217 protein-coding genes, 4 pseudogenes and 1 riboswitch (2 of these 222 running past the window's edge) are annotated in these 230,686 nt (G+C 43.5%); of the genes and pseudogenes, 50 read left to right on the top strand and 171 right to left on the bottom strand.

What is annotated here, in order from left to right; genetic code table 11:
- From KHA99_RS09740 to KHA99_RS09680, 13 genes and pseudogenes are all read right to left on the bottom strand, one after another.
- Positions 1–18, bottom strand: the beginning of a protein-coding gene (locus KHA99_RS09740; protein ID WP_213117260.1) for a glycerol-3-phosphate dehydrogenase/oxidase. It extends 1,647 nt beyond the left edge of the window; the window shows 18 of its 1,665 coding nt (coding positions 1–18); it begins with the start codon at positions 16–18; its stop codon lies off the left edge, out of view.
- A gap of 177 nt (positions 19–195) precedes the next feature.
- Positions 196–466 (bottom strand): annotated as a pseudogene (locus KHA99_RS09735) (FGGY family carbohydrate kinase); the annotation flags it as partial.
- Positions 467–535: 69 nt separating this feature from the next.
- Complete coding sequence (locus KHA99_RS09730; RefSeq protein ID WP_213117259.1) at positions 536–1,117, bottom strand: glycerol-3-phosphate responsive antiterminator; 582 nt, start codon at positions 1,115–1,117, stop codon at positions 536–538.
- A 36-nt stretch (positions 1,118–1,153) separates the two neighbouring features.
- Positions 1,154–2,176, bottom strand: coding sequence for a DUF2804 domain-containing protein (locus KHA99_RS09725; RefSeq protein WP_213117258.1), 1,023 nt, complete (start codon positions 2,174–2,176; stop codon positions 1,154–1,156).
- 28 nt (positions 2,177–2,204) lie between these two features.
- Positions 2,205–2,915 carry an ABC transporter ATP-binding protein gene (locus KHA99_RS09720; RefSeq protein ID WP_213117257.1) on the bottom strand — a complete coding sequence of 237 codons (711 nt, stop codon included), beginning with the start codon at positions 2,913–2,915 and terminating at the stop codon, positions 2,205–2,207.
- Entirely contained in the window at positions 2,890–3,633 is a 744-nt protein-coding gene (locus KHA99_RS09715) for an ABC transporter ATP-binding protein (protein ID WP_213117256.1), read from the bottom strand. Before KHA99_RS09715 ends, KHA99_RS09720 begins: the two co-directional genes overlap by 26 nt.
- Positions 3,634–3,657: 24 nt before the next feature.
- The gene (locus KHA99_RS09710; RefSeq protein ID WP_213117255.1) at positions 3,658–4,650 is read right to left on the bottom strand and encodes a branched-chain amino acid ABC transporter permease; all 993 of its coding nucleotides are present in this window, start codon (positions 4,648–4,650) and stop codon (positions 3,658–3,660) included.
- 73 nt (positions 4,651–4,723) lie between these two features.
- The gene (locus tag KHA99_RS09705) at positions 4,724–5,599 is read right to left on the bottom strand and encodes a branched-chain amino acid ABC transporter permease (protein ID WP_213117254.1); all 876 of its coding nucleotides are present in this window, start codon (positions 5,597–5,599) and stop codon (positions 4,724–4,726) included.
- Positions 5,600–5,785: 186 nt separating this feature from the next.
- Positions 5,786–7,042: an ABC transporter substrate-binding protein gene (locus KHA99_RS09700; RefSeq protein ID WP_213117253.1), complete on the bottom strand. Its 1,257-nt coding sequence runs from the start codon at positions 7,040–7,042 to the stop codon at positions 5,786–5,788.
- 1,516 nt (positions 7,043–8,558) lie between these two features.
- Positions 8,559–9,311 carry an ABC transporter permease gene (locus KHA99_RS09695; RefSeq protein WP_213117252.1) on the bottom strand — a complete coding sequence of 251 codons (753 nt, stop codon included), beginning with the start codon at positions 9,309–9,311 and terminating at the stop codon, positions 8,559–8,561.
- The gene (locus KHA99_RS09690) at positions 9,308–10,027 is read right to left on the bottom strand and encodes an ABC transporter ATP-binding protein (protein WP_249366578.1); all 720 of its coding nucleotides are present in this window, start codon (positions 10,025–10,027) and stop codon (positions 9,308–9,310) included. Before KHA99_RS09690 ends, KHA99_RS09695 begins: the two co-directional genes overlap by 4 nt.
- 597 nt (positions 10,028–10,624) lie before the next feature.
- Positions 10,625–11,917, bottom strand: a complete 1,293-nt coding sequence (locus KHA99_RS09685; protein ID WP_213117250.1) for a M14 family zinc carboxypeptidase — start codon at positions 11,915–11,917, stop codon at positions 10,625–10,627.
- Between the two features lie 1,376 nt (positions 11,918–13,293).
- Positions 13,294–14,073: a class I SAM-dependent methyltransferase gene (locus KHA99_RS09680; RefSeq protein WP_213117249.1), complete on the bottom strand. Its 780-nt coding sequence runs from the start codon at positions 14,071–14,073 to the stop codon at positions 13,294–13,296.
- A 116-nt stretch (positions 14,074–14,189) separates the two neighbouring features.
- Here KHA99_RS09680 and KHA99_RS09675 point away from each other — a divergent pair, with 116 nt between their 5' ends.
- The gene (locus KHA99_RS09675) at positions 14,190–15,134 is read left to right on the top strand and encodes a LysR family transcriptional regulator (RefSeq protein WP_213117248.1); all 945 of its coding nucleotides are present in this window, start codon (positions 14,190–14,192) and stop codon (positions 15,132–15,134) included.
- 137 nt (positions 15,135–15,271) lie between these two features.
- Here the strand turns inward: KHA99_RS09675 and KHA99_RS09670 are convergent, their stop codons facing one another.
- Positions 15,272–16,219 (bottom strand): metallophosphoesterase, encoded by a 948-nt coding sequence (locus KHA99_RS09670; RefSeq protein ID WP_213117247.1) that lies wholly within the window; start codon positions 16,217–16,219, stop codon positions 15,272–15,274.
- Between the two features lie 554 nt (positions 16,220–16,773).
- Here KHA99_RS09670 and KHA99_RS09665 point away from each other — a divergent pair.
- Entirely contained in the window at positions 16,774–17,301 is a 528-nt protein-coding gene (locus KHA99_RS09665) for an NUDIX hydrolase (protein WP_213117246.1), read from the top strand.
- Between the two features lie 155 nt (positions 17,302–17,456).
- Here KHA99_RS09665 and KHA99_RS09660 read toward each other — a convergent pair whose 3' ends face one another.
- The 8 genes from KHA99_RS09660 to KHA99_RS09625 form a co-directional block, all read right to left on the bottom strand.
- Positions 17,457–18,902: a hypothetical protein gene (locus tag KHA99_RS09660; protein ID WP_213117245.1), complete on the bottom strand. Its 1,446-nt coding sequence runs from the start codon at positions 18,900–18,902 to the stop codon at positions 17,457–17,459.
- A 34-nt stretch (positions 18,903–18,936) separates the two neighbouring features.
- Positions 18,937–19,155, bottom strand: coding sequence for a hypothetical protein (locus KHA99_RS09655; protein WP_213117244.1), 219 nt, complete (start codon positions 19,153–19,155; stop codon positions 18,937–18,939).
- Between the two features lie 630 nt (positions 19,156–19,785).
- Complete coding sequence (locus tag KHA99_RS09650) at positions 19,786–21,087, bottom strand: hypothetical protein (RefSeq protein ID WP_213117243.1); 1,302 nt, start codon at positions 21,085–21,087, stop codon at positions 19,786–19,788.
- Between the two features lie 34 nt (positions 21,088–21,121).
- Entirely contained in the window at positions 21,122–22,069 is a 948-nt protein-coding gene (gene speB / locus KHA99_RS09645) for an agmatinase (RefSeq protein ID WP_213117242.1), read from the bottom strand.
- A gap of 108 nt (positions 22,070–22,177) precedes the next feature.
- Positions 22,178–22,837, bottom strand: coding sequence for an amino acid ABC transporter permease (locus KHA99_RS09640; protein ID WP_213117241.1), 660 nt, complete (start codon positions 22,835–22,837; stop codon positions 22,178–22,180).
- Between the two features lie 2 nt (positions 22,838–22,839).
- Complete coding sequence (locus KHA99_RS09635; RefSeq protein ID WP_213117240.1) at positions 22,840–23,562, bottom strand: amino acid ABC transporter permease; 723 nt, start codon at positions 23,560–23,562, stop codon at positions 22,840–22,842.
- A gap of 22 nt (positions 23,563–23,584) precedes the next feature.
- Positions 23,585–24,319, bottom strand: coding sequence for an amino acid ABC transporter ATP-binding protein (locus KHA99_RS09630; RefSeq protein ID WP_213117239.1), 735 nt, complete (start codon positions 24,317–24,319; stop codon positions 23,585–23,587).
- A gap of 93 nt (positions 24,320–24,412) precedes the next feature.
- Positions 24,413–25,285 carry a transporter substrate-binding domain-containing protein gene (locus KHA99_RS09625; RefSeq protein WP_213117238.1) on the bottom strand — a complete coding sequence of 291 codons (873 nt, stop codon included), beginning with the start codon at positions 25,283–25,285 and terminating at the stop codon, positions 24,413–24,415.
- Between the two features lie 831 nt (positions 25,286–26,116).
- Between KHA99_RS09625 and KHA99_RS09620 the strand changes: the two genes are divergently transcribed.
- From KHA99_RS09620 to dnaB, 6 genes are all read left to right on the top strand, one after another.
- Entirely contained in the window at positions 26,117–26,599 is a 483-nt protein-coding gene (locus KHA99_RS09620; RefSeq protein ID WP_213117968.1) for a sigma-70 family RNA polymerase sigma factor, read from the top strand.
- Between the two features lie 658 nt (positions 26,600–27,257).
- Entirely contained in the window at positions 27,258–27,818 is a 561-nt protein-coding gene (locus KHA99_RS09615) for a competence protein ComK (RefSeq protein WP_249366634.1), read from the top strand.
- Positions 27,819–27,868: 50 nt separating this feature from the next.
- A complete protein-coding gene (locus KHA99_RS09610; RefSeq protein WP_213117236.1) occupies positions 27,869–28,180 on the top strand; it encodes a helix-turn-helix domain-containing protein in 312 nt (103 codons plus the stop codon).
- Positions 28,161–29,000: a conserved phage C-terminal domain-containing protein gene (locus KHA99_RS09605; protein WP_213117235.1), complete on the top strand. Its 840-nt coding sequence runs from the start codon at positions 28,161–28,163 to the stop codon at positions 28,998–29,000. The genes KHA99_RS09610 and KHA99_RS09605 overlap by 20 nt, the downstream gene beginning before the upstream one ends.
- Entirely contained in the window at positions 28,990–29,316 is a 327-nt protein-coding gene (locus KHA99_RS09600) for a replicative helicase loader/inhibitor (RefSeq protein WP_249366576.1), read from the top strand. Before KHA99_RS09605 ends, KHA99_RS09600 begins: the two co-directional genes overlap by 11 nt.
- 178 nt (positions 29,317–29,494) lie before the next feature.
- Positions 29,495–30,814, top strand: a complete 1,320-nt coding sequence (gene dnaB / locus KHA99_RS09595) for a replicative DNA helicase (protein WP_213117233.1) — start codon at positions 29,495–29,497, stop codon at positions 30,812–30,814.
- A gap of 246 nt (positions 30,815–31,060) precedes the next feature.
- Here the strand turns inward: dnaB and KHA99_RS09590 are convergent, their stop codons facing one another.
- The gene (locus KHA99_RS09590) at positions 31,061–31,342 is read right to left on the bottom strand and encodes a hypothetical protein (RefSeq protein ID WP_213117232.1); all 282 of its coding nucleotides are present in this window, start codon (positions 31,340–31,342) and stop codon (positions 31,061–31,063) included.
- A gap of 211 nt (positions 31,343–31,553) precedes the next feature.
- On the opposite strand from KHA99_RS09590, the gene KHA99_RS09585 reads away from it, so the two are divergent.
- Positions 31,554–31,802, top strand: a complete 249-nt coding sequence (locus KHA99_RS09585) for a helix-turn-helix domain-containing protein (protein ID WP_249366575.1) — start codon at positions 31,554–31,556, stop codon at positions 31,800–31,802.
- 603 nt (positions 31,803–32,405) lie between these two features.
- Here the strand turns inward: KHA99_RS09585 and KHA99_RS09580 are convergent.
- From KHA99_RS09580 to KHA99_RS09560, 5 genes are all read right to left on the bottom strand, one after another.
- Complete coding sequence (locus KHA99_RS09580; protein ID WP_213117230.1) at positions 32,406–32,870, bottom strand: DUF7713 domain-containing protein; 465 nt, start codon at positions 32,868–32,870, stop codon at positions 32,406–32,408.
- Positions 32,871–33,093: 223 nt separating this feature from the next.
- Positions 33,094–33,639: a transposase gene (locus KHA99_RS09575; RefSeq protein WP_213117229.1), complete on the bottom strand. Its 546-nt coding sequence runs from the start codon at positions 33,637–33,639 to the stop codon at positions 33,094–33,096.
- Entirely contained in the window at positions 33,640–35,175 is a 1,536-nt protein-coding gene (locus tag KHA99_RS09570) for a YifB family Mg chelatase-like AAA ATPase (RefSeq protein WP_213117228.1), read from the bottom strand.
- Between the two features lie 625 nt (positions 35,176–35,800).
- Positions 35,801–36,814 (bottom strand): hypothetical protein, encoded by a 1,014-nt coding sequence (locus KHA99_RS09565; RefSeq protein ID WP_213117227.1) that lies wholly within the window; start codon positions 36,812–36,814, stop codon positions 35,801–35,803.
- Positions 36,807–38,690, bottom strand: coding sequence for an AAA family ATPase (locus tag KHA99_RS09560; RefSeq protein ID WP_213117226.1), 1,884 nt, complete (start codon positions 38,688–38,690; stop codon positions 36,807–36,809). The genes KHA99_RS09565 and KHA99_RS09560 overlap by 8 nt, the downstream gene beginning before the upstream one ends.
- A 248-nt stretch (positions 38,691–38,938) precedes the next feature.
- Here KHA99_RS09560 and KHA99_RS09555 point away from each other — a divergent pair, with 248 nt between their 5' ends.
- Together KHA99_RS09555 and KHA99_RS31175 are read left to right on the top strand one after the other, a co-directional pair.
- Positions 38,939–40,456: a competence protein CoiA gene (locus KHA99_RS09555; RefSeq protein ID WP_213117225.1), complete on the top strand. Its 1,518-nt coding sequence runs from the start codon at positions 38,939–38,941 to the stop codon at positions 40,454–40,456.
- Between the two features lie 175 nt (positions 40,457–40,631).
- A complete protein-coding gene (locus KHA99_RS31175; protein ID WP_213117224.1) occupies positions 40,632–43,244 on the top strand; it encodes an InlB B-repeat-containing protein in 2,613 nt (870 codons plus the stop codon).
- Positions 43,245–43,654: 410 nt separating this feature from the next.
- Here the strand turns inward: KHA99_RS31175 and KHA99_RS09545 are convergent, their stop codons facing one another.
- The 17 genes from KHA99_RS09545 to KHA99_RS09465 form a co-directional block, all read right to left on the bottom strand.
- Complete coding sequence (locus KHA99_RS09545; RefSeq protein WP_213117223.1) at positions 43,655–45,085, bottom strand: flippase; 1,431 nt, start codon at positions 45,083–45,085, stop codon at positions 43,655–43,657.
- Positions 45,086–45,451: 366 nt separating this feature from the next.
- Entirely contained in the window at positions 45,452–46,465 is a 1,014-nt protein-coding gene (locus tag KHA99_RS09540; RefSeq protein ID WP_213117222.1) for a glycosyltransferase, read from the bottom strand.
- 119 nt (positions 46,466–46,584) lie between these two features.
- Positions 46,585–47,646, bottom strand: coding sequence for a glycosyltransferase family 4 protein (locus KHA99_RS09535; RefSeq protein WP_213117221.1), 1,062 nt, complete (start codon positions 47,644–47,646; stop codon positions 46,585–46,587).
- A 169-nt stretch (positions 47,647–47,815) separates the two neighbouring features.
- Positions 47,816–48,979: an O-antigen ligase family protein gene (locus KHA99_RS09530; protein ID WP_213117220.1), complete on the bottom strand. Its 1,164-nt coding sequence runs from the start codon at positions 48,977–48,979 to the stop codon at positions 47,816–47,818.
- A gap of 270 nt (positions 48,980–49,249) precedes the next feature.
- Complete coding sequence (locus KHA99_RS09525; RefSeq protein WP_213117219.1) at positions 49,250–50,194, bottom strand: glycosyltransferase family 2 protein; 945 nt, start codon at positions 50,192–50,194, stop codon at positions 49,250–49,252.
- 35 nt (positions 50,195–50,229) lie between these two features.
- A complete protein-coding gene (locus KHA99_RS09520) occupies positions 50,230–51,333 on the bottom strand; it encodes a glycosyltransferase family 4 protein (protein WP_213117218.1) in 1,104 nt (367 codons plus the stop codon).
- A 102-nt stretch (positions 51,334–51,435) separates the two neighbouring features.
- The gene (locus KHA99_RS09515) at positions 51,436–52,563 is read right to left on the bottom strand and encodes a DegT/DnrJ/EryC1/StrS family aminotransferase (RefSeq protein WP_213117217.1); all 1,128 of its coding nucleotides are present in this window, start codon (positions 52,561–52,563) and stop codon (positions 51,436–51,438) included.
- A 33-nt stretch (positions 52,564–52,596) separates the two neighbouring features.
- A complete protein-coding gene (locus KHA99_RS09510; protein WP_213117216.1) occupies positions 52,597–53,163 on the bottom strand; it encodes an acyltransferase in 567 nt (188 codons plus the stop codon).
- Complete coding sequence (locus KHA99_RS09505) at positions 53,160–54,242, bottom strand: Gfo/Idh/MocA family protein (RefSeq protein WP_213117215.1); 1,083 nt, start codon at positions 54,240–54,242, stop codon at positions 53,160–53,162. The genes KHA99_RS09510 and KHA99_RS09505 overlap by 4 nt, the downstream gene beginning before the upstream one ends.
- A 12-nt stretch (positions 54,243–54,254) precedes the next feature.
- On the bottom strand, positions 54,255–55,580 hold the full coding sequence (locus tag KHA99_RS09500; RefSeq protein ID WP_213117214.1) for a nucleotide sugar dehydrogenase: 1,326 nt from the start codon (positions 55,578–55,580) through the stop codon (positions 54,255–54,257).
- 56 nt (positions 55,581–55,636) lie between these two features.
- Complete coding sequence (locus KHA99_RS09495) at positions 55,637–56,881, bottom strand: glycosyltransferase family 4 protein (protein WP_213117213.1); 1,245 nt, start codon at positions 56,879–56,881, stop codon at positions 55,637–55,639.
- Positions 56,878–57,525, bottom strand: a complete 648-nt coding sequence (locus KHA99_RS09490) for a sugar transferase (RefSeq protein ID WP_213117212.1) — start codon at positions 57,523–57,525, stop codon at positions 56,878–56,880. The genes KHA99_RS09495 and KHA99_RS09490 overlap by 4 nt, the downstream gene beginning before the upstream one ends.
- 136 nt (positions 57,526–57,661) lie before the next feature.
- On the bottom strand, positions 57,662–58,543 hold the full coding sequence (galU, locus tag KHA99_RS09485; protein WP_213117211.1) for a UTP--glucose-1-phosphate uridylyltransferase GalU: 882 nt from the start codon (positions 58,541–58,543) through the stop codon (positions 57,662–57,664).
- A 73-nt stretch (positions 58,544–58,616) separates the two neighbouring features.
- On the bottom strand, positions 58,617–60,443 hold the full coding sequence (locus KHA99_RS09480; protein ID WP_213117210.1) for a polysaccharide biosynthesis protein: 1,827 nt from the start codon (positions 60,441–60,443) through the stop codon (positions 58,617–58,619).
- 320 nt (positions 60,444–60,763) lie between these two features.
- Positions 60,764–61,528 carry a tyrosine-protein phosphatase gene (locus tag KHA99_RS09475; protein ID WP_213117209.1) on the bottom strand — a complete coding sequence of 255 codons (765 nt, stop codon included), beginning with the start codon at positions 61,526–61,528 and terminating at the stop codon, positions 60,764–60,766.
- Positions 61,529–61,628: 100 nt separating this feature from the next.
- On the bottom strand, positions 61,629–62,342 hold the full coding sequence (locus tag KHA99_RS09470) for a CpsD/CapB family tyrosine-protein kinase (RefSeq protein WP_213117208.1): 714 nt from the start codon (positions 62,340–62,342) through the stop codon (positions 61,629–61,631).
- Positions 62,332–63,081, bottom strand: a complete 750-nt coding sequence (locus KHA99_RS09465) for a YveK family protein (RefSeq protein WP_213117207.1) — start codon at positions 63,079–63,081, stop codon at positions 62,332–62,334. Before KHA99_RS09465 ends, KHA99_RS09470 begins: the two co-directional genes overlap by 11 nt.
- 230 nt (positions 63,082–63,311) lie before the next feature.
- On the opposite strand from KHA99_RS09465, the gene KHA99_RS09460 reads away from it, so the two are divergent.
- Positions 63,312–64,172: an SGNH/GDSL hydrolase family protein gene (locus tag KHA99_RS09460; RefSeq protein WP_213117206.1), complete on the top strand. Its 861-nt coding sequence runs from the start codon at positions 63,312–63,314 to the stop codon at positions 64,170–64,172.
- 167 nt (positions 64,173–64,339) lie between these two features.
- On the opposite strand, the gene KHA99_RS09455 is transcribed toward KHA99_RS09460, so the two are convergent.
- Positions 64,340–64,492, bottom strand: a complete 153-nt coding sequence (locus KHA99_RS09455; RefSeq protein WP_213117205.1) for a YwzD family small protein — start codon at positions 64,490–64,492, stop codon at positions 64,340–64,342.
- Positions 64,493–64,721: 229 nt separating this feature from the next.
- On the opposite strand from KHA99_RS09455, the gene KHA99_RS09450 reads away from it, so the two are divergent.
- On the top strand, positions 64,722–65,981 hold the full coding sequence (locus tag KHA99_RS09450; protein ID WP_213117204.1) for a C40 family peptidase: 1,260 nt from the start codon (positions 64,722–64,724) through the stop codon (positions 65,979–65,981).
- Between the two features lie 437 nt (positions 65,982–66,418).
- Here the strand turns inward: KHA99_RS09450 and KHA99_RS09445 are convergent, their stop codons facing one another.
- The gene (locus tag KHA99_RS09445) at positions 66,419–66,946 is read right to left on the bottom strand and encodes a hypothetical protein (protein ID WP_213117203.1); all 528 of its coding nucleotides are present in this window, start codon (positions 66,944–66,946) and stop codon (positions 66,419–66,421) included.
- A 355-nt stretch (positions 66,947–67,301) separates the two neighbouring features.
- Between KHA99_RS09445 and KHA99_RS09440 the strand changes: the two genes are divergently transcribed.
- Positions 67,302–68,918: an SWIM zinc finger family protein gene (locus KHA99_RS09440; protein WP_213117202.1), complete on the top strand. Its 1,617-nt coding sequence runs from the start codon at positions 67,302–67,304 to the stop codon at positions 68,916–68,918.
- A 412-nt stretch (positions 68,919–69,330) separates the two neighbouring features.
- A complete protein-coding gene (locus tag KHA99_RS09435) occupies positions 69,331–72,504 on the top strand; it encodes a DEAD/DEAH box helicase (protein ID WP_213117201.1) in 3,174 nt (1,057 codons plus the stop codon).
- Between the two features lie 93 nt (positions 72,505–72,597).
- On the opposite strand, the pseudogene KHA99_RS30725 reads toward KHA99_RS09435, so the two are convergent.
- From KHA99_RS30725 to KHA99_RS09425, 3 genes and pseudogenes are all read right to left on the bottom strand, one after another.
- Positions 72,598–72,693: pseudogene (locus KHA99_RS30725) on the bottom strand (DUF4352 domain-containing protein); the annotation flags it as partial.
- 295 nt (positions 72,694–72,988) lie between these two features.
- Positions 72,989–73,711, bottom strand: a complete 723-nt coding sequence (locus tag KHA99_RS31330; protein ID WP_213117200.1) for an alpha-helical endospore appendage domain-containing protein — start codon at positions 73,709–73,711, stop codon at positions 72,989–72,991.
- A 252-nt stretch (positions 73,712–73,963) separates the two neighbouring features.
- On the bottom strand, positions 73,964–74,149 hold the full coding sequence (locus tag KHA99_RS09425; protein WP_213117199.1) for a hypothetical protein: 186 nt from the start codon (positions 74,147–74,149) through the stop codon (positions 73,964–73,966).
- A 143-nt stretch (positions 74,150–74,292) separates the two neighbouring features.
- A riboswitch (ZMP/ZTP riboswitch) is annotated at positions 74,293–74,378 on the top strand.
- 51 nt (positions 74,379–74,429) lie between these two features.
- Between KHA99_RS09425 and KHA99_RS09420 the strand changes: the two genes are divergently transcribed.
- On the top strand, positions 74,430–75,263 hold the full coding sequence (locus KHA99_RS09420; protein WP_213117198.1) for a bifunctional 5,10-methylenetetrahydrofolate dehydrogenase/5,10-methenyltetrahydrofolate cyclohydrolase: 834 nt from the start codon (positions 74,430–74,432) through the stop codon (positions 75,261–75,263).
- A 76-nt stretch (positions 75,264–75,339) separates the two neighbouring features.
- Here KHA99_RS09420 and KHA99_RS09415 read toward each other — a convergent pair whose 3' ends face one another.
- Together KHA99_RS09415 and KHA99_RS09410 are read right to left on the bottom strand one after the other, a co-directional pair.
- A complete protein-coding gene (locus KHA99_RS09415) occupies positions 75,340–76,443 on the bottom strand; it encodes a 3D domain-containing protein (RefSeq protein WP_213117197.1) in 1,104 nt (367 codons plus the stop codon).
- Positions 76,444–77,797: 1,354 nt separating this feature from the next.
- A complete protein-coding gene (locus KHA99_RS09410) occupies positions 77,798–78,244 on the bottom strand; it encodes a hypothetical protein (protein ID WP_213117196.1) in 447 nt (148 codons plus the stop codon).
- Positions 78,245–78,565: 321 nt separating this feature from the next.
- Between KHA99_RS09410 and KHA99_RS09405 the strand changes: the two genes are divergently transcribed.
- The gene (locus tag KHA99_RS09405) at positions 78,566–78,877 is read left to right on the top strand and encodes a hypothetical protein (RefSeq protein ID WP_213117195.1); all 312 of its coding nucleotides are present in this window, start codon (positions 78,566–78,568) and stop codon (positions 78,875–78,877) included.
- Between the two features lie 162 nt (positions 78,878–79,039).
- On the opposite strand, the gene KHA99_RS09400 is transcribed toward KHA99_RS09405, so the two are convergent.
- From KHA99_RS09400 to KHA99_RS09385, 4 genes are all read right to left on the bottom strand, one after another.
- Entirely contained in the window at positions 79,040–79,216 is a 177-nt protein-coding gene (locus tag KHA99_RS09400; protein ID WP_213117194.1) for a hypothetical protein, read from the bottom strand.
- Positions 79,216–80,391, bottom strand: coding sequence for a DUF4062 domain-containing protein (locus tag KHA99_RS09395; protein WP_213117193.1), 1,176 nt, complete (start codon positions 80,389–80,391; stop codon positions 79,216–79,218). The genes KHA99_RS09400 and KHA99_RS09395 overlap by 1 nt, the downstream gene beginning before the upstream one ends.
- A gap of 340 nt (positions 80,392–80,731) precedes the next feature.
- Positions 80,732–80,917: a hypothetical protein gene (locus tag KHA99_RS09390; RefSeq protein ID WP_213118011.1), complete on the bottom strand. Its 186-nt coding sequence runs from the start codon at positions 80,915–80,917 to the stop codon at positions 80,732–80,734.
- 27 nt (positions 80,918–80,944) lie between these two features.
- Entirely contained in the window at positions 80,945–81,457 is a 513-nt protein-coding gene (locus tag KHA99_RS09385) for a single-stranded DNA-binding protein (RefSeq protein ID WP_213117967.1), read from the bottom strand.
- Between the two features lie 245 nt (positions 81,458–81,702).
- Between KHA99_RS09385 and KHA99_RS09380 the strand changes: the two genes are divergently transcribed.
- Positions 81,703–82,134, top strand: a complete 432-nt coding sequence (locus KHA99_RS09380; protein ID WP_213117192.1) for a YwpF-like family protein — start codon at positions 81,703–81,705, stop codon at positions 82,132–82,134.
- 116 nt (positions 82,135–82,250) lie between these two features.
- On the top strand, positions 82,251–82,508 hold the full coding sequence (locus KHA99_RS09375) for a hypothetical protein (protein WP_213117191.1): 258 nt from the start codon (positions 82,251–82,253) through the stop codon (positions 82,506–82,508).
- Between the two features lie 45 nt (positions 82,509–82,553).
- On the opposite strand, the gene KHA99_RS09370 is transcribed toward KHA99_RS09375, so the two are convergent.
- The 5 genes from KHA99_RS09370 to spoIIID form a co-directional block, all read right to left on the bottom strand.
- A complete protein-coding gene (locus KHA99_RS09370; protein ID WP_213117190.1) occupies positions 82,554–82,940 on the bottom strand; it encodes a hypothetical protein in 387 nt (128 codons plus the stop codon).
- Positions 82,941–83,195: 255 nt separating this feature from the next.
- Entirely contained in the window at positions 83,196–83,630 is a 435-nt protein-coding gene (gene fabZ / locus KHA99_RS09365; RefSeq protein ID WP_213117189.1) for a 3-hydroxyacyl-ACP dehydratase FabZ, read from the bottom strand.
- Positions 83,631–83,721: 91 nt separating this feature from the next.
- The gene (locus tag KHA99_RS09360; RefSeq protein ID WP_213117188.1) at positions 83,722–84,042 is read right to left on the bottom strand and encodes a DNA-directed RNA polymerase subunit beta; all 321 of its coding nucleotides are present in this window, start codon (positions 84,040–84,042) and stop codon (positions 83,722–83,724) included.
- A gap of 501 nt (positions 84,043–84,543) precedes the next feature.
- The gene (locus KHA99_RS09355; protein ID WP_213117187.1) at positions 84,544–85,545 is read right to left on the bottom strand and encodes a rod shape-determining protein; all 1,002 of its coding nucleotides are present in this window, start codon (positions 85,543–85,545) and stop codon (positions 84,544–84,546) included.
- A gap of 227 nt (positions 85,546–85,772) precedes the next feature.
- Positions 85,773–86,045, bottom strand: a complete 273-nt coding sequence (gene spoIIID / locus KHA99_RS09350; protein ID WP_007086083.1) for a sporulation transcriptional regulator SpoIIID — start codon at positions 86,043–86,045, stop codon at positions 85,773–85,775.
- A gap of 678 nt (positions 86,046–86,723) precedes the next feature.
- On the opposite strand from spoIIID, the gene KHA99_RS09345 reads away from it, so the two are divergent.
- The gene (locus tag KHA99_RS09345) at positions 86,724–87,053 is read left to right on the top strand and encodes an MGMT family protein (protein WP_213117186.1); all 330 of its coding nucleotides are present in this window, start codon (positions 86,724–86,726) and stop codon (positions 87,051–87,053) included.
- Positions 87,054–87,796: 743 nt separating this feature from the next.
- Here the strand turns inward: KHA99_RS09345 and KHA99_RS09340 are convergent.
- Both KHA99_RS09340 and spoIIQ read right to left on the bottom strand, forming a co-directional pair.
- Positions 87,797–89,839 carry a penicillin-binding transpeptidase domain-containing protein gene (locus tag KHA99_RS09340; RefSeq protein WP_213117185.1) on the bottom strand — a complete coding sequence of 681 codons (2,043 nt, stop codon included), beginning with the start codon at positions 89,837–89,839 and terminating at the stop codon, positions 87,797–87,799.
- A gap of 375 nt (positions 89,840–90,214) precedes the next feature.
- Positions 90,215–91,069 carry a stage II sporulation protein SpoIIQ gene (gene spoIIQ / locus KHA99_RS09335; protein ID WP_213117184.1) on the bottom strand — a complete coding sequence of 285 codons (855 nt, stop codon included), beginning with the start codon at positions 91,067–91,069 and terminating at the stop codon, positions 90,215–90,217.
- Positions 91,070–91,200: 131 nt separating this feature from the next.
- On the opposite strand from spoIIQ, the gene KHA99_RS09330 reads away from it, so the two are divergent.
- Positions 91,201–91,701: a VanZ family protein gene (locus KHA99_RS09330; protein ID WP_213117183.1), complete on the top strand. Its 501-nt coding sequence runs from the start codon at positions 91,201–91,203 to the stop codon at positions 91,699–91,701.
- A 335-nt stretch (positions 91,702–92,036) separates the two neighbouring features.
- Here KHA99_RS09330 and KHA99_RS09325 read toward each other — a convergent pair whose 3' ends face one another.
- The 7 genes from KHA99_RS09325 to KHA99_RS09295 form a co-directional block, all read right to left on the bottom strand.
- Positions 92,037–92,669: a nuclease-related domain-containing protein gene (locus KHA99_RS09325; RefSeq protein WP_213117182.1), complete on the bottom strand. Its 633-nt coding sequence runs from the start codon at positions 92,667–92,669 to the stop codon at positions 92,037–92,039.
- A gap of 1,068 nt (positions 92,670–93,737) precedes the next feature.
- The gene (gene spoIID / locus KHA99_RS09320) at positions 93,738–94,772 is read right to left on the bottom strand and encodes a stage II sporulation protein D (protein WP_213117181.1); all 1,035 of its coding nucleotides are present in this window, start codon (positions 94,770–94,772) and stop codon (positions 93,738–93,740) included.
- Between the two features lie 399 nt (positions 94,773–95,171).
- Entirely contained in the window at positions 95,172–96,482 is a 1,311-nt protein-coding gene (murA, locus tag KHA99_RS09315) for a UDP-N-acetylglucosamine 1-carboxyvinyltransferase (RefSeq protein ID WP_213117180.1), read from the bottom strand.
- A 32-nt stretch (positions 96,483–96,514) separates the two neighbouring features.
- Positions 96,515–97,357, bottom strand: coding sequence for a YwmB family TATA-box binding protein (locus KHA99_RS09310; protein ID WP_213117179.1), 843 nt, complete (start codon positions 97,355–97,357; stop codon positions 96,515–96,517).
- Between the two features lie 202 nt (positions 97,358–97,559).
- Positions 97,560–97,793 carry a DUF1146 family protein gene (locus tag KHA99_RS09305; protein ID WP_213117178.1) on the bottom strand — a complete coding sequence of 78 codons (234 nt, stop codon included), beginning with the start codon at positions 97,791–97,793 and terminating at the stop codon, positions 97,560–97,562.
- 152 nt (positions 97,794–97,945) lie between these two features.
- Positions 97,946–98,125, bottom strand: coding sequence for a hypothetical protein (locus tag KHA99_RS09300; RefSeq protein WP_213117177.1), 180 nt, complete (start codon positions 98,123–98,125; stop codon positions 97,946–97,948).
- Positions 98,126–98,200: 75 nt separating this feature from the next.
- A complete protein-coding gene (locus KHA99_RS09295) occupies positions 98,201–98,527 on the bottom strand; it encodes a YflT domain-containing protein (RefSeq protein ID WP_213117176.1) in 327 nt (108 codons plus the stop codon).
- A 213-nt stretch (positions 98,528–98,740) separates the two neighbouring features.
- Between KHA99_RS09295 and KHA99_RS09290 the strand changes: the two genes are divergently transcribed.
- Together KHA99_RS09290 and KHA99_RS09285 are read left to right on the top strand one after the other, a co-directional pair.
- Positions 98,741–99,058, top strand: a complete 318-nt coding sequence (locus tag KHA99_RS09290) for an IDEAL domain-containing protein (protein WP_213117175.1) — start codon at positions 98,741–98,743, stop codon at positions 99,056–99,058.
- Between the two features lie 131 nt (positions 99,059–99,189).
- Positions 99,190–99,444 (top strand): GlsB/YeaQ/YmgE family stress response membrane protein, encoded by a 255-nt coding sequence (locus tag KHA99_RS09285; protein ID WP_213117174.1) that lies wholly within the window; start codon positions 99,190–99,192, stop codon positions 99,442–99,444.
- A gap of 52 nt (positions 99,445–99,496) precedes the next feature.
- Here KHA99_RS09285 and KHA99_RS09280 read toward each other — a convergent pair whose 3' ends face one another.
- Both KHA99_RS09280 and KHA99_RS09275 read right to left on the bottom strand, forming a co-directional pair.
- The gene (locus KHA99_RS09280; protein ID WP_261363786.1) at positions 99,497–100,396 is read right to left on the bottom strand and encodes a CheR family methyltransferase; all 900 of its coding nucleotides are present in this window, start codon (positions 100,394–100,396) and stop codon (positions 99,497–99,499) included.
- On the bottom strand, positions 100,389–103,169 hold the full coding sequence (locus KHA99_RS09275; RefSeq protein ID WP_213117173.1) for a CHASE3 domain-containing protein: 2,781 nt from the start codon (positions 103,167–103,169) through the stop codon (positions 100,389–100,391). Before KHA99_RS09275 ends, KHA99_RS09280 begins: the two co-directional genes overlap by 8 nt.
- A gap of 157 nt (positions 103,170–103,326) precedes the next feature.
- Between KHA99_RS09275 and KHA99_RS09270 the strand changes: the two genes are divergently transcribed.
- Positions 103,327–103,806 (top strand): Dps family protein, encoded by a 480-nt coding sequence (locus KHA99_RS09270; RefSeq protein ID WP_284036652.1) that lies wholly within the window; start codon positions 103,327–103,329, stop codon positions 103,804–103,806.
- A gap of 323 nt (positions 103,807–104,129) precedes the next feature.
- Here the strand turns inward: KHA99_RS09270 and KHA99_RS09265 are convergent, their stop codons facing one another.
- The 5 genes from KHA99_RS09265 to KHA99_RS09245 form a co-directional block, all read right to left on the bottom strand.
- Complete coding sequence (locus KHA99_RS09265; protein ID WP_213117172.1) at positions 104,130–105,263, bottom strand: PP2C family protein-serine/threonine phosphatase; 1,134 nt, start codon at positions 105,261–105,263, stop codon at positions 104,130–104,132.
- 49 nt (positions 105,264–105,312) lie between these two features.
- The gene (gene sigB, locus KHA99_RS09260) at positions 105,313–106,104 is read right to left on the bottom strand and encodes an RNA polymerase sigma factor SigB (RefSeq protein WP_213117171.1); all 792 of its coding nucleotides are present in this window, start codon (positions 106,102–106,104) and stop codon (positions 105,313–105,315) included.
- Positions 106,070–106,543, bottom strand: a complete 474-nt coding sequence (rsbW, locus tag KHA99_RS09255) for an anti-sigma B factor RsbW (protein WP_213117170.1) — start codon at positions 106,541–106,543, stop codon at positions 106,070–106,072. Before rsbW ends, sigB begins: the two co-directional genes overlap by 35 nt.
- 12 nt (positions 106,544–106,555) lie before the next feature.
- Complete coding sequence (locus KHA99_RS09250) at positions 106,556–106,867, bottom strand: anti-sigma factor antagonist (protein WP_213117169.1); 312 nt, start codon at positions 106,865–106,867, stop codon at positions 106,556–106,558.
- 179 nt (positions 106,868–107,046) lie between these two features.
- The gene (locus KHA99_RS09245) at positions 107,047–107,973 is read right to left on the bottom strand and encodes a magnesium transporter CorA family protein (RefSeq protein WP_213117168.1); all 927 of its coding nucleotides are present in this window, start codon (positions 107,971–107,973) and stop codon (positions 107,047–107,049) included.
- A gap of 124 nt (positions 107,974–108,097) precedes the next feature.
- Between KHA99_RS09245 and KHA99_RS09240 the strand changes: the two genes are divergently transcribed.
- Positions 108,098–108,370 carry a YbyB family protein gene (locus tag KHA99_RS09240; RefSeq protein ID WP_249366574.1) on the top strand — a complete coding sequence of 91 codons (273 nt, stop codon included), beginning with the start codon at positions 108,098–108,100 and terminating at the stop codon, positions 108,368–108,370.
- Positions 108,371–109,222: 852 nt separating this feature from the next.
- Here the strand turns inward: KHA99_RS09240 and KHA99_RS09235 are convergent.
- Positions 109,223–110,521 (bottom strand): hemolysin family protein, encoded by a 1,299-nt coding sequence (locus tag KHA99_RS09235; RefSeq protein WP_213117167.1) that lies wholly within the window; start codon positions 110,519–110,521, stop codon positions 109,223–109,225.
- Positions 110,522–111,334: 813 nt separating this feature from the next.
- A complete protein-coding gene (locus KHA99_RS09230; RefSeq protein ID WP_213117166.1) occupies positions 111,335–112,837 on the bottom strand; it encodes a mechanosensitive ion channel in 1,503 nt (500 codons plus the stop codon).
- A gap of 191 nt (positions 112,838–113,028) precedes the next feature.
- Here KHA99_RS09230 and KHA99_RS09225 point away from each other — a divergent pair, with 191 nt between their 5' ends.
- The 6 genes from KHA99_RS09225 to KHA99_RS09200 all read left to right on the top strand — a co-directional run bounded on the left by KHA99_RS09225 (position 113,029) and on the right by KHA99_RS09200 (position 118,417).
- The gene (locus tag KHA99_RS09225; protein WP_213117165.1) at positions 113,029–113,268 is read left to right on the top strand and encodes a hypothetical protein; all 240 of its coding nucleotides are present in this window, start codon (positions 113,029–113,031) and stop codon (positions 113,266–113,268) included.
- A 70-nt stretch (positions 113,269–113,338) separates the two neighbouring features.
- Entirely contained in the window at positions 113,339–113,509 is a 171-nt protein-coding gene (locus KHA99_RS09220; RefSeq protein WP_213117164.1) for a CsbD family protein, read from the top strand.
- A 48-nt stretch (positions 113,510–113,557) separates the two neighbouring features.
- Positions 113,558–114,340, top strand: a complete 783-nt coding sequence (locus KHA99_RS09215; protein ID WP_213117163.1) for a general stress protein — start codon at positions 113,558–113,560, stop codon at positions 114,338–114,340.
- A gap of 251 nt (positions 114,341–114,591) precedes the next feature.
- Positions 114,592–115,689, top strand: coding sequence for a GerAB/ArcD/ProY family transporter (locus KHA99_RS09210; protein WP_213117162.1), 1,098 nt, complete (start codon positions 114,592–114,594; stop codon positions 115,687–115,689).
- Positions 115,690–115,701: 12 nt separating this feature from the next.
- On the top strand, positions 115,702–117,237 hold the full coding sequence (locus KHA99_RS09205; protein WP_213117161.1) for a spore germination protein: 1,536 nt from the start codon (positions 115,702–115,704) through the stop codon (positions 117,235–117,237).
- A gap of 31 nt (positions 117,238–117,268) precedes the next feature.
- On the top strand, positions 117,269–118,417 hold the full coding sequence (locus KHA99_RS09200; RefSeq protein WP_213117160.1) for a Ger(x)C family spore germination protein: 1,149 nt from the start codon (positions 117,269–117,271) through the stop codon (positions 118,415–118,417).
- A gap of 299 nt (positions 118,418–118,716) precedes the next feature.
- On the opposite strand, the gene KHA99_RS09195 is transcribed toward KHA99_RS09200, so the two are convergent.
- The 41 genes from KHA99_RS09195 to spoIIR all read right to left on the bottom strand — a co-directional run bounded on the left by KHA99_RS09195 (position 118,717) and on the right by spoIIR (position 160,960).
- Positions 118,717–119,946, bottom strand: a complete 1,230-nt coding sequence (locus KHA99_RS09195; protein ID WP_213117159.1) for a glycosyltransferase family 4 protein — start codon at positions 119,944–119,946, stop codon at positions 118,717–118,719.
- A gap of 12 nt (positions 119,947–119,958) precedes the next feature.
- Complete coding sequence (locus KHA99_RS09190) at positions 119,959–121,149, bottom strand: hypothetical protein (protein ID WP_213117158.1); 1,191 nt, start codon at positions 121,147–121,149, stop codon at positions 119,959–119,961.
- Between the two features lie 72 nt (positions 121,150–121,221).
- Positions 121,222–122,307 (bottom strand): CDP-glucose 4,6-dehydratase, encoded by a 1,086-nt coding sequence (gene rfbG / locus KHA99_RS09185; protein ID WP_213117157.1) that lies wholly within the window; start codon positions 122,305–122,307, stop codon positions 121,222–121,224.
- A 42-nt stretch (positions 122,308–122,349) separates the two neighbouring features.
- Positions 122,350–124,173 (bottom strand): glycosyltransferase family 2 protein, encoded by a 1,824-nt coding sequence (locus KHA99_RS09180; RefSeq protein WP_213117156.1) that lies wholly within the window; start codon positions 124,171–124,173, stop codon positions 122,350–122,352.
- A 14-nt stretch (positions 124,174–124,187) separates the two neighbouring features.
- The gene (rfbC, locus tag KHA99_RS09175) at positions 124,188–124,742 is read right to left on the bottom strand and encodes a dTDP-4-dehydrorhamnose 3,5-epimerase (RefSeq protein ID WP_213117155.1); all 555 of its coding nucleotides are present in this window, start codon (positions 124,740–124,742) and stop codon (positions 124,188–124,190) included.
- 64 nt (positions 124,743–124,806) lie between these two features.
- A complete protein-coding gene (locus KHA99_RS09170; RefSeq protein ID WP_213117154.1) occupies positions 124,807–125,886 on the bottom strand; it encodes a class I SAM-dependent methyltransferase in 1,080 nt (359 codons plus the stop codon).
- A 6-nt stretch (positions 125,887–125,892) separates the two neighbouring features.
- A complete protein-coding gene (locus KHA99_RS09165) occupies positions 125,893–126,807 on the bottom strand; it encodes an NAD-dependent epimerase/dehydratase family protein (protein ID WP_213117153.1) in 915 nt (304 codons plus the stop codon).
- Positions 126,804–127,502, bottom strand: a complete 699-nt coding sequence (locus KHA99_RS09160) for an LbetaH domain-containing protein (protein ID WP_213117152.1) — start codon at positions 127,500–127,502, stop codon at positions 126,804–126,806. Before KHA99_RS09160 ends, KHA99_RS09165 begins: the two co-directional genes overlap by 4 nt.
- Before the next feature lie 41 nt (positions 127,503–127,543).
- Positions 127,544–128,335 (bottom strand): glucose-1-phosphate cytidylyltransferase, encoded by a 792-nt coding sequence (gene rfbF / locus KHA99_RS09155; protein ID WP_213117151.1) that lies wholly within the window; start codon positions 128,333–128,335, stop codon positions 127,544–127,546.
- Positions 128,336–128,618: 283 nt separating this feature from the next.
- A complete protein-coding gene (nuoN, locus tag KHA99_RS09150; protein ID WP_261363785.1) occupies positions 128,619–130,151 on the bottom strand; it encodes an NADH-quinone oxidoreductase subunit NuoN in 1,533 nt (510 codons plus the stop codon).
- A 6-nt stretch (positions 130,152–130,157) separates the two neighbouring features.
- Positions 130,158–131,663, bottom strand: a complete 1,506-nt coding sequence (locus KHA99_RS09145; RefSeq protein ID WP_213117150.1) for an NADH-quinone oxidoreductase subunit M — start codon at positions 131,661–131,663, stop codon at positions 130,158–130,160.
- Entirely contained in the window at positions 131,660–133,528 is a 1,869-nt protein-coding gene (gene nuoL, locus KHA99_RS09140; RefSeq protein WP_213117149.1) for an NADH-quinone oxidoreductase subunit L, read from the bottom strand. The genes KHA99_RS09145 and nuoL overlap by 4 nt, the downstream gene beginning before the upstream one ends.
- Positions 133,529–133,697: 169 nt before the next feature.
- Positions 133,698–134,012: an NADH-quinone oxidoreductase subunit NuoK gene (gene nuoK, locus KHA99_RS09135; protein WP_213117148.1), complete on the bottom strand. Its 315-nt coding sequence runs from the start codon at positions 134,010–134,012 to the stop codon at positions 133,698–133,700.
- A complete protein-coding gene (locus KHA99_RS09130; protein ID WP_213117147.1) occupies positions 134,009–134,536 on the bottom strand; it encodes an NADH-quinone oxidoreductase subunit J in 528 nt (175 codons plus the stop codon). The genes nuoK and KHA99_RS09130 overlap by 4 nt, the downstream gene beginning before the upstream one ends.
- On the bottom strand, positions 134,533–134,952 hold the full coding sequence (nuoI, locus tag KHA99_RS09125) for an NADH-quinone oxidoreductase subunit NuoI (protein WP_213117146.1): 420 nt from the start codon (positions 134,950–134,952) through the stop codon (positions 134,533–134,535). Before nuoI ends, KHA99_RS09130 begins: the two co-directional genes overlap by 4 nt.
- 79 nt (positions 134,953–135,031) lie before the next feature.
- Positions 135,032–136,036 (bottom strand): NADH-quinone oxidoreductase subunit NuoH, encoded by a 1,005-nt coding sequence (gene nuoH / locus KHA99_RS09120; protein ID WP_213117145.1) that lies wholly within the window; start codon positions 136,034–136,036, stop codon positions 135,032–135,034.
- Positions 136,036–137,136 carry an NADH-quinone oxidoreductase subunit D gene (locus KHA99_RS09115; protein WP_213117144.1) on the bottom strand — a complete coding sequence of 367 codons (1,101 nt, stop codon included), beginning with the start codon at positions 137,134–137,136 and terminating at the stop codon, positions 136,036–136,038. The genes nuoH and KHA99_RS09115 overlap by 1 nt, the downstream gene beginning before the upstream one ends.
- A gap of 3 nt (positions 137,137–137,139) precedes the next feature.
- Positions 137,140–138,498, bottom strand: a complete 1,359-nt coding sequence (locus KHA99_RS09110) for an NADH-quinone oxidoreductase subunit C (RefSeq protein WP_213117143.1) — start codon at positions 138,496–138,498, stop codon at positions 137,140–137,142.
- Between the two features lie 3 nt (positions 138,499–138,501).
- Positions 138,502–139,014: a NuoB/complex I 20 kDa subunit family protein gene (locus KHA99_RS09105; protein WP_213117142.1), complete on the bottom strand. Its 513-nt coding sequence runs from the start codon at positions 139,012–139,014 to the stop codon at positions 138,502–138,504.
- On the bottom strand, positions 139,005–139,379 hold the full coding sequence (locus KHA99_RS09100; protein WP_213117141.1) for an NADH-quinone oxidoreductase subunit A: 375 nt from the start codon (positions 139,377–139,379) through the stop codon (positions 139,005–139,007). Before KHA99_RS09100 ends, KHA99_RS09105 begins: the two co-directional genes overlap by 10 nt.
- Before the next feature lie 749 nt (positions 139,380–140,128).
- Positions 140,129–140,536 carry a F0F1 ATP synthase subunit epsilon gene (locus KHA99_RS09095; RefSeq protein ID WP_213117140.1) on the bottom strand — a complete coding sequence of 136 codons (408 nt, stop codon included), beginning with the start codon at positions 140,534–140,536 and terminating at the stop codon, positions 140,129–140,131.
- 21 nt (positions 140,537–140,557) lie between these two features.
- Positions 140,558–141,979 carry a F0F1 ATP synthase subunit beta gene (atpD, locus tag KHA99_RS09090; protein WP_213117139.1) on the bottom strand — a complete coding sequence of 474 codons (1,422 nt, stop codon included), beginning with the start codon at positions 141,977–141,979 and terminating at the stop codon, positions 140,558–140,560.
- 193 nt (positions 141,980–142,172) lie between these two features.
- Positions 142,173–143,030, bottom strand: a complete 858-nt coding sequence (gene atpG / locus KHA99_RS09085; protein WP_213117138.1) for an ATP synthase F1 subunit gamma — start codon at positions 143,028–143,030, stop codon at positions 142,173–142,175.
- Between the two features lie 90 nt (positions 143,031–143,120).
- On the bottom strand, positions 143,121–144,632 hold the full coding sequence (gene atpA, locus KHA99_RS09080) for a F0F1 ATP synthase subunit alpha (protein WP_213117137.1): 1,512 nt from the start codon (positions 144,630–144,632) through the stop codon (positions 143,121–143,123).
- A gap of 203 nt (positions 144,633–144,835) precedes the next feature.
- Positions 144,836–145,372 carry a F0F1 ATP synthase subunit delta gene (locus KHA99_RS09075; protein ID WP_213117136.1) on the bottom strand — a complete coding sequence of 179 codons (537 nt, stop codon included), beginning with the start codon at positions 145,370–145,372 and terminating at the stop codon, positions 144,836–144,838.
- Positions 145,369–145,899, bottom strand: a complete 531-nt coding sequence (locus KHA99_RS09070) for a F0F1 ATP synthase subunit B (protein ID WP_213117135.1) — start codon at positions 145,897–145,899, stop codon at positions 145,369–145,371. Before KHA99_RS09070 ends, KHA99_RS09075 begins: the two co-directional genes overlap by 4 nt.
- Before the next feature lie 108 nt (positions 145,900–146,007).
- Positions 146,008–146,220 (bottom strand): F0F1 ATP synthase subunit C, encoded by a 213-nt coding sequence (atpE, locus tag KHA99_RS09065; protein ID WP_027323467.1) that lies wholly within the window; start codon positions 146,218–146,220, stop codon positions 146,008–146,010.
- A gap of 56 nt (positions 146,221–146,276) precedes the next feature.
- Positions 146,277–146,990 (bottom strand): F0F1 ATP synthase subunit A, encoded by a 714-nt coding sequence (gene atpB, locus KHA99_RS09060; RefSeq protein ID WP_213117134.1) that lies wholly within the window; start codon positions 146,988–146,990, stop codon positions 146,277–146,279.
- A gap of 21 nt (positions 146,991–147,011) precedes the next feature.
- Positions 147,012–147,386, bottom strand: a complete 375-nt coding sequence (locus KHA99_RS09055; RefSeq protein WP_213117133.1) for an ATP synthase subunit I — start codon at positions 147,384–147,386, stop codon at positions 147,012–147,014.
- Positions 147,387–147,388: 2 nt separating this feature from the next.
- A complete protein-coding gene (locus tag KHA99_RS09050; protein ID WP_213117962.1) occupies positions 147,389–147,613 on the bottom strand; it encodes an AtpZ/AtpI family protein in 225 nt (74 codons plus the stop codon).
- A gap of 361 nt (positions 147,614–147,974) precedes the next feature.
- A complete protein-coding gene (locus KHA99_RS31170; RefSeq protein ID WP_213117132.1) occupies positions 147,975–150,299 on the bottom strand; it encodes a S8 family serine peptidase in 2,325 nt (774 codons plus the stop codon).
- A gap of 1,153 nt (positions 150,300–151,452) precedes the next feature.
- The gene (gene upp / locus KHA99_RS09040; RefSeq protein WP_213117131.1) at positions 151,453–152,082 is read right to left on the bottom strand and encodes a uracil phosphoribosyltransferase; all 630 of its coding nucleotides are present in this window, start codon (positions 152,080–152,082) and stop codon (positions 151,453–151,455) included.
- Between the two features lie 170 nt (positions 152,083–152,252).
- The gene (gene glyA / locus KHA99_RS09035) at positions 152,253–153,494 is read right to left on the bottom strand and encodes a serine hydroxymethyltransferase (RefSeq protein WP_213117130.1); all 1,242 of its coding nucleotides are present in this window, start codon (positions 153,492–153,494) and stop codon (positions 152,253–152,255) included.
- A 173-nt stretch (positions 153,495–153,667) separates the two neighbouring features.
- A complete protein-coding gene (locus tag KHA99_RS09030) occupies positions 153,668–154,234 on the bottom strand; it encodes a TIGR01440 family protein (protein WP_213117129.1) in 567 nt (188 codons plus the stop codon).
- A gap of 114 nt (positions 154,235–154,348) precedes the next feature.
- Entirely contained in the window at positions 154,349–154,795 is a 447-nt protein-coding gene (gene rpiB / locus KHA99_RS09025) for a ribose 5-phosphate isomerase B (RefSeq protein WP_213117128.1), read from the bottom strand.
- A 176-nt stretch (positions 154,796–154,971) separates the two neighbouring features.
- The gene (locus tag KHA99_RS09020) at positions 154,972–156,444 is read right to left on the bottom strand and encodes a S8 family serine peptidase (protein ID WP_249366571.1); all 1,473 of its coding nucleotides are present in this window, start codon (positions 156,442–156,444) and stop codon (positions 154,972–154,974) included.
- 170 nt (positions 156,445–156,614) lie between these two features.
- Positions 156,615–157,055: a low molecular weight protein arginine phosphatase gene (locus KHA99_RS09015; protein WP_213117127.1), complete on the bottom strand. Its 441-nt coding sequence runs from the start codon at positions 157,053–157,055 to the stop codon at positions 156,615–156,617.
- A gap of 80 nt (positions 157,056–157,135) precedes the next feature.
- Positions 157,136–157,693 (bottom strand): manganese efflux pump MntP, encoded by a 558-nt coding sequence (locus KHA99_RS09010; protein WP_213117126.1) that lies wholly within the window; start codon positions 157,691–157,693, stop codon positions 157,136–157,138.
- Positions 157,694–157,837: 144 nt separating this feature from the next.
- The gene (locus KHA99_RS09005; protein WP_213117125.1) at positions 157,838–158,881 is read right to left on the bottom strand and encodes an L-threonylcarbamoyladenylate synthase; all 1,044 of its coding nucleotides are present in this window, start codon (positions 158,879–158,881) and stop codon (positions 157,838–157,840) included.
- Positions 158,882–159,067: 186 nt separating this feature from the next.
- Positions 159,068–159,514: a GNAT family N-acetyltransferase gene (locus KHA99_RS09000; RefSeq protein ID WP_213117124.1), complete on the bottom strand. Its 447-nt coding sequence runs from the start codon at positions 159,512–159,514 to the stop codon at positions 159,068–159,070.
- A gap of 411 nt (positions 159,515–159,925) precedes the next feature.
- A complete protein-coding gene (gene spoIIR, locus KHA99_RS31475; RefSeq protein WP_213117123.1) occupies positions 159,926–160,960 on the bottom strand; it encodes a stage II sporulation protein R in 1,035 nt (344 codons plus the stop codon).
- A gap of 142 nt (positions 160,961–161,102) precedes the next feature.
- Between spoIIR and KHA99_RS08990 the strand changes: the two genes are divergently transcribed.
- On the top strand, positions 161,103–161,426 hold the full coding sequence (locus tag KHA99_RS08990; protein WP_213117122.1) for a hypothetical protein: 324 nt from the start codon (positions 161,103–161,105) through the stop codon (positions 161,424–161,426).
- Positions 161,427–161,471: 45 nt separating this feature from the next.
- On the opposite strand, the gene prmC is transcribed toward KHA99_RS08990, so the two are convergent.
- The 11 genes from prmC to KHA99_RS08935 all read right to left on the bottom strand — a co-directional run bounded on the left by prmC (position 161,472) and on the right by KHA99_RS08935 (position 172,436).
- On the bottom strand, positions 161,472–162,347 hold the full coding sequence (gene prmC / locus KHA99_RS08985; RefSeq protein ID WP_213117960.1) for a peptide chain release factor N(5)-glutamine methyltransferase: 876 nt from the start codon (positions 162,345–162,347) through the stop codon (positions 161,472–161,474).
- A complete protein-coding gene (prfA, locus tag KHA99_RS08980) occupies positions 162,340–163,413 on the bottom strand; it encodes a peptide chain release factor 1 (RefSeq protein ID WP_213117121.1) in 1,074 nt (357 codons plus the stop codon). Before prfA ends, prmC begins: the two co-directional genes overlap by 8 nt.
- Positions 163,414–164,107: 694 nt before the next feature.
- On the bottom strand, positions 164,108–164,599 hold the full coding sequence (locus tag KHA99_RS08975) for a hypothetical protein (protein ID WP_213117120.1): 492 nt from the start codon (positions 164,597–164,599) through the stop codon (positions 164,108–164,110).
- A gap of 118 nt (positions 164,600–164,717) precedes the next feature.
- The gene (locus KHA99_RS08970; protein ID WP_213117959.1) at positions 164,718–165,329 is read right to left on the bottom strand and encodes a thymidine kinase; all 612 of its coding nucleotides are present in this window, start codon (positions 165,327–165,329) and stop codon (positions 164,718–164,720) included.
- A gap of 134 nt (positions 165,330–165,463) precedes the next feature.
- On the bottom strand, positions 165,464–165,673 hold the full coding sequence (gene rpmE / locus KHA99_RS08965) for a 50S ribosomal protein L31 (RefSeq protein ID WP_213117119.1): 210 nt from the start codon (positions 165,671–165,673) through the stop codon (positions 165,464–165,466).
- 202 nt (positions 165,674–165,875) lie between these two features.
- Complete coding sequence (gene rho, locus KHA99_RS08960) at positions 165,876–167,141, bottom strand: transcription termination factor Rho (protein ID WP_261363784.1); 1,266 nt, start codon at positions 167,139–167,141, stop codon at positions 165,876–165,878.
- Positions 167,142–167,432: 291 nt separating this feature from the next.
- The gene (gene glpX / locus KHA99_RS08955) at positions 167,433–168,392 is read right to left on the bottom strand and encodes a class II fructose-bisphosphatase (protein ID WP_213117117.1); all 960 of its coding nucleotides are present in this window, start codon (positions 168,390–168,392) and stop codon (positions 167,433–167,435) included.
- A 58-nt stretch (positions 168,393–168,450) separates the two neighbouring features.
- Positions 168,451–169,737, bottom strand: coding sequence for a UDP-N-acetylglucosamine 1-carboxyvinyltransferase (gene murA / locus KHA99_RS08950; protein WP_213117116.1), 1,287 nt, complete (start codon positions 169,735–169,737; stop codon positions 168,451–168,453).
- 346 nt (positions 169,738–170,083) lie between these two features.
- Positions 170,084–170,725, bottom strand: coding sequence for a fructose-6-phosphate aldolase (gene fsa, locus KHA99_RS08945; RefSeq protein WP_213117115.1), 642 nt, complete (start codon positions 170,723–170,725; stop codon positions 170,084–170,086).
- A gap of 117 nt (positions 170,726–170,842) precedes the next feature.
- The gene (locus tag KHA99_RS08940) at positions 170,843–171,697 is read right to left on the bottom strand and encodes a class II fructose-bisphosphate aldolase (RefSeq protein ID WP_213117114.1); all 855 of its coding nucleotides are present in this window, start codon (positions 171,695–171,697) and stop codon (positions 170,843–170,845) included.
- 367 nt (positions 171,698–172,064) lie between these two features.
- A complete protein-coding gene (locus tag KHA99_RS08935) occupies positions 172,065–172,436 on the bottom strand; it encodes a response regulator (RefSeq protein WP_213117113.1) in 372 nt (123 codons plus the stop codon).
- Between the two features lie 181 nt (positions 172,437–172,617).
- Here KHA99_RS08935 and KHA99_RS08930 point away from each other — a divergent pair, with 181 nt between their 5' ends.
- Positions 172,618–173,148, top strand: a complete 531-nt coding sequence (locus KHA99_RS08930; protein ID WP_213117112.1) for a DUF2529 domain-containing protein — start codon at positions 172,618–172,620, stop codon at positions 173,146–173,148.
- Between the two features lie 197 nt (positions 173,149–173,345).
- Here the strand turns inward: KHA99_RS08930 and pyrG are convergent, their stop codons facing one another.
- From pyrG to KHA99_RS08880, 10 genes are all read right to left on the bottom strand, one after another.
- Entirely contained in the window at positions 173,346–174,941 is a 1,596-nt protein-coding gene (gene pyrG, locus KHA99_RS08925) for a CTP synthase (protein WP_213117111.1), read from the bottom strand.
- 277 nt (positions 174,942–175,218) lie between these two features.
- On the bottom strand, positions 175,219–175,818 hold the full coding sequence (rpoE, locus tag KHA99_RS08920; RefSeq protein WP_307852031.1) for a DNA-directed RNA polymerase subunit delta: 600 nt from the start codon (positions 175,816–175,818) through the stop codon (positions 175,219–175,221).
- Positions 175,819–176,060: 242 nt separating this feature from the next.
- Positions 176,061–176,258 carry a hypothetical protein gene (locus tag KHA99_RS08915; RefSeq protein WP_213117109.1) on the bottom strand — a complete coding sequence of 66 codons (198 nt, stop codon included), beginning with the start codon at positions 176,256–176,258 and terminating at the stop codon, positions 176,061–176,063.
- A 134-nt stretch (positions 176,259–176,392) separates the two neighbouring features.
- Positions 176,393–179,653, bottom strand: coding sequence for a fused isobutyryl-CoA mutase/GTPase IcmF (gene icmF / locus KHA99_RS08910; RefSeq protein WP_213117108.1), 3,261 nt, complete (start codon positions 179,651–179,653; stop codon positions 176,393–176,395).
- Positions 179,654–179,706: 53 nt separating this feature from the next.
- Complete coding sequence (locus KHA99_RS08905) at positions 179,707–180,339, bottom strand: TetR/AcrR family transcriptional regulator (protein ID WP_213117107.1); 633 nt, start codon at positions 180,337–180,339, stop codon at positions 179,707–179,709.
- A 143-nt stretch (positions 180,340–180,482) separates the two neighbouring features.
- Positions 180,483–181,622: an acyl-CoA dehydrogenase gene (locus KHA99_RS08900; RefSeq protein WP_213117106.1), complete on the bottom strand. Its 1,140-nt coding sequence runs from the start codon at positions 181,620–181,622 to the stop codon at positions 180,483–180,485.
- Between the two features lie 146 nt (positions 181,623–181,768).
- Positions 181,769–182,899 (bottom strand): acyl-CoA dehydrogenase, encoded by a 1,131-nt coding sequence (locus KHA99_RS08895; protein ID WP_213117958.1) that lies wholly within the window; start codon positions 182,897–182,899, stop codon positions 181,769–181,771.
- A gap of 228 nt (positions 182,900–183,127) precedes the next feature.
- Entirely contained in the window at positions 183,128–183,979 is an 852-nt protein-coding gene (locus KHA99_RS08890) for a 3-hydroxybutyryl-CoA dehydrogenase (protein WP_213117105.1), read from the bottom strand.
- Between the two features lie 239 nt (positions 183,980–184,218).
- Positions 184,219–185,406 carry an acetyl-CoA C-acetyltransferase gene (locus KHA99_RS08885; RefSeq protein ID WP_213117104.1) on the bottom strand — a complete coding sequence of 396 codons (1,188 nt, stop codon included), beginning with the start codon at positions 185,404–185,406 and terminating at the stop codon, positions 184,219–184,221.
- Between the two features lie 320 nt (positions 185,407–185,726).
- On the bottom strand, positions 185,727–187,838 hold the full coding sequence (locus tag KHA99_RS08880) for a heterodisulfide reductase-related iron-sulfur binding cluster (RefSeq protein ID WP_213117103.1): 2,112 nt from the start codon (positions 187,836–187,838) through the stop codon (positions 185,727–185,729).
- Between the two features lie 186 nt (positions 187,839–188,024).
- Between KHA99_RS08880 and cls the strand changes: the two genes are divergently transcribed.
- A complete protein-coding gene (gene cls, locus KHA99_RS08875) occupies positions 188,025–189,227 on the top strand; it encodes a cardiolipin synthase (RefSeq protein ID WP_213117102.1) in 1,203 nt (400 codons plus the stop codon).
- A gap of 60 nt (positions 189,228–189,287) precedes the next feature.
- Positions 189,288–190,256, top strand: a complete 969-nt coding sequence (gene uvsE / locus KHA99_RS08870) for a UV DNA damage repair endonuclease UvsE (protein WP_213117101.1) — start codon at positions 189,288–189,290, stop codon at positions 190,254–190,256.
- A gap of 29 nt (positions 190,257–190,285) precedes the next feature.
- Here uvsE and KHA99_RS08865 read toward each other — a convergent pair whose 3' ends face one another.
- From KHA99_RS08865 to speE, 5 genes are all read right to left on the bottom strand, one after another.
- A complete protein-coding gene (locus KHA99_RS08865; protein ID WP_213117100.1) occupies positions 190,286–190,465 on the bottom strand; it encodes an H-type small acid-soluble spore protein in 180 nt (59 codons plus the stop codon).
- Positions 190,466–190,763: 298 nt separating this feature from the next.
- Complete coding sequence (gene argS / locus KHA99_RS08860; RefSeq protein ID WP_213117099.1) at positions 190,764–192,434, bottom strand: arginine--tRNA ligase; 1,671 nt, start codon at positions 192,432–192,434, stop codon at positions 190,764–190,766.
- A complete protein-coding gene (locus KHA99_RS08855) occupies positions 192,431–192,841 on the bottom strand; it encodes a YwiB family protein (protein WP_213117098.1) in 411 nt (136 codons plus the stop codon). Before KHA99_RS08855 ends, argS begins: the two co-directional genes overlap by 4 nt.
- 302 nt (positions 192,842–193,143) lie before the next feature.
- A complete protein-coding gene (speB, locus tag KHA99_RS08850; protein ID WP_213117097.1) occupies positions 193,144–194,016 on the bottom strand; it encodes an agmatinase in 873 nt (290 codons plus the stop codon).
- A 562-nt stretch (positions 194,017–194,578) separates the two neighbouring features.
- Positions 194,579–195,409: a spermidine synthase gene (gene speE / locus KHA99_RS08845; protein WP_213117096.1), complete on the bottom strand. Its 831-nt coding sequence runs from the start codon at positions 195,407–195,409 to the stop codon at positions 194,579–194,581.
- A gap of 327 nt (positions 195,410–195,736) precedes the next feature.
- Here speE and KHA99_RS08840 point away from each other — a divergent pair, with 327 nt between their 5' ends.
- Positions 195,737–197,806: a transglycosylase domain-containing protein gene (locus KHA99_RS08840; RefSeq protein ID WP_213117095.1), complete on the top strand. Its 2,070-nt coding sequence runs from the start codon at positions 195,737–195,739 to the stop codon at positions 197,804–197,806.
- Positions 197,807–197,989: 183 nt separating this feature from the next.
- Here the strand turns inward: KHA99_RS08840 and KHA99_RS08835 are convergent, their stop codons facing one another.
- A complete protein-coding gene (locus KHA99_RS08835; RefSeq protein ID WP_213117094.1) occupies positions 197,990–198,499 on the bottom strand; it encodes a YwhD family protein in 510 nt (169 codons plus the stop codon).
- Positions 198,500–198,517: 18 nt separating this feature from the next.
- On the bottom strand, positions 198,518–199,168 hold the full coding sequence (locus KHA99_RS08830) for a site-2 protease family protein (protein WP_213117093.1): 651 nt from the start codon (positions 199,166–199,168) through the stop codon (positions 198,518–198,520).
- A 168-nt stretch (positions 199,169–199,336) separates the two neighbouring features.
- On the opposite strand from KHA99_RS08830, the gene thmT reads away from it, so the two are divergent.
- Positions 199,337–199,522: a 2-hydroxymuconate tautomerase gene (thmT, locus tag KHA99_RS08825; RefSeq protein WP_213117092.1), complete on the top strand. Its 186-nt coding sequence runs from the start codon at positions 199,337–199,339 to the stop codon at positions 199,520–199,522.
- Between the two features lie 116 nt (positions 199,523–199,638).
- Here the strand turns inward: thmT and KHA99_RS08820 are convergent, their stop codons facing one another.
- The 4 genes from KHA99_RS08820 to KHA99_RS08805 all read right to left on the bottom strand — a co-directional run bounded on the left by KHA99_RS08820 (position 199,639) and on the right by KHA99_RS08805 (position 202,409).
- On the bottom strand, positions 199,639–199,869 hold the full coding sequence (locus KHA99_RS08820; protein WP_213117091.1) for a hypothetical protein: 231 nt from the start codon (positions 199,867–199,869) through the stop codon (positions 199,639–199,641).
- A 135-nt stretch (positions 199,870–200,004) separates the two neighbouring features.
- Positions 200,005–200,517 (bottom strand): YwgA family protein, encoded by a 513-nt coding sequence (locus KHA99_RS08815; protein WP_213117090.1) that lies wholly within the window; start codon positions 200,515–200,517, stop codon positions 200,005–200,007.
- A 33-nt stretch (positions 200,518–200,550) separates the two neighbouring features.
- Positions 200,551–201,846, bottom strand: a complete 1,296-nt coding sequence (locus KHA99_RS08810; RefSeq protein WP_213117089.1) for an HD domain-containing protein — start codon at positions 201,844–201,846, stop codon at positions 200,551–200,553.
- A 341-nt stretch (positions 201,847–202,187) separates the two neighbouring features.
- The gene (locus KHA99_RS08805; RefSeq protein WP_213117088.1) at positions 202,188–202,409 is read right to left on the bottom strand and encodes a YuzB family protein; all 222 of its coding nucleotides are present in this window, start codon (positions 202,407–202,409) and stop codon (positions 202,188–202,190) included.
- A gap of 532 nt (positions 202,410–202,941) precedes the next feature.
- Here KHA99_RS08805 and KHA99_RS08800 point away from each other — a divergent pair.
- Positions 202,942–203,703 carry an RsfA family transcriptional regulator gene (locus KHA99_RS08800; protein WP_213117087.1) on the top strand — a complete coding sequence of 254 codons (762 nt, stop codon included), beginning with the start codon at positions 202,942–202,944 and terminating at the stop codon, positions 203,701–203,703.
- A 164-nt stretch (positions 203,704–203,867) separates the two neighbouring features.
- Here the strand turns inward: KHA99_RS08800 and lipL are convergent, their stop codons facing one another.
- Complete coding sequence (lipL, locus tag KHA99_RS08795) at positions 203,868–204,698, bottom strand: octanoyl-[GcvH]:protein N-octanoyltransferase (RefSeq protein WP_213117086.1); 831 nt, start codon at positions 204,696–204,698, stop codon at positions 203,868–203,870.
- Positions 204,699–204,954: 256 nt separating this feature from the next.
- Positions 204,955–205,923: a phosphate acetyltransferase gene (gene pta / locus KHA99_RS08790; protein ID WP_213117085.1), complete on the bottom strand. Its 969-nt coding sequence runs from the start codon at positions 205,921–205,923 to the stop codon at positions 204,955–204,957.
- 248 nt (positions 205,924–206,171) lie between these two features.
- Here pta and hemQ point away from each other — a divergent pair, with 248 nt between their 5' ends.
- Both hemQ and gerQ read left to right on the top strand, forming a co-directional pair.
- Entirely contained in the window at positions 206,172–206,915 is a 744-nt protein-coding gene (gene hemQ, locus KHA99_RS08785; RefSeq protein ID WP_213117084.1) for a hydrogen peroxide-dependent heme synthase, read from the top strand.
- Between the two features lie 185 nt (positions 206,916–207,100).
- Positions 207,101–207,565: a spore coat protein GerQ gene (gene gerQ / locus KHA99_RS08780; RefSeq protein ID WP_213117083.1), complete on the top strand. Its 465-nt coding sequence runs from the start codon at positions 207,101–207,103 to the stop codon at positions 207,563–207,565.
- An 88-nt stretch (positions 207,566–207,653) separates the two neighbouring features.
- Here gerQ and KHA99_RS08775 read toward each other — a convergent pair whose 3' ends face one another.
- The 14 genes and pseudogenes from KHA99_RS08775 to fdhD form a co-directional block, all read right to left on the bottom strand.
- Positions 207,654–208,025 (bottom strand): DUF423 domain-containing protein, encoded by a 372-nt coding sequence (locus KHA99_RS08775; protein WP_213117082.1) that lies wholly within the window; start codon positions 208,023–208,025, stop codon positions 207,654–207,656.
- Positions 208,026–208,233: 208 nt separating this feature from the next.
- Positions 208,234–208,560, bottom strand: coding sequence for a YwdI family protein (locus KHA99_RS08770; RefSeq protein ID WP_213117081.1), 327 nt, complete (start codon positions 208,558–208,560; stop codon positions 208,234–208,236).
- Positions 208,561–208,723: 163 nt separating this feature from the next.
- The gene (locus KHA99_RS08765; protein ID WP_213117080.1) at positions 208,724–209,743 is read right to left on the bottom strand and encodes a thiazole biosynthesis adenylyltransferase ThiF; all 1,020 of its coding nucleotides are present in this window, start codon (positions 209,741–209,743) and stop codon (positions 208,724–208,726) included.
- A gap of 227 nt (positions 209,744–209,970) precedes the next feature.
- Positions 209,971–210,204: a molybdopterin converting factor subunit 1 gene (gene moaD, locus KHA99_RS08760; protein WP_213117079.1), complete on the bottom strand. Its 234-nt coding sequence runs from the start codon at positions 210,202–210,204 to the stop codon at positions 209,971–209,973.
- A complete protein-coding gene (locus KHA99_RS08755; RefSeq protein WP_213117078.1) occupies positions 210,197–210,664 on the bottom strand; it encodes a molybdenum cofactor biosynthesis protein MoaE in 468 nt (155 codons plus the stop codon). Before KHA99_RS08755 ends, moaD begins: the two co-directional genes overlap by 8 nt.
- Positions 210,665–212,587 (bottom strand): molybdopterin biosynthesis protein, encoded by a 1,923-nt coding sequence (locus tag KHA99_RS08750; protein WP_213117077.1) that lies wholly within the window; start codon positions 212,585–212,587, stop codon positions 210,665–210,667.
- Between the two features lie 14 nt (positions 212,588–212,601).
- Positions 212,602–213,834 carry a molybdopterin molybdotransferase MoeA gene (locus tag KHA99_RS08745; RefSeq protein WP_213117076.1) on the bottom strand — a complete coding sequence of 411 codons (1,233 nt, stop codon included), beginning with the start codon at positions 213,832–213,834 and terminating at the stop codon, positions 212,602–212,604.
- A 16-nt stretch (positions 213,835–213,850) separates the two neighbouring features.
- Positions 213,851–214,450 carry a molybdenum cofactor guanylyltransferase gene (gene mobA, locus KHA99_RS08740; RefSeq protein WP_213117075.1) on the bottom strand — a complete coding sequence of 200 codons (600 nt, stop codon included), beginning with the start codon at positions 214,448–214,450 and terminating at the stop codon, positions 213,851–213,853.
- Positions 214,451–214,462: 12 nt separating this feature from the next.
- The gene (locus KHA99_RS08735) at positions 214,463–215,272 is read right to left on the bottom strand and encodes a formate dehydrogenase accessory protein FdhE (protein ID WP_213117074.1); all 810 of its coding nucleotides are present in this window, start codon (positions 215,270–215,272) and stop codon (positions 214,463–214,465) included.
- A gap of 183 nt (positions 215,273–215,455) precedes the next feature.
- Positions 215,456–216,163, bottom strand: a complete 708-nt coding sequence (locus tag KHA99_RS08730) for a formate dehydrogenase subunit gamma (RefSeq protein WP_213117073.1) — start codon at positions 216,161–216,163, stop codon at positions 215,456–215,458.
- On the bottom strand, positions 216,156–216,980 hold the full coding sequence (locus tag KHA99_RS08725) for a 4Fe-4S dicluster domain-containing protein (protein WP_213117072.1): 825 nt from the start codon (positions 216,978–216,980) through the stop codon (positions 216,156–216,158). The genes KHA99_RS08730 and KHA99_RS08725 overlap by 8 nt, the downstream gene beginning before the upstream one ends.
- A pseudogene (gene fdnG / locus KHA99_RS08720) lies at positions 216,980–219,385 on the bottom strand (formate dehydrogenase-N subunit alpha); the annotation flags it as partial. The pseudogene fdnG and the gene KHA99_RS08725, both read right to left, overlap by 1 nt.
- A gap of 12 nt (positions 219,386–219,397) precedes the next feature.
- The gene (locus KHA99_RS31690) at positions 219,398–219,970 is read right to left on the bottom strand and encodes a twin-arginine translocation signal domain-containing protein (RefSeq protein ID WP_481819234.1); all 573 of its coding nucleotides are present in this window, start codon (positions 219,968–219,970) and stop codon (positions 219,398–219,400) included.
- 51 nt (positions 219,971–220,021) lie between these two features.
- Positions 220,022–220,819, bottom strand: coding sequence for a formate dehydrogenase accessory sulfurtransferase FdhD (gene fdhD / locus KHA99_RS08715; RefSeq protein ID WP_213117071.1), 798 nt, complete (start codon positions 220,817–220,819; stop codon positions 220,022–220,024).
- Between the two features lie 251 nt (positions 220,820–221,070).
- Between fdhD and pdxK the strand changes: the two genes are divergently transcribed.
- The 3 genes from pdxK to bshB2 all read left to right on the top strand — a co-directional run bounded on the left by pdxK (position 221,071) and on the right by bshB2 (position 223,292).
- Positions 221,071–221,913 (top strand): pyridoxine/pyridoxal/pyridoxamine kinase, encoded by an 843-nt coding sequence (gene pdxK, locus KHA99_RS08710; RefSeq protein WP_213117070.1) that lies wholly within the window; start codon positions 221,071–221,073, stop codon positions 221,911–221,913.
- A gap of 326 nt (positions 221,914–222,239) precedes the next feature.
- Complete coding sequence (locus KHA99_RS08705) at positions 222,240–222,587, top strand: YojF family protein (protein WP_213117069.1); 348 nt, start codon at positions 222,240–222,242, stop codon at positions 222,585–222,587.
- Between the two features lie 36 nt (positions 222,588–222,623).
- Positions 222,624–223,292, top strand: coding sequence for a bacillithiol biosynthesis deacetylase BshB2 (gene bshB2 / locus KHA99_RS08700; protein WP_213117068.1), 669 nt, complete (start codon positions 222,624–222,626; stop codon positions 223,290–223,292).
- Positions 223,293–223,347: 55 nt separating this feature from the next.
- Here bshB2 and KHA99_RS30700 read toward each other — a convergent pair whose 3' ends face one another.
- The 3 genes and pseudogenes from KHA99_RS30700 to KHA99_RS30690 all read right to left on the bottom strand — a co-directional run bounded on the left by KHA99_RS30700 (position 223,348) and on the right by KHA99_RS30690 (position 224,075).
- Entirely contained in the window at positions 223,348–223,719 is a 372-nt protein-coding gene (locus KHA99_RS30700) for a Crp/Fnr family transcriptional regulator (protein WP_249366569.1), read from the bottom strand.
- A 36-nt stretch (positions 223,720–223,755) separates the two neighbouring features.
- Positions 223,756–223,839: pseudogene (locus tag KHA99_RS30695) on the bottom strand (Crp/Fnr family transcriptional regulator); the annotation flags it as partial.
- Between the two features lie 29 nt (positions 223,840–223,868).
- Positions 223,869–224,075, bottom strand: coding sequence for a hypothetical protein (locus tag KHA99_RS30690; protein ID WP_249366568.1), 207 nt, complete (start codon positions 224,073–224,075; stop codon positions 223,869–223,871).
- A gap of 280 nt (positions 224,076–224,355) precedes the next feature.
- Here KHA99_RS30690 and KHA99_RS08690 point away from each other — a divergent pair, with 280 nt between their 5' ends.
- The 7 genes from KHA99_RS08690 to KHA99_RS08660 form a co-directional block, all read left to right on the top strand.
- Positions 224,356–224,805 carry a cytochrome C gene (locus tag KHA99_RS08690; protein ID WP_213117067.1) on the top strand — a complete coding sequence of 150 codons (450 nt, stop codon included), beginning with the start codon at positions 224,356–224,358 and terminating at the stop codon, positions 224,803–224,805.
- A gap of 15 nt (positions 224,806–224,820) precedes the next feature.
- Positions 224,821–226,692, top strand: coding sequence for a Sec-dependent nitrous-oxide reductase (nosZ, locus tag KHA99_RS08685; protein ID WP_213117066.1), 1,872 nt, complete (start codon positions 224,821–224,823; stop codon positions 226,690–226,692).
- Between the two features lie 83 nt (positions 226,693–226,775).
- Complete coding sequence (locus KHA99_RS08680) at positions 226,776–227,357, top strand: hypothetical protein (RefSeq protein ID WP_213117065.1); 582 nt, start codon at positions 226,776–226,778, stop codon at positions 227,355–227,357.
- The gene (nosD, locus tag KHA99_RS08675; RefSeq protein WP_213117064.1) at positions 227,354–228,700 is read left to right on the top strand and encodes a nitrous oxide reductase family maturation protein NosD; all 1,347 of its coding nucleotides are present in this window, start codon (positions 227,354–227,356) and stop codon (positions 228,698–228,700) included. Before KHA99_RS08680 ends, nosD begins: the two co-directional genes overlap by 4 nt.
- Complete coding sequence (locus KHA99_RS08670; RefSeq protein WP_213117063.1) at positions 228,664–229,461, top strand: ABC transporter permease; 798 nt, start codon at positions 228,664–228,666, stop codon at positions 229,459–229,461. Before nosD ends, KHA99_RS08670 begins: the two co-directional genes overlap by 37 nt.
- Complete coding sequence (locus tag KHA99_RS08665; RefSeq protein WP_213117062.1) at positions 229,458–230,135, top strand: ABC transporter ATP-binding protein; 678 nt, start codon at positions 229,458–229,460, stop codon at positions 230,133–230,135. Before KHA99_RS08670 ends, KHA99_RS08665 begins: the two co-directional genes overlap by 4 nt.
- Positions 230,132–230,686, top strand: the 5' portion of a protein-coding gene (locus tag KHA99_RS08660) for a FixH family protein (RefSeq protein ID WP_249366567.1). 363 nt of this gene lie beyond the right edge of the window; 555 of the gene's 918 nt are visible here — the first part of the coding sequence; it begins with the start codon at positions 230,132–230,134; its stop codon lies off the right edge, out of view. The genes KHA99_RS08665 and KHA99_RS08660 overlap by 4 nt, the downstream gene beginning before the upstream one ends.

Raw genomic sequence — 230,686 nt, 5'->3', positions numbered from 1 at the left:
AGAAAATACATGTTGCATAAAGAATCCCAACCTTTCCTCTAAAGAAGTCAAAAAAAAAACACACAAACACCCTCGCTTTGCTAAAGGCGCAACGAGTAGTCTGTGGTTTCTCCTAATCTCCTACCAACATATGAACTTTTCTACATTATTTAACGGTGACTTGGTTCACTAAAGTACTATCATTTTTAAACATCACAGCAGACCGTGCTTGGATTCTATCGCCTCAGTCCCTGTATTCATCAGCATGGAACAGCCGGTCCCATATGTATTTTTGGGCATTCCCCTGATGCATTGGAATAGTCGGTAACTTGCGTTTTTCCTCACTAAGCTTCCATACTCGCCATGTATCAATCGTCCCAAAAAGTAATTCGCCGCATTCCGCCTTGTCGTGGGCACCCTCTACTTCGTCAAGCAGCCATTTTATTTTCGATCCGGAAAAATAAGCGTCAATCAATAGACCCGTCCTCTATCGAAACAATTCTGCATGCCTGCGAACTGGTCGTGCCCTGATCAATGGCTAGTATATAGCGCTCTGTCATGGCTGTATTACATCATCCGGGATTTGCTCAAAATGCTTCCACAACTCTGCTTTTGAAGTCGTTACCGCAGATGCTCCCGCATTTAATGCCAGTTCCACATCATTTATTGAGCGAATCAAACCCCCAGCGAATATCGGAATCCCCGTACGTTCATTCACCTCTGTAATGATATGCGGCATGATACCAGGCAGGACCTCAATGAAATCAGGCTGCGTTCTTTTAAGAAGTGCGTAGCTTTTCTCAAGTGCATTGGTATCAAGCAAAAACATTCGTTGAATGGCAAGTAATCCATTCTGTTTTGTCTTTGTGATAACACCGGCCCTTGTTGATATTAATCCTGCCGGTTTAACGACTTGACATAAATACTCAGCAGCATACTCATCATTTTTCAATCCTTCAATTAAGTCTACATGAAGCAATGGTTTCTTCCCATGGGCTTTCGTGAGCTCTACAATTGATTTAACTTGGCTTATATGGATATCCAAGACTACTATATATTCATAGGACATCTTAATAAGTTTTTCCAAATCCTTCATCTTACGGACAGCAGGCAAAATCCGTTGGTTGAGATTAATCATAGCGGTTCGTCTCTCCATCCATATAAAATTTTTGAATTACAAATAGGAATTGACAACTTTCTCCGCAAAGCCCATGAAATCCGATAGTTCAATTACAGTGCCGTCATCCAGAATAGCTCTGCCGCTGAATTTTCCGAATACCTGATGTTGGTCTGACTGGAATTTACCGCGTGAACCACAAGAGTGGCGATCAAGAACCGGTATAAAGTTCATTTCAAATCTTCCATCAGAAGAAGTAAACGTCCATGGCTCCAAAAATGAACTCTCTGGAATGTGAAATTCTATTTGATCAAGTTTATGAACCTTTCCATCGTATATAAGGAGATTCTCTGACGCAGCGGAAGTATTTCCAAAACCATAACCAATATTAAAGCCAAAATCGACTCCGTTTACTCGGCCGCTTCCGCTCCCCCAATACCAAGTATTGGCTTTCGGCCAGACGCCTCTACCCCAATCTAGTACAGAAAAGGCATTCTCTGATGAAAAATGATATTCTTTATCTCCAATTTTCACGGATCCTTCCGGATGTAGACAATTTATCTTCTGGTTGTAATAGAACATGGTCGGATCCTCATCAAATGGAACGACTATGACCATGGACTCTGTCTTTGGAATAGTCAGAGTAAGATTAGCTTCTAACGTCAAGCCATTTGTAAAATCTTCAAATTTAGCTTCAATCTGATGACTTTCCGGAGTTCGGATATAATGGCAGCGTGCATTTTCACTTTCAAATGAAGCATCGCCTAGACTGTCTAGAGGCATTTTATGTGAATCGTTTTCTAATAATGGGCAGGTTGCTATATTCATATACTGTTTGTTATTTTCAAAGTCAAGAAAATGGACAGACAAAGCCCTAATTGCTCCTAAATTAGCCATAGAAAAAGCCACACCATAGGATTCATTTCCAGTATAATAGTAATCCCATTCTTTAATACTATCAGCAGGAGCAGTGATATTTTGCCTGTTATATTCTAGTAACAGTTCACGAGCCCAGCCCTTTTCAGTAAGATGTCCCTTCTTATCAAGAAGGGGTTGTTTTGTTGTTATTTCATACTGCATATAGGAGCCTCCTTACTTCGCTGAATTTTTAGAGTCCAAGATAAGCGACACGTACGTGGTCGTCGTTTAGAAGCTCCTCGCCGGAACCTTCCATAACGATTCTTCCACTCTCCATTACATAAGCTCTGTCAGCAATTTTAAGTGCCTGTCGTGCATTCTGCTCAATTAGCATGATGCTAATTCCAGAGCGATTTAGTTCCTTAATCGTTTTAAACAAGGCTTCAGTAACCATAGGGGCAAGGCCAAGTGATAATTCATCAATCATTAGGATTTTCGGTTCACTCATCAGTCCCCTGCCGATACTAATCATCTGCTGTTCCCCACCTGAAAAGGTGCTGGCGATGCGGTCTGCGTTTTTTTCTAGCACTGGAAACATTTCATATACCTTTTTCAGGTTGTTTGCTACTCTCTTAGAATCTTTTCTATAATGATAGGCACCTATTAAAAGGTTCTCTTTAGCTGTCATTTCAGGAAACAGCTGTCTGCCCTCGGGAACCATACATAAACCAGTTGCCGGTAGGGTGGTAGGTGACTGATTGGCAATCTCCTTGCCCATATATTGTATGGAACCTGATTCGGCTGGATTTAGCCCCGTGATCGTACGCAGCAACGTGGATTTCCCTGCGCCATTGGCTCCAACCACTACAACTAGTTCACCTTCGTTGATATGCAGGCTGACATCCTGCAGAATTTTGAGCCCGCTTAAAGTGACATTAAGACTTGATATCTGTAGCAGCATAAAAATCATCATCCCCTAAATAGGCTTTAATAACAACTTCTGAGGAAGTAACCTCCTCCGGTGTGCCGACGGCGATAAGTTGACCGTACTCAAGTACATATACCTTTGTGCATATTCCCATAATAACTCTAAGCACATGTTCAACAATGAATAGAGCAGTGCCAAATTCTTCGTTGATTTTTTTTACAAGTTCTAGCATAAGTTCTACTTCTGTAGGAACAAGGCCGGCAAAAAGCTCATCAAGCAGCAATAACTTAGGCTCTGTAGCCAATGCTGCAGCAAGTTCCGCCTTTTTCCGCTCAAACATATTAAGTTTTGAAATTTTTACCTCTTCTTTACCCCCAAGACCGACAAATTCAATCATACGGTGGGCCAAGGGCAGTGCCTGGCTTTTACGTTTATGCCTGCAATAAGCACCGACCAGCACAGATTCCTCCAAAGTTAGTGCCGAGAATAGCTGTGACTTCTGAAAAGTACAAGAAATGCCAACTTGGCATATTTTATTAGGTTCATATTTAGTTATATCTTTGCCACCGAAGGAAATACTTCCGCTATCAGGTATGTGGAAGCCGGTGACTGTTTTAAACATGGTCGATTTCCCAGCACCATTTGGACCAATAAGTCCAACGATTTCCCCCTCTGCTATTTCAACAGAAATGTCTTTATTGGCAACAAGGCCGCCAAAGCTTTTTGTTACGTTGCTCATTTCGAAAAACACGTTTAACTCCCCCTTAAACCGAAGTTATTTACTAATTGACACCTTTTTCATACTTTTCCCCTCCAATTTAAGACCTATCGATCGACCGATGCTGATAAGTCCTTCCGGATGACGAATAGCCATAATAATCAATACAAGAGCGTAGATAATAACTGAAAACGGCGCCATAGTGGTTGGCATAATCCCTCTTATCAGTTCATCCATCACGACAAGTGAAGAACCAACGATAGGGCCCCAAACACTTCCTATTCCTCCAACAATCACCACTATGATTATTTTTAAAGAAATGACCATACTGAATACCTCGGGATTGTTGGACATCATAAACAAGGCGTAAAACGAACCGGCTAAAGAGGCCATAGATGCACTCATAACGGTGGCCATAATTCTCCATTTCCCAACATTTGAACCTAGGGAAAGCGATAAATCAGGATTTTCCTTTAGAGCAACAAACATGGTACCCATACGGCTTTTTCTTATAAAAGCAAAGGCTAACGTAGTTAAAATAGCTAGGATCAAGGCAATCCAATACAAGGTAGATTTATCCATCAGATATTCACGTGGCATGGATAAGCCCGTTACCCCGCCAGTTAATGGGAATAACTGGATTGAAAGTGTATAGATTGTCTGGGACAATCCGACCTGCGCCATTACAAAGTAGAGCCCTGACAATTTGGAGCCGATCATACCAACGATTGCCGACATGACGATATTAATAAGGAGCCCTACTAGTAAACCTGCAATAATTGGTAAGTGAAACTTGGCAACACTGATAGACATTCCGTAAACACCGAGACCAAAAAACAGTGCATGAGTAATGGAAAACATTCCCGCTAATCCTGTCAGCAGGTTCCAGGAATGTCCAAGTATGATATAGATCATGGCCATAATGGCAATGTTCATCATTAACCTGTCACCAAAGATTGGTACGAATGCAGCAAGTATAACAAGTGCTAGACTTACCGCTGTAAGAGGATGAAGCAGACGCTCCCGCCTAAGTAGATTATCAGATCTCACAGTTTTTCCTCCTCTACTATGCCGTGCACTTGGCGCGGCCAAAAATAAAATAGTTTGCTAACTTGCCAGCCCATTAAATCTGTCTTGCAATCCTTTTGCTAGAGTTAAATAATCCATTAGGTCTAACAAGCAATATTAAGACAAATAAACCGAAAAGCACTGGATCATGGAACTGAGCACCAAGCAGCGTAGTAATAAGTGCTGACAATATTCCTATAATAATACCGGAAAGAAAAGAACCTCCCATATTTCCAATTCCTGCTGTCACACATACTAAAAATGAAATGGTCATCATATAGTTACCAAAATGCGGTTCAACCTGAAACATGGTCATTAGCATGATGCCGGCAATCGCAATAATCAAATAGCTAATGGAGAATGCTAAGTCCATAATTCGCTCGCTGTTAATCCCCATGATATTGGCAATTTCCTTTTTCTGTACCACAGCTCGGATTGACATTCCCGCCCAAGTTTTATTTAAGAATAAATGGAAACTCACGAGAACTGCTGCTGCAAGGAAAAAACATATCAATTGGGTCAAGCCTACACTGATAGTATCTGTAATATTAATCCTTTTTTCAAAAATGGCCATATCACGCGGAAACCCAGTAAAGAAAATAATAACCAAGTTGATAATAACCAATTCCACTGCCATGGTGGTCAAAATCTGTGTACCGTGGTTGGTATTGTTTAGGATCGTTCTTCTCATTATCCAACCAATGGTAAAGAAAAGGGCAAATAGTATCACAACTGCAAATACGATTGGTATATTCCATTCCTTAATCAGGAAAAACGTTAGATACATGGCCAGCATGGTGCTGGAACCGTATGAAAAGTTTACTATTTGCAAGGCACCGGCTTGGAATGTAAAGGCACTGGCAACAAGACCATACACACCACCAATTAATATCCCGTTTAATATGATGTTAATAAAAGTATCTATTCCCATTGATCTTCCTCCAATAAAGCAATTAAGTACTCAAACGTCTACAAACAGCCCCGGCAATGTTGGCAGTATTCACCTTATTGTCATTACATAAGCATTCAACTGATTATTAATAGAATAGAAGGGCTCGATGGCCCTTCTGCCACATAATTATCAACTTTTGCTATTTAAGATTTCATTTTTATTTCATTACTTTTTTTCCCACGGGATAATCGGATCTTTGGTTTTCAGATTATCTGGGAAGACAGTCTCAAGACTTCCATTGTTCCATTGGCCCAAGATAAATTTATCAGCCTTTGTATTGGAATTGTTTTTGTCAAAGGATACTCCCCAATACCATGGAAGTTCTCCATAATCGATATCTAGCTTTTTGACTGCTGCTGCAAGTTCTTTCGTATCATCCCATTTAGCAGGATCGACACTCTCGAGCGCCTTGGCTAGGACATTAACAATGCCATATGCCTGGAGAGCGTGTGTAAGAGGATCGTGACCATATTTTTTCTTATAATCCTCTCTAAACTTCTTAGATCCTTTCGCAGCTTCTTCGTTAATGAAAGGGGTTACATACGATTGACTAAGGATACCATCTGTAATGTCATTACCCAAATTTGAGAATACCGGAGTATCATAGTAAATTCCTGCTCCAATAGTAAGAGGTGGGGTGTACTTCAGCTCATGCATCTTTTTCTGGAATGGCGTTCCATCTGTTACACCTTGAAATGGTACTAAAATATCATAATCGGTGTTCTTGAGCTTTGTAATGATTGGTACAAAATCCTTTGTATCATTCGGATAGGCTTCAACCAATGCAAGCTTAACACCTAATTTCTTTGCTCTTTCCTTAAATGGCTCAACAATGTGTTCAAAATTTGAAGTGTACACAACCGCTACTTTAAGATCCTTGGCATCTTTGCCAAGATATTTCTCCCCGACAGATACAGCCTGATCCATTGCGCCTGAAGAGAAATCAACTACGTTTGCGCCAACTCGGTAGAAATAGTCACTTTTACCTTGAATGAGATCCTTATCCCAAGCAAGTGAGAGATATAGTACCTGCATTTCATCAACCATCGTAGCAAAAGTACGATCTGCTCCAGAGCCATATCCACTCACAAACACCCTGGAACCCTTATTATAGAGACGTTCAAATTCTGACAGCGTGGCATTTTGGTCCGGACCGTCCGCAAACTCCATTTCGATTTTGCGGCCGTTGATTTCACCGCCCAAATGTTCAATGGCTAACTCCGCTCCGTTTTTAAACTCGTTTCCACCGAAGGTATTGTTACCTGTAAGAGGAGTAATCATGGATATCTTAAAAGGTTCAGACCCCTTAGAGGATGAAGATGAACTTTCATCTTTTGCGGATGAACTGCTACTAGCACACCCTGCAAGAGTAGATGCCAGTAAAAATGTAGATAGTATTGTTCCAATAGTTTTTTTCAACATTAACTTTTCCCCCTTCAATTATTGTAATTTTCCGGCATTTAAATCCCTACGGAGACCCTTGTCTTTCTTTTATTGTTTCTCCCCCAATGCTGAAGCTGCGACAATTACTCAAATATACTATTAGAGGTTTCGCCACATTCTTACAGACCTTTTTGTTTTTCACTACGGTTGTTTAGATTAATTCAAAAAAATGGTTCATATTCAATTAACTGCTACAACATTCCTCCTTCTTCGACTTTTGAGACGGAAAAAAAAGAAAATAGACCTCTTGAACTAGTCCCAAATAACCAGGACACAATTCACGCGATCTATCTCCTTATCTCCATCACACTTTTAACTTGCTTAAAGTATATTTTGATAAAAGAATATTGTCAACATACCAAATTTAATAATTATTTTAAATTTTTGTTCTATTTTTATGTTAAAATAATTTCCCCCTATAGTTTACCTATTTGCTCTATTATGAAAATAGTTGATTTGGTTATGACGAGAAGATGTATTCCTTAATATGGCGAGGCTAAACCTCGTTCTTAGAAACTCCTACACCTATACGCCAAAACGGAGCTCTTATGTTAGTTAACTGCTTAACTGAAATTCCATCTTAAAATCATATCACCTGTAATTCCACCACTAACTGTTAAATTCTTAATAAAAGGCAATAAGGTTTCAAAATTATATAGAAACTAAAAGAAACCCTTTCGGATTCTATACATAATTTAAAGTATTAGATCAGTCAGCTAACTGTTAATTTTTTCTTTAGTAAAATAATAAAAATATATAAAAAATTATATTATTTTATTTTAATTTTTATATTAAGGGAAGCGTCAAATAGCCCCTATATTCATGTAGATAGGAGCTTAGTATTTAGTCGACTTATAAAAATAATAGGAAATAACATAAACGGTAAACTCGGAAAGTTAAAAGAATGATGAGGAAATATTGAATAAGCTTCGGAAATAGAAAAGTTAAAAGTTAAAAGTTAAAATAATATGAGATTGGATTATAGATTCTCTTTAATATTACTACAAAAACTTTGCTAATTCTTCATAATTTGATAAAAAAACAAAAAATTTTCAAAAAACAAACACCGAACCCACAAACTACGACAAATTCCATCCTTTTTCTTCCGACGGAGTGAGTGAGTGACGATGTTCAAGTTATTTACGATCCTAAAGCTGATGTATATAAGACAAGCATCCGTGAAGTTCTTGGGGTGGCTTAAATAAACAATAGTTTTTTACCAGGGATAATGTAAAGGGAAATTCACAATCTACAACGTCAAGAAAACCCAAAACAGTCTAATTTCTCGGTGTTGCAAGTGAGAAATTAGGCTATTTTTACTTCATAAATGCGCAGTTTGTTAATAATTGATTTCATTTATCAATAAGTCCATAAGACAAGAATTTATCCTTTTAAGCTTTACTTCTTTGTGTCTCATTATTGTCTCTAAAAATTCTATACACTACTTGTCACTGTTTCTAGTGAGGATCTGGCCCCCATAGCCCCTTGCTGTTTTTTATTTACTTCTCACTACCTGCATGCGCTTATTAAACATCGTCGGATAAGACAAAAACCCAAGCATGATACTTGTGATGGAAGCTGTCGTTAAAAGCAGGAACAGCACGAGCAGCTGGAATTGAACGGCCTGAACAGGGCTTGCACCTGCAATAATTTGGCCGCTCATCATCCCAGGGAGCTGAACTAGTCCAATCGTTTTTTGACTCTCAATGGTCGGAATCATACTTGCTTTGATGGAGGTCATCAACTGGGTGTGGACGGCCTGTTTAGGTGTTCCTCCAAGAGATAGGATCAGTTCTGTCTGGTCCTGATGGGACTCGGTCTCCGCAATAAACCGATTAAGAAACAGGATGGCCAGCACCATTCCATTGCCAATCATCATTCCGCTGATTGGAATGATATATTGGGCGGTATGGGGTGTAATATTAAACCCCAGTAAGATGCTTTGCGTTAACACTTCGATAAAAATTAACGTAACAGCAATTTTCCACGTAATTCCTTTAATTGCTGCTCCTTTTTTACGGGCATTCAAAGTCGCTGCAATAATCATAACGGCAACCATTAAGAATATATAAATAATGCTTTTGGAGTCGAACACAAATTTAAGAATATACCCAACAACAAGCAATTGGATGATGGAGCGGATGACGGCGATCGTCGCATCTTTTTCCAGCCCAAGGTTCAAGGTCTTCGATAATACGATGGGAATGAGAACGAAAATGAGAGAAAAGATTAAGGCCATGGTGCTCATCCCAATTCCCCCTTCACAAACTGCCTTACTCGCTCATTGCTTGGTGATTCTAATAATTCACTTTTTCCCGTTTCAACAATTTCCCCTGCCATCATCACCCATGTATATGTCCCGACATTTAAAGCCTGTTTTAAGTCGTGTGTGATCCAAACAATCGTCACGCCATACTTCCGGTTGATTTTGACAATCAGTTCCTCAATCTCCTTTTGCGAAACTTGATCGAGAGACGAAGTAATTTCATCCAGTAATAATATTTGTGGATGATTCACCAACGTGCGGGCGATCGATACTTTCTGACGCTGCCCACCTGATAATTCCTTACTGTTCCTTTGTAGAAAATCCTCTGACAAACCCACATCATTTAATAAATCTATGGCTTGTATATCTGGAAGCCGTTTCCCTTGCAGTTCCAGGGGCAGTGCTAAATTTTTATGTACACTTCCATCAATCATCGGCGCACTTTGAAGCGCCATCCCAACCGTCCGCCGCAATTCCACGGGGTCATAATCATTTATGGTTTGATCATGAATCATAATGTCTCCATCGTTTGGCGACAACAGCCCATTGCACAACTTAAGCAGTGTCGTCTTCCCAGCCCCCGAAGGCCCCACCAAAGTCGTAATCTCCCCATCATAAAAAGCCCCTGAAATATTCCTCAAAATTGGCTGACCATCAATAGAGTAATTGACATCTTTAAATTGTATAGCTGGTTTCATTCTGTTCACTTCCTTATGAAGCATGGGGACGGTTCTCCTGCCTCATATTTATTCTGGCGACAGGCACCTCTTAGGCAATCTTACCAAAAACTCACTCCCGTTTGCTAGTTCACGCTTTGCTTCTATTGTGTGTCTCGACAGAAGTGGCTTAATGAAGCAATAGGAATCAGGTTAACGAGTTCGGTTTTAGAGCACAAAAATAAAAGGTTCAAATCATATGCGATTTGAACCTTTTATTTTTGTAGATTTAATTTTATAAAATAACTGAACGTTGATTTCGCTGTGTTTGAAAAATAAACGTAAAATTCCGTTTATATTGGGTAATATCCCTATTTCCCTAAAAATAAAGGAAGTTTTTTCGTTTATATGATCCAAATCTTTAGATTTTGTCTTATTTAGAGCAATTAATCGGAATTTATTCGCTTATATCTGCTTTTTAAGCTTCCCTTTTTACATTAGCCGAAATTTCTTCGCCTATGAATTCTTATACCTAGATGAAAATCAACAATGAATAATAACAGCTAATTCTCCAATGCAAGTTATGCAGATATCTTTTCACAAGGACGGTTCTGATCGGCTTAAGAACCGTCCCTTCGATCACTTTTCGCCTGGGTTTACTCCAAATGCATAATCAGGAATCGCATCATACACGGCAGGGTCTACATTCTCAATGGAACCATCGGCCAAGCTGTTGAGGACAGCCATGACTGGCACTTTCGCTGTTTCCTTCAGCATTCCGTTTTGCTTTTGGCCCAATGTCTGCGTCTGTCCTTTGATTTCAATCAACATCGTCGCCGTGCCATTTAACTGAAACGCTCCCAACCCTGAGCCAGGATAGTTCACCTGAGGGTATTTTTGAATGGCGCCAAAAGATGAGTTTCCGCGCTGCAAGGATTCATAAGCAATGGCGTTCACCTTTTTGCTGAGTGTTTCCACCGCTGGATCCACCGCATATATTTTTCCGCTGAAAGGATCTGTATAAGGTTTCGTCGTAAACAGGCCTAACAGCTGAATAGAAACAGAACGGCTGTCTTCTTCCGATAATCGGTTGAATCCACGGTGATGAATGTCGATGGCGACATCCGGATCAAATTCCTTTACTAGATTAGTCAAGGCGCGTGTTTCCGGCGAGAAGACCAGTGCTGCCTGTGAGCCGTTGTTTGTACTTGAGCTATTCAAGATAGCCGCCACTTTTTGCGGATCATTCTTGATCTCTTCGTTTACGTCAAAGTCATAATTCGGGTTGAAATCCCGGTTCAGGTCAAACCCCGGAATGCCATAAACAACGGATCCATTATTATTGACAGCCCGTTCACTTCCAATTGCATTGTAATACCAAGGAGCTTTTGTACCTTCCGGCAGACCTAGTTTTACTGGATCAAATGTTTGATGGGAGTATCTTGTAGGGTAAGGCTTTCCTTCATATTGATTGGCGGTCCCGTCCGGATTGATACGAGGGACGAACCAAATGTTCAGCTTGTCCAAAATTTGCCCAGCTTCTTTTCCGCCGGCAGAAAGTTTTTGGATTAATTCGACTGCCGCTTCCGTACCAAGCGGCTCATTTCCATGGATTTGCGTATAGACCAATACGCGTTTCTTGTTTGGATTATTGTCTCCCAGCTTTGCCACATATAGCGGGTAGCCGTCGTTTGATGTTCCAAATTGCGAAAGCTGTACTTTTCCTTTGGATGCTTGCACCAATTGCTTCAATTTGGCTTCCAATTGCTCATTCGACATTAAGCCTTCAAAGGAAAGATGTTGCTGGTCCTGTACCCAAGGTCCGTTTGGTGTAGTCGTTGGTTCGGCAAAAACCGACGTTGCCCCCAAAACAATTGTCGAGGCCAATACCCCGCTGGAAATTATGTACCCAAGTCGTTTATTCTTTTTCATACTTATCCTCCTGGAATAATTTGATTATTCCAAATAATAGCATATTTAGGGTCCCTAATAAACTATTAATCTGTAAAATTTTGATAATAATGGATAAACAGAACCAAATACCTACGTCGATAGAGTAATTGAGAAGAAAACAGGATACCAATCATGACTTTTGTCGCTCAAGGAATTTAATGCAATTAAAATCGAAGCACAGGAACCGTCCGTGACCACTGAAAAATGCATCTTAAGAAGCTGAAGCGCTGCTATTCTTGAGCTCTCAGGAAGAATAGTAGCGCTTATTTTTACCGGTGGGCTACTTTCCTGGCGCTCACGGGCAGAATAGATCGCTTATTTTTACCGGCCCCCTACTTTTCTAGCGCTCACAGGCAGAATAGATCGCTTATTTTTACCGATGCCCTACTTTCCTGGCGCTCACGGGCAGAATAAATCGCTTATTTTTACCGGCCCCCTACTTTTCTAGCGCTCACAGGCAGAATAGACCGCCTATATTTACCAGCACCCTACTTTTCTGGCGCTCACGGGTAAAATAGACTATCTATTTTTACTGGCGCCCTACTTTTCTAGCGCTCACGGGCAAAATAGACCGCTTATTTTTACCGGCCCCCTACTTTTCTAGCGCTCACGGGCAAAATAGACCGCTTATTTTTACCGGCCCCTACTTTTCTAGCGCTCACGGGCAAAATAGAACGCTTATTTTTACCGGGGCCCTACTTTTCTAGCGCTCACGGGCAAAATAGACCGCTTATTTTTACCATGGCCTACTTTTCTAGCGCTCACGGGCAGAATAGACCGCTTATTTTTACCGTAGCCCTACTTTTCTGGCACTCACGGGTAAAATAGACCGCTTATTTTTACCGTAGCCCTACTTTTCTGGCGCTCATGGGCAAAATAGAACGCTTATTTTTACCGGCGCCCTACTTTTCTAGCGCTCACGGGCAAAATAGACACCTTATTTTTACCGGCGCCCTACTTTTCTAGCGCTCACGGGCAAAATAGACCGCTTATTTTTACCGGTCTCCTACTTTTCTGGTGCCCAAGGTCAAAATAGACTGCTTATTTTTACCGGCCCCCTACTTTTCTAGCACTCACGGGCAGAATAGACCACCTATATTTACCAACATCCTTCTTTTCTGGCACTCACGGGCAGAATAGACACCTTATTTTTACCGGGGCCCTACTTTCGGGCAGAATAGACCGCTTATTTTTACCGAGGCCCTACTTTTCTAGCGCTCACGGGCAAAATAGACCGCTTATTTTTACCGTAGCCCTACTTTTCTGGCGCTCACGGGCAGAATAGACCGCTTATTTTTACCGGGGCCCTACTTTTCTAGCGCTCACGGGCAGAATTGGACAACGGCCCCCAATTCTCATTCCCCTTTAACCCCCTGCAACAATACCGCTTTCAGGCAAAAATCCTGTGGAACCCCCTCCTCATTGAAGGTAATTTGAAATGTATCCCTGCATAATGGCGTGGCGTTCTCAAGCATAGATATAATCTCCTTTTGTGCGTCAGCTGATGTGCCTGCCCTTTCGATCCAGCTGGCATATTCAAGGGGCAAATTCCACTTTAATCGCTCTGAATAATGTAAGGAGTTTTCAGCAAACATTTCCCGCCATTCAGAAAGGGAGCTTTCGCGCACTTGTGAGGGATCGCGGAGCTTATTTACTTTGTTGATGAACTGATCGAGCGTCTTGTCCTCCGGGGCGTAATGATCAACAAGTAAAAAATGTCCCCCCTTCTTCAGAACGCGAGAAATTTCTTTCACTGCTTTTCGTACATTTGGAAAGTGATGGGCTGCATAACGGCAGGTAACGATATCAAACATGGCATCAGGAAAAGGGAGTGTTTCGGCGTCTGCCTGCTGGAACGTTACATTCTCGCAACCCCGTTCCTTCGCATAATCTGTCGCCACCTTCACCATTTCTTCCGTGATGTCGACTCCCATGCACTTCTTAACGAACGGTGCAAAGGCGAGCGCCGTATGCCCGGCAGCTGTGCCTATATCAAGTACGTTTTCCTTGCCTGTTAACTTTACCGCTTTAACCATTACGTCCAGTTCCTGGCCTGCAGCAAACAGCTTCTCGTCCCGGTATTTCTCGGGATTTTTTGCAAACTGCTGCTGGACCGTATTTATCGCATCTGCCATCGTTCATTCCCCCTAAAATTAACCTGTTCTTACATGTATATTAGCGAATAGACACGTATTCGTCTAAGATATATAATCTATGAAAGTCATAGATTTAAACTATGGAGTTGGTATAGATGGAGATACGCTTATTACAGTATGCAGTGGAGATCTATCGAAAAAAAAGTTTTACAAAAGCAGCCGACAGTTTACATATCGCCCAGCCGTCGTTGAGCCAGCAAATCCAAAAGCTTGAAAAGGAAATCGGGGTCCGTTTATTTACACGCGGACAAGGAGGAGTTATTCCAACACCTGAAGGCATACGTTTCATTGAGAAAGCGCAGCAGATCTTAAGGCAGCACGACGACCTTTTGCGAGAGATGCATGAAAATAACGAGGGCATCGGATCTGAATTGACAATCGGTGCACCCGCCGTCACAGGTGGTCATGTGCTGCCGTTGCTAATAAAAAACTTTCTGAAGCGTTTCCCGCAAATGAAGGTGCGTCTCATTGAGGAATCAACCGAGGAGTTAGAAAATTTAACAATTCGGGGTGATGTGGACCTGTCGATTTTGCCTTTACCGATAGAAAGTAACCAGCTTGCCACTCATCTGATGCTGACAGAACCATTGCTGCTTGCGGTTCCACGGGAAGAAAAGGACTGGATGTCGGAACAAATTCGCCATCTCGTTCGTTCTGCAGATGAAAATGACCAAGTCACGGAGGGAACAATTCCTTTGGCAGAGTTGTCCTGCTCACCGTTTATATTATTAAAACAAGGATTCGGTTTTCGGCGGATTGTCTTGGATCTCTGTGCTGACAGCGGATTTCAGCCGCAAATTGATTTCGAAACAAGCAATATCGAGACTGCTCAATCTCTCGTCGCATCCGGATTGGGAGTGACAATTGTTCCTAAGATGGTAATGCGGCAAAATGCAAATGTTAATCCGTTATATATTCCGCTTCAATCACACCCGACTCGAACAGTGGTATTTGCTTATTTAAAAGAGCGATACTTGAGTCTGGCGGCTAGGGCATTTATGGACGTTTATGAAATGGAGCGACTGGAAACTTCCAGATAATTTCCTTATTCTCATTGTTAACCATGATTATCTAACATGAAGATGTAAAACGTCAAAAAGAAGCTGGTTATACAACCAACTTCTTTTTGTTCTCTCTACCTTTAATGGAAAGATGATTGATAGAATTAGTTACTTTCCTAGCGGATTGTTAACGTACGATCGGTTTCACGTCCAAAGCCATCTACTTCTATACGGTCTTTGTAAACCTTTAAAATAGAATATGCATTTGTATCAGCCGTATCTACCATTCCCTTAAGGTTTAAATAGTGAATCCCATTTTTATAACCATAATTTCCTGCATGGTTATGTCCATTAATGTATGCAACCACATTGCCGGCTGCCTCGAGTTCTGTCATGACGGCATCGGAATTCCACACATTATGCTCATTGGCAGGGTAAACTGGCATATGGGAGAACACAACAACTTTTTCATGGGCTTGAGCCGCTTTTTTGAGCACATCGCGAAGCCATGTTAGCTGCTCTTCGCTGACTCCACCATTCCAGGTTTGGGCGTTGATTGCGTTCTTTTCCTTTAACGAATTATACATATCTTGGGCCTGTTGATATTTTTCAGATCCTGCAGGATTGGCGTAAAGGCTAAGGTCATTGGTGTCAAGCGCGATAAACCGCCAGTTCTTGTATTTGAAATCATAATATTGATTCGGCATTCCTAGTATATCAGTGACTTGGTCTGTATATACAGGAAAGTCATGGTTACCAAGCAGATGATATTTCGGACCCTCAATCGTATTGAAGTATGGAAGGATGGTTGAGAAGCTGGAAAGATTACGGTCGATTAAATCACCGGTTTGCATCGTAAAATCTACATCTTGCTCGTTAAATGTTTGTGAGGCCTCCATCAGCTTGTCAATAGAGTTGCGGTAAAAGCGGGTTCCGTTGTCGTTACAGTCACAGTACTGAATATCCGGAACAACCCCAATTGTAAACTTTGGCTTCTCTTCAGTTTTTGCGAACACTGAAGAAACAGGGCTGACAGCGGTAAGGGAAATCCCAAGGGCAGCAGCGGCTGCCAAGCATTTTAGCTTCACACCTAGTTTCTGTTTTGTTTTTTGTCGATTTAACATAAAAAATCCCCTTTCCATTTCCAATGACAGGAAGAATTTTGATTAGTTTTAATAATAGACTATTAAAATATCGAAAAGGGAATATTTACAATCTCTTTAAAGTATCTTTAATTGTTTAACACACTCTAGTAAATCTCTTTAAAAATAATAGTACTTTTTTATCTTTACTTTTGTAGTTGCTAGGTAAAATTACAGTATAGGCACGGGGAAGGTTCAAATTAGACCACAAGGACCTCCGCCACGGTCCGGTCACCTCGCGCACCGACGGTTTGCTTAATCACTTCCTGCCTAGGCTTACTCCCAATGCATAATCAGGAGAAAAAGACACTTCCGGCTGGTCTGGGTCCACGATTTGAACGCAGAAATCCTCTGCCTTTTTCGGGGGGACGATTAACCGATATCGGTTTTATCGAAGAAACATATATAAACTGGACATTGAGTGACAGGCACCTTCCAGAAAATCTCCAATTAACAGCTTGTTTCGTTAAAATTATGTTTTTCTATTGGAATCCGTGTAAAATGGTTTTAATAATTATCAACATGAGGTGGTTACTATGGCTTGGAAAGTTAAAAGTTCAACTAAGGATAAGGTAGACCGTTTTCAAATAACAATGGATCAGGTCGTTCTTCCGAATGGAGAGGAAAAGACGTTTTCCTATATAGATTTTGCTAAAGGTGTGTGTATCCTCCCGATTACGGATAACAATGAAATCGTCTGTATAAAACAATATCGCCACGCCATGAAAGGCTGGAAATGGGAGCTGCCGGCGGGAATGATTGACGATAACGACCCTACCCCTCTAGAAACGGCAAAAAGGGAACTAGAAGAAGAAACGGGCTACATGGCTGAGCATTGGCTGGATTTAGGAAGCTTCTACCCTTCTCCGGGTTCTACAAGCGAGGAGATTCATTTATTTGCAGCAGCAGGGTTAACAGCAACAGAGCAAAACCTGGAAAACATCGAACAAATTGAAGTACATAAAATCACGATGAGAGATTTAAATAACCTAATTAAATCTGGTGAATTCAAGCACGGCGCAGGGCTGGCGGCTATATTGCGATATAAATTAATTGTGGATTAAACAGGAGCATTAACTAGGGCTATGACTCAAAAGATCCAAATTTCATCTATTTCTATAAAAAGTAAATAAAAAAAGAGATTGATTAACTACAATATGTAGTTAGCAATCTCTAATCAATACAATCACTCTTTCAGCACCTCGAACCATCCCCATGGTTAGCGCATGCTAACTCCGGTATCTATATTCGTCTTGGTACCAGATTCATAGCCTAATTCATTTACCATTTCAGTGAGATGGAGAAACTGCGAAGCTATTTTCATTTCATATGTTTCAAGTGCATCCTCCAACACGGTTTCGTAAACTTCCTCTATTTCTTCGTCCAATATTTTCTCATAATTAACTACTTGTCCAAGTGAAAAATAACCGCGTTTCCACCCATTAACGAATGCCATGAAGAAATGTTGTTCGTAAATTCTGTCAGCAAACGTCGATGTTGAAAATTTCCTATACTCTTCGCGAGAGGTCCACTGAACCCTATCAAGCATTTCTTTTAATATAGGGCGACATTGTTTATATAAATCTGGAAGAAATGGAGTTACTAATGAATCTACATAATATCTTTGTTTTGTATAATCGTACCTGGTCTTAGAATTACCTTTTGTTTGACTCGTACTATTAGTGTAAGACGTATCTTTTATGGCTGATTCATCATCTTTTTTCAAATTATTATTTACTTTATTTTCATGAATGTAGATACCATTCTGCAGAAAGTAGTTATCTGTAGACTCAACAACTACTCTTCTTGTACCAAAGAATAGTATGAGTCTGCCAGGTGTACTGCTCTTTTTAATATCTGTAATTTTTTGTTCTTCTCCAGAACTAAGTTTGATCTTGTCATTAACTCTCAGTGAGGCAGCTGAAATTTTTTTGCGATTTAACGCTTGATTATTAGATGGTTCAGAACTCAAGTTGCTACGGCTTCTTTCTTTATTTCCTGTTACTTCGTTATTTCCGTAATTTCGCCAATAAAAACTACCATCTGCCTCTCTTAATATATTACCTGATTGCAAATAACTATTTAACATGTTTACTTCCAAGAGGATTTCTTCAACCTCAGAAATAAGAGAGTGTGAGATCTGACCTTTTCTTTCCCATTGCTTTAATAAATGAATGGCATATTTAGCTTTTTCCTCCATACTAGAGCCTATTTGAGCGTCCGGGTAAAGCAACTGGCCTTTATAAGCAATATCCTGTACTATTATTTCTTCATGTCCGTCAAAGAAAAAAATATCAATTTGGTTTCCTAATGTTAGGATGCCATTTGTATAGGTTTTAATTTCTTTTCCGCCCACCTTAAGTAAACCTTCAACAGCATTGATTTGTTTAAACTCTGAAGAAGGATCTCTAGGCATTAAAACAGATGACTGATCTCCATAACTCAACCATGAAAAACCTTCTTCATCGGAATGTACTATATTTCCATTGCGAATATATTTATTTAGAATATCAACCTCTAAAACAATACTTTCCGCTTCTAAAACTAACGATTGGTCGATTTGGCCAAAATTAGACTTCTTCTTTAATGATTGAATAGCATAATCTGCTTTATCTATATAATTTAAACCTTGTGGTGCTTTTGAATAGAGCGATTCTTCATACAATTCAATATCCGTAACGGAAACTTCCCTGCCACTTTCAAAAAAAAGTAAAACCTATTTTTTCAGCTAATAAAAGAGATCCAATATTATACGTTTTTATCTTTTTATTATCTACTGTAAGAATACCTTCAACGTCATTTAGACGCTTAAAGTTTCCAACTCGTTTTCCCTTTTCCACTTTTGAATCTTGGCCAAACTTTGGTAGAATGACGAATGCAAAATATAATATACCAGCCATAACAATGAAAAACAGCACTAGATAAGCCTCCTAATTAAACCTTTATTCCAATTTCCTACTAACAAAAAAAGTCTCCCGACTGAAAAATAATCTAATTCTTAATTACGAGCCTCTAGGGCTATTCCTTTTTGCCTATTTCATTAATATTATAGCAGGAAACTAACCTTGTTTTAATCACTGGGTATAATTGGAATTCAGGAGCAAAAAAGAGGTAGAACGTCTTTTACGATCCCTATAAATGAACCAGCATAAAGAAACCATTAATCATTTAAAAACCAATAATCAAAAGATTAATAAACGTAAAGGCTTGTCTGATTAACAGCCCAAAAATGAAGCAAGAGAACCGTCCCCATGCATCATTTATTTGCAGCTGCAGGGTTAACAGCAACGAAGCAAAACCTAGATAACAGCGAACAAATTGAAGTACATAAAGTCTCGATGAAAGATTTAAATAACCTAGTTAAATCTGGTGAATTCAAGCACGGCGCAGGGTGGCGGCTATTTTGCGATATAAATTAATTGTGGATTAAACAGGAACATTAATTTAGTGCTATGACTCAAAAGATCCAAATTTCATCTATTTCTATAAAAAGTAAATAAAAAAAGAGATTGCTAACTACAATATGTAGTTAGCAATCTCTAATCTTATCATGAAGATAAGATGGTATAAATAGATCTTGGACGCCCCTTAGTTAAGGGTGTCTCTTGACCTATAATTTTGGCAAGGCCATGTTTTTCTAAACCTAGCAAAATTCTTCGTGCATTGCGAGATGTCATCTCCAATTGCTCTGCAACTGAAGAAGCAGTAAGACTAACACTGGATTGGCTTTGGATATATAAGAGTTTATTGAATGTCGATATATTCACTCCTGCCTTCTCCAACCTATTGCTTAAATCTTCATTTTCCGTACGATATCCATAAACAAATGAAGTATCTTGATTTGACAACTCGTGAATTTTACCTTGCTCATCAACCGTTACAATGATATGACCATTCTTTTGTTGAGCGTGATATTGTGCCAAGCTGGCATGTTTCTCTGCAGAAAAGGATGTAGTCCCATAGCCAATCCCTATAGATACGGTCAAATTGGACAAAATTCTTAACTTTTCTAACAGATTCAACCCACTCAATTCATTTGCTTCAATTTCTCCCCGAGTAGAGAAAATGGTGAACGTCCCTACGCCCTTTTGAGAAAAGGAACCAAAGATCTTTCGGGTATAGTCTAAAATAATTTCTTGGCATTTTAAATTCAACTGATGCACATCATAGGCCATTAGCCCTTCCCCTTTTAGATGAAACAGTTCATCCACTTGAATCATGACCACGGCAATTTGGGCCTTTTTAAAGTGGGATAATTGGCCATTCTTAGTAATTCGGTCAAATGCCCTCAAAATTGATGTCCTAGTCGGAGCTAATCGAAAAGATGGCACCTGCCTTTTTTGAAGCTCCTGGTATACAGAATGAAGTGCTGTAACACAAACATCTACCTTTTTTTGTTCATATAAGGATGTATGAAAGGAAACAATTTCTTGGTGAGTTAGACTAGAAACAAATGGCAACAACTGAGTTTGGCTGCTTTCAATGGATAAATCTTGGTACGTTTCCAACAACTCATTTTCTGAAATAGTGTCGAAACTGACTCGTTCCAATTTATAGCCAAAATTATAGGCTATATCAAGCAGAACCGTAGAAAGACTCATCCCGCTTAATTCCAAAAAGTACCCATTTTCAATGAGGCCTTTTTCTTTTACCATATTATAGGTCATTTCCCCTGTAAAAAGCCAAATGTCCACCATTGCTGAATTCTTTTTTACAATTTCAATGGTTTCTTCAAAACTAGAATATTGTAGGGGAATCACTTCTAGGTTGTACTTAGTATCTTCCAAGACTTGTGAGACCAATTTTTGAGTATCTTCTGGCCCAACAACCCCGATTCTTTTCTTTTTCATATAACCATCCTCTTTACAGGCCCATTGCTGGCAGTTATTTATTCTGTCTCATTCCCTTATGTTTTAATATATGCCCCATAAAGTTTAGCATAGTCATAGCCGCTACACGAGGGGTCCCTCCGGTCGGGTCGTATTGCGGAGCCACTTCAACTAAATCAAAGCATACAATTTCTCCCTTTTTCGCCAATCCTTTTAAAATATCATTTAGGAAATCAAAGGAGAAGCCTCCTGGTGATGGTGATCCTGTTCCCGTGGCAAGAGAGATATCAAAGCAATCAATATCAATGGTTACATAATATTTATCGCCTTGTGGAATTTTAGCTAGTATTCCTTCTACCCCCATTTCCATGGATTCTTTAGCTGAAATTAATACACTATTGAATTCCTTAGCAGCATCAAAGTCTTCCTTCCGGCTGCTGCCTAATCCTCGCAAACCGATTTGAGCCATCCCCTTGATATGCTTCATTTCAGACATGCGGCGCATAGGACTTCCATTTCCCCATCTTTGTCCTCCGGGAGCATCCGACCAATCAAGGTGCGCATCGAGCTGAACCACAGTTACCGATCCCTCTGGTTCAAGTGCGCGGGCAATCGGGATTGAAATGGAATGATCGCCGCCCATGATGGCTGGAATGGCACCCTTTTCCCGAATCTTGCGGACAGCCCATTCGATACGGTTGAATGATTCTTGAATGTCACCATGAATGACATCTGCATCACCGCAATCTACAATTTTAAGTGGAGCTGCAAGAAATACTTCATCAAGCTCCGGATCATAGAATCCTGCATCTCCACGACTATAATGAGTAGAGACTTCCCTTATGCGGCGCGGGCCAAAACGGCAGCCTGTTAAAAATCCTACCCCTAAATCATAAGGTACACCAAGGACCGCCATGTCTGCATCTAGTTTTTCTAAATCATCACAAATAGGGTATTTGGCAAATGAGCATATTCCTGTTATAGGCATGTTTATCTTATCCATTATTAATTCCTCCTGTTAATTGGTTAGCTGTTTAAAATATCCCCCATGAAGGGCATATGGCTAATTTGTGTGGTATGTCAAATCACTTCTTACCTTGATAGTTAAACATTAAACTTTTAATCTATTTTCTAAATTTCTTGACCATAGAGAAAGGGGATAACAAATGATGAAATACCCCGCTAAAACTAGTGTATATAGCATAAAAACGGCTGTATTATTGCTGCCCATCATCGTAATCCGCTCAATCGTAATTTGAGCCGACTTTAAAAACTCAACATTACCGATTAGCACAGTCAAGGAAGTGGATTGGACCAAGTTGGTCAAAATACCAATAATAGAAGGTAGCACACGCTTGGTCGCCTGGGGGATAATGACATACATCATCGTATTAACATAATTTAAACCAAGAGCATAACTTACTTCTGTTTGTGTCTTTGGAATCGATTGGATCGATCCACGGACTGCTTCTGCAACATTGGCAATCGCCCAAAGGCTTAGCCCAATAAGTGCAGATAGAAAGTTAGGGATTTGGAAACCTATGGTCGGCAACAGGAAAAAGACTAAAAATAAAACAACTAAAGTCGGGATACCTCGAAATACGTCAATGAATATTTTACTGGCTAAGCGAATAACTGTATTTTCAAGTGTCCGTAACACGCCGACAATTACCCCACCGAGAACAGACACTATAACACAGCAAATACTCAACCAAATCGTAAAGCCAAATCCCTTTAACAGAAACGGCAAGCTTTCTATTATGGCATTCATAGTCATCCTGCCTTTCCGTAAGTTTTATTTGCCATTCCTTTAAAACTAAAAAATGCTTTTTTGGAAGATCTGCGTTTAAAATCTAACTTGCGTTCAATTAACGCAAACAGAAAGGATAGAACCCAGACGATTAGGAGGTAGATGACCCCTAATGACAAAAACATTTCGATATATTTGAAACTAACTGCAACCGAATTGAGTGCAGTAAAGGTCAATTCCAAAACGCCAATACCAGCCAACAGGCTTGAGTTTTTAACGACAGACATGGCAGTGTTGCTAAAAGACGGGAAACTTACTCGAAATCCAATTGGAATGATAATGTGGCGATACACGTGGTACGTGTTCAAACCAAGAGAATATCCCGCCTCATTCAAATTTTTTGAAACAGATTTAAATCCCCCGCGGAAATTCTCGATGGCATACGCTCCTCCCCATAAACTAAGAGCAACAATTCCCGTTACGGTTCCTGACAATTTCAATCCGATAAATGGAAGGCCAAAATATAAAAAGAAAATTTGAACAAGCAATGGCGTATTTCGAATGAGCTCCACATAGCCGATGATAATGGGGCTAAGAATCGGCACCTTCAAAATGCGAATAACAGCACCCGCTATGCCAATCAATAGAGAAAGAACCAAGCTGGCAAAACTTAATAATAAGGTCATTTTCAGCCCTGTCATTAAATACGGCAGCTGGTCTATGATAAAGGCAATATCAAATTTCAACGGTCTATCACCTTCCTTTCATTTATTTCAATACGTTTCTTAGGAATGCTTTGGTCCTGTCTTCTTTAGAATTTCCAAACACTTCCTCTGGTGTCCCCTCTTCGACAATGACACCCTGGTCCATAAAGATTATTTTATCGCCCACTTCTCTTGCAAAGCCCATTTCATGGGTGACGATTACCATTGTCATACCGCTTTTAGCCAGATCCTTCATGGTTTCAAGAACATCGTTAACACGTTCCGGGTCAAGGGCTGACGTTACTTCATCAAACAACATTACTTCGGGCTCCATCATAAGTGCTCTTGCGATCGCGACCCGTTGCTGCTGGCCGCCTGAAAGTTCCTCCGGATAAGATTCCGCTTTTTCCTTCATGCCTACCTTGTCAAGGAGGGAATATCCTAGCTCCATTAATTCATCTTTTGACTTGCTTGTTTGAAGCTTCGTGGGAGCAAGTAATAAGTTCTTCATTACACTGAGATGAGGAAAAAGATTGAAACTCTGAAAGACCATGCCTACTCTTGTTCTTAGTTTTTGAATGGGAATATCCATAAAGGATTGATCATCCAAATAGATAGTTCCCTCATTAATGGACTCCAAACGATTAAGGCAGCGTAACAAAGTGCTTTTTCCCGACCCACTTGGACCAATAATAACCGTAGCCTCTTTTTCTGAGATTGAGGTCGTGATTCCACGTAAAACGGAGGATTGGTCAAAGCTCTTGTGTACATTTTCTATTTTCATTTTTGTTTTCGTCATCAGACCCTTCCTTTCTATTAAACTATTACCCGAAAAGAGGATTCATATAAGCAAGGCTCCCCTTTTCGGGTCCATCTTGATACAATGATTTACTTAAGGTCTAGGTAATAATTGAGGAGTGTTTTTGAATTCTGGGAACCAGTTTTTGAACCATTTGTAGAAGAGGTCTTGTGATGAAACTTCCTTGATGGCAGCATTTAGCCAGTTTAAATATTCTGTATCCCCTTTGCGAACTGCAGCAGCAATAGCCATTGGTTCGAATGGTTCTCCCACTATTTTGTAGGAGGAATCCTGATCAACAATTTTGTAAAGCACAGATTCATCTTTAACCATCGCCACGCCACGATCATCTTTAAGCGCTTGCAATTGTTCAGCAAGTGTTGTTAATTGCAGCTGTTGGGCAGAAGGAACGGCTTTTTGAAGAGCTAAAGCCTCTGTAGAACCTTTTAATGTAATGACTGTTTTACCTTCTAAATCCTTTAAATCCTTAATGTTACTATCCTTCTTCACCAGTGTTAAGTTGGAGGTACCAAAATATGGATCTGTAAAATCAACTACCTTTTTCCTTTCGTCTGTCGCAGCCAGGGACGCAATCAATAAATCAACTTTTTTGGAATTTAGGAACGGTATACGATTATCACTTGTAACCGGGACAAACTCAACAGCATTAGCATCTCCAAACGCAAATTCAGCTAATTTCTTGGCAAAATCAATATCATATCCAACATTTTTCCCGCTTGCATCCATAGAACCGAAAGGAGGAAAATCTACCTTTACCCCAATCACCAATTTTCCCTTTTTCTTAATGTCATCTGGCAGGGCAGGGAGATTGCTGGCTTTACTATCAGCCGAAGAACTCTTATCTGAAGGACTGCTGCTAGTAGATTCTGAATTGGAACCACAAGCTGTAAGAATCAAAAAGGCAAAAATAACGATAAGATTTAAAACGAAAAACGGTTTTCTCATGTCTTACCCCCTCATTTTATTTCCTATTTAAGGAATATTTCCGTAAATATACCGTAAATAAAATAAAAAAAAATCACAATTCCTTCTCACTATTCACTTCATACAACTTCAACAACAATTTCTACCAACCGTTCTTGCAATGCCAGCCTGTATACAACAATTCGGCCTCAAGATGATGACTTTCCTCTCCCAAATGTTTCGGGAAAAAGTCTTTAGTTTTATACGTTCGAAAGCTCTGGTACTTTATACTTTTTGCCCCCCTTCAATATGATTTAAAACATAATTAGATATTATGTTATAGACAAAATATTGTCAATATTATGATAAAATAGCAATTTTCTGATTTTTTTAGATGATGTAATAGAGTTATCTTTATGGAGGACACATACCGATTTACTCCAAATGTGGCCATCATGAGCCTGGCCACAGCCACCACATGGGCTGAAATAACCATAGAAATGCCCCCCCAATGCACACCCATCTAGCATTCTGCTCAAATGGCACACATTCACTAATCTCTGTACCAACACTGCCCTCAACTTGGGTTTTCACATTACGCTCAGACTCAACACCAGTTTCGTTAAAGAATCCGGCCCACACCTTAAATCTATTAATTTGACTAAATTCCCCATGCCTCAAATTCTTATAATATTTGTTCAAAATTGCAAAAAACGCGTTCGTATTTGTATTTTGATGCAAAAAATAATGAGTTTGAGGCTATTATTCGTTTCAAAAGTGAATAAGACGAGTTCGATGAAATAAGCGATTCCCGTTATGGTAGAGGTACCCGGGAATACAATGGCAAAGCGCGCTTTCCTGAAAGGAACCACCGTGGAAAGCTTTGAACAATTGGCAGAACAATATCAACCGATGATCCATAAAATCATCTACTCCCTTCATCTTTACACAAATAAAGAGGAATTTTATCAACATGGCCTGATTGCCCTTTGGGAGGCAAGCCAGCGATTTAATCCCGAAAAAGGAAATTTCACCAACTATGCCTATACATTTATCAGATGCCGCCTGCTTGAAGAGCTGGGAAAAATGGCACGAGCCAATGAAAGATATGTTTGCAAGGAGGGAGAATTCTGGGGGACCGTTCCTGATTGGCAGCCAAACAGAACATTGGAGAATGAAATCCTGTTATCCTATTGCGAAGTGCTGACTCCACATCAACAGAAATGGCTATTGTACACCATCCATGATGGCCTATCCGTTAAGGAGATCGCTGAAAAGGAAAAGGTCTCCGTTTCAGCCGTAAAGCAATGGCGGATGGGAGCGCGGGGAAAGTTGCGAGAACAAGTGAAGAATTGATCAGATGCGCAAAATAGGAGCACGACAACCGTCCCCCTGCTTCAACTCAAAAACGATCAAATTGGAACGAAATTCACGAAAACCCCCTCATCAATTCCAATTTGGAGCCAAAAATGCCATTTTCCTACCCCAAATGTGCTCCAAATTGGAAATGAGGTGATTCGACAAATACCGTATCACTCGATATCTTAAAGGTGCCAACATCGATGAAACGATGAAATGGCCATAACCAACCAAGTATAAAGGGTGATGCAACGATCACCTTTAAGTTTTTAATCGTTTCCCATCAAAGCCTATTTATTGTAAAGCAAACCCTATCTTCTTAAAAAAATGATAGTAAAAAACGATTCATCAGAACCGCTCCTATGCCCCCTCCAGATTGTCAAAGTTTCGTCAAGAATAAGGTCGAATTCTATCGAAATTTGTACTTCAGTACGTGGTAACGTTTACATTTATGATATTTAATAAAAGCAAGGCAGCATCACCCATTATTTTACATATTAATTATATAAAAATAGTATTATCTCAATAAACCCTGTCCTATAGAATCAACAGGCAGATATAAATGGAGGTGACCCAAATTCCATACAAAAATGATGCACAAGAACCGTCCCTATGCCTCACCTGTCAAACCTTTTAAGGAGTGGATGACCAATTGATGGAGCAAAAAAACTATTTTGTTGAGAAGAAGATGATTTTGATGTTGGGGGAATATAATCGATTCGGAAAGCTGTGCGCGCGGGTAATGGCAGGCACTTCGGCATTTCTCGTCGACAGAGCCCCGCTGCAGGTATTGGATGATACATTGACATATATAGGGTTTGACCTAAAGGGAGCTACTACCGGGGCCAAAGTGGTGCTTGATAGGAAGGCCAAATGCCCCATCATCGTAAACCCGTATCTGGGGATTTGCCTTTTCCCAACCAAATCTCCTAAAAAGGCAGATTGCATTTGGTTTAACCCGGAGCATATTGAGAAAACCACCGCGATGGGCAACAAAACAATCGTGGAACTAAGCAATGGCTATACGATGATCATTGAATCCAAGCTCGCGGCCTTTAATGACAAAATTGAAAAAGCCAGGCAATTAATTCATCTTTCAACCAAACGAGGCAAGCAACCAGATACCAGCAGCTATGAACACACCCCGCCGATAGACCATCAACTGACCAAGGAGAAATCCGGAAAGTATAACTTTGATACCTTAGGAAATCTATAATCTACAAAACTTCCAACGCAACATCATCATTGTTCAAAGGAGAATGTCTATTGGGAAACTACTTAAACTCTCGTTACGGCAAGGTCCTGAAAAAATTACGGAAGGAACTGGATCTAACACAAGCGGAACTAGCCAATCGCTGCTCTCTAGAGCCTTCCTATATCAGCTTACTAGAAAGGGAACTAAAAAAGCCAGGCTTTGACACCCTCTGGGCTCTATCAAAAGGACTCGAACTGATGCCTTCAGAATTACTAAGAAAAATAGAAGAACACTCAGAAGTGGGACACGGGGACGGTTCTTGTGCCTCAAAATTTGCATCCCACCACATAGGAGGAAAAGTCTATGACGAAATTACTGATTAACGAAGCGCCCATCATGATCATCCCTTCCCTCGCCGTCAAAATGGGCCTGAACGAAGCCATCGTGCTCCAGCAAATTCACTACTGGATCCAGTCCAGTTCCCATGTGATTGAGGGACGAAAATGGATATTCAATACCTATAAGGATTGGCAGAAACAAATGCCCTTCTGGTCGGAAAGCACCATTAAACGCATTATTCGTTCACTAGAAGAGCAGGGTTTCCTGATCTCGGCCAATTGGAATAAGCTGAAACTGGATAAAACCAAATGGTACACCATCGATTATCAACAACTGGAAGCGATGAAGGAAGGCCCCGCCCTCACCGAAACAGCAAACCCAACAACACAGGGCCAAGCTGACCCTTTCGCAACTTCCGGCCAATCGTCGGTTCAGACTGACCTATCTGAGATGTCAGACTGGACCACAGAAGAATTCGGTCTGACCCAAACAATACCAGAGATTACTTCAGAGACAACAACAGAGAAAAAACCTATTGTCGACATCGTCGACTACCTCAATGCCAAAACCGATGCCAACTACAAATCAGGAACAAAGAAAACAAACCAACTGATTCAAACAAGATTAAGAGAAGGTTTTACCGTGGAGGACTTTAAGAAAGTCATCGACTTAAAGACAGCAGAATGGCTCCATGACCCACATATGAGTACATACCTAAGACCGGAAACATTGTTTGGAAACAAATTTGAATCCTATCTCAACCAAAAGCCGCAAGCGAATCCCCTCTTTGAAAAACGAAGGGGGCAAACCAGCAACAAACAGACCCTTAACGAGGAGGATTTCGATTTAGATGATGAAGCGTGAAACGTTTGAGCTATTAAAGGCCATCAACACTTTCTACGACCAATTTATCGTCAATCAGGAAAAGGTGAACATGTGGCATGAAGTGCTCAAAAGCTATGAACACGACATCGTGCAGGAAAGACTGTTTTCGTTCGTAAAAGAATCACCCTATCCGCCTAAAATCGCCGACCTATTGCCAAAATCGTCCGGCGCCATGACCGTCCCTAATGCCAGGGAGACCAGATTCATCATGACTACCAGGCATAAGCTAGCGAGCGAAGAAGTGGTCCAGCGAGAACTGGCCAACATGAGGGCTATTCTGGGAATTCAGAGGTAGAGGAAAAAGCAGACTTCAAAGTCCTTGTCGGACGGGCCTGTCATCGTCCCCCTTTATCACAAAAATCATGACGGACGCTCAAATCTCAACTCGGGAGCAGCCTCCGTCAGTTGGTCACTACTACGAAATAGTGATGCACGAGAACCGTCCCCATGCATCACTGTTAGGAGGCACGATTATGATTAATCAAACACAAACACAAGAACCGTCATGCTTTAGTCAGGAGGTGGAGGAGGCTTTTGTGGGGGCGCTGTTTCTGGACAGCGGGCTTGTGAAGGAGGCGGCGATTCTGCCGGAGCAGCTTTATTTTCCGCAGCTGAGGATGATATATTCGGCGATTCGCAGCCTGGATGAGAAGGGAAAGCCGATTGATTATGTTTCGATGATCGACGAGCTTGGCATCGACAACCTGCAGTGGATTGGCGGCGTTAGCTATTTGAATCGACTAGCCGGGAGCGTGCCGACCACCGCCAACTTTCCATTTTATCAGCAATCCGTCAAGGAATATGCGCAAAAGCGAAAAACGATCCACATTGCCTCGCGCCTGATCGAGCAGGCAAACGGAAAAGACATCCGAAAGACGATCCACACCGGGATTCAAGAGCTAATGGCCATCGATGACCAGCTTACCGACGAAGACACCGGCAGCATCACCCCGTCCTTGGTGGATTTGTTCATGGATTGTGAAAAGGATTTGGGCGAGATCGTCGGCATTCCTTCCGGCTTCCCTCATCTCGATCTACTCACCGGCGGCTTCCAGGAATCCGACTTGGTGATCATCGGCGCCCGCCCGAGCATGGGAAAGACGGCCTTCGCCCTGAGTGTTGCCCTTCATGCAGCCAAACAGGACATCAGCCTGATTTTCTCCCTAGAGATGTCCAAAAAGCAGCTGCTAAAACGGATGGCAGGATTCACCGGCTTGATTGACAGCCGGAAAATGAAAAACCCGAAGAAGGAATTCCAAGAGGAAGATTGGCAGCATTTTACCGATACCATTGGAGCGCTGTCCAAACTGAATCTCCATATTTTTGACAAAGCCGGGATGGATATCCCCTATATTTGGTCCAAGGTTCGCAAAGCACGACGGGAATACGACCAAGAGCGGCGAATCCTCGTCGTCATCGATTACCTTCAGCTGATAGAGGGCGACCGAAGCTTCCGACAAAACCGCCAGGCGGAAATCAATGAAATCTCACGGGCCCTGAAAACCATGGCGAGAGAACTGAACGTAACCGTCATCGCCCTGTCCCAGCTGAGCCGAGGCGTCGAAAGCCGCCACGACAAGCATCCTGTTCTCTCCGACCTGCGTGAAAGCGGACAAATCGAGCAGGATGCCGACCTGATCGCCTTCCTGTATCGCGATGATTACTACACCAAAGACTCACCGTACCGGAACAAAATCGAAGTCATACTCGCCAAGCACCGTAACGGCCCCACCGGCACCATCGAACTTGGCTTCCAAAGAGAATATGGCCTGTTCACCCATTTGGAAACATAACGAAGGACGAAAAGCGAAGGATGAAGAGCGAAGATTGAAGGACTTTTTTTTAAAAGGAACTCAGGCTGGCGGCTGAACCTGGCTTGTCCTGTACACATTATGGCATTCATGACCGAGTGCCCCCGCAAGAAATGAAGACAGCCGTACGATTCATGATTCCAGTAGGAAAAGAGGGTTTCGTGTCCCGCTTTCATCCCTTGCGGGATTCCCTCCTTTCTCCACTGGTAATCCTTCGGAGACTAAGGGCTAGTCTTTGAACTTTTCCTTGTTAAGGTTCTCGTTTGGGATCATCGTCCACTCGTTTCCGTTTTGAACAACGGTATGACCCGGGTAGGCCTTTTCAAACATTTCTCTGATCGATGCGTCACTCATGCCATTCTTGGACAGCTGTTGCAACGACCGACGTTCTTCTTGCTCCACCTGTCTGCTCATACGCGGGGATTGCTTGCTTTGAGATTCAGCCGTACTCACTTTGATAAAGCCATAGGAGGGAAAATAGATAAAGGTTTTCTGTTCGCCAATCCGCATGATGATTACGCTCCTTTCTTCCAGATACAATTAAACAAACAGGGTCAATCTCCTTGTGACAAATTTGGTAATCATGATACGTGGGACAGGCAAAATAGCCCCTCAACGGCTCATTTATTAATTATTTTCCAAACAATCCCCAAATGCGGACTGTAGCCTGTAGAGTGATATTTCATCTAATTATCTAATGGTCTTAAAAAGGAGAATTGCCTTGGCCATTTACATAGGTGGAATATTAAGACGGCGGCGAAAAGCCAAAGGACTATCACAAGAAAAGCTTGCATTTGAATCCGGTTTGGATCGCTCCTATATTGGCGATCTAGAAAGAAATGAAAAGTCACCTTCCTTGGATACAGTCTTTAAAATCTCAAAAGTGCTGGAAATTAAGCCTGATGAGTTTGTAAAGGAGGTCCGTGAAACATTAGAGGATTATAACACTTCTGAAGATAATTCAGATTAGCCCAAGGCAAGGGGCGGTTTTCTATTTTCATCACAATGGGAGCGGCCCCTTGCTCCACAATCTATAGGAAGTAATCGGTCACAACTACGAACGTTCGATGGATTTCAACAAATTGTTGGTCCCGCGCAACCTAACTAAACGTTTGTGTAAACCACTTCAAAGTCTTGCCACTGGCGGACTTTTTCTTTTGCTATCACGAAAATGCTTGTCGGTCAGACAAACGTTTATGTAAACTGGACCAAAATGTTGATAAATCAACGTCTCTGATCCTTTTGTCGTGAGAAATTTAATGAATAATGCTAGATTATGGTGGTTCGTTTCTGGCAGGTGCAACATACATTCGGGAATTCGGTAATTTCCATCAAAATCTACTACCGATTTCCTAATTAAACGTTTGGTTAAAGGATTATAGAGTATTGATTTAATCAATTTCTCACTACTTTTCCGCCGAAAATATTGTCATTTAACCAAACGATTGATTAGTATCAGCCTGAGCCTTATCTGTAATTGGATTTATATTGATATTGGCAGCAGAAGAATGTCGAAGGTCTAATTAGGATGGTACCTTTCACTATTTGCACATGGAGATTGATTTCTGACCCCTCAGTCCAAATCATCTGTCATATCATACATTTCTATTTTGATCTGAAAACCTTCATATGACATAAGCATCTTGCCGACTTCTTCCCAAGAAAAGGGCTTCCCATCAATAATCACTAGTGGGGTGCCTTCGGAAGTTTCATCATGCTTTATAAGACCTTTGAGTCGGTCATTGATCACGGAATTGTATGCTTGTCCATTAGGAAAAACGCCTGCTTTAACGTGCCGCTCTCTGATCCCTTTCCGCACCTTTTCCATTAATTTAGCAAGAAGTTCTGGTTGGTTACAATTTAATTCACCATGTACAGCAAACTTATAACCAAATTCTAGGTTTTCCGAGGCTTCCAAATAAATTCCTATTGGATGTAATCGTCGTTCCACATGAAAGGTACGACTGACACCTTGGCCATCCTTCATTGAAAAAGTTTCTATCAACTCATCTAAATCAACTTCAAGCTCCTCCGCCATAAGTTGGTTTTAGCAATTAGTACATAAATGCATAGTAGAGTGCTCCATCGTTAAACGAACTTTTACTTCGTTACTTTCACAGTGTTCACACCAAATAATAAATCCACCACCATTTTTGCTTTTGTTTTATCATGAATGTTATTTTCTTTAATACACCATAGAAGAGATAGGACAATGAATGACTGTAAGCAAATGGAAAGTTTCTTGTATGTGACTGTCACTGTTAGGCAAACAAACTAAGACAATACTTCTCCTGCCTTTGCTCCTCTGTTCCCTCGTAATAGTTTAATAGACTATCCATATTCATAAAACTTGGCGGTTGGGAGTTCTGGTACTTAAATAAATGAAAGCTGCTCCATGGATAATATTCAGGCCTTCTGACCATCCTGGCCTCTACCGGATTTAAATGAATGTAACGGCTGACCTCCAGCATTCCTTCTTTATCCTCGATGATTTGATCAAAATACCGTTTCTCAAAGACGTGGCCTGTTAAGCGGTATTTCGTGTTATAGTAATTGGCATATCGCTTATTGATGAGAGCCATTAATTTCGAGAATGGGATTTCTTGAGAGCGCATTTGTAAATGATAATGGTTGGTCATCAAACAATATGAGGCGATTTCGAAGGGAATCTTCTCATGGAGCTGCCCGAGGATGTGAAAATAAGCTTCAAAATCGGAGGCATTGCGGAACAACGGGTCGCGTCGGTTGCCTCTGCAGACAATGTGGTAAAAGTGGTTTGGTATCCAAATTCTTTTCTCCCGTGACATTTACGTTTCCCTCGCTATTGCATGTGATTTGTGCAAACCCCATCGTCTTAAAGTCATCGCTTCCCAAATAGCTGAATCACTAATAACATCCTCCCCTTTAAGGTCTGATATTGTACGGGCCAAACGAATAATTTTGATTTGAACACGATTGCTCCAATTTTGCTTCACAGCAACGTTTGTCAGCATTTTTTGCTGCTCGTTTGTTAACGGACTTGTTTCCATTAGAATTTCAAATGGGACTTTTGCATTCGACATTTCCATTTTATAGCGATTATATTGAAGTGTACGGGCTTGTTCGACCCGCATTCGAATTTTCTCGGATGTTTCCTGAAGTCCTGCCTTCTGATCTAGATTTACAGACTGCAAAGTCAATAGTATATCAATCCGATCATAGACCGGCCCTGATAGGCGATTTCGATAGCTTTGTATTTGTTTATCTGTACAGGTGCAGTAATGGCTGTTGGAACCCAGATACCCACAAGGACATGGATTCATAGCACCAATTAACAGAAACGAAGACGGATAGGTAACGGTGGAATGGGCTCTGCTGATTGTCACCTTTCCTGTCTCAAGCGGCTGTCTTAACATATCAAGTGTCTTTTTGGGGAACTCTGCCATCTCATCTAAAAACAAAACTCCATGATGGGCAAGGGAAATTTCTCCGGGTCGGGGAGTCGAACCGCCGCCAATAATGGCAACTGATGAGGCAGAATGGTGTGGATGTCTAAATGGGACTGTTTGATGAAATATCTTTCTCTCTCCTGCAAGCTGATAAAGGCTGAGGACTTCCAGCTGGGCTTGATTGGTAAGGGCAGGAAGAATGGAAGGAACCGTCTCAGCCAGCAAGCTTTTTCCACAGCCGGGAGGACCGCTCATTAGCACATTATGTTCGCAGGCAGCAGCTATTTCTAACGCCCGATTTCCTTGCTCGTGGCTAATAACATGACAGAAATCTTTCTGTGGCGGGTTAGGAAAAAGTGGTTCTTGGCTGTGCGGTGCTAGTTTTGGAAGGAGAGATAAACTTTCTTGCCCTTCTAGGTGGTTTACAACTTCTTCAATATGCTGAACAACAATACATTCCACTCCCTGCAGCATATGAACTGGTATAGAAGAATCGTAAGGAAAATATACCCGTTTTAGCCCTAATGCTTTCGCTGATACCAAAGCTGGCAACATCCCCTCCGCTTTTACAATGGTTCCATCCAGAGACAAGACACCGATAAAGGCCGTTTCAATCGGTATTACTCCTTTAATTACATTCAATTCCCTTAAAGCTGCAATCGCAATAGCCAAATCAAAAAGTGGCCCATTTTTCTTCTCTTCAGCCGGAGATAGATTTACCACCACCTTCTGGTCAGTGATATTCATATCAAAATGACTCAGAGTGGCGATTACCCGTTCTCTCGATTCCTTTACAGATGCATCCGGCAAGCCAACAATGACCATTGACTCCGTACCAGGTGTTATCCGCACCTCCACCTGAACAAGATAGCCCTCGAGCCCTTTTAAACCTATGCTCGATACTTTAACAGTCATAAAAAAACCTCCTAAAAAGCTTATATAAATAATAGGATATAACTTAAACAGTAAACTAGGAATGTTAAAAGATTTATGAGGAAATATTGAATCAACGATGGAAATAGAAGAGTAAAAAACATACATTGGCTTGAACTGGAGATTCTCTTAATTCCTTGTTTTTTTGAAGTAAATCCTCATTCCTTTAAGCAAGATTTAAAAAAATTTACTCAATATTTCAACGAAAAACGAATCCAGCAAAAACTTGGATTCGTCTCTCCTAAAGATTATTATTCTATTTATCAAAATATGGTGTAATGACGTATTTCAAAGTGCCATATATTGGGGGCTTGACCACAGGCACTGGTATTAAAAAACGTGTATATGACTCCTTCTGCGTAATGGAAATAGCTATAACCAATACTATTTAAGAGAAGATTATTTAAATAATTATTTAAATAATATCGAATAACAATAAATTAAGGGAGATCAGTCGACTTCACCAATTGGAAGCTGCACATTTGGTGCATTTAAAAGTACAAAATTCAGAACTGTCTCCCTTTCAAATAAACCATTATAAATCTCTATCAGCTAGCTGCATAAACAGGGTATTGTTAGGAATCTGTTTTTGTTTAGAGCCACAAAATTATATCCAGTCCCGAATCTTTAACTCTTTTGCTATGTCAGTTATTAGTTTGGAAAAAGGCCGTAGGTTAAATTTGCTTTCTTCTACTTCACTTGAAAATATCATTCGAAACACCTCATCTTTTCCACTAAATACACCGGGATAGGATTTTAATAACGATTCAGCATAATCATCAGAATACCAAAGGTGTTTTTGGATGGTTTCTTTTACAATGTTATCATGTGAATTATAGAGTTTTTCCAATAGGAAAATCTCAGCATTATTTTTTGCCCTTTTCAAGAAATTTTTATCACTCGAATTAGTGGTGAAGCTTATGTTGATTTTACCCTTCTTTGATATTAGTGATTCAAGGTTATCAGCTAAATCAAATGTAAATCGATAGTTTTCTCCAAATCCCTCAACATATGGATGTATGTTTTTACTGACATAAAACTCTTTTTTTCCTTTTAGAGAAGAATTACAAACTGAACAACATGGAACCAAGTTATACAAAGATATTGCCAGATATGGAAAAGTAGATTTATTAAAGAAATGATCTAATTGAGCTCTTGTTTTTTGATTTTCAGTATAGATTGTTGTAATATATTGGCGATTACAGTAAGGACATACTTGCATATGCATTTTACTTAAAAGTTGATATGCACACCATTCACCAATATCCTCCGTACTACAAAATAAACTATAGTTAAATACAGCCTTTAATTGGCTATTTAAAATTGAGGCAGCATGTTTTTTAGTTTTAGTTTTTTTAATATCATCCTTTAAACGTTTAGAATAATTTTTACTTATATGAATTATTACCTTTTGAAGCTGTGAAGGCGAACCTATTAGGATTCTATGTCTAATTTTTAACAAGAAGCGTAAAAACCGTTGTTCTTCTTTCCCCCTCTCGTCCCCAACATTCTTCTGCGAAATGAATTTTTTCAGTTTTGGTAATGACTTTTTATCAAAAAACTCAATATGGAGATTCCTTATTTCGGTCTCTACTCGTTTATCAAGCTGTATTTTAATCATTTTTACCTCTTTTATTTAACAATTCCTCAATGGCATCTAATCGTCTATTTACTTTTAAATAATCAATAGTTAATATATTATCTAGCATGCTGAATAATTTGTTCCTTACGATAGGCTCGCCAATATAACGCAATTGCTTAGTCATGCTAAATTCATTTTTTCTAATTTCCTCTACATCCTTATTTTGAAGAATTTTAATAAGTTGATTGATTTTTGACTTTGCAACTTCACCCACTAATCCATTTTCCATAAAAAATGAATTACTAAGAAGCATATGTATGTTTGAAGCAAAAGTTAATTGGTTATCTTCTAATCCATCAATAACTTCGGCCCCTAGTTTACCCTTTTTCAAAAAAATCACATTATGATTTGGTAAATCGGATAAAACAAACGGGGAATGAGTCGTTTGGATAACTTGAACATTTCTATCCGTAAATATTAAGGAGATAGCCCTCAGAATATACCAAAGCCACTTTCGTTGCCATTCAGGATGAAAGTACAGTTCTCCTTCATCAATAATAATTACAATATCTTTAATGTTTTTTGGCAATTTCTTCATAGCATAATGTAATCTTGAATAAATGTTTAGCCTAGCTACTTGTCCGGTACTAAGTTCTGTCCATTCAAATTGTAGATAATTTTTTTTCATTATAGACCGTGAATAGTTGTCGGTAAACTCCTGCAACTCCAAACTTTCAAATGGTATTTTTATTTGATTGTCCAAGCAAGAAGATGACTCATCTAAGAAAATACTAGTAAATTTAATCAATACTTGTATTTTTGCTCTAGTTGCCCTTTTCCACTTATTCAATATAGTCTTAAGGTTTTTTCTTTCGTATTTACTATTTAATCCCATGTTTATTACTACTGTAAGATCCTCAATGGAATTGAACATTTCTTTAAATGCATTAATTGTCAAATCCTCTACCAGATTAACCTCTATATCATTTTTATTTTTTAGACCAATGATTAGATGCTCTATTAACTCATTGAATAAATCTATTCTATTTATTAAGTATAATGTTATTTGTCTAGGAAGTTCTAATATCTCTTTCCAAAATACAGTAATTAAAAGCCTTATAAAGTTATTGTAACAAATGAACTTCTCTTGTTTAGAACAAAGTTGCAGTAACACTCCACGTAATTTTCGTAGGTTTTTAATATTATTTCTTAAAATAATCTCCTCATCTGAAGATAACTCTTTTTGATTTATTGTGGCCTCGGACCACCGTAGGATTTGCCTGTCAAAATTATCATTTTCATCTATAATTAATTTACAGATTATTTTATGAGGTAATTTAAAATCAATTAGAGATGAAAAATTATTATCAAGTGAAAATTGAATTTGTCTAAGAAACTCGTTTGCTCTAAACTGATCAAACCCTTCATTATTTACCAAATAATTTGTTGAGACATTGTATAAATGGTAATTTGATGTTTCATTTCTGGTAATATCTAAAATATTTGATAAATAAATTAATCTATTCGATGAACAAAATTCATCAATTTGTGTCCTAGTTATCTCTACGTCTGTCCCAATAATTTGACATTCTGTTCCAGTAATAAAATACTTTTCTTTAAGCTTATAACAGATTAAATAATCTTCATTCTTGTATGTGGAAAGATGTTTAAGGAATTCAAGGAAATTTGATTTTCCTGTACCATTTTCTCCTGCAATACCTGTTACATTTAAAATATTGGCGTAAATAGTTCCTTTTTCCTTCCGAAAAATATTAAAAAAGCCTGGAATGTGCATAGGGTTTGGAGTTACTTTTAGTTTTCCCGATTCAAATTGGAACGTTAACTCCCCACCAAAATTAAATCCTTGATTATTAATATTTTTATATTTACCGATCCATATATATAATACTTCCATCGGTTTTCCTCCCTTGCTTCAGAGGATCTTTTCCTCTTAGTAAATAAAATTTCCGGTCATATAGCACATTGAATTTAGTACAATTATACTAATCATTGCTAAATTTAGCATTGGTTATATCGACTTTTTCTTATAAAATAATATTAGGATAATTGCCCTAGTTATAGGGTGCTTTTGATTATTCTGTAAAAGAATACACATCAAAATTTTTTAGAAAATGTTTAATCTCTATATAAAGAGGTGCACAAATGTTTAAAGCTCTATTCAAAGGCGTTCCTATAAACCTACTAAGTGACCAAGAAGCAAATCAAAGAGACTTGTTAAAAGCCAATGAACATAAGGACCAATATCAGTGCCCTGTCTGCAAGGAAAGTGTAAGACTAAACTGGGCAGAACCTGCTAGAAGAATTCCACATTTTAAACATAAACCGGGGACAAATTGTATTTACTCTATTTACGGTGAAGGTCCGATGCATATAGAAGGAAAAAGTAAATTATATCGTTATTTTCTACAACTACTTGGTCACAAGACCAAGACTATTGAATTAGAACAATACATACCAGAAACAGACCAAATAGCTGATATCTTTATCGAATTTAATAATGGCGTAAAATGGGCTGTTGAATATCAGCGTTCTAATATACCAACCAGTGAAATTATGAAACGAAAAAAATTATATAATCAAGTTAACATTAGGGATATTTGGGTTGTTGGCGAGAACGTCATAAAAGAGATAGGTATTTCAACTTGTAGCATTTTAAACGTTGGCCAGGCACTCCAACACTCTTTCTGCGGGGAAACTTCATTGGTATCATTTAACCCGGAATCAAATGAGGTAAATATCTTCAGAGGGCTAAACAGTCTCAATAACCGTACATTTACCTATAACAAAAGTTATTCTTATCCGTTGGAGTCTATTGGGTTTAACTTATGGGGAGAGATATTTTGCTTAGATGATTATGTTGAAATAAAAAATAGAGCTATTTTCGATGATTATATTGAAAAAAGCCTTATTTTTTCCTTTAATTTAGAACATTTATATAAAGGAGAGATCCCTGGATATAATTTCAAGCTCAAAACTAAAGAACTTTACGATGAAATACATGATCCAAATCAAATCCCTGAATATACACATATCAAGATAACTCCCCCTCTTGACCGTATAGTTCCTGTAGAGATGAAATCAATTAACATTTCTGGTTTTTTTCTTTATGATCACAAAGATCACTCAGAAAAAAACCAACTTGTAATAACTGGAATAAGGAAGGAAATATGGGTAGAAGAATTAAATAAAAGAACTACTAATAATTCCAACATTAGCAATAACTTTATGGAAAACCCTGTTGTACAAGGAACCTTTATATGGTCTTTGTGGGAAATCTACGAGAAAAAGTTCCAAACACAAAAAGAGTTTCATGAAGATATGGACTATAGCAACAAGGGACAAGCATTTCCCTTTTCCTTACAAATGAAGAGAATTAAAAAATATGGGCTGATTAAAAAGGAATTTAACAAAGAGGATAACCATAAGGCGATAAGCCTTGAAGATTGTTTGCTTATATTAATGAATATTGCAAAATTCCCTGTCCATTCAAAGAATATATTAAAAGTTGCACTTAAAAATCACATTATACTTCCCGAAGAGCTAGAATTGGATTTCAATTTAGCACTACTTGATAATATCGTAAAGAGAGTAAAAAATTATATTCCGGAAAGCGAACATTATCATGGATTTTATAAAGAAGGAATAGGAATCTTTCAATAGTATAAAAAGAGCCTTGCTGTGGACTAATCAACACTCTCAGCTTAATTTTGACCGCCAAATCAATAGTTATATACAAAGTTATAAGTGGCAGGCGATTTGGTGTGTTAAAAAACTCGATATTATTTTGCTAGTATTACATTTTAATAGAAATATTAAGTTTAAGAGGTGTAAAACGATGAATAAATTTAAAAAATATGCAATTTTCTTTTTAATTCTTTTAACAATTTTATGGTATAAAAGTCCAGTTAGTTATGCTTCTCAAAATCTAACCATTTGGAATACTTGGTCACAAGTTACTGAAATAAAAACTGGTGGAACTTTTCAATTGCCACCGGTGAATCCAACAGGAACTGGGACTAAAATTATAATTAACACAAGCGAAAAAGTTACATTAATTGGTACAAAATCAGATGGCTATAGTTATTTAGCAATCGAATATAAGTGTTCTAATGCAAATTTGACAATCAGCAATTTGAAGGTTCAATCAATTTATGTTCCTGCTCTAAAGTTTATTGGAGAAAATAATCATCTGTTTTTCACTGGAGGAAATAAATTAAATGGTTCTACATATTATCCTGGAATCAGCGTAGAAGGAGAGACCACCTTAGAAATTAGCGGAGACGGAAAATTAGATGTCTTTGGTGGTGCTTATGCTGCAGGTATTGGAGCGGGTAATGCAAATAAAACAGGAACAATTATTATTAATAGCGGAACAATCACAGCGCAAGGTGGTGAACGCGGGGCGGGAATTGGTACTTCGGGTCATCAAACAGGTGGTAATGTTATCATTAACGGTGGAACTATTACTGCTACAGGTGGAACTGATGCTGCAGGCATTGGTGGTGGTCTATATGGCAGAACGGATAGCATTTACATTAATGGAGGCAATATCTCCGCTACTGGAAAATCAACTTCAGCAGGAATAGGCGGAGGAAATAATAGCTCTGGAGGACTAATTAACATTACGGGTGGAGTTGATTTAAATAAAATTTGGTCATCTCCAAGCCAAATTATTACTACGGACGTTAAATATTATTATGGGGTAAAAATTGGTGATGGATCAACTGATTATTCGGCACCTAGAAATACTTCACTTAATAATCTCTACATTGTCAATTTTAACAATGGAGCCGGTAAAGAACAGAGTTTAGCATATGTAACAAGCAATGCGGATGCCAAACTACCAAGTAAAGAATTGTTGAATTCGCTTAGTAAAGATGGCTCATTTTCGCCGAATAATAACGTAATTCTATTATGGAAGGATAGCAACGGTCAGTTTTATAATGGTTCATCCTTTGATACATCCATCAACAAATCTTTCACTGCTTTTTGGGGGTACAATGTTGAATTAGTCACAAACAATGCAGAACCCAACACGAATTTTGTAGCTGAGAGTGACAAAAAACTAATTGACGAAATCCAACTATCTCCTAAAAAAGCTGGTTTCCTTTTTGATGGTTGGTATTTAGATGCAGACTTAACTATTCCTCTTTCGGCGGATTATAAAGTGTCCAAAGATATTACTTTGTACGCAAAATGGACCCCATATGTAGATGTCTATTTCTGGGACGGGACCAATAATGTTAAGTCGCAGGTAGCACTTGGACAAAAAATAACTGAACCTTCTGCCCCAGTACAGGATAAATATACTTTTGGCGGATGGTATACAGATTCCACCAGAACACATGCCATGGACTTTAACACACCTATTACACAAGGAATCCAGCTTTATGCGAAGTGGATCCCATATGTTGTAGATGTCTATTTTTGGGACGGGACTAATAATGATAAGGTCCAGGTAGCACCTGGACAAAAAATAACTGAACCTTCTGCCCCAGTACAGGATAAATATACTTTTGGCGGATGGTATACAGATTCCACCAGAACACATGCCATGGACTTTAACACACCTATTACACAAGGAATCCAGCTTTATGCGAAGTGGATCCCATATGTTGTAGATGTCTATTTTTGGGACGGGACTAATAATGATAAGGTCCAGGTAGCACCTGGACAAAAAATAACTGAACCTTTTGCCCCAGTACAGGATAAATATACTTTTGGCGGATGGTATACAGATTCCACCAGAACACATGCCATGGACTTTAACACACCTATTACACAAGGAATCCAGCTTTATGCAAAATGGATCCCATATGTTGTAGATGTCTATTTCTGGGACGGGACCAATAATGTTAAGTCGCAGGTAGCACCTGGACAAAAAATAACTGAACCTTCTGCCCCAGTTAGGGATAATTATGCGTTCGGAGGATGGTATACAGATTCCGCCCGAACACATGCCATGGACTTTAACACACCTATTACACAAGGAATGCAGCTGTATGCAAAGTGGATCCCATATGTTGTAGATGTCTATTTCTGGGACGGGGCCAATAATGTTAAGGTGCAGGTAGCACCTGGACAAAAAATAACTGAACCTTCTGCCCCAGTGAAGGATAATTATACTTTCCAAGGATGGTATACAGATTCCGCCCGAACGAATGCCATGGACTTTAACGCACCTATTACACAAGGAATCCAGCTATATGCAAAGTGGATCCCACATGTTGTAGATGTCTATTTCTGGGATGGGACCAATAATGTTAAGGTGCAGGTAGCACCTGGACAGAAAATAACTGAACCTTCTGCCCCAGTGAAGGATAATTATGCTTTTGGAGGGTGGTATACAGATTCTGCCCGAACGAATGCCATGGACTTTAACACACCTATTACACAAGGAATCCAGCTATATGCGAAGTGGATCCCATATGTAGATGTCTATTTCTAGGACGAAACGAATAATCTTAAGGTGCAAGTTGCACAAGGGCAAAAAGCAACAGAACCAGCAACGCCTGTGATGGATAAATATGCTTTTGAAGCATGGTACACGGATTACGATCGAACATATGGCCATGGATTTTTGTTCAACTATTTCACTTGGAATGTAGCTATATGCGAAGTTTTTGAAAATTTAACACTTAAAGAATCCGAGGCTTCATGTCCAAGTTAGGAATCTCGAATGAAGCAATTAACAAACAGATGGTAGCAATTACCTACCATCTGTTTGTTTATGTTCTGGTAATGTTAAAGAACCTTATATAGACTGCTGAATTGTTATACCCAAGGGAAGGAACTACTGACTACATCCCTATTTTTAGCAGCATAGTCCACGTAAAAAAGGAACCGCCCCAATGGTCTTTAATTATACTTTTTTTTTACTTCGTTAATAATTAGTCCGTTCTTTAAAAGCAATTCAAACAAAATAACAATTCCTATGTAGACAAGGAAGCCTATAAGAATTTGTACAATTGTTGTAATTATAGACGAACCCATAAATCTGCCCAAGACCTTTACAATAGAGTACATAACTCCTCCAGCAATCAAATAATATATTGTCCTAGGAATCATCCTTCTAATGTTAATATCCTTTCTAACATAGTTTATTTGGACCACAAAAACTGCTAGTTCAGCGCATAATGTGCCTATTGCTGCACCTATTGCTCCATAAGTACCAATTAATATAAAATTAATTATTAAATTAAAAATAGCACCAACATATAATGAAGTTGTATATATTTTCATTTTTCCTAAGGGTAATAAATATTGTGTGCCAAAAACACTTGTCCAAGCCATTAAAAATATGGTTGGGCTCAATATCATAAGGACCTTTATACTTCCATAAAACTCGACTCCCATGTACCAAGGAATCATTTCCTCTGATATACCAGCAATACCAAACATAATTGGGATTGCTAAAAATGTTGAAAATTCGAGTGATTTACTAATATAGTCTTTCGCTTTTGTTAGATTTCCGTTTGCAAATGTGTTTGCCATTCTAGGCAGCATTACCACACCTAAAGAACTAACAATTGCAACTGACATTTTAAGTATTTTATCTGCATAATCATATAGCCCTACTTCAATGTTAGATGAAAGAACACCTAACATAGTTTTATTTAAAACAAAATATACCTGTATAGCCACTTGTGGTAGAAAATATACAAATGTAGGCTTAAAATGTTTTAGTATTAATTCAAAAGATATTCTTACAGGAACAACTAAATCCTTTACATAAATCCACATTATCAATTGACCTAAAAAACTGGATAAACTCATAATAATTGTATATATCACTAAATCTTCCTGATTTTTCACAAAAGAAAAAATAGCTATTAAGCTAATTATTTTAATTAACATATTCCTTGTTACGATTTTTTTAAACTGTTCTAATCCACTAAAAAGCCAAGAACAATCTATTATTGTTGCAAATAAAGTAATAGATTGTAATAAAGCTATTAGTTTAAAATCATGGAAAAAGTAAACAATAAAAACAAAATATCCAACTAGAGAAATAAAGGTTAGTACTAACTGTAAACAATAAATACTAAAGAAAGTTTTACTTAAAGTAACTTTATTTTCCCTAGCTATTGCAACCATTTTATTTCCATAAGTTCCTATTCCAAGCATTCCTAGTATAATAAAATAATTAACAATAGAATTTGTATAGGCATAGGTTCCAACCCCTTCTGGCCTTAATACCCTAGAAACATATGGAATGGTTATTATTGGTAGAGCTATTGATGAAACTTGATAAATTAGATTATATAAATAATTCTTTTTTATGCTCAAAACTTACCACCTTACCATTAAATCAGAAACTGTTTTTTGTTAACATAAAAATTCATAACTAAATAGTTTAATTAATTTCATATTTTATTAATGATTATTTCAATATCCTCCTTGATAGAATCTTTATATTATTGTACAGTTTAGGAAACATACCAAATATAGGAGGCGTCTCTTTTATGATGGAACTTTTGAACAAGGCAATCAACTACTAAAAAAATAAAATCAGTTATCAGTGAATTTCAAAATCATTAAGCATTTCTAAACTTCAACTTTGCAATAAAAGGCTTTGTATTTTTGAGATACTTTAATAATAAATACAATATTACTTTAAAAATAATTAATATTCTCCATAACATTTTAATTATTCTATTTTTGATCATTAATTCCAGTAATTTTATCTCTAATGTTTAAAACTCCACATAAAATTTTTACTATAATGCTGGGGCTATACCTAATCATATATATTATTACTTTTCTCAAACCTACAATATTTAAATTATTTTTGAAGTAATGGAAGTTTTCTCTGTAATAATTAACTAGATAATGAAAGAGTAATTCTTTATTGTCTAAATCAGAATCTAAAACTTTTCTCATAAAACCTCGAATGTTATTTTCTAATTTAATAATTGCTTTATTTTTCAAATCATATAACTCATTCTTATTAAAAAAAAGAATTTGATTAGAGAAAGCTTCTAAAGAATCTAGATGTTTAGCATTAAATTTACTCCCCATAATGCTATTAGATCTTTGTAAATAATAATACAATTGGTAAGAAGTAATAATAATCTTATTGGAGTTGAATAATAGTTTATATGTTGTAAAATCATCTTCATGAATTTTACCCTTCGGGAATCTAATATCTTTAAATAAGTCCCTCTTATATAATTTATTCCAAACAACACCTTTAATTAGATTATTATATAATTGATTAAGCGCTTCAATATTGTTTAATACAGTGACTTTTTCAAACTGATTATTGCCAATATCGCTAATTTCCGGATCTGTTTCTTCATATATTTTTAAATAATCACATTGGGCAATATCTGCATTATGTGAGGATATCAATTTCATTAATACTTCATGAAATTTTTCATGAATGTAGTCATCTGAATCTATAAAATTAACATATCCACCAGTAGCAACACCTAATCCCATATTTCTTGCATCAGAAAGCCCTCCATTTTCTTTATGGATGACTTTGATTCTGGTATCTTTAGAAGCATAACAATCACATATATCCCCAGAATTGTCAGTAGACCCGTCATCAACTAATATTATCTCTAGATTCGTATATGTTTGATTAATTATACTATTAATACACTTTGATAAATATTTCTCTACGTTATAAACAGGAACAATTACACTTATTTTTTCTTTCAAAGACATCTACTCCATTTAATGTTCAGCTCAGATTAATAATCAATGAATATCCATAACAAAAATAAATTACCTAAATATAATTCTAAAGTATGAATAACCGACAAAATATTATTATTTTGCTATATTAACTTTTCTAATGTTTCTTCAAATCGTGATACGGAATTTTCCCATGATAATTTTTTAATATCTCTATATCCTTCATTTGCAATATTAATTCTCAGTTCATTATTTGTAAGCAGCTTAACGAGGTTATTAACAATGGAATCTACATCCTTGACTGGGGAAATTAAAGAGTTTTTATTGTTTTCCGCATACTCAAAAACGCCCTGATAAGCTGTTGAAACTAAAGCGCATCCACATGCCATACTTTCAGCACCAGTTAGTCCAAAACCCTCACTAATAGTTGTACATAAAAATATTGCGGAATTATTATAAATTTTTCGCAACTGTTCCTCTGTGGCGTTTCTAGTATATTCAATCCAATTCGGTAAATCCTTTGGCCGCTCAGGTATCCCAAATAATTTTACTTCGATATTTGGAAATAGTTCTTTTAATCGGTAAATAGCTTTTAAGCCATATTTTGAACCTTTAAGTGTACTTTTATGATACAACATGGCAATTGAATAAGGGTTTCTTTTATTGATTGGTCTATCAATATTAAAAATATTAAAATCTATCCCATTTGGAATATGCGTACTTCGCGAATTACTGTTTGAATCAACAATTTCCTTTAACCATTTTGAAATTACTATGTTTTTCATATTAAAATTATAAGTTTCAAACACCTCATCTGTAGTATATTTCCAATTTTCAAATCCTTGGATAAAATACACTTTTTTACCCTTCATTTCTGAAAGCTCAAATACACCTTTAACAGTTTGAATTGCAGTAGCAATAATAATTTCTCCATCAGGTATTGTATTGTCATTAATCTCATTAACACAAATTTTTTTTATATTTTTATTGAGTCGAAACCATGTAGGCTGTTTTTTAACAAGAAAATAACAAAAAATTCTTCTTAATAGTTCTGGAAATTTAAATCTTTTTAGTGCTTCTTCGCAATTAAAGACAATTTTAATCTGATGTCCATTTTCTGATAATCGGTTCGCATATTCAAAAAGTATTTTATAGCCTCCAATGGGCACCCTACTTGGACTATGCAAACAGAAGGTAATTTTCATGCATTATTTCTCCTATTCTGTGTTGTTAATGTTAAGGCTCCAGTATCTATAAATATAATTACCATCTCAAAATGATATTCAATAGAATCCTTATATTATTTTTAGTACGGTCTGCCTTTTTACTTATTTAGATCTAAAAAACTTGATATTACTGTAAAATCACAATGTATTAATATATACTGTCAACAGGAAACCTTTTCTTTTTTTCAAGGCTTACCATATTATTAATAGCTGCTAAGGTACAGACAGTCCAAATGATAGAAGAACTATTAAAATAGAAAATCTCTACCAGCGAATGAATAATTACAGAAAAATATCCAACCAATAAGGCAATCGTTGTATTGGAATATCTAATTACTTTATAATTAAATAAGTAATATAAAGGATATAAAAGGAGTGTAATATAAATAGGTCCAAAAATGATACCTAAATCTCTCAAAGATTTAATAATAACATTATGTGGATCATTATCTAATACAATTCCACTACCAAATGGATTAGATAAAAACTGTAATATTGCATTGTGCAATAATACATCCCTTCCAGCTGAATTCCCCGTCTCAAACCCATAAGTTAACTGAGTTAATAACTGTACTCCTACAATTGTTTTATTAAATAAAAAGAGTGCTATAAAAATTACAAATAGTATACTTAATATTGTCTTAAATTTATTTACTTTGGAGTTAAATAAGGTGATAATAATATAAACAATCAGTGAAAATGAAATTGAGAGTATTGCTCCTCTGGATACAGTTAGAAAAATACCCAGTATACTTATTAGGACGAATAATATCCAGTATTTTTTCCTAGAGATGAATTCATACAAAAAGAAAAAACCTAAAAATATCGAAATGTAGTTTGATTCTCCCATTAAAGTTACAGAGGCAACTTTTAATGCATAAAACTGATTATCGATTGTATTTAAATTTAACCCCATGTTTAACACTAGTTGGAGTACTATACTACTAAGAAGAAATCTATTTGCTATTTCATAGGCAATAACGCTTTCTTTCAACAATACTTTTGCAAACAAAAATGCTATAAATCCTATAAAAATAGATAAAGCACCTGGAAATACTGATATTCCATAGTCAGACCATAAAAATATTAATATCGCATAAGTTCCACAAATGATTTGCAAAACAAGAAATATTTTTTCAAATAAATTCACTTGTATTTTGATACCACTATCGTAACTTCTTGCCATAAAAATGAAAAACAAAAAGAACAGCAAAACCTCTGCTATTTGAAGATTATACCCTGATCCCCCAATTCTAACTGTATAAATCGTTCCAAGACTAATTGAAAACAAAATTAATATCATTTTCCACATGTTCTAATCACCTATCTTTAATTGGGGTACAAGTAGCTAAAATCAATAATTAAATCTATATAAAATACCACCTATAACATTACACTTCAAAAAATATTTTTAGTGACACACAAGCAATAAAGCCTTTTTAGGTAAATTTATTTTGATTTGACATAGAATGTATAGGAAATTCAATTGGACATATCTAATTAAATAATAGATTTTTAACAAACCACTGATTCAATTAATGATGTTAGGCTGGTTCGAATAAACTAAAAAGATAAGCTTAGTTTAATCACTTCTACTTTGAGTATTTAATCGTTTTGGTCTATATAACGATAAACATTTCTTGGTAAACTCCCCCAACATCCGTCTATACTCTTTTTTAAAACAACTATTAACAAGAAAAGGAGTATAATTTATAAATATAGCAATAGTCAATTGGAAATTATTCACTCTAACATAGTTTCTTAGCATATATAATGAGCTGTAATATCTATGGTACCTTGAAAATGCGCTATTTTGATTTCCAATTGATACTGAACTTTTGTGTAGAATTTCTGCTTCAGGAAGGAAGTGTGTTAGTAAATTTGCCTTCTTTGCTTTATGGGAAATAATAGACTCTTCATAATACAAAAAAACATTTTCATCCAAAAGTCCACATGTTTCTAAATACTCCTTAGTCAATAATAAACAGCAGCCTGATAAAACTCCATAGAACGATAAAGTATCATTATAGTTATAATTCTCAAATAAAACCTTTTCCCTAACTCCGAAAAGTCTAATATTTATTAAAGGCTTTTTTGTTAAGATGTAGTTTTTAAAATCATAATTCTTTCTAATAAAATGTTGAATACTACCATCTGGTAACAGTACTTTTGGGCCAACTATCCCAACTTGCTTATTATTTTTAATAAATCTATGCATTGTATCTATGCTATTTTCAAAATAAATTACATCACTGTTTGAAAGAATTACAGCATCCGCACCATCATTCAATGCTAGTTTGATTCCGATATTATTTCCTGCAGAGTAACCCTTATTCTCCTGCGACTTAACTATCATAACATCATCATCACTAGAAAATGCAGACTTTAATTTATAAAAGGATTCATTAGGAGAATCATTATCAATAACATAAATTTTATATGGACATTTAGTTGTTTTTCTAATTGACTCAACACATAATATTGTATCTTGCCATGTTTTATAATTAAGTACTATAATAGCTATCATTAAAATAATTATCCTCTCTTAAACATAAAAAAACTTTATTGTGCAGAAATTATTCCATCGTAAAGTCTTTCCATAGTATCTACATTATTAGTCCAATTATAGTATTCTTCTACTCGAATTCTTCCTTCTTCCCCCATTTTCCTACGAAGTTCTTCGTTCAAGACCAATCTTTTTAATCCATTTGCAATTGAAACAGGATTCTCTTTCTCTACAATTATTCCAGTAATTTCATCAACTACTACCTCTTTAAATCCTTCTGCATCCGTAGCGACTACTGGTAGACTCATAGCCATAGCTTCTACTAGAGCAACTCCAAAACTTTCTTTAATACTTGTTGCACAAAAAATATCAAACTGTTTTAATGCTTTGGGCACTTCGCTATTAGGTATTTTTCCCTTAAATGTAATTGAATTTTGCAAATTATATTTTTTTGTTAATTCAATTAATTCATCTTTTTGGTTTCCTTCTCCATATATAAACAATCTAATCCTATCTGAAACATTTTGCATATTTTCCTTTTCTAAATTATCCTTTAGCAATCGTATAGAAATTATTAGATCACTTATACCATATAATGGGTTTAAAGCTTTTACATTCCCTATTGTAATAAAATCTAAAGAATCTTTTTTCTTACCTTTTTGAAATTTCTTCAAATCAACACCAAAAGGTGTGATTGCGATATCGACAGACTTAGCTCCTAATATTTCTTTAACCTTCTTTGCCATACAATTACTCGTTGATGCTATTTTATCTGCAAAACATAAATTTCTTTTTAGTATTTTCATTTTAATTTTACTTTGATATGGAAAATCATAAACATCACTTCCCCACACCGATAAAATTAGAGGTTTCAATTTTGATATTCTTGCTAAAGTACCGTAACCACTTGCATAGTGTGCGTTTACTATCTGGGGGGAAACTTTTTTAAACAATGTTTTCATTTCTTTTGAATTAAGGTAATAGGCTAAGAATCCACTATACTTCAGTTTATGTTGTACTACCCTTTTATTTATATTATTTGCTTGGGGTGCATGATCAGAATTATAAGCTAAATGAACCTCATGGCCGTTTTCAGCAAAAGCATTTACCCATCTTACTGTATGGATACTATTTGCAGCCGATAAAAACAATATCCTCATTTTTCTCTGGTTTTCTCCTTTTATATTTTTTATTCTAATAAAATTAGGTTTAATATATTCCCTTCTAATAATTTACAAAATTTCCTACAAAATCACACATTTTTATAAACGAAATTCTTTAACAACAGCACAAACTTGATTTATATCTTCATTACTCAAGTATGGATGCATTGGTAATGACAATACTGTCTCACAAAGTTCGTTTGTTACCCTAAATTCTGTATCATCAAAACCTAAATAAGAAAATGCTCCCTGTTTATGCATTGGTTTAACGTAGTATACCATACTAGGAATCCCTTGTTCCTTGAGCTTGGCTTGTAAGCCATCCCGCTGTTCTTTATTCTTAAGCTTAATAGTATACTGTGCAAAACTTGAGTAAAAACCATTAGGAATATATGGAATCCTAATAATCCCATTTAATCTTTCATTATATAAACGATACACTCGATTTACGTCTTCCAATTCATGTTCAACAAAAGCTTTTAACTTCACCTTTAAAACGGCAGCTTGAATAGTATCTAATCTTGAATTAACTCCAATCCTTACATTGTCGTACTTATCCCCGCCTTTTCCATGAATCTTTAAAGACTGTATTAATTCAGCTAATTCATCTTTATTAGTAAAAATAGCTCCACCATCTCCATAACACCCTAGTGGTTTAGCAGGAAAAAAAGAAGTTGTTGCAGCATCGCCAAAACTACATGCTCTTTTGCCATTAATATTACCGCCAAACCCCTGTGCACCATCTTCTAATATTAATAAATTGTACTTCTTTGCAATTCTCTCAATTTCAGGGAAATTTGCTGGTAGGCCAAATAAATCAACAGGAATAATAACCTTCGGAGTTAGCTTTCCTTCTTTAATTGTTTTCAAAATAGCCTGTTCCAATTTAACTGGATCAATATTAAAGGTTTCTATGTCAACATCTACAAAGACAGGTGTTGCACCTCTAAACGACACTACCTCCCCAGTTGAGAAGAAAGTAAAGTCAGGAACGAATACTGCATCCCCTTCTTTGATACCCCATGCCATCATAACTAAAGTCATTGCCTCTGTTCCGTTGGCACATGTAATACAGTGTTTTACCCCAACAAATTCAGCCAGTTGTTCCTCAAGCACTTTTACCTCTTTACCACCAATAAAATTAGCATTGGTAATAACATCTTGAATAGCAGAGTCAATTTCCTGTTTATATTTCTGATATTGGGTCTTTAAGTCCCTGAATTCCATTCCTCATCAATCTCCATTGCCAAGTAATTTGTCTTATTTAGTTTCCTCTTTAAGCTTTCCGTCTACCAGGCTGTATTCTCTTCTACAATCATTACATTTTAATTTGTTTTTTAGGACCGCACCGCATTCACAAACCCAACCAATTTGTTTTGCGGGCACTCCCGCGATTAAAGCATAGTCTGGAACGTCTTTAGTTACAACAGCACCCGATGCAATCATAGCCCATCTTCCGATTGTATTTCCACATACGATAGTTGCATTAGCTCCAATAGAAGCACCATATTTAACCAGCGTGTGTTTATATCCTTCTGAACCTTTCGGATATTTACTTCTTGGCGTTAAATCATTTGTAAATACCATTGACGGTCCACAAAATACATAATCCTCTAATTCAACGCCTTCGTATACTGATACGTTATTTTGAATTTTTACTCCGTTACCAATTTTAACGTTATTTGATATATTTACATTTTGGCCTAAAGAGCACTTCTCACCAATTTGGGCACCTTTTTGTACATGGCTAAAATGCCATATCTTAGTGCCTTCACCTATTGTTACATTTTCATCTATATAACTGCTTTCATGAACGAAGTAGCTCATCGGTTAAACCTACCTTTGAAATCTAGAGTACTACATTTTTCTAATGGTAACTTAACACTCTTACCTTCTTCTGCCGATTTATATATAGCAAGTACAAGTTCCAAAGCTCTTCTTCCGTCCTCTGCAGTGACGTAAGGTTCTCTATCATTCTTAATCGCATCGATTACATCAGCATATAAGGGGTTATGGCCAAAACCATAAACATTTGGAGGATTTTCCTGATACTTTTCTTTAACTTCCTCAGGATTGTCTTTCCCATCGGCAAAATGCCATTCTTCAATAATATTTACTGATTTTCCACCTGCTTTGACAGTACCTCTATCTCCGAAAATATATAATGTTTCTTCAAGATTTTGCGGATAGATATTAGTTGTTCCTTCTACAATTCCATAGCTTCCGTTAGCAAATTTAATCAAAGCCATGCCCAAGTCTTCCGCTTCAATGAAATTATGTTTCATGTTATCCGTCATACCTACAACTTCTACAATATCGTCACCCATCATCCAGCGTAATAAGTCGATGTTATGAATACATTGATTCATTAGTGCTCCGCCATCTTGTTCCCAGGTACCACGCCAAGGGGCTTGCTTATAGTAATCTTCTCCCCGGTTCCAACGAATATGTGCAGTCCCATGAAGCATTCTTCCAAAACGTTCCTCTTCTACGGCTTCTCTGATTTTTTGAATTGATTTATTAAAGCGATTTTGATGGCAAGCACTGACTTTAATATTTTTTACTTTTGCTTTATTTATAATTTGATCAGCTTCTTCCAATGAAAGAGCAATAGGCTTTTCAATTATAAGATGGCTGCCAGCATCGATACAATCTAAAGCAATTTGGCCATGTTTACCGCTTTCGGTACAAATAGCTATTAAATCCGGATGTTCCTTTTCAAGTAACTCTTTATAATCGGTATATAAGCGAGTTGTTTTAGGGAGATTAAATTTGTTAATTTTATCTTCCATATTTTCAGGAATTACATCACATAAAGCAACAATTTCAAGTTCATTTTTCATAGCAGCTACTATATGATTTGGTGAAATTCTTCCGCAACCGATTACTGCATATTTTAGACCCATGATGCCCCACCCCTATAATAATTCTATGTTTTCTCTAGCTTTTACATATTTCATTGCATTTTTAGTGTCAAAGATAGCCTTTGCATGTTGCTGAACAAACTCATAATCTACCATAGTATGGGAAGTTGTTACGACAACTAAATCTGCACTTTCAATAAGGTTTGCTGTTAATTCTGCCTCTCCTTTTTTAACTTTACCATGTTCACGATATTCTGGAACGTAAGGATCAAAGTAAATAACTTCTGCTCCTTCATTTTCAAGTTCTTCAATTACTCTTAAAGCAGGGCTTTCCCGATAATCGTCAATATCTTGTTTATAGGCAACACCAAGAACTAGAACTTTTGATCCATTCATTGCCTTTTTATATCTGTTCAGGATTTTACTTGCTCTTTCTACACAGTACTCAGGCATACGGTCATTTACCATCATAGATGACTCAATCATTGAAGTATGGAACCCATATTCGCGAGCTTTCCAAGATAAATAGTAGGGATCAAGCGGAATACAATGTCCTCCTAGGCCAGGCCCAGGATAGAAAGCTTGGAACCCATAAGGTTTCGATTTTGCAGCATCAATGACTTCCCAGAAATTAATGCCCATTTTATTACATAAGATAGCGAGTTCATTTACTAGTCCGATATTTATGTTTCTATATGTGTTTTCAAGAATTTTTTCCATTTCTGCTATAGCTGGTGAGGATACACGATGAATCGGTGCTTCAAGAATGCTTTCATACAACGTTGCAGCCACTTCAGTACATTTTGGCGTAATACCTCCAACAACTTTAGGGGTATTCTTAGTCTTATAGATAAGGTTGCCTGGATCGACACGCTCCGGTGAGAAAGCTAGATAAAAGTCCTCACCACATTTTAAACCAGATGATTCAAGAATAGGCTTAAGAAGTTCTTCTGTAGTACCCGGATAAGTTGTAGATTCCAACACAATTAGCATATCATTATGCATATAAGGAACAATGCTCTCGGCAGATGCTTTAACATAACTGATATCAGGCTGCTGGTGCTCATCAAGTGGTGTTGGAACGCAAATACAAACACAGTCCGCATTAGCTACTTGTGCAAAATCTGTAGTTGCTGAAAGAAGGCCTGACTTTACAATCTCTTCAAGGTCTTCGTTTACAACATCGCCAATATAATTTTCCCCTGTATTTACCATTTCTATTTTAGCGTCTTGAACATCAAAACCAATTGTTTTAAAACCTGCCTTTGCTTTTTCGACAGCTAATGGCAGTCCAACATATCCTAAGCCTACCACTCCAAGTGTTGCAGTTTTATTTAATAGTTTTTCTTTTAAATTACTTCTTAATGTAACCGTACCCATTATTTTAATTTTCTCCTTTTTAATAAAATGATAATTCATAAGGGAAGTAGATTGTATTAACTATAAAAGAGTTTTTCAAGGTTCTTAGTTAAAAATTTAAAATCATAGACCTTCGATAATTTTTTTGCATTTTGACAAAACAAATTATATTCTTCTTTATCCATATTGTAGAACTGTATAATAGCTTCTGAGAGTTGTTCAGCACTTGCATTATCAACTACAATACCAGATTTATATTTTTTTATTAAATCATAGCCAAACTCACAATCAGAAACAGTTGGTTTTCCACTAGCAAAGTATTCAAAAAGTTTATTAAGACTTGCCCCATACTTTTTAATCTTACTCTGTTTAAAATGCATAATATTTAAGTTCGATTTACTAAGAATATATGGTATCTTCTTTTTATCTACGTAACCCTTAAAAATTACATTTTGAATACCGTTATCTTGACAATATTTTTCTAAATACTCCCTATCGCTCCCTTCTCCAAATATTAAAAACTTTATATCACTTAATTGTTTTTCCTTAATTACCTTAGCAGCATCAACTATACTTTTGACATTATTCACAAGTCTTATAGAACCGGTATATATCACTTTAAAAGTTAACTCATTGTCCAAATCATCATCATCAAAAGCATATTTTCCTTTATTTTCTTCAAATACCTCTAAATCAACACCATTATTAATGTGGGAAACCTTACTTATATCTATAGGACCACCCTGGTCTTTTTCCCATCCTTGCTCAATAATATAGTCTTTTCCACCTTCCATTGTAAAAACTATTTTATCTGCATTTTTATAAATCCATTTTTCTCCTGCGTAAAGTAATTTAAGAATGGGGTTATGCCTTTTTATTATGTTATAAGCAACAAAACTTTCCGGCCACAAATCCCTTACTTCAACAATAGATTCACAATTATATTTTTTAGCAAGACGTATTGCTGCAATAGCGGCAAGTGGATGAGCAGAAGAACCAATAATAACATCAGGCTTTTCCATGTTTTTCGTCGTTTTAAAAAGATTACGATAAAATTCATACATTGCATAAATTCTTTTAAGATTACTTTTTGAATAATCACAAGTCTTAATAAAATAGTAGGGAAAATCGCAATTATCATATTTTTTAAATATAGATTTGTCATCGATCATCTGCCTGTTTGTGTTATGCAAAAAACTTCCCACAAAGACAAATGGTGTATGTCCCATTCGCTTTAAATACTTTCCAAAGTTATAATGTCTATTTAAATGACCGTATTCTGGAGGCATGTTATATTGGTTTATTATCCATACCTTTTTCATTTCCTCATTGTCTCCTTGTACCTAGCAAATTCACTACTTATTTTAGAATTTGATACATTTCCAGTTCCACCTTCTACAACTCCTTCACTTCTTAAAACACTTACGATTGTCATAAAAAAACATTTAACATCCATCCAAAAACTGATTTTGTTAACATACTCCCCATCCAACCTTGCCTTTACTGTTATCGAAAGTTCATCCCTACCATTGATCTGCGCCCACCCTGTTAAACCAGGTCGAACGTCATTTGCCCCATACTTATCACGTTCAGATATCAAGTCATATTGGTTCCACAAAGCTGGTCTTGGGCCAATGATACTCATCTGTCCCACAAAGATATTCCAGATTTGCGGTAGTTCATCAAGAGATGTCTTTCTTAGAAATTTCCCCATCTTTGTAATGTATTGATCTGGATTCTTTAGTAAATGAGTTGGCGTGTCCTTCGGAGTATCGATTCGCATTGTTCGGAACTTTAATATATTGAAATGGGTTTTATTAGTCCCAACACGTTTTTGTTTAAACAGTACTGGTCCTTTAGAATCAACTTTAATTGCTATTACCAAAATCAAAAAAATGGGTGATAAGATAATTAATCCTATTAAAGAAAGAATGATATCTAACAATCTTTTAATACTTAGATACATTGCAGAACTCCCCTTTGTTTCTTTAGTAAATTAGTACTTAAGTGAATATCAGTTTTTTCCAACTAACTACTAACCCACTAAAATCATCAGAATATTAGCCCATGCTCATTGAAATGAACACAGGCCTTATTCTCCTTTATTTCACTTTCATTTCATCCATAATCTCTTCAAGATAAGGAAGAAGTTCGGATCTTAAATTACGATCCTGCAAAGCAAACTCAATAGTCGTCTTCACAAACCCAATCTTCTCCCCAACATCGTACCGTTTTCCCTCAAAATCATAAGCAAACACCCGTTGTATCTGATTCAACTTCTGAATCGCATCCGTCAACTGAATCTCCCCGCCAGCACCCGTTTCCTGCTGCTCTAAAAGCATAAAAATCTCCGGAGTGAGAATATAACGCCCCATAATCGCTAAATTAGAAGGCGCCGTTCCTGGTGCCGGTTTCTCAACAAAATTATGAACCTGATATTTTCTTCCTTCTTGAAGCGAAGGTTCAACAATCCCATATCTATGCGTCTCATTATCCGGAACTGTCTGAACCCCAATAACAGATGACCGAGTTTCTTCATATATATTAATAAGCTGTCTCAAGCAAGGCGTTTCACTCTGAACAATATCATCACCAAGCAAAACCGCAAATGGCTCATCCCCAATAAAATTTCTTGCACACCATACGGCATGCCCTAAACCTTTTGGCTCTTTCTGCCGTATATAATGTATATCGGCTAAATTTGTAGAATAGCGGACTTTTTCGAGCAAGTCAGTTTTTCCTTTTTCGATTAAGTTTTGTTCGAGCTCAGGAGCATAATCGAAATGGTCTTCAATGGCCCGCTTTCCTTTACCTGTCACAATAATAATATCTTCGATGCCGGATGCTACCGCTTCTTCGACGATATATTGAATCGTTGGTTTATCAACAATCGGCAACATTTCTTTTGGCATTGCTTTCGTAACAGGCAGGAACCGAGTTCCTAAACCTGCTGCTGGAATAATCGCTTTACGTACTTTTTTCATGATGTTTTCACCTTTTCATATATTTAACAGTCAGAACGTATCAAACCTTATCGAACATTCTAGTTAAGAAGAATTAGTTAACTGCAGTCAATAAAGCAGAAGTATCATATCGATTGTTAGCCACCGCAATCAACGTATCATGCATTTCTAACTCCGACATTTTTAATAATTCGTTTATTAAACGATTTAAAGTATCAGCATTAATCACATTCGCTTTACCAATATGAATCTTAGGAAAAACATGCTCAGGATGAATCTCATTCGCATTCAGCAGCTCTTCGTACATCTTCTCTCCAGGACGAAGACCTGTAAATCGGATCCCGATTTCTTCTATTGAAAATCCTGATAATTTAATAAGGTTTTTAGCTAGATCGACAATCTTTACGGGTTCACCCATATCTAGGACAAATACTTCTCCTCCACGAGCAAGAGTGCCTGCCTGAATGACAAGCCGTGAGGCTTCAGGGATCGTCATAAAGTATCGTGTCATGTCTTCATGTGTAACTGTAACTGGTCCGCCTGCTTGAATTTGCTTTTTAAATAACGGAATAACACTCCCACGGCTTCCAAGCACGTTACCAAACCGAACAGCCACAAATTTTGTCGAGCTTTGTTGCGCCAGACTTTGAATAATCAGCTCCGCAAACCGTTTCGTCGCTCCCATGACGTTAGGAGGATTAACAGCCTTGTCTGAAGAAATCAACACAAACGCATGAACACCAAATGTGTCTGCCGCTTCAGCCACATTCCTAGTCCCATAGATATTGTTCTTCACCGCTTCTCTCGGATTGTATTCCATTAAAGGAACATGTTTGTGCGCAGCAGCATGATAAACGACAAACGGTCTGTGTTCTCCCATGACTTCAAACATCCGGTTTCGATCCTGAATATCGCCAATCACAGGAACAATTTCAATTTGCTCCCCGTATTTGCGACGGAGTTCCATATCAATTAGGTAGATACTATTTTCGCCATGTCCTACTAGGACAATTTTTCGAGGATTGAACTTACAAATCTGACGGCAGATTTCAGAGCCGATCGAACCGCCTGCTCCAGTTACCAGAACTGTTTTTCCCGACACATATTCTGAAATGCTATTAATATCTAACTCTACCGGTTCCCTGCCTAGTAAATCCTCCACCTGGACATCGCGGAATTCATTTACGGATAGTTTACCAGTCATTAAGTCTTCCAGCTTAGGAATGATCTGTGTTTTTGCCTTTGTTTTAGAGCATTCATCAAAAATTCGGTTGATTTCCTTTTTGCTTAAAGAAGGAATCGCAATAATGATGTTGTCAATTTTGTATTTTTCAACAGTCTTGACGATATGGCTGGAATTTCCGACAACTGGAATCCCTAGGATATCCAGTTTAAACTTCTTTGGATCATCATCAATAAACGCCACCGGCTTTAAATCAATTTCTTGATTATGAAGCAGCTGACGGGCCACCATCGTGCCTCCTGAACCAGCACCAATAATCAACGTTCTTTTAATGTTTTCCGGCTTATTCATAAAGTTATCCCGAAAAACTCGCCACGAAAACCTAGACCCTCCAATGAAAAGGAGGAGCAGCACCCATGTTATCCATAATCCTCTTACGTTTATATCTTCAAAAATAAGAAGCTGCGTTCCGGTCGTAAACGCTACTGCTAAAGTTACCACTTTAAAGATCGTCAGAAGCTCGCCGACACTCGCATATTCCCAGGCTTTATTATGGAGCTTGTAAACTAAAGCAAATAAGTTATAGCAAATGACTAAGCTGATTGTACTAAATAAAAAAACGGATTCCTCCCAATAACTCTGCTCCGGATTAAGAGTGATGAGCCGTATGTATCTGGCGGCTAAAACAATGAACGAATCCAGTAAAATAATGGCGGCTAGTCTCTTTCTATAAGGCACCTATAAATTCCCCCTCTTTTCTCCCCGTTAACCTATATCTTTATAAAAAAAATAAATACCTAATGGAAATACAAGTGCATACACTTATCCTTTCATTAGATATTTATTGTTTTTTGTCTATTTTTTAAATTGGGCATCTAACCCTCCCTCACATCATGCTCCTGACGACATGCGTCTAAGGTCCCACTCTTTGCTGAAGAGCGGCCCCACAGCAAGACCGAGTGCCCCCATTGATAACGGACAGGGAAGCCTCACCGTTCAGGGCGCCATGCCCTGGAATAAATGTTCAGTTTTGCACCATTTCCAATCGGCTTAATCGGTTAAAAGATACCAAAAAGCTTCTTCTTTTTAATCTTCTCAGGCATTTCTTTGTAGACATGATAACCGTCTATGAGGTTGGCCGCATTTTCTTGAAAAAGGTAAACCATTGCATTGCCGTACGTTTTTTGAATGATGTCGAAGGCTTCTCGCATCCTGAAGGTGCGGTTCTTCGTATTATGGGCATCGGAAGCGATAAAATGTGTTAAGTTCGCTTCGATTAACTGCATCGTGATTTTTTTGATTTTTTTTCCAAAATCACCACAGATGCTGGCAGCGGTCACTTGGGTTAACGCCCCTTTTTCCACCATTCGGTACAGGATGTCCGGCTGTTCAACGATTTGCTGGTTGCGCTCCGGATGGACAATAATCGGAATCAGTCCCTCCAGTTGCATATCATAAAACAACTGATTAGCATAACGCGGGACGTGATTGGAGGGGAATTCCACCAAGACATAATTGGAGTTGTGAATTGGCTGGATTTCGCCCTTTTTATGACCATCGAGCAGTTCGCCATGAATCCGGACTTCCTGCCCAGGGACAATCTTTACATCTATATTTTCTTCCTGTAATTGACGGTTTAGTTCCGCTGTTTTTTCAAGAATAATTTGTTTCGGGTTTTCGTATTGGTTATTTAAATGATGGGGCGTTGACACGATCGTTCGAATCCCCTGCTTGACTGCTGTTCTTGCCATTTCAATACTTTCTGACAAATCCTTTGCCCCATCATCGATTCCGGGCAAAATGTGACAATGTAGATCAATCATCGTTTCCACTCTTCTCCGACAAATTCGTAATTTTCTGTATCTTCCACTATTTTACCATTATCTTTCGACATACGAAAGGTTGAAATTTGTCGAATTTCTATTATTTTGAGCCGTATGCCCCATAATAATAGTAATAATCACTTTTCTGTACTTCTTTATGGTTCAATACCACGCCTAACAGCTTGCTTTGGGTGCTTTCCAGCAATTCCTTCGCTTTCTTGGCAAGTTCGATTTCTGTTTTTTCACTATAGACTACCAAAACCGTACCGTCGCACTGATTCGCCAAAATTTGCGGATCGGCAACAGCCAATAATGGCGGGGTGTCGAAAATCACATAATCGAATTCCCTTTTTGCCTCTTCGATAAACTGCTCCATCGACTTGGAGCTAAGCAATTCGGCAGGGTTTGGAGGAATCGGCCCGCTTGTTAACACATAAAGGTCTTGCTCTTCCGTCTCGTTAATCGTGTTTTCAAGTGTTCTTTGCTTGGTTAGGACGGTTGTAAAACCAAATAAATTGGTGACGCCGAATGTATGATGAACCGTCGGCTTGCGCAGGTCGGCATCGACTAATAATACTTTTTTTCCAAGCTGGGCGAATGTTACCGCCAGGTTGGCCGCTGTTGTCGACTTTCCTTCACCCGGACCGGAAGAAGTGACCATGATGACTCTGATTTCCTTGTCGATGGAGGAAAATTGAATATTCGTACGGACGGTCCGGTATTGCTCGGAAATCGGCGACTTTGGTGCGATCGATGTAATCAATTTACGGCTTGGGTCCCTCGTTATCTGTTTCTTTTTTCTTCTAAGAGCCAATCGTCTCACCTCTTACTGCTGATTTTCTCGCAGCTCTGCGCTGCTTTAACTCTTCGATTTGCTGGTCATCAATTTGGGCAATGATTCCCAGGATTGGAAGACCCAGTTCTTTTTCGACATCTTGTTCGTTTTTGATGGTGTTATCAAAATACTCTAACAGGAAGGCCAGACCGACACCCGCCATTAAGCCGACTACCAGGGCAATGGCGACATTTAATAATGGTCTTGGTTTAACTGGTGATGGATTTTCCCCTGTTTGTGCTTTTGCCAGAATGCTGACGTTGTCGACATTCATGATCTTAACGATTTCCGATTGGAACACTTCAGCCGTTTTGTTGGCAATTAAGGCTGCCGTGTCTGGGTTCGAGTCCTGAACGGATATGTTGACCACCTGGGAATCCTTTTCACTGCCGACAGTGATTTTTTCATTTAATTGGTTCGCGTTCAAGCCTAATTTGAGCTCGTCCGCTACGATATCTAAGATGGCCGGGCTTTTGATGATGACATTGTAGGTATTGATTAATTGCAGGTTTGTTTGTACTTCGCTCGGACTGTACGCCGTTTGGTCATTTTTCGTTTGGTTAACAAGGATTTGCGTTGAAGCTTGGTAAATCGGGGTTAAGAAAAAGAAACTGACCACACCGCTGATGATGGCAGCAATGAGGGTGATGGATACAATTAACGCTAAACGCTTTTTCAACGTTTCGAGCAGCTCTTTTAAACTAATAGTCTCTTCCATTTCGTCCTCCTGAATAACTGAATACAATAGAATATTATAGCATAATTTGTCATGTTTATGCGGAAATTGTCAAATAAAACTCACTTACTCTATTAAACACCTTTTTGTAAAATTTTTGAAGAGGATTTAGGAATTTGGTAGGAATTTCATTTCATTAGGTTGCAAGATATGGGGATTTTTGAAGAATTAAGGAGAAAATTGGTAGTTTTCTGTTATAATAGGAGTGCAACGTGGATTGGGGGTTATATGAAAAGATGAAAAAAGTCATTGTGGCATTATTAGGGATTATTTTTATTATCGTTTTATATTTAGGACAGTCCCACTGGAAACAGCAAATTGCGGATACATCTGCGAATATGAAGACGGATTACTATACGACGCTTCAGAAGGACTATAAAAAGTCGCGCGGGACGGCTGGGAATGCTGCTGGCGGTGCCAGTTCGGCTGCGACTAAAGGGCAGCAGGATTTGATTAGCCTTACGAAAAATTGGCCATCTGGCGCTGTGGAGCGATTTAAGAAGACTCTGGCTGATGGATCTAAGTTTAAGATCTTATTTGTTGGATCTGGGGCTATCGGCTCTGAAGGTGACGGGACTTATCCGCTTGTGAAGAAGTCACTTGTCGATGCATTTGGAGCAAAACATATCGAGGTAGATTTGATTACATACAACTCAAACTCTAGCCAATTTTTAAAAGAGAAAAAAGAGAATGAAGTTGCTGGAGTCGGGGCAGATTTGATTATTTATGAACCGTTTATTTTGCAGAATAACGGTTCTGCTGTGGGGGCGGATAAGTCGTTAACGGATCTGTCGGTGGTGATGAAGGCTGTGAGTGCGGCTAAGCCTGAAACTTCCTATATCCTGCAGCCATCCATTCCACTTTATAAGGCGAAGAATTACCCTGTTCAAGTGGCACAGCTGAAGGATTATGCAAAGAAGAACGGAATTGCCTATTTGGATCACTGGACAGCATGGCCTGATCCGAATACAGAGGCTATTAAGGAATACTTATCACCGGACCAAACCGGACCGAGTGACAAAGGTGTACAAGTATGGAGCGAAGCATTGGCTGGGTATTTGATTAGTAAATAATTGTGGGAGCGGACCTTTTGAGGGTTCGCTTTTTTTGATGCATGGGGACGGTTCTTATGCATCAAAATGGGGTGATGCACGGGAACCGTCCCCGTGCATCCATGGCCCTCCGAAAATGGGCACAAAAAAACTGCTAGTTTTTTAGTCCAGCAGTCTTCCATTTATTATTAAAGTGCTACCAAATGTCTAAGGTCCTCTTTTAAATCTTCAATTAATTGATTCAGGGAAATTTCTTTTTCTTGCATGGCCTTGTCGTATGTTTTTTTGACAATCTCTGAAAAGTCAGCCTTCATGCTGATGTTTTCTACATTCTTCTCCACTCCGACCTGTCCCTCCATCATCTCATTGTTTTTCATAATAATAGAAAAGTAGCGGAATGTAAATAGATTTCCAGTTGATTTTTGTAGCAAATTTGTGAATATTGTAGAATTTTCTGCAGTAGGTGCTCTTTTTTGTTAATTTCTCACAAATTTTTCGACTTTCGAACAAAAAATTAGCAATCTATGGTAAAATACATAGAAAAATAGAAGAAAAAGAGGTGACTGCTACGTGAGTAAAACCGTCGTTCGGGCTCTGTCGACAACCGCCCTTCTCTCCATCGCCTATGCGGGAGCGGCCCATGCGGATACATATAAGGTTCAAAAAGGCGACACCTTATCGAAAATCGCCAATACATATAAAACGACTATAAATGATATTAAGTCGTTAAACGGGTTAAGTTCTGATCTCATTTATGCTGGACAAACATTGCAGATTCCGGGTCCTGGGGCTAGTGCAGCTCCTGCTCCTGCACCTTCTCCATCTGTGCAGCCAGCGGCTACTGCTACTTATACAGTTGTGAAGGGTGACGCCCTAATTAAGATTGCCAACCGCTTCAGCGTGACGGTCGGCGAGCTTCAACAGTGGAACAGCCTTAGCGGCACGTTGATTTTTCCAGGACAGGTATTGAAGGTATCAAACCCTAACGCTGGGGGTGCACCGGCTCCTGGGCCTGTGGTGGTTGTACCGCCGCCTGCTCCTTCGACTCCCGCTCCTGCCCCTAGTGCGGCTGCGACGCAGGATTATACGATTGCCCCAGGCGACAGCCTGAGCAAAATTGCGCTAAAATTCGGGACTACCGTGTCGCAATTAAAGTCTTTGAACGGGTTAAGTTCTGATATGATTTATGCCGGACAAACGCTGAAGGTCCCTGGGCAGAGTGATGCGGCACAGCCATCAGCTCCAGCCGTTCCCGCGGCACCAGCGCCGGCGACTCCGCCTCCAGCGGCATCGGACGTTTCCGATTATGTGATCAAAAGCGGTGATACACTTGGTGCCATAGCTGCTAAATTTAACATCACTGTTCAGGATCTGAAAGCGCTGAACAATTTAACTTATGATATGATTTATGCCGGCCAGACGCTAAAGGTGCCAGGCCAGACTTCGGTACCGGCGCCAGCTGGTGATTTGGGCACGCAGATGATTTCCGTGGGTAAAAGCTTAATGGGCATCCCGTATGCCTGGGGCGGCAGCACGCCGTCCGGCTTCGACTGCAGCGGCTTCATCTATTACGTGGCCAACCAAGCCGGCTACAAAATCGGCCGCACTTCCGCTGCCGGCTACTATGACCGCTCGTATTATGTCGACCAGCCTAAGGTTGGCGATCTGGTCTTTTTCCAAAACACCTATAAACAAGGTATCTCCCACATCGGGATCTACCTGGGCAACGACCAGTTCATCCACGCTAACGACGGCACCGGCGTGACGATTTCCAATTTAAAAAGCACGTATTATGCGTCGCACTTTGCTGCGTTTAAGCGGCTCTATTAAACTAGTTTGCAAGCCAGCCCTGTTTGTTATGGGGCTGGTTTTTTTGCTTGGAAGTAAGTTTGGGTTTTTGGAAAGTAAACTATTAAACTTGGAAAATATTTTGTTGGATGCGGGAAGTAAATTGTCTATTTTGGAAAGTATTTTTATAAAGAGGGAAAGTATATCCAAAAATAGGTAATTCCGAGAAGTCTCCCCCACTAACTTTAAACGATTTGGAACCATATTCTACACGCTCCTCCTATTTAATTACCATTTTTGGGATTTACTCGTCACTTTATCGGGTTTATTCGTCTATTTATCGGATTTACTCGCCAGATTTTGTTTTTTACTCGCCTAATTTCAGGATTTACTCGCTGAAATTTGTATTTCACTCACCTGACCTATTTTTCCACAGCTAAAAAGCCAGGCGGGCAGCCTGGCTCTGGTCATTTTCCATATTAAGTTGCTCGCATCTTCTTCTTTTTGTTTTTTCGATATACATTGTTTTCCAAAAGTTGCCCAATTAATCCCATCACCAGGCCGAAGAAGATTCCGTTAAACACTGGAGCGTCGAAAAGCGACAAATTTTTCAATATGGGGCCGTCATGCCAGAACAGGCCAAAATCCATCCCGAGGACGATTCCGAGGAAAAATCCTGACAGATAGGTCCTGTTCTCCACATTTCCTTCAAGTTTCTGATTATTCGTCTTGGCCGTGTTGTAGGCGTGCCAAATGGCGAAACCATAAAGTGATGGATAAAACAATCCCCAGCTGTAATCGATAGGTGGCTTGGCCTCCGGCAGGTTCCCATCAAACGAGAAGATTATGGCAAGATTTAATTTCGATTTCACATTGATGACGAATTCCAATATCAGTAACGTAAATCCCATTATATAATCGCGGTTGTAAAATTGGCCGAACCCCGGCAGCACCGTCGACCACAACATCGCTGCATAAGGGGATCTATATTGGTGGGTAGTTCTCATTAGGTCTTCCTCCCATAAGAAGTATATTTATATAATTTCAGCGCGTAAGTGGAAATCTCCTGCTAATCTCACAAATTTTGGGAATTTTGACATGCAACTTTCTACTACTTAGGAAGTAGTACCTAAGGTGTAAAGAGAATGGTTTGTGGAGTACCGCCATTAGAGGCGTGATTATTGATTGTCCTCCCCACGTGGACAAAGTCTATGGCCAAGTGCCTTACACTTTTGTGGGAGCGACTGACACCCTTTTTTGGGGAAATGACACCGTTTTTCTAAGAGCATTGAGCATTTGCTCCTCGTGTTGCGGATTTTTGGGTATAATAGAGGAATATGGATTTTTTGGGTAAAGGGAGCGATGCCTGTGAACGAGGTGTTACAGGGGCTTGCGGATGAGTTAAAAGATTTGCTGAATGCGAATGTGGCGGATGATGCGCGGCTAGTTCAGAAGGGGATGATGCTGTACCGGCAGGGTCTGGTGACGCAGCTTCGCTTTGAGAACGGAGAGTATACGGCAGTGGTGCAGGACGTATCGCCAGCAAAGGTGCGGTTGGACCCGGAGTTTTTGGGGATGAGTGATTGTTCGTGCCCTGGTGAGGAGCTGTGCCGGCATCAGTTAGCAGTGTTTTTTGCAGCGTACTCAAAGGAAGCGAGTGTTTCGGATTGGCTTGCGGAATGGCGAGAGCCGGTACGGGAGACGAAGTCGGTGGCGAGCTGGGGTCTGCAGGCTGCGAAGGATTTGGTGAAGGCGGCTGGGCTTATGAAGCCGGACTATGACCGCTGGGTGCAGTCGTTTGAGTCGAGTTTTGATGCGTTGGTTGCCTCTAAAAAACATACGAACCCGTATGTGGTCTCAGAGCTGTTTGGGATTCATATGAAGCGGGTCGGGGCGAGTGCGCCGGTGGAGAAGGAGTGGCGCCTGCTGTATGAGCTGGTCGCGTCGGTCGTGTCGTTTCGAAAGCTTTTGGTGTTGAGCGAAGAGCTTGGTTTTGAGGAACATGTTGTACGGAAAGCTTATGGACATTGTTTTGAAAATTTGCTGGAGGATTCGGCGGATTTTGTGGAACGGTTGGTCGTGCAGACGATGCCATTTGCGTTTGATGAGTTTATTGAGCGGCTGCGGGATGAGTCTCATGCTGTGCTAACTAGTGCGGCTGGGTATGATATTGAGCGGGTTTATATGCACCGAATGCTGTGGACGGAGCTATTTCGGAAGAAGGAGTGGCGGCAGGAGGAAGCTATAAGGATTGGCGCACGGCTGAAGGCGCTTGAGGAATCGGAGAATCCCCTGCCTTTTTCGGCTGCCATGATTCATTTATATTTCCTGCTTGGGAATGATGATCTGGCGTTGAAGCTTGCTGGCGGTGTGCCGGATGTTCGGTTTGTACCTTATATGGTGTACTGGATTGATTATTTTACAGGTGCGAAGCTTTGGCGCCGCGTGGAGCCTGTGATTGAGATGTTTTTGGGCAGGTTGAAGGAGTATTTGGATGGGCTTGAGTCCTATCAGAGCTGCTCTGCGTTTGTGCGGAGTGTGATGCGCTCCATCGCCCCGTATTGCTCGGAGAACGGAAGGCTAGATTTGTATGAGCGGGCTTTATTGGTGTCACTCCCCTACAGCTTTGCAGATTATGAGTATTTGTTGTTTGAGCGCGGCGATTATGACCGCTGGGGCGAGCTCCAGGCATTTGTCGGGCTGGATTTTTATGATTTGCCGAAGGACCGGGTGAAGGTCGTTGAGAAGGAGCGGCCCGAGGTACTGCTGGGGATGCTGCATCAGACGGCGCAGAAGGAGATCGACCAGAAAAACCGCGGGAGCTATAGGGCGGCGGTGCGGCACTTGAAGAAGCTGCGGACGTTATATAAGAAACTGAAACGCGTTGATGACTGGGAGTATTTTATTGAGGGTTTATTGGAACGAACGAAACGGTTGCGGGCTTTTCATGAGGAGTGTCAGAGGAGTAAGTTGATATAGGGCTGGTATCAGGCACCGTTCGTGGACATTTGTTCGAGTGGGTGGACAGTTTGGGGTTTTGGACTCTTGATTTGTTGTCGGGAGCGGTGCCTTAGACTTTATGCGAATTTGAGGATGGGCGAAAGCAGATGATTCCAATTCGCTAATAGAACATGAAAATTCGCCAATAGAAGGCCTAAATTCGCCAATAGAACTCGTCAATTCGCCAATAGAATGTGAAAATCCGCCAATAGAATGTAGTTTTTTGCGGACGAAGAACTTTTTTGCTGAAAACAGGTAACATATAAGGCTTTTTTGCAGGCAATTATAGATTAACTTACATACATTTATTTTTAAAATACCTTTTTTAAAGAAAAAAGGTATTAGAGGGCCGCCTTCTAAAGGGGTCCTCATATAAAGGAGCACGTTTTCCATGCTTAAAACCAGGTTTTTGAAATTGCTGACAACTAAATTAGGTGATGATCGGTTTCTGCTGACTGCCCAGGATGAGCGCGGCCGGGTTTTGATTCCTTCGAGGTGGAAGAATCTTGTCTTTAGCAGCCACGAGGAGAGTTTTTTCGGGACGGTACTGGATGAGATGACCGTGGATGGTGTCGAAGGAGTGGTGGTGAACGGCTGGCAGCTTGTGTCGCTTTTTGCCAAGGAGTCGTTCAACCGCTTTATTGAATGGGACTGGAATGAAGAGTCCGAGATTTGCTTGGCGGCCGCCAACTCCATGTACGAGGGCATTGTCGAAAAAGACTGGCACCCGGACTTTTCAGTATGGGGCCCGGACGGTGAATTTCGCTGGAAACTGCCAGAGCGGGTCAAAGATGAATTTCATCCCGAGTTTTGGGAGCAAATGGTGCATGGGGACGGTTCTCGTGCATCATCTGAGCCGGATGCTGGCGAGGAAGCAATGGATGCACCGGCCCACACCGCTCTCAACTATATTTCCGATTTGTATAACAGTGCGCTGGATTCTTTTTTGACTAGGAATAATGCAGCGAAGGAGCTGTTTGGACCGAAGCTTGATTTATTGAAGAAACAAAAGCTGTCGGGCTTGGAGCTGGCGCGTTACTTTGATGAGGAAAGCTGGCTCGAGTGGGTCGGAATCAAGGAGAGTGAAGCGCCGTTTACGATTGGCTTGCGGCTGGATGAGCCTGAAGACGGCGAAGGCGACTGGAGCCTGGATGTATTTTTGCGCGGGAAGAAAAATGTCGATGAGCTTGTCGATGTCGAGGATGTGAAGCGAATTCCGGCGAAGTGGCGGCCTTTTTTGGATAAGGTTGACCGTGAGCAGTTCCGCTGGGTGCGGCTGTTTCCGTGGCTGGGTGATGGTGAATCGGATGTCGATGGTGAACCAGCGGCCTTAAAAACGGAGCTCACCGAGGAAGAAGCGTGGATGTTTTTAACGGATGCGAGCGAGACGCTGCTGGCGCTGGATGTCGAAATCCTCCTCCCTTCCTGGTGGCAAGCGATGAAAAATGCCAATCTGCGTGTGAAGGCGTCTCTTAAGGGAACGTCAAGCCACCGGCCGTCGTTTGTTGGGCTGGATGCAATGCTCGACTTCAACTGGCGTTTTTCGATGAATGGTGTCGATTTGTCCGAAGATGAGTTCCATCAGCTTGTTGAAGAAAAGCGGCGGCTCGTCTATATTCGCGGCCGTTGGGTGAAGCTCGACCCGCAGTTCATTCGACAAATTCAGGATTTGATGAAACGTGCCGAAAAAGAGGGCCTGCAGGTTCGGGATTTGATTGAGCAAGAGCTTGTGGAGTCTGGTGAGGGCAGCGAAGAGGAACTAGAAAATCCGAAGGCGTTCGCGAAGATTCAGATTGAGCTGAACCGGCAGTGGAAGCAGATGGTGAAGCAACTGTCGGAGACGAATGAAATTCCGCTCGTGGATGTGCCTGAGGGCTTGAACGGTGAATTGAGGCCTTATCAGCAGCTAGGGATGAGCTGGCTGTGGTTTTTACGGCAGTACGGGTTTGGCGCTGTGTTAGCCGATGATATGGGGCTTGGGAAGACAATTCAGTTGATTTCTTATTTGTTGAAGGTGAAGGATGAAGCTGGGGACGTTATGAAGGAGGTTCCGGTTGTGGAGGCGCCGGTCGTGGCTGATACTTTTGATAATCAGACTTTGGCACCAGGCAACGATGGCGGAGATGGTAAAAACGTTTCTACCATGGAAAGCATGGATTCGGCTGTTGGCAAGGATGGCGAAGTTGACATTGTTTCCACTGTGGAAACGGAAACCACCCCCTCCTCCCTGCCTATTGCACCTGCGGATGCAAAACCGCGCCGGAGGAAAAAAGAGGTTGCTGCTCCTGCCAAGGTACCGACGAACGCAGCGTTAATCATCTGCCCTACGTCTGTACTCGGAAACTGGCAGAAAGAACTTGAGCGATTCGCCCCGGAGATGGAGGTATACCTCCACTACGGCTCGAACCGCCTAAAAGAGGCAGCATTTTCTGAAAAAACACGGGATGTAGATGTGGTGCTAACCTCCTACGGGATCAGCCATCTGGATTCCGAAGAATTCGAATCCGTTCAGTGGAGCACGATTGCCATCGATGAGGCGCAGAACATTAAGAATGCCCAAACGAAGCAATCCAAAGCGGTTCGTAGATTGCGCGGCCGGCATCATGTAGCCCTGACCGGGACGCCGATGGAAAACCGCCTGTCCGAGCTGTGGTCGATTTTTGATTTTACCAATCACGGCTACCTTGGAAGCTTAGGCCAGTTCCAGAAACGGTACATCATCCCGATTGAAAAGGATGAAAAGAAAGATAAAATCCAGCAGCTGCAGTCTTTGATTCGTCCGTTCCTGTTGCGGCGGACGAAAAAGGATGAGGAAGTCGCGCTGAACCTCCCTGATAAGCTGGAGCAGAAGGAATACATCCCGCTTACGGCTGAGCAGGCGTCGCTTTATGAGCAGCTCATACACGATACGTTTGAGCAGATTGAAAAATTGACCGGCTTTGAACGCAAGGGGTTAGTGCTGCAAATGCTGAGTCGCTTGAAGCAGCTGTGCAACCACCCTGCCCTCTACTTGAAGGAAAAATCAGCAGGCCGGGAGCTTCTTGAACGTTCCAACAAATTGGAGAAGCTTGTCGAACTGATTGATGCGGTTTTGGACCAGGGAGAAAGTTGTCTGATTTTCACCCAATATATTGAAATGGGCGAAATGATTCGGAGTACGCTGAAGAAGAAATTTGGCATCGAGGTACCTTTTTTAAACGGAAGTGTGCCGAAGACGCAGCGTGATACGATGATTGAGCGGTTCCAGAACGGGGAGTTCCCTGTGTTCCTGCTGTCGTTGAAGGCGGGCGGAACCGGGTTAAACTTGACTGCGGCGAACCACGTCATCCACTACGACCGCTGGTGGAACCCGGCCGTTGAAAACCAAGCGACCGACCGGGCCTATCGGATTGGCCAATCCCGCTTCGTGCATGTGCACAAACTAATTTGTACCGGCACGCTCGAGGAAAAAATCGACGCCATGTTGGAGAAGAAGCAGTTTTTGAATGACCAGATTATCCAGAGTGAGAACTGGATTACGGAGCTTTCGACGGATGAATTAAGGGATTTGGTTCATCTTGGATAATGGTGACAGGCACCGCGCGTGGACATTTGTCCACCCATGGAGGACAGCGGCTATAGAGGCCGCTGTTTTTTTATTTCGTTTCTGTAAGTACTCCTATTCCACTTTAAGTGTAATTTCTTTTTCTGTAAATCCTCCTCGAGCTTTAAGGACAAAACCTTTTGCGTCAGCAGGGACATCAAAAACAATTTCCTCACTCCATAAACTATTTGTTTACATTTTAACATTATGAGCGAATAACAAAGACAACTCAATTTTTGGGAGAAAAAATGGTTCTCTCTTTACTTAACCTGCCCCGTTAGAGCAAAAAAAAGGACTGCCGCAGCAGTCCCCATCTAAGTGTCACTTGTCCCTTTTAGCTTATTTATTGAAATTAAAAATAAAGAGATAAGGAAAACATCACCTATAGTTCAAATATTCTGCCTGCTTCCCTTCGCTAAATGTAGGTGGTCACCATACCGTTGTAGTAGTTGATCCAGTACAGGAGTTACCCCCCCCTCTGCACTGTTACAGTAGTTGTTGCAGTTACAGGAGCTACTCCATCTGCAATCGCAGTGGCGATATTTGTAACAGTAGGTCCTGCAGAACCTAGCACCCTTATTACAACCGTTATAGTGGCAGAACTTAACGGAGCAAGTGAAGGTGTTGTAAAGGTTACCAATGTTGGGTTTCCGGCTGGTGTTTCAGTAGTCGTAAATCCTGCTGGGGCATTCGTTGACACAAGGTTGGTACCTGCTGGTATCGGCTCGGATATCAGTAAATTGGTTAGGGGTGCGGTTCCCGTATTTGACACCACAATGGTGTAGGTAAGCAGTTGCCCTACCGACACAGGATTTGGCGCTGCAGTTTTCATCATTGTCAGGGTACCAACCCCCCCTCCCCCTGGAGTTGTGGTGATAGTTGGGATTAAATCTAGGATATTTTCAAACTTGAACTCCAACAGCATTTCTTTCTTGATGACGTCACGAAGGGTCCTTTGAACACTAGCATCAATATCAAGAAGATTAGACAACGAAACGGTTGCAGGTGAAAATGTAGTTCTTGTTGGGGTTAGTGTACCAAGAACAAGTTGAAGTTTTTCAGCTTCTGCATTCAAAACGTGAGCAAGAGCCAACTCCTCAAGAGCAACGGAAGCCAGTAACAATGGAACAGTTTGCCCCACACTAAGCGAAATGGTAGGCGTTATATTCGGTATGCCAGGTAAAGACACTACTCTTCAACTCCTTAAAAATTATAAGTCCTTGACATTCTACTCGATTTTTTTTATTGAGACTGTACTATTGTCCCTAATGGATAAAATTCTTATATCTTCATCGGCCCAATGCCCGATCTCCTTTTGCTAAACGTACTGGACTTACTGTTGATGAAGTTAGAAGCATAGCAAAATCTAAGGAGAACTAAACATACTAAAATTTTGAAAAGAAAAACAGCCCTTATACATGATAATGACTGTTCTTCCTTCCTAAGCCGCCAATATCGTAACAAAAATGTCAATGGATTCTTCCATTCTTACAAATGGTTTATTCCAAATCCAATGAATAATTCGTTCCAATATGAATGCTTCAAACACTTTTATAAAAAGGAAACCCATTAAAATCAAAATTATTTTAAACGACCATTTTATATATTTCTTTCTCTCTATTTCCAAATGAGTTCTCTCCCATTTCTACTATCATTAAACAGATTACTAAAAACAATAGGACAATATCATTTGAAGATTTTGGGTTTTGGGAAAATCAGAACTTTATTGACATTTAAAGCTTATATGTTATCTTTTACTTATAACAAGGAAATGGACACAGTTACTGACGACATTTGTGGAAATGACCACAGGGAAGCTGTGTTTTATATAGTGTCGGGTCGTCTGGGCAGAGATAAGGATTATTTCCTTATCTCTTTTTTATTACATTTTTTCAGGAGGGCTTGTAATGGAAAAAATCATTTTGGATGGAAATGTCGTTGCACAAGAAATTAAAGAAGGCTTGAAATCACGTATTGATCTATTAAAAAATAAAGGTATAACCCCATGCCTCGCAACGATTTTAGTTGGTGATAATCCCGCTTCAGAGACCTATGTAAGAATGAAAGGAAATGCTTGCAAAAGACTGGGCATAGAATCTATTCGTGTTCATTTGCCTGAAGAAACAGGGACATTGGAGCTGATAGAAACGATTAAAGAATTAAATAACGATCCCTCGGTTCACGGTATTCTTTTGCAGCATCCCGTTCCTTCGCAAATTGATGAACGTGCCGCTTTTGAAGCCATAGATATTCGAAAAGATGTGGACGGTGTCACAAGTACAGGGTTCGGACAGACTGCATTAGGGTTTGGACAATATCCTTCCTGTACACCAGCAGCAATTATGAAAATGCTAGACTACTACCAGATTCCCATTGAGGGTAAACATGCTGTCGTAGTGGGGAGAAGCCCTATTTTAGGGAAACCTGTTTCTGCATTACTCCTTAATGCAAACGCGACCGTAACGACTTGCCATTCAAAAACAGCCAATTTACCTGAAATCTTAAAACATGCTGATATTGTTGTGGCAGCGGTTGGACTGCCTAAATTTATTCAGGGAAGCTGGTTAAAGCAGGGTTCCGTTGTATTAGATGCAGGTTACAATAAAGGCAATGTTGGGGATATTGATTATGACACATGTTACGAAGCGGCAAGTGCCATCACTCCTGTTCCAGGGGGTATTGGTCCAATTACCATTGCGACCTTGTTGAAACATACGGTTGATTCCGCAGAGAAACTGTAAGTGACAACACACATCAAAAGACCCGGCACGCTCCAGTACCGGGTCTCTTGATTACAAGAAATTTATTTTTCAAAAATTAATTTAAAATAATTAGCTTGACGGTTTTTCTGCCCCAGACTCTTGCTTCTGCACTGTTTGGTTTGAGAACGTCGATACGGTGGCCTTTGATAGCGCCGCCAGTGTCTCCAGCAATCGCTTCGCCATAGCCTTCGACCCATACACGTGAACCAAGCGGGATAACAGACGGATCGACTGCAATCAATTTCATATTTGGATTGGCCTCGATGTTGTAGCCCAATTTCGTTATCGAGCCTGAATCTTCATGGCTGTAAGCGGTTGCGGTAACGTACATTTCCTTGCCGCTAAGACTAGCGCTAGAGGTATCCTGCGCTGGTGCGGAAGCTGCGCGTGCGCTTGCCTGCTGCTGAGCAATTGCCGCTTGAATGCCGGCCATTTGTGACTGAACTTTTGCTTTGTCCTGCTCGGCTAGAGCCAATTGTTGCGTAATTTGATTATATTTATCCTGCATGGCCGTTAGGACTTCCTGACGCTTTTGCAGGTTTTGATCTAGTTCGGATTGCTTGTTGGCAAGGACGGTTTTCTGCTCCTCTAAAACCTGTTCCTGCTTATCGATTTCCTTTTTATCGTCTTCAATTTTCTGAAGGTCTGCCTTTTGGGCGTTCAAAATATCTTTGTCAGCATCCATCAATGTCGAGACTGCGCTTGCACGCTTAATGAAATCGGAGATGCTGTCAGATTCTAAGAATACGTTCATGACGATATTGAAATTGTCACTTTGCTGCATGGCCACGGCCCGCTTTTTCATGATGTCTTTACGGCCGAGAATTTTATCCTCCAGCGCGACAATCTCTTCTTTCTTTTGTTCAATCAGCTTGTTCACTTCGTCGATTTTGGCCTGAGTTTGGGCCATTTCTTCTTGGTTCTTTGTAATATATGCATATATTGAATCTAGTTCTTTCTGAATTCCTTGTATTTCTTGATTAACAGCTTGCTGTTCTTGTTTTTGCTGATTCACAATTTGCTGTTTTTCCTGGAGCTGCTGTTGAGCATTGCGAAGTGCTTCACTGCTTGTTTGTGCATATGTAACCATGGTGCCGCCTGATGCGTATGTAGCGATTGCAAGTACTACTAGTAAAATACGCTTGATCGTCGATTGCATATACTCCCCTCCTCGTTATACTATTTATAACAGACAAACTTGCCAGTTATGTTACAAAAATATTAAAAGAATATCACAAATCGACTTATTCATGATAAAAATAGCTGTTTTATGGCAAAAAAGTGTCATAAATCAAAAAATTGGGTATTTATTGGAAAATTGTAGGTAAAGGTGTCGGGCACCGTACGTGGACATTTGTCCGTGTGCGGTGGACACTTCTGTTGAGGCGAAAGTCCTGTATTGGGGTTGAAATTTACCTTTTTTAAAATTTACTCGTCGATTTCGTGAGATTACTCGTTAAAAATTAGGATTTACTCGCCAACTTTTGACTTTTACTCGCTGAATTTCATGATTTACTCGCCTCAATCTAGATTTTACACGCCGGACCCCCATCTCAAGCGTACCCCAACTACCTAAAAAGCCAGGCGTCCAGCCTGGCTCAGGTATTTTTTCAATGACCTTTTTGGGGTGATTACCATTTATTTGGATATACTTTCCGATTTGGTGAGTTTACTTTCCAAATGGGGCTAAATACTTTCCACTTTCATCATTTTTCTACCACTTTATGGCCAAATACTTTCCAAAAAATCTGATTTACTTTCCAACTTGATTTTCAGAGGGAATCCCTCCCTAAAAAACCAGGCGTCCAGCCTGGCTCAGGTATTTTTCGATGACCTTTTTGGGGTGATTACCATTTATTTGGATATACTTTCCGATTTGGTGAGTTTACTTTCCAAATGGGGCAAAATACTTTCCACTTTCATCATTTTTCTTCCACTTTATGGCCAAATACTTTCCAAAAAATCTGATTTACTTTCCAACTTGATTTTCAGAGGGAATCCCTCCCTAAAAAGCCAGGCGTCCAGCCTGGCTCAGGTATTTTTCGATGATCTTTTTGGGGTGATTACCATTTATTTGGATATACTTTCCGATTTGGTGAGTTTACTTTCCAAATGGGGCTAAATACTTTCCACTTTCATCATTTTTCTACCACTTTATGGCCAAATACTTTCCAAAAAACCTGATTTACTTTCCAAACTTGATTTTCAGAGGGAATCCCTCCCTAAAAAGCCAGGCGTCCAGCCTGGCTCAGGTATTTTTCGATGACCTTTTCGGGGTGATTACCATTTATTTGGATATACCTTCCGATTTGGTGAGTTTACTTTCCAAATGGGGCTAAATACTTTCCACTTTCATCATTTTTCTTCCACTTTATGGCCAAATACTTACCAAAAAATCTGATTTACTTTCCAAACTGTTTTTTCAGGGAGATCCACCCCCAAAAAAGAAAAGGCAAAAGACTTGGCCAAGTACTCGCCATCTTTTGCCCTTTTAAGGTGGTTCCCGCTATAAACTACAATTTTCGAAGTATTCCTCCTTGTAGTTTAAAACAATCACTAGTATCTTTAAGTTTCTTTTCCGCCGACGCAGTACGCCGTTTTTTCCTTATTAATAAACTTGTTTTTTCGAAAGGGAAATGTCGAAGGGCTGTCACTTTGGTTCCTTCAACCAGAACAAAGTGACTCAGAATCTCATAGATTTCCTCCTCTAGGATTTCATCTTCACCTATTAGAATCTCTATTTTATTTTCGTTGTATATTATTTGGAAGTCTTGATCACAGAAATTAATGGGCATTTTCCCACCGTTTTCAATGGGGATATATTGGTATGAGGGGTTCATAGTTGTGTAAGATAACTGACGTGAAAGTATGAATACGTCAATAAAATTAGGTTTTCTTTTTAATCGCCATTCCTTGCTGCTAATTTGTTCACCCACTATTACTAAAAAAGTTTTTTCCATGAAAAACCTCCAGATTTGACATATATCTACATCACTTCATATTATTCGACAATAATTTAAATATTCCTTTTCAGCAAAATTGGGAAAATCACATTTTTTTAATCACCGTGCACTCTTGTCACATCACTCACTGTGAAGGATACGCACATTTAGACTATGGGCCATTTTTTCCCGTTATCGTAGAGGCAGGATTTGTTTTTTTGATGGCGGTGAAAAGGATGTCTCTAGCGGAAAAATTGAAGAAGCTTCGTGATCGGCAAAACTGGTCCTAGGACACGCTGGCCAGCATGATGAATCTACATTGCTCGACGATCAGCCGATTTGAGAAACGGTCGCAGCGTACCCACTTATCAAACATTGCTGCAGTTTGCGGAAATTTTTAAACTAGACAAGGATTATTTGCTCGGGGAGTTGAATCAGGGCGATTTCCCACAGGCGGAGCCGGGCTTTCTCGCTAAGAAAACCCTGGAGAATCCCGATTTGGCGATTATTTATGAGTTGCTTCAAAAAGAACCTGAGTTAAAGAAGGCCCTGGTGGAGCTACACTTAATGGCACCCAAGCGCCGGGCGTTTTATGCGGATATGATCGCAAGCCTCGTTAGAGCAAATAAACGGCATAGGGATAAGATTTAGTGATAGGAAAAATCGAAGAAGCCGCTGACACGAGATCAGCGGCTTCTTTTTAAAAAACAGGGGGTTTTGCTATTAGTATGGCCAAATTGTGGGTTTTTATACCAATCCTAAACTGAACGTTAAAAAAACCTCTAAAGATGGAGGCTTTTTATAAAAATAATATCAAATTAAGCCACGCTTTTTACTTTTATTTAAGCTTGTAATTGTGTCCATAATAATTCGTGTGTTTTGTTTGAATTGTCTGTTCTGTTGTTCAAAGTACCTTTTACTTTCGTCAACAGTACCGGAGGCTATAAGAATAACTTTTTCTTTTTCAAATCGAATTTGATTTTCGCTCATTAGTCTAATCCTCCTAACAATTTAGTGACAAACCCACGATATAACTGTGATTCTGAATTAAGTATAGCATCAAACACATCTTTTTGAAACCGTTCCATGATTTCTTCTGTAAAATCATCAGAAACCGGGTAATGTAAGCACAGTATATACTTAGAAGCCTTAATCGTAAAATATAATAATTGTTTTTCTGGCTGATAAAATAATTTATTTTCCAAGGAATCTAAATAGGTTTGCACCACAAATGAAGTGTTATCTGCTAAAGAGTAGCTCCTGTTGTCATCACCTGCTATTCCTGTTGCCTCAAGTAAAATTAGTTCCTGAGAGTCAGGAAAAATTTTGTACATCGTAATTCCACAGCAAGGTTCAAAATAACCTATATTCTTTTCAAAGACTGTACCTTTTTTATAAAGAATATCCCCACCATCCATTAATGCTTGAATATGAGCAAGGAAAAGCCTACAGTTTGTTATTTGCCCCTCTTTAATAAAATCTAACAGCTTAAAAGAAAATTCCGTATGTTTTTGATGTAATGAAGCATTCTGAATATGCTGGTGAATAATCGGCTCAATCGCTAATAGCGTTCTAGCTTGTCGGAATAAGTCACTTAAGTATTCTTTAATTTTTTCTAAGGGCGCAATGCCGAGATTAAGCGGTTCAAAATAATTACCTTTAGTTACTAAATCGTGTATGAATCCAAAGACATAAGAATCAATATGGCTATTACTAGGGTATGATGAATGACCTTTCCATATTTCTTCAGCAATCTCACTATAAGAATCAGGATGTTGTCCATTCACCTCAATATATTGTTGTATTTTTTCTTCAAATTGGCTGTTCATTCTCCAATATAAATCAGATACACTCCGTTCTATAAATGGAATAACAGTTTTATTTTCATTATTTGCTCTTAAAAATTCCAGGTGTGTTACGGTCGCCCCATATTCCTGATAGTAACTGCCTCCCTTATTTGAAATAAGCAGGATGAAGATATCACTTTCTGAAACAGCTTCTAAACAACGCTGTACAGACTGGGCTCGTGGCCAAGGACCTATGTTTCTTTCATACATAACTGGATGATGAGCCATCCCTTTTAATTCATCAAATAACTGGTTTCTAAGAGGACTTAAACTATCTTGTCCCACAGAACTTATGAATATTTTTAAAGGATTAGACATATTTTCCTCCAATATCAATTGCTAAATTATTTATTTCGACAGTAACATGAGAATTCCTATAACAGATTAATAAAATTATTAATGGATAAGCAGAGCAACGTAGGAGAATGTTCAATCATATATTCTTACAAAAAAATCCCGGCAAAAACGCTGCCGGAATTCCAAAAATGAGGCTGGTTCAGGAGAGATGTTTGATTCTCTTTTTCAACGGGGGCAGTTCGGGGAAATTAGTTGAGAATCGCGAACGACAGGCTTTCCGAGAAAACAGGCAGAGGCGCCGCTGCCTGCATTTACTTTTACCAAAATCTCCGCCAATCCAAGGTCGCCAAAATAGGCCCACCTACGAGTAAATCCGAATCGGGCTGCGCTCCCTTTTTTCCTGCTGCTGTTCCTTGATCAGCCATTCCAACTGGCTGACCCGCAACTGCAGGCTGTCGACCTTTTGATTGGCCTTTCCAACCATTTTGATTAACGTTTCGAGTAACTGCTCGAGGTTGTGGACGTATTCTTCTTCATGAGCACCCAAGGTTGAGCTCCTCCTTTTTTCCACCTCTTAGAATGGCAATGATGCAGCAACGGATTCGGCTGTTGGGGCTGGCCCAGGTGCAGAAGCTTGGGACTGGCCGGACACCGAAGACCCGGATGCCACGGATGAACTTTGTCCAGGGGGATTCATCCCCTGCCCAGGTGCGGCACCAGAAACCGATGCTGAAGACCCACTTCTAGATTCTGCCCCCGCCCCCTGCGGCTTCGTACTCAAAAACCGAATCGTTTCCGCCACAACCTCCGTGACGTATACCCTTTTCCCATCCCGCCCGTCATAATGGCGGGTTTGCAGGCGTCCGGTGATTCCGACGACCGCCCCTTTTCGACAATATTTGTACGTGTTTTCGGCGGCATTTCGCCACAGGGTGCACTGCACAAAATCCGTGTCAAATTCGCCATTGTGATTGCGGAAGTTCCTGTTCACCGCCAAGGTAATGTGCGATACCGGCGTTCCCTCCGTCGTTTGATTCAATTCCGGGTCCCTCGTCAAGCGGCCAACCAGCGTTACTTGATTAATCAAGGTATCATCTCCTCCAACATTTGATGATTTCATCTTAGACCCGGGCCAAAGCAAAGTAAAATTGCGATACGGCCCGTTTAGAGGTCGATTTTTCTCGAAAAAGCAATTTTCGAGGAGGTTTTTGTCACGGACGGGGTTAATTTTTTACAAATAAATTAAAAATCCTATTTCGGTCAAATATTTTTCGACATTTGCTTCTTTTTTGCGTATGTTATAATTAGGAAAAAACAAACAGGAGGTTGGTAATGAAGACGTTTAAATTATTCTCGTTGGAAGTTGTGGAAAATGACAAATCGGTTGAGGTTCCGCTCGAAGACGGCCTGATTCTCAATAAAGAAGATGAACGCTCCACCTGGTTGATTGAGGCGTACACTGATCTCTCCCTGTATGATTACTTTAAAAATATATCTGAGCAAAACCGCGAAGTGATTGTCGAGGCCGTTATTACGAAGAAGGAAAACACACCCGCTTATTTTCAAACAAAAATCGCTTCGCTTACGAAATTCGAAAAGCATACCGGCGTTCTGTTTTTAGGCCACCTGCGCCGCAACAAAAGCGACTATTCCGAGCTTCTGCTCGACAGCCTCATTCAAAAAGGGTTACAGGGCGACGCCCTTCTAGCCGAATTCAAGGAGAAAATGAAGAGCAAGCCGAAGCTGAAGGTCAAGAATACCTAAAGTGTATACCAGTCTTCGGGCTGGTTTTTTCTTGGAAAAATTATCTTGCTTTTTCGACAAAATCTCACCATACTATTGGTAGATGGAGAAATTTAGGAGGGAGGCAGCAGAAAGAGATGAGTTGGACTAGTTGGATTGTTAATGTCATTATTGCGATTTTTTTAGCAGTGGACGCCCCGAAGCGCGGTAAGAGGCAATGGCTATGGGCGATTTTGGGATTTTTCTTTGGGGCCATCGCGCTTGGAATTTATTTAATTCAGACCGGACGAAAGGTGCTTGGCTGGATTATCACGATTTTGGCCATTATTGTTTATATTTTGATTTTCATTTTTGCTATTCTCGCTGCAGCTTTAATGATGACGGGATATTCATAAAAAAAGGGGACAAGGCGCTACCGTTCTAGCGCCTGTCCCCCTTTTTTATTCGTCTTTGTTGTCGCGGTCTTTGCGGTCGATATCATCCTCGATAATATCTTCCTGCTTCGTGTTGTTGTCCTTTATCCAGTCCTTGTCAGTTGGTGTGTTCTTGTCCTCAGACTCTGGATAATGGTTGCGTCGGTCCATCGGATTGTCATTTAAATCATTTTGCAATCGGTTATTTAGGTTGTCGTTCCGATTGTTCAGGTTGTTTCTGTCGTTTAGGTCGTTCCGATTATTCATGTCGTTCCGATCCAAATTGTCATTCAAATTGTTATCGTTGACCCTCGGCGGCGGTGGGTTAATGTCATTCCTTGCATTATTACAGCCAACCAGCATCATCGCCGACAATACAGAACCGGTGAGCAGCATACACAGCTTCTTCTTCAAGCAAAAAACTCCTTTCGACTTTCATGTTATTGCCTAACACTTATAGCTTTCCCGTTGTTTTTTAAAATTTGAATGGAATTTTTTTGCATGTAAAAAAGGCCGAGGTTGTCCCCCGGCCTTTACTCGTCATTTCTGTGATTTTACTCGTCAACTTTAAAGATTTACTCGCCTAATTGTGGGATTTACTTGCCAACTTTAAAGATTTACTCGTCTAAATTTAAATTTTACTCGCCAAACCCCACTCAAACCCTAAATTTATTCCTTCTTTTCCCCAAGCGCAAAGGTAATTTCCGCTTCGCAGGCGATTTCGCCGTCAACAGTTGCCACGGCTTTCCCCTTGCCGATTGGTCCGCGCAAACGTACCATTTCCACCTCAAGGCGCAGCTGGTCACCCGGCTTTACCTGCTTTTTAAACCGGCAATTGTCTATTCCTGCAAAAAACGCCAAACGGCCGCGATTTTCTTCTTTTTTCAAAACAGCAACAGCCCCGACCTGCGCGAGTGCTTCAACGATTAAAACCCCAGGCATGACCGGATAATCCGGAAAATGACCGTTGAAAAATTCTTCATTTGCGGAAACATTTTTAATGCCGACCGCTCTTTTTCCCTCTTCCACCTCTAAAATTCGATCCACCAGCAAAAATGGGTAGCGGTGCGGGATAATTTCTTTGATTTCGTTAATATCAAGCATTTTAGTTTAGTACCTCCTACTAGGAACAGATATTTATTTTCTATTGTACTATTTGTGATATGTAAAAGGGAAGGGCTAAGCCCTTCCCGCTTTATTTTTTATCAATTAAATCTTGAATATGTGTCCAAGTAGATTGCTTAAAAACATCGGCTGCATTGCCGCCGCCAAGGATGCCGTAACCGACAGCCGCCCCAGCCACAAGGCTGACAAATAATAACACCACCAAGAGTACGAGGCGAAGCCAGATTGGAATAAGCCGCACTCTGATGCGGGCATGGTTCTTCGGTTCTGCTTCCGCTGTTTTTCTTTCTTTAGCAGCGGCATCGTCCACCTGTTGCAAGGCATCTGTCTTTGCCTTTTTATATTCCTCTCGCGATTGAAATTGATGTTGTTCTACATTATTTACAGACATTTTAATTTCCCCTTTGAATCCCGTACTCCTTATTGAAAAGGATGTTGCCAACAGGATTAGAGTTAATACTTATTATAACCACACACGATGCTCATTTTATTCTATTATAAAAAATTATTCATGATTATACATTAACTTTTTGCGAGAAAAAGTAAATTGATGTAAAAAAAGCTCAGAAATTGGGGTCAAGCTGGGGTTAAAGGGGTGTTTTCTGGAAGTTAATTTCCAATACTTTCCGATTTTGAGGATTTACTTTCCGATTTGGAAATTTACTTTCCATTTTGGGTATTTTACTTACCTATTTTTGATGTTTACTTCCATTTTTGGTCCATTTACTTTCCAGATACCATTTGAGGCACGAGAACCGTCCCCATGTATCACAATGAGTGAAGCACGAGAGCCGTCCCCATGCATCAAAAAAAGCCCAATGACCCAGGCTTGTCCAGCCGTTATCATTAGACTTTTAAAAATTGGTAAGAGGTCTTACCACATTTGGATTTATTATCCTAGTTTACGGCCTGGAATTCGGTCGATGTTGTCGAGCATGATGCCTGTTCCGATGGCAACGCAGTCCATTGGATTTTCCGCTACTAAAACAGGTACCTTCAGCTCTTCCGCAAGCAGCATGTCGATGCCGTGAAGAAGTGCACCGCCGCCTGTTAAGATGACGCCACGGTCGATGATGTCGGCTGAAAGCTCTGGCGGAGTACGTTCCAGAACGCTCTTGGCAGCCTGAACAATAACTGACACAGATTCCCGCAATGACTGCTCGATTTCTTCGGAACGAACGGTGATCGTGCGCGGCAGACCGCTGACCATGTCACGGCCGCGAATTTCCATTTCCTCGGAACGAGAGCCTGGGAAGACAGTAGCGATGTTGATTTTGATGTTTTCAGCTGTGCGCTCACCAATTAACAGCTTGTATTCGCGCTTGATGTGGTTCAAGATTTCCATGTCGAACTTGTCGCCCGCCATTTTGATGGAGGAAGAAGTCACGATATCGCCCATTGACAGAACGGCCACATCCGTCGTTCCTCCCCCGATATCCACTACCATGTTGCCGCTTGGCTGGAAGATGTCCATCCCTGCGCCAATCGCTGCCACTTTTGGCTCTTCTTCTAAATAAATCTTTTTCCCGCCGCTTTTTTCAGCAGCTTCCTTAATTGCCTTTTGCTCAACGCTTGTAATGTTCGTTGGGCAGCAAATTAAGATGCGCGGCTTTGATAAAAAGCCTTTAACGTTAAGTTTATTAATAAAATGCTTCAGCATTGCTTCTGTTACATCAAAGTCTGCAATAACGCCGTCCTTTAACGGGCGAATTGCGACGATGTTTCCTGGTGTACGTCCAACCATGCGGCGCGCTTCTTCGCCAACCGCCAAAACCCGGTTTGTGTTTCTGTCGATTGCAACTACGGAAGGCTCGTTTAATACGATGCCGCGGCCCTTCACGTGGATCAACACGTTGGCTGTTCCTAAATCAATCCCAATATCCCTTGCAAACATTCTCTTTCCTTTCCTCCTCAAGACGGATTCCTATCTACCTAATTGTCTATTCTATCACATTCATTAAAATATCCATAACATTTTAAAACAATCAATGTAATTTTTTGCTGAATGCTGTCGGAATCGGAAATTCTTTGAGAAGGTGGGACATTTTTTTGTAAAAAAAAGAAATGGTGTAAGGCACCAGTTCTTAATTTTTGAAAAATTTGCTTGTCTGGTGGTTCGGCTTATTTGACAGCCTCCCCTTCTTTTTCTTCTTTCTGGTACTTCATTTTGGTCGCCTCGCCGCCCCTTAAGTGACGAATGGATTTATGATAATCTAGAATTTCTTTTACTTCGTTTGCAAGCTCAGGATTAATCTCAGGTAGTCTCTCTGTAAGATCCTTATGGACTGTAGACTTGGATACGCCAAACTCCTTCGCAATGACGCGAACCGTTTTCCTCGTCTCCACGATATACTTCCCAATCTTGATAGTCCTCTCTTTGATGTAATCGTGCACACTCTCGCCCTCCCTAAATTGGATGTGAGACGTGTGAAATGAGACCCGCTTATCACTTCGACTGAATACTGCTTCCGTGCGAGCTGCTGACTGGCTCTGTTTGCGCTTACGCGAAATTCGAAATGTCCCCGGCTGATGTCAAGCACCAAATTTCGCCCTTGCATGTCACACGGCAGAAAGTTTTCACTTTCTGATCATACGATGAATAATCATGTCCCCGGCTGGATACCCGCTAACTTCAAACGACTCCTCACCTCAAACACTCTCTTTGTATAAAGGTTTGTAACATTGTATTAGCTTGGATACGGGTTTATGCACAAAATACACAAACGGGACAAGGCATTGGACTATTTTTAGAAAATTCAAATATCATGTTGTTTTTCGACATTTAGGCAAAAAGCCCCAAACCCGCGCCACGTCTATGGTCTGTATGGAAATATTCGTGGGACGCTCGTTATTTCCCGAGAAATTTGTCGGATGAAAAATATATGTGTTTGAAGTGTTTGTGTTGTGAAAATTTGGGGTTTTGGTAAAAAAACATTGAAATGTGGTAAGGAATATTGAAAAAGATGTAAGTGAAAATGAATTTGTTTCAAGTTTTTTGTAGTGTCCGTGATATTGGATCGTTTTTAATATTATATAATGTGGTTAAGTTATTTAAGAAAGGATTTTACGACAGTGACACCTTTTACGGAGAGAGTTATTTCGATAATAAAAAATATCCCCTCGGGGAGAGTCATGACGTACGGACAAATTGCAGGGCTCGCTGGAAGTCCCCGCGCCGCCCGCCAAGTAGTCCGCGTCCTCCACTCGATGAGCAGGAAATACCGCCTGCCCTGGCATAGGGTTGTCAATGCCCAAGGAAAAATTGCCCTGCAGGATGACGCGGGGTACAACGAACAATGGCTGTCGCTCGAGGCCGAGGGCGTGGCAGTGGGTTTGAATGGGGTTATTGATTTGGAAAAATATCAGTGGCGGCCTGTTCTTGAGCACTCGGATTCCCCTTGAAAAAATGGGGTTGGAAAGTAAATAAGGTATTTTTAAAAGTATTTGGCCAGAAAGTGTAAGTAAAATCATGAAAGTGGAAAGTATTTGTACCCTTTTGGAAAGTAAACGCACCAAATCGGAAAGTATATCCAAATAAATGGTAACGGTCCCAAAAAGATCATTTAAAAGTTACATATTTGGGGTGGTACAGTCGCTCGAGATGGGGGTTGGCGAGTAAAATCTAGATTCGGGCGAGTAAAACCTCAAATCCAGCGAGTAAATTTTAAAAAGGTATTTTTAAGATCTCATATGTTACCTGAGCCAGGCTCGCCGCCTGGCTTTTTGGTGTGAATCCCCCCTGAAAAATAAGTTCGGAAAGTAAATCAGGTATTCTGGTAAGTATTTGGCTAATAAGTGTAAGTAAAATCACCAAAGTGGAAAGTATTTGTACCCATTTGGAAAGTAAACGCACCAAATCGGAAAGTATATCCAAATAAATGGTAATAACTCCAATAAGGTAATTGAAAAGTTACTTTTTTGGGAAGTTCAGTCGCTCGAGATAGGGGGTGGCGAGTAAATTATGAAATCAGACGAGTAAAAATCAAAAGTTGATGGGTAAATCCTAATTTTCCGCGAGTAAACCCACAAACAAAGCGAGTAAATTTTAAAAAAGGTAATTTTCAATGGCCACAGCGCTCCCAAACAAGGTACTTTCCTCACAAAAAAGCACCCGACCCCCAGGCCAGGTGCTTCTGCACGCAAACTTATTTCCATTTCATATAAATATTCTTCACCATTTTCACCGGAATGCCCGATCCGCCACGGTCTTTTACGTTCTCGACCATCATCGCCACCATCAGATTCGGCGAATTGACATTCCAGCCGATAAACCAGCCATTCTCGAGCCCGGTTTCGCCCTGTTTCTGCTTGAATTCCGCTGTTCCGGTTTTTCCAGCGAGCGGCTTATCGGCCATTTCCGCAGCATGAGCAGTCCCGCTTGCATCACCAACAACCTTGCGAAGGTCCGCTGCAATCAGGCCGGCGTTTTCCGGAGAAACCACTCCCTCCTTCAGCACTTGCCCACGCTTCTCTTCATCCAACAAAATCGGCTTAACCATATTGCCATTATTGATAAATGGCGTATAGGTGCTCATCAAATGAACAATGCTCATCTGCACCTGTCCTTGACCATAACCAGAGTCAGCAAGCGCTATATCGCTGCCCAGAGCGCCGATTTTTGAGGTTTCCAATGGATAAGCAAACGGCAGCTGTTCCTCAAAGCCGAACTTTTTCAAACCATCAGAAAAGCCATCTTTCCCCATTTTCAACGCTGCCTGTGCAAAATAGATATTATCAGAAAACACCAACGCTTTTTCGAGATTGATTGGGCTGCCTTCATGCACCCGGGTCACAAAATAGCCACCCCAGGACGCATCCTTCTGCCATTTTGGCCCTAGGATCTGGACGCCCTCGTCCGGCTTAATCGCACCGCTTGCGAGCCCCACAGCAGCCGTTATCGGCTTCATCACCGAGCCCGGTGCAAATGCCTGTTTAAAGCGCGTTAACAGCGGCTGGCGGGCATCGTCCTGGAGTGCCTTCCATTCGTCCGCAGAAAAGCCCAGCGCCGCCTGATTCGGGTCAAACGATGGGCTGCTGACGAGCGCCAGTGTTTCCCCTGTCACCGGGTTCATCGCAGCCGCCGTCCCGACTTCGCCAGCCGGGGCCCCAGCCCCTGCAGTCCCAGCACCACTAGCACCGGTCCCGCCAGCCATTTCCGCATACACCATCGCCTGCAAATCAGCATCAATGGTCAGCTTAACATTTTTTCCATCGGCAACCGGCTTTTCGGCAAGCACTTCCTCGCCGCCGGCATTTTTCTTAATCACAATCTTCACGCCGCTCTGGCCCTTCAGCTGCTCATCCAGCACCTGCTCCAGGCCGCGCTTCCCGATCACATCACGGCTCGTGTAGCCCTTGTCCTTCCGCTTCGCCAGCTCATCCGCGGTAATCTGCCCAACATAGCCAATCAGCTGCGCTGCGGCCTCTTTGTACGGATAAATGCGTGCGTCCACCTTGCGCGTCTTCACCGGCTCGAGCGCCACCAGCTGGGCAACCCGCTCAGAGTCATCCATCGACACTTTCTTCAAAGGCACAAACATCCCCGGCTGTACCCAGCTCGCCTTCAACGCCTTGTCGACCTGATCCGGCGTCATCTTCAACAAAGAAGCCAGCTGCTCCATCACCGGCGCCGCAATGTCCCCGGCCGTCACTCCAACCTCGTACACCTGGCCGTTCACAGCCAGCCCCGTGCCGTTTCGGTCAACGATTTCGCCCCGTTTCGCCGGAACCGTGCTCAAGCTCAGCTTGTCGCCCTCCTGCATTTTTGGAAAAATGAAACCTGGATTCCAGTCCACAAACCAGTTTTCCTTATCGTCCTTGCTTTCCTTTTTCAACAGGGCTTCTTGCGTGAAATTAATCGGCCCCGCAACACTATTCATTTTGGCAGTAAAAGGATACTTGGCTTGTTCCTTATCCTTCTGTTTATCATCTTTTGGTTTCTTGAAATCAATCTTAAGGTCAGTAATCTGCAAATCGTCGTAGATTTTCTTGTATCGGTTCGTAAAATCATCTTTGGAGATTTTCTTTTTAGCATCATTCGAAAGGTAATTATACATGTCAGCAAACTTTTGCTTATTCCATAAGGCTATGTACTCCGAGAATCGGTCCTGCGGCGTCGGCTCCTTGCTGCAGCTGGCAAGCAAAACACCCAGCATCACGGCAAGCAACAGCCCGGCAACTTTTTTCAAGACAAACCCCTCCTTTAATTTCCATTTTAACATATACCAATGGCGCCATTCTAACCTATATGCTTGGCCCCCCTCATCTAACGCAAAAAAGTCGCCTAAGCCTTATTTTCGGGACAAATCTCCTAGATTTTTTTTATAAAACCTTAACGCTTTGTTCATAATTTATTCATATCTCCGGGGTAAGATAAGAGTGTGAAAAGGACAATCTCAGTTACACTTTTTCATAACCCCCCCTTTTAATATATCGTGTTGGATCCGGCAATCGGCCGGGTCCTATTTTTTTGCGGAATCTGGCAGGCGGCCAGATTCTTTTTTTGAAAAAAAGCACAAAAAAAAGAGGAAAGTATCCCCTTCCCCTTACTTACAGTTTCAATATTAAGAATTTGTCTTTTCTTTTGAGTTAGTGGACTCGTCTTCTTTGGTCTTGCCGCCGTCCGTTTCCTTATCGGAAGACTGGTCGTCGGAGCCAGCTGGATCCTCCAACTCCTGCTGCTTTTTTTCGCTAGGAGTTTGCATGGATTCCTTGCTGTTTGAAGGAGTCACTTCTTGTAAAGTGCTTACCGGTTTGTCAATATACTTACTAGGGTTAACCGCGACGCCATCTTTACGAATTTCAAAATGGACGTGTGTTCCAGCTTTTTCATTGAACATGCTTTGCCCAGCCTTGGCAAGAACATCTCCCTGTTTCACCTTTTCGCCAACTTCAACTTTAATGTCTTTCACGGACTGATATTGTGTTACAATACCTTTGTCGTGTTCAATTTCGATGACATTTCCAAGCACCGCGTCTTCTTCAACACGAGTGACAGTTCCGCTGAGTGATGCCAATACATCAAACGTTTCGCCATCCTTCATGGTGATGTCGACACCAGTATTCGGGTTGTATGTGTTCTCGTAGAATACTAATGCGGCTTCCTGGTCTTCAGCTTTTGCACTGAAATCATAGAACTTTGTCTTGATGACAGCTGATGCTGCATCCTTCACCGGCATTTTGACGTTTTCTAAAGCCGAGTTAACTTCAACTGCAGGCGGGTTGGTCTTTTTGCCAGTTATATCAGTAGACTTATAATCGTATTTGTCTGAGTCTCCTGCACTGGACTGGTACCAAAGAACACCTGTTAAAATGATTGCTGCACTTGCGATATAGATGGCTGGAAATACCCAACGCTTCTTGAAAAAGCGTTTTACGCTGGAACTTTGAGAAGATCGTTTGTTTTCTTCCTCTCTCATTTTCATCACCTCAGCAATCATTCTGAACAGATAACTAGAATTATATACACTAGTCTGAAAAAAATTTTATTTTTTGTAACTGCCTGCGTTTTTATGCATCTTTTTTGAAAAATTTTTAGGGGGAACGTTTCATGAAAGCTTTAAAATGGGTGCTGCGGGTCCTGCCCGCGCTTTATATGGCAGCCATCTTTATTCAATCGAGCCTGCCGTCGGACCACTTCGTCAAGCTGCCCGATTCGAACATTGACCATACTATTAAAGAATCATTGCATTTAATAGAGTTTGCGATTTTATATGTGTTACTAGTGCTTGCCTTTTTGACGTTTAGGCGTGGTGAAAAGGCAGAGAGCAGCGTCGCATCCGAAGGTGACAGGACCGTCAGAAACGTGACCGTCGCTGGTTTCAGCTTTACTCCAGGCTGGAACTTGGCCTGCGCCCTGTTCGCTGCCTTTTACGGCATCAGCGACGAAATCCACCAATCCTTCTATCCATACCGCTCTGCGTCGTTGTTTGACCTGGTTAAGGACTTCCTAGGCATCAGTGTCAGTTACTACTTTATTCGCGGCGCGCTGTTTAAGGGTAAGTTTGCAGGGCTGGCGAAGCTGCTCGGCCGCGTTCGGTCTGTTTCTTAAACCACTGCTGGTTGGCGGTGGTTTTTCTTATTGTAATACCGGATGATGGTAAACTCGGTCTTTAAATGTACCACTATGGGGGAAATCTGCGGCGGTTAGAAAATGGCTGGCCACTCTTATCGAATCTATATGGAGAAACTCTCTTAGCTCGGAATTTGTGATAGTCGGTTTTATTAATAGGAAATAATCGTTGATGGCTGGAATATGGGCGGTTTTCGATTTGGCGTTACACTTTGGGCACCACCAGGTACCGGAATGATAAATCATTGGCAGAAAGCGGCAATCGGGGCACTTCACACCAGTGGGGATTTCTTTAGGAGACAGGTGAAATTGCTTTATAGTAGTAATTTATTTACTTTTTTTAAATCCTTGGAGCTTAGCTTCTCTATCTTATGAAATTCTTTAATTTGTTCTATTTTTTCTATTAAAAATTCACTATTACATACTTTCCGAAGAATTTCTTCGTTCCCGTGCTCTGCTGTAATCAAGGTTTTTTCGTTACTGTTTACAAAAAGATAATGAATTGGAAGGTTTGGAAAATGGTGCTCTAGCAGCCACCCGTTTAGCTTTCGCGCCTGGAGCTTGGCCTGCAGCACCGGATTCTTTATCCTTTCCTCCTGGCCATTTTTTCGCCAAAACGCTTGATTTAACTCTCTTTTAAAATGAATTTCTCCGCTCCTGTTTTTCACTTCCAGTGCAAGGCCAAACATCGCACACAAAAGCAGGATGTCAATTTGAAAGTAATACTTTCCATAAAGCAGGCGGATATCATGGTAAATCTGATAGTCGGCCTCGGGAAGCATGCTCAAGTAAAAGTCCACAGATTTCTCGCCATGATACCCTGCCATCCTATTTTTGTATTCGTGAACCAAATCCGGCCAATCGGGGTGATTGGGATCCATCCTTCCATCATAAAGTGCTTGTAATTTCTTGATTCGCAATGACATTTCACAAGGCTTTGCAAACAATTGGACCACTCCTTTCAATTTGCTCCTACATTTCCCCTTTTACTTGCCAATTTCCTGCAAAAATCGACATGAACTTTTAAACTTTTTATGGCGTTTTTATCCGATTAGGTCTGGCCCGAGGTGCCTTTTCAATAATACTTTTTTGAGATATTACCATTTATTTGGATATACTTTCCGATTTGGTGTGGTTACTTACTGATTTAGAGCACTTACTTTCTACTTTAACGATTTTACTTACACTTTTTGACCAAATACTTTTAAAAATACCTTATTTACTTTCCAACCCCATTTTTAGAACTGTACTCCCCTTCCAAGCGCCAACCCAAAACAGCTAAAAGGCCAGGCGGCGAGCCTGGCCAGGTATCTTTTCAATGACCTTTTTTGAAATATTACCATTTATTTGGATATACTTTCCGATCTGGTGTGGTTACTTACCGGTTTAGCGCACTTACTTTCCACTTTAACGATTTTACTTACACTTTTTGACCAAATACTTTCCAAAATTCCTCTTTTACTTTCCATCCCCCTTTTTAGAGCAGTACTCCCTTTCCAAGCGCCAACCCAAATCAGCTAAAAAGCCAGGCGGCGAGCCTGGCCAGGTATATTTTCAATGACCTTTTTCAAAACAATTTCCATTTATTTGGATATACTTTTCGATTTGGTGTGGTTACTTACCGGTTTAGCGCACTTACTTTCCATTTTATCGATTTTACTTACACTTTTTGACCAAATACTTTCCAAATTTCCTCCTTTACTTTCCATCTCCCTTTTAAAAGACACACCCTTTCAAGCGCCAACCCAAAACAGCTAAAAAGCCAGGCGGCGAGCCTGGCCAAGGTAACTTTTCAATTACCTTTTTCAAAACAATTTCCATTATTTGGATATACTTTCCGATTTGGTGTGGTTACTTACCGGTTTAGCGCACTTACTTTCCACTTTACAGATTTTTCTTACACTTTTTGACCAAATACTTTCCAAATTTCCTCTTTTACTTTCCAACCCCTATGAACACCCTGCACCTACACACAAAAGCCAGGCGCACCCACACGCCTGGCTTCCACACACACCCTATTTCTTGGCCGTAATCGTCGCCAGCATGTTCTCCGCCGAGGTAACCTCTACGCCCTTGTAGTAGTACTGAACGATATCCTTGTAGTTTTTGCCCTCCGCGGCCATTCCGTTCGCGCCGTATTGGCTCATGCCCACGCCGTGGCCATAGCCGCGTGTGGTGATGACAATATTTCCACCCTTTCTCTCCCATGAAAAATCAGACGATTTCAGATCCAATTTTTCACGGATATCCTTACCGGACAGAACTTTCCCGTTAAAATCAACCTTCGCCACGCGCTTGCCCTCAGTTCTGGCGACAATTTTTCCAAGCGCTGTGCTCGACCCGATCTTCACACCAAGCCGTGATTCAAACTCTTTCACGGTTATAACCTTTTGATTCGTGAATTTAGGGGATTCCTTATCCCACGGACTTGTGACGCTGCGCAAATACGGGATGTTGCCGGACCAGTAGTCCTCCGAATTCTCCGTAAAGCCGTTGCTCGTTGAGAAGAAGGTCGCATTAATCGGCTCGCCGTTATAAGTCAAAATCTGCCCGCTGGTCGACCGGACAGCCTCTATAATCTTTTTCTTTTTCCAATCATAATCCTTGCCCCAGTTCTTTCTTTGCTGCGCGTCATCTATGTAAGCCTGGTGGAGCTGTGGGGTATCGGTTACCTGCGACCCTTTTGGAGCCCCCATCGTGTCATTTTTCAGCAGCCGGTTCACAATATAGGTTCGTGCCGTCAGCGCCTGGGCCTTGAGCGCCTCCTCATTGAAATCCGCCGGCATCTCGGCAGCGACTACCCCGACAAGGTAATCTTCCAGCGGGGTTTCTTCAATCGCGGATTTGGCGGTGCGGAAGACGGCCACGTCAATGGCTGAGTCAGAGGATGGAGAAGTAGTTTCCTGCGCTGCCGGCTTCTTGGCGAGATCCTCGCCCAGCTTGCCGCTCGCCTTCTCGCTCGAAAAAGGCAAAACTAACACAGCGGGGATAATCAGTGTCAAGGCAATAAGAAATGCTACTAGTACGATGAGTGGTTTGATATTTTTCATGATTGTGCCTCCAGTTTGTAAATTCACAGCCCACTTGCTCCCGGGATGCGTCACATTACAACATATGGGGACGGACAAGCATTTATTACCTTTTTTTATAAAAACAAAAAAGGCCAGCCATCCCTCAAAAAGTTATCCACAAATCACAGAGTTATTCGACTTATCCACATTGTTATGAGACAAAACTGGGTATAATTCCACGGTATTTATCATAAAAACCGAAACCTATTGTGGATAAGCTCAACAATCCCCAAATAACCACAAAAAAACAGGACCCGTTATTCCAGGCCCCGTTGCTTTGGTTGTGTTCAGTTGTACCCTTAAATTAGGATTTAAGCTGAGTATAGAACTAAACACCCGCGGCATTTAGTCCAAACTAGAATGAACTATGCACGCCCCTTAGGCATTTAGATCGGTAACATATTTTCCAAGTTCGATAAAGGTTTCATCTGCTTCCTTCACACGCTCGATGTCGGCACCTAAACCAGCCAGCTTTTCGTGGAAATTCACGTAGCCGCGGTCCAAATGCTTCAATTCAGTTACACGTGTTACACCTTCAGCAACCAGCCCGGTTAAAATCAATGCAGCTGCAGCACGAAGGTCTGTTGCCGCCACTTCAGCGCCTTGTAAGTTAGAAGGACCATTTAAAATCACAGAACGGCCTTCAATTTTCACATCGGCATTCATGCGGCGGAATTCCTCAACATGCATAAAACGATTTTCAAACACAGTTTCCGTAATCATTGACGTGCCATCTGCACAAAGCAGCAAAGCCATCATCTGTGACTGCATATCCGTCGGGAAGCCTGGGTGCGGCATGGTCTTGATGTCGACCGCCTTCAAGCGCTCTGGTCCAATCACGCGAACGCCATCCTCTTCCTCGATAATCGTCACACCCATCTCCTCCATTTTCGCAATCAATGAAGAAAGATGTTCCGGAACTGCACCCTTTACAAGCACATTTCCGCCCGTAATCGCAGCCGCCGTCATAAACGTACCTGCCTCGATCCGGTCTGGAATAATATTGTGGTCTGCGCCAAACAATACATCGACACCCTCGATGCGAAGCGTACCAGTGCCGGCACCCTTCACGCGCGCACCCATTTTATTTAAAAAGTTCGCTAAATCAACAATTTCTGGTTCTTTTGCGGCATTTTCAATCGTGGTTGTACCCACAGCAAGCGTTGCAGCCATCATAATATTTTCAGTAGCCCCAACACTTGGGAAATCTAAATAAACTTTTGCTCCACGCAGACGGCCATCAACCTCCGCCTCGATAAAGCCATTGCCCACCTTGACCTTCGCACCCATGGCTTCAAAGCCCTTCAAATGCTGGTCAATTGGTCGAGATCCAATCGCACAACCGCCAGGCAAAGCCACCCGGGCACGGCCATTACGTGCAAGAAGTGATCCCATGACAAGCACAGACGCGCGCATTTTGCGAACATACTCAAAAGGCGCTTCCTCTTTTAACACTCTAGATGCATCAACAACAACCGTATTATTATCAAAAGCCACTTCAGCGTTTAGGTTACGTAGCACTTCATTAATTGTAAATACATCGGAGAGTGTCGGTACATCACGTATCACACTTTTTCCATCACTTGCTAATAATGTTGCAGCGATAACAGGCAAAACGGCATTCTTTGCACCTTCTACTTTAACCGTTCCGTATAGCCTTTGTCCGCCGCGGACGATGATCTTTTCCAAGAGTATTCCCCTCCGCGTCCATTTTCTCTATATTAATATTCAATCGTAATGATAGGGGTTCCTACTACAACCGTAGTCGGACCGCCCAATCCTTCGGAGCGTAAGCCAATTTGTAAATTCATGTTATTATTTTTCAAGTCAATCGCATCTGTAAACAACGGCGACATGGCCGAAACAGACATGAAATTCTCCTCTTTTAACGCCTCGATCTCTTTAGCTTGAAAGCCCGACATCAATTCACTCGCCGTCTTTTCTAAAGCCTTATCAATCTTATCACTCACAACGCCCTTCATACAAGAAAAAACTGTTGGTTTACCACGAAATATGTCATTTAGCCTATTTTCAAATTGACTGCTCATGATAAAGGATTTAGAGGCTTCGTTCCACTCATTGCCCCTTACACTATATACTATATACGCAGTCGTAGGTTGTTTTGTGCGGGTTGCCAAGAATTGAAGCTTTTCTGAGTGGTGGTTAGATGCTGTGGATACTGCCGTCATTTCCCAAGTCTCGCTTGTTGTCCTCTCCGTCCAACGCCAGTCGGGAAACTTTTTCCGTAAAACATTCGCGTATTCCTTCACGTCAATACCAGCCGCCTGCTCCCTTGCATAAAAAGACCAATCCTGAAGCATAATATCTTCGGCCTGAAAAACAGCTGCCATTTTTCCAAGATCCTTTTGGAAAGATAACTCCCGGACGCGCGTCTCGCCTTGTGTCTGTTTATGGTTCGTGCCGACGCTCGTTTCTCCCTTAAAAAAAGATGCGATTTTCAAATCCAGGCCGCCGTTTGCCTCAGTGGTTCGGTTCCCCATCACAACCAGAATAATACTAAAACATGTAATCAGGCATATATAAGTGAATCTGTTTCTGTTCATTCTCTCGTCTCCCCCTTATTACCATTGTTTCCAAGGAGGGAGAGAGCATACTTGGGAATTCTCGTCACTTTTAGACAAAATCCCGTTTTTTATCTATAGGTGGTAAAACGTCTGACAAGTTTCAGATTATTTTTCCACATAAATTTGATTGTACTCAATCTATAACCATTTTGGAACCTTTAATTTTTTTCCAATTAATGTTTTATTGAAACATTAACGGTAGTTGTCTCGACCATTGCAGGTAGTCAAGGAAAAAGTTACTAACTGATGATCCGATGAAGATTGCCAATAATATGTACAATAAACGTGCTTGAAATACATGGTTCGGCTTCAGCAGTTTATCCAGGCGAATCGCCTGCAGGGCCCACCAGGAAACCGCGATACACACCAAATGAGACAGAATGCTGACTAACGCAATTTGCCCAAAATCATCCATCTATACCGCCCTCCCTTTCACACCCTTCCTATTCTACCACACTGGTCATTTTATTTCCTTTAATTGAAGATTTTTCCCATAATAAATTACCTGCCTAAGCACGATTGAACCTCTCAAAACGTGTTTAGGCAGGTAATTTAAGGATGGCCAATTTACACCTCATTCCATATCTGCTGTAATCTTAGTGGTACATACACCCTTTCTCCATGAATTTCTCGACGAATGATGGGCTCTTCAATAAATTGCTCAAAATGGAGTCTTGCCCGACTTTTGCGTCTTGCTTTTGTGCGTTCTCCCATTAATCTTTCAAATTTTATCGATGAGTGTTTCATAAAAATTCTCCCTTCCCATTTTTTTGTGAGCCGTCGCCCTATTGAGTAGGGCAACAGCTCTTTTTCTTTAACTCCTTATGCTGATTTAGCCGCAACGACGATGACTTTTCCTCGGTCCAAGTCCTCTTCATATCGCTCCGCCTCAAGCGGAGACATCCCTAATGATTCTAGTTTGGCACGCAGTTCATCTCCCCGCTTTCGAAACACGTTGGCAAAAGATTCAATGACGCCTTGCTCCTTGACGCCAATCTCATTAATATCCAGAGAGTCAGTTAAATCCTGAAATCGAGTCTTATCATGGGCCAATAAATAAATTTCATCTTTTGAATATCCCTGCATGATTAATTCATCAATTTCCCTTTTTGCTTGTACGCCATTTTCTACTACTTTAATTGTATTCATGTTCCATTCCTCCTTTTAACGTTGTACAGGTTATATAACCGTCCTATGAAAAATTGAAACCTATTTTTTTCGAATTTTTTTGAAATGAGGCATGGGGACGGTTCCTGTGCCTCACTTTGTGATGCAAGAGAACCGTCCCCGTGCATCAAAATTTTTTGGAAGTAGGTTACTCCGATTCAAAGCACGGGTATATAGAAAGCGGAGGTGGTTTAGATGAGGAAATTATCATGTAAATATTGTGGAAACAAAGAATTCTACGTTCTAAGTGTAAACGAGACGCTGTGTAAATGCGGGATGCGCTTAAAGAAGTTTAGTGATTATCACACTGAAAGGGACGCCAAGTGGGAGCAGCTTTTTCGAAAGGAACAAAAGCGCAAAGCTGAACTAATCTTAAAAATCAGCCTGTTAACTCGTGAGATAGACGGCTGCCTCGATAACCGGGATGAGCCGCGGTTTCAAGAACTGACGGAAGAATTAAAGACCTGTTGGCGAGCCCTACATATAGGAAGAAATCATTCCGAAAAAGTGTAAAGGAGGCATAGGGACGGTTCTTGTGCCTCACCTTGTGAAGCACGAGAACCGTCCCCATGTTCACTAAATGGTTTCATTTTCATTACAAACGGGTATTTAGTCTATATCTCATTGAAAGGGGAGATTACTTTATGGGTTTTATTTGGTCATTAATTATTGGAGGCGTAATCGGCTGGCTGGCCGGACTGATTCTTGGGCGTGATGTACCGGGAGGCATCATCGGAAATATTATTGCCGGCTTTATCGGTTCTTGGCTGGGGTCGCTTCTGTTAGGGGGCTGGGGTCCGATGATCGGCGGCTTCTACATTATTCCGGCCCTAATCGGCGCTGCGGCTCTCGTTTTTATCCTCAGCCTTATTCTAAGAACCGCCAAACACACCAATTAATATAGTAGAAAAAAAGAGACTGTCACAGCTCGACAGTCTCTTTTTTGCATTTTCACCCCGCCCCATTACCTTTTCGATAAATTCGTTCCTGGGCATTGAATTCTTTATAATGCAAGCCTTTTGGCAAAAACAGAATCGACTCCTTGCTGCCGAGTCCAAGGAAACCGCCGGTCGCCAGGCTGCCGTAAAAAAGACGGTGGACCTGCTGCTGGAGGCTATTGTCGAAATAAATCATCACGTTCCGGCAGAGTATCACATGGAACTCATTGAAGGAGCCATCCGTCACCAAATTATGCTGGGCAAAAATCAGGTTCTCTTCCAACAGCGGTTTAAAATAAGCATATTGATGGTCGGTCGTATAGTATTCCGAAAATGCCTTACCCCCGCCTGCTTTCAAATAATTTTTCGTATATTGCTGCATTTTTTTAAGCGGGAAGGCGCCTTTTTGGGCAGCCTGAAGCGCTTTTTCGTTCATATCAGTTGCGTAGATTTTCGTTTTTTTCGTAAGCCCCTCTTCGTGCAGGAGAATGGCCATCGAATAGACCTCTTCTCCCGTTGCGCAGCCCGCATGCCAAATCCGGATTTCGGGAAGCTCCCGCAAGAGCGGGATCACTTCCTCGCGAAACGCCGCAAAGAAGCTGGGGTCGCGGTACATTTCCGTCATCCGGATTGACAGATCATTCAAAAGCCGCTCCAAACAGCCAGGTTCGTGGAGAACTTTTTCCAATAGGGCGGTAATCGTCGGCAGCCGCTCTGCTTTCATCCGATTCATTACCCTCCTCGTCAATGAGGCCCGGACATACCCCCGAAAGTCGTAGCCATACATCTGATACAGCCCCTCGATTAGCAAATTCAGCTCGACTTCCTGCACCTCCGTTAAGGTAAACGGTTCGGTCTCAGGTGATGGTGTATCGCTCGTATCGCTCGGCGATATGCTCATTTTGTTACTCATCCGTATTCACCTGCTCTGTCAGCCATACCCGCATGAGCGAGAACAGCTGCTCAATATTTAACGGCTTCATGATATAATCGGACGCCCCCGCTTCTATGCACTTGTCGCGCTCGCCCTTCATCGCCTTGGCTGTTAACGCAATGATTGGCAGGCGGTGCAGACCGAGTTCATCGCGTATCACTTTCATCGCCTCATAGCCACCCATCACCGGCATCATGATATCCATAAAAATCAAATCAAAATCGGCCTGATCACACAGAAGGTCGATCGCCTGTTTTCCGTTTTTCGCAACTTGTACGGTAATCCCCTTGCGCTCAAGCGCCGTGACCAGCGCGTAAATATTGCGGCCGTCATCCTCGACAAGGAGAACCTTTTTTCCATGAAACAGCTCGTCATCGGTGCCATGCTCTGCCTCAATCATATCGCCGTCCGCTACAGCCTCATCCTGAAGCGGCTCCTGGACAACTTCAACCGCACGGCTTGCTGCCACTTCCTTGAGCGCCGTCAACATCTCCTGCTCCGGCGCCGGATCTGTCAATAGTTCATGTTCAGACTCCCGTGTGCTTGGGATATACAAGGTAAACGTACTGCCCTTCCCAACCTCGCTGTCAACCTCAAGGGCGCCGCCAAGCAGGCGGGTAAATTCACGGCAAATCGATAAGCCAAGCCCGGTGCCGCCGTATTGACGATTCGTCGTCCCGTCCACTTGCTGAAACGCTTCAAAAATAATCTGCTGTTTATCATGCGGGATTCCGATTCCTGTATCGGCTACCGATATGGCCAGAACCGGACCGCCACAGTGCAGCTGCTCCGCCTTTTCCGGAGGCGATACGGCAATATGGACTGTCACTGAGCCCTGCTCCGTAAATTTGAACGCATTCGATAATAAATTTTTTAAAATTTGCTGCAGGCGCTGGCCGTCTGTGGAAATCACTAGCGGCACGTTCGCATCTGTCAGGACCTCAAACATTACATTCTTTTTGGCTGCGACCGGATCGAACAGGCTTTTTAACATCTGCGGCAATTCGGTCACATTCACCTCGTCTGTCAGGATCTCAATTTTTCCGGCCTCAATTTTTGATAAATCGAGAATATCATCAATTAACCTTAACAAATCGGCGCCAGCCGTGTTCACAACACGGGCATATTCCTCAATCTCGTCTTGGTCCATGCCGCCATTTTCCATCAGCATTTGTGACAAAATCAAAATACTGTTCAGCGGCGTCCGTAGTTCATGCGACATATTCGCCAAAAAGTCGGTCTTGTACTGCGAGCTCAATTGCAACTGGCGCGAATAATCCTCGAGCTCATCCTTCGCCTTTTTCAGATCGCGCGCCCGCTGTTCAGCAAATTGTTTCTGCTCTTCCAAATATTCGTTGACGTTCTTCAATTGTTCCTGCTGCATCTGCAATTCTTCGGACTGGGCCTGCAGCTCTTCAGATTGTGCTTGAAGTTCCTCGGTCATGACCTGCGATTCCGATAGCAGCCTTTCGACCTCCATCCGACCGAGTACATTGGAAATCGATGAGCCGAATTTGTCCTGTAAAAGGTCGAGCAAGGTTAGGTGCTGCGAGAGGAACGGCTTCAGTGCTGCGAACTCGACAACTGCTTCGACCCGGCCCTGATAGATAATCGGTGCCACCAATAAATTTCGCGGTGACGATGTCCCGAGGCCGCTCGTCACTTTCATATGATCTTCCGGCAAACGGTCAATTAGAAAAATCCGTTGGTCGAGCGCCGCCTGGCCGACGAGCCCTTCCCCAAAGCGGAAGCTGGGCTTAACGCCAGCCTCATCGGAGACTGCATAGCCTGCGACTTTGACGAAGTCGACCTCGCCGCCTTGTTCCCGGCGCAGATAAACAACGCCGTAACAGGCTTCAAGCAGCGGTGCCAGCTTATTGATCACCCGCTGCGCAAGCTCATTAATATCGGTAATTCCCTGATACAGCGTCGAAATATCAGTCATACTTTTCTGCACCCAGTGCTGTTTTTCGAGGCTACTGAGCAGGTGGTTCATGGCCTCCGCAAGCTCCCGCGTCTCATCGTTCGCTTTGACGCTGATTCGTGTCGTTAAGTCTACCTTCGAATCAGTGATGTTCTGAATCGTTCTGACGACTTGCTTGATCGTTTTGACAATGGAGTTTGACAACAAAAACGCTGTTGCGATGGTAATGAAGGTTACTAAAATGATAATGCCATATAAGATGATTTTTAAATTGTTATTGTTCTGAAGGAGATCGTCCGTACGCTTTGACGTTAGCTGCTTTTCTTTTCCCAAAAAGGAATCCAACTGGGTGCGAAGCTGATCAGTCACCTTTTTCCCGGTTTGTTCCTTAAAATACTTGGCCAGTGCCGCTTCGTTGCCTGCCTTTTTTTGATTGATGGTAAATTCGCCGGTATTCGTGACCCAATGTTCAATCACCGGTCTCATTTCTTCCAAATTTCGCTGCTGACTGCTGTTTTCGTCGAGCAAAGAATGGAGCTTGTTATAATTGTCGAGCCAGCGGCGGTTCCCCTCGTTATACGGCTCGAGGTACTCCTCCTGGCCGGTTAACGCATAGCCGCGGATTCCAGTTTCCATATCGAGGACATTTTTTTGAATCTGATTTGCCAGGTCATGGACCTCAATGTCGTGCTGCGAAAGGAATTTCACCTCATTTTGCAGTGCGCTCATCCGATTCACCACAACGAGCAGGGACAGCACGAGGCAAATCAGAATCGTGAAATAGCCTGTGATAATTTTTGCATGAATGCTGAAATTGACACCTTTCATTGCGCCACCCCCTGTGTTTTTTCTCTAAAACTATCATATCGTTTCTCTTACATCCACCCAATGAGTCGCAGGTCCCGTGGTGAGACAGGACGATGGACCCCTTTAAACATTTAATCGTTTCATCTGCCTGTTAGAAGGGTAATTACTAAGTATCACCATGAAATTGGAGGTTATTAGCATGACAAAAACAAAAGACAAAACAACGCGACTATCAGATACGATGAACAAGCAGGTGGCCAACTTCTCAGTCTTGTATATGAAATTGCATCATTACCACTGGTACGTAAAAGGAGAGAATTTCTTCACACTGCATGTAAAATTTGAAGAATTGTACAACGAGGCGGCGCAGCATGTCGACACCATCGCCGAGCGGATGTTGGCCCTTGGTGCCAAGCCGGCATCCACACTCGAGGAAACGTTGAAGCGGGCATCCATTAAGGAAGCAATGGATGAAGAATCCGCAAACGACATGGTTCAGACATTGGTTGATGATGTGACCACAATTTGCTCAGAGCTAAGCGAAGGCATCACGATGGCCGAGGACCAGGAGGACGAGCCAACCGCAGACTTATTCACGGAAATTCGCGCCTCGTTGGAGAAGCATGGGTGGATGCTGAGGGCGTATTTGGCGTCGTAGCGGGCGGATAAGGGTTGGTTACTGGCACACGATGTTTCAACTTGCGGATAAGTGATGGCTACTTGCGCATACGGACGGCCTAATTGCGGATCAGGCCGTCTTACTTGCGCATAACGTTTGGCTACTTGCGTATGAAGTTCCAACTTGCGGATAAACATTTCTTACTTGCGATAGCGCGCATTACCTGGCGGATAACGTGAGATTACTGTCGCATAAGCCACTGTTGCTGTCGGATAAAGTGTTATTACTGTCGCTCATAACCCACACCAACGTCCGATAGGGGTGTCAGCTCTCAGCCGGCACCCTCTCATTTGCCAACCCATCTAATTCGCAGAAATCATCACCAGGCACAGGTCATCTTTCTGCTCCTTCAACGGCTTCGCACCCGGCAGCAGCTGCTCGAGCAGGCGCTCCGGATTGTCGTTTTGCCGCAAACCGCTGATCAGCTTTTCCCATGCGTCCTCGTACTCCTCCTCCAGCCATTCAGACAGCCCGTCGGTAAACAGCAAAATCCGCGCGTCTTCCTTATAAGGAATCACACCCGTGGTTACCTCTATTTTTTCAAAAAAACCAATCGCCGAGCAGCCTTGGTCAAGCTGCTTCACTTCCCCATCGATCAGCGCAAGACCTGCTGGATGCCCCGCATTCACGTACTCGATCGTCTGTTTTTGCGTATCCAGGACAAAATAAATCGCAGTGAAATAATAGTTTATCAGACTTTCAGGCATATGGAGCTGATTCATACGCCGATTGAGCTCCTGCATCACGGCCGCCGGGTCGCCCATTCCTGTAATCGCGTCCTTTAATGCAGAATATATGTACATACAGACAAGTGACGAGGAAATACCGTGCCCCATCATATCAAGCAAAATAACCCCATAGCGATGGGGGCTGATTTGGTACCAGGCGTACAGGTCGCCGGCCAGTTCAAAGGAAGGCCTATAAACGGCAGATATCGTCACATCTTCGTTCTCAAGCGGACTGCCAAGCACACTGCGCTGGACCTGCTTGGCCAAATCCAGCTCGAATTGAATCCGCTTATCTCGTTCCTTGCGCAAGTTCATCTCATGTTTCAGGCGCAAGACCGACCGAATCCGGGCCAGCAGTTCAACCTTGTTGATGGGCTTCATGACATAATCGAGCGCTCCGGCATCCATTGCTTCGGCCATTTTATAGGAATCGCCCATAGCCGAGACAAAAATAATCGGCAGGTCGTGGAAACGCTCATTGGCTAGAATCGTCCGGCATGCCTCGATTCCGTCGATTTCCGGCATCATCAAATCCATAAGAATTAAATCAACCGGAACCTCACGGGGTCGTCCCGCATCCAGCTGCAAATAGTCATATAATTCTCGTGCTGATGTCAGCAGCACCAATTGATCGTAACCCGCCTTCTGCAGGATTTTTTCTATAATCATCAGGTTCGTCCGATTATCATCGACAATTACAATATTCATAGATGTTCCCCCCAAACTATTGATGCTGCTGGCGCCTGACCCCGACTGTTTAACGCGTCTCTTCATCAGTGGTCTGACTCCCCAGGGCCTTGCGCAATTTTTCAAGTGCCTTCTTCTGCAGCCGGGAAACGTGCATTTGCGATATTCCCATTAATTCTCCGGTTTCCCGCTGGCTTTTGTTTTCGATAAACGCGCAATGAATAATCGTCTTTTCCCGCTCAGAAAGAACATCAAGCGCGCTTTCAAGCAGAAGCTTCTGATCAACTTTTTCAAAGCCTTCATCAGGAGCGCCGACAACATCCAATACGGTCACCGTACTGCCATCCGAGCCTGCTTCAATCGATTGGTCGACAGAAGATGCCTGATAGCTCTTGCCCATTTCCATCGCCTCCAGTACTTCCTCCTCGGAAATCTCTAGATACTCGGCAATTTCATGAATCTTTGGTGACCGCTGATATTGATTGGTCAGCTCGTCCACCACCGTTTTGAGCTTCGGCCAAACATCCTTGACGCGCCTTGGCACATGCACACTCCATGTTTTATCCCGTAAAAATCGCTTCATTTCCCCGATTACGGTCGGGATCAAAAAGGACTCGAACGGACGACCGATGCTGGGGTCGAACCTTCTGATTGCGGACAACAGTCCAATCATCGCTACCTGCATGATGTCCTCATCGAAGCTTTTCCCCTTTGAATATTTCCGTGCAAGGCTTGCGACCAAAGCCGTGTAATGCTCCACTAAGATGGTCTGGGCTGATGGACTTTCATTTTCTTGAAATTCGGCAATTAACGCCTCGATTTCTTCCTTAGTTCGTTTCATGGTTTGCGATGGCTGTGTCATGATTTTCACGCTCCCCGCCCAAATACTTCGCCATGAAGACCGTCACTCCGGAATGATTCAAAACTCGGACTTCATCCATCAACGTTTCTATTAAAAATAGTCCTAACCCTCCCTCTGTTAATTGCTCCACAGTACTTGATTCGGTGTAAGGACCCAATTCATTTTTTGTCTGGATAAAATCAAAGCTCTTTCCACTATCGGCCACCGCTATTTCCAGCTTGTCGTCGTAGATGCCAAAGCCGACAATCACCTCGCCGCCCTCGTCCTTGCCGTACGCATGCTGGACCGCATTTGTGACGGCCTCGCTCAATGCGATTTTCAGATCTTCAATTTCCTCATATGTATACCCCATCCGGCTGGCAATTCCTGATAACGTCAAACGCATTACACCAACATACTCCGGCTTTGCTGGAATCTTCATTTCAATATAATCCATCATATCGCTCTTCCCCTATCCTCTAATTTCCATTACATGACTCAATCCCGTAATTTGAAACAGCCGCTTCAGCCGCTCTGACATTTCAAGCAGCCTAAGCTCGCCGCCATTATTTTTCAATTGCTTGAACAAGCCGACGAATACGCCCAGTCCGGTACTGTCCAAATACGTTACATCCTTTAGATTGACGGTAATCACTTTATTTTTTCCGTCGGCGAGCAACGCCAATTCCTCTCTAAGCTTTGGTGCCGTAAACGCATCAATTTCCCCTGCCGCTTTAACTACCACTTCATTCTCATTTTGCTGCTTGTCGATCGTTAAATTCATCCATCCTCACCTCTACATGATTTATAGGGTATATACCCACGTTGTTTATATCTGAAACCTATTTTTTTTAAAAATTTTTTCTAGTATTATACCAAAATATGCTAAAAGGCCGAATCGAGCGGATGGCCTAGATAAATAGTGGGATATGCGCACAAAAAAACACGCCCCAATGACGTGTCTTATTTAAAAAACGATCCTCTCTTTTTCCCTTTCAACAAGTCCCCGGTCCAGCCTTTCATTTTTAAATAGCCATATAATAAGGCTGTCGATACCACAATCAACACGAGCGACAGAATATAGCCAAAGCGCCACTCAAGCTCCGGCATGTGCTTGAAATTCATCCCCCATAATGCCCCGAAAGCCATGACCGGCGTAAAAATCGTTGTCATCACTGTCAATGTTTTCATAATTTCATTGCCGCGATGCGAGGAGATGACCTCCTCCAAATTGATCATCGCATCAAGCTCGTGCTCATATTCACCAAGCAGCGCCATCGCCCGTTCAATCCGTCTGCAGGTGCTAGCATACACCTCGCTGCTACCATGAAGATTGATCTCTTCAATCGCCATCCGCAGCTCTTTGATTGGAATTAACAAGTTCTTCGCTACCAATAATTCGTGCCGGCGCGCGTAGAGCAGCTCGAGAATCTTCGTTTCATTTCGTTTTCGTACACCCCAAATCAACGTTTTGAGCGCCACTTCAAACTTATCAATCTCAACGAGCAATCCATTGACAATTTCCCCGAGGAAAAATAAACAGCCGTCGACAGCGTTTTCCGCGCTGCCCAACTGCTGCTGTATTTCTTCCTGCTCATCCCCCGGCAATTCCAGACCGACCGTTACCAGCAGGTCCTTTTTCAAATAAAAATGAAAGATTTTAAAGTCCCATTCATCACGAAAGCTTTGCTGAAAAATAAGCGACCCATTCAATACCTTTTCTCCGTTTTCAAGACTGCTGATCTTGACATAGTTGGTTTGATTTTTACGGGCATGTTTAAGCCAGGCATCCGAAGCAGGATCTTGAGGAAGCGGCGGATTGATATTCTCCAGCTCCATTTGATGCAGCCCCACCCATTTCCAGTTGTGTTTGCCAAAGTAAGTCTCCAAGCAACTCGCTCCCTTCACCGAAACTCCTATTCTCTTTTTCTCCCCAAAAATTAGCCGCTCCAAACAGGTTTCATCTGTACAAGCTGTGGGTATGCATATAGAAAATCGATAAGGAGGTTTTAATATGAAACGAATTGTAGGTATAGGATCGTTAGTGGCAGTAGGAGCTGGGGCCTCGGCGGCTGCGATGTGGCTATCAAATAAACCGAACCGCCTCAAAGCGGAAAGCTTTCTAAGAGACATGAAGCGAAAAGTGCTACCGACAGTCTTTGAAAAAGCGGAACAACTCCCAATCCATAAAGGCGGCCACCCCCACCCGCACGACATCGAAGACAACAAAATGGTCGACGAAGGCGCCACCTACTCCGTACAATTCTACAACGAAAAAATGCAATGATGCATGGGGACGATGCATGGGGACGGTTCTTCTGCCTCATTTTTGGGGTGATGCATAGGGACGGTTCTTCTGCCTCATTTTTGGGGAAGAAACAGCGGAATCGTTCTCAAGTACCATCGAACTTTCATTATTAGCCCATTTAAAACCAAATTCGATGCTTATCAAAAAATGAGACAAGGGAAGCGCCCCTTGTCTCATTCTTCTGTCTTAACTGGAGGTGACTGATCGCTTGCATTAAAAAGTGCGGCACGAGAACCGTCCGAGATCACTGAAAAATACATCCTACGAAACTGGAGCGCTATTTTTCTTAGGCGGCAAAACGGAGTACCTAAATGGCATATTTTTACCGGTGCGACACTTTTCTTGTGCACACGGGTAGAATAGATTGCTTATTTTTACCGGTGCGGCACTTTTCTTGTGCACACGGGCAGAATAGACCAGTTTATTTTTACCGTCGCGGCACTTTTCTTGTGCACACGGGAAAAATAGACCGCTTATTTTTACCGGTGCGGCACTTTTCTTGTGCACACGGGCAGAATAGACCGGTTTATTTTTACCGTCGCGGCACTTTTCTTGTGCTCACAGGCAGAATAGACCGCTTATTTTTACCGTCGCGACACTTTTCTTGTGAACACAGGCAAAATAGACCGGTTTATTTTTACCGTCGCGGCACTTTTCTTGTGCTCATGGGCAGAATAGACCGCTTATTTTTACCGGTGCGACACTTTTTCTTGCACTCAGGGCAGAATAGATGGCTTTTTAAAAACATTTCCACTCTTAACCAAGGCCGTTTTGTCTTTAAGAACCCCTACTTTGGAATGTTTTTCAGCGATCTCGAACCGTCCCCATGCCTCACTTTTGTACCTCCAAATACATGATGTGGGATCCGTTTGCTTCATTAATCTTGAAGAGCCAGCCTTGTGTTTCAAGGGTGGCACCGGCTCCGAGTTGGGGGGCGTTGTGTTGGGTGAGGAACCAGCCGCCGATGGTGTTGACGTCTTCGGCCGCCAGGCTTGTGTCGAGAAGCTGGTTGACGGACGCAATCGGAACTTTGGCATCTACAATATAGTGGTTTTCCGCTACCTTCTGAATGTCCGCGACCTCATCAGCATCAAATTCATCCCGCACCTCGCCGACAATTTCCTCGATGATGTCCTCTACCGTCACCAGCCCTGAGGTGCCGCCATATTCATCGTGTAAAATTGCCATATGAATTCGTTCCATCTGCATTTTGACCAGCAAATCATGAATCGGGATCGTTTCAATCACGGTAATCACCGGCTGGATGTACGATTTGATTTTCCAATTTTCATAGAGGCCTTTATTCATCAATTTTGCTGTTAAAAATCTTTTTACATTCATTACTCCGATTATATGATCTTTATCGCCTTCCATAACGGGGTAGCGGGTGTACCCCTCCTCCTTCAGCTTTCGGAGCACCTCCTGAACGGACTCATCAACGGAGATGCAGCTCATTTCCATCCGTGGCACCATAATTTCCTTGGCGGTCCGCTCATCAAATTCAAAAATATTACTGACATATTGGAACTCATTCTGGTTAATCTCCCCCTGCTCCAAGCTTTCCGCCAGCAGCAGGCGCAGCTCTTCCTCTGAGTGGGCAAGCTCCTGCTCCGTCGCTGGCTTGAAGCCAAACAAGCCAGCGAGCGCACGGGCCGAGCTGTTCAGTGCCCAAATAAAGGGATGCATGATTTTGCTGAACAGAATCATCGGCCCGGAGAACAGCAGTGCAATCGTCTCCGCTTTTTGGATCGCGACGGTCTTGGGCGCCAGTTCGCCGACCACTACATGTAGAAAGGTCACCAAAACGAAGGCTAGCACAAAGGCTAGAAAATGCGAAACAGATTCATTTAAATGCAAGACGCTGAACAACGGATGCAGCAATTTTTCAAAGGTCGGCTCTCCTAACCACCCGAGTCCGAGCGCGGTAACGGTGATGCCGAGCTGACAGGCCGAAAGGTATTCATCGAGCTTGGTAACGAGCTGCTTTGCCGGCACCGCCCCCTTCTTCCCGTCGAGCACTAATTCGGCAAGCCGCGACGGCCGTACCTTGACAATCGCAAACTCCACCGCCACAAAAAAGCCCGTCAGCAAGATTAAAACCACGATTAACAATAATTTAAAGATCATCATAGCCGACTTCCCCCTCCCTACAAAAAAAATCATTTTGGTATATTCACCAAGCGAAAGCCGCCTATAGGCTACCCTTCCACTAGGTTTTTTTCATTTTCAGGCACTAATACCCCTTATTGGCTACCCTTCCCTCGATTTTTTTCGGTTACGGGCACCAATACCCTTTATTGGCTACCCTTCCCTCGGCTTTTTCTCAGTTACGGGCACCAATACCCTTTATTGGCTACCCTTCCCTCGATTTTCCCTCGGTTACGGGCACCAATAACCCTTATTGGCTACCCTTCCCTCGATTTTTCCTCGGTTACGGGCACCAATACCCTTTATTGGCTACCCTTCCTTCTATTTCCCCTCAGTTACGGGCACCAATACCCTTTATTGGCTACCCTTCCCTCGATTTTCCCTCAGTTACGGGCACCAATACCCTTTATTGGCTACCCTTCCTTCGATTTCCCCTCAGTTACGGGCACCAATACCCTTTATTGGCTACCCTTCCCTCGATTTTTCCTCGGTTACGGGCACCAATACCCCTTATTGGCTACCCTTCCCTCGATTTTTTCTCGGTTACGGGCACCAATACCCTTTATTGGCTACCCTTCCCTCGATTTTTCCTCAGTTACGGGCACCAATACCCCTTATTGGCTACCCTTCCCTCGATTTTTCCTCGGTTTCAGGCACCAATACCAATACCCTTTATTGACAACAATCTTTTGTAAAGATCCTTGAAAAATAACAATCCGAAATCGTCGCATCGATTCCGGATTGTGATCTTCCATTATTGGTTATTTCCTCCTTGGTCCAGTTTGTTAACTTCCCTTATTGCTGATTTCCTTCCTCGTCCAGTTTGTTGTCGAGCTTGCGTAAATATTTCGCCGCAAAGTCTTTGCCACCGAGACCAAATGACAAGCCGAACGCCAGGGCCAAGCCGCCTAAGAGTAGGATAAACGCAGCATTGACAATGGAATGGGCCACGCCAAGCTGGTCGAGCGCCATAAAGACGGTCACCGCAAACACAGCGTACTTGGCAACCACCGCCAGCGTGCGGGCATAACTTTCCTTGACCACATTTCTAACAATGCGCTCAACTAGGTTCCCGACGTACAAGCCAACCCCCAGAATCACAAGGGCAGCGAACAGCATAGGCAGGTAAGCCAGCACCGCCGACGCAAGGGTCACTAAGAAGTCTAAGCCGACTATTTGCAGTGCTTCCACGGTAAATAACAGGACAATCACAATTTTCACAACCATACCGACAAGCTGGGACAGGCTGTACTTCGCTGACTCAGGACCAACAGCACCACCAATACCCAGTTGGTGCAGCAAACCATCAAACCGCAGCCTCCACAGCATTTGCGCCACCAGTTTTTCCACCCACTTGCCAAGCCAGATCCCCGCCAATATCAGCACCACTGCTACTGCGATATTGGGAATCAACGCCACCACTTTTTCCAGCATCGCAATCGCCGGAGCAGAAACCCCTTGCAGGTCCAATTTTTCCAAAGCGGTAATAATCGTAGGAATCAAGATTAAGATAAACACAATATTTCCGACGATCCCAGCAAGGTCCAGGCTTCCCTTCATTCCTAACCGCTCGCCAAGCGTTTCACTGCCAATGCTTTTTAAAAAATTCGTTAAAATATCGCGGACCAATTTCGCCAGTAGCCACCCTATGAACACAATCAACGCAGCGGCAAACAACTTCGGAATAAATGATAGGAAGGTTGTCAGAATTCCGGCGACCGGCTCTGATACCCCCTCCATTTGTAAGGCGCCGAGCACCCCTGGCAAGAACAGCAGCAAGACGAAATAGAACAGTGCTTTGGCGATTTTCGCCACTTTTTCGCGGCCATCGATTTCGGTTTTGGCCAGCTTCCATTTGGCTAACCTGTCTGGCAAATGAAGCGCCGTCGCCCCTTTTTCAAATGCCTTGCGCAGGACTGTCGCGATGACCCAAGCAAACAATAGAATTAGTGCAGCTTTTAATACATTGGGTATCGCGCCGGTAATCGACGACAGCATATGGACCAGCGGCGATGCAATATAGCTTAAGTTCAACATATTAAAGAAGATAATCCAGACAAACACCAGTAATAGGTAGTAAACAATTTTTCCAATGATTTTTTCTGAAGAATATTTTCGGCTTCCGTAGCCTGAAAAAAGCTTGTCATCGAAGCTCGTTTTCTTGAGGGCGGCTTCGGTCACTTTCCCTATTTTTTTGGCCGCCAGCCAGCCTACTATTAATAGAAGTAGTGCGAGGATTAAGATCGGCAGCCGATCCGTGTATATGTACCACTCGGCCAACATGTCCCTTACGTTCATATTCATCTCTCCTTTTTGTTTGTCGTGCTCTGATACGTATTTAACCCCGTTTGGAAAAATTGAAACCTCTTTTTCTAGCAGAAAAGTTTTTCAAAAAAAATGTTTCATCCCTTTTTTCGCTGGGAATATAAATGGTGCACGGCAAACGAACCGAAAGTTGGTTCATAAAAATTTTTGGGAGGGAATGAAATATGTTGAATCGCAAGAATTTAGCCGTTACCGGAATGGCTGCGTTATTGACATTTGGCGGGTTGGCCGGCTGCGGCGACGGTGTCGACCAGGATAATGGCCTTAGCGATGGCAAACAAAAGGATCAGATTGATAACGATACAAAAGCCAGCGCCAAAGGCACCATGCAGAAGGCAAAGGACAATATTAAAGAAGCAATGAAAGATGTCGAGCAGGAAATGAAGGAAAAAAGTCAAAATTAAAGTTTTTCTAAAAAAATGTTTCACGGTAAACCGATTAGGGAAAGCAACAAATTAAAGGAGGTAAAAAACAATGAATAAAGAGAAGGTAAAAGGCAGTGTTGATCAAGTGAAAGGTGAACTAAAAGAACAATGGGGCCGTTTGACGGATGACGAGTCCAAAGTCGTAGAAGGAAAAGTTGATAAGGCGAAAGGAAAGTTAAAAGAAGGATATGGTGAAGTAAAGGACAAGTTTTCGGACTAATGTATGCCTGGCATCTAGTAATCTATTTAAAATAGAGGAGGAAGCAAAATGGACAAGCATATGAAGAATGTAGTTGGTGTATATGATACAGAACAGGAAGCGATTCATGCCATTGATCTACTATTAAATCAAGGATACCACAAGGATGAAATCTCTGTGATTGGGAAAAACGTTAACCATGTTGCAAGGGACACAGGTACAGCCATGGAAGAAACAGCAGCGGCCGGAGCGGCTGTCGGCAGCGCCCTTGGCGGAATACCCGGGTTACTCGCGGGAGCTGGCGCACTAGCTATACCGGGCGTTGGTCCTTTTATCGCAGCTGGACCAATTGCGGCCGGGCTGATGGGAGCCGTTGCCGGCGCTGGCATTGGCGGTTTGACCGGTGCTCTTGTAGGAATGGGGATTCCCGACGACGATGCGGAGTCTTATGAAAATTCAGTTAAAGAAGGAAAAATATTAGTGTTGGTTGAAAAGCACATTGATAATCGAAATGACCGTAACTATTTACATGAGGATACCGAGCTTGATCACCCGCCATTAGTTGGAGTAGATGGGCGGAATCGTAATCGTAAGGAAGATGGATTTATTAAAGAGGGGCCGCCGTTTCCAGGTTCAAGCTATAAATTTAATGAATTCGGCTCAAACATGGAGGAAGAGTCGTCACTAAAAGATGACCGCGACACCTTAAAGAAAGCAAACAACAGCTCAATGGCCCAGGATTATTCTGAAATGAAGAAGCTTGGCCGTGAAATGGAACAACAACCTACAGAAGAAAAGCTCCGAGACGAACATCTTAAACCAGACCCGCTGCAATCAACTAAAAAAGCTTAAGATTCATTCACCCACTACCATCTACCATCTACCATCCTAAAAAAAGAGGCATCTTTGCCTCTTTTTTTGTGTGCAGCCAGATGATGCATGGAGACGGTTCTCGTGCCTCATCTCATTGTTGAGACACGAGAACCGTCCCCGTGTCCCATTCACATGCCCCCCTCCCCAATGCATAAGGAAACACTTAATGGAAAATAGTAAACATGCGTGAATTAATTTCCAAATGGGTTTTTCCTTTTAAGGGTGATTGGATGAAAGTTGAAAAAATCAGCCGGTTGCAGCTTTTTTACTTAATGACTGGGTTTGTATTAGGAACTGCGATGATTTTAGGGCTTGGCCATGAGGCAAAACAGGATTCGTGGATTTTTATTCTGATTGGTATGTCTTCCAGCCTGATTATAATGGCCGTCTATACTCAATTGGCTTCCTATTATCCGGGTGATTCTTTGGCCCAGATGCTTCCTAAGCTTCTCGGGAAGTTTCTTTCCTATCCAATCATCCTGTTGTATATTTTCCATTTTACCTATTCGGCTGCCAGAGGGAGCAGGGAATTGGGGGAATTGATTGACTCGACCATATTAAGTGAAACCCCGTTGGTTGTTATCATCGGAAGCTTTATGGCACTGATGGTGTATTGTCTGCGGGGCGGAGTGGAAACGTTTGGCCGCATGGCCGAAATCGTCTTTCCAATTTACTTATTTTCTCTCATTCTGATTTGGATTCTTTTATTTAGTGTCGACCAATTTAGTTTAAAAAACCTCACTCCCATACTTGGAAATGGTGTAACACCGGTTTTAAAAAAAGCAGTCCCTACCGCAATCAACTTTCCATTCGGCGAAACCATTGTCGTCCTGTTGTTTTTCCCGTTTTTGACCCACAATGGGCCGGTTCGAAAGATTTGCATGTCCTTCCTTCTTGTAGGAGGCGTCCTGTTAACGATCAATTCCATCATGCTGATTGCGATATTGGGACCGGAAATTTACAACTTCGACCTTTTTTCACTGCTCTCTGCGACGCAGATGGTTTCCGTCGCCGATTTCCTCGAGCGATTTGATGCTCTTGTTATTTTATTGATGGTATCTGGCGTATTTTTTAAGGTTGGTGGTTTCATATTAGCGGCAGCTATTGCCACTTCTCATTTATTCAAATTAAAACAAACCCGTTCTGTCGTGCTGGGACTTGGTACCATCATTGTCCCTTTATCGTCGATAACCGCGTTAAGTTATGTTGAACATTTAGAATTTGGATTTAAGTTTTATGTCCCATATGTCCATACCGTTTTGCAAATTATCTTGCCGATTCTGTTTTTATGTATTGCCTTCATTCGTAAAAAACTAGGGTCTAAATAGGTGGTGCCGCCTTTGAGATTTTTCAAGCGACAAAAAAAATTACCAGCTCTTCTTCAGGAGCAAAGTGAAAATAATCCATTATCAGGAAATCTTGAGGAAGACCTTAATCGGTTTAAACAGTTATTTGAAGGGGCTGCTGATTTTAGTTATCGAGAGCTGCAAATAGGTTCTAACTATTCAGCCGTTGTTTTATACCTGAATGGATTGGTTGATATGGAAAGAATGGAACTGAATGTCATCCAGCCTTTGATAAGCCGAAACGAGGAACTGCTCCAGCATCCTAAGCCTGCCCTTGACCAATTTAAGGGCGTTCTGAATGCATCTCAAGTGGTTCAGGTAGAAACGTTCCAAACAATCGTGGACCAACTTTTGGCAGGCGGCACCATTGTCTTAATTAATACGTTTAAAAAAGTGCTTGTTATCAGCGAACAGAAATGGGAGCAGCGCTCGATTGATGAACCTGTTTCTGAAGCGGTTGTGTTGGGCCCGCGCGAAGGGTTTACGGAAAATATCCGCACGAATACCAGTATGATTCGCAGACGTTTAAAAACAACGAAACTGAAATTGGAATATTTGAAGTTAGGAAATCTCTCGCAAACGAATGTGGTCATTACCTATCTAGAAGGTATTGCAGATGTCTCCATTGTGGAGGAGGTTCGCAGCCGATTAAACAGGATTGACATTGATGCGATTGAGGACAGCAGTTATATTGTTGAGTTTATTGAAGATGAGCCGTTTTCCGTGTTTCCCCAGGTGTTACAAACGGAACGGCCCGACCGGCTGGCTGGCAACCTGCTTGAGGGAAGAATCGGTATCATCGTGGACAACAGCCCGTTTGCCCTGATTGTTCCGGTCACTTTTTTTCAAATGATGAACTCTCCAGAAGACTATTATGGAAGGTTTATCATGACAACGTTTATTCGCTTAATCCGGTACTTATTTTTATTAATTGCCTTATTATTTCCTTCTATTTATATTGCTGTGACCACGTTCCACCAGGAATTACTGCCTACCAATCTTTTGTTCAGTGTCGCAGCCTCAAGGGATAAGGTACCCTTTCCTGCGGTTATCGAAGCGTTATTGATGGAAATCACCTTCGAGGCGCTGCGTGAGGCAGGGCTGCGCTTGCCAAGACCCATCGGTTCGACAGTCAGTATTGTCGGTGCGTTGGTCATTGGCCAATCAGCCGTTGAAGCGGGAATTGTTTCCGCTCCGTTAGTCATTGTGGTCGCAACGACAGGGATTGCCTCATTCATGTTTCCGAGTTATCCATTGACAGGGGCCATCCGGCTTCTTCGCTTCTTTATGATTTTTATGGCTGGGACGCTTGGATTTTATGGAATTCTTCTCGGCGTTTTCTTTATCTTGGCTCACCTTGTACAGCTTCGCTCGTTCGGTGTTCCCTATCTTGCACCGCTCGCTCCGTTTCATTTTAACAATATGAAGGATATCATCATTCGCGTCCCTTGGTGGAAAATGAATGAACGGCCGCATGAAACAGGAAAAAGCAATTTGAAGAGGATGAATTATAAACCTCGTAAATACTAGTTTGTTTTTTTAAAAAAGGGCAGGGATACGAATGAACGTGATGAGACTGTTTTTCCTACTGGTCATAACCATGTTTCTGACAGGCTGCTGGAACCGTATTGAGATTAATGATATTGCCATCGTGACGGCAATTGGATTAGACCTTGTGGAAGACGATAAGGTCCATCTCTCCCTTCAAGTAGCCATTCCATCGAAGCTGGGTTCGACAACAGGAAGCGGCGGAGAAAACGGCAAAGGTTCATTGGTTATTTCCGATACCGGTGTCACGATTTCTGAAGCATTCCGAAATATTCAAGGCAAGCTTCCAAGACGGATTTTCTTTTCCCAAAGCCGGGTTCTGTTAATTGGCGAGGATTATGCCAAAAAGGGCGTCTCCCCGGTTATCAATTTCCATACAAGGTACAATAAAACGCGGATCAACAGTTTTATTATGTTTACAAAAGGCGAAGCATCTAAAGTCATCAATAGCATGCCAAAGTTTGAGAATATTTCCGCCGAAGAAATAAAAGAACTTAACAAGCTGAACATTGGGCTGAAAGTTTATATACGAGATTTTCTCAATATGCTTCTTACAGATGGCTTGGAGCCATACGGGCCACTGTTTACATTAGAGGCATTGGAAGTAAAACCGAAAAATAAATCAGAGCATGTCCAAAGCATCAGGGGAACGGCCGTGTTTAAAGGGGACAAGCTAATCGGCTGGATGGATCAATTGGAAACCCGGGGTCTTTTATGGCTCAAGAATGAAATAGAATCAGGGATTGTTTCCATTAAAATACCGAAGGAGCAAGGCGGAGGAAATATCAGTATGGAAATCCTCAAAACAGATACAAAGTTGGAACCAAAGCTAAAAAATGGTCATTTACAAATGAACCTAACTGTCTCCACTAGATTGAATTTAATAGAAAATGATTCGCAGTTAAATTTATTTGATACAAAAGTAATCAAGGATTTGCAAAACAAAGTGGATAAAGAAATTGACGGACGTATTCAAATGACGGTTGATAAGGTCCAAAAAGAGTATCAGTCTGACATTTTAGGATTCGGGCAAGCGGTCTACAGGAAATACCCGAAACAATGGAAAACCAGCTATCAAAAGAACTGGGATCAAGAATTTCCGAGATTGGCGGTCACCATCCACACGAATTCTATTATAAAAAGAACTGGTGTAACTAAATAATTCCAAAAGGGGACATGACCATGCTCAGGTATCTTTTCATTACTCTCATTTTTGTCACAATATTTATCTGGGAAACATCAAAGTTATTGAGAAATAAAGAAATAAAAGAACTAATGATCTTCTCTTTTCTAACCTTAATCGGATTCGTATTATGTATCATTGGGGTTATACGGGATCTTATTTGAAAAGGATACGGATTGTTTGGGCCCTAGCCGCTAACGAATCGGTATCCTTACTTTTTTGATATTTACTTTTCGGTGGTCTGAAATATTCAGCATTTTTTTCACATTTAGTCTTTATTAAACAGATATTTTAAGCATCATATCAATTTTTTTACACAACCTCACCCAGTCAAAATGATCAATGGCATCTTGCTGAGTACTATAACACACGGTTTTTAGCAGCTCTTGATTGTTACATGCTTCAATCATCCTTTGAGCTAATTCAGCACTATCACCAACCGCATGTAAAGAGCCGTATTCAACCTGGCGATTTTTTAATTTATCCTGATCGTCCAATGGATTTACTCTTAGTTCAAACTTTAAGGCTGCATCCCGGCATCCATCAATATCCGAGGTTATCAAATAACATCCATGCGCTTTCGCCTCAGAAAAAACATTTGCAGATGCTTCACTAATAGAAGGTAAGGAAAATATTTTTGCCTTTCGAAACCACTCAGAGAGGATCTTTTTATCCTGTATATAACCTAAGAAGGTAATTCTGTCATTCAGATCAGGATTTTCTTGTAAATATTTTTCAACATACGGCTTAAATGATTCCTCAATACTCCCTGCTAAAACAAGCCTCCAACTGTCAGGTATATGTGGTTTTGCTTGCTTGAATGCTTCTAGCAGTACATTAGTTGCCTTCTGAGGGGTTCCTAATCTGCCTGCAGTGAGAATGATATTCTCTTTCTCCTCAAATGCAAATATTTTGGTCAAATGATTCTCTTCACAGCCTAAGGGATAATAACCGTTTGGTATATAATGGACAGGCACTGGCCATTTTTTATTTATATATTCCACTATTGATTCACTTGTGATCAAATCGCAATTTTTAAGAAATTTTACAAACTGTGCAGCCATCTGTGTATTATTAATCCATGAAATATTTGCGTCCAGCTTCAGATAGACCTTGCCGGCTGGGTTCAGTTCTTTATATCTTTCAACAGCATCAAAATAAAAGGGATAAATCCCAAATACATATAAAACATCAATCTTTTTGGCGTTATTTTCGATATATTTCACCATATCTTTGCAGCAGTCAATTAAATTCGAACTATACACCGTTTGTAATATGTCGTCCGGGTGGTAATAAAAAGATGGCTCTATATAATCAAACTCGATATCCTCAGTGAAAAAGCTTAACGAAGGGTAAGAGATATGGGTATCACTTGGTTTATAGGTGGCATAGACTGCTTTATAGCCAAGATATTTTTGCATTATATATGGGATAATCCCAACATCCTTCGTTACATGCACATCCATAAAACCCGGCACTAGCATATAAAATGTTTTTCTATCATTCATAAATACACCCGCTTATTTATTTAGATCCTTTTCAAAATCATATAATGCTTGAAACCAACGGTTGAGCGGAGTCCTTGTTTCTTCTATATTGAATTTTGTCTTTGGATCATCTCTTTGTTTATAGTCAATCATTGTCTCTACATATTTATCCTTAACAGCTATAATAGCTTTCTTTAAGGCGGAATCACCGGTCGTGTAGGCTAAATCAGCGGCTGTCAATTCACATTTTGAGATTTCCATCCCTATATCCTGCTGCAGCAACTCAAGCGTATGACTCTCTGTTTGATTGAGAGTATTCAGGCTGTTTAAACCTCGCTCAATCGAATGCCCAACCTCTATCAGCTGATTTATGGTATCTCGTTCAAATCGATAACAATATTCCTTTAAAATATTCTCTTTAAGTTCCTTTGTAACGGTTATTCTCCATATTTGCGAATTTCTAATGGGTTTTTCATAATGATCATCAAATAATTCCTTCAAAGCAAAGATTACACCCGTGTGATAGCCCCCTTCTGTGATCTCATCATCAGTATATTTTTTATTTTGTAGGTGAGGAGGCAGCTGATGAAAATAACAATCACAATGATAGCCGATTAAAAGACCGCCAGTCTTGACTTTTTTTATAGACTGTACAATCTCTGAAAGGAGCGTTCCATATCTTTCTTCTTTAATAAAAATACAATCAAAATAATCATTTTGTAATGTCTTAATGATTTTCGAGGAATCACCAATTAAAGGTATAATCTGTTCCGAAACACTGCCGCTTTTCATCTCTCCGTTAAAGCGATCATACGTGTCTGAGATTTCAAGCAAGTTAACTGATTTCTGGTCACTCCCGCCCCATTTGTGGCAATAAAAAAGTATATTGTCATCGGAGAAAAGCTTAAGTGTTTTCGCTTGAAAATATGCCGTTAATCCAAATTTACCCAGCTCAAGCATTCTTATATTTTTTCCATTGGTTTTTAGCAAATAATCAAACATGGAGCAAACGATTGATAGTATATCAATCAGCATGACATTTTCGGCTTTTAGCTTGGATAATTGTTCGAAACTTGTGATGATATCTACTAAACCTTCCATATAATACTTGGTATACTTTTCTGTTAAATTGATCCCAAAATCCGCCAACACGTTTTTTTGACCGAACTCGTTTAAAACGAATTCATTTTTGTGGCCATCTATTCTAAATCCAATTTCAGACATTTTTGCAGCACCTCTTTTTCATTACATTTGATATTTTTCTCTAATGTTCCCCCTCTGCTGTAATCCCCTCTATCATTCTAGTGAACTTTCAGCCTCATATTGGTCTATCTGCTGGACACAGAGTTCCTTTAAATCTTTACCTTCCAAATAACCGGCAACCCATTGAATCGTTGCATCCAAGGCCTTATCCAAAGTCCACTTTGGAGTCCAATTAAGCTCATTTATTGCCTTGGAGCAGTCCAGTTTCAGCATATTTGCTTCATGCCAATGATCCTGTCTAATCACCTGATAGCCTGGGTGCTGATAAGGCCATCTGCCAAGCATTTGTTTGACAATCCACTCAACTGGCCTGGCATCGCTGTCTCTAGGGCCAAAATTCCAGGCTTGCGCATATTCCTTGCCATCCAAAAATAAATGCTGGCAAAGCAGCAGATAGCCCGACAATGGCTCTAGCACATGCTGCCAAGGACGAACGGCATCAGGATTCCTGATTTTGATCTGCTCTCCTTTCGTCAAAGCTCTGACCAAGTCAGGAATTAACCGATCTTCCGCCCAATCACCGCCTCCGATTACATTACCTGCCCGCGCCGTAGCCACCTGTGTTTCAGTGGATTCCAAAAATGATCGTCTATACGCCGAGGTAATCAATTCTGAGCACGCTTTACTGCTGGAATAAGGATCAAATCCTCCCAAAGGCTCACTCTCACGGTATCCCCAATGCCATTCCTGATTTTCGTAACATTTATCCGTTGTTACATTCAAGATGACACGTACCGAACTGCAGGTTCGTGCGGCCTCCATTATATTTACAGTCCCCATCACATTGGTTTTATACGTCTGGACAGGATCTTCAAACGATTTCCGAACCAAAGGCTGTGCCGCCATGTGAATGATGATCTCTGGTTGTGCCTTTTTCAGTGAAAGTCTCAACTTTTCCAAATCGGTTATATCACCGATCACCGACTCCACCAAGACATCCTTCACTTTCCCCTGCTCAAACAAAGATGGAGTCGTGGGAGCAGGCAAAGAGTACCCTGTCACCTTTGCCCCCATGCTATGAAGCCATAGGCTTAGCCAGCTGCCTTTAAATCCCGTATGACCTGTAAGAAACACATTCTTTCCTGCCCAGAAGCGCCGACTTATTTTGCCTGTTTTCATTCAATTCGCTCCTGACTTTAATAAAAAATTCCTTTCATACATCTATTGTTTAGGAGGCTGATAATCCATTTGGTACAGCAGCACATTGTTTAGAAATAATGACTTCAATTGTTCCATTTGTATTTCTTCGCTACTACCAAAAAGATGGGTCAAAACGTAGCTAACCTTCTCTCTCTCAGGACTAAAATGTGATAGAAAATTATTTATTGAAGATAATTCAAACCCATATTTCCTTGCCTGCATGCCAATCATGTCAGGAAAATAAATTTTGTGATTGAGTTTGGATGATTTGGAAGTAATCATTATTTCGTACAACGTGTCTATGTTTAGGGTATTGTTGACCATAAATATTAGTTTCCCGTTACGATCCATAACCGTGGAGAGCGATTTGAAAATGGTATCCAAATCATCAGAGTAAACATCCAGAGGTTTTTCAATGAAGGCAAGGTCAATCTTGCCGTTAAGCTCTTCTGGGAACCGATGTAAATTTTCGAGCACAAACACATTTGGTGAAATAGTATTTAAATCAACAACATATTTTGAATCTGTTGTGCAAACTGACAACTGGGGTTTAATGCCATATTTTGACCATAAACGGTTTTTTATTTGCAGCAAGGTGGCTCCGCATTTCACATCCAACCCTAGAATAGACTTAACACCCGCCAGTTTCCCAAAGTCTATCTGCGTGTAAGCCGGATTAATGTGTGCATTCGACCAAGAATCAAAACCGTATCTCTCTAAAAAGGTTTGTCTTCCTTCTTCCAAAGAATTTGTCTGGTGGTCACTGGCGGTGGTTATGCTGCCATAATGGTGTGTTGCTGTATCTGCACAATAAACGAGTTTGTAGCCGGCGCGTCTGATTCGAAAACTGAGGTCGTCGTCCAGAAATTCGCCACGGTAATAGCGGGTATCATAATAGCCAATTCGTTCCAAAAGAGCTGTCGGGCAACACAGAACATTGGGCAGCAGAACCACTCGTTCTTCCCATTTTGAAGGGTCACTTACATTGTATTCTCTGGCCTTTTCCTGAAAATCCTCTATGGATATGAAGGGGATGGATATTTGCTGATAATTGGAGATAGAGGTCGTACCTGGCGACACAAAACCAATTTCGGAATCGGCTTCAATACAAATAAGCAAATTTTTCAACCAGTTCGGTGTAAAAATGAAGTCGTTGCACACAGCAGCGCAGTATTTACCTTCCGCCGCCATCAAGCCCATGTTAAAGCCTTTCACAAGGTGCACATTGTACTTCAAATAAATCACTTTTGCTCCAGGAATCGATTCAAAATATTCCTTTGTTCCATCCGTGGAACCGTTATCCACCAAAATTAATTCGTAGTCCACATCATCCATGTTCGCTAAAATACTTTCCAAACAATCGCGGGTATATTTGAGATTATTGTATCCAAGCAGAATGACGCTGACCTTTATGCGGGCTTTGTCCCCTCGTGCGACAATTTCGCCATGATCAACGGTTCCTATTTCCGGATAAAGACGTGGGTAGTCATGCTTGTTAACGAAATTCTCTACGATATAAGCGATTTCGAACTCTAAAATCCGGAACAAAGAGCGAAAGTGATACTTAAAATCATATTGAATCCCCACTGAATTTTTGTTGATAACATGCTGCTTTAGCTGTTCCATGTAAAAAAGAATATTTGCATTGATTTCTTTTACACGGTGAGGAAGGGACACGCCGGCCGTTAGGTTTTGAATGGTTTCCAGACCTTCCGCCATGGTATCCAATATATTTAAATCCGACTCACTTAACTCACCACGATTAAGGCAGCTCTCCAGCTTACTAATGCCCTCATTGGCAGCCTGTAACATATCGAGCAGCTGTTTTGCTGTTGAATTATCCACGTATTTCCCCTCCTTTAAAAAATGATTCCATCCCTGCCCAAATCAAAGTTTTTCCACTTTCTGTCTTTCTCTGAAATAATAAGATCATCCTTAACAGGCCAGTCTATTCCAAATACTTCATCATCAAAGCGAACTCCAGACTCATGAGAAGGACTATAATACTCACTGACCATATAATGGATGGCCGCGTGATCCGTCAGTGTCAGGTACCCATGAGCAAAACCTTTTGGAACATATAAAGACAAGCGATTTTCCTGAGATAATGTTATTCCAAACCATTTCCCAAAAGTAGGGCTTTGACGGTTAAGGTCAATGATCACGTCGTAAATGGACCCCTGAAAGCAAGAGACAATCTTGTCCTCACAGTATGGCGGAAGCTGAAAATGCATCCCTCTAAGCGTGGCTTTACTATGGTTAAATGCCATATTAGATTGAACCACATCAAAGGAAATTCCATGATCAGCCAACGTTTTTTTGCAAAAGCTTCTGGCAAAAAAACCGCGGCTGTCCTGAATCGGCTCCATTTCAATCAATGCAGCCTGATGCAGGGGTATTGGCTTAACAAACATGCTTACTCTCCTTATCGCTTAAAAATTTCCCAAAAACCCTTAGTATCTTTTGGAAAGGGCATGATTAATAACTGCCCTCTTCAAATGTCAAAAGCGTTCCTGTGAATCCAAGTTGAGAAAGTTGATCTTGTATTTGTCGTTTATGTGAATTAGCAAATAGAATAATCATATCGAATTGACCAACATGCTCAGATGTCGGCTTTACAATGGGAATGCCTGCAATATTATGTCCATGCTTGTTTCGGTCGCTATCAAACATGCATGGAATACTGATTCTCCCCTCAAGCATAGCGAGAAAGCAGACTGATTCCGCTCCCGCTCCCCATGCTGCAACCCTGGCATTGACTGGAATTTTTGAAACAAGCTGATTAAGTGCTGCTTGCCTTCTTGTGCTGAAGGTATCGGCTGGTTTAGGAACGTTTTTTACATATAATTCTAGCAAGTTGGGATCTTCACTTTCCTGAGCACACACAACTGTCAAACCTGCCCGCTTCGCCATTGCCGTGAGACTAGTTACAGAAAAGTACTGGATATGATCCGTGCATAAATTATTATATAAGCGTTTTTCTACTATCCGTTGTCCATTGGGCACCTCGACTAGGAGAATGCCGTTTTCATTCAGCAGCCGGGCAGCTTGAGCAAACAAATCCCCAGGTTGTTCAAGGTGCTCAAGTACCTCGATGATACTTATGGCATCAAATCCAGATTCAAAGATTAATCCTTCATGGAAATAATCATTTATTACCGAAAAGCCTTGCTGCTGGGCGCTCAACGCGCTTGTTTTAGATGGTTCCACTCCGTAGAGTTCTTCAAAGTGTTTCTCCGCCAGCTTAAGATAATGTCCGACACCACAGCCAATATCCAAAAATCGCTTACGTGCTGGAGCAATCATCGCCAAACGCTCGACTTGCTGTTGGCGGACTCGCTTAAAGCTTGATCCCCAAAAAGAGCCCATGGAATAATCCTGGTAATACTCTTCACTTATAAAAGAAGGAATCTGAGTGTGTCCACATGTGGCACAATGATAAATTTCCAAATCTCGCAAATGAAGCAGATCTGAATTATATACATTCATCAACTGGTGTGGAGCTTTCTCATACTTTTCCTCAAAGGTACTTATTTGACCGCAAATACAGCAGTTCATTGTCCTTCACTCCTTTCCAGACCTGGTGAGAAGTACATTGATCATTTCCTTTACAAAAGTCTCCAGTTCGTCTCTTGGTGCTAGGTTTCGATCATCGTACATGCTGGTAAATTCAAAAGTACCCTGATGATCGGACCCTTCAGGACGAATGATTCGGACTGGCAAATTAAAAATCTCCAATGCCACCTTCTGCACTAGAAGGGCATATTGCCAAACGCTCATGGTTTCTTTCCCATACGCATGGAAAATACGCCCCTCCGGTCTTTGCTCCAATATCCAGAGCACTTTCTTGCATACATCCGAAACTCCGACAAAATTACGGAGCTGATTGCCTGGAGTCAAAAGTGTTATCGTTTGGTTCTCTACTGCTTCCCTGCAAAATAAAAATGGAATCAGGTTCCACCGTTTGAATGTTTCACAGCTTACTGGGACGCCAAAAAGATTAGATGGCCTAACAATCCATCCATTCACTTTATTAGAGCTGTCAAACATCTGAACAGTCAGTTCCGCAGTACCATGCGCTAATCCATAATCATTTCGCGGAGTAATAGGTGTATTTTCTGTCAATCTTCCTTCCTGTGAACCAAAAACATGAAAACTAGAAAAATAGATAAAATCCTTGACATGGTTATTCGTGCAAAAATCAAGCGCGGCATGCACTCCCGTCGCATTTTCCGACAGAGCACGATAAGGATCTGTTTTATATATGGCTTCATTCGGAGATACCGTGTGGATCATCGCATCGATTCCAGTGCTTTTCAGGGATGCCACCTCATATGGTGAGGTGAAGTCCATTTTAAGATCTCCGTTCATCGTTCTTGTGGCGGTCAACACCTTAAATTTAAGATTTCTTAATACCCGGGCCAAGTGAAGAGCTATATAACCGTCCGCACCGCTGATCAAGACTGTTTTTTGCCTCATGTTTCTACTCCATCAAGCGGAATCGGAACATTAAAAAAGGTCTGCGCCCAAGGTTTTCTGCTCTGTTCTACCACATGCTGCCCAGTTTCCGTATGGCGAAAATAAAGTGATCCGCTGTTCAGGCTTTTATTTCTCAGCACAGCGTTATTTCCTATTGTTACATGATCTCCGACCTTGCAATCCCCAATAATGGTGGACTGTGGGGCCAATGCCACTCCTTTGCCAAGAACAGGATACACTCCGTTGATGGCACCGACTGTACATCCTTGATAGCATACAAAAAAATCACTGTAGGACGCCTTTCCCAATACGATACCGCCGCCATGCACAATAAGGAATATATCGGGCATCTGGGCATCGAACATACAGACTACACCGTTTAGAGTCTTGTTCAGGTAAAATATTTTGGAAGCAAGTTCCGTGTCACTAAATTCTTTCCATGCAGAATTAGACAAGTACCATAAAAACAGCGTGTATTGATCGGAATGCAAATGGGAGAAAAAAGTGGTTCCGTTGTCATGGAATGATTTTAACGAGACATGCCGAAAACAGTACTCGGTACGTTCCAATGCCTGGTGTATAGACTGAGTGAACCGTTTTTCCTTCGGAGACAATCGGTTGTCGGGAAAAAAATGTTTCAACTGATGAAACACATATGCCTGCAAATCATCAATGGATAATGACATTTTCAACATGATCAACTCCATTCAATGACTTATTCCTGGCTGCCAAAAATCTAAACCTGACCATCATTCCATACCTTCCATGGAGCCTTTTTGTTTTTCCACATTTCTTCAAGAAGGATCTTTTCACGAAGAGTGTCCATTGGCTGCCAAAAACTATGATGTTTATAGACGTTTAGTTCGCCTTCCCGTGCCAGATCTTGCAGAGGCCCCTGCTCAAAAATAGTTGTATCTTTGTCCTGAATATAGTTGAAAACTTCAGGCTGACAAACCATGAAACCGCCATTAATCCAACCGCCATCACCTTTAACCTTTTCCGTAAACCCAATTACCTGGTCACCATCCAACTCCAATCGGCCAAACCTTCCATCTGGCTGAACAGCTGAAATAGTGGCAAGTTTCCTGCTCTTTTTATGGCAGAGAACCAGCTGATTGATGTCGATATCGGCCAAACCATCACCGTACGTAAGCATAAAAGGTTTTTTCCCTACATAAGGCTCAATCCTCTTAATGCGGCTTCCGGTCATGGTGTTAAGGCCGGTATCTACTAACGTAACTTTCCACGGCTCTACCTTATTTTTATGAATTTCCAGTGTGTTCCCAGAGGTAAAGTCATATGTGATAGCTTCGGACATATGTCGAAAGTAATTTGCAAAATATTCTTTTATGACATAACCTTTGTATCCTAAACAAATCACAAATTCATGATATCCGTAATGTGAATAGATCTTCATGATGTGCCACAATATTGGTGCCTCACCGATCTCTACCATTGGTTTGGGCTTTAGATCCGATTCTTCACTGATCCGAGTCCCCCTGCCGCCTGCCAAAATAACTACTTTCATATATGATCCCTTTCTAAATGAACTAGACAATAATTTTAACTTCAAATTAACTTATGATTCATAGAGCCATTTTGCCTCGCTTGCTTGAAAAATTGGGTCCTGACGGCAGTTTTCAAGGTCATTCATCCACCCAAAAGAATAAATTCAGATTTGCACTCTGTTTGTCATCAGAAATAGGTTAGTAGGTTTAATCCTTATTGCTTTCAGGCACAAAAAAAAGGAAGAGGTTCCTGGAACCACTTCCTTTTTGTCAGCCGGTCAGACGGCAGAAGGTGTATTTTTTTTAACTAAAGAAATCCTGAACAATATCCAGGTTATTATGCATAAAGTCGAGCGCAATGTTTGGCATGATACCGAACAAAACCGAACCAACCACTGCCACAATCAACACAACTACGATTCCGAACGGCAGGTTGAACTTGCTGCCTTCACCCTCTCCTTCAGAAGCGGCCGGAGCCGGACGGAAGAAGATTTGTGTCATGACGCCGAAATAATAGAAATACGATACCACCGTCGTGGCAATCATCACCGAAGCCAACACATAATGTGGCTGGCCGGCAAAGGCTCCCACAAAAATGTTTAACTTACCGATGAAGCCCGCTGTTCCCGGGAAGCCAGCCAAGGAAATCAACAAAATTCCCATTGTCACGGCCAACCACGGTGAGCGGCGGTACAAGCCGGCAAAGTCCGCAATCTTCGTAGAACCTGTTTTTTCCGACACCACCTGGATGACTGCGAATGCGCCCATGTTCATGAACAAGTACGCCAGCAAATAGAACCAGATGGAATAAAACATATTCGATGTTAAAGTTGTTACGGCTACTAATAAATAACCAGCGTGCGCGATACTTGAGTACGCGAACATCCGTTTAATATCAGACTGCCGTAGTGCCACGACGTTACCGATAATCATCGTAGCGGCTGCGATCACAGCAAGGTAATTTTGCATATCCAGCAAGATTGGAATAGAACCAGGCCCGTTCGTTGCTGCAGATCCGAATACCGTTAACAAAATCCGCACGACAATCACAAAACCGGCTGTCTTTGAAACAACGCTTAAGAACGCTGTAACAGGAGTCGGCGCACCTTGGTACACATCCGGTGCCCACATGTGAAACGGAGCGGCTGCCAACTTAAATCCTAAACCAACCAAAATCATCAAGAACGATAAGCCAAGCAGGTATGCTTGCTGCCCGTCCATTAGCATCGACAGCTGGCCTGCGATTTCTAGCAAGTTAGTCGAACCAGTCAGTCCGTACACATAGCTCATCCCGAATAAAGCAATTGCGGACGAAATACCGCCATTGATGACGTATTTCATCGCAGACTCGTTGGAGTTTAACCTATCCTTCTGGATGCCCGCCAAAATATAAGATGGTATCGATAACAGCTCAAGGCCGATGTAAAGGGTGATTAAATCGCCACTTGAGGTCATCACCATGGCACCTAATAATGCTGATAATAATAGGTAATAAAACTCGCCCGTATATCTTTCCAAGCCATCGGTGGCTTTGTAGCTAGTAGCCAAGAACAATACCAGCGCCCCGCCGCCTAAAATCAGCAGCTTAAACGCGATCGCAAAGCTGTCGAGGCGGAACGTGTCATGCAGAATCGACTCGACGTGACCGCCGGCCATGCCGAAGACCGACACCATCGCCGCAAGGATGGCCGCAATGCCAATCCAGCCGAGGATTTTTCGGTCCATATGTTTTGGCATAAACAGATCCATTATCACCAAGATTGCAATCACAGCAAGGATGATGAATTCCGGTGTCATGATGCTCCAGTTTAACGATTGAAATTGATCAAAACTCAATCCTAATCACCCTCCTAACCCAAGCATGATAGTCTCAAGTGTGGCTTGAAGCGGTGAGCTTAGAACACTTGGGTAAACACCAATTAACACAATTAACGCTGTCAAAACCACAACCGGCACGAATTCCACGCCCTTCAAATCAACGAAGCCAATGAACTCGCGGTGCGCCTTACCAAACGTCATGCCTAAGACGGCACGAAGCAGGTACGCTGCGGTCATTATGATGCCGATCGTTCCGACTGCGGCAAGCCATGGCAGTTCTTTGAACAGTCCAAGGAAAGCCATGAATTCGCTGACGAATCCCGACATGCCCGGCAAACCAAGCGATGCCATCGCGCCCGCCAACAAGAAGCCGGCTGCAATCGGCATGCCCTTTGCTATACCGCCGAGGTTTTCGATAAGCGACGTGTCGGTCCGCTCGTATAAAACTCCCACTAAGAAGAACAATAAAGCTGAAATCAAACCGTGCGATACCACTTGAAAAATCGCACCTTGGATGCCGGCTTCATTCATCGCCGCAAGTCCGATTAGCACGATACCCATGTGGGAAATCGATGAGTAAGCCAAGACCATTTTAAAGTCAGATTGAATGAACGCCAGGAACGCACCGTAAAGCAGGTTGATCACGCCCAGAATGGCAATCAAAGTTGCAAGCGTTTCGAATTGTGCTGGAAAAATTCCCATCCCGAAACGGATTAAACCGTACGCACCGATTTTTAATAGAATCCCAGAGTGAATCATAACCACGGATGGCGGTGCCTGCACGTGAACTTTCAACATCCAGCTGTGCAGTGGGAAAATCGGCAATTTCACGCCAAACGCAATTAATAAGGAAATCAATAAACCTAGTTTCAAGTCGCCAGACAATGGCGCACTTGGGTCGGCCATGATTTTTGTTAACAGGTCGATGTTGGTCGTGCCTGTTTTTGCAAAAAGAATCATGATGACGATTAACAGAACCGCTGAACCTAATCCGTTATAGATTAAGAAGCTGTAAGCTGCTTTTTCTTTTTCAAAATAACCCCATTTTCCAATAAGGAAGAAAGTTGGAATAAGCGTAATTTCGAAAAAGATGAAGAACAGGATTAAGTTTTCCGCTGTGAATACGCCGAGCATGCCGACTTCTAAAAGAAGGAACAGCATGAAGTAGCCTTTCCATTCTTTTTTCACATACCTTGCTGCAATGGCCGCAAGTGTTGCAACAACGGCAGTTAACACGACGAGCAGCAGTTGGAAGCCGCTTAAGCCAAGCTCATAATAGACTGAAAAAATTGGCGCATCGCCGCTCATGCCGCGGAATTGAATCCATTCATGTCCAATTGTGAAGTCCGATAATTTTTTTCCGGCAAGATAATGAGCGTACGCTGCAAGCGCTAAGGCCAATGCCGGCAGAGTTGCCAGGAAGCCGACGAACTTGATCGCTTTTTCCTGCGTTTTTGGCATAAAAGCTAGAACGACAATACCTAGTAAAGGGGAGAATACTAGTGTTGTCAGAACCCAAGATAAATTCATTTCAAGTACCCCCCTGTTAATGCAAAGATGACTGCGAGTACCGCGAGTCCGATAAAGGCCACTGCTCCGTAGGTTTGCACCTGACCATTCTGCATTTTCGAGCCTGTTATGCCAAGCCCTTGTACGAACCCGGCCACACCCTTGACGATGCCTTCTACTAAGAACACGTCAATGAAGCGCAGGAAGTAGCTGAACCCTTTGACAAAATTAACGACGATTAATTGATAGAATTCATCCACATAATATTTGTTAAGCAAAATGGTATGCAGTGTGCCGCCTGCGCCGCTGAGCCAGTCGCGTGCGACAGAGCGCTTTCCGTAGATTAACCATGCCAAGTAGATTCCTAATAAGGAAACGACCGTAGCGGCAATCATGATCCAGGCTGGACCTTCGATATGGCCGTGGCCAAGTGCCTCGTTGCCGTCAACAAGCCAATCGCCAAGGAACGAACCGAACCATGGTGTGTTCACATAACCGCCGATGATAGCCAGAACGCCAAGGACAAGCATTGGCAGGGTCATCAAGGATGGTGATTCGTGAACATGTTTTTGTTCGCCGCGCGCTTCGCCGGTAAACACCAGGAAGAACAGGCGGAACATATAGAATGCGGTAAAGAACGCCGCGATTAACGCTAATAGGAATAGCACTGGATGGCCGCCTTCCCATGCTGCGACTAAAATTTCATCTTTACTGAAGAAACCGGATAGTCCCGGTACCCCGCTGATGGCGAGTGTTCCGATTAAGAATAACGGACCAGTAAATTTTAATTTTTTCCAAAGGCCTCCCATTTCCTCGATGTTCTGAGTGTGAACCGCATGGATCACGGAACCGGCTGCCAAGAATAGCAATGCTTTGAAAAATGCATGTGTCATCAGGTGGAACACACCAGCCACATAGCCGGCGGAACCAAGTGCGAGCATCATGTAGCCAAGCTGTGAAACAGTCGAATACGCGAGAACGCGTTTAATATCCGTCTGCACAAGGCCGATGCTGGCTGCGAAAATCGCGGTGAATGCACCGATTGTCGCTACAGTCAACAGCGCTGTTTGGCTCGCTTGGAAAAGCGGGAAAAGCGCAGCAACCAAGTAAACCCCGGCGGCAACCATTGTGGCGGCGTGGATTAAGGCCGAAACTGGTGTCGGACCTTCCATCGCGTCTGGAAGCCATGTATGAAGCGGGAACTGACCGGATTTACCAACCGCCCCGATAAAAATTAAGATCGCTGTTAAGGTAATCATCGTTTGTGAGACAGCGCCAGCCTCAACCGCTCTGAAAATTTCGCTGTACTCAAAGCTTTTCGTTTGCCAGAAAATCAGAATCATCCCGATAAAGAGACCAACGTCCCCGATCCGGGTCATGATGAAGGCTTTCTTTGCCGCTGCCTTCGCTTCTTCTTTGTAAAAATAAAAACCGATTAATAGGAACGAACCGACACCGACTAGTTCCCAGAAAATATAAGTTTGGAGCAGGTTCGGCGAAATGACGAGACCGAGCATCGCAAACGTAAATAATCCTAAGTATGCATAGAACACTGGAAAGCGCTCGTCCCCATGCATGTACCCTTTGGAGTAGGTATGTACAAGAAAGCTGACAAGCGATACGATAAACAGCATTAATGCATTTAATTGATTCACTTCAAAGCCCGCTGTTAGATGCAGATCTCCTATCGTGAGCCAGTCAAACTTGGTGATGTAGGTTGGCTCTGTAAAGCGTTCGAATAACACGAGAATTGAGAAAACAAGCGATGCTAACGTAAGCAGAATCCCCACATACGCACTCGCCTCCCTCAGCCGCTTACCGATGAGAAGAAGGATCAAAAACGATAATAGCGGGAAAAGCGGTATAAGCCATGCATTTTCCATCATTATCATCCTTTGTCTGGGTGGTTGAATGCCCCACCCGGAATTAGTCGAAATTGGCGTCGTGTCTACCGTGGGCGGACAAATGTCCACACGCGGTGCCTGACACCCTTAGTGTGCTGTGCACTATTGTTACAGTGGCAACGCCCGCCTGACCGGGCCCATCTGCCACTTTTTAGTGTTTCATTTGGTCCATTTCGTCAATATTAACAGTTTTCTTGTTACGGTAAAGCGACATTAGGATAGCCAGACCTACGGCTGCTTCGGCAGCAGCGACGGCCATTGCGAACAACGCGAAAACCTGTCCGGTGATGGACGGTGCCATCCCGTATTTGCTGAACGTGACGAGATTGATGTTCACAGCATTCAGCATCAACTCAATGGAAATCAACACGATTACGGTATTTCTTTTTGTAAGCGCACCGTATAAGCCGATGCAAAATAAAATGAGTGCTAGTGCCAGGAACGCTGAAGCGGGGACTGAACTCATTTGCTATCCCCCTCCTTATCCTCTCGTTTTGCTAAAATAATCGCTCCGATCAGAGATGCTAATAGTAAAACAGATACAAATTCAAACGGAATAATATATTTGCTGTATAATGCTTTACCAACTTCCAGCGTGTTGTTTTCATGCAGGTTTGAAGGAACCTGATCGATTGGGAAATTGTAAATGCCGACGTAAACGGCAAACGCAAAACCCACAACACCTAGGAATAATAAGATCCTTCTCCACTTGCTGCCATTAGAGGCACTTTCACCCTCATCATCGTACGGCTTCGTTAACATGATCCCGAACAGCATGATGATCGTAATCGCACCGGAGTAAATCAACACCTGCACCGCTGCCACGAATTCGGCATTGAGCAGAATGTAGATTCCGGCAATGGCCACGAATGTGAAGATTAAGGCCACGACCATGTGTACGACTTTGTTCAGATTCAGTAAAAGCACGCCGCCGATGATCGCCACAAGCGCCAGGGCCATAAATGCGAAAAACTCGCCTGTTAATGTCATGCTTTATTCACCTGCCGTACGTTGTCGTCGTTCTCATCCAAATATTCAAGGTTCTTAAATAACATGTCCCGGCTGTATTCCGCCAGCTCAAAGTTATTGGTCATAACGATGGCCTCTGTCGGGCAGACCTCGGTACAAAGATCGCAAAGGATACAAATTTCAAAGTTAATATCGTATGTGTCGATGATTTTCCCTTTTTTCGTCGGGTCCGGATGCTTCTTACCCGTTAATTGAATGCAATCCGTCGGGCAAATGTTCGCACACTGATTACACACGATACATTTTTCCGGATAAAACTTCTGAATCCCGCGGAAGCGGTCCGGAAGCGGCAGCGGCTCATTCGGATAATCATAAGTAACCTTCTCACGAGACAACTGCTTCAGGGTATACTTCAAGCCTTTAGCTAATCCAAGCACGTTTTTCACCCCTTTTAAAAATTTTCACTTCTATTAATTTGTGGTGCCCAAAAGCGGTGCCTGACACCCATTTCTTTTTTTAAAAAAACAACGATTTGATAATGGCAGTCAGCATGATGTTTGCGAGCGCCACTGGCATTAAGATTTTCCAGGCGAACTCCATAAGTTTGTCGGCGCGCATCCGTGGAAATGTACTTCGGAACCACAGATAAAGGAACAAGATCACGCAGAACTTTAACGAGAACCACACCGCTCCCGGGATAAAGTCAAGGAATCCGAATGGGGCCATCCAGCCGCCAAAGAATAATATCGTAATTAAGGCAGTCATTGCGAATAAATACACATATTCTGCCAGCATGAAGAAGGCCCAGCGGAAACCGGTGTACTCGGTATGATAACCGGCAACAAGCTCGGACTCTGATTCCGGAAGGTCAAACGGTGTCCGGGACAGTTCCGCAGTCGAAGCGATTAAAAATACGATAAACCCGATTGGCTGCAGTAAAATAAACCAGCCGTGCTTTTGGGCATGCACGATATCATTTAAGTTCAAGCTACCCGATAATAAAATAACGCCAAGAACGGACATAACAAGCGGAATTTCATATGAAATCATCTGCGCTGTTGCCCGCGCTCCCCCGAGCAAGGAGTATTTGTTGTTGGAAGCCCAGCCTCCAAGCAGAATTCCGAAAACCGTCAATCCGGATACAGCTACATAGTAGAGCAGTCCGACGCCAAGGTCAGCGAACTGAAAACGGTCAGTAAACGGAATGGTTGCCAGCACCATGAATGATGGTGCAAACGCGATAACCGGCGCCAAAATAAACATTGGACGGTCAGCCATTTTCGGGATGATATCTTCTTTTAATAAAAGCTTTAAAACGTCGGCAACGGTTTGCAATAGTCCAAAGCGTCCGCCGAGCTGGTTCGGACCGTGGCGAAGCTGGATGTAACCCATGACCTTCCGTTCCGCTAAGATTGAGTACGTAACGAATCCTAATACGACTAATAGTAAGACAAGTCCAAAGATAAAGAAGAAGATAAAGTTAAACCAACCTGGACTTGACTGGAGCATCTCTTGTATCATCAGCCGTCCACCTCTCCAAGGACAATATCAATCGCGCCTAAAATGGCAATCATGTTTGCAATGTTTTCTCCCTTTAATAGCTTCGGAAGAATTTGCAAGTTATAGAAAGATGGTCTTCTAAACTTTAAGCGGTACGGTTCTTTTTTCCCGTCGCTGTAAATATAGCAGCCAATTTCCCCGCGCGGCGATTCAATTCTGACAAAAGCTTCCCCTTTTGGCGCCTTGATGATTTTTGGCACCTTCGCCAAAATCTCGCCTTCCTCTGGGAACTGCTCAGCAGCCTGCTCTAAAATTTTCAACGATTCTTCGATTTCCGCCATGCGGCATTGGTAACGCGCCCAGGCATCACCGCTTTCCTGAACCGGAACATCAAAGTCGAAGCGATTGTAGATGGAATACGGCTCGTCTTTGCGCAGGTCCCATTTCACGCCGGTACAGCGCAGGTTAACACCGCTCAAGCTGTATTGCAGCGCGTCTTCTTTTGTATACTGGCCAATCCCTTTTACCCGGTTTAGGAAAATCTCGTTCCCTGTTACTAGGCTGTGGTAGCCGGCAAGCTGTTCGCGCATATACGGAATAAATTCTTTTACTTTTTGAATCCAGCCCTCTGGCGCATCCCACTTGACGCCGCCGACACGCATGTAGTTGAATGTCAAACGTCCGCCTGAAAGCTCGTTTAGCATATTAATGATCATTTCCCGCTCGCGGAAGGCGTAGATAAACGGTGATGTTGCCCCAAGGTCAAGCAGGTATGTACCCCACCAAACCAGGTGGCTCGCCACACGGCCCAATTCCATCGCAATCACGCGCAGGAAATCCGCCCGTTCTGGAATCTCGATGCCCATCATCGTTTCTACTGCGTGACAGATAACGTAGTTGTTGGTCATCGCCGACAGGTAGTCCATCCGGTCGGTGTACGGAATAATTTGTGTATATTGCAGGTTCTCAGCCAATTTTTCAGTCCCGCGGTGCAGGTAACCGATGACAGGCTGTGCTTCGGTAATGATTTCCCCGTCGAGTTTAACGACAAGCCGGAATACGCCGTGCGTACTTGGATGCTGAGGACCTACGTTAAGCATCATTTCTTCTGTTTTGATCACTGGTTACACCTCCACATCATACGGCTCATAGTCTTTTCTCAGTGGATAGCCAACCCATTCTTCGCCAAGCATAATCCGGTGCAGGTTTGGATGCCCGGTAAACTTGATGCCAAGTAAGTCGTATGCTTCACACTCAGGCCAGTCAGCGCCCGCCCAAACTGGCTGCAAGGATTCGATGATCGGCTCATTCCGGTCAATCTTCACCTTGAAGGCGACGGATTGGCGGTTTTTGTATGAGTATAAGTGAACATAAATTTCCATATGTGTTTCAAAGTCAGTTCCGTGTAGCTCTGATAAATAGTCGAAACCTAACAGCTCATTATATTTTAAAAATTGTGCAAGCTTAAAGTAGGCTTCCCGCTTCACCACAAGGGTTGGAACATCCTTCGATAGTTTATTAATATAAAAATCTTCTAAAACTTCGGAACCCATGTTTTCTTCGATTACTTTAACGTACTTATCAAGGTACGGCTGGTTCGGAGATGGCTTCGCCTCGGCTGCTCCTGCCCCGGCTGCACCGCCTTTTGCTGCGGCCGCTTTGGCCTTCGCTGCTGCTACAGCGGCTGCTTTCGCTTTCGCTGCGGCAATGGCTTTTGCTTTTTCATCATCGCCTGCTGGTACATCTTCCGCTCCGCCTTCACGTTTTGCTTTGGCTGCTGCCGCTGCTTTGGCCTTCGCTGCTGCGGCGGCCTTGGCTTTTGCCGCTGCTGCGGCTTTCGCTTTGGCGTCGTCTCCGCCTGCTTCTGCGGCAGGTTCTGCGGCTTGGTCTGCACCGCCCGCTAGCTCCATTGCTTTCCGTTTCGCTGCTGCGGCCGCTTTTGCTTTAGCTACAGCTGCGGCTTTTTTCTTCGCTAGGTCATCGGCGTCGCCGCCTGCTCCTGCGTCTGCTGCTTCCGGTGCTTCTGGTGTAGCAGCAGGTTCTGAGGCCTGGTCTGCACCACCCGCTAGCTCCATCGCTTTCCGTTTCGCTGCTGCGGCTGCTTTTGCTTTCGCTACAGCTGCGGCTTTTTTCTTCGCTAGGTCATCGGCGTCGCCCGCTCCTGCTTCCGGTACTCCAGGTGCTGGTGCTGCGGCCTCTGCTGCTGGCTCTTCATCCGCGATGCCTTCACGTTTATTCTTCGCTAACGCTGCTGCTTTCGCCTTCGCAGCGGCTGCGGCCTTTTTCTTCGCTAAATCATCAGCGTCGCCTGCTCCTGAACCAGCTGCAGGTGTCGCTTCAACCGGTGTTTCCTCTTGCTTTGGCGCAGCTGATTCAGCCGGCTTCTGTCCGGCTTCCCGGGCAGCTCGTTTCGCTGCCGCCTCGGCCTTTGCCTTTGCCACGGCCTCTCGCTTTAATTGTTCGAGATCCTTTTCCCCGCTCATTTATCAGGTCACCTTCTTCCCAGTCTTCGCTTCGTAACGAATTTTTTCCTTCAATTTATTGATTCCATAAATTAAGGCAGCTGGGTTTGGCGGGCAACCTGGGATATACACGTCAACCGGCACAATCTGGTCAACACCCTTGACAACGGAATACGATTTTATGTATGGTCCGCCTGCGGTTGCGCATGACCCCATCGCGATCACCCATTTAGGTTCCGGCATCTGGTCATATAAACGGCGCAAAATCGGTGCCATTTTTTTCGTAACTGTTCCAGAAACGATCATACAGTCAGACTGACGCGGTGACGGACGGAAAAACGATCCGAACCGGTCCAAGTCGTAGTGAGCCGCACCCACGCCCATCATTTCTATCGCACAACAAGCCAGACCAAATGTCACCGGGTACAGCGAACTGCTTCGCGCCCAGGCCTTCACTTGCTCCAGCGAAGTCATAAACACATTCTGTTTTAACTCCTGCATCTCCAAATCGGTAACGCCATCTAGTTTTAGATCCATCGTAGCACCTTCTTTTTCCAAGCATACACTAGGCCTAATAATAGCAAGAATACGAAAATTAACATTTCGATCAATGCGAAAACGCCTAGCTTATCATAGGCAACCGCCCATGGATATAAAAATACCGTTTCCACATCAAAAATAACAAACATTAGGGCAAAAATATAATAGCGGACATTGAACTGTACACGGGAATCGTGAAATGGCTCAACACCGCTCTCATATGTGGTCAACTTTGCTTCGCTAGGTTTGTGCGGACGCAAAAGCTTACCTAAATATAATGCCACCACCGGCAGCAACACCCCGAGACATAGGAACACGAAAACTATCAGATAATTATTCTGATATACATTCAAAAGTTCCATGCCTATCCCCTCCAATGTTGTAAATTTTCATTAATTAGATTGTAACCGAATTCATTATAGCATTGTTACAAACCCATGTCGACAAGCCAATCCTTTAATTTGGAAATCTATTCACAAACTCAATTTCCAAAATTAGGATACCTAAAAATAGCTCTTTAAAAAAGTATTCTATTGAGTAATTTTCTGGGTACTTGGTCCTCTTTATCACCCACAATGCCTCTCGATTCGACAACTACCCCTATTTAAAACCAAAATCCCGCCCATGTCAGTGAGGTTTGTCATTTTTAACCCAAACCTTTTTGAAAAATTGCTTTTTGATTGGTATTTCACATAAAAATTCGTCCTGGCTCCGCAGTTTGTACTTCCCGCTCAATACATTCATATTCCTAAAATCAAAATTCATTCATTTTAGCTTGGAAAGCAGACTTTTATAGCGGGAAATTTCCAGTTAATTTAAAATACTTTCCGCTTTTGAGTACTTACTTTCACTTTTTAGATATTTACTTTCCTGATTGGGCCATTTACTTTCCATTTATATCAGTTTACTTTCCAATTCAATCAATTTACTTTCCTCTTCACAAAACTCACCATATTCTTTTGATGCATAAGAACCGTCCCCATGCCTCAATCCGTAACCCCCAACAAAAATAAAAACCCCTCCGACCGGCATCTAAGGCCGGCCAAAGGGGTTGGATTCATTGTATTTACATATAAGTACGAGAACCGTATTTTACAACCGGTATTATAAATTATCGATTTCCCGCCACATTTATACGGTTAACCGCGCGGCGCAATGCTGATTCAGCACGTTTGAAGTCGACATGCTCCTGCTGCGCCTGCTGGAGACGCTGTTCGGCACGTTCCTTAGCACGCTGCGCACGTTCTATATCGATATCTGACGCCTTTTCTGCAGCCTGGGCAAGAACAGTTACCTGTTCAGGACGGACTTCTAAAAAGCCGCCACTGACAGCGATTTGTTCTTGTTTGCCGCCAGCCAATTTCAAACGGACAGCACCGATTTCCAGTGGTGCCACCAATGGAATGTGACCTGGCAAAATGCCTAGCTCGCCGCTTTTTGCTTTTGTACTCACCATTTCCACATCTGATTCATAAACCGGACCATCGGGAGTTACAACACTGACTTTAATCGTCTTCATATTTTACCCCTCCCTGAAAGGTTAGACCTCTACGCCCATGCGTTTTGCGGCCTCAACCACTTCTTCAATGCGGCCAACAAGACGGAATGCATCTTCTGGAAGATGGTCATATTTACCTTCAAGGATTTCTTTGAATCCTTTAACTGTTTCTTTAACAGGTACATATGAACCTGGCTGACCAGTGAACTGTTCAGCAACGTGGAAGTTTTGTGATAAGAAGAACTGGATACGACGCGCACGGGCAACGACTAACTTATCATCATCAGAAAGTTCGTCCATACCTAGAATCGCGATGATATCCTGTAATTCACGATATTTTTGCAATGTTTGCTGTACTTGACGAGCAACATTGTAATGCTCTTCTCCAACAATATCAGGTGATAATGCACGAGAAGTAGAAGCAAGAGGATCCACCGCAGGGTAGATACCCATTTCAGAAAGCTTACGCTCAAGGTTTGTTGTTGCATCTAAGTGAGCGAAAGTTGTCGCCGGAGCCGGGTCAGTATAGTCATCGGCTGGTACGTAAATCGCTTGGATTGATGTAACAGAACCTTTATTAGTTGAAGTAATACGTTCTTGCAATTTACCCATTTCAGTAGCAAGTGTCGGCTGGTAACCAACGGCAGATGGCATACGGCCAAGTAACGCAGAAACCTCAGAACCTGCTTGTGTGAAACGGAAGATGTTATCGATGAACAATAACACGTCTTGTCCTTGCTCATCACGGAAATATTCAGCCATTGTCAAACCAGTCAAGGCAACACGCATACGTGCTCCTGGCGGCTCGTTCATTTGTCCGAATACCATCGCTGTTTGCTTGATAACGCCGGAATCTGTCATTTCGTGGTAAAGGTCGTTTCCTTCACGAGTACGCTCACCTACACCTGCGAATACAGAAATACCGCTGTGCTCTTGCGCGATGTTATTGATTAATTCCTGGATTAATACGGTTTTACCTACACCGGCACCACCGAATAGACCGATCTTACCACCCTTAATATATGGCGCAAGAAGGTCAACTACCTTGATACCAGTTTCAAGAATTTCAACCTCTGTTGAAAGATTTTCATATGTTGGTGCTTCGCGGTGAATGGAATCACGGCGTGCACTTGCTGGGATTTCATCTTTTAAGTCGATTGCTTCACCTAGTACGTTAAATACGCGGCCAAGTGTTGGCTCCCCAACTGGTACGGAAATTGGCTTACCAGTATCTTCTACTTCTAAACCGCGGGTTACACCATCAGTAGATGCCATCGCGATTGTACGAACAGTATCATCACCTAAATGAAGGGCTACTTCAAGGGTTAGGTTAATATCTACTTCAGATGCATTTTGCGCTTTTCTTACGACTTTAAGCGCATTATAGATCTCAGGAAGATGACCATTTTCGAACTTAACGTCAACAACCGGACCCATAACCTGAAGAACATGTCCTTTGCTCATCATTTTTCCCTCCTAACTTACTCTTTGCAAAAAACTATCAAATTGGTGTCAGGCACCAAACTTATTGTTGTCTAGCTGCAGCGCCTAGGGGCTCGGGGTCATAAGCCAATCCGTCAAGAAGGCTAAAGAGCAGCCTTCTCGCCGGCTCGACTTATGCCTGTCGCCCCTGTGCAAGGCGCTTCCGCTTTTCTTTTTATTCTAACGCTGCGGCACCGCCGACGATTTCCGTGATTTCCTGCGTGATCGCCGCTTGGCGGGCACGGTTGAAGCTTAATGTCAGGCCGCGGATCAGTTCGTGCGCATTGTCGGTTGCGTTACGCATTGCGGTCATCCGGGCAGCGTGTTCACTTGCTTTACTGTCTAACAGTGCACCATAAATCAAGCTTTCCGCGTATTGTGGAAGAAGGACTTCTAAAATCTCTTCTGCACTTGGCTCAAACTCATAGGAAGTGAGCTTGTGAGAAGTTGAAATATCCGTTAATGGAAGCAATTTCTTCTCATTTACTTCCTGCGAAATTGCACTGATATAGTGGCTGTAATAAACATATAATTCATCGAATGTTCCATCAGAGAACATGCCGACAGTTGTGCTTGCAATGTCTTTAATATCTTGGAAGCTCGGCTGGTCGTTAACCCCGATAATGTCAAGGACAACGTTGTAACCCCGCTTCACAAAAAAGTCACGCCCCACTCGGCCAATCGCAATAATCGCAAACTCGTCATTGGATGTATGACGGCTTTTGATTGTTTGATGGACACGGCGGATTACGTTACTGTTAAACGCACCAGCAAGACCGCGGTCGGATGTGATCACGATGTAGCCTGTCTTTTTTACAGGACGATGGGTCAGCATCGGATGACTCACGCCGCCTGCACCAAGGGCAATCGATGCAGTAACTTCCTGAATTTTTTCCATATAAGGCACGAATGATTTTGCGTTCATAACACCGCGATTCCACTTCGCAGCAGAAGTCATTTCCATTGCCTTTGTAATTTGACTTGTCTTTTTCGTCGAATTAATCCGCGTTTTTATATCGCGTAATGAAGCCATTAGGTTCTCACCACCCTCATTCAAAGAATGTCAGGCGATGGCTAAAGACACCGGGTCCGAAACCATCGCCGCCGTTCATATTGCTAGACCTTATTGCTCAGAAGCAGCAAACGTCTTTTTAAAGTCGTTGATTGCTTTAGCCATATCATCGTCTTTCGGAAGATCCTTCGTAGTCGTGATTTGGTCTAACAAATCTTTACGGTTGTGGTCTAACCAGCTATGGAATTCTCCTTCAAAACGGCGAATATCCTGTACTGGAATATCATCAAGGAAACCGCGAGTTAATGCATATAGAATCATAACTTGCTTTTCAACAGATAGCGGCTTGTTAAGATCCTGCTTTAGAACCTCAACTGTACGCGCACCGCGGTTAAGCTTTGCTTGAGTTGCCTTATCAAGGTCAGAACCGAACTGAGCAAATGCTTCTAATTCACGGTAGGATGCAAGGTCAAGACGCAATGTACCGGCAACCTTTTTCATTGCCTTGATTTGCGCAGAACCCCCTACACGGGAAACGGAAAGACCTGCGTTGATCGCTGGACGTACGCCAGAGAAGAAGAGGTCGGATTGTAAGAAAATCTGTCCATCAGTGATGGAGATAACGTTTGTTGGGATATAAGCAGAAACGTCACCTGCTTGTGTTTCGATAAATGGCAATGCTGTGATAGAACCAGCGCCAAGCTCATCATTTAATTTCGCAGCGCGCTCAAGTAAGCGTGAGTGTAAGTAGAATACATCCCCTGGATATGCTTCACGGCCTGGAGGACGGCGAAGTAACAAGGAAAGCTCACGATAGGCAGATGCCTGCTTTGTTAAATCATCATATACGATTAATACGTGCTTACCGTTGAACATAAATTCTTCACCCATTGCAACCCCTGCATATGGTGCTAAGAATAGCATTGGAGCAGGCTGTGATGCAGATGCAGAAACAACGATCGTGTATTCTAATGCGCCATTTTTACGAAGTGATTCAACGGCGTTACGTACTGTTGATTCTTTTTGTCCAATCGCAACATAGATACAGATCATGTTTTGACCTTTTTGGTTGATGATTGTATCGATTGCAACGGATGTTTTACCTGTTTGACGGTCACCAATGATTAACTCACGCTGTCCACGTCCGATTGGCACTAGTGCGTCAATCGCTTTAATACCAGTTTGCAGCGGCTCATGAACGGATTTACGAGCCATAACGCCAGTTGCTACTTGCTCAACAGGGCGGGTTTTCTTTGCATTGATTGGACCCATGCCATCGATTGGTTGTCCTAATGAGTTAACTACACGTCCAATTAGTTCCTCACCAACCGGAACCTCCATGATGCGTCCTGTACGGCGAACCTCGTCACCTTCTTTGATGTCAGTGAAAGGTCCTAAGATAATGATACCAACGTTATTCTCTTCAAGGTTTTGCGCCATACCCATAACGCCGTTTGAGAATTCAACAAGTTCTCCGGCCATGACATTGTCAAGACCATGGACACGTGCGATACCGTCACCAACGGAGATAACAGTACCAACATCGGTCACTTGAATTTCTGCCTGATAGTTTTCAATCTGTTGCTTTATCAGGGCACTGATTTCTTCAGCTTTGATGCTCATGAGTTTCACCCCTATTCTACGATACTTTTCGTACACATTTTACTTTGAGAATTGTCCAGCTCCAGCTCCCAGCGGCTAGTGTCCTTCGCTCTTCTCCCTACGATAAGTCAAGCACGAATGCGCTATCGCTCTTCGTGTTTCCTTTATCTCAGTCGAAGCGCTCCAGGCCATACGCCACTAAACGGTCGCTTCCGCTTTTCGTTTTAGCTTAACAATTTACGTTCTAAACGGCTTAGCTTGCCGCGTAATGATCCATCATATATACGGTTTCCGATGCGAAGCATAACGCCTCCGAGCAAATCAGAATCCACGATATTTTCAATTCGTAATGATTTCTTCCCAATCTTAGCTGCAAATGTGGCAGAAATAGCTTCACGCTCCGCGTCTGAAAGCGGGCGGATGCTGGTAACTTCCGCTTCGGCAATGCCGAGTTCATCATTTGTCAGCTCCGTGAATTGATTCACAACTTCCACGATTTCGCCTTCACGATGACGTTCGATTAGGATCAATACTGTATTTAAGACATATTGATTAACAGATGTAAAAGCGTTTTTCACAATCTCTTTTTTCTTTTCAATAGGAAGCTTCGAAGATTTGAGAACAGCTTTTAAATCAGGATTGTATTGTAAAACTTCCTTGACTACACGAAGTTCTTCTTCCACTGTACTTAGAATCTGCTGTTCCTTTGCAATTTGAAAAAGAGCCGACGCGTAGCGTTTTGCTACTAGTTGGTTGCTCATCGCCCTTCTCCTGCCTCTTTAATATATTCGTTAATAAGCGCATCTTGGTCCGCTTGAGATAATTCTCTTTCAATTACTTTAGAAGCAATTAACACAGACAATGAAGCCACTTGTTCGCGAATAGCGGCAACAGCTTTTTCTTTCTGCTGTTCGATTTCAAGCTTGGCAGCATCCTTTTGGCGTTCCGCTTCTTGTCGGGCCGCTGCGATGATTTCCTCACGCTGGATATCGCCTTGCTTTTTCGCACTTTCAATTAAGCTCTGTGCTTCTGCACGGGCTTCTTTTAAAAGATTTCTTTGTTCTTCTAAAAGCTTCTTCGCTTCTCCGCGGCTTTCTTCAGCTGCGTTGATTTCACTTGCAATATGCTCTTCGCGCTGTTTCATGATGCCCATTAATGGACCCCACGCAAACTTTTTCAGCAATGCCAAGAGGACAATAAACACGATCAGTTGGAAGAAGATATCTCCATAATTAACGTGGCCGCCCGCTTGCTCGGCTGCACCTAATACTAAACTGCTTGTTAACACCCTGGGTTCACTCCTTTCAAGAGTTGCTCACACTAGAAATGCATAAACGAACATAAATGAATGGCGAAGTTAGATGAATGTCTCTTCGCCATCTGGAGTTTTTTAATTTTAGCGGTTTAAGACCATGAACGCGATAACAACGCCGATGATCGGTAATGCTTCTACTAACGCAACCCCGATGAACATTGTAGTTTGTAGTAAACCACGTGCTTCTGGCTGACGAGCGATACCTTCAACTGTACGTCCTACGATAAGACCGTTACCAATACCTGCGCCTACTGCTGCTAGACCAATTGCAATTGCTGCTGCTATAAGATTCATTATTTTGTTCCTCCTTAAAATGTATAAATATGTTTTATTTTTTATAAAAAAATATATTAATGGTCATGACTCACTTTGTGTGCCATATAAACCATCGTTAACATAGTAAAGATGTACGCTTGGATGGATCCGACGAAGATCGAGAAGCCTTGCCATACAAGTGTTAGCGGAATAGCGGCGATTGTGCCGGCGATTCCTTGGTGTGCTAATCCCGCTGCCAAGAGCGATAGAAGCAATTCACCAGCGTAAATGTTACCGTAAAGACGCAGACCAAGCGTCAATGTGTTCGCAAATTCCTCGATAATCTTTAACGGGAATAAGAATTTCATTGGAGTGAAGAAACCTTCTCCATATCCTTTTGCGCCCTTTAGCTTGACGCCGTAATAATGGGTTAGACCCAAAATCATGACCGCTAGGGTTAACGTAATAATCGGGTCAGCTGTCGGTGATTTCCACCAAAGCTTATCGTCAACGACGATTGCGAAAGGAAGACCCAGCATATTTGATACAAAAATATACATGATTAATGTAATCCCCAGGATGTGGAATCGCCCGCCTTCTTTCCAATCCATTGTGCTGTTGATGATGCCTTTTACAAAGTCCATCACCCATTCCATAAAGTTTTGCATCCCCGTAGGTTTCATTGCCAGCTTGCGGGTTGCTAATACGGCAATAAGAAAGACAATTGCACTTGCAATTGTGATCATAAGAACGTTTGCCCCGTTAAACCAGAGACCAAACAATTCAAACTCAGGAGCCCCATGATGCATATAAACTCACCTCGCTTCCCTTCACTTTTGAGCATGCAGAGCATGATAAAAATAATCTATCATAATGACAATATAGGATGTCATTAGTCCCAAAACAACACTGACTATTTGAAAATAATCAGGGTATTCTAACGCAATCATTACCGCAATTGCTGCGATCGCCATTCTTTGCAGCGAGCCCAATGATTTGACCTTTTTTCCTGCCGAGACGGCTTTGTCGAATTTCTCTGTTTTTCTCACTAACATCCAAAGCATAATGAAGCTAAAGCATGTCCCAAGGATCAACCCAAGGAAAGCCGTTTTGTATGTAGTGAAGCCCCAGCCAAGAACATAGATGGACAACAAGTAAAACATCCATTTTCTCTGCCTGTTGTACATTTCTCTGAAATCTGGCATTGTTATTTATCTCCTGAATAGAAATGGCGGATTGAGACAAGCATAGAATAAACCCCTGCCGCAAGACCCAGGAGCAGTCCGATTATTAAGAATATTGGTTCTGTACCCCACTTTTCGTCCAGCCATCTTCCGGCAAAAATGCCAATAAGGATGGAGCCGACCAGCTGGGAAACAATAGCAGACATTAAAGCCATGGCTTGAAAAGGATTGCGGTTCTTTTGCATAATAAAATCATCCTCACTGTCTAGAGAATGAAAAACAAAAAGGTGATTATGATAAATCATGCGAGGGATTTTGTCAAATTAAATTTCGATGAAAACCCTACCATCCACACCCTTTGTTAGCATACAATAGGCACCATGCATTGTCAATGAATTTACGTGAATTATTCCACAAACAATTTCCCAATTTTTTTGCGATTTGGAAGTGAAAGTTAACACTCTTATTGTATTGTAATTTTTGAAGTTTTTTTGGCTATTTTGTGTCCATTTTGTGAACATTTGATTCTGACTTTTTAAAAAATTTCTCAAAGGTTAAGTGGAATAACGGGCAGCATTCTCACCTCGATTGCCGCCCCAATTTTTTGTCTTAATTTTTATAAATTGAAATCATCGTTTCAATAAAATCCTCTTTGCCGGCCTTTTTGGCGAAGACTTTGGCGCGGTAGGTGCCTTCGAATGGGAGGTCTTCAGCTTTGAAGGATTTACGGATCAGTCCCTTCTTTACATCGGTGCTTGTGTCGAGAAAGCCGACAAAGCGGTAATCGTCAGGGTTGAATAGGGCGATTCCAAACTCCTCCGCTCCCCCCGGGACGTAGACCTCGTACTGGTAAGTACCCGGCTCATCTCCTTCTGCAAAATCAAAGCCCATAACCCTTGGGTAGCCCGGCTCCTCGAGAACATACAAAAACGGTATATGGATGGACTGGCTCCCGGCATGCAAGGTTAGAAAGCCATCGTGAATTTTCCCTTTAAAAATCTGCGGGTCGACGGCAAGCTCCACGATAATGTCGCGTGACTCCTCTGGATCCAATGTGAAAGCTAGCGGGAAGCGCCACTCCAGGCCGTCGATGTGCTGTGGAATGTCAAACGTGTAGCGTCGCGGTTTGGCGCTGATATTTTCGACTTTTAATTGGGCTTTATGAACATTTTTCAGGCTGCTAAACTTTCCGAACCGAATGCTGCCCGGCATGACCAGCGATTCCGTCTGGATCGCATCATCCACCTGGATGCGGCCGGCCCCCTGCTCGTACGTACGATAATAGGGTCCAGGGGTAAGTTGGGTTTTACCTTTGTTGATGCCGCCGATTGGATCAATTCGGATTGGTTTGCGGGTTGTTTCTCCCAGGCTCGTGCTGCTTGGCTCTCCAGGTTCCTTTGTCAGCGGTTTGGCGGTATTCATCAACGCCGCTTTAATCTGCTCCGGTGTCCAGTCCGGGTGGGCCTGCTTGATCAGTGCGCAGGCGCCGGCCACATGCGGTGCTGCCATGCTCGTCCCCTGCAGGCTTAAGTAGCCGCCGGGAATTGTCGAATTGATGGCCACCCCTGGGGCGACAAGGTCCGGTTTGATATCCCATGTATCCGTGACGGGCCCTCTGGAACTGAAATCGGCGAGCTGGTCAATTTCCTCGTTTACTTTGAGTCTTGCCGTCAAGCTGGTGTTTTTTAATTTTTTTCGTAAAAATTCACCCTCGCTTTTGGTAATCGACCCAATCGGTATTGCAGCCGGCGCATCGAGATTGCCGATGAAGGTGCCCTTAAGATTGTTAGCGACCACCACCGCCTTGGCCCCCGCTTCATGGGCATTTTTTGCTTTTTCCGAAAAAGTCAATTCGCCGCGCTTCATTAGAACGATTTTCCCCTGAACGTTCTCGAGTTCGTTCGGTTGGCCGATGCCGCCGTCGACGATTGGAAGCGTCCGGTCAAGTGACCAATCCCCCGACCCCTCCATCGGCTGGACCCGAAGCAGATTTTGCATTCCTTCTATTAAAAGCTGAGGGATTTCCATTGTCGGCGTCGAGGCTCCAACTGAAATCGCCTTCGCGGATGTTCCAGGAGAACCGACCGTCCACACATTCGGTCCGGAATTCCCCGATGCCGCGACCGCGACGATCCCATTCTCAACAGCACGGTCAAGCGCCTGGCTGATCGGCAGGTCGGGACCGTTAATGCTGTTGCCAAGCGAAAGGTTCATGATGTCGACCTTGTCCTTGATGGCCTGGTCAATCGCGGCCAGCACCTGCTCCGTCGTCCCCCCGCCGCCTGGACCAAGTGCGCGGTACGCAACGATTTTTGCCTCCGGGGCCACGCCTTTAATTTTTCCATTGGCGGCAATAATGCCAGCGACATGGGTGCCGTGGATGGTCGCTCTGCCTTGCATGAGAGTTTCCATTGGGTCTTGGTCGTTATCGACAAGGTCATGGCCGCCCGCATAATTCCGGGCGAGATCCGGATGGGTGTAATCCACCCCGGTATCGATTACCCCGACCGTGACGCCGCGGCCAGTCAGCCGTTCATTCCTTTTTGAAAAAAAGCCGCGTGCCTCCTCGCCGCCAATGATTTTCACACTTTCCTCGGTCTCGACCCGATACTCTGTAACCGGGGAGACATGTTGGATTTGAGTTTGCTGGCGGTTCTGGGTCTGTGCCTCTAAACGGGCGATTGCACTTGGCGGCCCTTGAATCGAGAAACCGTCAATGGCCTTCTGGTATACGCGGCGCAGCTTGATGTCTTTATAGGGCGCGAGCAGCTGCTTGATTTCCTGTTCTGTTTTCGGATGGTCAAGCATGACGATGGCGACAGTATCCTTTATTGATTTTTGGATTGGGGGATGAATTAGGATTTTGGTCGGGATGCCGGTGGTCCCAATATTTACAGTTCCGAGCGCAAGAAGCATTGCCAGTACCAATTTCATGTGAAAATCCCCCTTTTTTCCATATCGTTTTCTTTAGGAGGGGAAAGTATGCAGGTCGACTTGGATTATGGCTCGTTATTTTTGTTGCGTATTTACAATTTTTGGATTTACTTTCCGATTTTTTGGTTTACTTTCCTAATTAGGTCGGATACTTTCCACTTTTATCATTTTACTTACACTTTTTGGCGAAATACTTTCTAATATCCCTATTTTACTTTCCACCCCCCTTTTTCACGCGGAATTCCACAGATAAAGCCAGGCGTACAGCCTGGCTCAAGTAATTTTTAATGACCTCTTTTGAAAATTCCCCATTTATTTGGATATACTTTCTGATTTGAGGCTATTACTTTCCAAATTGGAACGAATACTTTCCACTTTTATCATTTTACTATCCATTTTTGGCAAAATACTTCCCAAAATCCCTATTTTACTTTCCAACGTCATTTTTCACGCGGAATTCCACACAAAAAGCCAGGCATTCAGCCTGGAACAGGTAACTTTTCAATTACCTTTTTTGAAGAGTTACCATTTATTTGGATTTACTTTCCGAATTGGGGCATTTACTATCCAAATTGGAACGGATACTTTCCACTTTAAGCGTTTTACTTACACTTTTTGCGAAATACTTTCCAATATCCCTATTTTACTTTCCAACGTCATTTTTCACGCGGAATTCCACACAAAAAGCCAGGCGTTCAGCCTGGCTCAGGTAACTTTTCAATTACCTTTTTCTAGGAGTTTCCATTTATTTGGATATACTTTCCGAATTGGGGCATTTACTATCCGAATTGGATCGGATACTTTCCACTTTGAGCGTTTTACTTACACTTTTTGGCGAAATACTTTCCAATATCCCTATTTTACTTTCCACCCCTCACGCGAAATTCCACACAAAAAGCCAGGCATTCAGCCTGGAACAGGTAACTTTTCAATTACCTTTTTTGAAGAGTTACCATTTATTTGGATATACTTTCCGAATTGGGGCATTTACTATCCAAATTGGAACGAATACTTTCCACTTTTATCATTTTACTATCCATTTTTGGCAAAATACTTTCCAATATCCCTATTTTACTTTCCACCCCCCTTTTTCACGCGGAATTCCACACAAAAAGCCAGGCGTTCAGCGCCTGGCTCAGGTAATTTTTAAGAATTATTTCGTCCCAAACAACCGGTCTCCAGCATCGCCAAGTCCTGGTACGATATAGCCGTGGTCGTTTAACTTCTCGTCAAGGGCAGCGATGTAAATGTCGACGTCAGGGTGCGCCTCTTTAAGAGCTTCAACGCCTTCTGGTGCGGCAATCAAACACATAAATTTGATATTTTTGGCTCCCCGCTTTTTCAAGCCATGAATCGCTTCAACGGCTGAGCCGCCAGTTGCGAGCATCGGGTCAACTACGATAAAGTCGCGCTCTTCAACATCACTTGGAAGCTTGACGTAATATTCAACCGGCTTTAGCGTTTCCGGATCGCGGTACAGACCGATATGGCCGACTTTCGCAGCCGGAATTAATTTCAAGATTCCGTCCACCATGCCAATACCAGCGCGCAAAATTGGCACAAGGCCGATTTTTTTACCAGAAAGAATCTTCGATTTTGCCGGACATACAGGTGTTTCAATGTTTGTTTCTTCAAGCGGCATGTCTCTTGTGATTTCAAACGCCATCAAGGTTGCCACCTCGTCGACCAGCTCGCGGAATTCCTTTGTTCCCGTATGTTTGTCGCGTATGTAAGTAAGTTTATGCTGAATCAGTGGATGGTCAAAAACGTATACCTTCGCCACAATGATCGCCCCTTTACAAAAATTTAATTTTAGCAGTCGTCTCATTTTACAGAAAAAAAAGCCCATGAGCAACTCGGAGCACAATGTTTGATTTTTCAAAAAACGACACAAAGGACGGTTCTCTTGCCTCACTAAAGTGAGGCAGAAGAACCGTCCCCATGCATCATATTTTAGTATTCTGGATAAAGGGTAAATTTGCTTGTTAACGCGTCAACTTGTCTCCGCGCTTCTTCAAGCTTTGCTTCATCTTCGTGATTTTTCAATGTGAAGGCGATGATGGAAGCAATTTCGTCCATATCATCTAAACCAAAGCCGCGGCTTGTTACTGCAGCTGTACCAATGCGGACGCCGCTTGTCACGAACGGGCTGTTTTGGTCGAAAGGAATGGTGTTTTTATTAACAGTAATGCCGACTTCATCGAGCACTTTTTCAGCGACTTTTCCGGTTAAACCAAGGCTTGTCACATCCACAAGCATTAAGTGGTTGTCCGTACCGCCGGAAACAAGCTTCAAGCCTTCTTTTTGCAGGCTTTCCGCTAAACGCTGAGCGTTCGCCACGATTTGACGAGCATATTCTTTAAAGCTATCCTGAAGCGCTTCGCCAAAAGCAACGGCTTTAGCAGCGATGACGTGCATAAGCGGACCGCCTTGGATTCCAGGGAAGATTGACTTATCGATTTTCTTGCCCCATTCCTCAGATGTTAGAATCATCCCGCCGCGTGGACCGCGAAGGGTTTTATGAGTAGTAGTTGTGACGAAATCAGCATATGGCACTGGGTTTTGGTGCAGACCTGCCGCAACAAGACCAGCGATGTGCGCCATGTCGACCATTAGGTACGCGCCAACTTCATCAGCGATTTCGCGGAACTTCGCAAAATCGATTTCCCTTGGGTACGCGCTGGCACCGGCAACAATCATTTTTGGCTTATGCTCAAGGGCTTTTGCACGAACATCATCATAATCAATACGGTGTGTTTCTTTGTCGACACCATATTCAACGAAGTTATATTGAATACCACTGAAGTTAACTGGGCTTCCGTGTGTTAAGTGGCCGCCGTGGGATAAATTCATGCCAAGCACGGTGTCACCTTGCTGAAGGACGGTGAAGTAAACGGCCATGTTTGCCTGTGCGCCGGAGTGCGGCTGAACGTTCGCGTATTCCGCTCCAAAAATTTGCTTGGCGCGCTCACGAGCTAAATCCTCAACAACATCGACATATTCACAGCCGCCATAGTAACGGCGTCCAGGGTAGCCTTCTGCGTATTTATTCGTTAAAACGGAGCCTTGGGCTTCCATTACAGCTTCACTGACAAAGTTTTCGGAGGCAATCAGTTCAATTTTAGAACGTTGACGGCCCAATTCTTGCTGGATTGCTTGAAAAACCTGTTCATCTGCTTTAGGTAAATGCTTCATGATTCATTCCCCCTCATATGTAAATAAAAAAACGTTAGAAAATTCCCTCTTTATTGTAACATGTTTTTTGGTTATGTAAACACGTAAGATTCTATTTTTAACATTTTTATTGTTCGTGTTTCGTATAACAAATACGATAATCAAGCCTATAAATGTTCGTGTTTTTGAGGTTCCTAACTGCAGCTCGAATTAGCGTCGGTCTGTTCGTAAACCGCGCGGGCCCCGCCGATAAGTTTTGGTCTTGTTTTAGCCAGCGTCACATGGGCATGTCCCAAGAATTTCTGTTTAACACGGACGGGGACGGCAACATGTTTCAGGTGCATGCCGATAAGGGTGCTGCCAATGTCAATGCCTGCCTCCGCCTTTACAAACTCGACCACTACGGCGTCGTTCATTTTTTCAAAAGCAAATGTTGCCATCGCTCCGCCTGCCTTCCGGACTGGGACGACCGAAACCTCTTCGAAGCCTCGCACGAAGGCAACCGACCGTTCCACCACGATTGCCCGGTTCAAGTGCTCGCAGCATTGAAAGGCTAGGTGAACTCCGGTTTCTGTTTGGAATTTTTGCATTTGGCGAAAAATCATTTCGGCTACTTCAATCGTTCCGGCCGTTCCGATGCGCTCGCCAATAACCTCGCTTGTGCTGCAGCCGATCACGAGAAGCTGCCCCGGCCTCAAGGATGCCTGCTCCTTAAATTCCGTTAAAATTGCTTCAAGTTCGTTCGTCCATTGCTTAATCATACCCTTTGACCTCCCATCATTCATGTTCCAAGGGACCTATCCCCGCCACTTTAATGTTTTACTCTATTGGGGGATCTTGCCCCAGCCACTTCGCCACTTAATCCGACCTGGTACCTATTGGTGTTTCTCCTCATAATCCGTGATTTTACCGACACGGTTGGCGTGACGTCCGCCTTCGAATTCGCCAGTCAGCCATATTTGGGCAATATCACGGGCCAGTCCAGGACCGATGACGCGTTCGCCCATCGCCAAGATATTGCTGTCATTGTGGGCACGTGTTGCTTTTGCACTAAAAGTATCGTGCACAAGTGCACAGCGGACACCCTTCACTTTATTGGCGGCAATGCTCATGCCGATGCCTGTCCCGCAAATTAAAATCCCGCGGTCAAACTCGCCGCTTGCTACCTTTTCCGCAACCGGAAGCGCATAATCCGGATAATCAACAGACGACGCACATTCACAGCCAAAATCCACATACTCAATCTTTAATTCCTCCAGCAAGCTGGCAATTTCCTTCCGAATATTCATGCCGCCATGGTCTGACGCTAATGCTACTTTCATCTCAAAAATCCCCCTATTCCAACATCAATCTGTACTTAATTTTGACATACCGTGCGAAAAATATAAAGCCATACTATTCAGATATGTCGGGCAAAAAAACGGTTTAACCGCCAGCTGTTCATAAAAAAAGCCTTACCTAATAGGCAAGGCTTTTTTTTAAATATGAAGTTTATCTTTTATTTTCCAGTTAATGCTGTATATGCGTTTGCTTCGCCCTTGCCATATAACTCATCGTGGCCTTTTTTACCTAAATCCAAGGCAGTCTTTTCAATCAATGCCTGCACTTGAGCTGGCTTATATTCCGGATGGGCGGCTTTGATTACACCAGCAATACCAGCGACCTTTGGTGCGGCCATGGAGGTGCCGTGTAAGTAAGCGTAGCCTTTGTTATCGACCATGGTAGCATATTTAGGCAAATAAGTCGGCCACGTTGAAAGCGCACGATAAGTAAAATCACGTTGCCCCAAATCACGTGATGTATCATACACAGGACCATTATCTCCGCCCGGTGCTGCTACATCAATAAAACTATTGCCATAGTTTGAATAGAATGCCAGCTTATCCGTTGACCACTTGTTGGAGGAAGAAACGGTAATGACGCCAGGAGTACCGCCTGGAACTTCAAATGTTACCCCTTTAAAAACAAGATTTTCATCGCCATAATTTGCATTCATATAATCAGTAAGCGACTTTTTGTCAGCATAATTTACAGAATCATTCCCTGCAGCAGCGACGATCGTTACATTTTTCTTAACAGCGTACTGAACGGCGCGCTTCCATAGAAGGATATCCGCGATATCAGAATAACGAGTGCCTTCATAGGTATATTTCAAATTGTCGAATCCACCAAGTGACATATTAATAACATCGACACCATCATCGGCCGCTTGAACGATGGCCGCAACAATCGGTGCAGTAGGTGCACTGCCGGATGCATCAAAAATACGGTAGGCACGGATTCCTAAATTCGGGCCTACCCCTTTTACTAATCCATTCCCAGCGATGGAACCCGCCACATGTGTGCCGTGCCCGTTTGTATCTTTCACTTTGGTTTCATTTATAACCGTTCCACCATAACCGCCTTCAGGGACATAGTTCACACCGCCCATATAGTTCGCTTTCAAATCAGGATGCTCAGCATCAATCCCGGAGTCAATGATGCCTACAACGGCATTATGTTTAACGACGGCCCCCGTTTTTACACCGCCTGATTCCACATCAAACGATTTTCCTTCATTCGTTAAATGGCGAATATCCCACTGCGAACTCCAATATGTACCATCCTTATCTGGAGTGATATCCACCGGTTTTCCATCCGCCCCTTCCGGATTTCCATTTTCAAGTTTATAAGTTCTCTCAACATTCGCCGCGCTAATTTTTCCGCTAGATTTAAACTGGCTAAGGAAAGCAGGGTTTGCAGAGCGGACTTCCAACGCGCCGATTTCCGGGACTGCCCTGATTACTTCTCCGCCGGCACTCTTCACTTCAGAAAGATAGTTTTTCGGTAATGACTGATTAAATGCAATCAGATAGTTTTTACTTTCTGCCTTTGTGCTGGCAGATGTGTGCAGGTTCGTAGAGAAAGTTACTAGAGACATGGCCAAAATACTGCTGGCCGCAATGGCCATCATTCTTTTTTTCTTCTTCAAAAGCAAAACCTCCCTATATTTGTCCTAACATTCTCCATTTTAAATCTATCAATATCTATTTGAAACAAATTCTCATCGTAAAAGAACGACAGCATTTTTTCACAAATTGCAGAGTTTGTCTGAAGGAACCCCATAGAGAAAGGCCAAGAGTAAAACACTCCTGACCTTTTCTATGGCTTTATTTTTTCAATCGCTTTGTCAATCAGCTTATCGAGTTCTCGGTAGGTGGCTTCATAGATGGCGAGGCTGCCGCCGTACGGATCGGTGACGTCGTGGTCGAACTCTTCACCGGTAAATTCCTTCAATGTGAACACTTTTTCAATCGCCTTTGGGTACTGCTGCTGGATGGCGAACTTATGCGAGGTTGTCATCGTGAGAATCAAATCGGACCAATCGACCTCATCAGCGGACAGCAAGGTGGAGCGGTGATTTTGCGCAATCTTTTTGGTGGCGAGCACCTCTTTCGCGTTCGTCGAGGCATCGCTGCCGCTTGCGGCGTAAATTCCGGCGGACTTAACCTCGATTCCGTCAAGCTGTTTATTTTTTAAAATGGCCTCCGCCATCGGACTTCTGCAGGTATTTCCTGTACACACAAATAGTATTCGCTGCATATGTACGCCCCCTTCCCCACCTATTATAGAACAATTTTCCACGTTCAAACCGTTGCAAATGTCCCTTATACAAAAATTTCTTATAAAAACACAGCCATCAGCTTAATGCCAAACGCTAGTAAAATCGCTCCCCCCAGTGCCTCACTGTACGCACCGAGCCAGCCCCGGACCTTTTTTCCCAAAAGCAGGCCAGCCCATGTCTGCAGGGTGGCCATGACACCAAAACAGACGAGGACCAAAACGGTTTTGGCCCCATAAATGCCTAAGGTAAGCCCTACGGAGAAACTGTCCATGCTTACACTCAATGCAAAAAATAAAAGGCCTAAGCCAACCGGCGTAATCACCTTTTCATCATCGTCCTTCAGGCTCGACCAAATCATCTGCACCCCTAAAATGATTAAAAGCAGACCGCCGATAAACGAGGCCAGCGCTCCAAATTGTTCTGATAAAAATCTTCCTGCTGTCATGCCGGCGAGCGGCATCAACACATGAAAGATGCCAATGATAATTCCTATTTCAAATATTTTTCGAAGCCGCAGTTTGTACATCCCCATGCCAAGGCCGACCGAGAAAGCATCCATTCCTAGAGCCGCTGCCATCAACATGAGTGTCATAATTTCCCCAACCACTTCAGACATTCTGACTTCTCCCCTTTGGACTAACTATTTCAGCATATGCACGTCCAAATCGGTTTAGAAGCCAAGCTGGGAAATTGAGCGGAAGCCTTTAAAAAAAGACCAGCCCTCCATTTAAGGAGAACTGGCCCAGGCGCTGATTACAATCTATTCAAAAATCACTTTATTCCCCGCCGCTTTTTCCAACCGGTTCATAATGGCGTATCCCACGCCTTCATACGGGAACATTTCGCTAAAAATCACATCGACCTGCTGCTCGTTGAATCGACGGAGCACATCGTAGAGAGTGGCAGCTACTGTCTCAAGTTCAGCGCGTCTCCCACAGGCGAGGACGACATCGGCTTGGTACTCGTCCGCATGTTCTTCTGTCGTCAGTACCCCAACACGCAATCCTTCCGCACGTTTTTCGGCAGCAAGCCCCTGCAAAAATCCCCGGGTGCCTGACACCAAATAGAGCGGAGCATTTGGCGCGTAGTGGCGGTACTTCATGCCCGGCGCCTTCGGTTTTGCCGCTTCATTTTTTAAAGCCGGGTCGATATGGACTTCGCCGACCACGGCCTCTAACTGCTCCTTGGTCACCCCGCCTGGCCTTAATATGACCGGAAAGGTTTCTGTGCAGTCAATGACAGTGGATTCGACACCGACTCCGGTCGGACCTCCGTCCACCACGCCGGCAATTTTTCCTTCGAGATCATCAAGGACATGTGCGGCCGTTGTCGGGCTCGGTTTCCCTGAGGAATTCGCACTTGGTGCGGCAATCGGCAGACCACAGGTCCGTAGCAGCGCCAGTGCCACTGGGTGGTCCGGCATCCGCACTCCAACCGTCGCGAGACCCGCGGATGCTTTTTCCGACAGCACGCCTTCCTTCATTTTAAAAATAATCGTCAGCGGCCCAGGCCAAAATTTTTCCATAAGGATTGCCGCCTTTTCAGGTACCTCCGCCACAAAGCGGTTCAACTGTTCCTTTTCAGCAATGTGGATAATCAGGGGATTATCCGCGGGCCGCCCCTTTGCTGCAAAAATTTTCGCCACAGCCTCATCATTCTCGGCATTCCCGGCCAACCCATAAACTGTCTCCGTCGGCATCGCAACAACTTCATTTTCCTTTAAAAAATGTGCGGCATCCACAATATGTGGATTACTTTCTAAATTATCCACATACTTATCCACTTTCCAAACTTTTGTGTTCATGTTATCCACCTTCAAAACCTATCTCGTTTTTTATCGAATTTTGACGAATTTCGGCGTATAAACTCATATTTTTCGCATGATACGTTTGAAAGTATAAAAGAAGGCAGACCTAAACACAAGTGATATCCACAAATTGTGCATAACTTACCGGAAAAAGTGGATAACTTTGGCGTTATATCCACAATATTATATCGTTAGTCTCAAAAACAACGAGTTATCCACATTTAAAACGTGTCGAATGTGTTCAGATTGATAAAACCCGACCGGCAGTTCCCCGCGCCCAATCTTCTCAAACCCCATCAGTTCAAAAAACGGCAACGCCGCCCCCTTATTTGTAGCCAAAAATAAACTTTCCATTCCCTTTTCCTTGGCTAGCTGCACCATTTGGTCAAATAGAACGAAGATTTCCTTTTCGGCCTGCCCCACGGAGACAACCAGCGAGCGCAACAGTCCAAACTGTTCACAAACCTCCATTCCAAGCGATCCGACCAGCTCTCCCTGCTCGTCCTCTAGCAGCAAAAACCATTCTATCGTTTCATCAGTCAGCCCATCTGTCCCAAGATTAGCCCTCGTAAGAAAGCTTATCAGCCTTTCCAAATCCCCTTTAGTCGCCTTGCGAATCAACGCCTGCATCCCATCCACCCCATTTTTTCAGATTCTACTCTATGAATATGAAAAAATAGAAAAAGTAGAACAGGTTGGGACTATTTTCTAGCATATTTTTTAGTAGTCCCAAAGCATCTATAGGACATTTCCTTCCTTCTCCTACTTGGTTTTGTCCTTTAGAATGCTTCTATCGGACATCCTCTTTTCTCCTCTACACAGTTTTGTCCTTTAGAACGCTTCTATTGGACATTTCCTTCCCTCTTCTACCTCGGTTTGTCCTTTAGAACGCTTCTATTGGACATTTTCCTCCTCGCCTATCCAGTTTTGTCCTTTAGACGGCTTCGTCTGAGCATTATAGTCCTTCCCTGAGCATAGGCACTTTTATTATTCACTGAGTGTTCCTCATACACACAAAAAAACAGCCCCCTCTCAGAGCTGTTAGTTAAAAAGCTTATTCCATATCTCAACCACAAAGAATTTCACTTTTACCGGCTGCTCATCCTCCGAAACGTAAACTGGCTTATCCTTCTTAACCGGTTTCTTGACCACAATGGCTTCTGCTTTTTCTGAATCTTGCTTCTCCACCACAGCGGCCTCTGTTTTTTCTAATGACTCCTGCTTCTCCACCACAACGGCTTCTGTTTTTTCTAATGACTCCTGCTTCTTCACCACAGCAGTTTTCGTTTTTTCTGAACCATGCTTCTTCACCACAGCCGTTTCCGTTTTATTAAAATCCCGGCTCTTCATCACAGGTATATCATCTTCATTTGTATCCCCATTTGTACGAGCCTCTTCAAAGTCCGGCCGTTCTACCTCTGTTTTCTTCTGTTGAACAACCTTTTCCTTTTTACCTTCCACAGACTTTGTTTTCACATCGGACCGCTTCTCTTCCAACTGGGCGACCGAACTAGCATCCTCTTTCGCTTCAGCAACAGCAGCCGTTTCTTTTTCCTCAAACCCCTCACTGACAGCTACCCCATTTGAAAAATCTAGGAAGCATAGCGGCGGGTACAGCACGCACCACCAGTTCGCCCCTTCACCCGCGCCCAACGTAATTAACACTGCTTGATACTTTCCTGCCGGATACAAAAACTGCCCGTACAGCTTTGTCGGAAACTGCACCTTGCCAAACTCTACGTTTACCGACTGATCCGAACCCGATTCGCTGACCACTTTTTCCGCAATCCCTTGAATCTCTGGCAGATGACCCTTGATCACCTTACGTGCCTCTTCCATCGAAGTTAAATCCTGTACCCACAGTGTAATCTGTGCATTCACCGCATCACGAACCTTGCGCTTAATCGCCTGGTCCTCTTCAAAATCGCTGTTGGCGAGAATCCTTAATCGAATCGCCTCGCCCGGAATCACAATCGATTCCTTCTGTGCCGCTTCTGTTTTTGGCATATATAAATTTAGCATCGTCGCTAACGATAAAACCACCAAATATCCCCAAACTACCAGTTTCCCTCTCATCTCTAGCACCGTCCCTTCCCTTTGCCTTACCATTGTGGACAAAATGCCAGAATCTTAAACTATTAAATTTTACTATTTTTAAAATCAAAATTGGAAGAATATGTTATAATCTACATAATGCCATAAAAAAGGGGACCTACTTATGAGCTATGATGCCCATATCACTAGAGCGGAAGACTGGCCAGAGAGCGAGGAATATCCCATCACTTTGGACGAGCTGAAGGAATATTTCCAGACAAAAAAGGATTTTCACTACTCAACCTCTTTTTCAAGCACCGGCCCCGTTTCCTTAACCATCGCCGGCGAATTCTTTATCTGGAATTATGGCGATACCCCTGTCCCCTTCCATTTTTGGAACGGTCGTCTGATTGTCGCCAACCCTGATAATGAAATCCTTGCCAAAATGAAAGAAATTGCACTCGATTTAAACGCAAATCTTCTGGGAGACGAGGGAGAATCCTATTAAAAAAACGAATGGACCCTGCTCTGCCATTCGTTTTTTCTTTCCTACCTATTCTTGAGCACCGAAGCCAATCTCCGCAAACACCATCCGGTCCTTGCCGTTAATATCATTCACAACCTCGACTTTTACATCCGCAAATGCTTTTTGAAAAAGCTCCGCTACCGCTTCGCCCTGACCGGCCCCAATCTCGAAACATACAAGCGCGCCCGGCGCGAGCACCTTCGGCAGCTCCACCATAAAGCGGCGGTAAAAATCCAAGCCGTCCACTCCTGCGAAAAGTGCCCGGTGCGGCTCATGATCCGTCACCACCTCGGACATCTCAGCCATGTCAGCAACTGGAATATACGGCGGATTCGACACCACCACATCCAGCATCTTACCGCCTGCAATAAACGGCTGCAGGAGGTCTCCCTGGATAAAATGGACATCTGCGCCAAGCCGGCGGGCATTCTCATTCGCCACCTCTAGAGCGGATTCAGCAATATCTGTGGCAGTTACTTTTAAAGACAGCTGCTCCAGTTTTAAGGTAATAGCAATTGCTCCACTGCCCGTTCCAATATCAGCAAGCTTGATTTCCTCGCGCCCGCCAAATAGCCGGTGGATCCGCTGCAATGTCCCGTAGACCAGCTCCTCAGTTTCTGGTCTTGGTATGAGCACCTCCGGCGTAACCACAAAGGTCCGCCCGTAGAACTCCTCCCTCCCGATAATATATTGCACCGGAACCCCCGAAGCGTGGTCGTGGACTGCTTTTTCAAAAAGCTCCCACACCTGCGAGTCTAGCTCCTCACGTACATTGGCAAACAGCTGCGACCGCGTCATCCCGGTAAAATGCCTTAGCAGCAATTCTCCCGCGTTTTCATCCCGGCCAGCTTCAACTAAAAAAGAAGAAGCCCATTTCAGAGCTTCGAATACCTTTTTACTCATTTGTTGCATTTTCCAATCTTCTCGCTTGGTCATCGAGCACCAATGCCTCAATGATCTCTTCCAGCTTGCCCTCAATAATCTGATCCAGCTTTTGAATCGTTAAGCCGATTCGGTGGTCAGTCACCCGGTTTTGCGGATAGTTGTACGTACGAATCCGCTCAGAACGGTCACCTGTACCAACCGCTGATTTCCGCACTTGGTCATACTCCGCCTGTGCTTCCTGCTGGAACTTATCATAAATACGCGCACGTAAGATTTTCATGGCCTTGTCCTTGTTTTTGTGCTGGGAACGCTCGTCCTGAGAGGTCGCTACAATACCGGTCGGAATATGCGTTAAACGAACCGCTGACATGGTGGTGTTAACGCTCTGTCCGCCGGCGCCGCTCGATGCGAACGCATCAAAACGGATATCCTTTTCGTTAATCTCGATGTCAAATTCCTCAACTTCCGGCAAAGCTGCAACTGTCGCTGTAGATGTGTGAATCCGGCCGCCAGACTCGGTTTCCGGCACACGCTGCACCCGGTGCGCACCATTTTCAAATTTCAATTTAGAAAAGGCGCCCTGTCCGGTTATCATAAAAATAATCTCTTTGAAGCCGCCAAGCCCAGTCTCGTTGGCATCAATCACTTCCGTCTTCCAACCCTGCGCTTCCGCATATCGTGAGTACATGCGGTATAGCGTGCCGGCAAACAATGCCGCCTCTTCGCCGCCCGCTGCACCGCGGATTTCCATGATAACGTTCTTGTCATCGTTCGGGTCCTTCGGAACCAGCAAGATTTTTAACTTGCCTTCAAGCTCTTCAATCTGCGCCTCAAGCTCGCTGACCTCTTCCTTAACCATGTCGCGCATTTCCGCATCCAGCTTGTCCTCAAGCATGACCTTTGCGTCTTGCAGCTGGGATTTCGCTTCCTTATACTGGCGGTACGCTTGTACAGTCTCCTGCAGGTCCGCCTGTTCCTTCGAATAATCACGAAGCTTTTTAGAATCATTTATAATTTCCGGATCGCTTAACAGCTCATTGAGCCTTTCGTAGCGGTCCTCTACCGATTGTAGACGATCAAACACAGTCATTCACCTCAAATTAAATTCAAAACTTCTATCTAAACACCCGCAACACCGGGCCTAAAATTGTCCATAACATTCTAATTATAGTATAGCTAAAAACTCGCGTCAATGTGATGCATGGGGACGGTTCTCGTGCATCAAAAAATACAATGCTATTATCGGAATTGATTCTTCAGGAAAGTAAAATTGGATATTTGGAAAGTATTTGCTCAAAAAGTGTAAGTAAAATCGTCAAAGTGGAAAGTATCCGCTCTGAATTGGAAAGTAAACTCCCCATATCGGAAAGTATATCCAAATAGAAGGAAATATCCCCAAATAGGTCATTAAAAAGTTACCTAGGCCAGGCTCTCAAGCCTGGCTTTTAAGCTATTTTGGGTGGTTGTTGGAAGGGGGAACTGTGTTTTAAAAGAGTTTGGAAAGTAAAATAGCAATTTTGGAAAGTATTTAATCAAAAAATGTAAGTAAAACTGCCAAACTGGAAAGTAACTGTCCTAAATCGGAAAGTAACAACAACAAATCGGAAAGTATATCCAAATAAATGGCAATTGCGATGCATGGGGACGGTTCAGGTGCATCAAACTGACTCAAAGAGTACAGATGAGTAAAATACCACTTTTTGAAAAGACCCTATATTTACCCCTTCCAACCCCCAATTCCATCAAAAAAAACATGCCCTGTTCCCAGAGCATGCCCATTATCTCCTATCTTCCTGTACACGAACCTCAATATTATAACGCGGCAGCGCACGCATCAGTTTCTTATGCAAACGGGCCTCCGCATCCCGTCTGTCACCAGCAGAAAGCATGCCCTTCTTGTAAACCCGTACCCACATTCTGTCTCCATTAATCCAAACAGAATCCGTCACAAATTCATGCGTGTCGGCAATCACCTGCTTTGCCTTAGCAATATCGTTGCCCTGATTATTGGCGCCGGCTTCACTGCCGCTTCCAGTCCCCGTCAGGTCAAGGAAGTTCGGGTTTTGGTTGGTCACATCGTCCTCCACCATATGCTGGTCGTTGATATCGTGATTGGACACAAGATTCCTCGTCTGCCGGTCGCCGCGCAAGTCATTAGCCGCATCATCATCAGCACTACGGCCATTTTGGCAGCCCGTTGCCAACAAAAGCATGATACCCACGACAAACATCCACTTTTTCATCGAATTACACCTCCATGGTACTAGCATGCCCTGCCACACGCACCCGCCCCCGAGTGAATTCTTTCCAACCATAAACAACAAAAGGGCGCCAGGCACCATGCGAACATGGCAACCCAGACACCCTCCAAAACCAAGCTTTAAAACCTTATACCCCTTCTTCAACCACCAAACGCACTGACGCCGTTTTTGGCACTTCATGATGATGACGGCAACGCGGTTCATAAGCCTCAGCAGCCCCCACCAAAATAACCGGATCATGGTAAGACGCCGGACGTCCGTCAATCAACCGCTGTGTACGGCTAGCTGGCGACCCGCACACCGTACAAACAGCCTGCAGCTTTGTCACCGACTCGGCAATCGCCATCAACTTCGGCATCTGCCCGAACGCCTCACCGCGGAAATCCTGATCAAGCCCCGCCACAATCACACGGTGGCCGGAATCCGCCAGCTGCTGGACAACCCTTACTATGCCTTCATCGAAAAACTGCGCCTCATCGATCGCGACAATATCCATATCCGCTTCCACATGATGCAAAATCTCGATCGAATGGGAAATCGGCTTCGCCTCAAAAGAAGTGCCATTATGGGAAACAACAGACTGGTCATGATAGCGATTATCGATTTTCGGTTTAAATACAGCTATTTTTTGTTTAGCAAACTGGGCACGCCGGACGCGCCGAATTAACTCCTCTGATTTTCCAGAAAACATACTGCCGCAGATAACCTCAACCCATCCGCTTTGCGTCATAACATACATAAACGGCGACTCCTTCCTAATCACGAAACCATCTCTATTTATCATATACAAAATCAATTATTTTAAAGAAACTGGCCATTTGGCCAATAAAAAACAGGCAAGCCAATGTTGCATCTTGCCTGTCTTTGCGCGAATTATTGTTGATTCTTAAGACCGTATTTTTTGTTGAAACGGTCAACACGTCCGCCTGCTTCAGCGAATTTTTGACGACCAGTATAGAATGGGTGGCACTCAGAGCAAGTTTCAACGCGGATCTCGTTCTTTACAGAACCGCTTTCGAAAGTGTTGCCGCATGCACAAGTCACCATAACTGATTTATAATTTGGATGAATTCCTGCTTTCATTCTTTTCATCTCCTTCCGCCCTGAATCATTCGAAACAGAGTTATATACAGTGCTTGTCTTAACAAGTCACAGAATTACAAAAAACACACTGACCACATTATAACAGCCAGACTAATTGTTTGCAAGCTGGGATTTTCAGCCTTTTTGAAAAAACAAAACCAAAATATCGAATCCATCCAGGGACCTCGCAGCCGCCTAAAACCTAAGAACGGCGCGCCTTAAGCTCCTCACCAAGCTGATCGAAGAACTCTTGATTGGACTTCGTCTGACGTAATTTTTTCAAGAAACGCTCGGCAAAATCTGGGGAATCTGACATTGATTTACGAATCGCCCATAACTTATCCAAGTGATCCTTCGGAATAAGAAGCTCTTCCTTACGCGTTCCGGAACGGCGGATATCAAGCGCAGGGAACACACGGCGTTCTGCAAGCTGTCTGTCAAGGTGCAGTTCCATGTTACCGGTACCTTTAAATTCTTCATAAATGACGTCATCCATACGTGAACCAGTATCAACCAGTGCTGTCGCAAGGATCGTCAAGCTGCCGCCCTCTTCAATATTACGGGCCGCACCGAAGAATCGCTTCGGACGGTGGAATGCCGCTGGGTCAATACCACCGGACAACGTCCGTCCGCTTGGTGGAATCACCAGGTTGTAAGCCCGCGCTAAACGCGTGATACTATCCATCAAAATAACAACATCGCGTTTATGCTCAACTAAACGCATTGCCCGGTCCAAAACAAGCTCTGCGACCTTGATATGATTCTCGGGAACCTCATCAAACGTCGAGCTAACCACGTCACCGGCAACGGAACGCTCGATGTCGGTCACCTCTTCCGGACGCTCGTCGATCAACAGCACGATTAACTCGACATCAGGATGGTTCGTCGTAACGCTGTTGGCGATTTCTTTTAACAGCATTGTCTTACCAGCTTTCGGAGGAGCGACAATCAGACCGCGCTGGCCAAAACCAACTGGTGCCACAAGGTCCATAATCCGTGTTGATAAGGCTTTTTGTGTTGTTTCGAGCTTCATCATCCGATTCGGATATAATGGTGTCAACGCCGGGAAATAGACGCGTTCTTTCGCAGATTCCGGATCTTCACCGTTAACGGCTTCTACATGAAGCAATCCGAAATAACGCTCATTTTCCTTCGGCGGACGAACCTTACCGGATACCTTGTCCCCGTTGCGGAGGTCAAAGCGGCGAATCTGCGATGCTGAAATATAGATATCTTCAGAGCTTGGCGAATAGTTGATTGGGCGCAGGAAGCCGAAGCCCTCTGACTGGATGATTTCCAGAACGCCTTCCATGAAGAAATAGCCCTGCTGCTCGGCACGGGATTTTAAAATCGCAAAAATCAATTCTTTTTTCGTTAATTTGCTGTAATAGGTCACTTTATATTCGCGCGCAAGCTCATAAAGCTCCTTCAGCTTCATATTTTCTAAACTTGAAATCGTTAATTCCAATGTGTACACCACGCTTTTAAATTTTTCCTTCATATCCGCTGTCGATTAGGAGCGAGAAATGATAGTAAGATAATAGAGTTGAGGAAATGAATAGAAGTTGATAGAAATGAATAGATTGGCAGAAAACTTGCATGATAAAACAATCTCTATTTTACCCTCTCAGCGAAAAGTTAATCAACTTATTTTTCAAACATCCCTTATTGGAAATATTTTCTTGAAGGAATCCTCATGGAGAATGGGGAGATTTCTGCAAATTTCGGGTGGTGGAAGGCACCACCCGATGTTCGCTACCTATAGTACTAAATTTGGCTTTTTGTTTAGGCTGTGTCGGCCGTCGATGAAACGAACAGTTCCGGACTTTGCCCGCATTACAACAGAATGGGTGGAAGCGTGAGAGCCCTTGAACTGGACACCGCGCAACAGTTCCCCATCCGTTACGCCTGTTGCCGTAAAGATAGCGTCGTCGCCTTTGACCAGGTCCTCCATGCGGAGAATGCGGCTCACATCCAAGCCCATTTTTTTGCAGCGTTCAAGCTCAGCATCATTTTGCGGCAGCAATTTGCCGATCAGTTCACCGCCAAGGCATTTCAAGGCGACCGCTGAAATAACACCCTCTGGTGCACCACCTGAACCGAACAGAATATCGACACCGGTGTTATCAAACGCCGTATTGATGGCACCAGCCACATCGCCGTCATTAATCAGCTTAATTCTGGCGCCTGCTTCGCGAATCTGGGCAATGATATGCTCATGGCGCTGACGGTTCAGTACAGTCGCAACCACGTCTTGAATATCTTTATTTTTTGCTTTCGCGACAGCCTTGAGGTTATCAATGACTGGAGCGTTGATATCAATTAGCCCAACTGCTTCCGGTCCGACTGCGATTTTTTCCATATACATATCTGGAGCATGGAGCAGGCAGCCATGGTCAGCCACAGCGAGAACAGCTAATGCATTCCAACCGCCGGACGCCAAAATATTGGTACCTTCAAGCGGGTCAACGGCAACATCGACACGAGGCCCGTAGCCATTTCCAAGCTTTTCTCCAATATAAAGCATTGGCGCTTCGTCCATTTCCCCTTCACCGATGACAACGGTTCCTTTCATCGGAATGGTGTCAAACACATCGCGCATCGCCGAAGTGGCTGCTCCATCTGCTTCGTCTTTTTTACCGCGGCCCATCCAGCGTGCGGAAGCAAGCGCTGCTGCTTCAGTCACCCGGACAAGCTCCATCGTTAAACTTCTTTCCATTGTTCTCCATCCCCCATTTTTTTCTGATGAGACTTCGTTCCTTTATAAGTATATCTCATTATGTGTTTTTAAGGTGCTCTAATTCTTCCTGTGTTAATGCCTCCCGCCAGACAGTGGCGCCAAGGCCGTTTAATTTTTCAACCAGGTTGCTGTAGCCGCGGTCGATGTGGTCGAGACCGGTTACTTCGGTGATTCCTTCCGCCATCAGACCGGCAATAAACAGTGCTGCTCCGGCACGGAGGTCGCTTGCCTTGACTTTGGCGCCGTGGAGTTGAACAGGTCCGCTAATAATAGCAGAGCGTCCTTCCACTTTAATGTTGGCGTTCATTCTTCTTAATTCATCAATATGCTTAAATCGGGCACCATAAATAGTGTCCGTTACCACACTTGAGCCCGCTGCCTTTGTTAACAAGGCTGTAAATGGCTGCTGCAGGTCGGTTGGAAAGCCCGGATAGACAAGCGTTTTGATATCGACGGCTTTCAGGTTCGAAGGGCCGTTGACAAACACCTGGTCATCGCCGGATTCGATATTCACTCCCATTTCCCGCAGCTTGGCAATCAACGACTCCAAGTGCTGCGGAATCACGTTATCAATCAGCACGCCCTCGCCTATTGCTGCGCCAAGAATCATATAGGTTCCGGCCTCAATCCGGTCTGGAATGATCGTATGGCGGCAGCCATGCAGGCTGTCCACCCCATCAATCCGGATGACATCTGTACCGGCCCCTTTGATTTTTGCACCCATATTGGTAAGCAGAGTCGCGACATCAATGATTTCTGGCTCTTTGGCGGCGTTTTCAATTATCGTCCGGCCTTTCGCTCTTACCGCTGCCAGCATGATATTAATCGTTGCTCCGACACTGACTACGTCCAGATAAATCCGAGCGCCGCGAAGCTCGTCCGCGCGCAGATAAATAGCTCCCTGCTCGTTCGTGATCTGAGCACCAAGCGCTTCAAAGCCTTTGATATGCTGGTCAATCGGTCTTGGACCCAAGTGACAGCCGCCAGGCAGACCAATCACTGCCTTTTTGAAACGGCCGAGCATCGCGCCCATTAAATAATAGGAAGCACGCAGCATTTTCACCTTGCCGTTTGGCAGCGGCATCGAAATCATCCTCGATGGATCGACTGTCATTTCATCGTCTGTAATATTCACTTTGCCGCCGATTTCCTCAAGTAAGTCCTTCAAAATTTCAACATCGGAAATATCAGGCAGTCCTTCGATTGTAACGGGTGATTCTGCTAAAATCGTCGCAGGTATAAGGGCAACGGCACTGTTTTTGGCACCGCTGACCCTTACAGTGCCCTTTAATGGATATCCGCCCGCAATTTTAAGTTTTTCCATTTTCGACTCCCTTCTAAGCCTATGTAAACATTGATTTATCGATTGAATGGAATGGTACTTTTTTGATCGAGACACAAGTCTGTTTTTTCATTACCGAGCTTTTCTAGCAGACTGCCCGAAAAAAAGCACCTTTAAACCAAAACAAGGCCTCAGGTATATTTTTCCAACATTATAAGTCAAATTCCGACAGGTTGTCTAATTTATAGTTTACACGAAAATTATATTTTCATGTATGGCAAATAAAAAAATTTACACGAAAATGGAAAAACGGCGGAACCATTATGCCTTTTTACAGGGATTCCAGCATTTTAGAAAGGCAGAAATTGCCATATAAATCTTACGCTTCTTAGCGGTTATTCCAATCTTTCAAGAAAGCTTCAATCCCTTTGTCAGTTAGTGGGTGCTGTGTAAGTCCCATCAATACTTTGTATGGAATGGTCGCGATATGCGCGCCTCTTAATGCTGCCTCCGTAACATGCAGCGGGTGGCGGATAGACGCCGCGATGATTTCCGTTTTAATGTCATGAACTGCGAAAATATCAGCAATCGTGGAAATAAGGTCTAAGCCGTTTTGGCCGATATCATCCAGTCTTCCCAAGAATGGAGATACATAGGTTGCGCCGGCACGAGCAGCAAGCAGAGCTTGGTTCGCATTGAAGATTAAGGTTACGTTTGTTTTGATGCCTTCTTTTGAAAAAGCATGGACCGCTTTCAGACCGTCCATCGTCATTGGCACTTTAACGGTGATATTTGGGGCAATCGCAGCAAGCTCACGGCCTTCTTTGATCATGCCTTCAGCATCAAGGGCGATCACTTCTGCGCTAACTGAACCAGGAACAAGAGCGGTAATTTCCTTTAAACGGTCGTGAAAGGAAACGCCTTTTTCTTTAGCCACAAGGGATGGGTTTGTCGTAACACCTGCTAATAAACCAAGGTCATGCGCTTCGCGGATTTCTTCTAAATTGGCTGTATCAATAAAAAATTTCATGTTGCTTTCCTCCATTTTCGACTAAATTTTCAATATACTTTGAACACACGGAAACCGCCCTATTGGTAGGGCGGTTCTATTTTATCATAACTGCAAAAAACTACAAAAAAGCGCTTCTTAGGCTTTGCCTGAAGAACCGAATTCGCGCATTTTGCCAATTACGGTTTCTTTGATGGCATCGCGAGCAGGGCCTAAGTATTTGCGTGGGTCATATTCATTTGGTTTATCCGCTAATACTTGACGAACGACTTTCGCAGATGCGATTTGGTTCTCAGTATTCACGTTAATTTTCGCAGTACCTAAAGAAATGGATTTTTGGATATCCTTTGTTGGGATTCCAGTACCGCCGTGCAGCACTAATGGCACACCAGTCAAGTTGCCGATTTCTTCCATTTCCTTGAAACCAAGGTTTGGTTCGCCTTTGTAAGGACCGTGAACAGATCCAAGTGCTGGTGCAAGCGTATCAATGCCTGTACGTTTTACAAGCTCCACACATTCCTGCGCGTCAGCATAGATGATGCTTCCGGAAACATCATCCTCTTGTCCGCCAACAGTTCCAAGTTCTGCCTCAACAGAAACGCCTTTGGCATGAGCATATTCTACTACTTTAGAAGTAATTTCAATGTTTTCTTCAAATGGGTGGTGGGAAGCATCGATCATAACGGAAGTAAAGCCGGCATCAATTGCTTCTTTACATTTTTCAAAGCTTGAGCCGTGGTCAAGGTGGATTGCCACTGGAACCGTAATTTTATAATCTTCCATTAATCCTTCTACCATTTTCACAACGGTCTTGAATCCGCCGATATAGCGGCCAGCGCCTTCAGAAACACCAAGAATAACTGGAGATTTTTCAGCTTCAGCGGCTAGAAGAATGGCTTGTGTGAATTCTAAGTTATTAATGTTAAACTGCCCAACAGCATAGCCTTCTGCTTTACCTTTGTTGAGCATTTCTGTCATGGAAACTAATGGCATATCTCTTCCTCCTTAAATTCGGTCGGTATCTTTCGGAAATGAGTTTATCCATATTGATTTTTCCCATCATATGGCTGATTATGTATCGTTCCCAAAAGATAGCAGCCAATCAAATTTTCACTATGTATCATATCAAAAGAAAGTAAGAATTGCTATTAATCTATCAGCGTTTTGCAAAAGTGTCATAATGAAAACGCCGTCATTCCACTGGATAAATGAAAACTCGCCGATTGGCGAGTCCGATAGGACGAAGACAGAGGCGTAGTTGAATTTATGCGTTAGGAAATTATAAATTTTAGAAAAATTTATAATTCCTATTAGCTGAAAAAAAGCAAACGATAACGTTGCTTTTTTTCATAAAAATATATTAATTCGTTTTTTGCGGGATATGTTTTCTGACGGCGGCACGGATGTCGTCGATATCAAACGGCTTGGCAAAGTGGGTGATGGCGCCAAGGTCTTTTGCTTCCTGGATCATGTCCAGTTCACCGTAGGCGGTCATAATGATGACACGAATGTCCGGGTCGAGCACTTTCATTCTTTTTAAAATTTCAATCCCGTCCATGCCTGGAATTTTCATATCCAGCAGCACAAGGTCCGGGTCATGTGTTTTCACAATCTCCAGCGCCTGCACTCCGTTGGCAGCCTGAAAGGTCTGATACCCTTCTTTTTGAAAAACCTCATTCAATAAAATGCGGATGCCAAACTGGTCGTCAACGATTAAAATTTTCTCCTTCATTCTTCCACCTCTTCCCTCATTTAATAGACTCAATATGTATATATCATTATTAAATTCTCCCTCCCGAGAAAAAAATCCTGCATCATTTTAAGAAACTGCACATGTTATTTTATGGAATTTTAATTATTTTGGCATTTTCATAAAAAGGTCTATAATATTAGTGCATATGAGGAGGGTTTTTATGTTAAAAATGTTCACTACCCAATTAACGGGTTTATTTAAAAGAATAGAGGAAAAAGAAGAGTTTGCGTTTGAGGATGCCGCCCGCCTGCTTGCCCAAGCCCCTGTCGGCGACGGCTCTATTTATATTTATGGTGAAAAAGAAATGAAGGCTGTTGCAGCTGAAGCTGTGGATGGTGCTGAGCCTTTAAAATCCGCAAGAGCTTTGTCTATGGAGTCTGTGGCTGACCTGGATATCGCCGATCGTGTCTTGATTTTCGCGCGGACTTCTACGGATGAGGCACCTTTGTCGATTGCGAGTCAACTTCAGGAAAAAGGGATTCCGTTTGTGGCTGTTTCGACTGCGGTCGATGAATCTACGGGTGGACTAGCGGAAATTGCTGATGTTCATATTGATTTGCGACTGACAAAAGGCTTGCTGCCGGACGAGTTTGGGAACCGAATTGGGTATCCATCCTCGATGGCAGCCTTGTTTGTGTACTATGGATTGAAATTTACGATTGAAGAAATTATAGCGGAATACGAAATGTAAGCGAAACGGTCCTTGTAATGAGGGCCGTTTTGATTTACTCGCCTAAAATTGAAATTTACTCGTCAAATTTCATGATTTACTCGCTCATTTTTTACTTTTACTCGCCAAATCCTTTACTCGCCACTCCCCATTTTTAGCCCCAAAAAAACAAAGACCAGTCCCGCACCCGGATAACTGGTCTTATTTTTTCAAAAAAATTATTTCTGTATAGTAGCCTTAATAAAGTCACGGAACAATGGCTGCGGGCGGTTTGGTCTAGAGATGAATTCCGGATGGAACTGGGATGCCACGAACCATGGGTGATCCTTCAACTCAATGATTTCCACTAAACGGCCGTCTGGGCTTGTCCCGGAGAAAACAAAGCCTGCCTCTTCCATTTCCTGACGATAATGATTGTTGAACTCATAACGATGGCGATGGCGCTCGTAAACGACATTATTTTCGTACGCTTCATGGGCTTTTGTTCCCTCAACAACACGGCAAGGGTACAGACCAAGACGTAACGTTCCGCCTAGGTCCTCGACATCCTTCTGCTCTGGAAGCAGGTCAATGATCGGATGCTGAGTTTCCGGTACGAACTCAGAAGAATGAGCATCTTTGTAGCCAAGCACATTGCGGGCGAATTCAATAGTCGCCAGCTGCATGCCCAAGCAAATACCAAGCAATGGCTTTTTGGACTCACGCGCATAGCGGATCGCTTCCATTTTCCCTTCGACACCACGGTCGCCGAAGCCGCCTGGAATCAGCACTCCATCTACCTCATCAAGAAGTTCCACCACATTTTCGCTAGTCACTTCTTCAGCATTAATCCACTTAATTTCTACATCGGAATCAAACGCGTAACCAGCATGCTTCAACGCTTCAACTACGGAAATATAGGCATCCTGAAGTTCCACGTATTTACCGACTAACCCGATGCGAGTCTTGTTGGCAAGATTCAGCACACGGTCAACCAGCGCTTTCCACTCAGTCATATCCGCTTCCCCAGTTTGTAACTTCAAATGGTCGCAAACGATTTGGTCCATGTTCTGCTCCTGCAAAGCAAGCGGAATGGAGTATAGCGTATCGGCATCACGGCACTCGATGACTGCTTTTGCATCAATATCACAGAATAACGCTAGTTTATCTTTCATATCCTGAGAAATTTCCATTTCAGTACGAACAACAATAATATTAGGTTGAATGCCAAGGCTGCGCAGCTCTTTTACGCTGTGCTGGGTTGGCTTTGTCTTCATTTCGCCGGCCGCTTTAATATAAGGAACTAGTGAACAGTGAATATACATTACGTTTTCACTGCCAATATCGCTCTTAATTTGGCGGATTGCCTCTAAAAACGGCAGGGACTCGATATCACCGACCGTTCCGCCGATTTCCGTAATAACCACATCAGCGTTTGTTTCTTTACCGGCACGGAACACGCGGTCCTTGATTTCGTTAGTGATGTGCGGGATAACCTGGACGGTCGCACCCAGGTAGTCGCCGCGGCGTTCTTTGCGAAGGACAGTGGAATAGATTTTTCCAGTTGTCACGTTGCTGTACTTGTTTACGTTAATGTCGATAAAACGCTCATAGTGGCCCAAATCCAAATCCGTTTCCGCACCATCATCGGTTACGAACACTTCTCCGTGCTGATACGGACTCATTGTTCCCGGGTCGACGTTGATGTACGGGTCTAATTTTTGAGTGGTCACGCTTAAGCCGCGATTTTTCAATAAGCGTCCTAAAGATGCGGCGGTAATCCCTTTTCCAAGCGATGAAACGACACCGCCAGTTACAAAAATATACTTTGTCATGTAAATATTCCCCCTCAGATACAGTTTGTGCATTATTCAGAATGTTAAAGGGTATTTTTGCAAAAATTATTTTTCTGCTGCTCCAAAAAATAAAAAACCCCATAAAAGCTGGGTTTTTATCAAAATAAAAAGCGCTCCTCTTACGCATTGTAAGGGAGCGCGTATACATTCGTTCGAATGGTCCTTTTTAAGGAGCCCAAACAAGATGATACAAGGGGCTGGTGAAAAAGTCAAGCCTCATACCTGACTCATTTCACCAAATGTGAGGTAATCAGAGTTAGAGATCCTCGTCCTCTTCCACATCTTCTAGTTCAAGTTCTTCTTCCTCTTCCAGGTCATCTTCAAGTTCTTCATCATCTTCGAATTCAAGTTCTTCGTCATCCTCAAGAACATCATCTTCATCTTCGAATTCGTCGTCGATTTCATCAATCTCGTCAAGGTTCTCCTCTTCATCGTCAAGGAGATCATCTTCCTCTTCAAAGTCGTCGACATCGTCGTAGTCTTCGTCATCAAGTTCTTCAAATTCGTCGATTTCATCGATATCCTCGTCTTCGACAACCTTCTTCTTCTTCTTCTTCGATTTGACGACTGCGACAACTTCTTCCTCCTGAGTATCAACCGGATACCAAACGCGAAGTCCCCAGCGGTTTTCACCTAAAGTCAAGAATCGTCCATCAATATTTAAATCGGTGTAAAACTGTGCCAGACGAGAACGCATTTCTGATTCAGAAATGCCCGCAGCCTTGGAAATTTCCTTCACTAAATCGGCGAAGGCAACTGGCTGCTTACTATTTTTCATAAATTCATAAGCCATTTCGATGAGCGATAACTCTTGCAGCTCCTCTTTTGAGTACATTGCTAAACTCAATATCGGCACTTCCTTTCTCTATTTAACACTCTTATGTAGAATGAATAAGGGCTAATCTTTCGTTGTCTAGCTCCAGCGCCTAGGGGCTCGGGGTCATAAGCCAATCCGTCCTGAAGGTTAAAAAACAACCTTCAGGACGGCTCGTCTTATGCCTGTCGCCCCTGGGCAAGGCGCTTCCGCTTTTCTATAAAAATACATATTCTTCATTATAAACAAATTCTAGAGGTTTATGCTAGTTCTAGCTGTTTGTTTTACTTGATTTTTTCCTTTTTTGGCTTCTCTTCATTCTTTTTAATCTGTTCTCTTACTATTTTTAGCTCTTTAAGAGATATGTACAAAAAGAAGATGGCCAGCAACAGGAACGAAACAGCACCTAGTTGCAGTTCATAAAGATAATATAATGGCCAGGCCGTAATTATTAAAACCATGATTATATGATTTACTCTCATAAGCTGACACCTGCCCATAACCTCTGGAGGTAAAATACTATATTGATTATATAGGATATATCATAATATTGGAAAATATTTTTAAAAAAACAAAAAAGGGGAAGTGCCCCCCTTTTGATTAACGCCTCCACTCATTACATATTTCGGCGATACTGTCCGCCTACTTCGTATAGGGCGCGTGTGATTTGGCCGAGACTCGCGACTTTGACGGTTTCCATAAGTTCGGCAAAGATGTTGCCGCCGCTTGTGGCTGCTTCCTTCAACCGCTTCAGTGCTGCAGCTGATTCAGCTGCGTGCGCTTCCTGGAAGGCACGCAAATTGTGAATCTGCAGCTCTTTCTCCTCTGTCGTCGCCCGAGCCAATTCCATATTATCAATCGCTTCCTCGGATGGAGGATTTGGATTCAAATACGTATTCACACCGATAATCGGCAGTTCGCCCGTATGTTTTAACATTTCATAGTGCATTGACTCATCCTGAATCTTGCCGCGCTGGTATTGGGTTTCCATTGCACCCAGGACGCCGCCGCGGTCATTCAGCCGTTCAAACTCTTGAAGTACCGCTTCCTCAACTAAATCAGTCAGCTCTTCTACGATAAACGAGCCCTGAAGCGGATTTTCATTCTTCGTCAAGCCGTGCTCCTTAGTGATAATCATCTGAATCGCCATTGCCCGACGCACCGATTCCTCGGTCGGTGTCGTAATCGCCTCATCGTAGGCGTTCGTATGCAGCGAGTTACAGTTATCGTGCAGCGCCATCAATGCCTGAAGCGTGGTGCGGATATCATTAAAATCGATTTCCTGCGCGTGCAGCGAACGACCTGATGTCTGCACATGATACTTCAGCTTTTGGCTGCGCTCGTTGGCACCATACTTGTCGCGCATCACGGTTGCCCAAATGCGCCTCGCCACCCGGCCAATCACCGTGTACTCCGGGTCCAAGCCATTCGAGAAAAAGAACGACAGGTTTGGCGCAAAGTCATCAATGTTCATGCCGCGGCTTAAATAGTACTCAACGTAGGTAAAGCCGTTAGACAAAGTGAATGCCAGCTGCGAAATCGGGTTCGCACCCGCTTCGGCAATATGGTACCCGGAAATCGACACAGAATAATAGTTACGCACCAGATGGTCGATGAAATATTGCTGGATATCCCCCATCATCCTTAAAGCAAATTCTGTTGAAAAAATACATGTATTTTGGCCTTGGTCTTCCTTTAAAATATCAGCCTGAACCGTACCGCGGACAGTTTTCAGCGTATAGGCTCGAACTTCAGCAAATTCTTCGACAGTCAAAACGCGGCCTAGTTCAGCTTCTTTACGTTTCACTTGCTGGTCAATTGCCGTATTCATGAACATCGCGAGGATGATTGGCGCTGGACCGTTGATCGTCATCGAAACGGATGTCGATGGGTGGCAAAGGTCGAAGCCATCGTACAGCTTTTTCATGTCATCTAACGTACAAACACTGACGCCGCTTTCGCCGACTTTACCGTAAATGTCGGGACGGTAATCCGGGTCTTCCCCGTATAGGGTCACCGAGTCAAAGGCGGTGCTGAGGCGTTTTGCCGAATCGTCCTTCGATAAATAGTGGAAACGGCGGTTCGTCCGTTCCGGTGTGCCTTCGCCGGCAAACTGGCGTTTTGGATCCTCCCCTTCACGCTTGAACGGGAATACCCCTGCTGTGTACGGGAATGAGCCCGGTAGGTTCTCACGATACACCCAGCGCAGGATTTCACCGTAATCCTTGTATTTCGGCAAAGCCACTTTTGGAATATCAAGCCCTGATAAGCTCTTTGTTTTTAAAATTGTAATGATTTCTTTGTCGCGGATTCTCGTGACGAACTTATCTGCGGAGTACGCTTCTTTTGTTTTTTCCCAGCCGTCAAGAATACGCTTTGACTCTGGTGTCAGCTGCGCTTCGGTTTCCTGTTTAACCGCTTCTAGAGCTGCCACTACTTCCGGCTGACCCTTCACAGCTTCGATAGCGCCTTCCAACTGGAATAATTTCCGGGAAATATTCGCCTGCTGCTCCGCTTTTTTATGATAGCCGCGAACCGTCTCGGAAATTTCCCGTAAGTAATAGCGGCGGTCCGTCGGGATGATGATGTTTTGCTTTTCAACCTTCGCCTCTTTGCTGTATGAAGTCACCCAATCGGTCGCAGCCTTTTCATTGATTTTTTCAACGAGAGCCGCAAATAAAGCATTTGTGCCAGGGTCATTGAACTGGCTGGCGATTGTGCCGTACACTGGCATTTCGGATGGATCTTTTTCAAAAAGCATATGGCTGCGCTGGTACTGCTTCTGCACCTGGCGTTTTGCGTCCTCGGAGCCCTTACGTTCGAATTTATTGATAACAATCAGGTCGGCAAAGTCAATCATGTCGATTTTTTCAAGCTGGGATGGTGCCCCGAACTCGCTGGTCATGACGTACATTGCAACATCGCAAATTTCCGTGATGCCGGCGTCGCCCTGGCCGATTCCGCTTGTTTCGACAATCACCAAGTCAAATCCGGCTGCCTTCGTGACCGCTACGGCGTCTTTAATGGCCAGCGATAATTCTGATTTCGAAGCCCGTGTTGCTAGGCTTCGCATAAAAACGTTCGGTGAAAAAATCGCATTCATGCGGATGCGGTCGCCAAGAAGCGCACCGCCCGTTTTTTGCTTGGTTGGGTCAACGGAAAGGATAGCAACCTTTTTGGCTGGAAACTCGTTGATAAAACGGCGGATCAACTCGTCGGTCAGCGAGCTTTTTCCAGCCCCGCCCGTACCGGTGATACCGATAACCGGAATCGACTTCTCAAGCTCCTTCACTTTTTCAAGAACCTGCTCAGCCGTTGCAGCCGCCTCATTTTTTTGGTCCACATGATTTTCCGCAATTGTAATCAGCTTGGCAACGGCATTCATGTCACCCGTCGGCAGCTTTTCGATTTGCTCCGGGATATTTTCTGAAGAGACTGTTGAAAAATCACACTCTTGAATCATGAGGTCAATCATGCCCTGTAAACCGAGCTTTCGGCCGTCTTCCGGTGAGAAGATGCCGGAAATGCCGTACTCTTGGAGTTCATTGATTTCTCTTGGGATGATAACGCCCCCGCCGCCGCCATAAATGCGGATATGTGGTGCGCCTTTTTCTTTTAATAGGTCGTACATGTATTTAAAGTATTCAACGTGCCCTCCTTGATAAGAGGAGATCGCGATACCCTGGGCATCTTCCTGAATGGCGGCGTTGACCACTTCCTCGACCGAGCGGTTGTGGCCAAGGTGAATGACCTCGGCCCCGCTTGATTGAAGGATGCGCCGCATGATATTGATGGAAGCATCATGGCCGTCAAACAAACTCGACGCGGTCACAAAGCGAATATGATGCTTCGGCTGATATTTTCCGGTTGTACTCATCTCAATTTGGCCCCCTTGTTTTTTAAAATTCGTAAGTAACCCTCGTTTTGTCCTTAACCGTCCCTTTTTTCCCCAAGCCCTTTAAAAATAAACTCCGTCTGCAGTTCAATGTATTCGTCCAGAGTAAACAGCTTCCGGAGCGCCCAGCGGCGGAAGCCCCACATTTGCCCTTGGACAAAAATATCGTGGGCGATGATTTTGATTTGTTTTTCCAACAGTTCTAACTCGCCATTCTCCACACATTTAAGGAGCATATTTTCAAACATGGCAACCATCTCTAATTCCTTTTTTAACACATATGGAAGAGCGTCCTTTGATAAGGATTTTACTTCCTGATACATAACGAGGATTTCGTCCTGCAATTCATCCATAACATGGAAAAAGTTTGAGATTCCCACTTTTAAGCTCTCTAATGTCCCTTGCTTGTGATCAAGGTTCTCCTCCAGCTGCTCCTTCACATGATCATAGATGCTGTCGCAGACCAGATATAAAATATCTTCCTTCGTCCGGATGTACTCGTACAACGTCCCGATGCTAAATCCCGCTGCTCTGGCAATTTCCCGGGTCGTTGTCCGATGAAACCCTTTCTCTTTAAAAAGTGCAACGGCCCCTTTGATCATTTGGTCGCGCCTCTTTTGCACGAGGCGCTCATCTTTGACTGAGGCCTGAACCTCCCGTTTATTCATCGCGCTCGAACCGCTCCTTGTCTAGCTACAGCGCCTAGGGGCTCGAAGGTCTAAAGCCAATCCGTCAAGAAGGCTAAAAGTGAGCCTTCTCGCTGGCTCGTCTAGCCTCGTGCCCCTGGTCAAGGCGCTTTTAGCTTTTCGTTTTACTTCGTAATCATTCTAGAAATAACAAGGCGCTGAATTTCCTGAGTGCCCTCGTAAATTTGCGTGATTTTTGCATCACGCATGAAGCGTTCGACCGGATAATCCTTCGTATAGCCGTAGCCGCCGAACACCTGAACTGCTTCTGTTGTTACCTTCATCGCGGTATCGCCGGCAAACAGCTTTGACATGGCGGACTCTTTGCCATATGGGAGGCCGTTGGACTCAAGCCATGCTGCCTGATAGGTTAATAGTCTGGCAGCTTCAATATTCGTTGCCATATCGGCAAGCTTGAAGCTGATTCCTTGGTTCGCAGCGATCGGCTTGCCGAACTGAACGCGTTCCTTTGCATAGTCAACTGCTGCATCAAGAGCGCCTTGAGCAATACCGACTGCCTGCGCCGCGATGCCGTTGCGGCCGCCATCCAGTGTCATCATCGCGACTTTGAAGCCTTCGCCCTCTTCACCAAGTCTATTTTCAACCGGAACCTTGCAATCTTCAAAAATAATTTCTGTTGTCGGTGATGAACGAATGCCCAGTTTCTTTTCTTTTTTCCCAACAGAGAATCCCGCGAAATCCTTTTCAACGATAAACGCTGTTGTGCCGCGCTGCTTGTTGGATGGATCGGTTAGTGCAAATACGACATAAATGTCGGCCTCGCCGCCATTGGTGATGAAAATTTTTGAACCGTTCAGCACGTAGTGGTCGCCCTCAAGGCGTGCCGTCGTTCTCATTCCGCCTGCATCAGAGCCGCTGCCTGGCTCGGTCAAGCCATAAGCACCTATTTTTGAGCCTTCAGCCAGCGGACGAAGGTATTTTTGCTTTTGCTCTTCATTACCGAACTTGTAAATTGGCCAGCTGGCAAGAGATGTGTGTGCGGAAAGGGTAACTCCAACAGACGAATCGACGCGGGAAAGCTCTTCAACCGCGATACAGTAAGCAAGATAATCACTGCCGATGCCGCCGTACTCTTCCGGCCATGGAATTCCGGTTAAGCCAAGCTCCGCCATTTTGTCAAAAATCTCCCGGTCAAAGCGCTCTTCTTCATCACGCTCAGCAGCCGTTGGCGCAATTTCGTTTTGCGCAAAATCGCGCACCATTTTGCGAATCATTTCATGTTCTTCGGTTAATTTGAAGTTCATTTTGGGTGTCCTCCTTAGTTTTATCTACAAATATTGATGGGATATCTACAAATTTTTAAATATATCTACAAAAGAAATTTTAAAGGGATATCTACAATTTTTAAAATATATCAACAAAATTTCAAAGGATATCTACAATTCCATCCTTAAAGATGCTTGCTAATCACAATCCTCTGAATCTCGCTTGTGCCCTCATAAATCTCCGTCACTTTGGCATCGCGGAAGTAGCGCTCAACCGGGTAATCCTCCGTATAGCCGTAGCCGCCGAAGACTTGAATCGCCTCGGTCGCCACCTCCACTGCTGTTCTTGTTGTAAAAAGCTTCGCAATGGACGCCTCCATGCCGCATTTTAAGCCCTGCCCACGCAAATCAGCAGCACGGTAAACTAGTAATCTAGCAGCCTCTACATTTGTCGCCATATCAGCGAGCTTGAAAGCAATCCCCTGCTGGGCAGCAATCGGCTTGCCGAACTGGTGGCGCTGCTTAGCATATTCGGTTGCGGCCGACAGTGCGGCCTCGGCAATCCCGAGCGCCTGGGCAGCAATTCCAATGCGGCCGGCATCGAGGTTGGCCATCGCAATTTTAAAACCTTCGCCCTCAGCACCAAGCAGGTTCTCGGCCGGAACGCGCATATCCTCAAAAGTAAGCTGCACCGTTCTCGAGCCATGCAGGCCCATCTTTTTCTCGTCCTTGCCAATCACCAGTCCAGAGGTATCTTTTTCAACAATAAAGGCCGATACCCCTTTGGCGCCCAATTCCGGATTGGTTTTTGCAAAAACGATGTAAACGTCGGCCTCGCCGCCATTGGTGATGAAGACCTTGGAACCGTTAATTACAAAATGGTCGCCGTCGCGAACCGCTCGCGACTTCATGCTGGCAGCATCCGACCCGGCGCTCGGCTCCGTTAAACAGAAAGCGCCTAAGTATTCACCAGCGGCCAGCTTTGGTACGTACTTTTGCTTCTGCTCCTCCGTTCCAAAGTAAAGAATCGGGTTCGTGCCAACAGATGTGTGCACCGACAAAATTACGCCCATCGTCGCGCTAACCTTAGAAAGCTCATTAATGGCGATGATATAGGAGGTGAAATCCATCTCAGCTCCGCCGTATTGCTCTGGAACCGGGATGCCCATCAGGCCAAGCCCGCCCATTTTGCGGAGAATCTCACGAGGAAATTCCCCTTTCTCCATTTTTTCTATAAACGGCGCAACATCAATGGCGGCAAAGTCGCGCACCATTTTGCGCATCATTTCTTGCTCTTGTGTGAATGTAAGATTCATGCTGAACTCCCCTTTTGGAGAAAGTAGTGTGACCGTACTCATTTTTAATGCCCCTTTCTCGAGGATTCTGTATTCTTTGCTTGAATCTTGCTACCCCTATTTTTAAGACCCCTACTGCTATTCTTGAAAAAATTATCTCCCGAGTAGACCATATCGTTATCTCTATCTTTCTATATTTGTAATATTTAATGTCCGCCAATGGATAGACAGTTGCAAAGCTAAATTCTGTTATTCGTATACGTAAAATCCACGTCTGGTTTTCTTACCTAACCAGCCTGCTTTTACATATTTACGCAGCAGCGGGCATGGGCGGTACTTGTCATCGCCAAAGCCTTCGTGCAATGTTTCCATGATGTAAAGGCAAGTATCCAGTCCGATAAAGTCGGCGAGCGTTAACGGCCCCATTGGGTGGTTCATGCCAAGCTTCATTACTTCGTCGATGGCTTCCTTCGTGGCCACGCCCTCGTATAATGTATAGATCGCTTCGTTAATCATCGGCATTAGCACGCGGTTGGCTACAAAGCCAGGGAAGTCGTTTACCTCTACAGGCACTTTGGATAACGTTTTTGTCATGTCCTCGATGACTTGATACACTTCATCTGCCGTTGCCAAGCCGCGGATGATTTCCACCAACCTCATAACAGGCACCGGATTCATGAAGTGCATACCGATGACCTTTTCCGGGCGCTTCGTTGCTGCCGCGATTTCCGTGATAGGCAGCGAGGAGGTATTGCTTGCTAAAATCGCATGCGCCGGCGCAATTTCGTCTAACTGCGCAAAGATTTTTGTTTTGATTTCCATGTTTTCAACAGCTGCTTCGATGACAAGATCCACGCCGGATGCGTCTTGCAGGTCTGTTGATGGAGTCAGGTTGCTAAGCACCTCTTGCTTTTGCTCCTCGGTCATGCGGCCCTTATCTACATTGCGGGATAGGTTTTTGTTGATAACCCCTAGTCCGCGCTCGACAAATTCCGATTTTAAGTCATTTAAGACAACCTTGTAGCCCGCTTGTGCACAAACCTGGGCGATTCCCGAGCCCATTTGGCCAGCCCCAATTACCATTACCTTTTCAACTTTCATGTTTTCCCCTCCGATTTGGCGGCCGGAAAACAGAAACCGGCCGCGACTTTTGTTTTCTTTTTTTCTATTCAACAGCGTAGAGTTCCTTCCCTATTCGAGAGTAAGTTAGCTCTATCCGAGAGTATTTCTCCCTTATGCGAGAGATAAGCCATTCTATCTGAGAGTATTTTCCCTTATCCGAGAGATAAGCCACTCTATCCGAGAGTATTTTCCCTTATCCGCGAGTAAGCCTCCACTAGTTATCTCTTCGGCACCTCAATCATAATCGCATCGCCCTGGCCGCCGCCGCTGCAGATGGCCGCGATGCCAATCCCGCCGCCGCGGCGCTTTAACTCATGCAACAAAGTAATGATGATGCGCGCTCCGCTTGCGCCAATTGGATGGCCAAGGGCAACCGCACCGCCGTTGACATTGACCTTTTCCGGATCCAAGCCGGCGATTTGACCGCTCGCCAGCGCTACGGCCGCGAACGCTTCGTTGATTTCAAACAAGTCAATTTCCTCAAGGCTGCGGCCAGTTTTTCGTAAAATTTCATTGATGACAAGTCCTGGTGTCTGTGGGAAGTCCTTGGCTTCGACTGCGATCGCCGCCTGGCCGATGATGACCGCTTCTACCCGCCGGCCTTCACGCTCCGCACGTTCCTCGCTCATCAACACGAGAGCACCGGCTCCATCATTGACCCCTGGTGCGTTTCCGGCTGTGATGGTACCTTCGCCATTAAACGCCGGTCCAAGCTTCGCTAATTTTTCCAAAGAGGTATCTTTCCGCGGCGCTTCATCGTGCTTGACTACAACCGGCGCTCCTTTGCGCTGCGGTACTTCTACGTTCACAATCTCTTCGGCAAACTTGCCGCTCTCGATTGCTTCAATGGCCCGCTGGTGGCTTCTTAATGCCCACTCATCTTGTGCCTCGCGACTAAGCGACATCTCTTCAGCGGTCGAGTTCCCGTACGTTCCCATGTGCACGCCGGTGAAGCTGCAGCTTAATCCGTCATGAGTCATCAAATCCTGAACCGACGCGTCGCCCATTCTTAGGCCCCATCTTGCTTTTGGCAAAATATACGGAGCATTTGACATTGATTCCATACCGCCTGCCACGATGAGTTCCTCGTCGCCAGCACGGATGATTTGGTCAGCCAGTGTTACACTGCGCAGACCTGATGCACAGACCTTGTTGATTGTTTCAGTCTTGACTTCCCATGGAAGCCCGGCGCCCCGCGCCGCCTGGCGGGATGGGATTTGCCCTTGTCCCCCCTGCAGGACTGATCCAAAAATCACTTCTTGCACGTCTTCTGGATTCACATTAGCACGCTGTACCGCTTCTTTAATGGCTATACCGCCCAACTGAGAGGCGCTAAAGCTGCTCAATGCCCCGCCGAATTTACCAAAAGGCGTTCTAACCCCGCTTAAAATAACCGTTCTACCCATTCGAAACATCCCTTTCCCCTGTTTTTATTTCAAAAAACAATTATGCCTTTTCCCAATTTTCAGTCACTGATACATAAAAAATGGGAGCGTGCTGATTTCATCATCGACTGAACGCTCGCTCAACACTGTTGCAAAAACTAACGCAGGTCCAGGGGACTACCCTGCCCACGCATTTAATTAAAAAGGAAATGTAAGCGTTTTAATCTACTTATTCTATTTTACAAAAAAAATAGCAGAAGTTGAATTGTTTTACACAAAATTCCTAAAATTTTTCTGCGTATGCAATCAACCTCTGCTATTTTAAAATTCAATTTTCAGTCTTACGATGCCACTGCCACAGGTTCACCGCAGACGGCTTTTTCAAGCAGCTCGGCCACATCGTAGGTTGCAACCTTATCTTCAACCTCTTTGGCCTTCGTACCATCGGAAAGCATTGTTAAACAGTATGGACAGCCAGAGCTGATGACGGATGGGTTCACCGATAATGCTTGCTCTGTACGTGCCACGTTGATGCGGTGTCCAGTTTCTTCCTCCATCCACATCAAGCCTCCGCCGGCACCGCAGCACATTCCCTTCTCGCGGTTCCGTTCCATTTCCACTAGCTTTACGCCTGGGATAGCCTTCAAGATTTCACGCGGTGCATCATAAACGTCGTTGTAACGTCCCAAGTAACAAGAGTCGTGGAACGTAATCGTTTCGTTCACGGCATGCTTCGGCTTCAAACGGCCATCGCGGACTAGTTCAAAAAGAACCTCCGTATGGTGGTAAACCTCAGCCTGCAACCCGAAATCAGGGTATTCGTTTTTGAAAATATTGTAGGCATGCGGGTCAATTGTCACGATTTTCTTCGCTTCTGCCTTTTCAATTTCAGCGATATTATTATTCGCAAGTTCCTGGAACAAGAACTCGTTACCTAAACGGCGGACTGTGTCGCCAGAATTCTTTTCTTTGTTACCTAAGATAGCGAACTTCACGCCTGCTTCATTTAATAGCTTCGCAAACGACAACGCAATCTTCTGGCTGCGGTTGTCGTAAGAGCCCATTGAGCCAACCCAGAACAGGTACTCGAACTCTTCGCCAGCTTTGTTCATTTCTTTTACAGTTTTAACTTCAACGTCTTCACGGGCTTCGCGCCATGTTTCGCGCTCTTTTCTGTTCAAGCCCCAAGGGTTGCCCTGACGCTCGATGTTAGTGATCGCGCGCTGTGCATCAGCGTCCAATTTTCCTTCTGTTAAAACTAGGTACCGGCGAAGGTCAATAATTTTTTCAACGTGCTCGTTCATAACCGGACATTGGTCTTCACAGTTACGGCAGGTTGTACAAGCCCAGATTTCTTCTTCGGTGATGACATCGCCAATCAAGCTTGGGCTGTAGACGGAAGTTGCAGCTGTTTCAGACGCGCCTTGACCAGCTGCGGCAAGTGCAATTTGGTTGCCCTTTGTATTCGCAAATGCGAAGGTTGGCACCCATGGCTGCTTTTGCGTTACAGCCGCACCATAGTTGGTAAGGTGATCACGCATTTTCACGATTAAATCCATTGGCGACAGCATTTTGCCTGTGCCGGTTGCCGGACACATATTTGTACAGCGGCCGCATTCTACACAAGCATAGAAGTCCATCATTTGCAGTTGTGTGAAGTCTTCAATTTTTCCAACGCCAAATGATTCGGCAGTTTCGTCCTCGAAGTCAATCTTTCTCAATTTACCTGCCTTATCCAAACGATTCAGGTAAACGTTTGCAGGACCGGCAATTAAGTGAGCGTGTTTTCCTTGCGGCACATATACTAAGAAGGCCAATAAGAAAATCAAGTGCAGCCACCATGCCACATAAAAGATGGACACTGCTGCTGTTTTACCAATACCGGCGAAGATAATTGAAATGAGAGATGCCACTGGTTCTGCCAAGGAAGTTTCTTCACCATGCCAGATGATGCCCATTCCGTTTCCTAATAGCACCCAAATCATTAAGCCGCCGATAAAGATTAAGACAAGACCAGATTTAAAGCCCCTCTTTAAGCGGACAAGTTTCTCAACATAACGACGATGAAATGCCCAGAAAGTTGCCACTAAAATGACTAAAGTGACGATCTCCTGGAAGAATGTAAATGCCGGATAAAGCGGTCCAAGCGGAAGGTGGGAGCCTGGTGCAATCCCTTTCCAAATAAAATCGATCGCTCCAAATTGAACAAGAATGAAGCCGTAAAAGAACATAACGTGGATGGCACCACTCTTTTTATCCTTTAAAAGCTTCTTCTGCCCGAATACCATAACCCAGATTTTTTGCAGACGTTCTTTGACATTGTTGTCAAACTCTTCCTTTTTGCCAAGCTTCATATATTCGATCCGTGTTTTGACAACATAGACGAACAAGCTGAGCGCGTAAGCGGTTACGGCCAAGAAGGCAATAAGGTTGACCCATAAAAGTCCATTCATGAAATAAGCCCCTTTCGTTGATTTCTCCTCTAAGTTTTTTACTTGTTGTTAAAAATAACAAATTTTCTGAACTTACCTTAACTCTATTATAATATGAATGAGCATTCAGTCAATCCATTTTTACTAACTTATAGAAATGTTTGTTGTTGGAAAAACTAACGAAACTGATTGGAGGAAGGTTTTCCAATGAATTTTTTAGTCATTTTTTTCGGAATTGTCTTACTTTTCATTATATGGCTTATTCTGGACTTTTGTCTAGGGCGACAGAAGCATCATTCTTCTGTAAGAAAAATGGAAACTCCCATCCTGCATGGTGATTTTGACATTTTTACTCATGGCAAGGAGCTATTTCACGACTACTTTTCCGTGCTGCGCGAGGCAGAAAGACATATCCATGTATTGTTTTATATTGTAAAGGATGATGTCTTTAGTCAGGAATTTCTTTCAATTTTAAAAGAAAAAGCACGGACCGGAGTTGAGGTTCGCTTGCTGCTGGATCGGCTTGGCAGCTGGAAAGTAAAAGGAGCGGCGATAAAAGAGCTGCGCGCGGCGGGGGTAGAGTTTGCCTTCAGCAATCCGGTGAAGCTCCCCTATCTTTTTTACTCGATGCAGGTCCGGAACCACCGTAAGATTTCGATTATAGATGGGCGAATTGGCTATCTTGGCGGGTTTAATATTGGAAAGGAATATATTGACGAAGACCCAAGCCTTGGCCCATGGCGCGATTATCATCTAAAAATCGGCAGTGAAAGCGTCAATTTTTTACAAAGTGAGTTTCTGATGGATTGGGAACGATGCACGGGAGTTGATTTGCAGGGTGTGGCGAAGTATTTCCCGAAATTGCCTAAAGGTGACGTCCGCCAGCAATTTATTCCAACGGAAGCCAATCAGCTGGAATGTATGTTCATCAGTCTCATCCAATTGGCCGAAAAATCGATTACCATCGGCACACCTTACTTTATTCCAAGCAGGAAGATTTTTGCGGAGCTGCAGAAGGCGGTGCAGCGGGGCGTCTGTCTGACAATCATTGTACCGTCAGTTTCTGATCACATACTCGTGAAAGAGGCGTCGTTCCGCTATTTACGGACGCTGCTTCGGGAAGGCGCATTGGTTTATCAGTATAATAAAGGTTTTTACCATGCCAAAACTATCGTCATTGATGACAAGGTCGCCGACATCGGTACCGCGAACTTTGACAAACGCAGCCTCTTTTTAAACCAAGAAATCAATTGCTACATCTACGACCCAAACTTTATTGACCGAATAAAGGACATACTGGACAAAGACATCCACGATTCCACCCGGCTCACACTCGAGCAACTGAACAAACCAAACTTGGCCAGATCTATGAAGGAAGCTGTTGCTGGGGTGGTTTCTTACTTTTTATAAGGTGGCAGGCACCGCTTGTTGACAGTTGGGGTTGAACTATTTCTATGGGAGGTGGGAGTAATGAGAATTCGCTTTGGGTATGTTTCGCATGCGATTAGTTTGTGGGATGCCTCACCGGCCAAGATGCTTACCTTTGCTCGATATCAACAGCTGAACTCTGAGGAGCGGGCGGCCAAACTCCGCGAGATTACGAAACAAAATCTGAACCATACACTGAGGATGCTGCATTATAATGTGGCTCATGAGCTGGAGCTGTACCGATTCTCCAGCTCAATTGTTCCGCTTGCCACCCACCCGGAGGTGCGCTGGGACTTCGTCGCCCCATTCCGCAGCGAGTGGCAGGAAATTGGCAATCTTGTAAAAAAGCACAACCTAAGGGTCAGCTTTCACCCGAACCAATTTACCTTGTTTACCTCGCCAAAGCCGCAAATTACGGAGAACGCGGTTATCGACATGACCTACCATTTTCAAATGCTGGATGCCATGGGAGTTGCGGCGAATAGCCTGATTAACATCCATATCGGTGGTGCTTATGGTGACAAACAGCAGGCCCTGGCCCGTTTCCATCAAAACCTGAAAGCCTTGCCTGCTCATATAAAAAATATCATGACCTTAGAAAATGACGACAAAACGTATACTGCAGAAGAAACGCTGGCTGTTTGCGAAAAAGAAATGATTCCGTTCGTTTTTGATTACCATCACCATATGGCCAATCCTTGCACCAAGCCGCTTGAGGAACTGTTGTCGCGCATTTTCCAAACATGGTCTCATAGGCCGAGCCTCTTGCCGAAAGTACACATCTCCTCCCCGAAGTCGGAAAAAGAATACCGCTCCCATGCGGATTTCGTAGACCCAGAGTTTATCATGCCATTTTTGAAAATGCTGATAGAGTCTGGCCGGGATGTTGATTTCATGATTGAGGCAAAAGCGAAGGATCAAGCCTGTTTGAAATTGGTGGAGGATTTAAGCAAGATTCGCGGCTTTAAGCGGATTAGTGGAGGTGCCCTTGAAATTAAACAACACCAGTAAAAAAGAGTCCCCGCCCCGCGGAGACTCTTTTATTCTTCAATTAAGTTTAAGACAGGAACGTCCTGCTCATGTTCAGGGTCCGTCCTGGAATATATCCGCGCCATTTTCGATGCTTCGTCCACATGCTGGATAATGACCGGCGTTCCCTCATAGGTCACATTAATCATATCCGCGGATTCCAAAATTTCCTTCGCTCTTCCTACATTCATGCGTTCGGTCCACTCCTCACAAATAAGTACACTATTACTATTTGCATTTTTTTGGAGGGTATTCATACTTTTTGGCATTTTTATGGAAAAATCACCCTCAATAAAATGCCCCGATTCATTTACTTTCCGTTTTAAGGCGTTTACTTTCCAATTCGGAAAAATACTTTCCACTTTTCAAAAATACTTTCCATACTGCGGACTTTACTTTCCACTTTTTCAATTTTACTTACACATTAAAATAATTCTAAAAAGGTCCCCTCATATCGAAGGAACCTCATTACCAAAACCTATTCAAAAATTACATTTTTTCCGGTGCTGAAACCCCAATCAACGCCAGCGCATTCCGTAACGTAATCTGCACAGCGTTCACCAATCCGAGGCGTGCCTTAGTCCGCTCAGGCTCACCGCTTTCCAGCACCTTTTCCGCATTGTAAAAGCTGTGGAACGTCGAAGCCAATTCAAAAATGTAATTAGTAAGCCGGTGAGGCACGCGCTTCAACGCCGCTTCGCCAACCGCATGCGGGAACTCGCCCAATTTTTTCAACAAATCTACTTCCTTTTCGGAAGCAACCACTGAAAAATCAGCACCGGAATCAACTGCAAAACCCTGCTCCTCGCCAGACCGCAAAATTGAACAAATCCGCGCGTGAGCATACTGCGCATAATAAACCGGATTTTCATTGGACTGCGACACTGCCAAATCCAAATCAAAGTCCATATGGGTATCCGAGCTGCGCATCGCAAAGAAATAACGCGTCGCATCGAGGCCGACCTCATCGACTAAATCCCGCATGGTGACAGCCTTTCCAGTCCGCTTCGACATCTTCATCTTCTCGCCGTTTTTATACAAGTGAACAAGCTGGATGATCTCAACCTCGAGCGCCTCGCGGTCATAGCCGAGCGCCTGGATCGCCGCCTTCATACGAGGAATATAACCGTGATGGTCCGCTCCCCAAATGTTGATCAATTTTTCAAAGCCTCGCTCGAGCTTGTCCTTATGATAAGCAATATCCGGCGTTAAATAGGTATATGATCCGTCCTGCTTAATCAGCACGCGGTCCTTGTCGTCGCCGAGGTCGGTCGAACGCAACCAGGTTGCCCCGTCCTGCTCATAGATATAGCCGCTCTCCCGCAATGCCGCCAGCGCCGTGTCAATTTTTCCACTTTTATAAAGGGATGTTTCTGAATACCAAACATCAAAGCCGACACGGAAGTCCTCAAGGTCCCTTTGGAGCTTTTTCATTTCGTATTTCAAGCCATACTCTCGGAAAAATTCAAACCGCTCCTCTTCCGAAACATTTACATATTTGTCGCCAAACTCTTCCGCAAGCTTCTTGCCAATCCCCACAATGTCCGCTCCGTGGTAGCCGTCCTCTGGCATTTCTTTTTCCAAACCAAGCGCTTGGAAATAGCGCGCTTCAACAGAAAGCGCCAAGTTATTAATCTGATTTCCCGCATCATTGATATAGTATTCGCGGGACACATCATAGCCAGCCTTGGCTAAAATGTTGCTTAAAGAATCACCGACCGCCGCACCGCGAGCATGTCCTAAGTGAAGGTCGCCCGTTGGATTCGCCGACACGAATTCCACTTGGATTTTCTGGCCGCCGCCAACCGTGGTCTCGCCATACTTGTCCCCAGCCTTCAGAATCGTCGGAATCAGCTCAGTCAAATACGAATTATTCATGTAAAAATTAATAAACCCCGGCCCGGCGATTTCCATTTTCTCAATCGAAGCCTTGGAACGGTCGAAGTTCTCCACAAGGGCCTCTGCAATCATCCGCGGCGCCTTCTTCGCCACCCTTGCCAGCTGCATCGCCATGTTGGTCGAATAATCGCCATGTGCCTTCTCCTTCGGGGTTTCGAGAATCACATCCGGAATCTGCTCTTCGGACGCAAGCCCTGCCTTCAGCACCGCCGCCCGAATTTCCTCCTTAACCTTTTGTTGAACCTGTCCCACAATATTCATTTTTGTTCCTCCTGAAAACTTATTTCTAAATGGTATGTACCGGCAGGCGACTCCTGTATCGCAAAATCATATAGAATGCTGATTTGTCCGCTGCCATTTTCGTATGAATAGTCCAGCTTCCGCGTCGAGGTCGTTGTCTCAAATGTCCCAAATGTCAGTTCATAACTGCCGCGCAGCTTCCGATTCAGTTGAAAGGGCAGGCGCATCTTCAAAGTGCCGCTCCTTAAAATCAGGGCCTCGTCTGCTGCCACCTTCACAATCGTGCGAACATTACCTTCCTCCAGCACTTCCTCATACTGCAGGTAGGATGCCTGTTCTTTTTGAAAATACCGGCCGAACACCACCAGTTCAAACGTCTCCTGCTCATCAATCGTCGTCTTCACATTAACCTTTACCGGAATCTCCATGCTACACTTCCCTGTTTCTTTTTAAGCTAATAATAAAGTATAAGGGCAACTACGCCTCATGAACCGCCCTTAGGGGGCTCGCCAATCGACGAGTTTTCTTTAAAAAGGAACCTTGATAAGCTCATTTTCTCTGTCCATGTCTATAACATTGACTTACACGCCGTTTCGCATACTTTTTCTATTATAAACATGGTTAACCCACAAATCAAAAGATGCCAACCCAAAAAAGGGCAGGCATCTTTTAGGGGGTCAGTCCCCCGCTACTTTAACGCGTTACTCTATCGTGGGTCTGACCCCCACTATTATTTCACCCAGCCAAGCAGCATTTCACGAATCAGTTTGCTAGCAGTGTTGGCTGTTTGCTCGGATACATCATAGATTGGCGCGACTTCAACAAGGTCGCAGCCGACCACGTTTACCTCAGAACGGGCAATGGCATGAATCGATGCAAGCAGCTCTTTTGAAGTGATTCCACCCGCATCGACCGTACCGGTTCCAGGAGCATGCGCCGGATCAAGGACGTCGATATCGATCGTGACATACACCGGGCGGCCGGCAAGCTTCGGCAGGATTTCCTTTAACGGCTCAAGCACTTCAAACTTGGAAATATGCATGCCGTTCTGTCTGGCCCAATCGAATTCTTCCTTCATTCCGGAGCGGATACCGAAAGAATAGACATTTTCCGGTCCAATATGCTCAGCGATTTTACGAATTGGTGTAGAGTGCGATAACGGCTCACCCTCATAATTTTCACGCAGGTCGGTATGAGCATCCATATGAATAATCGCTAAATCCGGATATTTTTTAAAAACAGCCTTCATAACCGGCCAAGAAACAAGGTGCTCCCCACCCATGCCAAACGGAAATTTACCAGCAGCCAATACCTGGTCAATAAAATCTTCAATAATATCAAGGCTCTTTTGAGCATTCCCAAACGGAAGCGGTATATCTCCGGCATCGAAATATTTTACTTCATCAAGCTCACGGTCAAGGTACGGGCTGTACTCCTCAAGCCCAATCGACACCTCGCGAATCCGTGCCGGGCCGAAACGGGAACCCGGGCGGTAGCTTACCGTCCAGTCCATCGGCATTCCATATAATACAACCTGACTCTCCTCAAAATTCGGGTGGCTCTTAATGTACACATTCCCCGAATACGCTTCATCAAAACGCATCAAACATTCCTCACTTTTTATGTTTTAATAAATAGTTGCTCCAAAACATTTGTATCCCTAGGCACGGAGACCTCTCTACGTGACCGTTTTCCCTAGTTTCCACCCGGTTTGGGCACGTACAACCACTCTACGTGACCGTTTCCCCTGATTTCCACCCAGTTCGGTCACGTATAACCTCTCTACGTGACCATTTCCCCTGATTTCCACCCAGTTCGGTCACGTATAACCTCTCTACGTGACCGTTTCCCCTGGTTTCCACCCGGTTCGGGCACGTATAACCTCTCTACGTAACCGTTTTCCCTGATTTCCACCCAGTTCGGGCACCTATAACCTCTCTACGTGACCGTTTCCCCTGATTTCCACCCAGTTCGGGCACCTATAACCTCTCTACGTGACCGTTTCCCCTGATTTCCACCCAGTTCGGGCACATACAACCTCTCTACGTGACCATATTCCATGGTTTCCACCCTGTTTAGACACGTAGACCCTCTCTACGTGCCTGTTTTCAACTTTTTCTTACTCAATCGGGCACGTAGAATTACAAACTAAAAAAAGATATAACCTATTTCAACAAATCCCCAACAAACTTCGGCAAAACAAAGGCCGCCTTATGGAGTTCTTTTGTGTAGTATCGTGTTTCAATGTCGTGGAAGCGGTCGTCGCTGACTGCGAGCGGATCGTACTTTTTCGATCCGATGGTGAATGCCCACAGGCCACTTGGATAGGTTGGGATGTTGGCAACATAAAGGTTGGTCATCGGGAAAATTTCACGGACATCGCGCTGCACATTGCGAATCAGATCCGCTTTAAACCACGGGTTGTCTGACTGGGCCACGAAGATTCCGTCTTCCTTCAATGCCTTGGAAATCCCGGCATAGAAGCCCTTTGTAAACAGGTTCACGGCGGGGCCAACCGGTTCAGTGGAGTCTACCAAAATGACATCGTATTCATTTTCACTATTGGCAATATGCATAAATCCGTCATCAACGCGGACATCCACTCGAGGATCGTCCAGCCAGCCGGCAATCTCCGGCAGGAACTTCTTCGAATACTCGATTACTTTCCCGTCGATATCGACAAGCGTCGCCTTTTTCACACTTGGGTGCTTCAACACCTCGCGGATGACGCCGCCATCACCGCCGCCGACAACCAGCACATTCTCCGGATTCGGATGCGTAAATAACGGCACATGTGCGACCATCTCATGGTAAACGAACTCGTCTTTTACCGAAGTCATGACCATGCCGTCTAGCAAGAGCATGTTGCCCCACTCGGCGGTTTCTACCATTTCCAGCATTTGAAACTCGGTTTGTTCTGTATGTAAAGTTTTATTCACTTTCATCGTGATCCCAAAGTTCTCGGTCTGCTTTTCCGTAAACCAAAGTCCGCCCATCTAACCATCTTCCTTTCCTCTTTTTTCTGCCAATAAGAAAGTATAAACTTTCTTAACGCATAAGTGCAACTACGCCTCTGTCTTCGCCCTAAGGGCTCGCCAATCGGCGAGTTTTCTTTAAAATAAACACTTCAAACTTATACTACCCAAACTATTGAATTACAAACACACGAAAAAGTCTAGCAAAAATGTTTCAAATTCCTGCAAAAAATTGTTTAAAAAGAGTCTATTTTTTCAATACTATTACTATCGGTTTTTTCCAAAATCCAAAATTTCCCGTCAGAAAAGGAAAGACGGACTCACAAAAAAATAGGGGGTGAAGTTAGCATGGAAATCATGACGAATCACGGTTTTCGAAAAACAGTTAAATATTTGCGTGCTCTAATCATCATCAGTTTGATTGGCATGATTTGTATGCTTGTGCTTTTCCTCGGCGTCCTCGCCTATGCGAAAATACTAGGCCCGCCACCACTCGCCGTTCCGCAGTCAACATTGTTTTTTGCCGACGACGGTACACTGATCGGCGAAAGCAATAACGGCCAAAAGCGTTATTGGGCGAAGCTTAACGATATCTCTCCGGATCTCGTCAATGCGACCGTCGCGATTGAGGATAAAAATTTTTACGAGCATCATGGGTTTGATTATAAGCGGATTGCCGGGGCAGTTCTAGCCGATATCAAGGCATTCGCCAAGGTTCAGGGGGCAAGCACGATCACCCAGCAATACGCAAGGAACCTTTTCCTTGAGCATGACAAAACATGGACGCGAAAGCTGACCGAAGCCTTTTATGCGATCCGCCTCGAGATGAACTATTCTAAACAACAAATTCTCGAAGGCTATTTAAATACGATTTATTACGGCAACGGCGCTTATGGGGTCGAAGCCGCCAGCCAATATTATTATGGTAAAAAAGCGGCCGACCTTTCGCTGGCAGAAGCAAGCCTGCTCGCTGGCATTCCGAAGGGGCCAGGTATCTATTCACCGCTCCGGTCTATCGAAAACGCGAAAGCGCGGCAAAACATTATTTTGCAAAGCATGGTGAAAAACGGATACATCAAGAAAGATGCAGCCCAAATTGCTGCCGGGCAGCGCCTTGTTTTTGTGGGCGAATATCCGACGCACAAAGCTAGGACCGCCCCTTATTTCCAGGATGCCGTCAAAAACGCCTTGAAAAATCAGCTTCATCTCGATGACCGGACCATCGCCCTCGGCGGCCTAAAGGTCTATACGACGCTGAACATGAAGCAGCAGGAGGCGGCAGAGCAGCAGGTCAATCGGTATGTCTCAAAGTCCTCGGAAATTCAAGTCGGCCTTGTCGCGATGGATCCGAAAAACGGCAATGTCAAGGCAATGGTCGGCGGCCGGGATTATGAAAAAAGTCCGTTCAACCGGGCCGTCCAAGCGGTCCGCCAGCCAGGCTCGACCATCAAGCCGCTCCTGTATTACGCGGCCCTTGAGCACGGCTTCACCCCATCGTCAACGATGCGGAGCGAGTTTACGACCTTCCAGTTTGACGATGGCCAGGCCAATTACACGCCGCATAACTTTAACAACAAGTATGCTGACGGCGAGATTACCCTTGCCCAGGCCCTTGCGGTTTCGGATAATATTTTTGCTGTAAAAACCCACCTCTTTTTAGGGGAAGAAACATTGATTGATACAGCGAAGAAATTCGGCCTGTCGACCAAAATGTCGAAGGTGCCATCACTTGCGCTGGGCACCTCAGGGGTACGAGTGATTGAAATGGCGAACGCCTACAGCCTGTTTGCCAACGGCGGCAAAAAGGTCAGCCCGAACTTGATTACGAGAGTGGAAGACTTTAATGGCAATGTTATTTTTGAAAAGGAAAATAAAGAGGAAAAAGTGTTGGACCCAGCCAAAGCGTTCGTAATGACGCAAATGATGACTGGTGTGTTCGACCCTAAGCTTAGCGGCTATGCAAGGGTTACGGGAAGCACCATCATCAACGACTTAACCCGCCCCTATGCTGGAAAATCAGGTTCAACGGAAACGGACAGCTGGATGATCGGCTTCTCGCCGCAGCTGGTGACAGCCGTTTGGGCTGGCTATGATATCGGCAAACCGCTAGATGTGACTGCCGAAAAAACGTATGCGAAAAACGTGTGGGCGAATTTCATGGAGGAGGCTCTGGACGGCAAGCCAGTCAAGGCTTTCAAGCCGCCAAAGGAGGGCGTCATCGGGCTATATGTTGACCCAACAAACGGCAAGCTTGCAACCAAGGATTGTCCGGTGCGCCGCTTCACCTATTACGTGACTGGCACCGAACCGACCGAATACTGTACCGAGCATCTTGGTAAAGGCGGCTCGAAAAAGCATGACAAAAATGGCGATGACCAAAAAACCCCATGGTACAAACGCATCCTTCCATGGAGTTGAATGAACGGAAAAAGCTCCGGGGCAGCCCCGGAGCTTTTTCCTGTCCTAGTCTTACAGTGTTTTCACACTTCTTATAATACTACCCATTTTTGAAAAAAACTACAAGAGTTTCACATCTTTTATTTTTGTAAAAAAATGTTCATAATTAGCGTTAAAGAGGGTCTTGTTTTTTCCAAAAATATACTATTCAGCCTGCAAGCCGTTTTTCAATTCATCGGTCGAATTGTTCCATAAATCTTCGTTATGACCGCGCAGGAAATCGGCTAGCACCTTTTTCGATTTGTCGTCCATATGGTCGACGATAATGTGGCGCTTCAGTGATTTATCCATGCGGTTGACGTGCTCCGGCAGCGACTTGTAGCCGCGGCGGATTTCCCGATCAACAGTCATGTAGCAAGCAGTTACCCCAGCATAATAAGGACCCTCCGGCTTACGGTCAACCGTCACCCACACAAGCCAATATGGCTTGCCGTTTGGCACCTCGTCCTGATTCGGTAGGAATTTGATCCCTTTTTCGACGACGCTGCGGGCATGCATCGCGCCGACATCAATCTCCGCTTCACCTGCATTGACGTCAATAATGACCGGCGATACATTATCAAGGCTCAATGCACCCTTGCCATAGCCCTTGTGCCCGTCTGTCGGGTCGCTTTTAATAATATTAAAACCTATTTTTTTCTTGTTTTCTTCCATTGATGCTATAAACCTCCTTTAAAAAAACAAACCGTAAAAGAAATTGCTTAATCCACCTGTCACCCAGGGAATGACCGCGCTGAAAATCGGCTGAATCGTATAGTTGTCGAGCGGTGTGATGACTAATATCAGAAAAATTAATATCCCATACTGTTCATATTGTGTCATTTTGGCACGGACTTCATTGGGGGCCAAATCTTCCACAATCCGGTAGCCGTCGAGTGGCGGCAGGGGAAGCAGATTGAAAATGAACAGTACCACATTGAGCTGAATAAAAATTTCAAAAAAATCATATAAACGATCTGGTGCATTGACCCCAAACCGGTTCAGCCCATAGGCGATAATAAAGCCTAGGCAGGCCAGCACCAAATTGCTCAACGGTCCGGCAGCCGACACAAGGACCCCGGCAAGGCGCGGCTTTTTAAAGAAAAAGCGGTTAACCGGAACGGGACGGGCCCAGCCAAAGCCGGCGATAAAAATTAAAATCGTTCCGAATGGGTCGAGATGCTGCAGCGGATTTAAGGTCAGTCGGCCTTGCTTTTGGGCGGTAGAATCGCCAAATTTATAGGCAACATAGGCATGGGCAAATTCGTGAAATGTAAAGGCAAATACAAGCGTAATGGCCACATAGGGAATCAGCTCCAACGGGTATGCGAGAAATCGGTCCAAAGGCGTTTCTCCTCTCTCGTGAAAAGACAGCTTATCTGCCGTTCTATTTTTCTTTAAGTATACATGAAACCGCTTGGAAAAAGAAAACCAAATGTGCCGACGATTCTTGCACATTTTGGCCGTTTGTGAAACACTACAATCAGTACCCATAAAAAGGAGGATTTTAGTATGCCATACGTAACCGTAAAAATGCTAGAAGGACGGACTGAAGAGCAAAAGAAAGCGCTCGTTGAAAAAGTAACCGACGCCGTCAGCGAAACCACTGGCGCACCAAAAGAAAACATCACCATCTTCATCGAAGAAATGAGCAAAAACCACTACGCAAGAGCGGGAGTTCGCTTCAGCGACAAATAAGGTGTCAGGCACCGCTTGTTGACATTTGTCCGCCTTGGGTGGACACTACCCGAATAAAACCAATAAAGTGTGAATCCGCTAGGTCTTGCTTTGGATTCACACTTTATTTTTTATGTTTATAGTTTAAAGTCGTTTTTGGGGCTTTCGAGCTGTATTTTTTCGAGTTCGAGCCTCATTTTTTCCGTTTCAATTAAGTAGTTTTGGTGCTTTAACTTTTCAAGTTCCAACTCGTCCTTTACCATTTTGGCACGCAATTTTGTCTTTTGGACTGATAATCCGCCGACAATTGCGACAATCGGAATCGTAAATACCATTATGATTGCAATCAATCCTGCAAATTCACCCATACTCCAAAACCCCCATCACCACTATTATAGTAAAATTGTACCAAACCTACACAAAAATGGATACCAAGAGCTACAAAAATCCCAATAAAAAACGCCCAGGCATCCTGCAGCAAGCGTGGGCGCTTCAAACTTTATTTAAACTTCCTGTATTACCTTTTCTCTAAGTGCCTCAATATACCGATAAGCCTCATCGATTTCTTCCACCGTATAGCGCTGGCTGCTTTTTAGAGTGAACACCTTCTGGGCCACTTCTTCCTTTGGAAGATTATCAAAATATAAAACCGTCGAAACCAGCTCAAGGAATCTAGCATTCTGGGCATTCATATCGTTCAGGCAATCCTCCAAGCAAGGCATGTCCACTTCGTTTAGACTCAAAAACTCCTTGCCTGAATCGGTCAATGTATAGCGATATTGATAATATCCGCCCTTTTTCTCTTTTACTTCATTAAGAAAACCCATGTTGCAAAGTTCCTCCACGCGGGTGGTCAATTCCTCGGAGTATGGGCCGTAAAAATGAAATTGGAAGCGATCTTGAAACGGAAAATCAATTTTTTTGGCAATATATATCATCTTCTGCAGTTTTTTCCTTCCGATAATTTCACCGGAAACTAGAATTGCCTGCATCAGTTTGGCATGGTCTTTCAGCAATTTTCGTCATCTCCTACTCCATTTAACAATTCTCTATTGTAAAAGGGCGCGAATTTTCTTTTTCCACTCTGCCCCGCTGGCAGTGTCCTCAAGAAAATCAGCCGGATAGTAAAGCTTGTGGTCCGTTCTGCGTTTTCCCGAAATCGCATCGACGATTTCCGATTCGCGGGAAAGCTCCCGCAAGTCCCCATTTTTCATCAACAGGTGAATCGGCAGCCGTTCCTCTTCCTCGCCTGGACGGTAAAAGTCATACGGCAGATCTGATGAAGAATCGACCACCAAGTAATATTCGGGGTCAATTCCTGCTTTTTCAAAAAGTACCGTTAATTCGGCAAGCTTCTTGTATTCCTTGGCAGGATCAAATTCGGCATACTTAAATAAATTCCGATTGACAAAGCGTCGGCAGAGGTCGCTTAATATAGGGTCGACCTCCTCCTGCCAGATCTGAAAATAAAACATAATCACAGATTCATCTAATTTTAAATAGTCTTCTAAAGTCACTTGCTCCGTGAAAAAAGAGATAAAGTGAATCGGTTCATGTTTAAAAGAATAGTTGTTCTTAAATAATTCCTTGGCACGGTGGAGGATTTTTGTCAAAATAACCTCGGCACTGCGTGAGACTGGGTGGAAGTATACCTGCCAGTACATTTGGTAGCGGCTCATGATATAATCCTCGACCGCATGCATGCCGCTCTTTTTAATAACGACCTGGTCCTCGCGCGGGCGCATCACCCGTAAAATCCGCTCCATGTCAAACTGCCCGTAGCTTACCCCCGTAAAGTAGGCATCGCGCTGGAGGTAATCCATCCGGTCGGCGTCAATTTGACTGGAAATCAGGCTGACGACCATCTTCTTTTCCGATGTTTTCGCGATCACTTCGGCAACCTGCTCAGGAAACTCTGGGCTTACCCTTAGGAGGACTCTGTTTACCTCTGTGCTTCCGAGGATAATTGCACGGGTAAAATCTTCGTGGTCAAAGCCGAACACCTTCTCAAAGGCGTGGGAAAACGGACCGTGGCCGAGGTCGTGCAGCAAGGCAGCGCAAAGGGTGAGCAGGCGGTCATCGTCATTCCATTCCGCCCTTCCTTCGAACACATCATCAATGATCCGGCGGACAATTTCGTAAACGCCAAGGGAATGGTTGAATCGGCTGTGTTCGGCACCGTGAAAGGTCAAAAAGGTCGTCCCCAGCTGCTTAATGCGTCTTAAACGCTGAAACTCCTTCGTCCCGACCAAATCCCAAATCACCCGGTCGCGGACGTGGACATAGCGATGAACGGGGTCCTTAAACACTTTTTCTTCGCTCAATTTTTCCGCCGAATACACCATTGGCTTCCCTCTTCCTGATCTTTCTTGGCTAATAAAAAAGTATAAACTTTCTGCCGAAAGCTTTATACTTTCTTAACGCATAAATTCAACTACCCCTCTGTCTTCGTCCTATCGGACTCGCCAATCGGCGAGTTTTCATTTAATTCTATTATATCCCCATCAAATGGGTAAATCATCCAAAATTCAACAATTTTCTTCAGTATTTTTCGACAATACTGCTACGACAATAATGGTGACAGTATTGGTGCCTAGCACCGGCCGCGGACATTTGTCCGCATGGGGTGGACACCAGCCAGACCGAACAAAAAGAAAAATCACCTTGGCACAGTGTTCAAAGGTGATTATTTTAATTTTTTATTGACTTTTTCCATTAATTCCTCTTCTGTCAGAGCCGCGAGCGGGCGGTTATTGACGAAGGCGAAGGTCTTTTTCCGGCCTGGTCCGCAATAGGACTGACAGCCAATTTTAATCTCGGCCTCCGGGTCAATTTCTTTCAGACGAGGGATCAATGTCTTTAAATTTACGGCCTGACAATCGTCGCACACACGAAATTCATTGGACATCTTTCTTACAACCCTTTCTACATAAACAATCTATAAATAATAGTTTAACCAACTACCATATTGAAATTACAAAGCGAAAAGTTCCATTTTGAAAAAACTTTATAAAACCTTGGTCCGTACATTGAACTCCTAAGGTATTTTACATTTTCTCTGTTTTCAATGCAAGTTGCAAAGTTTAGCAATCATGGTTCTACTTCTCAATAAACCGCTACACTACCGCCGCCAAATCGGTACACCCAGAGCAAATCATCCAATCGCTGCTTTATATTTGCTAATAAGAAAGTATAAACTTTCTGTCGAAAGCTTTATACTTTCTTAACGCATAAATTCAACTACGCCTCTGTCTTCGTCCTATCGGACTCGCCAATCGGCGAGTTTTCATTTAACCTATTAGCAAAAAAATCTATTATCCTTTTAACCATTTTGGTATAAAGCCTAGAAAACTTGTCCATCATAAGACTAGAACTTTTTATAATTTCGCCGGAATTTGCCCGGCAAATCATGTGGAAATTATGTTAGGGAGATGAAAAATATGAAAGTTCGTCAAGATGCATGGACAGATGAAGACGATTTGCTATTGGCTGAAACCGTCCTCAGACACGTGAGGGAGGGCAGCACCCAGCTGAACGCATTTGAAGAGGTAGGTGACAAATTGAACCGGACCTCCGCAGCCTGCGGCTTCAGATGGAACGCCGTTGTCCGCCATCGCTATGAAAAAGCGTTGCAGTTAGCGAAAAAACAGCGCAAACAAAGACAAAGAATCCTAGGAAAGGATCAAGGCGGCAAGAAAAAGCTTCTCTACAATCCGCCGGTTCCAGTCTCCGAAGATTTAGGAGTTTTAAACGTTCAGAGTGAAGTGATGCCTGAGGCTTCTGCTGAAATGCAGGACATGACGGTTGAAATGGCAGTTGAAGCATTGGTGCAGACGCAAGCGCAAACAGCGCCGGTACAGACCTACAGACCAGCCGTGACAGCATCCGCATCAGGTCTCACAATGGATACCATCATTGCTTTCTTGGAAAACTTTAAACATTCCAATCTGCAAAATGATGTATTAAAAACTGAGAATGAAAGATTGAAAAGGGAAATTGCTGACCTGAGACAGCAAAATGAAGAATTGAGCGCGAAAGTCAGGGATCTTGAGGATAACCGCGAAACGATGCAAGAAGATTACGAGACCCTCATGAAGATTATGAACCGCGCCCGCAAGCTTGTTCTTTTTGAGGAAGAGGAACGGCCGGCAACAAAGTTCAAAATGGACCGTAACGGGAACCTCGAAAAGGTAGCCGAATAATTCTCTAGACAGAAAGCACAGGGAGAGAGACGCACAGCATCTTTATTCAAAAAAAGCCGTACATCCTTTACAAAGGGTATGACGGCTTTTTTGCTTGGAAAAATTGGCTCCACGAACCGCCCGCCGCCGTGCCACCACCACTCCGGTTCACCCCGGCGGTCCCCCTACATCTCCGCCAGCTTTTCATTTCGCTCGACAATTCTCTGGTAGTAGCCCGGCAAAAGCTCCAGCTCGTATTCATTTAACGGGCCTGCAAACAGCAGGTCACTGTTATTTTTCAACTCCGTTAACAGCCTGAGCATGACGTCCCCTATGCTAAGTTCAACTTTGAGCAGCTCAGAAAGTGAAGCCATGACTTCCGGAACGATTTCCGGATACGCGAACCTAGTTTGCTCATTTCGTTTGGCTTTTCTGTAAAATTCGCGAACGAGTTCGGCGCGTCCCGACCCACTGCCGTTTACACAAAGGTAAATCTGGACAGCAACCCCTTTTTTCAAACGGCGCTGCGAGATGCCGGCAAATTTTTTCCCGCCGATGCTGAGGTCATAGCTGCCTGGGCAGTAGGAACCGACGATTTCCCTCGCTTCAATCTGCTGAGTGAAATCAGCAAACATACGCTGGATTAGCACCCACATCGCGTCATAGCCGCGGTTGATGTCGATTCCTTTTTCCGCCTCCGGAAGGATCAACGAAATGTTAAGGACCCCTTCATCGAGAACCACGGCAAGTCCGCCGGAATTCCGGACGATAGACTGATGGCCCTTTTTATGTAAAAATTGAATGCCCTCCTGTAAGAATGGCAGTTTTGTATCTTGTATGCCAAGGACGATGGTGTTGTGATGCACCCAGGCGCGCGCTGTTGCCGGGGCCTGGCCCGCACCAACCGAGGCACACAGCGTGTCATCGATGCCAAATGACTGAAGCGCCTGAAAATGCGGCCCTACCGAGGACTGGTCAATGATCCGCCACTGTGGCTGTCGTAATAAACCTTCCATTTTAGTTGCTCCTTGTACAGTATGATGGAGTTATTTTATCAAAATGCTTCGGGAAAAAATAGTTTGGGATATCTCAAAGGAGGATATCGACACATTTCTGTGCTATATCAACACATTTCTGCAACTTATCTACACAAATTTTTCAGATATCTACAATTTCCACGATATATCTACACATTTTCGCAAGATATCTACAAATTGATTCAACCCGAAAAAAAGAGCCAGTCCAAACCTCGGACAAGCCCTCAAAATATCATTACAATCCCTGTGCCGCCGTAATCAACGCCAGCTTATAAACGTCCTCTTCGTTACAGCCGCGGGAAAGGTCGTTCACCGGCGCGTTTAGCCCCTGTAAAATCGGGCCGACTGCTTCAAAGCGGCCTAAGCGCTGGGCAATTTTGTAGCCGATATTTCCTGCTTCCAAACTAGGGAAGATAAATACATTTGCATCACCCTGCAGCACGGAGCCAGGTGCTTTGCTTTTTGCCACAGAAGGGACAAAGGCAGCGTCAAATTGGAACTCCCCGTCGAGCACAAGCGACGGTTCGCGGCGTTTTGCCTCTTCCACAGCAGCCACAACCCGTTCTGTTTCCTCTGATTTCGCAGAGCCCTTCGTTGAGAAAGATAGCATTGCCACGCGCGGCTCAAGATCAAACATTTCCGCCGTTTTTGCGCTTTCAATCGCGATTTCCGCCAAATCCATGCTGTCCGGCGCAATATTGATCGCACAATCGGCAAACACATATTTCTCATCCTCGCGGACTATGATAAACACGCCGGAGGTTTTCTTCACGCCAGCCTTCGTCTTAATGATTTGCAAGGCCGGGCGAACGGTATCAGCAGTCGAATGAGCCGCACCGCTGACAAGTCCATGTGCTTTATTTGTATATACCAGCATTGTGCCAAAGTAGTTTTCATCTAATAAAATCTTGCGGGCATCCTCTTCGGTTGCTTTTCCATTGCGGCGTTCCACAAAGGCAGCCACAAGTTCATCCATTCCCGCGTAGCTCGCTGGGTCATAAATTTCTGCGGCATCCAAGGATACGCCAAGCTCCTGGGCTTTTGCCTGAACCTGTTCAATGTTCCCCACCAGAATTGGCGTAAGCAGGTTTTCCTCCGCTAAGCGGCTGGCCGCTCTGACAATCCGCTCATCCATGCCTTCTGGAAAAACAATTTTCAAGCCACGTCCGGAAATTTTATTCTTCAATCCTTCAAACAAATCCACACCTAACACTCCTTTTAAAAAAACTCCTTTAAATCAGCATACTTTACCAAATTATTTTTTCAAGCGATGTTCATCACAGACAACGCTTCCACGGAGAAGTTTTAGTTTTCAAAAAATAAGCACTCTACTTTTTACTATTCTCTTTATTTCATAAAAATATCCTCTAAAGGTTTATTTGGGGAAACCTTGGTCAAACTATGGTATAGTTATGGTTGTTTAAGAAGAATGATTACATAGGAGTGATTTTAATGAGTGAAGCAGCACAAACGCTTGATGGCTGGTACTGCCTGCATGATTTCCGCACTGTGGACTGGACCACCTGGAAGATGCTTTCTGAAGATGAGCGCCAAGCGGCGATTCACGAGTTTTTAAGTCTGATTGAAAAATGGAACACCACCCAAGAACGCAAAGAAGGCAGCCATGCTTTATATACAATCGTCGGCCAAAAGGCAGATTTTATGATGATGATTCTCCGCCCGACAATGGAAGAACTGAACCAAATTGAAACCGAATTCAATAAAACCAAATTTGCCGAATTCCTCGTGCCGGCTCATTCTTATGTGTCCGTTGTCGAGCTCAGTAACTACCTGCCTGCAGGAGAGGATCCGTACCAGAACCCGCAAATTTTGGCACGCCTATATCCAACTCTGCCAAAAACCAAGCATGTCTGCTTCTATCCAATGGACAAGCGCCGCCAAGGCAATGATAACTGGTACATGCTGCCGATGGAGGAGCGCCGCAATATGATGCGCAGCCATGGCATGATCGGCCGCCAGTATGCTGGCAAGGTCCGCCAAATCATCACCGGTTCTGTCGGTTTCGATGATTACGAGTGGGGCGTAACCCTGTTCGCGGACGATGTCCTGCAGTTTAAAAAACTTGTTTATGAAATGCGTTTTGACGAAGTCAGCGCCCGCTACGGTGAATTTGGGGCATTCTTTGTCGGCAACCTGTTAGAGGACGAACGCATCCCGAATTTCTTACACGTATAACTCGTTTGTTTAAAAGCTCCCAACTCAAAACTGGGAGCTTTTTTCATTTGCACCTCGTCCTAAAGTCATATCTCCAAACTTTCCCTCATACTAATAAAACAGCGAGAAGTAGGAACCAATTTATGGTTCGTGAGTATGTATAGACTGTTGGGCTTTTTATTTATATTTTTTTAGGAGGGAATAAAATGAGCCAATATTACAATCCTCAAGGATTTCAGCCTTATACTGGCGGTGGAGCCGGAATGCAAGGGGCCCAGCCAATCTCTGGCGGGCAGGGATTTGTTCCCACTCAGTCGGGAGGATTTCCGCCAGGAGGAGCTGTTCCGCCAAGGCCGCCAGCCGGAGGCAGTTCCGTTCCAGGCATGCTGCCAATTGAACAATCGTATATTGAGAATATTTTACGCTTAAACAAAGGCAAGCTTGTATCTGTATTTGCTACATTTGAAGGCAACACACAGTGGAATGCCAAAGAATTCAGAGGAATTATTGAGGCAGCCGGCCGTGACCATGTAATCTTAAGCGATCCGCAAAAAGGCACCCGCTTCCTAATTCCAATGGTAGCCGTCGATTACATCACATTTGCTGAAGAAATCGAGTATGACTATCCTTACGGCGCAGGTCCTCAATTAGGTACTTACCCGCCAAGATAAATAGAAAAGCGGCAGCTCCTTGACCAGTCGCTAGAGCTAGAAAGATGAAAAAAGCATTGAGCTCACGTCTCAATGCTTTTTTTCATGATTAAAATTGTTTTACCGCTCCAAGAATCATCAATACCCAAGCCGCTAGGAAGCAAACGCCGCCGATTGGGGTGATGGCGCCAAGCGGGCCGATTTTTGTTAAGCTTAATAGATACAAGCTGCCACTGAATAAGATGATACCAACAAGCATTAACCAGCCTGACCAAGTAAATAAAGAGCTAGTTGCAGCTTTTCCAAGCAGCAGGCCAATGATTAAAATGCCGGTCGCATGAAACATTTGATAGGTAACGCCAGTCTTCCAAATCTCAAGATAATGAGCATCTAATCTGTCCTTTAGGCCGTGTGCCCCAAAGGCACCAAGTGCGACTGCCAAAAAGGCATTAATAGCGCCGATAACAATAAAAGTTTTCATATTTTTGTTCTCTCCTTTTGTCTAGCTGCAGCGACTAGCCCCTCTGTGGTCTACAGCCAATCCGTCAAGAAGGCTTGTATTATGCTTGGCTACAGAAAGCTATTGCTTTCTGTACGCATTAAGGGCGACTAAGCTACTGGCTTCGCTAACTTGCCAGCAGCAAATTCGCCCTATATCGGGGCTGGTCAAGGCGCTTCCGCTTTTCTATTTAAAAATCAAACAACGAATCGCCGTTGGCCTCATCGTCCAGTTCCAATTTTTTTGGCTGTGTTAATGATGCCGGCTGTTGAAAAATCGGCTGCTGGACAGCGGGCTGAAAGGCTGCTGGTTGAAAAACTTGAGCTGTAGTCGCTTGCTGAATAGGAGCAGTCGCAGGCTGCACATCTCGTCCGGTCTGCTTTTCTTCCAATATCAATTCGCATAATATTTTAATAGAGTAAACCCTTTCCCGCAAGCTTTCTTCCTTATGGCTGGCCCGTGCCTGATTCAGTTCTTCTTCCATTTTTGCTAATAGTTTTTGGACTGATATATTCACGTTCTAATACTCCTCATTTTCGGTCTCTGTTTTATTCTACATGAGTATCGGCTTTTTTTCGAAAAAATAGACTTTCACAGGCTTTCGACATATTTCAAATGTTCCACGTGAAACTTGTTGAAATTTGTAAGACCCGCACCTTCCAAGGTACGGGTCCGTTAATTTATCCTAATATTCTTTGATAGACTGTCTTCGCATGGGTCAAATCTTTTGTCCCGTGAATGAGGGCCCGGCCGTCTTGGAAGATGACCATCCGCTCCTCGCCCATTTCCACCGACACTAAATATGGATTGCCTTTTACAGTGTAGCCGAGCGTGCTAAGCTGGCCGGCAAGCTGTTCTAGTGAGATTTTCCCAGACTTTGAAGGACGGATTTGCACCGTATCGCGGCCGCACAGGACAGTTGTCTTTGTCATATTTTCACTGTCGAGATAAGGATATGTCCGATCCTCTCCGCAAGATAAGCATCCTGCAAATTTTGCCTTCGACATTTTTAAGCTCGTATATTGATTTCTCCATAAATCGAAGCTGACGAAGGTCTGCCGCACTGCATCCCAATCCTCGACCAGCATCTTCAATGCCTCGGCCGTTTGATGGGCAATGACCATTTGCACAGCCGGAGAAATAATGCCGCCTGTATCGCAGGTCATTCCCTGAAGCGGAATGGTCCTCAGTAGGCAATTCAAGCACGGTGTTTTCCCCGGAATGATGGAAAAACTCATCCCATAACTGCCGACGCAGGCCCCATAGATCCAAGGAATGTTGTATTTCTGGGAAACGTCGTTCATCGCCATCCGCGTTTCAAAATTATCCGTCGCATCAAGCATCAAGTCGACTCCTGCCGCTAATTCCTCCAACAGTTCCGGGGTGGCGTCACCAATGATGGCATTGATTTCAACATCTGAATTAATTGCCTTTAGCCGTTTTTCTGCGGCGGCGGCTTTAGGCAGTTTCTCTGCCACATCCTCTTCTGTATAAAGCTGCTGGCGCTGCAGATTACTAGCTTCTACATAGTCCCGATCGACGATGGTTAATCTGCCTACACCGGCACGTGTCAGGATTTCCGCACTCCCCGAACCAAGAGCCCCGGCTCCGATGATTAACACATGCTTTTTGCTTATTTTTTCTTGGCCTTCCTTGCCGATACCGGGGAAAAGGACTTGCCTTGAGTAGCGTTCGTTCATAAAGATCCCCTTTCTAGAAGAAAACTCGCCTTTTGGCGAGCTTTTAGGGCATTAATTTACAAATTTTAAAGAAAAATTGCTTTTCTAAATTGCATTTTATTGAATTACCGATTCATTTCACTGTCTATTGGCGAATTTTTGGATTCTATTGGCGAATCCAGACGTTCTATTGGCGAATTTCACATTTCTATTGGCGAATCTGACCACTCTATTGGCGAATCGAAAAATCAGCCACCGCTAACCGGAGGAATAAACGCGATCTCATCTCCATCCTGGATGACTTCATCATTAGAAGCAAACTCTTCATTAATCGCAGTCATGACCGTGTCCATCCGCGGCAGGTCGTACTTCTCAGAGAGCTCCGCCTTCAACTGCGCCACTGTTTTCCCGCTGGCATCCAGACACAGAAACTCCTCACCAACCGCATCGCGCAAATGGGCGAAAAATAAAATTTTATTCACTTAAATCACCTTCCTCAGGCTTTCCGCTCGGATAGGCCTTCGTTTCGAGCTGGTTGCCGACCCATTCCTCGCCGTCCTCCCAGTGCTCCTTCTTCCAAATCGGGACAATTTCCTTAATCCGTTCAATCGCATAGCGGTTCGCTTCATAGGCATCAGCCCGGTGCGGCGTCGACACCGCGATCACCACCGCGACATCGGTAATATCTAAGCGCCCGACCCGATGAGTAATCGCAACTTGAGAGCCCGCCCAGCGTTCTTCAATCTCGCGGCCAATCTGCTCCAGCTTTTTCACAGCCATCGCTTCATATGCTTCATAGATTAAAAACAACGTCTTTTTCCCATAGGTCAATTCCCGGACGGTGCCGATAAAGGTAGTAATCGCGCCTGCTTCGCGTTGGACCACCTTGTCGATGACCTCCTGTATATTAATCGGTTCTTTCGAAATCTCGTAAAACTTCAATTATTTCACCTCTTCAGCCAAGCGCTTTGGCTCGGCGTTTTCCACCACTTGATAGCCGCCGATTTTCTCCACCTGAGCCTTGAAGGCAGGGGAATGGATGATTTCTGCTAGCAGCTTGAACTGTTCGCTTTCGTAAAAGCTTCTGGTCATAACTAAATCGTATTCCTCGTCGGAAACCGGAACGAACTCCAAGCCCATTGCCTTTGCCGCTGGATAAATGCCGAGGCCAGCGCCACAAGCATCACTCTTCACTTCCGCAGCAACTGCTAAATGCGAGAACATTTCGCGGTCATAGCCCGCTATTCCCTCCGGCTCAAGGCCCGCTTCCTCCAGCAGCATATCAAACAAAATCCTCGTGCCGGCGCCTTTTTGGCGGTTCACAAAGTTTGCTCCCTTTTCCACCAAATCACGCACGTCACGGATTTCAAGCGGATTGCCGGCCGGCAATATCCAACCCTGCTTGCGCTTCAAAAATGGATACAGGACAACCTCCTGACCGGCTAACAACCGGCGTACATATGATATATTATATTGTTTTGTCTCAGGGTCAAGCAAATGAATCCCCGCCACATGGGCCTCGCCTTTTCGGATTGCCATAATGCCTGCCATGCTGCCTACATGCGAGGAGACAATTTTCATCTCGGTTCGCACCTGCTTCAGCGCCGATGACAACAGGTCTATCGTCAAATCGTGGCTGCCCGTAAACATGATGGCATTCCGAATTTCCTCTAGCGGCCGAAGCAACTCCACTTCCGCCAGCTCGCCTTGTTCATAGCCGATCACATCCGGCGGCACCACCAATAATCCGTCCGCACGTACATAAGACATCGTCACCCCAGCCGCTCTTGTCAGCGGATTAGCGACAAACTGGCCATTCACAAAGCCGATATTCATTCGCACAAAATCCTCAGCGCCCATCGACGAAACGATGCGCCGGCCAAGCTTGACGGTAACCTTCTGCCGCTCTGGCTCCGGCACACCCAAGTACTTGCAGACAAGCGGCCGTGCGAACCATTCCAGCGCCAGATAAGCCGAAACCGGATATCCCGGTACGCCAATCACAACCGTTCCATTAATCTTACCCAATATAACCGGCTTGCCAGGACGTGCCGCAACGCCATGAGTATAAACCGTACCAAGCTCCTGAATAATATGAACGGTATAATCCTTTCGACCCGCCGATGACCCAGCATTGATGACGATAAAATCCGAAGTCTCGGAAGCCTCCAAAAGCGCCTCTTTAATCTTCTCCGGCTCATCCTTGACAATCCGATGCAAGCGCGGCTCGCCGCCCCACTCTTTGATAAAATTGGCAAATACCGTCCCGTTAAATTCAACAATTTTCCCAGGCGCCATCTCCTGCCCGGGCTCGACCAGTTCATTCCCGGTCGGAATCACGGCCACAACTGGTTTTTTCACAACCGCTACCGAAAGCAGCCCCGAAGCAATCAGCACGCCCAAATCAGCAGGCCGCAGCACATGCCCTTGCGGAAACAGCATTTCCTCCTGAACGATATCCTCGCCAATCGGCCGGATATGCTGCCAAGGGGTTGCCGGCTCGATGATTTCAATCGTATCATCGTCCAACACCTGGACATGCTCAATCATAATCACTGCATTAAACGGCGATGGAATCGCATTTCCCGTATCGACGTGAACAAATTGCACCCCAAGCTTTAAATGGAGCGGGTTTTGCTCATGGGCCGTGTACGTGCTTTCCGCTACAACCGCGACCCCATCCATCGCCGAGGCATGATAATGAGGAGTCGAAAACGGCGCAAAAATTGGTTCCGCGGTCACACGGCCAAGTGCGTCTACTGTCGGTATCAATTCTTTTTCCGGAGTTACCTCAAAGGCAGCAAGAATCTCATCTCGCGCCTCGAAACGCGGTTTATCTTCCAAGTAAATTTTCCGTTTATACATGACTGTCGCTCCCCTTACCTGGACAGAATCACAGGAACATATTCGCCCTGCGAAACTCCTTCTTTTTCTGAACTGATCTCCACAATGCCGTCACTCTTCACCAGCGTCGTAATCAACCCGGACTTGCCGATAATCGGCTCCGCCCACCATTCGCCGTCCTTTTCCTCAAGCCGTACTCTGATATAATCCGACCGGCCCGGACTTGACGGGATGTTTTTCGTTATTTTTGCAAAAATATGCCCAGGTTTCGGCACGAGATGTTCCCCGGACAACTTCTTTAAAATCCGCTCGCCAAACAGTTTGAAGATAATCATCGCCGACGCCGGATGGCCAGGCAGTCCAATCACCGGTTTGCCGCCCGCCACCGCTAAAATCGTGGGTTTGCCGGGCTTAATCGAAATCCCGTGCACAAACACACCAGGCTCACCCAATGATTGAATGACCTCCGTCGTATAATCTTTCGCACCAACAGAACTGCCGCCCGACATAATCAAGCAGTCCACCTGCTCGTAAAGCTCGCGGGCATTTTGGCTGAATTCCTCATAGTCATCGCGGACAATGCCGCCGTATACAACCTCGACATTCCAATCGCTCGCCAGTCCGGCAATCGTCAAACCGTTAATATCGCGGATTTGTCCGACCGCCAAGGTCTCAGTTTGATAGGGAACGATTTCATCACCTGACGACAGATAGCCAGCTTTAATTTTTCGAAAAACGGTTACATGAGTTATCCCTAAAGAGGCGAGCGCTCCCAGTTCCTGAGCGCGGAGCTTCATGCCTTTTTCAAGGAGAATCTCACCTTCGCGAATATCCTCGCCAGCCCGAATAACATTTTCCCCAGGAGCAATTTGTTTATATGTATTGAGGAGTCCGTCGACATCCTCACAATGTTCAATCATAATCACGCTGTCACTGCCGGCCGGAAGCATTCCGCCGGTCGGAACATAGACAGCTTGTCCAAGGCCGACCTTTACATCGGGGACCTCGCCCATTTTGACTTCTCCGGCAACGTTCAGGAAGCCGGGCATGGACTCAGAAGAACCATACGTATCTTTCGCGCGGACAGCATACCCATCGACCGTCGAGCGGTCAAAGCCGGGAACATTCTCCTTCGCAGTCACCGGCTCGGCTAGTATATAATGAAGGGCTTCGGAAAGCTCCCTTACTTCTGTTTGTTGGGTTGCCGGGATCATTTCGTCTATCAAGGCAAATGTTTCTTCCACTGTTTTTACTTTGAAAAATTGCATGGTTCTCTTTTTCCCCCTAATATTCGCTTTCGGCCCACTTTTTCGCGTCTTCGTATTCCTCCGGGTGGTTCATGTTGAAGAAGACCCGCTCTAATTCTGCTTGGCTAAAGCCTGCAAGCTCTTTTTCTGTTACATAAAGGACTTTAAGACGGTCCAGTAGCTGCTTCATGCGGAGATTCCCCGCCGCAATACATTTCTTTGCCTCGCCCGCAACTGATTTTTTAAAAACAGCAAATAATGGATGCTGGTTCCCGTTGATAACGGGGATGACCGCATCATAATTGCCGCATAGTTTCGCCATTGTCTCAGCGAGTTCCCCGGACACAAACGGCATGTCGCAAGCGACGACAAAATTAACATCGCTTTTGGAAGCTTTCAAACCGGCATGGAGTCCGGCGAGCGGCCCCATGCCGGGGTAGTCATCTGCGACCATTTCCAGTTCTAAAAATTCATAATCATCAAAATGATTGGTTACCAGAATTATACCATTAAAACGGTGCTTAAGTGTGTCTCTAATTCTTTCAATATTGGTTTTCTCATTAATTTTTAGTAGAGCTTTGTTGGTGCCCATTCGGCTGGATTTTCCGCCTGATAAAATGATTGCTGAAGCGTTCATCGACAGCACCTCTTAATTCGTTATTTTTTTCTCGCCTGCTGAACTAAATCCGTTTTCCTGCGCTACAAAATCGAGATGGATTGAATTTAAATCGATCATGGCAGCGGAAGGTTTTTCTATATATTGCCTTGTATCAATAATTTTAATATAGCCGTTGCACTCCTCGCAAACCTGTATTTGCGAGACAGCGTCGCCTTCAATAGTTAAAAATTTGATTTTTTGGTAGTCTTCATTACCGCAATGCGAGCACTCCAGGCGCTTAGCATTCCAATGGGCAAGACAGCGCGGACATTGGCAAACCTTTTTGCCCTCATCCTCCAAAACTGCCAGTCTCACAGGCTCACCGCAGACAGGGCAGCCTGAACCCGGTACGCCGCGGTCAATTTCCGGCTGGACTTTTTCTGCCACTAGTTGAAGATACGGACGGAGCGCGGTTTCTGCTAAGAATTGTGGAATCCATGGTTCTAGTCCATTTTCCTCAGCAAACCTTTCAAAGTAGACGCTATTGAAGGAAAAGGCTTCCTCTATCCAGCGGATGGCCGTTTCTTCATTAAGCAAACTGCCGATATCAGCGAGCTTTGGCTTCAGGTTTGGGCTGCTTTCTATGAGTAGGGCTGTTATTTCCTCTACCCACTGTAAGAATAGTGAAATTTCAAAATCAATCGCCGCGAGCGCAGCAGCAGGTACCCCTGCAGCCAGTGCCGCTTTATCCAGATTAGGCTTGATTGTGTCAGGGTCGATCATCCTCTTCCATTTTTCCTGAAGTTGGACAATTTCCTTTTGCAGGTTCTGGTATTCCTTTGAAACAACGGATTTAATCATCGTTGTTGCACCTCTTTTTTATTAGTTTTTTTGAATTCGCCAATAGAATGTTGAAATTCGCCAATAGAACTCAACAATTCGCCAATAGAAAGCTGAAATTCGCCAATAGGACCCCAAAACCACTCAAAAGATTCAATGGGAATGGCTGCCTTTGACAGACAGCCAGCCCCTTTCCTCATAAAATTAAGCGCCTTTTTTATGTTTCGGGTCATCCAAATCAGGGAAGTTACCCTTTTTAACCTCTTCTTCATACCATTCGGTGTAGTGATCCTTTGCCCACCGAGCAGGAACCTCGCCGGTAATGACACCGGAGTAGCCTGGTCTTGAGTTTTTATGAATCACACTCAAGTAAATGTGACCGACAATGACGGCAATTCCAAGAGCGAAGCCGACGTTGTGGAAGAAGTAGCCCCACTGTACTAAAGCCCTTGGGAAAAATTGCGGAAACCACATCGTGAAACCTGAACAAATAACCAAAATCGCACAGAACATCTGCAGAATCGAGTTGATTTTTTCTCCGGCGTTGAAGAAGGTTTGTTTTATATGCTTAAACTTAAAGCCGAACAATTCTTTAACGAAACTGCTGAAGAATTCAAGGTCGCGTTTTTTCCAAGTGATTAATTCCTTCAGCCAAAGAATCAGGAATTTCGGGCTAAAAATCAACAAAATCAAGGTAGGCGTAACAAAGGTGACGGCGAAAATTCGGTGCAGCAGCCGGGCGTTGGCCGGGCCGCCAAACACCGGATACAGCCAGTCAAAGAATTCGGTATACATCGGCAGTGCCGTAATGTACAACGCAAAGAAGGAAATCCCATTGATTGCATGGGCCCAAACAAACGCCTTTGGAAATCGTCTGACTTTTGCCACGGGCTTTTGCGCTTGTTTACTCATTGCTACCACCTCCGTCTTGCTCTTTGCCTTCTTTATTAAACAGCTTGTTTGTCACAAACGCACCGACAAGAGCCATCGTGGTGGCACCCAGCATCATCTTGCCGATTGGCTGTGCGTAATCCTTCCAAGCAACTGCGGAGGTTGGAACTTTCGGATTTTCCGGAAGCCCGTAAACAGACGGTTTTTCTGCTAAAACATAAACGGTGTGTGTGCCGCCAACGCCTTGCGGATTGTAAACCTGAGCATTTGGATAACGGCCTTTGATTTCTTGAACTCGCTTTTCAGCTTTTCTGATCATGGCCTCTTTATCGCCAAATTCCATTGCTCCGGTATGGCAGGTCGTTACACAGGCAGGCTGCAGACCTTCTTCTAAGCGGTCGGTACACATCGTGCATTTATGTGCTTTACGGTACTCTTTACCGTTTTTATCTTTATATTCCTTTAGAGAAATCACTTCGAATGGACAGTTTTGTACGCAATAGCCGCAGCCCACACACTTGTCTTGATCGATGACAACGGAACCAAAATCGGTATAGCTGATGGCATTCTCCGGACATACCTTTTCACACGCTGCATCCGTACAATGGAAGCAGGATGAGTGGCGGAACAAGTAATCCAGACCGCCTCCCGCATTCTCATGCTCAATGTACTGGAGGACGTTCCAGGTATCGGCCGTTGTTTTTGGATGGGACTGGGCGCTGCCTTGGAATGCTGTCTCTTCAACAGGCAGGTCGTTCCAGTTTTTACAGGCTACCATGCAGGCTTTACAGCCGTCACATTTGGTAACATCAACGAATTTCACATATTCTTTAGCCATTAGTCAGCCCTCCTAACATCACAGAGGAATGCTTTGTATTCAGGAATTTGCGTGTTAGCATCTCCAATGTGCGGAGTCAGGCGGTTAGCTGTATCTCCTGTAACATATCCCTTATAGCCAAAATGCCATGGCATTCCCACTTGGTGCACTACTTTGCCTCTTACTTTGAAAGGCTTATAACGTTTTGTAACCATTGCGTAGGCAGTGATTTCGCCGCGTGCTGAGCTGACAATGATTTTATCTTTGTTTTTGATGCCTTTTTCTTTGGCGAGTTCTTCACTTATTTCAACAAACATGTAACCGGCGATTTCCGACAGCCATTCTTGGTTTCGGGTCATCGAACCGGACTGCCAGTGTTCAGATACCCGGTAAGTTGTCGCTATGATTGGGTAAGTTCCTTTTGAGCCTTTCTTGTTGAAGTCGCCTTCATGAATCACTACGGCAGGGTTTAATTCCACAGATGAGAAGGCATTTGGAACAGGGCTTTCAAACGGCTCATAATGTTCTGGGAATGGCCCTTCATTCATTGTTGGTGCGTAAAGCAATCCTACTCCGTCTTTATTCATCATGATTGCGCCCGTACCGCCAGGTGCTGTTGGCGCTAATGTAGCATTAAAGTCAGGAACGTCGTTGCCGACCCACTTATTCTGGATGGCATCCCACCAGATGATCGCTTTTTCCTTGCTCCATGGATTACCGTTTAGATCCGCTGCAGCACGGTTATATAGAACACGGCGGTTCATTGGCCAAGCGAATGACCAATAAAGATAGTGGTGTCCACCAGTATCTTTATTGTCGCGATTTTTCGACTTGTTCTTGCCCTCTTCAGGATAGAATCCGCTATAAATCCAATTTCCGCTGGTAGTTGTTCCATCGGCTTTTAAGGCACCGAAACCAGGGAGCAATTTCCCTGTTGTCAAATCATAACCGTTGATTTCCTTGGCAACTAGATCAATGTCACACTCAGGGCCGTTGCCAAAATTCCAATCAAGAGCCAGGAATGGAGAAGCTTGTGCACTTGTGTCACCGGCATAGAGCTTTTTAAGCTTAAGTGCCAGCTCATGGATGATGTCAAGGTCTGGTCTTGCTTCGCCCTTAGAATCAATCGCTTTCCAGCGATATTGCATCCAGCGCGAGCTGTTGGAGATGCTTCCTTCTTTTTCAAATGATGCTGATGCTGGGAGCAGGAATACCTCGGTATTGATTTTCGATGGGTCGCTGCCAGCTTCTTTTTTCCAGAAGGCTGCTGTTTCTGTTTCCCAAAGGTCCACAGCAACCAGCCATTTTAAGTTGCCTAGTGCTTCTTTTTCCTTGCCGGCATTCGGTCCGCCGACAACCGGATTTGTTCCCCACAGGAACGCACCGTCAAGCTCTTTATTGTACATCGCTTTGAATAAGAAAATGTGCGAGTAGTTCTTTGACCCTGGTTTAGGTAAATATTGATAGCCAAATTCGTTCTCGGCTGTTGCATTTTGCGCGTACCAAGATTTTAGCAGGCTGACCACAAATTTAGGTCTATTGCTCCAATAGCCTGATGGAGGTGTTTCTTTCTTTAAGTAGCCGTCAAGGGTCGCGTGCTCGGGTACTGATGCTTTAGGAATAGCCAGGTAACCTGTTAGGTTATCCCATAATAATCCAAAGTCAGTGGAACCTTGTACGTTTGATTCGCCGCGCATCGCGTTAATACCGCCGCCTGGCAGGCCAATGTTGCCCAAGAGCATCTGAATAATCGCATAAGCACGGACGTTTTGCGAACCGACTGTATGCTGGGTGGTACCCATTGCATAAAGGATTGTTCCCGCTTTGCCGACTTTGCTTGTTTCACAGAATGTCTTGTAAACCTTTAATAAATCTTCCTTTGGTGTGCCTGTTACCGATGAAACCGTATCCAAATCATAGCGTGAATAATGCTTCTTCAATAATTGAAAAACTGTACGAGGGTTCTCCAAGGTTGGATCCGTTACCGGTTTTCCATCCGGTCCTGCCGCAAGTGCCCATTTTGTTTTATCATAGGTGCGTTTTGCTTGGTCATAGCCGCTGAATAGGCCGTCTTTGAAATCGTAGCCATCTGCCACGATAAAGGGTGCGTTTGTATAGTTAACAACATATTCTTTGTGAATAAGATTATTTTCGAGTGCATATTTTATCATTCCGCCCAAGAACGCAATATCCGTTCCGGAACGAAGTGGTGCGTAAATATCAGATACTGCTGAAGTCCGAGTATAACGCGGGTCAACACTGATGATTTTTCCGCCGTTTTCTTTTGCTTTTGTCAGCCATCTGAAGCTGATTGGGTGATTTTCTGCAGGGTTTGCACCCATAATTAGCGCGCAATCTGTATGCTGCAGATCATTCCAGTGGTTTGTCATTGCTCCACGTCCAAACGATGGTGCCAGACCGGCAACCGTTGAACTGTGTCATATTCGTGCCTGGTGTTCTAAATAGACAACGCCAAGCCCTCTCATCAATTTTGAAACCAAATATGTTTCTTCGTTATCGAGTGCCGCGCCGCCAAGGCTGGCAATCTTTTCTGTCCGGTTGACAGTGACGCCATTCTCTGAAACGATAAATGACTTATCGCGGCTTTCTTTTGTACGTTTGGCAATGGTATCCAGCATCCATTCCCAGTCTTTTTCTTCCCATTTATCGCTGCCAGGAGCGCGATAAAGCGGTTTCGTCATCCGCTTTTCAGAAGTGTATAACTGTCTAAGTGTCGTCCCTTTGCTGCATAGCTTGCCTTCGTTTATTGGATTATCCGGGTCCCCCTCCGTATAAACCACTGTGTTGTCCTTTGTATGGACCAAGATTCCGCAGCCGACGCCGCAAAAACAGCAAATGGTTGGTGTTACAGTAGCTTTGGCAATTTTGAATTCCTTTGATTTCGCATAAGCCTTTTGCTCATTAAAGCCCAGTTCAACAATCGCCAATGTGGCAGCGGTTGCACCGGAAAGTTTTAAAAATTGCCGGCGATTTAGGTTCATTTCAACCATTTCCAATCTCCTTCCCAAGAGTAATGAATAGAACATCCCATTTTTTTATGTTTATCTATATAGTTCTACCGGCTGATTCCCCCCTTCAAAGCATCTCTCCAAGAGCGGCTCTGGGTTTACATCATTTTCGACCCTGCCTGCCGCGGTATAGATCATCGCCATTTTCCCTCTTAAATAGCCGATTACTTCTATATTTAAGTACCGCGCCAGCTGGATGGCCTGCTTGGTTGCGGCCGTCCGCGAGCCGATAACAGGAAAGCCGAATTTAGCTGCTTTTGAAAGCATTTCATATGAAACCCTGCCGGTTGTAAGAAGTACAAGCCGATTGGGGCGCAAGCCGTTTCTCAAGGCGTGTCCGATAATCTTATCGACAGCATTATGCCGGCCGATATCCTCGCGAATGGTTATATTTCCCTCTTCATCCACAATGCAGGCGCCATGCATACCGCCTGTCTCCAAATAAAAACGGGAGTTCTGTGCAAATTCACTGCGTTTTTTTAAAAGATAGCTAAGCTGATAGGTTTGATTTGATGTGACCTTATCGAAGTTCTTTACATCTGTCATTGAAAAAAATGTAACGCCCCTGCCACAGCCTGCTGTGTAATGCTTCTTCTTTGAAAAGACCTGCTCCTCATCAAAAGCTGCGCTTAAAGTGACATGGATGCTGCCCATATCTTCATTGATGACGATGGACTCAATATCATTTGCAGCCTGAATAAATCCTTCAGAAAACAAATAGCCATATGTCCAATCCTCGAGATCAAATTTTGTCAATTGGAAAACCGCCATTTCGTACCCGTTAATGACTAATGAAATGGGATATTCGTCGGGACAACTTTTGTGGTTCATTGTTTTCCCACCACCTTTGAAGAGTATTTCTCATTAATAGAGTAATTTTAGAGGAGTTTTTTGAAAGTAATTTTTATCACAATAAATTGATTAAAATAGTAAAAAAGATGGATATTTCACTTTTTTGTCAAACACTTTCGACAGGCGAAAAAAATCAATTGCACCATTGTAAAAGTTTATTTTGGTTGTTTTTTTGCTGTTGAATTATAATAATAGGGTGATAATTAAGCCTTTTTTAGGAGGAGTACATAATGAGCATTAAGAAAGTAATGACAATTGCTGGTTCAGATTCAAGCGGCGGGGCGGGGCTTCAGGCGGACTTGAAGACGTTCCAAGAGCTTGGTGTATATGGTATGAGTGCCCTGACATGCATCGTCACGATGGATCCCAAAGACAACTGGCATCATAACGTGTTCCCAATTGCTTCAGATATTCTTGAAAAGCAGCTGGAAACCATTCTATCTGTCGGTATCGATGCAATGAAGACAGGTATGCTGGGAACGGTCGAGTTAATTGAAATTGCTGCAAAAACCATCGATGCCCACAAGCTAGAGCGTGTTGTAATAGACCCTGTCATGGTGTGTAAAGGCGAAGACGAGGTGTTAAACCCGGAAACGACCGATGCGATGCGTGAACTTTTATTGCCGCGCTGTTTAGTGGTAACACCCAATCTGTTTGAGGCCGGACAGCTTGCCGGCATGAAAACGCCGCGGACAGTGGAAGAAATGAAAGAGGCAGCTGTAAAAATCTTTGATTTAGGGGCAAAAAATGTTCTCATCAAGGGCGGCAGCAAACTGCAGTCTGAAGAAAATGCCGTCGATCTTCTTTATGATGGCAAGGAATTCAGAATTTACGAATCGCCAAAATATAATACAACCTTTACGCACGGCGCCGGCTGCACCTACTCATCCGCGGTCACAGCTGAACTTGCGAAAGGGAAATCCGTCTTTGAAGCAGTCGAAGTGGCGAAAGACTTTATTGCCGCAGCCATCGAACAGGGCTTCCGCCTAAATGAATACGTCGGCCCAACCTGGCACGGCGCTTACCGCAGTTCAAAAAGCAAAACCGAATACTGCGAAGACTGCGCAGAATAATTTCTTTAAGAGCTGAACATGAAGTTCGGCTCTTCTTTTTTCATAAAAATGTGAAATGATCGGCAACCCCAGTTGATTGGAGCGGAAGGGGCGAGACTCCTGCGGGAGTACGGGACAGGGGAGACCCCGCAGGCGCCAGAGGCGCTGAGGAGGCTCCCCGAACCGCCCGCGGAAAGCGAGCCCCTGGAGCAGAAATCAACATTTCCCGGAGCATTCATTTCGCATTTTTTATCCAATTTTAGTATGATAGTTACATTCTTAAAGAAAAATATCTCGTAGACTAAATCCTATTTTTTATAAGAAATAACGGGAAGGGAGGAATCAGCTTGGAACTAGTGAACACCAAACAAGTACAGGAAGCCATTAATAGCTTCGTAAATAAAGAAGTATATATTCACCTTGAAACCACAAACGGTGCCTACGCATCACATCGCAATCAATCCTTTTTTTCGGCGGGTGCTTATATCCGCAATGCCAAAGTCCAGTATGAAATAGGGAAAATTACCGGAAAAGGCCCTTATCGGGTGGGCTTAAAAATTAACCTTGGCTGGATTTACGCTGAGGGCATCACTCATTTTGAAATCGATGAACTGGGACGGCTGCTGCTTGCCGGCCATGACAATGAAGGGAAATTAGCCGTCGCATTAGAAATCAGCCCAACTCCATTTGAATAGTGGTTTCATGCGTCAGTCCTGAAAGGAGAATGTAAAATGGAAAAAGAACGCCATGTACTAGTTGTCTTTCCACATCCGGATGATGAAGCATTTGGAGTATCCGGGACAATAGCCACTCACATCAAAAATGGCACCCCCGTTACTTACGCCTGCTTAACCCTGGGGGAAATGGGCCGCAATATGGGGAACCCGCCATTTACCAATCGGGAAAATCTCCCGAAAATCAGAAAAGCGGAACTAAAGGAAGCTGCCCGCGCTTTAGGCATCCAAGATTTACGCATGCTCGGCTACCGCGATAAAACTGTAGAATTTGAGGATGAAGAAAAGCTGGCCGACGTGATGTCAGGCCTGATCGATGAGTTAAACCCATCTTTAATCATCACCTTTTATCCCGGCTATGCCGTGCATCCCGACCATGACGCCACCGGTGCGGCCGTCGTCCGCGCCGCCGCGCGGCTGCCTGAAGCCGCACGGCCGACCTTACACTGCGTTGCCTTCTCGAACGATTGCATCGAAAAGCTTGGCGAGGCCGATATCATTAATGATATAACCCCGGTTGCGGAAAAAAAACTAGCAGCCATCAAGGCACACCGCTCGCAAACGGAGCAAATGTTTGCCGACGTGTCCGAAAAATTAAAAAATCAAGACCCACAAATCATGGTCTGGATCAACAACGAGCGCTTTTGGACGTACAAATTTGATTAAATATACAAAGGGACCCGTCCTTCCGCTTTTAATGCGTGGGCAGGTCCCTTTCCTTTTAATATTCTTTATGAAGCAGGGTACAGAATTTGCACCAATCAAGAATGATGATTTTCCTCGATTTCAAGTCAATCATTTCTTCCTTTTTTAGTTTTGAGAAAACACGACTGATGCTTTCGCGCGATGTGCCAACAACGGTGGCGAATTCCTGTACAGTTAAAGGGATTTCAATCTCCCAGCGTTTGAAGTCCGTGTTAAATTTCCGTCCGAGCCGCTCAAGTGTCTTCACCGTTTTCGCATACACATCAAGCAGGGCCACATCCCTTAACTGACCAGTAATTTCCCTCAAGCCATCACTCATATAGCGGATCATTTGCATAGAAAGCTCCGGATATTGGTAAAGATCCTGCTCGAGTTCCTGCTTATCCAAAAAAAACAGCCACCCATCCTCGAGCATCGTTGCTGTTGCTGGATAACATTCAGTCTTCTGTGTGAATAGACATGCTTCAGCGAATATATCCCCTTTTTGCTTTACACAGACAATAATTTCATTCCCGTTCTCATCCTGCTTGGCGAGCTTTACCGACCCATCATGAACAAAAAAGACACCTCTTTAATAATCGCCTCTCCTTTTTTCACCTCAAGCGTTTGGATCCTCTGTTCAATAATGCTCAGTGATTTTGGTGATAAATCTCTAAAAATCACAATCTTGCGGAGCAAGCTCTCTTTTTTTACCTCCTGGATCACAGCTAAATTCGGTTCCACCAATTTTCTAACTCGTTCCAACCTTCCCACCACCTTTACTCGTTTTTTTCCTCTTATTTGTAAGACATTTCCCTAAGTATTGAAGTGACAAGGTTCACAAAAAACCAAATCGGTAAAACAACACGGGAAATTTGTTTTCACAGAACGTTCATTTTTTTAAAAACGCTTAAAATATAGGATTTTCGGGTCCTTTCACAAATCGTTCATAAAACCTTAAATTCCTGTGACGGACGTCACAATTTTACAAAATACAAACGATTAGGATGAAGCTGTTCAATTGAGAAAAAGGAGGGGGAACAATTTGAAAAAGGCTCTTATTAGTTTTGCTATCAGCGTCGTGCTCGGCTTCGGGCTTGGATACCTCGTATTTGATGTCATCATGGGAAACTCCAGCGACTCTGGTAAGGTGCCGGAAACAGCCCAGGCTGTATCAAAGGAAAAAGCAGCGGATGATTCCAGCAAACCTAAGGAAACAGCCGCAACATCCAGCGCAAATGACGATAATATCCTCAATAAAAAGGGATGCCTTGGCTGCCATAGCGTGGAAGCGATCAACCTAAAAGGCGGTGCCGTCGGACCGGATCTATCCCAAGCCTTTGTAAACGTTGAAGGCAAGCACGGCAAACCAATTGAGGAATTTCTAAAAGCACCGACATCGGCTGTCATGTTAGGCGTTATCGGCAAAAATCCATTAACTGATGAAGAAGAAAAGCAAGTACTAGACCTGCTCAAGCAGGCATCTGAAAAATAAGGTGGTGTTAACCGAATGAAAAAATGGGTACCAATCGCGTCTGGACTACTAGCCGGATTCGCCGCAGCAACAATCTCATTCGCCGATTTCTCGTCAAACGCAAAGACGACGGAAACGGCATCCTCAAGCAACAAGAGCGATGCCGAAAAGGTCTATGTCCCTTTTGGCAAAAAGGATGATTATTATCTATTTGCATCCGGCGGCCACTCCGGCCAAATGTTTATTTACGGCGTGCCTTCGATGCGCCAAATCCGCACCGTCCCGGTCTTCTCACAGGATTCCGCAACCGGATACGGCTTTGATGAGCATTCCAAGAAAATGATGGGGGATTATACGTGGGGCGACCTGCACCACCCGGCATTCTCAGAAACAAACGGTGATTATGACGGCAAGTATATGTTTGCCACCGACGTCGGCAACAGCCGCGCCGCTGTCATGGATTTAAAAACCTTTACTGTAAAAGACATTCTGAACGTTCCTAATACAAGCGGACCACACTGTGCAGCGTTCGTAACGGAAAATACCGAGTACATGTTCCTGCCAACCCGCTTTGCCGTGCCGCTTGGGCAGGCCTATGAATCTCTTGATGACTACAGCACAAAATACCGCGGCGTCATGTCAGCCGTTACCTTTGATGAAAAAAATACAAAGCTGAACATTGCCTATCAGGTGGCGCTCCCACCTTGGTCCTATGACCTTTCCGATGCTGGTAAAAAGAGCTCCAAGGACTGGGCTGTCATGACTACTTATAACACCGAGGAAGCAACCACGAACCTGGAAATCAACGCATCCCAGGCGGACCGTGACTTCATCGTTCTGTTTAACTGGAAAGAGCTAGAAAAAATGGTTAAGGATGGCCAATACGAGGATGTTGGCGGTCAAAAAATGATTTACCCTGAAAAACAAAAAGGCGGCATTTATTTAGTCCCTGTAGCTAAATCGCCGCACGGCGTCGATGTAACGCCAGATGGCAAATATTTCATCGCTTCCGGCAAACTAGCGCCTTCGATGACCGTATTTTCTTTTGAAAAAGCGTTTAAAGCGATTGAAAACAAAGACTTTGCCGGTGAAAGAAACGGCATTCCGATTATTAACTACAAATCTGTGATGGAACGTGAAGTAAATCCAGAAAACGCACTTGGACCGCTTCATACTCAGTTTGACGACAAAGGCATGGCCTATACAACGATGTTTATTTCTTCGGAAATCGTGAAGTGGGATCCGAAGACCGGCAAGACGTTAGACCGCGTGCCTGTCCAATATTCGCCAGGACACTCTGTTGCTGCTGAGGGAGACACTGTATCACCTGATGGCCACTGGCTTGTTGCTCTGAACAAGATTGCCAAGGACAGCTACCTGTCTGTCGGACCTTCTCACCCTGAATCAATGCAATTAATTGATATTAGCGGCAAAATGAAGGTCATCCAATCATCTCCGGTGAACCCAGAACCGCACTATGCGCAGATGATTAAGGCGGATAAAATCAAGGCCATCAATGTGTATCCGAAGGATGAAAATAACAAAGAGGCTGTTTATAAAAAAGACGAAGCGAAAATTGTCCGCAATGGCAATAAAGTCGACGTCTACGGCATCGCGATGCGCTCGAAGTTCATTTTTGATGCCAAAGCGAAGCGCCCTGATGTGATTGAAGTCAACGAAGGTGATGAAGTTACGATCCATCTGACTAACCTCGACTTTGATGAGGACATTACCCACGGTTTTGCCATCAACAGCTACAACCTGAACATGGAAGTGCAGCCAGGACAGACAAACACGATGAAGTTCACAGCGAAAAAAGCGGGTACTTACCCGATTTACTGTACAAACTTCTGTTCCGCCCTGCACCAAGAAATGACCGGCTACTTCCTAGTCAAACCAAAGCAATAGTGCCTAAAGTTGGTGGTGGGTATCAATGAATGTTGGTACCCATCCCCTTTTACTTAATTATTACTATAAAAGGTGTGGTTAACTTGAATGTTAGTAAGAAGGGAAATAAATTATCTCTTATCTCCGCACTGTTAATCGGTGCTTCGGCAGCTCTCATCGTGGTGTCAATGTTTTTCCCTTGGTGGAGAATGCTATTTATCGCACCGCAATATCCGGAAGGGTTAAATATCATTGTCTATCCAAACAAACTGGAAGGCCAAATTGATATCATTAACGGTCTTAATCACTACATCGGCATGGCTAATTTCAGTGAAGAAAATTTCCCTGAGCTGGGCTACCTGATTTACATTGTCGGAGGTTTAGCAGCGCTCACCCTGATAACAGCCCTCCTCCGCAATAAAAAAGTGCTTTATGGACTGATTGGCATCTTTATGATTGGCGGTGCAGCAGGCATTTGGGATCTTTATTCTGCCCTAAAAAGATACGGCTCCAATCTAGATCCAAAGGCGCCGATTCATATGGATCCATTTGTTCCGCCTATTATCGGTGAAAATACTGTGGCGAACTTTATTACCCACAGTATCTTGGGAACAGGTGTCTACTTTGTTATTGCAGCGTTTATTTTATTATTAATTCCGTTATGGAAGGACCGAAAAGTAAAATGAAAAAATTAACGCTCCTATCTTTCATTCTTTCTCTCTTGTTGTTTATCAAACCTGAGGAATATATGGCAGCCGAACACGGAAGTCTGCAAGCGACGATCGACTCCATGAAAGAGGGAGCGGTATTGAAGCTTGAAAATAAGACGTATGAAGGTAATATAGTCATCACCAAACCGTTGACGATTATTGGCTCAGAACAGACCGTGATCCAAGGAGACGGAACAGGAAACGTGATTTCTGTTAAGGCAGCTAAGGTTCATTTAAAAAATCTTACCGTAACTGGCAGCAGCATGGACCGCAACTCGGCCGAGGAATACGCGGCGATTAAAATTTATACGAACCATAACATCATCGAGCACGTCACTATCCGCAACTCCTTTCACGGCATTTATTTAAGCCAGGCCCATCACAACACCATTGAGTATGCCGATATTAAAGGAATGGGCAAGGGCGAAATTGCTGCCCAAGGTAACGGGCTGCATGTTTATTACGCAAACGATAACCTGTTGGCACACAACAAGATCGAAGGCACCCGTGACGGGATGTTTTTCGACTACGCCAACAATAACAAAAGCTATGACAATACCATCATCAACACCCGCTACGGCCTGCACTACATGTACTCAGATGAAAATATTTTTAAAAGAAATACCTTTACGATGAATCAGGGCGGCGCGGCCATCATGAATTCAAACGGACTAACACTTGAAGACAATCAATTTATCGTCAATTACGGAAACCAATCTTTCGGATTATTACTCTTGCAAGCTAATGACAACTCGATTCAAGGCAATCTTTTTTACATGAACCAGCGGGGCTTGTATATTGACCAGGCAACCCGAAATACGATTCGGAACAACCGAATCATCCAAAACCAAATTGGCATTGAGCTTTGGGCCAGTTCCAATGATCAAATATTTACATTAAACCGAATTTCCGAAAATACCATCCCGGCTGTCACCATCGGTGGCAAGGGCGAAGGCAATGCCTGGAGCCATCATGGCAAAGGCAACGACTGGGGCAGCGCCTTCCCGCTCACCGATTTAAACCAGGACAGCATCGGCGATTTTCCAATAACCTACCACTCTTCCCTTCACCAGCTGCTGGAGGACCAGGAATTAACAAATCTATTTTTAAAAAGCCCTGCCGTGGGCATCTATGAAAAAATTAACGCCACACTGAACGACGATGAAGTTATGTTTAAAGATCCGCATCCACTGGTTTCTAAAGGCGGCAGCCATTCTTCGCTTCTATTTGCTGCCCTCGGTGTCATCGCGGTGCTGATATTGATAAAGGGGAGGGAAACACTATGCATTATATTTGGAAGGAATGGAAAGAAAATATAAGGGGTAAAGGGCTGTGGCTCGCTCTAAGCATCATTGCGCTCATTTCAATCAGTATATTGGTTCGTTCCGCCTCCCTGTCATTTGAAAAAGGCTTTTATATTCTTTTAATCAACTTGTTTGATACGATTATTTACTTTATCCCGATCTTGTGCCTGTTTATCGGAGCGTTTTCTGTTTTTCAGGAAAAAGAACAAAAGACATTGATTATGCTGTTAACGAAAAGGGATAGTTATCCGAGCTTTCTTATGCGAAAAAGCACTGGGCTTTATGCTGTTGTCCTAGTGCCACTCGCGGCTTGGTTTTTCCTATATTTATTAATGTTGAAGTTTCAATTTGCTCTCGATTTTAAAGGCTATCTCATTTTTGCGGTAAGCATTCTCGTAATGGCCGTGATTTTCCTGCAAATGGGGGCAGCGGTCGGCAGCTTTAGCCGCTCACGGATGCAGATTATTGGCTATACGATTTTTGTCTGGTTTTACTTCTTCTTCTTACACGATTTCATCCTGCTATCGTTTTTGCCGGATGTCACCTATGAAAATGTGAAATTCTTTTCGCTCGTCTACTTTTTAAATCCGCTTCAGGCTGTCCGGATGTTTTTAGAAACGGGCATGGGCGTTTACTCGTTCGGCCATATGTCGAGGATGCTGCAGGCGTTTATGTGGACTAAGCCCGCATTCTTTATGCTGGGTAACGGAGTGTTCTGGCTAGCTGTATCATTTGGGGCGGCAGTGCTGTTCAACCGCAAGGAGGGTTATGAATGATTAAAGTGGAGGGCTTATGCCAATCCTTTGGCAAAAAGCAAGTGCTCGACTCCGTCGATCTTGACATCGGCAAGAATGAGATCTGCGCCCTTGTCGGCCGAAATGGCGCAGGAAAATCGACGTTTATTAATAGTTTGCTGGGGCTGTTACCTATTAAACAAGGTTCAATTGCGATTAACGGCGCTGCAGTCTCCAAAAAAAATCATGACTGGAAAAGAACAATCGCCTATTTGCCGGAAAAATTCATGCTTTATCCGATGCTGACCGGTCTGGAGAATTTGACCTTTTTTGCCGAGGCTGTTTCGGGGAAAGCGGATGCAGCACGGGTAGAACAAGTACTTCGTGCGGTCAGGCTATGGGATGACCGGAACGAACCGGTGAAAAAGTACTCGAAGGGAATGCTGCAGCGTCTTGGTCTTGCGATTACGCTTTATCAGGATTCGAGTATTTTGATTTTGGATGAACCTACGAGTGGAATTGATCCGATGGGCCGGAAGGAAATCTTGGAGGTTTTAAGAGGCTTAAAGGACAAAACCATTTTGCTCTCGTCGCACCATTTGGATGAAATCCGCCAGGTTTGTACGCATGTTGCTTTTTTAAATGAAGGAAAGATGGAAAAATATACGGTAGATGAATTTTTAACAACACAGCAATTAGGAGGTATTGGGATATGAGAAATCGTTGGATGCACGCCGTGTTGCTGCTCATGATGATGGTCTTCGCCGCTGTCATGACCGGCTGCAGCTCGGGGCCTGATTATAAGATTGACATCATCAAGGAGCTTTATTATCAAAAGGATAAACCGTCGCCGTTTGAAATTAAAGTAACCGAGGCTGGCAAGGCAGTTACAGGGCTTACGGTGACAGCTGACCTGTCGATGGCAACTATGAACCACGGCACGGTGAAAGTGAAGTTTGCTGAAGGGAAAGACGGAACTTACGCTGCAGATGTGAAGGTTCCGATGAACGGCAAGTTTGAAGCCGCGTTCCTTTTGAAAAAAGATGGGGAAAAAACTGAGAAAGTCATCGAAATCAATGTGGTAAAGCCAGAAGGTGTAGCCAAAATAAATGGACAATGGATCACGGATAAGGATGTTTCTTTTTACAAATTTATTAATCAACTGCAACTGGAAATCAATCGCGATGCAGCCCGGAAGAATTATAGCGGTAAACAACTGGAGGAAGAGCTTGCCTATTTGGATTCACAGGAAAAGGTGCTGGATGAC

Origin of the sequence: Neobacillus rhizophilus, assembly GCF_018343535.1 — a bacterium.
Classification (GTDB): Bacteria; Bacillota; Bacilli; order Bacillales; family Cytobacillaceae; genus Neobacillus; species Neobacillus rhizophilus.
Note: the sequence above shows the minus strand (reverse complement) of the source record. Positions and strands in the feature narration are given on the sequence as shown.

What these genes read in the sequence shown, in the direction of transcription:
- KHA99_RS09290 (WP_213117175.1), top strand. Translation starts at nt 98,741, where the DNA reads ATGAGGAAATTATCATGTAAATATTGTGGAAACAAAGAATTCTACGTT.
- KHA99_RS08890 (WP_213117105.1), bottom strand. Translation starts at nt 183,979, where the DNA reads ATGAAAGTTGAAAAGGTAATGGTAATTGGGGCTGGCCAAATGGGCTCG.
- KHA99_RS08775 (WP_213117082.1), bottom strand. Translation starts at nt 208,025, where the DNA reads ATGAAAACTTTTATTGTTATCGGCGCTATTAATGCCTTTTTGGCAGTC.
- KHA99_RS09005 (WP_213117125.1), bottom strand. Translation starts at nt 158,881, where the DNA reads ATGAACACAAAAGTTTGGAAAGTGGATAAGTATGTGGATAATTTAGAA.
- speE (WP_213117096.1), bottom strand. Translation starts at nt 195,409, where the DNA reads ATGGGCGGACTTTGGTTTACGGAAAAGCAGACCGAGAACTTTGGGATC.
- lipL (WP_213117086.1), bottom strand. Translation starts at nt 204,698, where the DNA reads ATGGAAGGTTTATTACGACAGCCACAGTGGCGGATCATTGACCAGTCC.
- KHA99_RS09415 (WP_213117197.1), bottom strand. Translation starts at nt 76,443, where the DNA reads ATGCAATCGACGATCAAGCGTATTTTACTAGTAGTACTTGCAATCGCT.
- KHA99_RS09420 (WP_213117198.1), top strand. Translation starts at nt 74,430, where the DNA reads ATGGAAAAAATCATTTTGGATGGAAATGTCGTTGCACAAGAAATTAAA.
- KHA99_RS09200 (WP_213117160.1), top strand. Translation starts at nt 117,269, where the DNA reads ATGAACGTGATGAGACTGTTTTTCCTACTGGTCATAACCATGTTTCTG.
- KHA99_RS09515 (WP_213117217.1), bottom strand. Translation starts at nt 52,563, where the DNA reads ATGGAATTCAGGGACTTAAAGACCCAATATCAGAAATATAAACAGGAA.
- argS (WP_213117099.1), bottom strand. Translation starts at nt 192,434, where the DNA reads ATGAATATTGTGGGACAGGTTCAACAAAAGGTTAAGGAGGAAATTCGG.
- KHA99_RS09600 (WP_249366576.1), top strand. Translation starts at nt 28,990, where the DNA reads ATGAAGCGTGAAACGTTTGAGCTATTAAAGGCCATCAACACTTTCTAC.
- KHA99_RS08940 (WP_213117114.1), bottom strand. Translation starts at nt 171,697, where the DNA reads ATGCCATTAGTTTCCATGACAGAAATGCTCAACAAAGGTAAAGCAGAA.
- KHA99_RS08935 (WP_213117113.1), bottom strand. Translation starts at nt 172,436, where the DNA reads ATGAAGGAGAAAATTTTAATCGTTGACGACCAGTTTGGCATCCGCATT.
- KHA99_RS08735 (WP_213117074.1), bottom strand. Translation starts at nt 215,272, where the DNA reads ATGATTAAATCCGTTGTTTCAAAGGAATACCAGAACCTGCAAAAGGAA.
- KHA99_RS09220 (WP_213117164.1), top strand. Translation starts at nt 113,339, where the DNA reads ATGAATAAAGAGAAGGTAAAAGGCAGTGTTGATCAAGTGAAAGGTGAA.
- spoIID (WP_213117181.1), bottom strand. Translation starts at nt 94,772, where the DNA reads ATGAAAAATATCAAACCACTCATCGTACTAGTAGCATTTCTTATTGCC.
- KHA99_RS09700 (WP_213117253.1), bottom strand. Translation starts at nt 7,042, where the DNA reads ATGTTGAAAAAAACTATTGGAACAATACTATCTACATTTTTACTGGCA.
- KHA99_RS09555 (WP_213117225.1), top strand. Translation starts at nt 38,939, where the DNA reads ATGTTTAAAGCTCTATTCAAAGGCGTTCCTATAAACCTACTAAGTGAC.
- spoIIQ (WP_213117184.1), bottom strand. Translation starts at nt 91,069, where the DNA reads ATGAGAGAGGAAGAAAACAAACGATCTTCTCAAAGTTCCAGCGTAAAA.
- KHA99_RS09355 (WP_213117187.1), bottom strand. Translation starts at nt 85,545, where the DNA reads ATGTTTGCAAGGGATATTGGGATTGATTTAGGAACAGCCAACGTGTTG.
- KHA99_RS09075 (WP_213117136.1), bottom strand. Translation starts at nt 145,372, where the DNA reads ATGAGCAACCAACTAGTAGCAAAACGCTACGCGTCGGCTCTTTTTCAA.
- KHA99_RS08880 (WP_213117103.1), bottom strand. Translation starts at nt 187,838, where the DNA reads ATGAATGGACTTTTATGGGTCAACCTTATTGCCTTCTTGGCCGTAACC.
- KHA99_RS09265 (WP_213117172.1), bottom strand. Translation starts at nt 105,263, where the DNA reads ATGAATATTGTAATTGTCGATGATAATCGGACGAACCTGATGATTATA.
- KHA99_RS09170 (WP_213117154.1), bottom strand. Translation starts at nt 125,886, where the DNA reads ATGAACTGCTGTATTTGCGGTCAAATAAGTACCTTTGAGGAAAAGTAT.
- spoIIR (WP_213117123.1), bottom strand. Translation starts at nt 160,960, where the DNA reads ATGAGAGGGAAACTGGTAGTTTGGGGATATTTGGTGGTTTTATCGTTA.
- KHA99_RS31170 (WP_213117132.1), bottom strand. Translation starts at nt 150,299, where the DNA reads ATGAAATTGGTACTGGCAATGCTTCTTGCGCTCGGAACTGTAAATATT.
- KHA99_RS08905 (WP_213117107.1), bottom strand. Translation starts at nt 180,339, where the DNA reads ATGAATAAACGGGAGGTTCAGGCCTCAGTCAAAGATGAGCGCCTCGTG.
- KHA99_RS09230 (WP_213117166.1), bottom strand. Translation starts at nt 112,837, where the DNA reads ATGAACGTAAGGGACATGTTGGCCGAGTGGTACATATACACGGATCGG.
- galU (WP_213117211.1), bottom strand. Translation starts at nt 58,543, where the DNA reads ATGAAAAAAGTACGTAAAGCGATTATTCCAGCAGCAGGTTTAGGAACT.
- KHA99_RS08670 (WP_213117063.1), top strand. Translation starts at nt 228,664, where the DNA reads ATGCATTATATTTGGAAGGAATGGAAAGAAAATATAAGGGGTAAAGGG.
- KHA99_RS08840 (WP_213117095.1), top strand. Translation starts at nt 195,737, where the DNA reads ATGGAAATCATGACGAATCACGGTTTTCGAAAAACAGTTAAATATTTG.
- speB (WP_213117242.1), bottom strand. Translation starts at nt 22,069, where the DNA reads ATGGATAAGATAAACATGCCTATAACAGGAATATGCTCATTTGCCAAA.
- KHA99_RS09210 (WP_213117162.1), top strand. Translation starts at nt 114,592, where the DNA reads ATGAAAGTTGAAAAAATCAGCCGGTTGCAGCTTTTTTACTTAATGACT.
- KHA99_RS08885 (WP_213117104.1), bottom strand. Translation starts at nt 185,406, where the DNA reads ATGGGTAGAACGGTTATTTTAAGCGGGGTTAGAACGCCTTTTGGTAAA.
- KHA99_RS09440 (WP_213117202.1), top strand. Translation starts at nt 67,302, where the DNA reads ATGCCTGTGAACGAGGTGTTACAGGGGCTTGCGGATGAGTTAAAAGAT.
- atpE (WP_027323467.1), bottom strand. Translation starts at nt 146,220, where the DNA reads ATGAATCTTATAGCAGCAGCAATTGCAATTGGTCTAGCAGCAGTAGGC.
- prmC (WP_213117960.1), bottom strand. Translation starts at nt 162,347, where the DNA reads ATGAGTAAAAAGGTATTCGAAGCTCTGAAATGGGCTTCTTCTTTTTTA.
- fdhD (WP_213117071.1), bottom strand. Translation starts at nt 220,819, where the DNA reads ATGAACCACAAAAGTTGTCCCGACGAATATCCCATTTCATTAGTCATT.
- KHA99_RS09625 (WP_213117238.1), bottom strand. Translation starts at nt 25,285, where the DNA reads ATGAGAAAACCGTTTTTCGTTTTAAATCTTATCGTTATTTTTGCCTTT.
- KHA99_RS09590 (WP_213117232.1), bottom strand. Translation starts at nt 31,342, where the DNA reads ATGCGGATTGGCGAACAGAAAACCTTTATCTATTTTCCCTCCTATGGC.
- KHA99_RS09330 (WP_213117183.1), top strand. Translation starts at nt 91,201, where the DNA reads ATGAAAGCTTTAAAATGGGTGCTGCGGGTCCTGCCCGCGCTTTATATG.
- KHA99_RS09055 (WP_213117133.1), bottom strand. Translation starts at nt 147,386, where the DNA reads ATGCCAGATTTCAGAGAAATGTACAACAGGCAGAGAAAATGGATGTTT.
- KHA99_RS08930 (WP_213117112.1), top strand. Translation starts at nt 172,618, where the DNA reads ATGTTAAAAATGTTCACTACCCAATTAACGGGTTTATTTAAAAGAATA.
- KHA99_RS09565 (WP_213117227.1), bottom strand. Translation starts at nt 36,814, where the DNA reads ATGATTAAAATACAGCTTGATAAACGAGTAGAGACCGAAATAAGGAAT.
- KHA99_RS08805 (WP_213117088.1), bottom strand. Translation starts at nt 202,409, where the DNA reads ATGTCCAATGAATTTCGTGTGTGCGACGATTGTCAGGCCGTAAATTTA.
- KHA99_RS08820 (WP_213117091.1), bottom strand. Translation starts at nt 199,869, where the DNA reads ATGGGTGAATTTGCAGGATTGATTGCAATCATAATGGTATTTACGATT.
- KHA99_RS08855 (WP_213117098.1), bottom strand. Translation starts at nt 192,841, where the DNA reads ATGGAGATTCCGGTAAAGGTTAATGTGAAGACGACGATTGATGAGCAG.
- KHA99_RS09505 (WP_213117215.1), bottom strand. Translation starts at nt 54,242, where the DNA reads ATGGGTCTAAAATATGCAGTAATCGGTTGCGGAAGAATTTCACCAAAT.
- rfbF (WP_213117151.1), bottom strand. Translation starts at nt 128,335, where the DNA reads ATGAAAGTAGTTATTTTGGCAGGCGGCAGGGGGACTCGGATCAGTGAA.
- nuoH (WP_213117145.1), bottom strand. Translation starts at nt 136,036, where the DNA reads ATGATACAAGAGATGCTCCAGTCAAGTCCAGGTTGGTTTAACTTTATC.
- KHA99_RS09295 (WP_213117176.1), bottom strand. Translation starts at nt 98,527, where the DNA reads ATGAATACAATTAAAGTAGTAGAAAATGGCGTACAAGCAAAAAGGGAA.
- KHA99_RS08895 (WP_213117958.1), bottom strand. Translation starts at nt 182,899, where the DNA reads ATGAATCTTACATTCACACAAGAGCAAGAAATGATGCGCAAAATGGTG.
- KHA99_RS09680 (WP_213117249.1), bottom strand. Translation starts at nt 14,073, where the DNA reads ATGGCAGATGCGATAAATACGGTCCAGCAGCAGTTTGCAAAAAATCCC.
- KHA99_RS08725 (WP_213117072.1), bottom strand. Translation starts at nt 216,980, where the DNA reads ATGGCTAAAGAATATGTGAAATTCGTTGATGTTACCAAATGTGACGGC.
- KHA99_RS08745 (WP_213117076.1), bottom strand. Translation starts at nt 213,834, where the DNA reads ATGCAATTTTTCAAAGTAAAAACAGTGGAAGAAACATTTGCCTTGATA.
- KHA99_RS08990 (WP_213117122.1), top strand. Translation starts at nt 161,103, where the DNA reads ATGAGCTATGATGCCCATATCACTAGAGCGGAAGACTGGCCAGAGAGC.
- KHA99_RS09580 (WP_213117230.1), bottom strand. Translation starts at nt 32,870, where the DNA reads ATGGCGGAGGAGCTTGAAGTTGATTTAGATGAGTTGATAGAAACTTTT.
- pyrG (WP_213117111.1), bottom strand. Translation starts at nt 174,941, where the DNA reads ATGACAAAGTATATTTTTGTAACTGGCGGTGTCGTTTCATCGCTTGGA.
- KHA99_RS09615 (WP_249366634.1), top strand. Translation starts at nt 27,258, where the DNA reads ATGGAGCAAAAAAACTATTTTGTTGAGAAGAAGATGATTTTGATGTTG.
- KHA99_RS09305 (WP_213117178.1), bottom strand. Translation starts at nt 97,793, where the DNA reads ATGGATGATTTTGGGCAAATTGCGTTAGTCAGCATTCTGTCTCATTTG.
- KHA99_RS09730 (WP_213117259.1), bottom strand. Translation starts at nt 1,117, where the DNA reads ATGATTAATCTCAACCAACGGATTTTGCCTGCTGTCCGTAAGATGAAG.
- atpD (WP_213117139.1), bottom strand. Translation starts at nt 141,979, where the DNA reads ATGAGCAAAGGACATGTTCTTCAGGTTATGGGTCCGGTTGTTGACGTT.
- KHA99_RS09690 (WP_249366578.1), bottom strand. Translation starts at nt 10,027, where the DNA reads ATGAAACCAGCTATACAATTTAAAGATGTCAATTACTCTATTGATGGT.
- atpB (WP_213117134.1), bottom strand. Translation starts at nt 146,990, where the DNA reads ATGCATCATGGGGCTCCTGAGTTTGAATTGTTTGGTCTCTGGTTTAAC.
- KHA99_RS08865 (WP_213117100.1), bottom strand. Translation starts at nt 190,465, where the DNA reads ATGAATGTAGGAAGAGCGAAGGAAATTTTGGAATCCGCGGATATGATT.
- KHA99_RS09310 (WP_213117179.1), bottom strand. Translation starts at nt 97,357, where the DNA reads ATGAACAGAAACAGATTCACTTATATATGCCTGATTACATGTTTTAGT.
- KHA99_RS09100 (WP_213117141.1), bottom strand. Translation starts at nt 139,379, where the DNA reads ATGGAACTTTTGAATGTATATCAGAATAATTATCTGATAGTTTTCGTG.
- cls (WP_213117102.1), top strand. Translation starts at nt 188,025, where the DNA reads ATGAATTTTTTAGTCATTTTTTTCGGAATTGTCTTACTTTTCATTATA.
- KHA99_RS09195 (WP_213117159.1), bottom strand. Translation starts at nt 119,946, where the DNA reads ATGAATGATAGAAAAACATTTTATATGCTAGTGCCGGGTTTTATGGAT.
- KHA99_RS09720 (WP_213117257.1), bottom strand. Translation starts at nt 2,915, where the DNA reads ATGCTGCTACAGATATCAAGTCTTAATGTCACTTTAAGCGGGCTCAAA.
- rsbW (WP_213117170.1), bottom strand. Translation starts at nt 106,543, where the DNA reads ATGATGGATTATATTGAAATGAAGATTCCAGCAAAGCCGGAGTATGTT.
- KHA99_RS09285 (WP_213117174.1), top strand. Translation starts at nt 99,190, where the DNA reads ATGGGTTTTATTTGGTCATTAATTATTGGAGGCGTAATCGGCTGGCTG.
- KHA99_RS09300 (WP_213117177.1), bottom strand. Translation starts at nt 98,125, where the DNA reads ATGAAACACTCATCGATAAAATTTGAAAGATTAATGGGAGAACGCACA.
- KHA99_RS09275 (WP_213117173.1), bottom strand. Translation starts at nt 103,169, where the DNA reads ATGAAAGGTGTCAATTTCAGCATTCATGCAAAAATTATCACAGGCTAT.
- KHA99_RS08900 (WP_213117106.1), bottom strand. Translation starts at nt 181,622, where the DNA reads ATGAACTTCAAATTAACCGAAGAACATGAAATGATTCGCAAAATGGTG.
- KHA99_RS09030 (WP_213117129.1), bottom strand. Translation starts at nt 154,234, where the DNA reads ATGATTAAGCAATGGACGAACGAACTTGAAGCAATTTTAACGGAATTT.
- speB (WP_213117097.1), bottom strand. Translation starts at nt 194,016, where the DNA reads ATGCGTTTTGATGAAGCGTATTCGGGGAATGTGTACATTAAGAGCCAC.
- sigB (WP_213117171.1), bottom strand. Translation starts at nt 106,104, where the DNA reads ATGACACAGCCATCGCAAACCATGAAACGAACTAAGGAAGAAATCGAG.
- KHA99_RS09235 (WP_213117167.1), bottom strand. Translation starts at nt 110,521, where the DNA reads ATGATGATCTTTAAATTATTGTTAATCGTGGTTTTAATCTTGCTGACG.
- KHA99_RS09525 (WP_213117219.1), bottom strand. Translation starts at nt 50,194, where the DNA reads ATGATAGCTATTATAGTACTTAATTATAAAACATGGCAAGATACAATA.
- KHA99_RS09495 (WP_213117213.1), bottom strand. Translation starts at nt 56,881, where the DNA reads ATGAAAAAGGTATGGATAATAAACCAATATAACATGCCTCCAGAATAC.
- KHA99_RS08750 (WP_213117077.1), bottom strand. Translation starts at nt 212,587, where the DNA reads ATGTATAAACGGAAAATTTACTTGGAAGATAAACCGCGTTTCGAGGCG.
- bshB2 (WP_213117068.1), top strand. Translation starts at nt 222,624, where the DNA reads ATGGAAAAAGAACGCCATGTACTAGTTGTCTTTCCACATCCGGATGAT.
- KHA99_RS09130 (WP_213117147.1), bottom strand. Translation starts at nt 134,536, where the DNA reads ATGACATTAACAGGCGAGTTTTTCGCATTTATGGCCCTGGCGCTTGTG.
- rfbC (WP_213117155.1), bottom strand. Translation starts at nt 124,742, where the DNA reads ATGTTTGTTAAGCCAATACCCCTGCATCAGGCTGCATTGATTGAAATG.
- KHA99_RS09535 (WP_213117221.1), bottom strand. Translation starts at nt 47,646, where the DNA reads ATGAAAATTACCTTCTGTTTGCATAGTCCAAGTAGGGTGCCCATTGGA.
- icmF (WP_213117108.1), bottom strand. Translation starts at nt 179,653, where the DNA reads ATGAGTACAACCGGAAAATATCAGCCGAAGCATCATATTCGCTTTGTG.
- KHA99_RS09630 (WP_213117239.1), bottom strand. Translation starts at nt 24,319, where the DNA reads ATGACGAAAACAAAAATGAAAATAGAAAATGTACACAAGAGCTTTGAC.
- rfbG (WP_213117157.1), bottom strand. Translation starts at nt 122,307, where the DNA reads ATGAAAACAGGCAAAATAAGTCGGCGCTTCTGGGCAGGAAAGAATGTG.
- KHA99_RS09410 (WP_213117196.1), bottom strand. Translation starts at nt 78,244, where the DNA reads ATGGAAAAAACTTTTTTAGTAATAGTGGGTGAACAAATTAGCAGCAAG.
- KHA99_RS08915 (WP_213117109.1), bottom strand. Translation starts at nt 176,258, where the DNA reads ATGAGAGTAAATCATATAATCATGGTTTTAATAATTACGGCCTGGCCA.
- pdxK (WP_213117070.1), top strand. Translation starts at nt 221,071, where the DNA reads ATGAGCATTAAGAAAGTAATGACAATTGCTGGTTCAGATTCAAGCGGC.
- KHA99_RS09190 (WP_213117158.1), bottom strand. Translation starts at nt 121,149, where the DNA reads ATGTCTGAAATTGGATTTAGAATAGATGGCCACAAAAATGAATTCGTT.
- KHA99_RS09375 (WP_213117191.1), top strand. Translation starts at nt 82,251, where the DNA reads ATGAGTTGGACTAGTTGGATTGTTAATGTCATTATTGCGATTTTTTTA.
- KHA99_RS31690 (WP_481819234.1), bottom strand. Translation starts at nt 219,970, where the DNA reads ATGGTTGAAATGAACCTAAATCGCCGGCAATTTTTAAAACTTTCCGGT.
- KHA99_RS09165 (WP_213117153.1), bottom strand. Translation starts at nt 126,807, where the DNA reads ATGAGGCAAAAAACAGTCTTGATCAGCGGTGCGGACGGTTATATAGCT.
- KHA99_RS08730 (WP_213117073.1), bottom strand. Translation starts at nt 216,163, where the DNA reads ATGAGTAAACAAGCGCAAAAGCCCGTGGCAAAAGTCAGACGATTTCCA.
- KHA99_RS09250 (WP_213117169.1), bottom strand. Translation starts at nt 106,867, where the DNA reads ATGAATTTAACGATCGACAAGCAGCAAAATGAGAATGAAGTGGTAGTT.
- KHA99_RS31175 (WP_213117224.1), top strand. Translation starts at nt 40,632, where the DNA reads ATGAATAAATTTAAAAAATATGCAATTTTCTTTTTAATTCTTTTAACA.
- KHA99_RS09400 (WP_213117194.1), bottom strand. Translation starts at nt 79,216, where the DNA reads ATGAGCGAAAATCAAATTCGATTTGAAAAAGAAAAAGTTATTCTTATA.
- KHA99_RS08665 (WP_213117062.1), top strand. Translation starts at nt 229,458, where the DNA reads ATGATTAAAGTGGAGGGCTTATGCCAATCCTTTGGCAAAAAGCAAGTG.
- KHA99_RS09435 (WP_213117201.1), top strand. Translation starts at nt 69,331, where the DNA reads ATGCTTAAAACCAGGTTTTTGAAATTGCTGACAACTAAATTAGGTGAT.
- rpmE (WP_213117119.1), bottom strand. Translation starts at nt 165,673, where the DNA reads ATGAAAGCAGGAATTCATCCAAATTATAAATCAGTTATGGTGACTTGT.
- KHA99_RS09695 (WP_213117252.1), bottom strand. Translation starts at nt 9,311, where the DNA reads ATGAGCACCATGGCCTTAATCTTTTCTCTCATTTTCGTTCTCATTCCC.
- KHA99_RS09520 (WP_213117218.1), bottom strand. Translation starts at nt 51,333, where the DNA reads ATGAGGATATTGTTTTTATCGGCTGCAAATAGTATCCATACAGTAAGA.
- KHA99_RS09500 (WP_213117214.1), bottom strand. Translation starts at nt 55,580, where the DNA reads ATGGGTACGGTTACATTAAGAAGTAATTTAAAAGAAAAACTATTAAAT.
- mobA (WP_213117075.1), bottom strand. Translation starts at nt 214,450, where the DNA reads ATGAACGCTTCAGCAATCATTTTATCAGGCGGAAAATCCAGCCGAATG.
- KHA99_RS09160 (WP_213117152.1), bottom strand. Translation starts at nt 127,502, where the DNA reads ATGTTGAAAATGTCATTATCCATTGATGATTTGCAGGCATATGTGTTT.
- KHA99_RS09530 (WP_213117220.1), bottom strand. Translation starts at nt 48,979, where the DNA reads ATGTGGAAAATGATATTAATTTTGTTTTCAATTAGTCTTGGAACGATT.
- glpX (WP_213117117.1), bottom strand. Translation starts at nt 168,392, where the DNA reads ATGGAAAGAAGTTTAACGATGGAGCTTGTCCGGGTGACTGAAGCAGCA.
- KHA99_RS09685 (WP_213117250.1), bottom strand. Translation starts at nt 11,917, where the DNA reads ATGAAAAAGAATAAACGACTTGGGTACATAATTTCCAGCGGGGTATTG.
- KHA99_RS09675 (WP_213117248.1), top strand. Translation starts at nt 14,190, where the DNA reads ATGGAGATACGCTTATTACAGTATGCAGTGGAGATCTATCGAAAAAAA.
- KHA99_RS09575 (WP_213117229.1), bottom strand. Translation starts at nt 33,639, where the DNA reads ATGTCACGGGAGAAAAGAATTTGGATACCAAACCACTTTTACCACATT.
- KHA99_RS09215 (WP_213117163.1), top strand. Translation starts at nt 113,558, where the DNA reads ATGGACAAGCATATGAAGAATGTAGTTGGTGTATATGATACAGAACAG.
- hemQ (WP_213117084.1), top strand. Translation starts at nt 206,172, where the DNA reads ATGAGTGAAGCAGCACAAACGCTTGATGGCTGGTACTGCCTGCATGAT.
- KHA99_RS09270 (WP_284036652.1), top strand. Translation starts at nt 103,327, where the DNA reads ATGAAATTGGAGGTTATTAGCATGACAAAAACAAAAGACAAAACAACG.
- KHA99_RS09015 (WP_213117127.1), bottom strand. Translation starts at nt 157,055, where the DNA reads ATGCAGCGAATACTATTTGTGTGTACAGGAAATACCTGCAGAAGTCCG.
- rpiB (WP_213117128.1), bottom strand. Translation starts at nt 154,795, where the DNA reads ATGAAAGTAGCATTAGCGTCAGACCATGGCGGCATGAATATTCGGAAG.
- KHA99_RS08970 (WP_213117959.1), bottom strand. Translation starts at nt 165,329, where the DNA reads ATGTATGTTATGACGCAAAGCGGATGGGTTGAGGTTATCTGCGGCAGT.
- KHA99_RS09560 (WP_213117226.1), bottom strand. Translation starts at nt 38,690, where the DNA reads ATGGAAGTATTATATATATGGATCGGTAAATATAAAAATATTAATAAT.
- glyA (WP_213117130.1), bottom strand. Translation starts at nt 153,494, where the DNA reads ATGAAGCATTTACCTAAAGCAGATGAACAGGTTTTTCAAGCAATCCAG.
- KHA99_RS09445 (WP_213117203.1), bottom strand. Translation starts at nt 66,946, where the DNA reads ATGAGAACTACCCACCAATATAGATCCCCTTATGCAGCGATGTTGTGG.
- KHA99_RS09000 (WP_213117124.1), bottom strand. Translation starts at nt 159,514, where the DNA reads ATGCAGGCGTTGATTCGCAAGGCGACTAAAGGGGATTTGGAAAGGCTG.
- KHA99_RS09650 (WP_213117243.1), bottom strand. Translation starts at nt 21,087, where the DNA reads ATGAAAAAGAAAAGAATCGGGGTTGTTGGGCCAGAAGATACTCAAAAA.
- KHA99_RS09360 (WP_213117188.1), bottom strand. Translation starts at nt 84,042, where the DNA reads ATGTCTGTAAATAATGTAGAACAACATCAATTTCAATCGCGAGAGGAA.
- gerQ (WP_213117083.1), top strand. Translation starts at nt 207,101, where the DNA reads ATGAGCCAATATTACAATCCTCAAGGATTTCAGCCTTATACTGGCGGT.
- KHA99_RS09380 (WP_213117192.1), top strand. Translation starts at nt 81,703, where the DNA reads ATGAAGACGTTTAAATTATTCTCGTTGGAAGTTGTGGAAAATGACAAA.
- KHA99_RS08800 (WP_213117087.1), top strand. Translation starts at nt 202,942, where the DNA reads ATGAAAGTTCGTCAAGATGCATGGACAGATGAAGACGATTTGCTATTG.
- atpG (WP_213117138.1), bottom strand. Translation starts at nt 143,030, where the DNA reads ATGGCTTCATTACGCGATATAAAAACGCGGATTAATTCGACGAAAAAG.
- KHA99_RS09605 (WP_213117235.1), top strand. Translation starts at nt 28,161, where the DNA reads ATGACGAAATTACTGATTAACGAAGCGCCCATCATGATCATCCCTTCC.
- nosD (WP_213117064.1), top strand. Translation starts at nt 227,354, where the DNA reads ATGAAAAAATTAACGCTCCTATCTTTCATTCTTTCTCTCTTGTTGTTT.
- nosZ (WP_213117066.1), top strand. Translation starts at nt 224,821, where the DNA reads ATGAAAAAATGGGTACCAATCGCGTCTGGACTACTAGCCGGATTCGCC.
- KHA99_RS09475 (WP_213117209.1), bottom strand. Translation starts at nt 61,528, where the DNA reads ATGATTGATCTACATTGTCACATTTTGCCCGGAATCGATGATGGGGCA.
- KHA99_RS09465 (WP_213117207.1), bottom strand. Translation starts at nt 63,081, where the DNA reads ATGGAAGAGACTATTAGTTTAAAAGAGCTGCTCGAAACGTTGAAAAAG.
- KHA99_RS09105 (WP_213117142.1), bottom strand. Translation starts at nt 139,014, where the DNA reads ATGGATCTAAAACTAGATGGCGTTACCGATTTGGAGATGCAGGAGTTA.
- KHA99_RS08835 (WP_213117094.1), bottom strand. Translation starts at nt 198,499, where the DNA reads ATGGAAGAAAACAAGAAAAAAATAGGTTTTAATATTATTAAAAGCGAC.
- fabZ (WP_213117189.1), bottom strand. Translation starts at nt 83,630, where the DNA reads ATGCTTGATATTAACGAAATCAAAGAAATTATCCCGCACCGCTACCCA.
- KHA99_RS09095 (WP_213117140.1), bottom strand. Translation starts at nt 140,536, where the DNA reads ATGAAGACGATTAAAGTCAGTGTTGTAACTCCCGATGGTCCGGTTTAT.
- dnaB (WP_213117233.1), top strand. Translation starts at nt 29,495, where the DNA reads ATGATTAATCAAACACAAACACAAGAACCGTCATGCTTTAGTCAGGAG.
- fsa (WP_213117115.1), bottom strand. Translation starts at nt 170,725, where the DNA reads ATGAAATTTTTTATTGATACAGCCAATTTAGAAGAAATCCGCGAAGCG.
- KHA99_RS09490 (WP_213117212.1), bottom strand. Translation starts at nt 57,525, where the DNA reads ATGTATCTAAGTATTAAAAGATTGTTAGATATCATTCTTTCTTTAATA.
- KHA99_RS09510 (WP_213117216.1), bottom strand. Translation starts at nt 53,163, where the DNA reads ATGAGCTACTTCGTTCATGAAAGCAGTTATATAGATGAAAATGTAACA.
- nuoK (WP_213117148.1), bottom strand. Translation starts at nt 134,012, where the DNA reads ATGAGTTCAGTCCCCGCTTCAGCGTTCCTGGCACTAGCACTCATTTTA.
- atpA (WP_213117137.1), bottom strand. Translation starts at nt 144,632, where the DNA reads ATGAGCATCAAAGCTGAAGAAATCAGTGCCCTGATAAAGCAACAGATT.
- KHA99_RS09240 (WP_249366574.1), top strand. Translation starts at nt 108,098, where the DNA reads ATGAAACGAATTGTAGGTATAGGATCGTTAGTGGCAGTAGGAGCTGGG.
- KHA99_RS09225 (WP_213117165.1), top strand. Translation starts at nt 113,029, where the DNA reads ATGTTGAATCGCAAGAATTTAGCCGTTACCGGAATGGCTGCGTTATTG.
- KHA99_RS09665 (WP_213117246.1), top strand. Translation starts at nt 16,774, where the DNA reads ATGGCTTGGAAAGTTAAAAGTTCAACTAAGGATAAGGTAGACCGTTTT.
- KHA99_RS09010 (WP_213117126.1), bottom strand. Translation starts at nt 157,693, where the DNA reads ATGTCTGAAGTGGTTGGGGAAATTATGACACTCATGTTGATGGCAGCG.
- KHA99_RS09670 (WP_213117247.1), bottom strand. Translation starts at nt 16,219, where the DNA reads ATGTTAAATCGACAAAAAACAAAACAGAAACTAGGTGTGAAGCTAAAA.
- KHA99_RS09640 (WP_213117241.1), bottom strand. Translation starts at nt 22,837, where the DNA reads ATGAATGCCATAATAGAAAGCTTGCCGTTTCTGTTAAAGGGATTTGGC.
- KHA99_RS09705 (WP_213117254.1), bottom strand. Translation starts at nt 5,599, where the DNA reads ATGGGAATAGATACTTTTATTAACATCATATTAAACGGGATATTAATT.
- murA (WP_213117116.1), bottom strand. Translation starts at nt 169,737, where the DNA reads ATGGAAAAACTTAAAATTGCGGGCGGATATCCATTAAAGGGCACTGTA.
- KHA99_RS09570 (WP_213117228.1), bottom strand. Translation starts at nt 35,175, where the DNA reads ATGACTGTTAAAGTATCGAGCATAGGTTTAAAAGGGCTCGAGGGCTAT.
- KHA99_RS09725 (WP_213117258.1), bottom strand. Translation starts at nt 2,176, where the DNA reads ATGCAGTATGAAATAACAACAAAACAACCCCTTCTTGATAAGAAGGGA.
- thmT (WP_213117092.1), top strand. Translation starts at nt 199,337, where the DNA reads ATGCCATACGTAACCGTAAAAATGCTAGAAGGACGGACTGAAGAGCAA.
- nuoL (WP_213117149.1), bottom strand. Translation starts at nt 133,528, where the DNA reads ATGATGGAAAATGCATGGCTTATACCGCTTTTCCCGCTATTATCGTTT.
- KHA99_RS08975 (WP_213117120.1), bottom strand. Translation starts at nt 164,599, where the DNA reads ATGCTAGTACCATGGAGGTGTAATTCGATGAAAAAGTGGATGTTTGTC.
- KHA99_RS08810 (WP_213117089.1), bottom strand. Translation starts at nt 201,846, where the DNA reads ATGGTGTATTCGGCGGAAAAATTGAGCGAAGAAAAAGTGTTTAAGGAC.
- KHA99_RS08765 (WP_213117080.1), bottom strand. Translation starts at nt 209,743, where the DNA reads ATGAACGAACGCTACTCAAGGCAAGTCCTTTTCCCCGGTATCGGCAAG.
- KHA99_RS09110 (WP_213117143.1), bottom strand. Translation starts at nt 138,498, where the DNA reads ATGAGCGGGGAAAAGGATCTCGAACAATTAAAGCGAGAGGCCGTGGCA.
- KHA99_RS09145 (WP_213117150.1), bottom strand. Translation starts at nt 131,663, where the DNA reads ATGAATTTATCTTGGGTTCTGACAACACTAGTATTCTCCCCTTTACTA.
- KHA99_RS09280 (WP_261363786.1), bottom strand. Translation starts at nt 100,396, where the DNA reads ATGAGTAACAAAATGAGCATATCGCCGAGCGATACGAGCGATACACCA.
- uvsE (WP_213117101.1), top strand. Translation starts at nt 189,288, where the DNA reads ATGAGAATTCGCTTTGGGTATGTTTCGCATGCGATTAGTTTGTGGGAT.
- KHA99_RS09395 (WP_213117193.1), bottom strand. Translation starts at nt 80,391, where the DNA reads ATGTCTAATCCTTTAAAAATATTCATAAGTTCTGTGGGACAAGATAGT.